Below are 230,686 nucleotides of genomic sequence, written 5' to 3'. Positions count from 1 at the left end.
CAGTTATACGAAGGAAGATGTAGTTGAGATTGATTGTCATGGCGGGGTCACTGTGGTATATAAAGTGCTGAACCTTGTACTGAAGAATGGTGCGAGAGCGGCAGAACCGGGAGAATTTACAAAAAGAGCATTTCTCAATGGACGAATTGATCTATCCCAGGCAGAAGCGGTTATGGATCTGATTGATTCCAAGAATGAGATGGCAAGAAAGAATTCCATGACACAGTTAAAGGGAGGATTATCCGACCGGATAAAGCAGTTAAGAGAAGAGATTATCTATCAGGTTGCGTTTATAGAATCTGCATTAGATGATCCGGAGCATTACAGTTTAGATGGTTTCTCTGAAAAACTTTTAGAATTAGATAAACAGTGGATTAAGACTGCAAGGGGTATGTTGGATTCTTATGATAACGGAAGAATCATAGCAGAAGGAATACGAACCTGTATCATAGGGAAACCGAATGCCGGAAAGTCCTCTTTTTTGAATGCATTATTAGGAGAGGAACGAGCCATTGTTACTGATATTGCAGGAACAACAAGGGATACGTTAGAAGAGTCTGTTACGATTGATGGAATCACTCTTAATATCGTAGATACTGCTGGAATACGTGATACAGAAGATAAAGTAGAGAGTATTGGTGTTGAGAGAGCCAGAAAAGAAATGGAAAGTGCGGATTTAATTTTATTTTTGATGGATACTTCCGTACAGATCAGTGAAGAAGATATAGAAATACTTCAGCAGATACGTGATAAAAAGAAGATTATTTTACTGAATAAGTCAGATAAAGTTCAGGAAGAAGGCAGCTTTGATTCTTCTGTATTACAGGAGTATATTTCTGAAGAGACACCGGTAATCTCTATCTCTGCAAAATATGGAGATGGAATAGATAATTTCATAATAGAATTAAAAAATATGATGTTTCATGGTAGAATAGATGTGAATCAGGAAGTCTATATTACAAATGCAAGACATAAAGATGCGCTTGCAAAGACATATGAGAGTCTTGAATGTGTACAAAGAAGTATTGAGGCAGGAATGCCGGAAGATTTCTTCACGATTGATCTTATGAATGCATATGAAAAACTGGGATTGATCATTGGGGAGTCTGTAGAAGAAGATTTAGTAAATGAGATATTTTCCAAGTTCTGTACAGGAAAGTAACAGGTCATGCGCTGCATGACGTGCATCTCACTTCAAGAATGCGGAAGAAAAATGTAGAAGTATTCTTGAAGTGAAGCAGGTATTTTAGTGTAGAGAACTTATTTATGGAGGACTTAATGAAGACAGTAGAAGAATGCTATGATGTGATCGTAGTAGGAGCGGGTCATGCCGGATGCGAAGCGGCCCTTGCAGCGGCAAGACTTGGATGCGAGACGATCATTTTTACAGTTAGTATGAACAGTGTGGCGTTGATGCCCTGTAATCCGAATATCGGAGGAAGCTCCAAGGGACATCTTGTAAAAGAAATCGATGCGCTCGGCGGAGAGATGGGTAAAAATATTGATAAGACATATATCCAGTCGAAGATGTTGAATAAGTCTAAGGGACCGGCTGTTCATTCTTTAAGAGCACAGGCAGATAAAGATGCTTATTCCATGACAATGCGTTATACACTTCAGAATACAGATCACTTAACGCTACGCCAGGCAGAGGTTACGGAGCTGATCGTGGAAGATGGAAGTATTCGAGGAGTAAAAACATTTTCCGGAGCCGTTTACCATGCAAAGGCAGTTGTTCTGGCAACAGGAACCTATTTAAAAGCAAGATGTCTGTACGGCGAAGTTGTCAATTATACGGGGCCGAATGGTTTGCAGGCAGCGAACTATTTAAGCCAGTCCCTAAAAGATAATGGTGTTGAATTATACCGTTTTAAGACAGGAACTCCGGCAAGAATCGATAAGCGTTCGGTTAACTTTGATGTGATGGAAGAACAGTTTGGCGATGAAAAAATCGTGCCATTCAGTTTTACAAATAAGGAAGAAGATATTAAGAGAGAGCAGATTTCCTGTTGGTTAACGTATACGAACGAAGAAACTCATAAAATCATTCGAGATAATTTAGATCGTTCACCAATCTATGCGGGTGTTATTGAGGGAACCGGTCCGAGATATTGTCCGTCTATCGAGGATAAAGTTGTCCGTTTTGCTGATAGAAAGCGTCATCAGCTTTTCATTGAACCAGAAGGTGAATTTACAAATGAAATGTATGTTGGTGGTATGAGCAGTTCACTTCCGGAAGATGTTCAGTATGAGATGTATCGTACGGTAAAAGGTCTCGAAAACGTCAAGATCATCCGTAATGCGTATGCGATAGAGTATGACTGCATCAATCCGAATCAGTTAAAGTTATCACTGGAATTCAGAAATATTCAGGGACTTTTTAGCGGTGGACAGTTTAATGGAAGCTCAGGATATGAAGAAGCTGCCTGTCAGGGACTAATCGCCGGCATTAATGCAGCAAGAAAATGCACTGGAAAGGAACCGGTGATACTGGACCGTTCGCAGGCGTATATTGGTGTATTAATTGATGACCTTGTTACAAAGGAAAACCATGAACCATATCGTATGATGACTTCAAGAGCAGAGTATCGTCTTTTATTAAGACAGGATAATGCAGATATGCGTCTTACACCAATTGGACATGAGATTGGTCTGATCGATGATGAAAGATATGAGAAGTTCCTTTTAAAGAAAGATCAGATTGAAAAAGAAATTGAACGTTTAAAGCATGTAAATATCGGTGCGAACAAGACGGTACAGGAATTACTGGTAAGTTTGGGAAGTTCCCAGTTAAATAGTGGTTCTACATTAGAAGAACTGATAAAGCGTCCGGAACTTAATTATGAATCTTTAGCATCCATCGATCCGGAAAGAGAACCGTTAGATGATGATGTGATAGAGCAGATTAACATTAATATTAAATATGAAGGATATATTAAGAGACAGCTTCAGCAGGTAGAACAGTTTAAGAAAATGGAAAACAAACTAATTCCTGACACTATAAATTATGATGAAGTTCACAACTTGCGTAATGAAGCTGTTCAGAAGTTAAAGGCAGTACATCCACATTCTGTTGGACAGGCATCTCGAATTTCAGGAGTTTCTCCATCAGATATTTCTGTACTGATGATTTATATGGAGCAGATGAGACATAAGAAGTAGCAGCGTCTTACAGGCGGTGAGAAATAAGAGGAATATATGGAGTTTAAAGAAAAATTAAAAGCCCGGGCATTAAAGGAAGAAATCAGCCTTAGTCCAAAGCAGTTAGACCAGTTTGAACTGTTTTATAATATGTTGATCGAAACAAATAAGTCAATGAATTTAACTGCGATCACAGACGAAGATGAAGTGATTGAAAAGCATTTTATTGATAGTTTAAGCTGTAGAAGAGTCATGGATATGACCAAAGTAAAGACTTGTATTGATGTCGGAACCGGTGCAGGTTTTCCGGGAATTCCATTAAAAATTGTTTATCCGGAGATTCAGTTTGTATTAGTAGATTCTTTAAATAAGAGAGTCGGTTTTTTAAATGAAGTCAAAAAAGCACTTGGACTAGAAGGTTTAGAAGCACTTCATGGAAGAGCAGAAGATTTAGCAAGAGATAAAAGTCTGCGAGCTTCCTTTGATCTGTGTGTTTCAAGAGCAGTCGCTAATTTGAGTGTGTTAAGCGAATACTGTATTCCATTTGTCAGAACAAATGGATATTTTGTATCCTACAAAGGAAAAAAAGGATTAGATGAAATAACTAATGCACAAAACTGCATGAATGTGTTAGGATGTAAAATAGAAAATGTAGATGAATTTCATTTAGAAGAGGATGAAGCAGAACGTCTTTTAATTAAGATAAAGAAATGTAAGGGAACACCAAAGCTTTATCCAAGAAAGGCGGGAACGCCGACAAAGAATCCTCTGTAGATAATCGAGGTATTCTTGAACATGTCAGAAAGATAAGGCAGATTAGTATGGATATGAAAGAAAAGAATGATATTTTTATAGATAATACAAATTTGCAGGGAAGGATGTCCGTTTTTCACGATAAACTAAGAAAGCATCTTTCTAATGAGTATTTGTTTTTATCTGAGAAAAAAGATAATCTGGAAAATGAGATTCTTCAATTAAAAATGGAGAAAGAGCAAAAGGATAAGACATTGTTCCCTAATATTGGGAAGAAAGATGTCAGAAAGTATTTTTCTCCTTTAAATATAAGTGAAATTGATGAAGATCAGAAGGATGAAAAAGAAAAACAACTTCTTGCCAATATCAGCAGAATCAGCGAAGAAGCAGAGATGCTAGATGGAAGAATGTTAGAGATTAAAGACTTTTTACAGGATATAGAGACCATGCTAGATGACGATTCAAAAGATAGTCTTTCCGGTTTTTTATTAAAGAAAGAAAAGAATCGGATTACTGTAGAAGATTTTTATAAAAAGCATGAAACCCATCCGGAACTACTGAAAAATTTAAAAGAGTTAGTAACATTTTTTCAGGACAGATATGATGAATTAGAAATTCTTCTTGAATTCGAAGATGAAGGAATACAGCTAGAAACAAGAGTTGTAGCGAATATATTAAGACAACTGACGATCAATATTGTATCAGCCGTAGAAGACTATGATATTTCCATGATACTTATAGAAGGTAAAGTCACTGAGGAGAAAATCATCCTTACCCTGAATTGTATGTGTGAAGATGGTCCGGTAGATACATTTAAGATATCCTATGATATAGACAGGGGATAAAGTTACCTGTTGCGATCAAACATAAAAGAGCAGCCGGGAAAAATCCAATAAGAATTCTGATAGGAAAGTTTTAATACGAAAGTTCTGATACGAAAGTATTGATAAGAGAGTATTGATACGAAAGTTTCTGACAGAATCAAGTACAGTAAGATTCCTAGAATATATAAAAGAAAGGGAGTAAATAATGAAAAACAAAATTATTGATATTCTATCTGAAAATATCGAACAGATGAGCAAAGAAGATATTGCGGCAGCTTTAGAGATTCCTAAAAAGACAGATATGGGTGACTTTGCATTCCCATGTTTCCGCTTAGCTAAAGCATTTCGTAAAGCGCCAAATATGATTGCTGAGGAGCTGACCGCTCAGATTAATGAAAAAGGTTATGATATTTTTGATAAAGTTGTAAATGTAGGTGCATATATCAATTTCTTCTTAGCAAAAGAAGCATTTGCAAAAGAAATTATGAAAACTGTGGACACTGCAGATTTTGGAGCTGGAACAGAAGGTGAAGGCAAGACTGTTTGTATCGATTATTCTTCTCCAAACGTAGCAAAGAACTTCCACGTAGGACATTTAAGAACAACAATCATCGGAAACTCTCTTTATAAGATTTATTCTAAATTAGGCTATCATGTAGAAAGAATCAACCATTTAGGAGACTGGGGAACACAGTTTGGTAAGCTGATCGTTGCTTATAAAAAGTGGGGAAGCAAAGAAGCTGTAGAGAAAAACGGAATTGATGAACTGATGAAGATTTATGTAAAGTTCCATCAGGAAGCAGAAAAAGATGATTCTTTAAATGACCAGGCAAGAGAATGGTTTGTTAAGATGGAGCAGGGAGATGAAGAGGCACTTGCTATCTGGCAGTGGTTTAAAGATATCAGTTTAGTAGAATACAAACGAATTTATAAATTACTTGGAATGGACTTTGACCATTTTACAGGAGAAAGTTTCTATCGTGATAAGACTCATGAAGTAGTAGAAAAACTTCAGGAGAAAGATTTACTTGTAGAAAGTGAAGGCGCACATATTGTATCATTAGATGAGTATGACATGGCTCCATGTCTGATCATGAAGAAGGACGGAAGCAGCATCTATGCTACCCGCGATTTAGCAGCATTATTATATCGTAAGAGAACATATAACTTTGATAAGTGTATTTATGTTACTGGATTAGAGCAGAAACTTCATTTTGCACAGGTATTTAAAGTAATCGAGTTATTAGGATACGATTGGTATCAGAATCTTGTACATGTTCCATACGGATTAGTTAGTATGGAAGGTGGAAAGCTCTCCACAAGAAATGGAAATGTTATTTATGCAGAGCAGATCTTGCATGAAGCCATCGAAAAGATTCATGAAATCATTAATGAAAAGAATCCTGACTTACCAAACAAAGAAGAAGTATCCAGACAGGTTGGAATCGGTGCAATTCTTTTCAATGATTTATATAACCAGAGAATCAAAGATGTAATCTTTAACTGGGATAAGATTCTTAACTTTGACGGAGAAACTGGTCCATATGTACAGTATACGTATGCAAGATGTGCCAGCGTATTCCGTAAAGTAGGAGCGGTTGAATTACCTGCAGAAGTTGATTATTCTGTATTAACAGACGATGCAACAATGAACCTGTTAAAAGACCTTACAAGATTCCCTCAGGTTATTAAAGAAGCAGCAGAAAAGTACGAACCATTTATGATTGCAAGATTTGCTGTATCTGTGGCACAGCACTTTAATAAGTTCTATCATGACTGCCAGATTAATGTAGAAGATGAAAATGTAAAGATGGCAAGATTAAAAGTAGTAGATGTAACGATGAGAGTCATCAAATCAGCATTAGACTTATTAGGAATAGAATGTCCAGAACAAATGTAATTAACTAGTTGATTCATTAGAGAAAACAGACGAAAATAAAAATAATAGACCATAACAAATGTAAAGATATCACTGCGTAGAAAATGCCTGTTCGGCATTTTTACTTGCTCTCACATTACATTTGTTATGGTCTATTATTTTTATTTTCTGCTTGTTGGCTCCAGAAGGAATGAATGCAATAGTCTTTGGGGAGGGATAAGGGGAAGAGGTCAGAAGTCTACTACTTACTCGGAAAATATTTCTGTCATAAAATTTTATTTATCTACTCTCACATTACATTTGTTATGGTCTATTATTTTTATTTTCTGTGTTTTGGCTCCAGAAGGAATGAATGCAATACGTCTTTTGGGGAGAGAAGGGGGAGAGGTCAGGAGTCTACTACTTACTCTCTCCGTTATGCTGAACCTTTTTTCAAGTTTCACTGATGATAAGATGATACTGCAAGCTATCACTATACAAGATAAATTTATCATTATATTGTCGCGATATATCGTTTGTCTCGATGTATGTCATGCGTTACATGATGCACATCTCGTAGCAAGAATACCGAGGTATTCTTGAATTAGAGTATACAAATGAATCTAAAGGGGACTCCTCTAATTTTTTGGAAAATAACAATGCCCTCTCTCTTTACTGTTCGTTAAAGAAAGCATCTAAGCTTCTGACGATACATCTTCCGAGCAAGAAGGAACCTTTCTGACCTCTTCCCCTTATCCCTCCCAGATACTATTGCATTCATTCCTTCTGGAGCCAACACACAGAAAAAAGAAATACTACCATATCCCAGATGCGGCTTCGGAGTGTGTTTAAGATGCAGACAAGCATCTTAAACACAGCGACTACAGAGCAGATGGGATATGGTAGTATTTCTTTTTTCGTCTGTTCCCTAATGAATCAAATAGTAAAAATGTTTCACGTGAAACATAATATCTAGCGTGATATCTTATTTCATGTTATAATAATTCCGATAAGTTGCAAGATTTGAAGTTTGAAGTTTAAAATTTGAATATGGAAGAATTTGATTTTAAATTTTGCAAGTTTATAGGTTTTATATGATGAAAATATGGAGGTTTGTTTATGAGCAGAGTGATTGCTATTGCAAATCAGAAAGGTGGAGTTGGAAAAACAACAACATCCATTAATCTTTCTGCATGTCTTGCGGAGAAGGGAAAGAAAGTCCTTTTAATTGATATGGACTCTCAGGGGAATACTACAAGCGGTTTTGGTTTTGAGAAAAATGAGTTGGATAAAACAGTTTACGAAGTTTTAAGAGAAGAAGTTAGTATTGAAGAAGCGATTATTCCTGTAGAGGAATGTTTTGAAAATTTATTTTTGATTCCGGCAAATAGAAATTTGGCAGGAGCGGAGATTGAATTAGTTACCAGAGAAAATATGCAATATATTTTAAAGAAACAATTAGAACCGATTAAAGATAATTATGATTTTATAATTATAGATTGTCCGCCGGCACTTGGCATGCTTACCGTAAATGCAATGACAGCTTCAGATTCTGTTTTGGTTCCGATTCAATGTGAATTTTACGCATTAGATGGTCTTTCTCAGTTAATCTATACGATTGAATTAATTCAGGATAGCTTGAATCCAGATTTGTATATTGAGGGTGTAGTATTTACTATGTATGATGCTCGAACAAATCTGTCTTTACAGGTTGTGGAAAATGTAAAGGATAATTTAAAACAGACAATTTATAAGACGATTATTCCAAGAAATGTTAGATTAGCAGAAGCTCCTAGTTATGGTTTACCAATTAATCTTTATGATAAGCGTTCTTCTGGTACGGAAGCTTACAGAATGTTAGCTGATGAAGTAATCGAAAACGCACAGTAAAATAGAGACGAGTAATTAAAATGTGTAACGTTTCACGAATTTTATAATATTGTTTCACAAGATAGAATACACAATGTTTCACGTGAAACATTTTCAAGTTTAGATGGGAGGAGCATATATTTTATGGCGGTTAGAAAAGGTTTGGGAAGAGGATTAGACCTTCTGATTCCAAAAGATGAAAGTATGCCTAAAAAATCGACAGGAAAAAATAAAGATACACAAGAAGCAGCGGAAAATCAGATTCTTACACTCAGTATTCATGATGTGGAGCCGAATAGAAATCAGCCAAGAAAACAATTTGATGAAGATGCCATTGAAGAGTTAGCTGATTCTATAAAACAATATGGGGTTATTCAGCCGCTTATTGTACAGAAAAAAGATAAGTATTATGAAATCATTGCTGGTGAAAGAAGATGGAGAGCATGTAAGAAAGCCGGATTAAAAGAGGTTCCTGTAATCATAAAAAATTATGATGAAAAGGAAACATTAAAGATTTCATTGATTGAAAATCTTCAAAGAGAAGATTTGAATCCAATTGAGGAAGCAAAGGCATATGAACAGCTTTATAATACATATGGATTAAAACAGGATGAAATTGCTGCTAGTGTATCAAAGAGCAGAACAGCTATTACCAATATTATGAGACTGCTCAAACTGGATGAACGTGTTCAAAATATGGTAATTGAAAATCTTATCAGCAGTGGACATGGAAGAACTCTTTTATCTATTGATGATGGAGATGTGCAGTATCAATTAGCAGAAAAAATTCTTGATGAAAACTTAAGTGTTCGAGAAGCAGAAAAACTGGTTAAAACTGTAATGAATCAAAAAGAAAATAAAAAAGTAGATGAAGAGGAGTCATTGCAGGAAAAGAGTATGATTACTTTTTTTGAGAATAAAATGAAGGATATTCTTGGAAGTAAGGTTAGCATCAAAAACAAGAAAAATAATAAGGGAAAAATAGAAATTGAGTATTATTCTAAAGATGAATTGGAGCGAATTATAGATTTAATCCAAAGTATTAAAGAATGACACTGTTAACAGAAGATAATGGAGAAAAAGTATGAATAGTAGAATATTAAATTTCTTTAATGTGAAACTGGATGCATTTATTGTTTTTGTATCAGTTGTAGTTGTGATCATGTTTATAGCACTATTCTTTCTTCTTTTAGATTACTTAAAGATGAGAAAGCGATATGTGGAATTTATGACTGGAGAAAGCGGAAAGTCTTTGGAATATACAATTTATAAAAGATTCAGGGAGATTGATAAGCTAAAAGCTGGCCAGAAAGATAATGATGCTCAGATTGCTATTATTTATGATATGCTCAGAAGAAATTACAGCAAGGTCGGTATTTATAAATATGATGCATTTAATGTAGAAAATTCTCTTAGCGGAGGAAGTATCAGTTTTGCTCTTACACTGTTAAATAGTAGAGATAATGGATTTATCTTAAATGTAATACATAATAGAGCAGGATGTCATGTTTATTTAAAAGAAATTAAAGAAGCTGTATGTGAACAGGTATTAGCAGAAGAAGAAAAGATTTCTCTTGATATGGCATTAAAATATGACGAAAAAAAAGAAACAGATAAATAATATGATACCAGAATCAAGATACCTCTTGATTTCAACATCATAATATATAAACACAAAAGAAAAAGAGTTAAGATATGTTCAATTCACATATCTTAACTCTTTTAACTTGCTTTCTGAATTATATAAATATATAATGATGTCAGGGTCAAAAGGTCAAAACGCCGTTCGTGCTTGTACGATAAGGTGTTTGACTTTGGGACCCGCGGAACATGAGAAAGTAGCGATTTACGTAGTAAATCAGCGGATTTCGAATGTTTCAGAATTACGGGAGCTGCATTAGCTGCGGAGTAATTCGTGACATCAAGTTAGGGTCAAAATACCTTTTGACCCTAACATCATATAATGATGATACGGAATTATAAATATAAAAGGAGTGAGAGGGAGCGGCATATATGCGAGAATATTTAAAAGCAATTGGTTTTAGTGATTTGAACAGCAGAAAAAAGATAGACGAACTAATTAATGAAATAAAGAAGAATCCCAGTAGAAAAAACTGGTTTCAAATAGACGAAGAAGAAGCAATATTTATTTACGAAAAAGATTTTGCTGAAGCAGTAGGGATTGCAGTAATAGAAGTTATGGATAGAGATGGATATCGGGTAACAGATCATTTTTACCCATATGTCCGCGGTGCGAATTACCTGTATCATGAAGATTTAGAATTTGAACATTATACAGATAAAGAAGGGTATGCGGGCATTTGTGATGAGAATAATATTGGTATCCCACTAATATTTCATGTAAATAATCCAGTAGACTATTTAAAAATAGTTTATGGGAAGTTTCATGATAAGATAAATAGTATAACTTTATCCGGAATGTCAAAAAAGGGAATGATTATTTTACCAGTCGAAAAAGATGAATTTCAGGAACGGGAAGAACGAAAGGGAAATGAACTCCGTAATGAAATGATCGATGCTGCAAAAGCAGGAGATATTGAGGCAATGGAACAGCTGACACTAGAAGATATGGATACATATACCGCAGTCAGCAGCAGATCAAAAAAGGAAGATCTATTTACCATTGTAACATCGTATTTTATGCCTCATAGTGTAGAATGTGATAAATATTCTGTTCTTGGAAAAATCATCAATGTGATGGAAATGCAGAACAGCAGAACGAAAGAGATATTTTATTACTTATCAGTAGAGTGCAATTCCATTCAGATTGAATTCACTATAGCAAAAGAAGATTTGATGGGTGAACCTAAAGTAGGACGCAGATTTAAAGGGATTCTTTGGCTGCAGGGAGAAGTAGACTGCCTGTAGGCTTGACAAAAGAAAAAAAATAATTTAATATACTTTATGTATGTTAATGTGTCTTCGTAGCTCAGCTGGATAGAGCACTCGCCTCCTAAGGGGGGACCTGTACTGAGAACTTTTGAAAAGTACTCAGGTGTCGATGGCAATTCGGTACTGAGAATTTTGATTAGAAAAGCCAAGTGCTGCAGAGGACGCAAATAGCATTTTCGCCGAAAAAAATATCGGCTGAAAATAGAAAAAATCGGTCACCGATCCGGGTGATCAAAAAGGCTGGAAAACCTTGATTTTAAGCCAAAATCGTATGTCGGCATAGCTCAGCTGGATAGAGCATTCGCCTCCTAAGAGAAAGCCGAGGCATTCCCCAAAGGGAAAAAATGAAAAACAACTTTCAGTTCGAATCTATTCTGAAAAATGCTAATGGTGACAACAAAGCATTCCCCAAATTGGGGAACGTTCTAATGTTACCAAATCAAAAAAATCTGTAGATTGACAACTCGAAAAAGAGTTGATAATCTTATATATGGCCGAAGGGAAAATCCCAGAAACCCAGTAAAATCAAGGGTTTGCGGCATGTGTCGTCATAGCTCAGCTGGATAGAGCACTCGCCTCCTAAGCGAGGGGTCGGAGGTTCAAATCCTCTTGGCGACGGGCTTCAAAGCGTTCGAAAATGTTAGCTGGATTAGCTGACAGCGAACGCTTTTGTTATTTTCTAATCACGTTCGTGACATGATTTTCCATTCAAAATGATCAATTACCAGCTAACGCAATCCGATTTTTGTTAGCTGACAGCTAATCAAAATCACCTGTTTGCAAACATGGGTTTTAGGAAGTTCAGCTAACATTTGGGTTCCGCTCTGTTGTCACCCCCTATTCGGGGATGTAAATCAGAGAAAAGGCGGGAAAAGAAACAATCTCTCCCAAACCTGCAAACATGAATTAGCTGAAACAGTATTCAATTCTATTAGCTACAGCTAATGGTCAAACAGCAATGTCTGTTTGGAACTTTACTATCTATAAAAGTTCCAGGCAGGCATTTTTTATTTCCTGAATCCTGGAGGAAAGGAGTCAAGATGACTGAACCAAACAGGCAATCAGGAGAAAACGAAGAAAGAATCATAGAAATTGAGATTGAGCGTCTTCGACCGTTCAAAGAGCATCCGTTTCAGGTGAAAGATGATAAGGAAATGTTTCTTCTGCAGGAAAGCATTGAGAAGTATGGAATATTAAATCCGCTGATCGTCAGACCGGTACCGGATGGATACTATGAGATCATATCCGGTCACAGAAGAAAACATGCTGCGGAGAAACTGGGATACCGTAAAGTACCGGTGATCATCCGGGTATTAAGTGAAGATGATTCCATCTTGAGCATGGTAGATTCCAATCTTCACAGAGAACGGATCAGCTACAGTGAAAAAGCTTTTGCTTACAAACTGAAGAATGACGTATTAAAAAGAAAAAGTGGTCGAAAAAAGAGCCAAGTTGACCACAAAACACCAAGAAAGCGGGCAATAGAAATCATCAGTGAAGATTGTGGTGATAGTCCAAAACAAGTGCAGCGTTATATCTCACTGACAAAACTGATACCGGAAATGTTGCAGAAACTGGATGATGAGATCATTTCTTTTTGTCCGGCTGTAGAGATAGCTGCATTAAGTGAAAAAGAACAAAGAGAACTGCTTGTAGCAATGGAGTATGCACAGGCAATCCCATCACTCTCACAGGCCCAGAGGATCCGGCAACTGAGTAAAGAAAAGCAGTTGTCACTGGAAAAGATGGAAGAAATCATGTGTGAGGTTAAAAAGGGTGAAATCACAAGAGTGGCTTTCACAAACGAACAGCTACATAAGTATTTTCCGAATTCCTATACACCGGCAATGATGAAGCGGGAAATACTGGCACTGTTGAAATTATGGAAAAAAGAATCATGGGAAAGTTAAAGGAGGAAGAAATCATGTGTAAAGTTATATCCGTAGTAAACCAGAAAGGTGGCGTTGGAAAGACCACCACAACCGTAAATGTAGGCATTGGACTGGCAAGAGAAGGTAAGAAAGTGTTGCTGATCGACGCGGATCCACAGGGAAGTTTAACCGCAAGTCTTGGATATGAGGAACCGGATGATCTTCGCATTACACTGGCAACGATCATGATGGATGTCATTAACGAAGAAGAAATCTCTCTGGAAGATGGTATCTTACATCACCAGGAAAATGTAGATCTACTTCCGGCAAATATTGAGCTTTCTGCCCTGGAAGTAACGATGGGAAATGTTATGAGCAGAGAAATGATCATGAAGGAATATATCGATGCGATAAGATCACGATACGATTATATACTGATCGACTGTATGCCGAGCCTTGGTATGATGACGATCAATGCACTGGTCTCTTCTGATTCTGTTCTGATACCTGTGCAGGCCGCATATCTGCCTGTGAAAGGACTTCAGCAGCTGATTAAGACCATTCTTACAGTAAAGAAAAGACTGAACCGGAAACTGGCGATAGAGGGCATTCTCCTGACTATGGTAGATTTCAGAACCAATTACGCAAGGGATATTGCATCGAGAGTACATACAACCTACGGAAGTCAGATCGAGGTATTTGAAAATGTGATCCCGATGTCTGTAAAAGCTGCTGAGACCAGTGCAGAGGGAAAAAGCATCTACATGCACTGCCCGAAAGGAAAAGTTGCCGAAGCATATAAGAACTTAACACAGGAGGTTTTGAAAAATGAAAAATAGAAGTGGCGAAAAGATTAAACTGGCAAGCATTGATGAACTGCTGGGTGTGGTAAATGAAGAATCTGCAATGGAGATAGAAATCAGTAAGATCCATCCGTTTAAAAATCATCCGTTCAAGGTGCTGGATGATGAAAAGATGCAGGATCTGGTTGAAAGTGTAAGGATCAATGGAGTACTGACACCGGTACTGCTTCGAATGGATGATAATGAAGAATATGAAATGGTATCCGGTCATAGAAGAATGCATGCAGCACAGCTTGCAGGACTTACGACTATTCCGGCAATCGTAAGAGAATTATCGGATGATGATGCCGTGATTGCGATGGTGGACGCTAACATTCAGCGAGAGGAACTGTTACCGAGTGAGAAAGCATTTGCATATAAGATGAAAATGGATGCTATGAGAAGAACAGCAGGTCGTCCGACAAAAGAAGGTTCCGTCGGCAGTTACGGTCGTTAGACCGTTACTGCGACGGAACCTTCTTTCATCTTCATCAGAAATTCATCAAAGGAAACGGACGACCAGATGGCACGATCCACGTTGTATTTGAGTTTTGATTTCCAACTGTTTCCTCGTTTGTACTCCATATTTTCTTTATATGATTTTGCTTTCTGTCCGGTGGGCATGGACTCTTCCAGACCATATTCCCGGCAAATGCGATTGCTGAGTTTACAGATTTTGTGATAATTACGTTTGTTGGAAACATATTTGTGGTAGTCCACAAAATTCGTTGCGTTAAAAATCAGATGGCAATGGACGTGATCCTTATCAACGTGAGTGGAAAGAACATACGCATGTTTCCCTTTCAGCGTTGCATCAGCAATTTTTGTCGCAACCTCATGAGCGACATTCGAATCTGTGATTTCACCTGGTCTGAAGGAAATGATCATATGCCAGGCAAGGTTGTCTCCCTTCTCCATCACATTGTCTTTTCCCATCTTTGCAGTCATAGCAAATTCCAGATCGGCAGTTTCCGGTGAACAACCATAGGAAGAAACCAGATTATGGTCATCGGTCTTATCCGGATTTGTGATGTAATCGACGGCTTTCTTTACTGTAGATTTGATACCGAAGATCTTAATATATGCCATATCTCTTTTATCATTCCCTTCAATTCTTTGATTTCTTCCGGTGTGACAGCACCAGTGGAATTGGCAAGCCTTGCCAACTGGTTCACATTTACACCGATCTTGTGCATCTCATAAAACTGTTTCTCAAGGTAAGTCGTATCTGTGTTTACGATGATTCCATCAATTGCCATCTTACGAAGATAGGCTCCCATATTTGCTGTTTTGGACAGGATCATTTTCTTACGAATCATCTTTTTCTCTTCAGCGGTTACAAAAAACTGAATTGGGATATCTCTGGTTCTGTTAGCCATGTAAATCTCCTTTGCTGTTATTAAGGAATCGAGCGCAGCGAGAGTTTCAAGATCGGGTAGGGTCCCGGTCTTGTGGCGAATGCTCGGAAGTGGAATGTCATGACACTTCCTGTCCTTGCTATTCTCTATCCCTCAACTATTAAATACAAAAATGTCCGGGGAAGTTTAGACACATTTTTGAAACTGCTCTGAAAAATTGCCCGGATAGTGCAAATTCAGGCACAAAACCCGCTCAGAGACCGGTTGGTTGTCAGGATTTTTGCACAGCTATTTGTTGTAAACTGGTAACATCAAAAAAGGAATCAAGGAGGACTGGCAAGATGAAAGGTTACCACACAAGCAACGGATACATGGGATACGTAGATGGCAAGTACATTTTATTTGCCAGCGATAAAGAATATTTTGAATTCATGGAAGACTAAGGAGGAAGTGCAATGAGTAAGATTTATTTCACGCTGACAGGAACCAAGTACTATCACGGCAATGAATTCCTGAAGCCGGGAATGAAACTGAAACTTAAGAAGGAACCGGATAACAAGTTCGATAAAGAGGCCATCGTTGTAAAGAAGGAAGGACTTGGCGAAATCGGACATGTGGCAAATAGCGCACACACCGTCATCGGTGAGAGCATGAGTGCCGGACGCATCTATGACAAGATCGGCGATACTGCAAAGGCCAAGGTTGTCCTGGTAACACCACATGGAACGATCTGCAGCCTCAGTAAGAAGAGTCTGATTGATAACAAACATAAGAAGACGGAGGAAGCAGTCGATGAATAAAGTCATCCTGATGGGACGATTGACCAGAGATCCGGAAGTAAGGTATGGAACCGGAGAGAATTCTACTGCAGTTGCAAGATATACTATCGCAGTTGATCGCAGATTCAAAAGAGACGGTGAGCAGAGTGCAGATTTTATCAGCTGTGTTACATTTGGGCGCAGTGCAGAATTTGCAGAGAAGTATTTGCGTCAGGGAACAAAGATTGTATTGACGGGAAGAATTCAGACAGGCAGTTACACGAATCGTGATGGCCAGAAAGTTTATACAACGGATATCGTTGTAGAGGAGCAGGAGTTTGCAGAAAACAAAGCAGCTGCAAGTAATGGTGGTCAGGGGAATTACAGCAGACTATCAGCGGCGGCAGATGCTGAGGGATTTATGAATATTCCAGATGGAATTGATGATGAGTTGCCGTTTTCATAAATAGAAAATGGCGGGAAGAAGGTGATGTATGAGCAGGAAGAGTATTTCATATACAAAAGGATATGAGCATTCAGACTTTGCAGATTTGCTCAGCGAATTAAGAGGAGAAAGTGAAAATACTGCAATGGTTGATGGGGCATTGGCACTTGCAATCCCATCACCGGTTGTGACTGTTTCTGCGAATGAGGAATCTGAAGATCGCCATCGTATCATGAGCAATCAGAAAATCAAATATCTTTATTCAAGGAAGGAAAATATTATTCATGATAAACATTGTTCCTGTGCTAAATATATTCCGGATGAGGATTTACTTTGGTCTGAGGAGTATGTAACTGATTTAAAGCCATGTTCTGATTGTATGGTCCAGGCTTATGTTTCGGCAGGAGCAAAAGATCCAAAAGAGATTGAGAAGTACCGTGCCTTTTTCGACAAAACTCAATTGTCGATTGATCAGATCAGGAACATCTACGTAGAGAATGGCATGAAGACCAGGATCTCCATGGATGCGATGACCGTATGGTACAAGGAAGATACCTGGAGAATTAAATATCTTCCAAAGAAGGGGCATGTTCAACTCTATCACAACAATTATGCTGTAAGGAAAAAAGGAGTAAGGGAATTCACACAGGGCTTCCATGTTCAAAGTCCTGCATGTTCAGATACGAATATCGGCTATGCATTAAGTATCATCAAAAATTATGAGTACAAGCCGGAAGAATATGCACTGCACAACGGAAAAGTAAATCCGATTGAGAGGAAAAAAGCAAAACAGCATCAGGCAGAGAAAATGGAAATGACCGCAGTCTCATTGGAGGAAATGCTTGGTGACAAAACTGCAGAACAAACATTGTGGCAGAAGGTGAAGTCTTTCGTTTCTGGATTATTTAAGAAGAGATCCTTCTTCGAGTTAAATGACTTCCAGTTAGTATCAGACCAGGGATATCCCAAGAATCAGACAATCTGCATTTATGTATGGAAAGATAAGAATGAGCAGTTTTCCTGGCAGACCGGAATCTATAATCAAAAGCTGAAACAATTTTCAGTTTGCTACGGCGCAACGGTGTATTCCATTAAGCAGGACAAAGTAATTGCCTGGAAGAAGATGAATGCAGATGCTGTGGCATTGGAGATAGAAGACAACAGAAATTAAAACAAAAATATAGAGCTAAGAAAAACACAGGGGAGACTGTCCGAAAACTCGGATAATCTAATCTGATGAGAAAAAGATTGATATGCTCTTGTGAGCGTTCAATATAAATTAAAATTGCACATTGAAAACTGAATAAAGTACACAGAAATCGTGCATCTATGTTTCAGATATAGTATAATGAAACCAGAGAAAAATTGTTCTGAGGTGAATTGAGATGCCATATGTTTCAGGTTTTGACCGTGACCAGCTGATGTGCTGTTCATGGGACGCATTTGTAGATAAAGAAAGTATTGCAAGGATAATTGATGCGTTTGTGAACCATCTTGATATAGGGAAATACGGTGTAAAACCTGTGGCAGCAGAAGGCCGTCCATCTTACGATCCTAAGAGCCTTTATAAGATATATATTTACGGAAGCAGGAAAGGTATCCGTTCTTCACGGAAACTGGCTGAAAGCTGTAAAGTAAATCTTGAAGTGAAATGGATGATCGGAGGTGTAGAACCGGATTTTCGCACCATTGCAGATTTCAGGAAAAACAACATAGACAGCCTGAAAGAGATTTTTTATGAATTCAACCGCCGGATCTCCGGTGCAGTGGAATGGGGATTTTCTTCCGTGGATGGAACAAAGATCCAGGCGGATAACGCAAAAGATAACAACTTCACCAAAAACAAACTGGATGACAGGATCAAATGGCTGAATGGCCATACAGATGAGTATCTAAGGATCCTGAATGAAATGGACAAGCAGGAAGAAACAGACGTGATTTCAGGAGAACTGACAAGAGAAAGTCTTGAAGCCAAGTTAAAAGAAGCACAGGAGAGACTTGCCAGATACGAAGGTTATCAGAAGCTGATGGAAGAAACCGGGGTATCCCAGCTTTCGATCACAGATGCGGATGCAAAACTCATGAAAAATAAAAATGGGTTTACAGTAGCATATAACCCACAGACGGCGGTAGATTCTGAAACACATCTGATCCGAGATTTTCAGATGACCAATCAGGTAACCGACCATGGATTGCTGGAAAGTACGATGCAGGGGATAAAGAGCTCTGAACCGGAAAAGATCATAGAAGTAGTAGCAGATAAAGGTTATGAAGCTGTGGAAGATATGGTGGAGTGTCTGGAGAACGGTATTATCCCACATGTCATAACAGATGATGGAAAAGACGGTTATGACATAGAAATCCCTTATGAAGAGGCAGAAACGGATACTGCCAGCACAGAGCCAGAAGAACTGAAGAAAGCACTGCATGCAGGTAAGATACCGGAAGTTTATGCAGAAGTGATACAGGATATGAAGGTAGAAACAGTCCGTCGTAAAGTGGTGGATGAAAAACGGGAAAACAGCAGTGTTTATGGAAGTCCTGAGGAAATGCAGGAAAAAGCAAAAGAAGGTTATTTTGTCAGAGATCCTGAGAGAAACCTGGTATACTGTCCGGCTGGGGAAATCCTGAGACAGAAGAGCATAAAGAAAAACGGGAATATCCGCTATGCCAATAAAAATGCGTGTAAACATTGCCCGAACCGCAATAAGTGTTACAAGGGAAAAGGCGAATGGAAAGAGATCGACTTTACCAAAGATCAGCTGGTAAAACCATGTAAGGGCTGGCTGGAAGCCGAAGGAAAGAAGCCGGAGGAAACGAAAACGGGTGAAAAATGGCATTATGAAAAAAGAAAGGTTGTGAAGTTTTTCCTGAAACCGGATAAAGAAAAGATGAGCCGGAGGATGTGCCTGTCGGAGCATCCGTTTGGAACAATAAAACGAGCAATGGGAGCCACTTATTTTCTTTTAAGGGGAATACGGAAAGTGGCTGGAGAGTTTGCGCTCTTTTGTCTGGGTTATAACCTGGAACGGGCGAAGAATCTCCTTGGATTTCAAAAAATGATGGAATTGATGGAACAGGCATAAGCCTCTTTCTTCATCCTGTGTATTTTATTCAGTTTTCAATGTCACAGATGAAGGAAAGGGGCTAAATTTATGCCTAAAAATAAGGTTTTCGGACAGGCTGGGGGGGGTAAGGATATTGAAGATTATGATGTCTGTGTCTGTGGTAATGATATCGTCAATATCGTTCTTGCGGCAGAAAAGTATTCTGGCTTTGATACTTCAGAGGTCAGGGCTGAAATTGAAAAGAAAAGAGTCTGGCTTCGGGACAATGAACCGGATTATTATAAAGAATGTAGACTTGAAGACAGAGACATATTCGAGCAGTGGATAGAAAAAGGTTATGTTTAATTCTGTATTCTATTTTCTGCAGTTCTTTGATAGGAGATGATTATGTGATTTTGACTTTATATGAACCTTTCCGCCATTGGTCGGAAACTGGTTCCGTATATATTTTATCAGATCCTCATTTTGGGGATTCCGATTGCAAATTGATGGATCCTGGCTGGATTGAGCCAGAGGAACAAGTGGCCAGAATCAATGCGTTGGTCATGAAGAATGATACCTTTGTCTGTCTTGGCGATGTCGGTGATGCTTCCTTTGTAAAGCAAATCAAGGCAAGAAAGAAGATTTTACTTCTTGGAAATCATGACAAGAAGAAGGATTACAAAGGATTGTTTGATGAGATTTACGATGGTCCATTATTGATTGCAGAAAAAATTCTTCTTTCTCATGAACCGGTATATGGATTGCCTTGGTGCCTGAACATTCATGGTCACGATCACAGCAACATTGAGTCCTATAAAGAAGGATGCAAGCATCTGAACCTGGCTGCCAATGTCTGTGGTTACACTCCGGTCAGTCTTGGCAAGCTGATTAAAGGGGGAATTCTTTCTGATATCACAAGCATTCATCGAATTACTATAGACCGAGCAACAGAGAAAAAGGAGAAATGGCATGGAGAAGCAGTTTCCGACAATTGATAAAGTGAAAACCGGAAAGCAGATCCGCCGTCTCATGAATTCTCTGGGGCTGACGGTTACGGATGTTCAGAAATATATGGGCCTTGCCACACAGCAGGCCGTTTATCACTGGTTGAACGGGAGGAGTCTTCCGAGTATAGATAATGTGTATGCCCTGAGTGAATTATTCAAAGTTCCCATGGATCAGATTATCTGCGGGAATCGGGAATATCAACCAGAGCAAGGATCCATGTATTATAGACTTAAGGCATATGCAAAACATCTGCAGATGTGTGTGACGGTCGCTTGTGAGAGAAAGGGTAGAGAGCAAAACTGTTTTATAATAGAGGCAATGTAATTTAAACAGACGTTCAATTTTATTTTTGAGGACAGCTTGTAATAGTGCGGCTGTTCTTTTTTTGTTCATTTTCGAGTCTCACTAACTTGATACTTTTTCTATCTTCGATGATACTTTTGTGCCTGCATATGAGATACCTCTGATACTTCTGACTGATACAATGATTATGCTGGAAGCAGAAGATCAGCAGGACAATTAAATATGAGAAACTACGAGCCAAATAGACACAGACGGTGTGTGCTTGTACAAGGAGCTCCATTAGGGATTAAACCTGATGGGGCTTTTTTTGATGCCTGAAAATCTTTGATTTCCAGCCAATGCCACGGGTCTGCTTATGACCGCGTGATTGGAAAGGGAATCAAGCATGATCAGACGCATCAGTAAACCACGTGCACCTCCGCTCCTGGATTTGAAACACGAGAACAAGATTTCAAATTCAGGAGGAAAAGAAGATGTACGTACAGCATCCATATAAATTCGAAGGAAAATATTATGCAAAGATTGATGGAGTATTCTATGAGATCTCCAAGGAAGTGGCGATGGCTATGTTCGCCGATTATAGAAATGAGATTTATCGCAGCCGTAAGTGGGCACCGGATGACAGGGAAGAGGATCTTCAGATGGAAGAGCTTCAGGATCTGAAGATTGATAATGAGAAAGAAAATGCTGCAAAAAAGAAGGATAAGAAGTGGAAGCGAAAGACCAAGAGATGTGAGATCCTCGATTGTGCCTTCAGTGCTAACAGCGATGGACTTTCTATTGCCGATATGGCAGATGACACACAGCTCAGCCTTGAAGAACTGATGATTTTGAAAGAGGAGAGCAGAATTCTCCATGAAAAGATCAGTAAGCTTACGCTTCAGGAACAGTTTATCATCAAGTCTATCTATTTTGATGGCATGAAACAGAAGGAAGTGGCAGAGATTCTTGGCGTCACAAAAGGAGCTCTCAGTCAGAGACTTGGTACTATCCTCAGAAAGATGCGTACCATGTATCTGGAAGGATAAATAACATTTCATAAATTTTTTGCTTCACTGTCTAAACTTTTTCTGCGTTTTTTGTATTTAGTAACTGAAAAGGTTAATCCTTAAGAAATACAGAAAGTGAGAATTCGGATATGGACAAGAGATGTTATTCCGTAGCGGAGTTGCAGGATATTTTAGGTGTAAGCAGACAGTGTATCTATGAACTGCTCAAGAAGAAAGAATTCAGTTGGGTGATGGTTGGTGGCAAGTACCGCATTTCCAAGAAAAGTTTCGATGAGTGGCTGGATCAGAATCAGTAGAAAGAGCGGTTAGGATTACATTATTGGCAAAAGATGTACATCCTAACGCTTTTTCTGCAGATGAGTTATGTTAGTACCAAGGGAGGTGGCGCGATTGTATTACAATCCATTGACAAAGGAAGAAGAGTTTCACGAACTGGTGAAAGAGATTGAGAGCCAGAGTACATACAAAAGGGTGCCTTCTCCGGAGAAAAAATACATGTCGGTAGCGGAGATGGGACGGCTCTTGGGTTTGAAGAAGACGGACCGATATTGGCTGGTTCACAAGAATTTTTTCAAGACAGAAGTGATCCTGGGGAAAATGCGTGTGGAGCTGGAAAGCTTCGAGAAATGGTATGCCAATCAGATCAAATATCACAAGGTTACCGGAGAGGAGCCTGGACAGGAACTGAAGCAGCGTTCTTATTCGCCAAAGGATATTGCAGAGATTCTGCAGATTTCTGAATGTCAGGTTTACGAGGAGATGAAGAAAGCTGATGTGGAATATATCCTGGTGGATTATTGGAAAAGGTATCCTAAAGAAGCATTTGATGCGTGGTACAGGAATCAGAATCGGTTCCGCAATGCCAGGGATCGGGAGAAGGTTCGTGACATTGTGGAAGGTTCTATGCGGATGCCGGAAATGGCCAGAATGTTGGGTGTTTCAAGAAGCGTAGTTTATAACATTATTGCTAGCTCAGATATTCTGAAAACCATTGAGTTTGATGGTCGAAGACGAGTGACCAAGAAAAGTTTTTATGAATGGTATGCCAGTCAGGATCGATACCATATCGTATCGGAGCAGGTGCCGGAAACGGTGAAGAAAGAAGATAATCGCAGTATTGAAACATATAGAAGAGCGGTTCAGGATCGTGATGGCCATACCAAAAATATCGGAAATGATGCATATCTGACGGTAAAGGAAGCTGCGCTTCTGGCAGGCATAAATCCGGCAACCGTACATAAGTGGATCAAAAAAGGAAAAATTGAAGCAGTTCAAAGCAGCAAGACGGTTCGCATTCCGAGACAGGCGTTTGAAAATTGGCTGCAGAGCAGAAAAAAGGAGGATCAGCATGGCATCAATTGTTGAGAGAAGAGGCAGATTTTGTGTCGTATATAGTTATAAGGATAAGAATGGTAAGCGCAGACAGAAATGGGAAACCTATAAGACCATGTCAGAAGCCAAGAAGCGCAAGAAGGAAATCGAGTATCGTGCGGATATCGGACAAATGATCGTGCCTCATTGTAAAACAGTGAAGGAGCTGCTGGAGGAGTATGTTAATTTGTATGGGAAAGAGGCCTGGGCTCTGTCCACATATTCTTCTAACGTGAGTATGATCAATAACTATATCATCCCGATTATTGGCGGAGATAAGCTGGAGAATATCAATACCAGATTTATTGAAAAATATTACCAGAGACTTCTCCGAACTCCGGCGGTGATCAATCCGGCAACCGGCAAGCGTCAGTCAGAGTATGTAACTCCGGCAACGATCCGGGATATTCACAAACTTCTTCGTAATTGTTTTCAACAGGCAGTAAAATGGGAGCTGATGGCAAAGAATCCGGTGATCTATGCAACAGTTCCAAAGTATAAGAGCGCAAAACGTGAAATCTGGACGGCAGAGACTTTGATGCATGCACTGGAAGTCTGTGAGGATGATCGCCTGAAGCTGGCCCTTAATCTGGCATTTTCCTGTTCTCTTCGTATGGGAGAAATGCTTGGGCTTACCTGGGACTGTGTGGATATATCGGAAGAAGCCATTGCGGAGAGCCGGGCTTTTATTTATGTCGATAAGGAAGTTCAGCGAGTAGACAAAGCAGCCATTCAGGAACTTCGAGGAAAAGATGTGATTCTGGTATTTCCGGAGGAGAGCAAGAAAAACAAGACCGTTCGTGTGTTGAAATTGCCAAAGACAGAGAGCAGTATCCGTAAAGTATTCCTTCCAAAATCTGTGGCAGAGATGCTGGTGGAATGGAAGAAGGGACAGGATAAGATCAAGGAAACTCTGGGAGATGAATACATGGATTATAATCTGGTGATGGCGACACCTTTTGGGCTCCCGATTGGAACTTCTTCTATTCGTAAGGCTTTAAATGACCTGATTAAGGAACACGATCTTCCACCGGTAGTATTCCATAGCCTTCGTCATACCAGTGTTACCTATAAACTTAAGTTGAATGGCGGTGACATCAAGGCGGTACAGGGAGATTCCGGTCATTCCCAGATCAATATGGTCACCGATGTGTATTCGCATATCATTGATGATGATCGCAGAAAAAATGCGGAACTCTTTGAGCAGGCCTTTTACGAGAAGAAGAATCTGGATCCGAGCATGCATGCCAATGTGGCCGGAAAGACAGTAGAACTTCCGACAAATGTGGATGCGGAGCTCCTGGCGAAGGTCCTTTCCAATCCGGAGATGGCAGCACTTTTATCTACTTTGGCCAAGTCACTGGAGAGTAAATAAAGGGAAAAGCACTCTCTTTTCATTTGCGTCGAAATGGTAGCCAAGATGGCGACCAATAAATATGAGTCTCTTCGGAGGCTCTTTTTGTTATACCCATTATACCTGCCTGTATTAAAAATAAGTGGGTATAATGGGTATAACGAATGCAAGGAACCGGACATTCACTCAGAAACGCAGAGGGAGAATAGCGGAAATTTAACGGAAATACATTGCTGAAGTTTCCGATATATGTTATGATATTTCCGAAAGGGGCGATGATATGACCGATATTAGATATATTTCAACAAAAGAAGCCGCCGGGATCATGGGCTTATCAACCAGAAGAGTAGTTGGATTATGCAATGCGGGAAAACTGGAAGGTGCTTTAAGAAAAGGTCGCAATTGGATGGTTCCGGAAGAGACGGTATATGCATACCTGGGTACCGCAAAGCCTAAAGAAGAAAATGGAGAGATCCTTTCTTGCGCAGTCGGTAATACATCTTACATGGATGTAGTAAAGAATAGCTATTATGTAGATAAAACGCTTCTGATTCGTGATTTGATTGACGATCAGGTTCCGGTCATTTTGTTTACCAGACCACGAAGATTCGGCAAAACACTTGCTCTTGATATGCTTAAAACGTTTTTTGAAAAAACGAAAGAGGATACATCTATTTATTTTAAAGATAAACAGATTTGGTCATGCGGTGAAAAATATCAGAAGATGCAAGGGGCATTTCCGGTGATTTCCATCACTTTCAAAGATGCAAAGTTTTCGGATTGGGCCAGTACTTATGCGGCAATTAAAAATGTGATCCGTGATGAATTTATGCGGCACAATGAGCTTTTTACAAGCGACAGACTTAATCCGGTGGAACAGGATTATTTGTCCAGAATGCAGACGGATGAGCTGAGTGATGTGGAATATACCAGATCACTCCTGAATCTGGGACGCATGCTGGAAAAACATCATCAGTCTAAGGTAGTCATTCTCATTGACGAGTATGACACTCCAATCCAACAGGGACATTCCAGAAGTTTCTATAATGAAGTGATTACATTTATGCGTAATTTTATGTCCGGTGGTCTTAAGGATAACCCTTCTCTTGCTTTTGGCGTTCTTACCGGTATCCTGCGTGTGTCAAAGGAGAACCTGTTTAGTGGACTTAATAATCCAATCGTAAATTCTGTACTTGATGAGAAATACAGCAAATACTTTGGATTTACCGTGGATGAAGTGAATACCATGGCAGCATACTACGGACAGGAGGCAAAATTGGAAGAACTTCGTGAGTGGTACGATGGATATCGTTTTGGAAGTACAGAAATCTATAATCCTTGGTCTGTTGCCAATTATTTCTATAATAACTGTCAGGCGAAACCATATTGGACCAATACCAGTGATAATGAGATCATTCGGGAGATCATGATATCTCTTACACCGGATATTGCAGAAAACCTTTTTGCACTGTTGCAGGGGCAGACCGTTCAGGCATCGTTAAATATGGATGTCATCTATCCGAGGATAACGGATGGAACAGATACCATCTTCAGTTTCTTATTACTTGCAGGATATTTAAAACCGGTAAGTGATGCGGTTGAAACAGAATTTGGGACATTTATGGAACTGGCGTTACCGAATAAGGAGATTCGCAGAGTTTACAATACAGAGATTTTATCCTGGCTCAGGGGGACAGTGGATGGCAATGTCATGGCAGGACTTGAAAAAGCACTGTATCTGAATGATGGGAAGAAACTTCAGGAATTCCTCCGGAAATATATGATTACCTGCATTAGTTGTTTTGATGGAGCAGCAGAAGGCTTTTACCATGGCATGATGCTTGGACTGGCAGCAGGCATGTCCTCAAGATATTACATCAGATCAAACAGGGAATCCGGAGAGGGAAGATTCGATCTTGTGTTGGAGCCTAAGGTGCATTCTTTGCCAGGTATTATCATGGAATTCAAAGCGACAAAGAATGATGCTGGTTTATCTGCATCCGCCGACGAGGCTCTGAAACAGATTGAGGATAAGCACTATGATACAGATATGAAGGACCGTGGAATCAAGGAAATCGTAAAATATGGCATCGCCTTTGCAGGTAAAAATGTAGAGATTGCAAATGGCTGAAAAGATAAGCCCACCCCTTCGCCAACTCGCCCAGACTTGCAGTTTTCTTTGCATAAAACCATGCTCTGGCTAATGGTAGCCAAGTTGGCGACCATTAAAAATCGAAACTCTTTTATGTACATTGTTGCATGATATGGTAAGGCATGATATATGTCATAGTGACGAGGAAAATGAATCAAGCTTGCTTGAATTCATTTGACGACCGCTGATCATCCGTAAAACGTGTTTTACGGATGTACCTTAGCAATACCAGGTGAAGCTGCCGGGACGGGGGATAGTTTTGACCACCGGAGCAGTCATTCTGAGAGCTGGCTGATGAAGCCCCACGAAATAGCAAAGCGGCGAAGCCGGTGACGAATAAGAACTCCATCGCCCAAATCAGGGGTACACAATGCGTGTATTTTGGGGTATAATATAAGTGTAGAGATCATAAAAACAGGTCAATAATTTAATAGAGTTATCAATTCCGAGAAAGTACGGAATCGGTAGCCGATAAATCTATTGACGTCGTTATAAGCACTCAATTTTTACTGTTTGGCAATTCGGTACTGAGAACTAAATTAGCTCATGCCAACATTTTGAAAACAAAACAGGCCAAAACGGGGCTGATCCGGGACCATATAAGAACTGACAATCAGGTACCCACGATAGCTAAAATACCACGTAAATCAAGGCTTTTCAAGAACTTCATAAGACAGCGATAAACCAGGAGCAAGGTACCGAGTGCCTTGCTCCTAAGCGAGGGGTCAGAGGTTCAAATCCTCCCGGGGACGCTGAATAAGCGTTTGGTTTTGTTAGCTGAATTAGCTGACAGTGAATGATCAAACAGCAATGCCTGTTTGGAACTTTATTAAAAATAAAGTTTCAGGCAGGCATTTTTTGTTTTCTGAATCCTAGAGCGTGTTTGAAAAATTATTCCGTTGATGTAGTCCGCTACGCCGCCCTCATTCAGGCGAAATCTCCCGCAAATTGCAACGCACATCTTGCAGAAAGCCTTTTTCAAACACGCTCTAGTGTATATGTGGATGACATTTTCCATGAGTTATAAGATTATGAAAACAGAATGATACGAATTGAATATTGGCAATAAAAAGATTATTTATCGTAAAACCGTAGATGGTCTTTTGGTGTATCTTTTTTTGTGGAGAAAAAGCAATGCGAAGTCAGTGACGTGCTTGTATTGAACTAGAATGGAGAAATCAGCTACTACTATGTAGATGAAAACTATCCAAAATACCTGGATCAGGAAATGGAAAGAAAGCGGGGATAGAATATGCGAAGGTTAAAGTGTGAAAAAGAAACGATTATTCTGACCAATGAAGATGACGAATTCTATGATGTATATACCTTCAATCAAAGCTTGCAGAAACGGTTACGAGAATTTGCAGGGAAGTATCCGGCTGATTGCTGGTTGAAAGGATCTTCTGAGGATGGAAGTGAAACGTATATGATCAAAAAGGGAAGATTATCTTTAAAACTGGTTCCACCATATAGCATTTCAAGAAAAATGCAGGCAAAGGATATCAGCAAGATGAAAGAACCATCATAGGACGCGATTTAAGAGAAAAATGTCATGTGTAGACATGGAAAAATGAAAGCAAAATACGTTAGATGGTAAAGTGTATAGGCTCAAAAGGGAAAGTGCCCTTTTGGGCCTTATTTTGTGTTATTTCTCAAAAAACGGGAATTATAAAGATTTAATTCTTTACTAAGGATGTGTATTGTAAAAAACTATTTTGCTATACTGATAATATCAACAGAAAAGGTGGATATTAGCGAGGTGATAAGATGAATGTAGCACAGAGAATACGATTAATTCGGATAATAGAAAAGATTGAAAAAAATCCGGAATTCAGTAACAAGCTTGGAGTGAAAAATACATCTGATTTTATATTAGATAAACAACAAAAATGAATCACTCACAACTGGATGAGTGTTAGAAGGAGAAAAAGATGTTATCAGTATTATTTACTATTTGTATGATTTGGTTTGTTGGAAAATTTTTTATATTTGGCTTAAAAGCATCCTGGGGAATCATGAAATTACTTTGCACAGTTATTTTGTTTCCAGTGATATTAATTGGAATGGTGGTAGGTGGATTAATGTATATAGCATTTCCACTATTGATCATTGGTGGAATTATCGGACTTGTAACGTCACATTCTTAAAGAGCCAGAGAGGTGTTTTTAATGGGATATGATATTGAAAAAGAAAAAAGGGAAGCAATTGAAGCTGGACATAGAGCCTTAAATAGTCTTAGTGCAGCAAAAGAGAATCTGAACAGCGCAAAAAACTGGGGGCTGGTAGATATGTTTGGCGGAGGTTTTTTCAGTACGATGCTGAAACATTCTAAAATGGATCACGCGAAGCAGAATATGGAGCAGGCAAAGTATGATCTCCGTAATTTCAGTAGGGAATTAGATGATGTAAATATGGCATGCAATTTACATATCGATACCGGAGATTTTCTTTCATTTGCAGATTATTTTTTCGATGGATTTGTTGTGGACTGGATGGTCCAGGATCGAATTAATAATGCAAAAAGACAGGTAGAAGAAGCTATTCGAAGAACAGAAAGTATCGTTAATCAATTACAGCGTATGTAAAGAGAAGGGCAATGAATCAGAAATGGTTCATTGCCCTCCGTGCGTTATGGATTATTTCAATTTTTCTTTTTCGGCATTTAGAAGTTCAAGATTGAGGCCCTGTTCACTGGCAGTCTTATCTACCCAAAGATTCAGAGAGTCTATGGCTAAAGAAATTTCATCCAGTTTTTTACTGATAAAAGCAAAATCCCTCATCTCATCATCGCTGATTTTGCCGTCACGGGCGATTTGGATCAGCCGACTGGTAAGAGGGTTGATATCATTTAGACCGGCAATGGTTTCCAGGATGATATTTGACAAGTCAGTTACTTCTACTTCTGGAACATAGCGGTGGCCTATTTCACATTTGTGTGAGCAGTAATAATTGCAGAGATCTGGTCTCTTATATGCGTCAGCCATTTGAATGATATCGTAAGGTGTTGGTTCCTGTGTTTCATATTCGAATTTTTCAATTTTAGAATCCGAGACAGCCTCCATTTTATTACTTGCTTCTGCCCTTGTAAGCCCTGCGGCTTCCCGGCAAAGCTGGTAAATTGTCTTGTTTTCCCTGGTAGATTGTTTACCCATGAGAATTTCCTCCTCGTATATCGCAAAACATGAGGATTATCAGGTGTTAAGTCCACATGCTGTGCGTGTATTTCCTCTATGAATTTTATTATACTTGAAGCATCAAGAAACAACAAGAGATAACAGGAAGGAGCAAATTATGAAGCATGTATTTAAAGCAACAAAATTAGGTTGGGAAAAAGAAAAAGAAGTGATATGGTTTGATTCAGATGATTATACAGCGCAGGAAGCAAGAGATGAATTCAAACCATATGAGGGAACTACACAAAGAGGCTATTCATATACTGGATACGAATATGATGGTCAGAAATATCATGATGTGACCTACTTGGGTGAATTTGAAGATGATGAAGTTCCTCACAATGACTTAGAACTATTAGATTACAGATTGAGGCATTTTAAGAAATAGTACATCTCATAGGCTCAGATTAGAAGACCATTCCATCTGGGCCTTTTGCTATAGATTTCATAAAGATAGCAATTAAAGGGATTTCATAAAAATAAGCAGGGGTTTTTATACCCCATCTATTGATATACACTGTAACCATCAAAGAAGATTAAATCATAAAATTCAAAGAAATGGAGGAGTTGGTAATGAAAGGTTTTAACACTGGTGATGGTTACATGGGATTGGTAGATGGTAAATATATCTTGTTTGCCAGTGAATCCGATTACTATGAATACATGAACGATTAAAGGAGGAACTGCTATGAAAGGAATATTCGGAAGTATGTTTGATCTGAACCATGATGGAAATATTAGTCTACTGGAAAGCGCAATGGAATTTTCTTTCCTAAACGAACTACTGAAAGACGACTCTGACGTACAGACGGAGTTAGAATTATCAGGACTGGATACAGACGAGTTGGAGTTTATGGATGCAGATGAACGAAGAGAAATACTGGAAGAAGCAGGACTTGATCCGGATGAATATGATTTCTAAGGAAGGAGCATTTACAATGGCAAAAGTATTTATCACACTGACAGGAACAAAACATTATTTTGGAAATGATTTTCTTGAAAAAGGGACGAAGATCCGACTGGAGAAAGAACCAGATAATGAGTATGACAAAGAAGCAATCAAAGTAACTTATGAAGGTCTCGGAAAAATTGGATATGTAGCAAACAGTTCATACACTGTTATTGGTGAGTCGATGAGTGCTGGACGTCTCTACGACAAGATTGGAGATCTGATCGTTGAGGATCCTTAGATCAGACCGATGCTGAGTAAACTGTGTCTGCATTTCTTTTAGTTCCTGCTTTGATGCAAGCAGTGTATTTTTCAAATCTGACTGCGTATAAAATCCATGTTCCTGCACATAGATAATGGTATTTGCCATTTGCTGCAGGTTAGAAAGTTTTACCCGATGAGCATAAGCCGAGCTCTGCATTGCTTTCACATTTGTCTGGAGATTTACAACCAGGCGCAGGTGAGATCTGACGTAGAGAATAGCCAATGGATCCTTGCGTAAGAAGGTCTATTCCAGGTATGCTTTTCCATATCGTGTTCCCAGTACACGTTCAGTAATCCGCTTCTGTCGATCAGGATGAAGATAACTGTATCTGCCCCGATGATCAATCACAGAGATCTGAAATTGTTCCAGAAGTTTAGATTGGAATTCATCAAAACTATTGGAAGTGGCAGCGCATTCATCAATTGCATTTCGCAAATATTCTTTCTGTGTAAGGAACACGGTGGATGTTGGTTTGAGACCATCTTCGATGATTTTCTGATTGATCTCATTAAGTTTTTGTTGGCCGTGTTTCTGTGCCATATACTCTTTCTGAGTGATTTTTCTCTCAGCCGGAGCAAGAAGATCTATCTGGTGAAGTCCTTCCTGTTGGCACCGATCCATGACAGTTTTCTTAAAAGTGCTCATGAATTTATCAGTGGAACGATGCTTGTAACCGGCGGCTTCCTCATGTGGTTTATCCATATATGGCTGCCTTTCCACTGCAGTCTTTCGCACACTGTTGATAACGATGTGAGTATGGATATTTCCGGATTCATTGTGGCCATCGGTGTGAGTAACTACCAGTGCCTGATATCCGGGAAACATCTGCTTTGCAAGTTCCAAACTGATTGCCTGTGCTCTCTTTCCGGTAAGACCGTTTTTTGTAACATCGGCTGGATCGTAGCTGATAATGTAGTGATGACTTTTGATATCTTCACGTTTCTTATTCTTATGAAAATGAGCATTTGTCAGTTCGCATTCTTTGTCAAAAGACATCGGATCACAGTTCAGTCCATCCATATAAAACTCTTTTCGCAAGATGCTTCGACCGGATTCATCTACAATCTTTTTCCCGGTTTTTTCATCATGTTCAAACAGAAGGTAATTGATAGCAGCCGAGTAATTAGCATTTCTGCTTTTAATGTGCTTTACGATTGCCATTCATACCACCTGCCAGTTTCAGTACTTCTTTTCTCAATAGGAATAAGTCCGTGATGCACTGATGGATTTCATTTTCTATAGCACGAGACTGACTGCCACCGCTGTTAAAATGCTTGGCGATCTGATTGAGATTCGATCCGATCTTTCCATATTCACTGACCAGTTTTCTGAGATCATTCATGTCTGCAACAACTTCAATCTGATGATGGATTTGCTTTTCCAATAGAAGTTTCCTCAGATATTCTGATCGGCTAACAGATAAACAAGCAGCGCCTTGGTCTAATAAATCCAGTTCGACATCTGTAAGACGTAATCCTATAAAATGTCTGTGATTCAGTTCTTTATCTTTGTTTTTTGTTCTCATACTCCTCCTTTCGCTACGACTATTCCTCCCACCGGGAGTCCACGTATTTCAATATCGGCTGTCCCTTCCGATATTAGAAATAGTGCTGTGAACACCTTTAGGTGGAACCAACAGACAAGTGAAACGTCTGTTATTGAGAGGGTATGGGGAGATCCCCATCAAGATAAATCCCATAGGAGAACAGGATGCCAAACGGCATTACTGTTAAACATGGGTGGATCTTGCTCTTATTTGTATCCCTCTATATAACGAAACGCTCAGAGGCTGTTTTACAGTGGGGGAAATGAAAAAATATCAAAAAATTAATAATTAATGGTGAGCTTGTGATAGAATGGAAAAAAGAGAAAAGCATAAAGGATGTAGTTGTGGAGAATATTTGTTATGATTAGAAAGTTGCTGAACGGAGATATCGATAGAGTTGCTGACATATGGTTAAAGACAAATCTGAAAGCACATTATTTTATTTCCAATCAATACTGGAAAAGTAATTATGAATTAGTGAAAGAAATGATGTCACAATCCGAAGTCTATGTGTTTGAAGCAGATAAAATGATACAAGGATTTGTAGGACTAAATGATAAATATATCGAAGGTATTTTTGTCTCCGATGAAATGCAGTCATGTGGCATAGGTAAGCTTTTATTAGATTATGTTAAGGATAAAAAAGTTAGCTTACGATTAAATGTATACCAGAAGAATGCCAGAGCAATTTCTTTTTACCAAAGAGAAGGGTTCATTATTCAATGTGAAGATTTGGATGAAGATACTGGTGAAAAAGAGTACACTATGCTATGGAAACAAAAATAGAAATCGGCATTTGTGGAGGAGAGTAATTTGCTGGTATTAAATAAATTAGAGCGGTTGCTAACGGTATGTAAAGTCAAAAACATTGATGATATAGATTTAAGTAAGGAATTCTACTTCATTGGTAAAACAGATGAAGAAATTTCTCTTGTGTGTGAAACAAATGACGTTCCTGAAAACACAATAGAACGTGAAGATGGGTGGCGTGGTTTCCGTATTCAAGGAATTTTGGATTTTTCACTCATTGGTATTCTTTCAAAGTTGTCTGGAATACTTGCAGATAATAAAATTGGAATTTTTGCGGTATCTACATTCAACACTGATTATATTTTAGTGAAAGATGCGGATTTTGAAAAATCATTAGCTGTATTATTAAATGCCGGATATACAGTGATATAGATTTCAGATGCTTTAAACCCAAAGAAAATTATACGAGGAGTGAATTATTAGCATGAAAGTTCAGCATATTGCAATCGAAGGAAAAAGTTTCTTTATCAACACTGATATGATTATCAGACGCAGTTCATACCCTTCTGATCTGCAGGAGTATAATATCGTATCTAAACTTCCAGGATTTGTGTGCAGAAGAGGAAGCTGTATTATTGATTCATATGGGCATTATTTGACAAAACTTGTCTGGGATAAAGAAACTATCATTTACGTAGAACTTGATATGAATTTGCCTGCCGCCTGCAAAATGGAGCATGATGCAATCGGACATTATGCCCGTCCGGATGTACTTGAATTAAAAGTCAATGAAAAATAACAATAAAAAAACACTAAAGAAATTGGAAATCCTTGTAATAGGTTCTATAATTGCGGCTTATGGAATTACACTTGCACTGTATGCTGGATTTGGCGGAGCTACGCTTGCGGTGCTGTGGCAGGGGATTGCAAGAACATTTCACATAAGCATTGGCACAGCATCTTTTGTTGTAGCATTGGGAATGATTTTGTTTGCGCTCATTTACGATAAAAGTCAGATTCATATAGGAACTGTGTTGTACCAGATTGTATACAGTACCTGTGTAGATTTGTTTGCTAACTGCCATATTTACAGTACCTATAAGTGGATCAATTTTTTAATTATGTTGTTAGGAGTGGTTTTGTTTGCTGTCGGAACGGGACTATATGCGTCGGCATCCCTTGGTAGAGGCTCCTATGAGGCAGTCACTTTTGCTTTAGCAGAAAAAAATCACTGGCAGATTAAATTTGTCCGAATGGCATTGGATATTTTGGTTGTTGTTACAGGTGTTTTGTTTGGCGGAAAGTTTGGTGTATGCACGCTTATTACAGTTATCATTTCAGGCCCAATTATCCAATTTGTTAATGCGAAAGCAAAACAAGTTTTAAAGATATGATAGTAAAGAAATTTACAACTTAGAAGTTGGAGGGATAGATTTCTATGATTATCAGATATGCAGAAGAGAAAAATTTTATAGAATTGCGACAGTTTTATGACGGTATGTGTAAAGTTTTGAGCGGAAAAGATTTTCTGCCGGAGGGAGATAAAGGTGGTTTCCCTCCAGATGAAATGATCAAAGATGCAATCAAAGAGAGAAATCAGTTTATCGGTATTGAAGATGGTCGAATTGTTGCGGCGTATATTATGAATCATGATCATGATGAGGCGTATCACGCAGTTAAATGGCTTATTGATGCAAATGATAACGAGACAGTAGTTCTTCATGCCTTGCGTGTCCTTCCGGAATATGGAGGTCGTGGATACTCGAAGCAGTTAGTTCAACACGCAATAGACACAGCAAGGGAAAGAAACCTTAAATCAATTCGTCTTGATTGCATAGAGGGAAATGATATTCCACAGAAAATGTATATGTCGTTTGGATTTAAGTATGTGGATAAGGTTGGAATCACATATGTTGATATTGGAGTACCGAGGAAGTTCCTCTTATATGAGTTTGTACTCTAATCAAGACATAATAACAGTTATATCTTGAACATTGTACAAACAAATTCCAGTTTGTTGAATTAAAAATGAAATAAAGTTCCAGTAATCACGTAATATTGAACAAAAAAGAAATGCACAGTTCTTAGCTTATCGTGAACTGTGCATTTTTGTAAATAAATACTTTTAATTAGCCGATTACGGCATCCTCTGCTGTAAAATGTTCCAGAGAATTTTCTTTTACCTGAATGCAGATATAAGTAATTCCAGAAATATCGGATGCAAAAAACTGACGCTTTGCAGCAGGTGCGATTTTTAGCCAGTCTCCAGTTGAAAGGCTAATTTCTTCTCCATCAATTATGGCTTTGCCGTTACCTGAAAGAATTCCATAGATTTCTTCATTTTCTTTATGAGAATGAACAAATGGGACATTTGCTCCTGCAGGTAGTTCGTTTAAACTGATTTCTGCACCTGTTAAAGACAACTTTTCATGTAGCTCAATTCGGTTTTCCTTTCCAATAGTTGTTTTTGTGTAATTTGCCATAATAACCTCCATAGTTAATTTGTAGTTTCTGGTTGCTTGGTATTAGTATAGTGCGAGACACATACAAAAACAAGTACGCACCTTTTTGTAACTGTACACTCAAAAATGAATGTGTTACAATAGACTCGGAGGTGAGAATCATGCGAGCAAAAGAAGAATTACCGGAATGCCCAGTTGCAACAGCAGTATCTCTTATCGGAGGAAAATGGAAACTGCTGATTTTGCGTAACTTGAAAGAGCGTCCATGGAGATTCAATGAGCTACAACGAAGTATAGATGGTATTTCACAAAAGGTTTTGACAGATAGTTTAAGACAAATGATGAGTGATGGGCTGGCATATCGCCACGATTACCATGAGCAGCCACCGAGAGTTGAATACGGCTTAACAGAACTCGGAACAAAAATGCTTCCAATTGTTAATTCACTTGCTGACTTTGGTAACTACTATAAATCAATTATTGAACAGAATTAAGGACGTTAGTATTTGAAAAGCTTGAACAATTCCAGTTCGCAGAGCTGACAATCTATCATTTTATTAAAGTAAGCTAATTACAATGAATAACGCCGATGCGGGATTTTGATATCCAGTACCGGCGTTATTCATTCTACAGGGGCTTGGGGTGTAGCCACCAAATATACTATTCGTTTTCTGTTTCGGCAAGTTTGTTAAGGATCCACTCCCGATTGATAACAATGTCCTCATCATCGCGGAGATCCTTGAAATCATCGCAGTGTGAAGAAGCAAATTCATACATATTGTCAATGTCAACTGCACCAGTAGCATTGCTGATATTCTTGAATTGTGCGAATTAAAGAAACTGTTAAAAAAGGCATTGGACAAAAATAAATGGGTTATTCATTACGGAATTTGATTGAGTAACAACTTCAAGTTTGCAAGACTGTCAATCAGATATTTTATCCTTTTGGGGAAAAATGTCATGGACATATGTCTTGAAAAATGATTGTGGAATAATATGTTGCTGTGATATGATAAAGTAAATAATTTGATGTGTATATTCGGATTTTGGGAAGAGAATGAAAAGTGGATAAACTTTAAAAATAAAACAGAAAACTTAAAGTCACTTAGTAAATACAAAACCGAAAAAACGGAACATAGTGTTTTAACAGACGAAATATGTTTGAGTGAAAGAAAGCGTTAAATTGGAATTTGGAGGATGTGAATGAGCAGCATGAAGAAAACAAAAGAAGGAATTAATTTGAAAAAACTCCTTAGGCTGAAGAATACAGGCAGTATCTTTGTGATTGCGGGACTTTTGATGACTTTGGTAATAGCGTCGTACACATATATTCTGCAAAGTTCTTACACTAAGACCGCCCTTGAAACAGAAATTGCGCGTGATACAGCGAGTGCAGATGCAGTACATAAGCTTGTGAATGGAAGAATCGGTAAAGAAGATTTTGATCGAATCAAAGATCAATCTGATGAAAAGAAGCAATTATATAAGGATATTTCTTCATATTTCAATGAAATCAGAACACTGAATTCTACTCGATATATTTACACCGCTAAAAAAATGAAGAAGGAAAACTCGTTTATGTGGTAGACGGTTTGAATCCGGATGCGGATGATGTAAGACACCCTGGAGATTATATTGAGGAAGAAATGGTTCCGTATATTGATAGGGCTATTTCTGGGGAGAATGTGTACTCTCATGATATCATTGATACAACATGGGGTCCGATTTTTACAGCTTGCTATCCTGTAAGCGCAAATCATGATGGGACAGGAGAAATCATTGGCGCATTTTGCATTGAAATGGATATGCAATCAGCTTATGGAATGGTTGAAAAGACGAATCATATTTCCATCATCTGCGGTTTAGTCGCAGGAGCTGTATTGCTTTTAATTTGTCTATATACCTATTATGTTTACCAGAAAAGCAAGGCAGAAGAGCAAAAACAAAAACAATTATTAATGACCGCCGCTGAGGAAGCAGATGCTGCCAACAAAGCAAAATCTGCGTTTTTGCTTAGTATTGGCCATGACATCAGAACGCCGATGAATGCCATTATTGGATTTACAAACATTGCGCTTCATCAGAACACGGTTTCAGATATTCATGATAGCTTGGAGAAAGTTCAAAAAAGTTCGAATCATCTTCTCTCTTTGTTGAATGACGTTCTGGATTTTACTCGCATTGAAAGTGGAAAAGTTACTATTTCGCCCGAGCCAGTGGACATTACTCAATTGACAGATAACGTCCTGGCGATTATGAATGGACTTCTTTATAACCGAGATCTTAAGTTTGAAGTACATCGAGAAATCCCAAAGAACCCATATGTCCTTGTGGATGTTACGCGTATTCGAGAAGTCCTGGTGAACCTTCTTGGCAATGCTGTGAAATTCACAAAGGACGGTGGAAAGATTACTTTGGATATCAGCAGTTACCCCGGAACGGATGAGAAACATATCATAATTCGTTATGTTGTTCAAGATAATGGTATTGGCATGAGTGAAGAGTTCCAGAAAGAATTATTCAAGCCGTTTTCACAAGAAGATGATGCTAATGCCAGAACCCAATATAAGGGAACCGGTCTTGGTATGGCCATCACAAAAAAATATGTGGATATGATGGGTGGTTCAATTGCTGTTGAGAGCAAAAAAGGTGTAGGTACTACATTCACTGTGGAGATCCCACTGGAGTTGCCAGAACAGGTTATTCAATCAAAACAAAAACAACCTCTACATAGAGATTTGACAGGTGTTCATGTTCTTATGGCAGAGGATAATGATCTAAATGCTGAACTTGCTACGATAATGCTAGAAGATGCCGGTATGACCGTAACACGCGCATCAGATGGAAAAGAAGTCGTGAATTTGTTTAAAAATCATCCACGAGACACATACGATCTTATTTTGATGGATATTATGATGCCAAACATGGATGGACACCAAGCAACGAAAGCCATTCGAGCCCTAGGTATAGAGCGATCCGATGCAGTTACGATTCCAATTATAGCTTTGTCTGCAAATGCTTTTATAGATGATATTCAGGAATCTCTGGATTCAGGCATGAATGACCATATTTCCAAGCCGATTAACATGGAAGAAGTAACTGATACAATCACTAAATACATTAAAGACGATACATGTTTGGAAAAGGAACTGAAGCAGAAACAAAATGACAGATAAGTGTCGGAGCATCAGGAAAATCGCATCGTTAGTGAGAAAAATATGACGGTATCTGAATCCCCTATAACAAAGTATTTAAGCATTGTCTGAAAGATCAGATGTTAATAAAAGAAAATACATTAAATAACAAAAAAGGAATGCGAAGAGGTGGAATTGTACCTGGCCAGGAAAGGCAGCGCCTTGGTCTAATAAATCCAGTTCGACATCTGTAAGACGTAATCCTATAAAATGTCTGTGATTCAGTTCTTTATCTTTGTTTTTTGTTCTGATACTCCTCCTTCCGCTGAGACTATTCCTCCCGCTGGGAGTCCACGTATTTCAATATCGGCTGTCCCTTCTGATATTAGAAATAGTGCTGTGAACACCTTTAGGTGGAACCAACAGACAAGTGAAACGTCTGTTATTGAGAGGGTATGGGGAGATCCCCATCAAGATAAATCCCATAGGAGAACAGGATGCCAAACGGCATTACTGTTAAACATGGGTGGATCTTGCTCTTATTTGTATCCCTCTATATAACGAAACGCTCAGAGGCTGTTTTACAGTGGGGGAAATGAAAAAATATCAAAAAATTAATAATTAATGGTGAGCTTGTGATAGAATGGAAAAAAGAGAAAAGCATAAGGGATGTAGTTGGGGAGAATATTTGTTATGATTAGAAAGTTGCTGAACGGAGATATCGATAGAGTTGCTGACATATGGTTAAAGACAAATCTGAAAGCACATTATTTTATTTCCAATCAATACTGGAAAAGTAATTATGAATTAGTAAAAGAAATGATGTCACAATCCGAAGTCTATGTGTTTGAAGTGGATAAAATGATACAAGGATTTGTAGGATTAAATGATGAATATATCGAAGGTATTTTTGTCTCTGATGAAATGCAGTCATGTGGCATAGGTAAACTTTTATTGGATTATATTAAGGATAAAAAAGTTAGCTTACGATTAAATGTATACCAGAAGAATGCCAGAGCAATTTCTTTTTACCAAAGAGAAGGGTTCATTATTCAATGTGAAGGCTTAGATGAAGCTACTGGTGAAAAAGAGTACACTATGCTATGGAAACGAAAATAGAAATCGGGATTTGAGGTGGAAATATGGCATCAAGCAAGGAATACTTAGAGTTTATTTTAGGGCAGCTATCTGAGTTAGAAGAAATTACTTATCGAACTATGATGGGAGAATTTATTATTTATTATCGTGGCAAGATTGTAGGTGGTATCTATGATGATAGATTACTTGTTAAACCAGTAAAATCAGCAATTAGTTATATGCCGATAGCTCCGTATGAATTACCCTATGAGGGAGCAAAAGAGATGTTGTTGGTAGATGAGGTTGATAATAAGGAATTTTTGACAGGCTTGTTTCATGCAATGTATGATGAATTGCCAGCCCTAAAACCGAAAAAAAAGAAATAAACAATTCCCAGTTTGGAGAATTGAAAAAAACGGAATTTACCTATCAGGACATATAAACTCTTGACAATAAAGGGTCCGTCGCAGTAACGGTCTAACGACCGTAACTGCCGACGGACTTTTTGTGTGCATTTTCAGCAGAATCTGCTTGCTTTGGCTACCGTTACAGCACTTGTACTGCTGAAAAAGCGCACTTATCTAAGCCTTCTGTCTTAGACAAAAGATCGGCCTGATATGTATTTTGAAATTTTAAAAATTATGCTGTCTTTTTCAGTTCAAACAGGTGCCTCCCTGTCTTGTCATTTTGGATCTTATTATGAAGCTTGTTTATATTATGGGCGATCGCCAGGACCACACTCTGGGCAGTCACATTGTCTATGCCCCGGTATGTGTACCGCCGGAATGCCATGTCTGCTTTTACATCCGCAAACGAGCCTTCTGCCTGGATACTCCGGTTCATCCTCAGCTGTGTCCCATACCCGCTGGTAATCCGTTCCAGATCTTCCCTTCTTTTTTCTTTCATCGTCTTGGAAACATAAAGCCTTTTTACTCTTTCTTCTATTGGGATCCTGCTGTTATTCCCTTTGATACACTTTGTTTTATAGGGACATCCCGCACATTCAATGCATTCGTAGACAGATGTGATCCTCTGATAACCCGTTGCTGTTTTTTCTTTTCGGTCATATTTCCAAATGATCTTCTTTCCATTAAAACAAACATAATGATCCTGCTCCGGATCGTATGTCATATTTTCCATTCTTCCGATATCCTGTTTATACCTGCGTTTCTTTGATTGTTCATAGTTATTCGGCTTGATATAGGCGGTCTGGCCGTTTTCTTCGAGAAACAGATAGTTTTCTTCACTTTCGTAACCGGCATCCGCAACGATATCCCGATAATGGAACGACAGGTGTTCCTCCATATCTTTTACAAACGGGATCAGGGTCCTGGTATCTGTCGGCCTCTGCGTTACATCAAGCCATGTAATGTATTCGGAATCCACACCATGCTGAAGATTATAGGCTGGTTTCAGCTGTCCGTTCTGCATATGGTCTTCTTTCATCCTCATAAAAGTAGCATCCGGATCTGTTTTAGAATAACTATTCCTGTCACCGCAGAGGTGGATCTTCTGTGTGTATTCCTTCAGTTTTTCCATGGATCCTTCCAGTGTTTCAATGAATTTTTGGATCTGGCTTTTTCTTTTTCCAATCCCATGGACGAACACGATCCCTTCTTCCTCTTTAATCTTGTAGAGTCTTTTCCGAATCTTTTTCAGAGTTCTCAAACCGAATTTCTTTCCATTAAAAATAAAACGGATCCCATACAGTATCTCGCATTCTTCCACAAAGACTGCAATCTTTTGGCAAAGCCTCTGCTGATGTTTTGTCACTGCTTTCTTCCATACAAATGTATACCGGTTTGCTGCAGATTCAATTTTTGTCCCGTCAATAAAGATATGGGTCCCGGATATCTCACCAAGGCTGTAGAGCATTTCCGTCACTTCTGCTAATGTCTTTTTAGAACACTGGGATAAATGAAGGGAGAGGAACCTGGCAATGGTTGCATGGTCTGGTGCAGGTTTTCCTTCTAACAGATACATGAAATTGATATCCCTCCGGCAGGCAGTTTCAATATCCCTGCTGGAATAGATATGGTTCATGGCAGCATAGATCACGATCTTGAACATCTGACGCGGTGTCACCTGGTCTTTTTTGATCTTTCCGTAAGACCGGTACAGATCCGTCAGTTCCAGCTCCTCCACAAACACACTTAACAGGCGGACCGGGTCATCGTCCGGGATCAAAACTTCCAGTTCAAAGGGAAGTTTTAATTGATAATTCATCGAAGATAGGCTATAATCTTTCTGTATAATTTTTGTAGTTTTCATAACATAATTATACACCCAGAGCCGTTCTTTGCAAAAAAGTTCGGCTTTTTTCTTTTGCTTTGCCACAGACAGTGGAAACAAAAACAGCTTTTGGCATCGGGCATGGCGAATGGCGGGGATTCATGTATTGCAATGGGATCGGATTCCGAAGATCTATGAAAAAGCGTGGATGCCTATGGTATAAAGAGCAGATGCTTTGCAGGTTTTGTGTCACGAAACTTGAGAACGAACCTGCCACCGAGCGCGTTGTCTGAGCGGTAGCGAGTTTAGCGCGAATGGCGTTTCCATAAACGTTCGAAAGTTGAGTATCAAAACGCAAGTCGTCTGCGATTATGCCATAGGTCCCACGCTTGTTCGTAAAAATATGGCAGCGATTCCATGCAATGCATGAATCCCTGCCATAGGGTAGGGCTGTTTTTGGTGCGACAGCCCCTTTTGTATGGAAATGAATGGAGGATTTCTTGTCACAAAAATAAAACAGCTTGGAGACCGGATTTTTGAGAAGATTCTCAGTGAAAAGAATATTGATGCGTTTAATGGAGCCCAGGGACGTATTCTTTATGTGCTGTGGCAGGAGGATGGTATCTCAATCAGGTCACTCTCGACTAAATGCGGATTAGCGATAACATCTCTTACTACGATGCTGGAAAGAATGGAAAATCAAGGGCTGATAAGCCGTGTTCAGTCTGAAACGGACAAAAGGAAAACACTCCTGTTTCTGACTGAGAAAGCACATGCCTTAAAGGGCGAGTACGATTCTGTATCTGATGAGATGGGCAGTATTTACTACAAAGGTTTTTCAGAGGAAGAAATTACCCGGTTTGAGAAATGTCTCGACCGCATCAGAAAGAATCTTGAGGAGTGGCAGAAGTCATGAGTATTTGTATCAAAGATCAGATTCAGAACATGAATATCGTCATTGGCTGCACAGTGGGGTGTACATATTGCTATGCCCGCAACAACGTGAAACGCTGGCATATGATTGATGACTTCGCTTACCCTGAATTCTTTCCGAGTAAGCTCAAGATGATGGAAAAGAAACGTCCGCAGAACTTTCTTCTTACCGGGATGAGCGATCTCTCCGGATGGAAGCCGGAATGGAGAGACGAGGTATTTGCAAAGATCCGTGAAAATCCACAGCATCAGTTCCTGTTCCTTACCAAGCGACCTGATTTGCTGGATTTTGATACCGATCTGGAAAACGCATGGTTTGGCGTTACGGTGACGAGGAAAGTAGAACTGTGGCGTATCGACGCCCTTCGGAAAAACGTCAGAGCAAAACATTACCATGTTACCTTTGAGCCGTTATTTGACGATCCCGGCACAGTTGACCTTTCCGGAATCAATTGGATCGTTGTGGGCACCATGACCGGAGCTCAGAGCAGGAAGATTCATACGGAGCCGGAATGGGCATGGTCTCTGGCGGACCAGGCACATAAGCTCGGCATTCCGGTGTTTATGAAGGAAGACCTTGTCCCTATCATAGGGGATGAAAATATGATTCAGGAAATGCCGGAAGAATTTAATAAAGTGTTAGAGGTACAGAAATCATGGAAGAAGTAATAAATGGAATCCTCATTCGTGAGGTGGAAACAAAGAACATCATGACTAAGTCTAGTCTGCCGGTAGGCGGTTACTCGGTTAATCCCTATGTGGGCTGTACACATGCCTGCAAGTATTGCTATGCTTCTTTTATGAAGCGCTTTACCGGGCACAAGGAGGAATGGGGCACTTTCCTTGATGTGAAGCATTGGACGGAAATTAAAAATCCGAAGAAATATGCCGGACAGCGGGTGGTCATCGGTTCTGTGACAGATGGCTACAATCCACAGGAGGAGCAATTCGGGAATACCAGAAAACTTCTGGAGCAGCTGATCGGCAGTGATGCAGATATTCTGATCTGCACAAAGTCGGATCTTGTGGTACGAGATATTGATTTACTGAAGAAGCTTGGACGTGTAACCGTTTCATGGTCGATCAACACACTAGATGAAAATTTCAAGAACGATATGGATTCTGCTTCGAGCATTGAGCACCGTATCGCTGCTATGAAGCAGGTATATGAGGCAGGTATCCGTACAGTCTGTTTCGTATCCCCGGTATTTCCCGGTATCACGGATTTTGAAGCAATCTTTGAGCGGGTAAAGGATCAGTGCGATCTGTTCTGGCTCGAAAATCTCAATCTTCGAGGCGGTTTCAAAAAGACAATTATGAATTATATCGCCGGAAAATATCCTGATCTTGTACCACTTTACGACGAGATCTATAACAAGCATAACCGCAGCTACTTTGAAGCACTTGAAGTAAAAGCTGAGAAAATGGCTAAGAAGTATGATTGTGCCTTTGTGGATAATGAAATGCCTTATGGCAGAGTCCCGCAGGGGCATCCGGTGATCGTAGATTATTTCTATCATGAGGAAATCCGTGGTACAGAGAATACCGGAAAAAGAAATCGCTAAATTCCAGTTTGTTGAACTGAATCCGAAAAGCATTAGGGCGCAGAGGAGATAGAATCCTTTGCGTAAAAGACTAACGAACATATTTAATGAAACATCGGAACCATCTTCTTTTTGTTGTCTACCTATAATAACGATTGGAGTAGTCGATTATAGACACTGCAATCAAAAAAATCTGAAAATATATTTATCAACATTACATAAAAGTGTGTATATGCACATAAAATGGGAATACATATTGAAATTCAGGTCGTTCTGTGATAGAATCTCATTACTAAAAAGTGTGCAGATGCACGGAAATGGGGAGTGTAACGATGGAGATTAAAAGAGACGCTTACCTACAGCAGCTGATCGAGCGAAAAGATAATGGAATGATAAAGGTGATTACCGGCATTCGTAGATGTGGCAAATCCTTTTTGCTGTTTACCATCTTTAAGAGATACTTACTGGAGAACGGCGTTGATGTTGATCATATTATTGAAATTGCATTGGATGGTATTGAGAACGAGGAATTAAGAGATCCCAAGGTATGCTTCAAGTACATCAAGGATGCCATGAAAGACGACGGGAAGTATTATCTCCTTTTGGATGAAGTGCAGTTCATGCCACGATTTGAGGAAGTGCTGAACAGCCTGCTTCGCATGAGCAATATTGATGTGTATGTCACCGGAAGTAATTCCAAGTTCCTGTCCAGCGACATTGTGACCGAATTCCGTGGCAGAGGTGATGAGATTAGAATCTACCCTCTCTCCTTTGCAGAGTTTTATTCTGTCTATGACGGCGATTATGATGATGCCTGGGATGACTACATGATCTACGGAGGATTGCCGCAGATCGTAAGTTTCCAGAGCGAACGACAGAAAGCGGACTATCTGAAGAACATCTTTGCAAATGTCTATCTGAAGGATGTTATTGAAAGAAATAAGATTCAGAACGTGGATGAGATTGGGATTCTGGTTGATGTGCTTGCATCTGCAATCGGCGCACCGACCAATCCTTCAAAGATTGCCAATACCTTTGCCAGTGAGCGCCAGATGACTTATGCTAATAAAACCATCTCCAAGCATATCGACCATTTGACAGATGCCTTTTTGATTTCCAAGGCAAGCCGATACGATATTAAGGGCAGAAAGTATATCGGTGCAAATCTGAAATACTACTTTACTGATCTGGGACTGAGAAATGCACGTCTGAATTTCAGACAGCAGGAGCCTACGCATATCATGGAGAACATTGTTTATAACGAGCTGCTAATCCGTGGCTACAATGTTGATGTGGGTGTTGTGGATATCTTCGATAAGGATAAAGAGGGCAAACGTGTTCGCAAGCAGTTGGAGGTTGACTTTGTGGTGAATCAAGGAAACCAGAGATACTATATCCAGGTTGCATATGACATGACTTCGGAAGAAAAACAGACGCAGGAGTTCAATTCTCTGCGTAATATCCCGGACTCTTTCAAGAAGATCGTCATTGTAAATGGCAGCAAAAAGCCTTGGAGAAATGATGAAGGTTTTGTCATCATGGGAATGAAGTATTTCTTGCTGAATGCGAATAGTCTGGAATTTTAAGTCGATTTGAGTTGTTGCTGTGGTGTTGTTCTATTTCAAAAAAGAGTGAAATGATATAAATAAGGCCACGGCTGATTTCGTGTTGGAACAGCCGTGGCTCAGTTTATTTTTTTATCCGTACAAACGAGACTGTTCCGCAGATTATGTAGAACAGACAGAGTACGATTCCGATAGTGAGAACATACAAGAATAAAGATGAACTTAAGAACGAAATAAACAAAAGTTTTTGAAACTGAGAAATCGGAATTTCAGGAGGTGTTTTTATGCCACAAATGAATAAGGGAGGAAAATTTATTTTCGGGAAATCACTCATTCGGACGGATGGAACATTGCGGATTCCACCGCAGGCAATGGAAGAATATCACATTGCAGATGAAGGAAAAGTATATCTTTTTACCGGAAGTAAGATTACCGGTGGCTTCTGCGTCACCCGGAAAGGCCTTTTGCATCCGTCAAAACTTGGTCACATTTTGGACGATACTCCACCGTTGCTTGACTACTCAGCAGGTTCTGGCGAATTTATCAAATACAAGGGGCGTTCCTACTGCTGGGTAGAGATTTCACAGGAGGGGCAAATTCTTCTTACGAAGAAAATGATGGATTTTTTGAAGGTGAGATCCGGAATGGAGCTGCTCTCTATCCGCAGTAGCGACATCGCGTTTACGATGGGAGCTAAAGGACCGCTATTGGAAAAAGCAGAAAACTATGATGGTGAAATTCCGCTTTTTTAAGTGTAACAATTTGAATTTTTAAAGGAGACTTGCTATGGATATGAATCTTTCATTTTCTGTACTTACAGCAAATATTATTAGTATACTGCTAATTGGAACGTTGTATCTCGCTAACAGACAAAAAGCGGAGTACGACAGAGATATGCGACTTCTACAGCAAATGATGGCAGCTATAGGGATTGCCAATATTTCTGACTGTTGCGTTTATTATCTTGCTGGCAGTTCTAATATAGTTATCAAAGTTTTGGTCTTTCTGAGCGGATCAGGGCTCTTTTTAGGGAATGTAATGATTGGATATTTGTGGGCTAAATTCATAATGGTACATATGAATATCCCATTTTCTGATATACGCAGAAATATTTACCGAACAATTGGACTTATTTCTATTGTACTGTTAGTAATCAATATTTTTTATCCATTGGTATTTTCGGTGAGTGATGGTAGGTATCAGAGAGGATTCGCATATATTATTTTTCTGATTTTTGCTGCTTTTTACATTTTGGACAGCTTGTATTTGTATGTTAAGCGTGTTAAAAAAAATGGCAGTTTAAAATTATTTCCAGTACATATATTTCTAATTCCTGTTATATTAGGGGTAGTTATTCAGGCATTTTTCGTTGAAATTGCAATCACCTGGACATCTATTGCAATATCGGTCGCGGGAATAATGACAGCACTAAAAAACGAGATTATTTTTACAGATTGCCTTACAGGATTATATAATCGCGTGTATCTGGAATTTTTACATAAGCGAGCCTGTAATAAAAAGGACTGCTGGGTATCCGGTATTATGATTGATCTGAACGGATTTAAACAGATTAACGATAACTACGGACACGCAGAAGGAGATCTGGCATTGTGTATTGTTGCTGATTTACTTCGGAAATCGTTCTCTGAATATGGTGTAGTAACAAGATATGCTGGTGATGAATTTGTTATAATGCTAAATACAACAGATGATCAGCTCATACAAAAAATAATCAAATCTGCTAAAAAGAATTTTGTAACAGAGAATGAAAAGAACGATAAACCGTATCAGTTATCTGCATCTATGGGATACGCAATAACTAATCTAAGTAACGAAACAATAGATGATTTTATGAATAGAATCGATGAACAGATGTATCAAGATAAAATGAAATACTAAGAGCATAATGATCGTAGAAATAGCAAATAAATAATTTCGGTCATTTTACTTGTAAAATTCAAGTTTATAAAATTAAGAAAATGGAATTTAAGGAGGAGTATGTAAATGAAATTAGCAGATTTAGCAACAGGCTCTGATTGGATAGTGTGGATTGTCTTTGCGATATTTGCTGTACTTTCTATTATTTTACTTTCTGGACATGGAAGCTGGTTCATTTCTGGATATAATACAGCTTCAAATGAAGAAAAGGAAAAATATGATGAAAAGAAGTTATGCAGAACAATGGGAATTGGAATGTCTATTATAGCAATTCTTGCATTAACTATGGGCTTGTTTGAAAATATTTTGCCTGCATTTTTTGTATATATTGCATTGGGGATTATTTTGGTTGATGTCGTGGTAAATATCATTTTAGGAAACACACTATGCAGAAAGTAATAACTTCAAGTTTGGAGAAATTTACGACATTGTTATTGAAGATATGGACAGGCAAGCGAAAGGTTTAAAAGGCTAAATTTCAGTTTGTAACGAAGGTATTTGCGATGAAAGGAATTAAGATTGAGTTATTGGGGATTGCAATAATACCTTTAGGAATTGCTGTGACAACAAATAATTTTGGGGGATATGTCCTAGGTGTTCTTGGATTTGGCGTTGCTGTAGTTGGCTGTTTTCTAAAAGATAATCACTGATAACTTCTTGTTTAAAAAATTGAGAAAACGTAATATTGAACAAAAAAGAAATGCACAGTTCTTAGCTTATCGTGAACTGTGCATTTTTGTAAATAAATACTTTTAATTAGCCGATTACGGCATCCTCTGCTGTAAAATGTTCCAGAGAATTTTCTTTTACCTGAATGCAGATATAAGTAATTCCAGAAATATCGGATGCAAAAAACTGACGCTTTGCAGCAGGTGCGATTTTTAGCCAGTCTCCAGTTGAAAGGCTAATTTCTTCTCCATCAATTATGGCTTTGCCGTTACCTGAAAGAATTCCATAGATTTCTTCATTTTCTTTATGAGAATGAACAAATGGGACATTTGCTCCTGCAGGTAGTTCGTTCAAACTGATTTCTGCACCTGTTAAAGACAACTTTTCATGCAGCTCAATTCGGTTTTCCTTTCCAATAGTTGTTTTTGTGTAATTTGCCATAATAACCTCCATAGTTAATTTGTAGTTTCTGGTTGCTTGGTATTAGTATAGTATGAGGCACATACAAAAACAAGTACGCACCTTTTTGTAACTGTACACTCAAAAATGAATGTGTTACAATAGACTCGGAGGTGAGAATTATGCGAGCAAAAGAAGAATTACCGGAATGCCCAGTTGCAACAGCAGTATCTCTTATCGGAGGAAAATGGAAACTGCTGATTTTGCGTAACTTGAAAGAGCGTCCATGGAGATTCAATGAGCTACAACGAAGTATAGATGGTATTTCACAAAAGGTTTTGACAGATAGTTTAAGACAAATGATGAGTGATGGGCTGGCATATCGCCACGATTACCATGAGCAGCCACCGAGAGTTGAATACGGCTTAACGGAACTCGGAACAAAAATGCTTCCAATTGTTAATTCACTTGCTGACTTTGGTAACTACTATAAATCAATTATTGAACAGAATTAAGGACGTTAGTATTTGAAAAGTTCGAACAATTCCAGTTTGTCAATTACAGGTGACATTGAAAGAGCCAGCCCATTCAAGGTGCTGGCTGTTTCAAAAATTCCATTCTAATAAATCGCACGACAACTTAGCGAAAAATAAGCTCTCCATTAGCAAAAAATGAATAGAAAATGTATAAAAGTGGCAAAAACGAATAATTATAAGGGCTTATGCATTAGACACACATTTGTAAAAAAGGAGTAATTATAAATAGTGGGCAACGATATCAAAATGAGATTTGTTGCCCACTTAATTTTTTATAAAATCGGCTCAATAACAGCACGAAAATAGTAATCTAATTCTTCTGGTGTATGTTTTTTTTTATCTTTCAACCACCATAAAACCATTTCTACAAAGCTTCCTGAAATATGATTAACAAGAAATTCTTGGGGTAAGTCTTGATTTCGCTTGCGGTTGTGATTTATAAATTGTGTTTGTACCAATTCATTTAAGCTATCCTTAAAGTAACGAAGGAAAATTTCGCTACTTTCACAAGATAGTAATCCTAAAATATTGTTATCATTTTCTTGCAAATGCTGTAAAAGATGGCAAAAAACAGATTGTGGCAGTTCTTCATTTGAGTAAAGCCCGTGTATATGAGTTTTATCCATAGCACTGTCGATGATATGTCCGAACAGTTCCTTACAGACTGCATTTAATAATTCGTCTTTCGTTTCAAAATGGGCATAAAAGGTACTTCTGCCGATGTTTGCGGTATCAAGTATTTCTTGTACTGTGATATGATTGTAGCTTTTCTTTTCAAGCAATGTGCTGAATGCATGAAAAATTGCTTCTCGTGTCTTTTGCTGTCGTCTATCCATTATCTTCCTCCGTACAAATTTGAAGAAATGTTCAATAACGTACATTTCTTTTGATTTAATTATTGTTCGCCTAAATATGCTAATGATATAATCGAACAAGATGTTAGATAACATACAAATTATATCGTAGTACTTTGGAGGTGTCAAGAAAATGGAAACTGAACAGAAAATCAAGAAAGGGATAGCATTTGCGATACTTGCAGCAGTACTGTATGCCATAAATGCTCCTTTTTCAAAGATATTGCTTGAATTTATGCCGCCTACTTTAATGGCTGGTTTTCTTTATGTTGGTGCAGGAATAGGAATGATATTTATTGCTCTTATGCGGAAAATAAAGAAATATGAAGCAAAAGAATTGAAATTAACAAAATCAGAATTACCATACACCATTGCAATGATAGTTTTAGATATTGCTGCTCCTATTTGTTTGCTGTTTGGTCTAAACTCTACAACTGCCGCAAATGCGTCGTTACTTAATAACTTTGAAATTGTAGCAACAGCGATAATTGCCCTTATGGTATTCAAAGAAAAAATTAGCACAAGATTGTGGTTTGGAATATTTTTTGTAACGTTATCCTGTGGAATACTGTCTTTTGAAGATGTATCAAGTCTGCGTTTCTCATATGGTTCGTTATTTGTTTTACTTTCCACCATTTGTTGGGGGTTTGAGAATAATTGCACTCGAAAAATATCGTCAAAAGATCCATTGCAGATTGTTCTGCTAAAAGGAATATTTTCGGGTATCGGTTCCCTCATTATCGGCTTGTTTATTGGAGAACGGATAGAGGCACTTTGGAGTATCGTTGCTGTTCTTTGTGTAGGATTTGTGGCATACGGATTGAGTATTTACTTTTATGTATATGCACAAAGATTACTTGGTGCAGCACGAACAAGTGCTTATTATGCCGTTGCTCCATTTATAGCGGCAATTCTTTCGTTGATTATCTTTAGAGAAATACCTGATGTTACTTACTTTGTCGCACTTGTGTTAATGATTGTAGGTGCTTGGCTTTCTTCGCAAGATAAGCCGCTAATCAGAAAAGTTAAAAATGAGTAAAGGAAATATAAAACTTCTCGTTGCTTCTCTGAGCAACAAAGTCGATTTCCTTTTGATAGAGCTTGCCGACATAAACATTATATGAAAATAGATCATACGCTCTGTTTTTTGCAATATTTTATTATTTTGCGAATTTATCATTGTAACGAATATGCATATCTTCCCAATCCATGAACAATACATAAAATACTTTCCCGTATTGCGGGCTCTCTACAATTCTTCCATGATCAAGCACAGAAAAATAAGTTCCGTCAGCTTTTCGAAGATGGAAGTGAATATAGTCATTTTCATTACCACTGTCAATCTGTTCCCAGATACTTGATTCTATCTGTTGCTGTTCATCTTCCCGGATCAAGTTGCGAAAACTTTTCTTAGTAAGTCTGAACAGTTCATCTATATCTTTATATCCTGACATATGAAGAAATTCATCATTTGCAAAAAATAGTTCATCATCTTCTTTGTCAGCTCTGTATATGATGAATGCACCTGGAAGATGTTCAGAGATATCCTTGAATGCGAATCCAAGTTGTTTGCGGGCACCTGACCGAAGTCCTTCTCTGTAGACCATACATCCATTTTTTCCATGAAGTTTTATTTCATAAAGAGCGGCATCTGCGCAGCGCATGAGTTGTGAACGATTGGATGCAAATGTTGGATATTCTGCATATCCTAGAGAAATATAAAATGCATGTTCCTTACCATGGTATGAGAATGATTTAGGAAGTTTGGTGAATTTCTGCAGCTGTATAGCTGCTTCTGCAAAGGTACAATTTGGTAAAAGAATGCAGAATTCGTCACCACCATTTCTTCCAAGTAATGCATCGGATGGGAAAAAAGCCTTCATGCTGTCTGCAAGATTTTTTAATGCCCTGTCTCCGTAATTATGTCCATAGATATCATTAATAAACTTGAAATCATCGATATCAAGGAGCGCAGCCACAAAATGTGCTTTTGGATTTTTTTGAATCATTTTTTCTGCAAATTCATCAAATCCATAGCGGTTATAAATATTTGTAAGAGAATCTGTGCGCGCCAGTATCTGAAACTTTTTCTTATGTTCTTTTTCTACTAACCATACTCTGCTAAGAACTGACAGGAGAAGGCTTATTGTAAGAAACATTCCGATGATGATTATCAGTAATGTGGCATTTCTCCATCCACTTTTAGGAGTTACTTCAAATTTCCAGTTTTCATCTCCTATTTTAAAAGTATAAGAAACAGGATGATTTATTTGCCCATCTGATTGATAAACCACTTTATAAGTATCACTCCATGGAGCGTCTGTTTTTGAAATTTTGTATTCGTATCCAAAATTTGAAAGTGCACTGATTGAATCTGAAAAAATATCCGGAACACGCAGGATAACAATAGTAAATCCCCAGAAATACTCATGTCCGTTTTTATCTTTCAGGTATATGGGATTGCGGACTGCAATTCCATATTCTCCCTGTTTTAATTTGAAGGGGCCCTGCGTAATGATTGTATGGTTGTCTCTTGCGTAACAGGAAATTTTTCCGCGGTCTTTATCATGGATCAAATCAATCTTACCTGCCTCATTTCCATTAGCCGGATAAATATCTGTAACAACACCATTAGGAGCGAGCTGTACACTTTCAATAGAATCAGACATAATATTTCCGGCAATTGTTTCAAACTGATGGATTTCGCCATTTTCACTTATTAAGATTTGCTTCAAGGTATCTGTGATCTCAATTCCATTTATAATTTCATTCTTTATTCGTTCGCCATAGTTGGTTACGTTTAATTGTGCTGTTATGTGTCTCTGCTCTTTTTCGTGGGTGTCTGTTTTGTATACAATCAAACTAATAAGGCATATGCCCAGTAAAAAAGTGATAAGAGGCACAAGTGTTTTCTTTTTCACTTGGTTCACCTCATTTTGTCTATGGGAATTATTATAATAAAGCATTATATCACAGAAGTTGAAAAACAGAATAAGTTTTATGAAAAAAACGAACTGTGCAAAATCCTTATACATCTATGACAGAAGAATGTATATCGATAGGGATTTGTGAAATCTATATATTTTAAGAAGGAGCCTTCGCTTATTCGAAAGCTCCTTTTCTGCATACCTTACTTTTACAGCCTTAAGCCATCTCGAAATACTTCGCCCACACGTTGTCGCTGATCTCCGGCAAGCACAAGATGGTCATTCTTTACTGCCTGATGGAGTTTGAAACCGTGCGATTCAATGAGTTGAAACGGTATCTGAAAACCATTTCCGACAAGACTCTCAGCACGAATCTCAAGGAGCTGGAAGCAGACAAACTGATCGTCCGCACCGAGTATCCGCAGATTCCGCCGAAGGTGGAGTACTCCTTGTCTGAGCGTGGAAAGTCGCTGATGAAGGTGCTGGATCAGCTCTGTGTCTGGGGCGAGGAGAATCGACTGACAGAGTAATAACTTCAAGTTTGAAAAATTGAGAAATCGTAAAATTGAAGAAAACAGATCTTAGAGAACAGGATGAAAAGGTTGTTGAAATTGAAATGGAGAGATTAGTGTCATTCAACAATCATCCGTTTAAGGTAATACTCGACAACCGGATGCAGGAGCTTCAGGACAGTATTAAGAAGTATGGAATACTGAATAGGCAAAAAAATATAGCATAAAAGCACATATCGCTACGAGATAAAAAACGGATACAAGCCTTGATTTTACTGGCTTTGCAACCGTTTTTTTACTCTTCAACTGTCAAAGATGGGATATTACTATAGTTGTTTTGAAAATAAAGGAAATCATGATACGATAGGAATATTTGGTTTATCTCGGAGAGAAAAAGAAACTTGGGCATCCATTGTAATCCAAGGAATTAAGCCAGGTATGGAGAAAATAGTATGAGAGTTTTTGTTGATGCAGATGCCTGCCCGGTAGTGGGTATTGTTGAAAAAGTTGCAAAAAAGCACAATGTTCCGGTGACATTGTTGTGTGATACAAACCATGTGTTATCCTCTGACTACAGTGAGGTGATTGTAGTTGGAGCCGGAGCAGATGCAGTGGATTATAAATTGATCAGCATTTGCCATAAAGGGGATATTGTTGTATCGCAAGATTATGGAGTGGCAGCAATGGCACTTGGAAAAGGTGCATATGCAATTCATCAATCTGGGAAATGGTATACCAATGAGAATATTGACCAGATGCTTATGGAACGGCATTTGAACAAGAAAGCACGAAGGGCATCTAGAAAGAATCACTTAAAAGGGCCAAGAAAGCGAACATCAGAGGACGATGAGCGTTTCAGAGAATCTTTTAAGAAAATGATACAGGTTCTTCAGAACGGTTAGTTACGTGTAGAATGATGCCGACCATTGTATCAAGTTTATAGTATCTGGCATAATAAAAAGTTATAATTTGAAAAGGAGAACACAATGAATTTAACTAAACAAGAGTCTATTTTTTGTCAAGCATTAGCTATGACTTCTTTACTTGAAGAATTATCCAACAGAGATTTTTTAAACAGTGACTACTACAATGAAAACATTACTTTTGTTGAAAATAATGACAATTTTAAAAAGATTCTGAAAGCGTCAGGCTTGGGAAATCCAGCTACAATGCAAATGTTTCTCTATATTCTTTTGGTGATGCCAAAAGAAATCCTTTCAGGTCTTGATGATGGAATTATTAATTTATGGGGGGATGATTTAAAAAAAAACCTTCAATTATATAGACTAAGTGTAACCACAACATATCCCGGAGAATCTAGCAGTGAGTTATCTACGATTGACTATTATAGACATATTCGAAATGCGGTTTCACATGCCAAGTGTGTATATGAAACAGAAGATGGGCGTACATATGTCACTTTTAAAGATAAAAATCGAAATCCCCAAAACCAATATCATTGTGAAATTAAAATGCTTACAAGTGATGTGGGAAGCATGCTTGAAGTATTACAAAATCAAATAATGGAATATTTAAACAGACACTGAAGTATCTGATAACTTCAAGTTTGCTTAACTGGATGTAAGATGGAATGGAGAATTACTTTGATGAAAATATTAGTCTGATTGGAACTGGGAAACATGAGTTTTTCACGAATCTACATAAGTTTTTAGAATCATTTAAATTTGATGTAAAACGAAGAGGTAAAATCAGAATCGAAGTACAAAATTTATATCAGGAAGAAGGATGTATTGTTGAGACTGCCAATGCTTTCGCAGAAGATGCACAAAAGGTTCTTTCTGTTGGAATGAATGCTCATGTTGCAAAGCCTGTTGATATGAACATTCTTGTGCCAGCAATGATGAAATATTTATAAAAGAAAAGATTCGTTGACCCAATGCATTACTATAGATGTGGGGCTGTCGCACTAATTTTTAATGCGACAGCCCCCTTTTGTCTACAGTCTTCCCATTTATATTATATAGGGGTGACTTCAAAAAATATTCTCAAATGTTTATTTAACGGTTGCTTTCACTGCTTTTTTCTTTTTACCGCTTGCGAGAGTTACGATAATTTTCCGTCAATACTTATCGTTACAACCTGCCAGGGAATGAATTTTCCACTATTCTGAAGTGCTTTTTTGGCTGCCATCTCAAGACCGCCGCAGCATGGAACTTCCATTCTTACAATCGTTACACTTTGGATATTGTTCTTTTGAATGATCGCAGTCAGTTTCTCACTATAATCTACCTGATCTAATTTAGGACAGCCAATTAATGTTATTTTGTTTCGGATAAAATCCTGATGGAAACTTGCGTAAGCGTAAGCAGTACAATCGGCTGCGATCAGAAGTTTTGCACCGTTAAAATATGGTGCACTGACAGGTGCCAGTTTAATCTGTACCGGCCAGTTCTGAAGTCTTGATACTTGATCTGCGGTTGAAGATAGTTTTTTTGTTTCAGATGTTTCCTTTCGCTGAATCTGCATACTTTTAGATCCAGGACAGCCGACATGTGCAGTCATTGTCTGATTTTTTGCTAATATTTTTTTCTGAGCTTCTTTTACAGCTTTTTCATCGTATTCCGGTGCTTCTCTTTCTTCAAAGGAAATGGCTCCTGTTGGACATTCCGGGAGACAATCGCCTAGTCCGTCACAAAAATGTTCTCTTACCAATTCTGCTTTTCCATTAATGATATCAATAGCACCTTCATGGCAGGCATCTGCACAGGCACCGCAGCCATTACATTTTTCTTTATCAATTCGAATAATCTTTCGTATCATTTTTACCTCCATCAATAATATTTAACTTTTGTTTTTATTAGGATTATAATATTATAAATATATCTTGTATGTTTGATTTCCAACAGAAAGGATGGTTTTTAAAAGATAAAAATGCGGCGTGTGTTTTGATATATAAAAGTCGGTATAGGCAGGCTGGATTCTATAGCCGTAAGCCTTTAATATCTTTAATACGTGATAAAATTATATCAGATGTGAGATGACTCCCACCTCTGTAGGTGGCGAGCAATAAATCAGTATCAGTGAGGGAGTCAATCTCCCATCTGATATAGCCTCCGGCAGGATTGCAGAGATGCGCAGAAGAAGTATGTCATGCATTGCATGACGCGCATCTCGCAGCAAGAATGCCGGGGCATTCTTGAAAAATAAATCAAAAAATATTGATGAAGTCTACCCATCAGAGTTTTTTCATTGTATAATATTTTATCATACGGAGTCACTTTTCTTTGTAATGTTTTGTGGCAAATTCATTATACATCAGAAAGTTCGGTATGATATTTTTTTACAAAAAAGTTGTAAAGTGGTGTTATATAATATACGTAAAGGATAATAAAATGCAGGGATATGGATTAGTTTTTGATCAGGTATTTGGAACATAAACTACATATACATAATAAAACCATGATTGATAAATTAAATTGTGGAAAGGAATAATATGCAGCAAAAAAATTTAAATCAAGTGAATCATATTTTAAAGAGAATCTGCTGTTTCTGTTTGAGCATATTTGTATTATGCCTAACTTTATCGGTTTGTGTTCCTGTAAATGTAGCAGCAACAACAGGTCAATCGGTAGTGGATGATACAACGCAACAGGAAACAAAAAAAGCAGACACGCAGAGGAAGAAGCAGAGGATCATACGTGTCGGTTCATTTGAAGATACTTTTAATTATGTCGATAAAAACGGTGTCAGACGAGGATTTGGTTACGAACTGATGCAGGCGCTCGCAGGCTATGCCGGATGGAAATTCGAGTATGTGAAATGTGACTGGTCCAACTGTTTTGATAAGCTTGAAAATGGTGAGATTGATGTCATGGGCGATATCTCTTACACCGATGAACGTGCACAAAAGATGCTTTTTTCAGAGGAGCCGATGGGCGAGGAAAACTATGTTCTTTATGCGGATCTGTCACATACGGATATTATGACATCTGATTTCAAGTCTCTAGATGGGAAACGTGTAGGTGTACTCATGGGTACAGAATCAGAAATTATGCTGACAGAGTGGGAGAATAAGAATGGCATACATACAGAGCATGTAAATGTGTATAATAATGACGATGTCGAAAAGAAATTAGCGAATCATGAGGTTGATTGTTTTGTGTCTCTAGAGGAATCCATCTGGTCTGAACAGGGAATATCATCTGTTACCAATGTTGGTAAATCAGGTATATATTTTGCAATAAACAAAGAAAGAAGCGATATCAAGACGGAGTTGGACTGGGCTATGAGTCAGTTGGATAAAGACAGTCCTTTTTTTAAGACAGATTTGTATAAGAAGTATTTTACTCTTGATTATATCCAGATTCTTACAGGCAAAGAAAAATCATGGCTGGAAGAACATGGGCCTATAAAGATAGGATTTTTGAATAATGATACGGCGGTATTTTCTATGGACGAAGAGACTGGAAAACTTACCGGTACACTGACGGAGTATATCTCTTACGCAAAAGACTGTTTGGGAAATCAGACGCTGGAATTTAATATACAGTCATATGACGATTATGACGAAATGCTTCGGGCATTACAGGAGCATGAAATTGACATGATTTTTTATGCGAGCAGAAATCCTGACCTTGCAGAAAAAAAAGGTTATGCACTTACAAATACAGCCTGGACCTACAGCCTGATGGCAGTAACTGACGAGAAATATTTTAATGAGAATGAGGTATATACAGTAGCTGTGCCAAAGGAAAAAGAAGCCTTAAAGCAGCATATGGCTTTCAGTTATCCCCAATGGAAGTTTGTAGATTGTGATTCACTTGCTGATGCGGCAGATATGGTCATGAATGAAAAAGCAGACTGTTTTCTCATGGGAACCAGCCAGGCGCTGAAATATGATAACGATCGAGATTTCAAGAGTGTTCCACTTACAAAAACAATGGAAGCATGCTTTGCAGTAAGTGGAGGAGAGGGACATCTTTTGTCGATACTGAATAAAACCTTGAAGGCCATGCCGTCAGATATGCTTACAAGTGCACTTGCTATTTATGACAGTACAGCAGATAAGGTAACATTTTTGGATTTTGTAAAAGACAATATGCTTGCTTTTTTTGTCGCCACAGGATTTTTTGCACTCAGCATAATTGGCATTATCCTCGTACTTTTAAAAAAGGCAAGGAAAGCAGAATCTGTTGCAAAGCTTGCGGCAAATGATACACAAAAGCTCAATAATAAACTGGAAATCGCTCTGAAAAAAGCAGAAGCTGCCAGTCTCGCAAAGACCTGTTTTCTTAATAATATGTCGCATGATATCCGTACTCCTATGAATGCAATTCTGGGCTATGCACAGCTTATGGAGGATGAACTAAAAGAAAAAGAACTGCCTGAAACTTCAGAACATTTGGAAAAACTGCAGCAGTCAGGAAAGCTTCTTTTGTCAATCATAAATAATGTACTTGATATGGCCCGGATTGAGAGTGGAAAAATGGAAATTGATGAGAACTATGGCCGGATTGAAGAAATCCGGCAGACTTTATTTGAAATATTTGATGATGAAGCAAAGAAAAAGAATATTGCACTTCATTATACGATAAATGTAGAGCATGAGCATGTGCTGACAGATACTATCAAAGTAAAAGAAATATTTGTCAATATCCTGAGCAATGCCTTAAAATATACTCCGGCTGGTGGTTCTGTTATGATGAACGTAGCTGAATTACCATGCGATGAGTCTGGGTACATGATCGTGAGGACCAGAGTGAGCGATACCGGAATCGGTATGAGTGCGGATTATCAGACAAGGATCTTCGAGGCATTCACACGTGAGCAGAACACTACAAAGAGTAAAATCGCAGGAAGTGGACTTGGAATGTCAATAGTTAAGAAATATGTTGAACTGCTTGGTGGAACAATAACTGTAGAGAGTGAGCTTGGAAAGGGTAGCACCTTTACAGTTACATTAAAGCATAGGATAGCGGATGCAAACTATTATGTAAAAAAACACGTTGAAAGTTCTGGAACAGGCAGTGAAGTCCTTGAAGGCAGGAATATCCTTTTGGCAGAGGACAATGATCTGAATGCGGAGATTGCAGAAGCAATACTTGAACGTGCTGGTCTTAAGATAGAACGTGTGGAAGATGGTATTCAGTGTGTAAATAGGATAACAAAGATGCCGGCAGGAACATATGATATAATCCTCATGGATATCCAGATGCCCAAAATGGACGGTTATAAAGCAACACAGGCAATCAGGAATTTACCAGATAAGGATAAGGCGAGGATACCTATCATTGCAATGACAGCAAATGCATTTGAAGAAGATAAGAGAGAGGCTATTGCAGCTGGAATGGATGGTCATATAGCAAAGCCGATCCAAGTCGATAAGTTGCTGTCGATGTTAGCGGAAATGATCAGGAAACAAGAAAAGTAGTACATATAGAATAGGTATCTAAAATTAAGGAATAGGATATGAGAAAGAATCGAAGGAATCGAAAGAATAGCTCCCGTACCCGAGGAAACAGAATTTGTATTGCTGCATTTCTTCTGACTTGCAGTCTTATGCTGGGAGGATGTGGAGTAAAGAAAGAGAAAGCGGCTGATAGTGAACTGCCGGAGATTATTATTGGAATGGATTATTTTGAACCTTACAGTTATCAGACAAGTGATGGCAAATATAAAGGTATTGATGTGGAACTTGCTAAGGAAGCATTTCAGAGGCTGGGATATCAGCCAAAGTTTGAGAATATAGTCTGGGAAGATAAGGATGAACTTTTGGCAGATGGAACAGTAGACTGTCTGTGGAGCAGCTATTCCATGAATGGAAGAGAAGACAAATATCAGTGGGCAGGTCCATACCTGTACAGCCGCCAGATGGTAGTTGTAAAAAATGAGAGCGAAATCCAAACACTTTCGGATCTGAAAGGAAAGAGGATTGCAGTGCAGGCAACTACAAAGGCAGAGGATCTTTTTCTTCATAATATTAAGTCAGATCTTCCACAGATGCAGCAGGTGAACTGTTTTTCTACAACGAATGAAATTTATGCGGCACTTAGAAAGAATTATGTAGATGCGATTGCCGGGCATGAGGCAATGCTTGGCAGTCTGGTGAAAGAAGGTAAGGATGCTTACCGAATGTTGGATGAAAGTATTTATAAATCAGAACTTGGAGTGGCTTTTAAAAAAGGAACGCACGAGGAAGTTGCAGCAGATCTTACAGAAACACTTAAAAAATTGCAGAGGGAAGGAATTACAGAAAAAATAGTTACAAAATATGGATTGGATGCGGACGAAATTCTGCTGGAAGGAGAACAAAATGAGTAGACAGATGAGGTCGCAGATGCCTCAGGTACAGAAAAAAAGTTTGATAGAAATGCATGTTTACTGGTGTTTACGCTGATTTTTGTTGGAATCCTAATCTTTTCTCTGCTGACAGCAAGTGATAATAAGAAGCTAAATCGTACACTGAATGAGACATTTGACTTTGTAAAAACGCGGATTGAAAGTTATGAGATTTATGATACGAATGATCAGGTGAAGAGTCTGGTACGTCTTATGGATAAAACAACAGAATTGAGCCGTGTCATAGCGCAGGAAGGGAATTTTAGAGCAGAAATGCTGGATAAGTACGCAAAAGAACAGCGTCTGACAGGAATACTTGTGCTAGATAAGAAGCTGAAGGTGATAGAACAGACTACGAGGGATGGAGATGCGACGCCGTTGTGGCAGAAGCTGATTGAAAGTGATTATGTACGTGATATTGTCGAACATCCGGAAAAAACGTATACGACCCGTCTGAGAAATGAAGGAAAACTCTATGATTTTGCAGCGGTGGCAAGGCAGGATGCGTCAGGTATCTTAATTGCATATGCGCAGAAAGAGGAAGTAAATGAGATAAACGGAGACCTGACGATGGCATCGTTGTTTTCAAATTTTCCTTTTGAAATGAATGGATGTGTTGCAATCTGTGATGAGGATAAGATTGTCAGTACAAATAAACAGAACCTTGTTTCTAGTTCTGTAGAGGGCGCAAAGTCTTTGTATGAAAATGAATTTAAGTCAGGTGGAAATGTAATCGTCCATCTTCGTTCAAAGAATGGAAATTGGTACGGGCGCCAGGAGAAGATAAAAGACTATAATGCATACGTTTTTTTCCCGAAACATCAGGTATACATTACACGCAATACAATATGCGTGATCTATGCTCTGCTTGCACTGCTTATTTTCTTATTTTATCGAGTGCTAAGGAACAGAACAGAAAAGAGAAGTATCCTTCAGGATCAAAAGAGACTTCGCGTGATCAATGCACTTGGTCATGCCTATTCCTCTATTTCTCTTGTAAATTTAAAAACAGAGGAAATAGAAATCGTAAAATCTTCAAAAGATATGAAGCCGGATCAGCAAGGGGACATACTCTCTAAAGCACATCTGGAAGAACTGATACAGCAGGTTATTGCAGAACCATTTCAGGAAGCCTATTGGGAATTTGTTGATATGAGTACGGTGGCAAAGCGTCTGGAAGAACACGAAACGTTGAGTTTTACAGCGCAGACAGTAGATGAAAGATGGCTGACGATAATCATTGTACCGCAGGGATATGATAAAGATGGAAAATTGAATACTGTTCTGGTTGCGAACCGTGATATGACAGAAGAAAAAGAACATGAGATAGAACAGGATAAGAATCTGAGAAATGCACTTGCAGCCGCTGAACATGCGAACCGGGCGAAGACAGCGTTTTTAAATAATATGTCTCATGATATCCGCACGCCGATGAATGCGATTATTGGATTTACTGCACTTGCAACAACACATATTGGCAGTACAGAGCTTGTTTTGGATTATCTGAAAAAAATTCAGACATCCAGTCAACATCTGCTTAGTCTGATCAATGATGTGCTGGATATGAGCAGAATTGAGAGTGGCTCTGTCAGGATTGAATATACAACGGTACATTTGCCAGATATTCTGCATGATTTAAGAACAATCATTCAGGGATCTGTTTATTCTAAGCAGCAGGATCTTTATATTGATACACAGGATGTATTTCATGAAGATATTATTATCGACAAGCTGCGTTTGACGCAGGTACTTCTGAATATTATCAGTAATGCTGTGAAGTTCACACCAGTCGGCGGGATGATTAACATTCGCGTTTTGGAGAAACCGTGCAGAAGAGAGGGATATACAACAGTAATCTTTAGTGTGAAAGATAACGGAATCGGAATGTCACCGGAGTTTTGTAAGCAAGTGTTTGACCCATTTTCAAGAGAACATACTGTTACGGAGAATGGAATCAGAGGAACCGGTCTTGGGATGGCGATTACCAAAAATATCGTGGATATGATGGGAGGTACGATTCGGGTTGAAAGTGAAGTTGGAAAAGGAACAGAGTTTACAGTTATACTTGAATGTGAAACATCAGCAGTAACGGTAAAAAGGGAACCTATTCCGGAACTGAAAGGTGCCAGAGCACTTGTGGTGGACGATGATGCGGAAACATGCATGAGTGTAAGCAAGATGCTGCGTGAGATCGAGATGACAGCAGATTGGACTACTTCCGGAAAAGAGGCAGTACTTCGTGCGAGAGAAGCTTATGAACAGAATCAGGAATTTAAAGTTTATATCATTGACTGGCTGATGCCGGATATGAATGGAATCGAAACTGTCCGAAGAATCCGCATGGTAGTCGGACCGGAGAGTCCGATTATTATTCTGACTGCTTATGACTGGTCAGATGTTGAACAGGAGGCAAGGGAAGCGGGAGTTACTGCGTTCGTATCAAAACCACTGTTTCTTTCCGAATTGCGGGAAGTGCTGATGAGTCCGGAACAAAGAAAACTCATTCAGAATGAGAATCAGAAGATTCAGGCAGCGAGTCAGAGAAGCTATGCAGGGAAGAAAGTTCTTCTTGTAGAGGATAATGAGCTGAATCGTGAGATCGCAACAGCAATCATGGAGGAAATTGGCCTGAATGTGGATGTTGCTGAGGATGGCACGGATGCTGTGAATATCATGTCATCTGAAAGAGGCAGCAACTATGATCTGATCTTCATGGATATTCAGATGCCAAAGATGGATGGATATACAGCGACAAGGGAGATACGTACATTGAATAGTACAAAATGTGCGAATATACCGATTATCGCGATGACGGCAAATGCTTTTGAGGAGGACCGTAAAAAAGCGATCAAAGCAGGTATGAATGGTCATATTGCAAAACCAATCAGTTCAGAGGTAATTCTGGAGAATCTGGATCAGATTTTTGGAAGATAAAATGAGAGGAGAAAAGTATGAAGATCAAAAAGATACGAAGGGTATGTCTCGTTTTGCTCTGTATAGCAGTAACTGGGATTGTGGGATGTGGGAAAAAAGATGTGAATTCAAAGAAACATGAACCTATTACCTTCATGGCCCCTTATATGGATGTTGATAGCTTTATAAAAGAAGTGCATAAAACATATCCAGAGGTTAATATTAAAGTAGTTCCATACAGTGGGGCAAATACAACGGTATACCTAAATACGATCATGGAGGAAAATGATCTGCCGGATATCTGTACACTTACGCTCTATGACCCGGAACAGCAGGACCTCAGTGACAAGATGCTTGATCTTTCAGGATATGCTTTTACGGATAATTATGTAGAGTCTCGTCTCAAAGAGGTATCAGATGACGGGGCAATCTATATGCTTCCGTCTGCATATAACTGTTTCGGTATTACTTATAACAAAACATTGTTAAAGAAATATGGATGGACACTTCCGCAGTCTTTTGGGGAACTTAAACAGCTTGCAAAAGAGGCAGAGAAAGCAGGGGTTCAGTTATGCCTGCCCCAGATTCAGTATCCGGGATATGGTTTTCAGTATTTATGTAATATTGCCGACACAGGATTTTTAAGTTCTCTAGATGGAAGACAGTGGCAGAAGGATTATTTGTCAGGAAAAGCAAATGTCAGTACGACAAAGGGCATGATGGACAGCATGGAATATATCGAGAAATGGAAAGATCTTGGTATGCTCGATGGCAGTAACAGTGATCCAATTGATGATGCAGTAACAAGAGAGGATTTTATCAAGGGAAATACTCTGTTCATGCTTGGCTCACAGAATGGTATTACAGACTCAGATGCTACAACAGATGAATTCGGGCTGATGCCGTATCTTTCAGAAGATGGAAGTAAAAATGTCTACATATTATCGGTGGGTCGTTATTATGGACTGAATAAACAGCTTGAGAACGATTCACAGAAGCTTGAAGATGCGTTAAAGGTGATGGAAGTGTTGTCTACGGTGGAAGGAACATCTTCCCTTTATCCAGAGGAATCACTAAAAGCAAGTCTTCTGCCATTTAAGGATGCAAAAGCAGACGATACCTATTATGGTGATATTGCAGAGGCGATCAATGCAGGAAATACAGCACCGCTTATTTACACAGGATGGGAAAATACACTGGTTACTACAGGAACAAAGATGCTGGAATATATGCAGAACAAAGCAACGATAAAAGATGTAGTAAAGCAGCTTGAAGATGACCAGAAAAGCGTGGTAAATAATAAACCGGAAGTTATTACTACGACAACGGAAGATATTTCACAGAAAAACTGTGCGAAATTGGTAGGCAGATGCTTTGCACAGGCAACGAACAGTGATCTGGCGCTTGTTTCTCTCGGAACATGGATCAGTGGAAATGGATTGGAGCAGAATAATGACGGTGTGAGTGGGAAATTGTATACAAAAGATATTACTGTTGATGATCTCAGTACTATTATTCCTACAGGCTGGTCTCGGACAATCCAGACCGTCAGATTAACAGGAAAACAGATTCAGGATTTATATAAAGAGGGATACGATGCAGTTGGTACAGGAAATAATTACTCTTATATATTAGTAAGTCCGATGAAACTGGAAGAAGATAAGACCTATCAGGTTGCTATTTCCGGAATCAGTGATAAACTAAAATCAGAAACGGAAGTAACAGACAGTGGCATTGTAGGTATAGATGCCGCAAAAGAGTTTTTTGGAAAGTTTAAGACTTTAAGTGAAGCAGACGCTGAATGGAAATGATTGGAGGAGAAGAATGCAGAAGGCAAACGATTACCGAAACTTAATATTGGGCTGTTGTATGACTGGTATAGCGATGCTTTTGGCATTCTTTTTCCTGTATCAAACTTATATTCAGAATATTATCTATGAGGAACGATTGAATCAGATGGAAGAGGTTACTCATCAGATGTTTCAAAATCTGGAGGATGTGATCGATTCCCACTGGAACCGGGTAACGGAAGAATGTAATTATCTGCGAGAAGCAAATGTACAGACGATAGATGAACTCTGTAAATATATGAAAAAGAAGTATGAATTATCAGCATATGAAGAGCAGAAGATTACATTGATGGCAGTGGATTCAGAAGGCGGATATTATACAGAACGTGGAAACAGAGGACTTTTTCGTGATCTCGATTATTTTGAAGATAATCCTAAGCAGATTAGTTTCGTTTTTGATTCTATGACAGATAATCAGTCAGAGATGGTGTTTCTAAAACGTCTGTCAAAACCGATACAGCTTCAAAATAGAAAAAAGAAAACGACGATTCGTTATTTTGGAATTGCTCAGAACATGGAACAGTTAAATCCTTATTTTAACTGCGATGCATATGACAGGAATAATAGTGTATATGTTTTAGATGATAATGGATTTAAACTGTTCAATAGTAATAAAGTGGAACTGATTAAGGGGCATAATGTATTTTCTGTTTTGCAAAAGATGAAATATCTCCATAATTCTTCTTTTGCAAAAACAAAGACGGAACTGGAAGAAAAAGGCTGTAGTTATTCTAATGCAGTACTGGATGGAACAGAATATTTTTATGCACTAAAAAGAATGGAAAATGCCGAATGGACACTGATTTTTCTTGTTCCGGCAGAGTATGTTGCTACGAATACATTAGAACTTGTCAATTTTATCATGCTATTTATCGTTATATTTACGGTTATCGTAGCTGTCTGTGTTATACTGGGAATTTCTTTTGTTATGCGTAGAAATCAGCAGGAAGCAATTCTTGTGGAACGAGAAAATAATATCAAACTGGAAAATGTAAATACAGAACTGCGGAAGGCGAATCTGGCGGCAGAAGAGGCTTTTCAGGTGGCACAGGAAGCGAACAGATCAAAGAGCAGTTTCCTTGCAAATATGTCACATGATATTCGTACACCGATGAATGCGATTATTGGTATTATATCATTGCTAAGACATGATGCGGGTGATAAGGCAAAGGTAATAGAGTATGCAGATAAAATAGATACATCATCACAGCATCTGCTGGGAATCATTAATGATGTTTTGGATATGAGCAAGATTGAGGCAGGAAAAACTATTTTTAAGTACACTGATTTTTCTATTTTGGATTTTATGGAGGAACTTAATACAATATTTCATTCACAGATAGATGAAAAAAATCAGACACTTACGTTTATGAAAGGAAACATCCGGCACGAGTGGGTGAATAGTGATCAGGTTCATCTAATGCAGATTTTCAGTAACCTGCTTTCCAATGCAGTAAAGTATACACAGGAGGGTGGAGCAATCCAGTTTTTAGTAGAAGAATGTGAGACCAATTCTTTTGTCTATGCAAAGTACCGTTTTTTAGTCAGTGATAATGGTATGGGAATGTCGGCTGATTTCAAAGACAAGATTTTTGATGCATTTACCCGCGCGGAAAACTCTCTTACAAATAAGATACAGGGAACCGGTCTTGGCATGGCTATCACCAGAAATCTGGTTGAAGCGATGGGAGGTACCATTGATGTGGAGAGTGAGCCGGGACAGGGAAGCTGTTTTGAAGTGCTTATGGATTTGAAAATCGCAGAAGAAAGGTCTGTTTCACTAGCATCTCAGGTAGAAAAAGAGGAGCCGGATGTCAATATCCTAAAAGGAATGAGGTTCCTTTGTGCTGAGGATAATGAGTTAAATGCAGAAATCCTTATGGAACTGTTAAAGATTGAGGATGCCGAGTGTACGATTTGTGAAAACGGCGAAAAGGTTTTAGAGACATTTGAACAGTCTGCTCCGGGGGATTATGACATGATTTTGATGGATGTGCAGATGCCTGTTATGAACGGCTATGAAGCAACAAAAGCAATCCGCAGAAGTTCACATGAACTGGCAAAGACAATTCCGATCATTGCCATGACCGCCAATGCGTTCTCAGAAGATATACAACATTCTCTGGCAGCCGGTATGACTGCACATATTTCAAAACCAGTGGAGATGAGGGTACTCAAAAAGACGGTAAGAAATATAAAATCTGGGGAGACTGTCCGAAAACTCGGATAATCTAATCTTATGAGAAAAAGATAGGTATGCTCTTGTGAACATTCAAGATAAATTAAAATTGCACATTGAAAACTGAATAAAGTACACAGAAATCGTGCATCTATGTTTCAGATATAGTATAATGAAACCAGAGAAAAATTGTTCTGAGGTGAATTGAGATGCCATATGTTTCAGGTTTCGACCGTGACCAGCTGATGTGCTGTTCATGGGATACGTTTGTAGATAAAGAAAGTATTGCAAGGATAATTGATGCGTTTGTGAACCATCTTGATATAGGGAAATACGGTGTAAAACCTGTGGCAGCAGAAGGCCGTCCATCTTACGATCCTAAGAGCCTTTATAAGATATATATTTACGGAAGCAGGAAAGGTATCCGTTCTTCACGGAAACTGGCTGAAAGCTGTAAAGTAAATCTTGAAGTGAAATGGATGATCGGAGGTGTAGAACCGGATTTTCGCACCATTGCAGATTTCAGGAAAAACAACATAGACAGCCTGAAAGAGATTTTTTATGAATTCAACCGCCGGATCTCCGGTGCAGTGGAATGGGGATTTTCTTCCGTGGATGGAACAAAGATCCAGGCGGATAACGCAAAAGATAACAACTTCACCAAAAACAAACTGGATGACAGGATCAAATGGCTGAATGGCCATACAGATGAGTATCTAAGGATCCTGAATGAAATGGACAAGCAGGAAGAAACAGACGTGATTTCAGGAGAACTGACAAGAGAAAGTCTTGAAGCCAAGTTAAAAGAAGCACAGGAGAGACTTGCCAGATACGAAGGTTATCAGAAGCTGATGGAAGAAACCGGGGTATCCCAGCTTTCGATCACAGATGCGGATGCAAAACTCATGAAAAATAAAAATGGGTTTACAGTAGCATATAACCCACAGACGGCGGTAGATTCTGAAACACATCTGATCCGAGATTTTCAGATGACCAATCAGGTAACCGACCATGGATTGCTGGAAAGTACGATGCAGGGGATAAAGAGCTCTGAACCGGAAAAGATCATAGAAGTAGTAGCAGATAAAGGTTATGAAGCTGTGGAAGATATGGTGGAGTGTCTGGAGAACGGTATTATCCCACATGTCATGACAGATGATGGAAAAGACGGTTATCACATAGAAATTCCTTATGAAGAGACAGAAACGGATACTGCCAGCACAGAGCCGGAAGAACTAAAGAAAGCACTGCATGCAGGTAAGCTACCGGAAGTTTATGCAGAAGTGATACAGGATATGAAGGTAGAAACAGTCCGTCGTAAAGTGGTGGATGAAAAACGGGAAAACAGCAGTGTTTATGGAAGTCCTGAGGAAATGCAGGAAAAAGCAAAAGAAGGTTATTTTGTCAGAGATCCTGAGAGAAACCTGGTATACTGTCCGGCTGGGGAAATCCTGAGACAGAAGAGCATAAAGAAAAACGGGAATATCCGCTATGCCAATAAAAATGCGTGTAAACATTGCCCGAACCGCAATAAGTGTTACAAGGGAAAAGGCGAATGGAAAGAGATCGACTTTACCAAAGATCAGCTGGTAAAACCATGTAAGGGCTGGCTGGAAGCCGAAGGAAAGAAGCCGGAGGAAACGAAAACGGGTGAAAAATGGCATTATGAAAAAAGAAAGGTTGTGGGGGGCGAAACGCAAGCCATTGAATAGTAACAAGTAAACAGATGAATACAACAGTTTGTTAAGGAGGCAATGGCATAATGGGAAATTATCTGAATCCGGGGAACAGTGGTTTCTCAAATATGAGAAATGATGTTTATGTTGATAAAACAGAAATGATAAGACTGATCAATCAAACAATCAACACGCCACGAAATCTGACATGTATTAGCAGACCAAGACGTTTTGGAAAGTCATTTGCAGCTAAAATGTTATGTGCATATTATGATAAGACTTGTGATTCTAAAGAGTTGTTTGATGATCTTAGAATTGCAAAAGCGGATGAATACTTAAAATACCTGAACAAGTATGATGTGATTTACCTGGATATGGCTAGTGTTCTTGGTGTGACATCACCAGAAGATGCAGTCTCCTATGTAAAGCGAAATATAACGGAAGAAGTTCTGGAGATTTATCCGGAAGTAAAAGAAGCCGAGGCATTGTTTGATACGTTGGCAAATCTGGTGACTTATACAGGAAATAAAATTATCATGATTATTGATGAGTGGGATTCACCGATTCGTGAAAATGGTAAAAAGATAGAAATACAAAGAGAGTATCTGTTATTTTTACGCTCTTTATTTAAAAATAGTGGAACGACGGATAAGATTTTTGCAGCAGTATATATGACAGGAATTCTGCCGATTAAAAAAGATGGATCACAGTCTGCGATTTCTGATTTTGAAGAATTGACGATGGTAAAACCGAGAAAGTTTGCGCCATATGTAGGATTTACAGAGCAGGAAGTAAAGGATTTATGTAGAGAGTATCAAATAGATTTTTCAAAGATGAAGTTATGGTATGATGGATATTCATTTCCGAATGCAAACTCTATTTATAATCCGAATTCGGTCATGAAAGCACTTAGAAATGATGATTTCGATTCTTACTGGTCACAGACATCGGCAGCCGAGAGCCTGATGGAATATATCAGTCTTGATTATGGTGGGCTTTCTAAGACGATTGCAGAATTGATCGGCGGTATTGAAGTAGAAGTTGATACAAGGGGATTTTCAAATGATCTGGTGACATTTAGAGAGAAAGATGATGTGTTGACTTTGTTGATTCATTTAGGATATCTGGCTTATGATAAAGATTCAGAAAAAGTGCATATTCCGAACGAGGAAATCAAGCAGGAATTTTCAAGGACGATTCGAGGAGTCAGACGGAACGAGACAATTCAGCGCGTGCGTGAAAGCGATCAGATTATTTCGGATACGGTACATCTGAATGCAGATGCAGTAGCAGCTCAGATTGAGAAGATTCATACAGAGGAAACGACAGCTCTTTTTTATAATAATGAGCAGACATTAAGAAGTGTGATTGAAAAATATGGCAAGTAAGATTCCAACAGGGAGGAGTAATCTTGAAAAAATATTTACCTATTTTAAAAAACAGCCCTTTCTTTAAAGGTCTTTCTGATAGCGAGATCTTATCTATACTTCAATGTGTAAATGCCACAACAATTTCTAGAAAACGAGATTCTTATATTTTCAGAGCAGGAGATTCTACCGAGGTAATGGGACTTGTGGTGTCTGGCTGCGTTCTTATCATTCAGGAAGATCTCTGGGGACATCGGAATATTCTGTCGAAATGTCATGCCGGTGATTTCTTTGGTGAGCCATATGCGGCCAGTCCGGGGGCTGTTCTAAATATTAGCGTGGTAGCGGATGAGGATTGTGAGATTATTCTTTTACATGTCCAAAGACTTCTGATATCCTGTCCAACTGCGTGTGAACATCATCAGAAGCTGATTCGTAATCTGGTCAGTGTCCTCGCAAACAAGATACTGATTCTTAACGACAAGATTACGCATGTAGGTAAGCGAACTACCAGGGATAAACTGTTATCTTATCTGTCAGCAGAATCAATCAGACATTCGTCCCTATCCTTTGATATTCCTTTTGACCGGCAGCAGTTAGCAGATTACCTTTGCATTGATCGTGCAGCAATGTCTACAGAGATATCAAAATTACAAAAAGAAGGATTTATAAAAACAAATAGAAAACACTTTGAATTGACAGTATATAGGAATGATAATTAGACAGAATATATGGATCAGATTGTAGAATGGGAAAAAGAACCTCAGAGTCTTGCATAAGCCGGATAGTTGTATTAAAATAATGTTAGATCACACTAACTTTCTTACTACAGGATGTCAGAAAACAGACTTACATTGTGCAATAATCAAGGCATTAGAAAAAAGTAAGATTTTTAAAATGGAAGGAAGAAATATTATGATTAAGACAACAATAAAGGTTACTGGTATGGCTTGTACCATGTGCGAAGCACATATTAACGAAGCAGTTCGGAATGCATTTTCAGTGAAAAAAGTGAAATCGAGCCATTCCAAAGGAGAAACAGTCATTCTATCGGAAGAACCCTTAGATGAAGCAGCACTCCGAAAAACTATTGAAGTCACCGGTTATACTACCGGAGAAATGACTTCCGCCTCATACAAGAAAAATGGGCTTTTTTCTTTTTGGAAAAAATAAAAAAATTTTGAGTAGAAAAAATTATTGTAGCTAGGATGGACGTCATGCCAGTGGCTTAGTATAACGACAATATAGAAAAATACATTTGGGTATGAAAGGTGACATTATGATATATACAGTAAAAAGAATAGATGAAGACGTAGATTACGGTTGTGAAGAACGCTCAGAAGATGTACCAGTCATGGCAGTAGTTACGCTTACGAACTCTTTGGGAGAAGAATTGGTAGTAAAAGCAGAGGATGCTAAGCTTTATGAATGTAATATCAATGAAGGAGACAAGGTAAGCATTGATGCGAATAATAAGTTAGAAAAAAGCTACTAGGAGGGACAGAATGAGAAACCTTATGATTTTATTCCCGGGAATAGGGTATCATTGTGATAAACCTATATTGTATTATGGAAAAAAGATTGCCGTAATGAATGGGTATACAGATTGTATCAGCCTGTCATATTCTTATGATGGAAAGAATCTTCGAGATAATGCTGCTGAGATGGAAAAAGCTTTTAACAGTTTGTATGAACAGGCAGAAAAACAGCTCAATGGAGTGGAATTTAATCAGTACGATGAAATTCTGTTTGTCTCTAAAAGTATAGGGACCGTCATTGCAGCAGCATATGCCAGGAAGCACAGTATAAAATGCAGAATGATTTTTTACACACCACTGGCACAGACATACTCTTATGATGTGGAAGAAGGGATTGCCTTTATCGGAATGAAAGATCCATGGAGTGATGTGGATGAGGTAATTCACGCAAGCCGGAAGCAGAGGATACCGATTTATGTATATGAGGATGCCAACCATTCCCTGGAGACAGGACAGGTAATACAAGATCTGGATATATTGAAAGACGTAATGATAAAAACAAATAACTATCTTTCAGTGGAAAAACATTGATAAATGAAACATTCTTTAACCTGTGTTTGATAAGCGATCTTTTTTACTCAAATATTTACTCAAACACTTCTTCGATTCTACCTGTTTTTTCGTTGTAAACATAAACATTGTTGTGTTCTGTTACAAAAGGAGTAAGTGAGCCAAGCTTAATGTTTCGGATGTAAACTACATTTGTTGGTAAAACTCGCACTAAGCTTTCATTTTCATTAATATCAGCGATCCAGCGGAACAATTTGTTCTCTTTTTGTTCAACATCAATTCTTTCTCGAATAATGGTTAAGGTATGGATGGCCCAATTGAGCGTTCCAATACTGTTGTACTTGATGCATTCTTCAATATTTGAGAAGAACGTCTCATCAAAATTCACTTCCTGTGTTGCCATCTTTGTCAGTTCGTTTAATGATAAATTCATAGTAATCCCCCTTCGTTAAGCAGGATATTGTATACGATTTAAAAACCATATGTGTATCATAGATACTTTTAGGTTTTGTGATGATTGATGCTACAGGAAGGAAGAGGAAGTATTGTCTTTTTTATTGACAAAAAACAACTACAATATTATTATACAAAGTAATTATATAAAGTAATTATGTAAAATAATAGAAAGGAGAAACTCATGACAAAAGATAAGATAAAGGAAGTTATGGATGCCTGTTATCAGGCAAAGAGGATAAGAGATATGCTTCCGGCATTGCCTGGCGGAGTGACACCATCCCATATTCACTATCTGGATACTCTTAGAAAGTTAGAAAAAATGGAAGGTAAGGTAAAAGTCAGTGATATGAGTGAGAACCTTGGACTTCCGAGACCAAGCGTAACGAAAACCGTAAAAGATATGGAGAAGCTTGGATTTGTCGAGAAAGAAACAACAGAAACGGACGGAAGGTTTGTTTATATTAAGACGACCAGGACAGGAAGAGACCTGGTTGATAAATATGTTGATGAGTATTTTGGTAATCTTTCGGAAGATCTTGGAGGGATTACGGATGAAGATGCAGATAAGATGATTGAAGTAGTAGAAAAGCTCTATATAGTCATGAGTAACAGGAAGTAATATATGAATGCAAAAGAAAGATCAGATTTTACACAGGGAAGTATATTAAAGAAGATGATTCCATTCATGATGCCGATACTTGGAGCGCTTGTACTTCAGGCAGCCTATGGTGCGGTGGACCTTCTGGTCGTGGGCAGATTTGGAACAACAGCCGGGTTATCAGCAGTTTCAACGGGCAGTCAGATTCTTAATCTTGTAACATTTGTGATAACGCAGTTAGCAATGGGAATTACTGTTCTTATTGCAAGGTATATCGGTGAGAAGCATACAAGTCAAATAGGGGAACTGCTTGGTGGAGCAACGACAGTGTTTACTATGATAGCTGTTGTACTTTTTGTGGTGATGGTGTTTTTTGCAAAGCCGTTGGCTGTTCTTATGCAGGCTCCTAAAGAAGCGCTTATGCTTACGTCAGTGTATGTAAGGATTTGCGGGGGAGGTATTTTCTTTATTGTTGCTTATAACGTTCTTTCTGCTATATTCAGAGGGCTGGGAGACAGCAGGTCTCCGCTTATATTTGTTGCGGTTGCCTGCGTGGTAAATGTCGTAGGTGATCTTGTACTTGTTGCAGGATTCCATCTTGATGCCGCAGGAGCCGCAATTGCTACAGTGCTTGCCCAGGCGGTCAGTGTGGTGCTGGCTCTTTTGATGCTTAAAAGAAGACAGCTGCCATTTAAAATAACAAAAAAAGATTTCAGGTTTAATAGTCAATGTAAAAGATTCCTGACAGTTGGGATTCCTCTTGCGCTTCAGGAATTTCTTACCCAGATGTCATTTCTTGCACTGTGTGCATTTATAAATAAGTTAGGGCTGGAAGCTTCTTCAGGATATGGGGTTGCCTGTAAGATAGTAAACTTTGCCATGCTGATACCAAGTGCACTTATGCAGTCGATGGCTTCTTTTGTATCACAGAATGTTGGTGCCGGTAAGGAGGATAGAGCAAAGAAAGCGATGTTTACCGGAATAGGAATCGGATTAATTGTTGGAATCGTTGTTTTCATAAGTGTATGGTTCTTTGGTGATGTGCTTACATCGATATTCACAACGGATGAAGCGGTTGTGCAAAAGGGGTTTGAATATCTTAAGGGGTTTGCTCCGGAAACCATTCTTACGGCAATTCTTTTTTCTATGATAGGTTACTTTAACGGACATGAAAAGACGTTGTGGGTTATGATTCAGGGACTTATCCAGACGCTTCTTGTAAGACTGCCACTTGCATATTTTATGAGTATACAGCCGGATGCCAGCCTTACTAATATAGGGCTTGCAGCTCCTGTTGCAACATGCTTTGGAATTATATTAAATGTAATCTTTTTCCTTCACATGACAAGGAAAATGAAAAAGGTATAAGTGAATCAAAGATTTATCCCTTGAAATTTTGTCTACAAGTAGATATAATGCTTTTTACATTTTATAATTTAGGAGAAGGTATTTATGAATAGTAAGTCTAATACACAGGCGATGGAAACGGAAAAAGTACCACGTCTTTTAGCACAGCTCGCAATTCCGGCTGTTGTTGCACAGGTTATCAATCTTTTATATAACATTGTAGACCGTATTTACATTGGACATATTTCCGGTGTTGGTGCGGCAGCATTAACCGGTGTCGGATTATTTACCCCTATTCTTATGCTGATTAATGCATTTGCTATGCTCGCTGGCTCTGGAGGAGCTCCGCGTGCGGCTATTTTTATGGGGAAGAAAGATAATAAGACAGCGGAGAAGATTCTTGGAAACTGCTTTGCTCTTCTCATTGTTATGGCTGTGGCACTTACAGCGATTTTCTTTATTTTTGCCCCACAGCTGCTAACGTTGTTTGGTGCCAGTGATAAGACACTTCCTTATGGAGTGGCATACGCAAGAATTTATATTCTCGGAAGCATTTTTGTTTTGATCGTGATGGGAATGAATCCATTTATTACGACACAGGGATTTGCAAAGATCAGTATGATGACGACTGTAATTGGTGCTGTAATTAACATCATTCTTGATCCGATTTTTATCTTTGGATTTAATCTGGGAGTAAGAGGTGCTGCGATTGCTACGGTTTTAAGTCAGGCGGTCGGTGCGATATGGATTCTTCGTTTCTTATCCGGAAAGAAGACCATTCTTCATCTTAGAAAAGAAAACTTTAAATTGCAGAAAGACATTATCTTACCTTGTCTTGCACTTGGTATTTCTACCTTTGTCATGTTATCTACAGAAAGTATCCTGTCTGTCAGCTTCACGTTCAGCCTTTCAAGGTATGGCGGGGATCTTGCTGTTGGAGCTATGACAATTATTACAAGTGTCAGCCAGCTTGCCACATTACCATTACAGGGAATCTGTCAGGGTGGACAGCCAATTATGAGTTATAACTTCGGCGCAAGGAATAAAGAGCGTGTAAAAAAAGCATTTTTTACACAATTTACAGTCTGTATAGTCTTTACTAGCTGCTTCTGGCTGATTATGCTTTTGTTTCCGAAACTGTTTGCAGGAATCTTTTCTAATAATACAGATTTGATTACGTACACTACATGGGCATTGAGAATTTACATGGCTGGTATTTTCTCCCTTGGATTTCAGGTTGCCTGCCAGCAGAGCTTTATGGCATTGGGACAGGCGAAGGTTAGTCTGCTGCTTGCCTGCCTTAGAAAGCTGATCCTGTTGATTCCGTTAATCTTTATTCTACCATGTTTTATTCAGAATAAAGTATTTGCCGTTTTTCTGGCTGAACCAATCAGTGATATACTGGCTGCGATAATTACAACATTAACTTTCTTTAGCCGGTTTAATAAAATTTTGGATAGACAGTAGGATGCTCCATGGATGTGAGACAGGGAATGCTAAAATTACAAATGGATATCGTCTTCCTTGTAAATATGTCATTCACACAGTTGGACCAATCTGGCTAGATGGAAAACATCAAGAACAAAAACTTTTAGAATCCTGCTATAATACATCACTGAATCTGGCGAAGGAATATAGCTGTGAATCGGTTGCTTTTCCTTTGATTTCTTCTGGAATTTATGGTTATCCAAAAGATCAGGCATTAAAAGTTGCTATAGATATCATTGGGAAGTTTCTACTGGAAAATGAGATGACAGTCTTCATTGTAATTTTTGATCGGAAGGCATATCTAGATTAGCGGAAAGTTGTTTGCGGATATTACAGCTTATATAGATGACCGATATGTGAAGGAACATTCGGACAGTCGGGAAGAACTAAGCCGTCTAAAACGACAGTGCTGGCATTTGCGCTGGCATTGGAACTGCCAATTGCAGAAATGCAGGATATGCTTGGTAAGGCGGGATTTACTTTGTCTCATTCAAGCAAGTTTGATATTATTGTAGAATATTTTGTTGAACAGGGAAATTATAATATATATGAAATCAATGAAGCACTGTTTGCTTTTGATCAGAGCCTGATTGGATCATAAAACAATGAATGTTGTTTAATGTCGCTTTCTATGAGACCACTTTCTAAAAGAAAATCATTATACTATGGCTGTAAGGTACGAAACCAAGCAGCCATTTTTTTGACCAGGTAAATACCGGGATAGTAAACCTAATAGTGAGATTTTCAGAAGCCAATATTGATGCTGTGGAGACCGCCAGTTTGTTTGGCATTGACGAAGACAGAGCAGTTAACTATCTTGTACCCATAGATAGAAAACAAAACTATGTATTGATAATATATTTTGTGGTAGAATGAAGAAAACCAATATAATTTGTAAACTAGATGTACTCAGAGAATCTTTTATTTGATTCTGTGAGTACATCTTGAAGTCGTGGAGGTAGAAATAAATATGAAGCTTGTATTTTTAGATACAAAAACCATTGGAGAAGATATTGATTTATCGGCATATGATGCTCTGGGAGAAGTGGTAAAATATGGATTTTCTACTTTGGAAGAGATTCCGGAGCGTGTAAAAGATGCGGATGTTTTAATTGTGAATAAAATTGCGATTAATGAGCAGACAATTGGGACTGCAAAAAATTTGAAATTAGTATGTGTAACAGCTACAGGAACAAATAATCTGGACAAAGAATATCTGAAAAAGCGTGGAATCGCATGGAGAAATGTAGCCGGATATTCTACAGAATCCGTTACACAGCATACATTTGCTTTATTATTCTATCTTTTAGAGAAGATACGTTATTATGATGACTATGTAAAAGACGAAAAATATATAAATGATACGGTGTTTACTCATTTTGCAGAGCATTTTAATGAAGTTAACGGAAAAACATGGGGAATTATCGGACTTGGAACAATTGGAAGACGAGTTGCTGATATTGCAAAGGCGTTTGGGGCACGTGTGATTTATTACTCTGCTTCGGGAAGTCCGGCACAGGAAGGATATGAACAGGTTGATTTTGAAACGTTACTTACTACATCAGATATTGTGTCCGTACATGCTCCGTTAAATGAATATACAAAAGATTTGATGGATAGGGAAGCATTTGCAAAAATGAAAAAGACAGCTATTTTCTTAAATCTTGGAAGAGGACCGATTGTAGTAGAACAGGATTTATATGAAGCATTGGAAACAGGTGAAATTGCAGCAGCAGGTCTTGATGTATTATGTGAGGAGCCAATGAGTGAAACAAACCCATTGGCAAAAATAAAAGACAGTAAAAAGCTTATTATTACTCCGCACATTGCATGGGCGAGTGTAGAAGCAAGAAACCGATTGATGCAGATTATCGCAGGACAGATTAGGGAATTTTTATAAATCTTTTGCAGACTTTCTGAGTGCCACATAGGAAATCAGAAAGTTTGCAAACCAGCCGGCTGGTACAGCTAACCAGACAAATGCGATACCAAAACGTGGTGCAAAAATCAGTGCAACTGATAGACGAATAGCAAGATTTACCATGTTTGCAATGAGAAATGGACGCATGATTCCGAGTCCACGAAGGACGCCATCTGTTGCCATCTTGATTCCCATGAAGATGAAGAAATAACCGAGCCATCTCATGTAATCACCGGATACCTGGTAGGCTAAGGCTGTTCCATCTTTTCCCAGAAATAGTGAGGAAATTTGCGTGTGCAATGTTTCAATAACCAGGAAGGCGAGGAATGCAAAACATACATCTAACAATAATGCAGCGCGGTAGCCCTTTTTAATACGCCATGGTTTCTTTGCACCAAGATTCTGAGAAACATATGGTGAAACGGCATTGCCGATGGATACAAATATCAGTGAAAAAACATTTTCCACTCTCATTGTTGCGGCATAACCGGCAAGTGCTTGTGTACCGAATGGATTTACAACAGCCTGTACTATCATCATACCAATGGACACAGTGGATTGCTGGAGAACTGACGGTACGGCAATTTGAAGCATTGCAAGGAGTTCCTGTCTGTCAAACCAGTTAAAGTAGCTCTTATATTTCCGAATTCGATGAAGGAAGATTAAAAGCGAAAATACTGCAGAGATACCCTGTGAGATTAGTGTGGCAAGGGCTGCACCGAATACACCCAGACCAAGACCGGCCACCATCCAAAGATCCATAAAGATATTTAAAATAGAAGAAAATATCAGAAGACCTAAAGGAATCTTTGATTCACCGATGGAAGTGAACATAGTGGAGAGAATATTGTACATAAACAGAAACGGGAATCCTATAAAATAGACACGCAGATACAGCACTGCTTCATTCAGTATATCCTCAGGTGTTTGCAAAAGACTCATCATCAAATGAGAAAAACAAAAGCCTAAGCCACCAAGGATTATGCTTAGAATCAAAAAGCTGATCAGTGATGTGGATATGATTGTTTTCATTTTACTATAATTTCTGGCACCGAAATAGCGGCTTACGAGTACACCAGCACCTACACCTGCTCCGAGTGCTATGCAAATGAAAACATTCGTAAGTGCTGCACAGGCGCCAACAGCCGCAAGTGCAGAGGAGCCGACAAATTGACCGACGATTATGGAATCGGCCATATTATAAATTTGTTGAAAAAAACTGCCGAGAATCATCGGCATTGCAAAAATAGTCAGCGCCTTAAGGGGCGCATCTGTAATTAAATATTCATCTTTTGACATTATCATACTACCTCTGAGATTTAATTAAGTAGTTTTATTCTTTTTATTTTATAGTTCTTAATTTTTATTTTTTGCATTGAAACAGTAAAATGTAATGATATCACCAGATTCTAATGTTGCGGTATATCCGGCTACAGCATCCTCAAACAAATCATCTTCATCAACTTTGTCGTAGGAAATGATAGATGGAATCGTAACAACACCCTCCTGCCCTGCAAGATTAAACTGAATCTCGTCGTCATCTGCATAATAATTAAAGAAGCAGGAATCAAAAGAAATCCAGAAGTTATTAATACGTATATTGCCCATAATTCCGCGGTAATTGCGGAGTAAAGTATGGAATTCAGCGGTTTTAGCCATGAAATGTTCCTCCTGTTTATCGTGCCTGTGGCATAGTATTTATATTCTATCACGTTTCGACAATAATTGCTATTTTTAATATATGATGATAAGATAGATAGTAAGGTACAAAACAAATGTACTGGTTATCTATTTGAGAGGAGGTATACATGTGGATGAACAGAGAGGGTTGAGTAAATGTCTGCAAAGAGCAGGTCATATTTTGATTTTATTATGTGTTATTTTAGCAGGGAGCGTTTTTTTTACAAAGGATGTGAATGCGGCGTCATTTTCGAATACACAAAGAGAATATATTAACGTACTGTCAAAACTGATGATGGAAGGAACGGTGACACAGAATATGGATGTTTACGGTTCTGTCAGCCAGGGATCTTCAGGAAGGGCATGCCTTCGGGCGGCGGCAATTAATAACAGGGCGGCGATTATGGCGGAACGAATCGATTTCCTTGATTCAAACTGGTCTCAGTATTATGCGGTAGAAAAAGAAGGGAATGCAACGGTATTTAACAGCACGAAGCTTATTAGCAGGACAAAGTTTCAAAGACGATATAAAAAAATCATCAAAGGACTGGATGAAGCGTTAGAGACTGTAGAGTCTTCTATGACGCAGGCGGATAAGGCGATGGCGGTATATACGTATTTTGCAAAGAATACCATATACAGAGAATCTGCAGATGCACATACGGGATATGATGTTCTGGTGAAGCACGTCGGGGTTTGTGATGGTCTTGCGAATGCGTATGCTCTTGCAATGAACACGCTTGGAATTCCTTGTGCAGTCGTAAGTAATTATTCGAAGAACCATTCCTGGAACGTTATAAAGTTGAGTGGAAAGTGGTACTATGTAGATTTGACGAATGGAGTTGGAACGGGAAAGCATGAAGGTGCTGTAGTTAGTTATGAAAGTTTTCTTGTTGGAAAGAAAGGTTTTTTAAAGACACATCCGGGATATAAGGCAAAAGATTTATATGGTCAGGGTAATTCGAATGATTTAAATATGAGGGGGATTCCGATTTCTAATTCGGATTATATAAAAGATAATAAAGAAATAAAGAGTGCACTGAAGGCAAGGACATGTACATTTTACAGAAAAGGTTTCTGGTACTGGATTTCTCAGGATAATTCTTTGAAGTGTTCGACTCTTCAAGGAAAGAAAACAAAAACGGTATACAGTCCTTCCGGCGGCAGATATATTGGATGGATCGAACCGTATAATGATTACATTATATTCTCAATGAATTCGGGGATTTACAAAATGGGCTTTGTTAAGAAAAATCCTGTTTTGCTGAGAAAAGTAGATGAGAGGGAAGACAGTTCAGAAGTTTCAGATCCGTTATGGAAGCTTATATATATTGGACGTTTTACGGTAAATAAACGAGGATATCTTTCTTATTATATATCAGATTTTCATGGAGTGAGAAAGGGACATTTAAAAGTTTATCTTGGAAAGCAAATAAGAACAGGAAAGCTTACGAAACGAGGAAGGAAGAGCCTTTTTATGCAGGCTGGACAGGTAAAGCAGATGACACCAAGCCATATGCATGACCGGGCATCAAGAACTTCCGGATGGAAAAGCGGGAATTCTTCGGTTGTAAGTATCAATAATACCGGATATATGATAGCGAAAAAGGCTGGAGAAACGTACATTTCTGTAAGAATTAATGGAAAGAGGCAGAGATTTAAAGTAAAGGTTTCGGGATATACTATTACGTATCGGAATGCGGGAGTGAACTCTTCAAAAAATAAGGTGCGGGCTTCTGGTAAAAGTGATATTTTATTAAAAGAACCGACAAGAAGAGGATATTATTTCCGAGGATGGTATGATAAAGAAGGGAATCAGATTAAAGTAATTCCAAAGGGGAATGAAAAGAATATTACAGTATATGCCCGATGGGATAAGATAACTTCAGCAAAATAAGCGGCAAAAAGATTCTTAGAGGCATAAAAATGTACTCTCGGAGTCTTTCTTGCACTTGCTTTTGTGGCTGATTTTCCGCCAGTCGCACCCGAATTTCATCAACGTACGCACCGCGTACGCCTCAAAAATTTGGGCACAACTGACAAAAAATCTTCTCACAAAATCAAGCACAAAAAGATTCCGAGAGTACATAAAAGAGACAGGAGGCACAGATAAGATGGCAGAAAGAGAAACAGAAAGAACGGTTAAAAAAAGAGCGGAAAGTGATCCGGCATACCAGTGGCATATTCAGGATTTATATGCAGCAGATGAGGTATGGGAAAAAGATTATGAAGCGCTTGCAGAGCAGGCAAAGGAACTTGCGGCATATGAAGGAAGACTGAAAGAAGGTTCTGAAGTTTTTGTAGAGTATATGCGTAAAAAAGAAGAAGTCATGAAGAAGTTTGAAGCCATATATGTTTATGCCAATCAGCGATATCATGAAGATACGGGGAATAGTTTTTATCAGGGGCTTGCAGGAAAGGCACAGGCATTATCTTTACAGCTTGACAGCGCAGTTGTATTTGAAGAGCCGGAACTTTTAGCAATAGGCGAGGACACGATAGAACTGTGGTTTTCACAGAATCCGGATATGGAATTATACAGAAGATATTTTTATGAATTATTCCGCCAGCAGGAGCATGTTCTTTCCAAAGAGGAAGAGGCGATTCTTGCGGATGTATCTGATATGTCTGCCGATGTGTCGAATATTTTTTCTATGTTTAATAATGCAGATATTCGATTCCCGTCAATCGAGGGAAAAGAAGGTGAGAAGATATCGGTAAGTCATGGAAGATATACTCTTCTTTTAGAGAACAGAGATGTGAATATTCGAAAAAATGCATTTGAGTCGGTTTACTCACAGTATGGACAATACAGGAATACGTTAGCGGCACTTTATGCGGCTAATCTCAAGAATACAGCGTTTTTTGCAAAGAGAAGACATTATAATTCCTCTTTAGAGATGGCATTAGACGGAGGAGAGATTCCGGTATCTGTGTATACAAACCTGATCGATACAGTACATGAGCATATGGATCTCATGCATCGTTATGTTGCACTTCGCAAAAAGGCATTAAAAGTGCCAGAGCTTCACATGTATGATCTGTATGCGCCGATGGTTGAAGAGTTTGAGATGAAAGTCCCGTTTGCACAAGCAAAAGAAATCGTAAAAAAGGGGCTTGCACCGTTAGGCAAAGCATACGGGAAGGTTCTCTCCGATGGAATGGAGAATGGCTGGATTGATGTATATGAGAATGAAGGAAAGCGCAGCGGTGCTTATTCCTGGGGAGCGTATGGATGCCATCCGTTTGTGCTGATGAATTATCAGGACAATTTAAATAATGTATTTACGTTAGCGCACGAGATGGGACATTCGATGCACTCTTATTATTCAGATAAGAATCAGCCATATATTTATGCAGGATATCGTATTTTTGTTGCAGAAGTCGCTTCGACATGTAATGAGGCGCTGCTAATGGAATATTTATTAAAGAATACGGAAGATACAAAAGAAAAAATGTATCTGATCAACTATTTCTTAGAACAGTTTAAAGGAACACTGTACCGTCAGACTATGTTTGCGGAGTTTGAGAAGATTACACATGAGATGGCGGCGAAAAAGGAACCACTTACGGCAGAAGTATTATGTGATATTTATTATAAGCTGAATCAGCAGTATTTTGGAGAAGGTATTGTTATTGATAAAGAAATCGCATTAGAATGGGCGAGAATCCCACATTTCTATACACCATTTTATGTATATCAGTATGCGACAGGTTATTCTGCAGCGATTGCTATTAGTAGAAAGATTTTAAGTGGGGATGAAAAGGCGAAAGAAGGATATTTTAAGTTCCTGAGTGGTGGAAGTTCCATGAATCCGATCGACCTGCTGCGTCTTTGTGATGTTGATATGGCAACGAAAGAGCCAGTAGAATCTGCATTAAAGCTGTTTGGTGAACTGCTTGATGAGATGGAAGAGATTTTAAAAACACAATAAAGTATTGGGAGAATGAATTTATGTATGAATTTACGTTATTAAAAAGTATGTTTTTTGAATTAGATAAATATAAAATCGAGGGTGTTACACAGACACAGGAAGGACAGAGAACATTTCACCGGCTGGAAGTCTCTTATGACAGTGTGCCGGAAGTAACCTCTATTACTGCAGAAGAACGTATTTTGCCGTATGTAGACAGATATTATCTGTTTATTAATGATGAGAGGGTAGAGACAGATATTCGTGACCCGAAAATAAAGCAGGTTATTTATGAATTTTATAAGCAGTACCATCCGGAGTATTTAAAAGAAGATTTGCCGGATGATATGACAGATGTGGATATTTTAGAATGTTTTGATGTATTTAAGATGCCGGATTACCGGCCGGAACATGCATTTCCTGGTCTGGTAACCTTAGAAGACCTTAAGAATGGTAATGTTCATGATGAAGATAAACCAAAGTTTGCATTTCCTGGTCTGGAGTTGTATTCTAAGGGGGATGCATCGGATGAGGATAAACCAATGGTAGCATCTTTTAAAGGATACACGTCATTTGATGGAGATCGTGAACAGGCGAAAGATAAGATAGAACAGTTAAAGAGTCAGTTCGCTTCTCAGATTGATGCATTAAATGTAGATGAGATCTTGAAAAACTGTTCTGAGAATCAGGAGGAATAGAAAATGTACAGAGAAGTATCAAAGTTGATTTTATATCGTGATTTAGGAGAAGACAGTATTCTTTTAAAGCTCGCGGATATTTTTAAGAGATTTGACAGCTGCCATTACAGAGCAGATGAGCTGATCACCGATATTTATAAAGAGATGAAGGCACTGCTTGATCTGGCAACGACATACGGTTTTGATAAAAACTTATGGCATAATTATCTTACATTTGTACTTGTGACGAATGAGAATTCTTTTAGTATGACGAGTGAAAAAGTGGGGGCGAATAACGGAACAGTAAATCATTTTGCAAAGAATGATTTTCAGGTATTTATGAACCTGTTTCACTATGATTTCAGAGCAATCGAGGAGACACTGGGAATCGATTGTTTCCGTACGATCTTAGACTATAAGGCAATCGGCAAGACAGAGCGTATGTATAATAAGAACGTAAGTGAAAAGGTGCGTGCATTGTCAGATGAACTTGCAGCAGCAGAAGATGTGGATACTTTTTTTGATGCAGTTGTGAAGTTTTATAAAGATTATGGAGTAGGAATGTTTGGTCTTAACAAAGCGTTCCGTATTGTAGAGAATAACGGAAAGCCGGACTTTGTTCCAATTAACAATTTAGATAAGGTTGTATTAGATGATCTGACAGGATATGAGATTCAGAAGAAGAAGCTGGTAGATAATACAGAAGCTTTTGTTCAGGGAAAAGTAGCAAATAACTGTTTACTTTACGGTGATGCCGGAACCGGTAAGTCTACAAGTATCAAGGCAATCTTAAACCAGTATTATGGCGATGGCCTTCGTATGATCGAAATTTATAAACATCAGTTTAAATATCTTTCTGCGATCATCAGCCATATCAAGAATCGAAATTATCGATTTATTATTTACATGGATGATCTTTCCTTCGAGGAATTTGAGATTGAATACAAATATCTGAAGGCTGTTATTGAAGGTGGAATGGAAACGAAACCGGATAATGTTTTAATCTATGCAACATCGAACCGCCGCCATCTGATTCGTGAGACATGGTCAGATCGTTCTGATAAGGATGAAGAACTGCATCGCTCCGATACAGTACAGGAAAAGCTGTCTTTAGCAGCACGTTTTGGTGTAAGTATCAATTACTCCAAGCCAACACAGCAGGAGTATTTCCAGATTGTAACCAATTTGGCAAAGAAATATCCGGAAATTACAATGAGCGACAAGGAATTATGTGCGGAAGCAAACAAGTGGGAACTTTCTCATGGAGGAATTTCCGGACGTACTGCACAGCAGTTCATTAACTACATAGCCGGAAAGTCTGATAAATAAATACAAATGGACACAAAAAGAACCCTCGGGGAAAGGGTTCTTTTTGTGCCTCTTAGAGGCATTCATTAAAAGGAGGAAGCCCATATAATTCTTCTATACGGGCTTCAAAATATGAAAAAAATCTTTAGCCACAAGAAATAGAGGGATTTCTTTGTTGCTGTCTATACTATAAAGAAAAAATATGTCCGTTTTTTGACGAAAATTTGAACAAAAGGTGAAACACATCGAAAAATATAGATACTAAAGAATGAGAATAATGAGAAAATAGGAAAAAATTATTTTGTAAAGTGTTCAAAATAGCTCGAAAACTCGAAAACAGGAGGAGATATCATGGGTGTTGTAATTGGAAAAATGGATGGGCAGGTAGAAAAAATTTTTTTGGGGAATAATTTAACAAGAAGTACAAAAAACTATGCTAAAATCTTGAAAGACAAAGTCTTGTCAGAAGAAGAAAAAAAGCGTATTCTGGCAGCAGAGAAGAAAAAGCAGGAAGACGATATTATTTTGTAGGAGATTTTTATGAAGATTTCAGTGGCAATGGCATATTATAATGGTGGGATGTATATAGAAGAACAGATGGATACGATTTTGACACAGCTTAGTGAACAGGATGAAGTTATCGTATCTGTTGATGGAGCAAGTGATGGTTCAAAGCCTTTGCTCCTTAAGATGGCAGAAGAGGACAAGCGGATTCATGTTATAAAGGGACCGGGCAAGGGCGTTGTAAAGAACTTTGAGAATGCGATTCGTCATTGTAGTGGAGAGATTATTTATTTATCTGATCAGGACGATATATGGAAGCCAGATAAGGTAAAGAAGGTAAATGAAGCTTTTTTGAATCCAAAGGTGAAGGCAGTTCTTCATGATGCGCAGATTGTGGATGAGTGCGGAAATCCAACCGGTGCAGAAGGCCTTTTTGCGAACAGAGGAAGCAGGAAGGGAATACTTAAAAATCTTATAAAGAACAGTTATGTCGGATGCTGCATGGCATTTCGCAGGGAGCTGATCCCTGTAATCTGTCCGATACCAAAAGAAATGTACATGCATGATTATTGGATCGGAACTGCTGCGGAGTATATGGGTGAGGTCTGTTTTATAAAGGAACCGTTGATCGATTATCGAAGACATTCTTCGAATGTAACACAGATGACCCATGGAAGTATGAGTTTTATGATAAAGAAGAGAATAGATATCGTGCGATGTCTGGGGCTTTTGAAAAGGCGTGTGAAAGAGGCTGGTGAAGAGATAGAGAAGGTGAATGGATAGAAGATGGTGAAGAAGAAAGAAGAACAAACGACAGGTAAGAATATAGGTAAAAATATGTGCAAGATAGAACAGAAGCTGCAGAGAAAGCATCTGATAGCCCTTTCTTTTTTCCTTCCGCTTCTTGTTATGACAGGCTGCTGCATTGTATTTGGTGTACAGCCATTTGGAGATAATTCGCTGTTGATCATTGACGGGCTTCACCAGTATATGCCGTTTTATTCTGTGTTGTATGATAAATTAAAAGGTGGGGAAACCCTTTTTTACAGTTTCCGTTCCGGACTGGGAATTAATTTTTTGTCGTTATTTTCCTACTATTTGTCCAGTCCATTTAACTTATTGATTTTATTTTTTAAGAAAAGTCAATTAAATATGGCAGTGAGTATGATCATTGTTTTGAAGATCGCATGCAGTGGAATGACTGCGGGTATTTATTTTTCTTCAAAGAGTAAAAAGCAGGGATTTTCCATAGTGATGATTTCGATGGCATATGCTCTTTCAAGTTATATGGTTGGCTATTGCTGGAATGTAATGTGGCTGGATGCCATAATGATATTCCCGATCATTATGATGGGATTGGAGCGGCTCATAGAAAAAAAGGATGGCAGACTGTATTGCATCGCACTGTTTTATGCGCTGTACTGTAATTATTATATCGCCTTTATGATCTGTATTTTTGCAGTGATATGGTATCTTCTCTATTCTTTTAAAAGTATAAAACAGTTTTTCTTCCGAGGGATAGCTTTTGCATTTTATTCTTTTCTGGCGGCAGGCATGGCAGCTATTTTACTCATACCTGCTTATATGGGAATCAAACAGACTGCATCAGGAGAGACAATGCAGCTTCCGGAACATAGCTTTCTGACTAGTGTAGCGGACTTGCTTAATCGGCAGTTTGCTTTGTGGAGTCCGATCAGCCATGACAACTTTGATGGGAATGCCAATCTGTATATTGGAATTTTTTCCGTTCTTGCGGTTGGGCTGTATGTATTAAACGGAGAGATCAAAGTCAGTGAAAAGATTAAAAAAGTACTATTAATCGGTCTTTTTTATCTGAGCTTCAGCGAAATGATTCTCAATTTTATCTGGCATGGTTTTCATGATCAGTATGGAATACCGAATCGTTTTTCTTTCTTATTCGGTTTTGTTCTTCTGTATATGCTATGGGAAGTATTTGAGCATTTAGAAGGAGTAAAAGGCTGGCATGCCGCATTTGCCTGTATGGCGGGAGTTGCACTGATGGCTTATGCGAAGTTAAAAGGAACGCAGGTATTAGAAGATAATGTCTATGGTGTGGCAGGAATGCTCTTACTCCTTTATGGGATGTTGTTATTCTTTTATACGCTGTCATGTAAAAGAAAGTATATATACAAGTTTATTTTCTGTGTAGTGGCAGTGATTGAAATTATAGTAACTGCTTTTATGGGATTTAATGAGAACGGACAGATTTCTGTTTCAAAGTTTTTCTATGGAACAGAAGATATGGAAAAAGCAACGGAATCATTAAAGGATGGAACCTTTTACAGAAGTGAGCTTGCCAGTGCGCTTATGGTAGATGAGAATGCCTGGTATCCGATAAACAGTGTGGGGCTGTTCGGTTCTACAGCAACAGACCGCATGGTAACTATAATGGATAATCTGGGATTTTACACCGGATGTAATGAGTATCTTTATAAAGGAGCGACACCGGTAACGAACTTCCTTCTGAATGTAAAATACCTGTATTACCATCAGGAAGACAGCCTGCAGACAGATTTTCAATATGTAAAGTCAGAAGGTTCTTTTGATATTTATGAGAATCCGGCAAAGGGAATGTCCATTGGATATCTCATGAATCGTTCTGTAAAAGACTGGTATTATGACAGTGCCTATCCTTTCCGGGTACAAAATGATCTCGGTGAGCAGGCATTTGGGGTATCAGAGTTGTTCCATAATATCAGGATTTCAGACCCGGAAACGAACGGCTGTACAGCATCAAGGACAAATGATGGAGAGTACTATTTTGAATATAAGGATTCCCGTCCGGATAACATGACATTTACGATTCCAATAACAAAAAATGTAGAGAATCTATATCTTTTCTATGATGGTACGCAGGTAGAGAATGCACAGATTAGCGTAGACGGGGTGAATGTAAAGTCCGGAGATATTGATGGCTATATGCTTCCGATTGGTAAAGCAGCCGCAGGTTCCGAGGTGAAAGTAACCTTTGAATTAAAAGGGGAGACAGAAGATGGCTATGTAAGACTTTCGGCGGCTGATTTTGATCAACAGGCATATGGTGACCTGAAAAAGATTGTTGCAACAAGAGCATTTTCTGTAGATCGTTATTCAGACCGATTGATAGAGGGAAGTGTCAATGCCGCGCAGGATCAGACTTTATTTTTCTCTATTCCATATGACAAAGGATGGAAAGTTACCATAGATGGAAAGGAAGCAAAAACACATAAGATTGGAGATGCTTTTCTTGGAGTAAATATTTCTTCCGGAAAACATAAAGTATCTTTAAAATATACTCCGCCGGGATTTACCGTCGGATGGAAGATAACTGTTTTATCAGCAGCTATTTTCCTGATTCTTTGTAAGATAATACATTCTCGGAAGCTTCGTCAGCTTCATGGCAAGTGATTTTGTAAGAAGATTTTGAATGTACAGGATATGCACTCTCGGAACTTTTGATACTTCATCTTGTGAGAAGACTTCGAGAGTACATTGATATAAAAAGGAGGCTTAATTATGTTTAAAAAGAAAATAGTTGCTTTATCAGCGATTATGATAGCAGGACTTATGACATTTCAGGCAAATGTATCCGCAGATGCGGTAGAAGAGAAACCATATTTGTCACTGGGCGCAGATCTTAGTGCCAGTCAGAAGAGTAAAGTACTCGAACTTCTTGGAGTAAAAGAAAATGAGCTGGACCAGTATAAAGTCGTGAAGGTTACGAATAAAGATGAGCATAAGTATCTGGATGATTATCTCGATTCTTCTGTAATCGGTACGCATGCCTTATCTTCTGTTCTTATAGAGAAAAGAGATAAGGGCGAGGGAATTGATGTTACAACAAAGAACATTACGTACTGTACTGCAGGAATGTATGAGAATGCATTAACGACTGCCGGAGTGACCGATGCGAATGTAACCGTAGCCGGACCATTTAATATTACAGGTACGGCAGCATTGGTTGGTGCGATGAATGCATATGAAGATATGACAGGAGAGAATATTTCAAGTGAGAGTAAAGATGCAGCAACGAATGAGCTGGTCGTTACAAGTAAGCTGGCAGATCAGTTGAATGATTCTGAGAAAGCAGAGCAGTTTTTAGCATTAATTAAAGAAAAAGTTCTTTCTGATGATGCAAAAACAAAAGAGGATATTAATACAATTATTGATGAATGTAGTAAAGATCTTGATGTAAATATTACAGATGATCAGCGTGAACAGATTGCTGAATTGATGCAGAAGATTAATAAGCTTGATTTAAATGTAAATGACTTAAAAGAACAGGCAAGCAAGATTTACGATAAACTCAGTGAAATGGATATTGATGCGCAGGGTATCTTTGCCAAGATAAAGACGGTATTATCTTCTATTTTTGCAGCGTTAAGTGGCTTACTGCAATAGGCTTACAGGAAGCTATAGAGCCGTACAGCATATAGAAGAATTGCGCCGGGGATTCCAAACAAGGTACAGACGGTACCGGTTATGAGATTAATTCCTACGCCGGTAACGATGTCTCTTGCGGCACAAAAAAAGTTAAAAAAGTAAATGAATCCAAGGCCGGCAGTGCTTCTACCGATAATGAAGAGAAGCGCTGACGGTCTTTTTTTTATGTATGCGATAAAATATCCGGCAAAGCAGGCGACACAAAAGATGAGAAGAATTTGATTCTGGGACATAGTATACCTCCAAAAAGGTTGTTTTTAGATTGTATGAAGAAAAAGCGGAAAATATGAGAGAGGATAAATAAAGTTGATGGAAAATAAAATAAAAAAAGTAAAAATAGTAAAAAACAGGTAGACAAAATACTTGCGATGTGATATATTGATTTTGGAATAACTGTTATATATTTACATAATATAAATGAAAGCGGAGAGCTTCCGGAAGAACACATAGGAATGTGGGAGGTGTTATAGTATGCGTTTTTCAGATATTCATATGATTATGATTGGAGAGGAAGGAGAATATGGGAGAAGATTGGTAAGATATCTGGAGACACATCTTTCTACTGCGATACGGGTATATCATTTTACAACAACAGAAAGTTTTTTAGCTTTTAAGGAGAGGGCAGACATTTATCTTTTAGATGAAGCTTTTTTTCAGAGGCTTTCCGAGGAGAAGCAGAATGTTTTGCTAAGAGAGAAGCGGCTGATCTTGCTGACTGCACAGGAAGAGGAAGGCACCTTTTGCAAGTATCATAATCCGAGGGAACTGTTAGACAGACTGAGACGGTTTTCAGATGAGATGGAAGATCTAGCTAGTAGAGAAGGCAGAAGAGAAGAAGAAAGAGTGGAAGGGAGAGAGGAGGGAAGAGAGACTGCAAGAACAAGATTAACCATGATATATTCTCCGGTTTATGAAGAGAAACTTAAGGAGATTGCGCGGTCTTTTATGAAGGAAGGAGATGTATATATCGGTGCGGAAGACCTGGGATATAAGGAGAATATTTCAGCATATGGGCAGGGAAGTGATATGGGAGATCTGTGTTACTATATTCATCTGCGTGAAGAACATGTCATGGATATGATGCGGGACATGCTGGTAAGAGAAGAGGATATCGAAGTGTTACATCCTCCGGATATGTATTTTTATTTACGGGAACTGACGAAGGAAGATTATATATGGTTTTTTGACAAGGTAAGGAAGGAGGGGACATACAGGGAAGTGTTTTGGGGAGCCGGAATGGGCTTTGTATCAGACCTGGATATACTGCGCTGTTTTGACAGGATTATTTTGTTGGATTCGAGAGAGAATATACGTCTGAATCTCTTCTGTGACCGCTTAGAAAAAGTGCTGAATCTCAGAAGTTTTCATCAGGGGGCAGCAGAGCAGAAGGAGCAGTGTCAGGAGTCTTTTCACCAGAATACTTTGTGGCAGGAACCTGTGGATTCTCGTAGGGAAGCTTCTGGTCAGGAATCATGGAAACGTGTATACAGGGAGGATATTTTGAATGGAACTGCCTGGTAGGAGAGAACTTAGGGAACAGATTTTACATCAGATGGATGGAAGAACGTCTTATGTCAGTGATGCAGATGTGTATAGAGAGATTGATAAGGCTATTTTGCGTTCAGGACATAGTGGATATGGAACACTTTCAGAGAAGGAAGAACTAAGAAGGCAGATGTTTTCTTCCATCCGGGGTTTTGATGTTCTTGAGAAGTATTTAGAAGATAGCAGTATCAGTGAGATTATGGTTATAGGAACTGCTCACATTTTTGTGGAGCAGAATGGCAGGGTAAGAAGAACAAGAGACCATTTTTTTGAAGAAGCCGATGTATATCGGCTGATCGAACAGATTGTAGCGCCGACAAACAGGATGGTGAATGAAGCTTCTCCTATTGTGGACAGCCGCCTTCCGGACGGTTCAAGAGTACATATCGTATTACCGCCCATATCTTTGGAGGGTCCGGTTATCACTATTCGAAAGTTTTTAAAAGGAGGAATGACCATTGCAAGATTACTCGCTTTTGGAGAATTTCCCGAAGCGCTTACAGGGATACTTTCTGCTTTGGTGAAGGGAAAGTACAATATTTTGATCAGTGGGGCGACAAACTCAGGGAAGTCTTCGCTCTTGAACGCACTTGCAGAATATATAGGACAGGAGGAACGAGTGATCACAATAGAAGATTCAGCGGAACTCCAATTGTTTCATGTTGATAATCTTGTGCGGTTAGAGACAAGGAATGCAAATGTGGAGGGAGCGAATGAGATTACGATGCAGGATCTGATCAAGGCTTCTTTGCGAATGCGTCCGGATCGAATTATTGTCGGTGAAGTTCGCGGTGCGGAAGCGATGTCGATGCTTCAGGCACTATCTACAGGGCACAGCGGATCGTTTTCTTCGATTCATGCGAATTCCTGCCGGGATGCGCTCCGGCGTCTTGAAACGATGGTCCTTATGGGAATGGATATGCCACTTGGAGCAATTCAGGGTTTGATTGCTTCTTCTGTAGATATTCTTATACATTTGGGAAGATGCCTGAACGGAGAGAGAAAGATATTAGAGATAAGTGAGATTAAAGATTACAGCCGGACAGAGTATGAAACGCATACATTGTTTCAGTATGATAAAGATCATGGATTAGAGATTCGGGAAGATCTGTTCCATGTAGAGAAGCTTAAAGATTATGGACAGTATGAGAAGTATTGTGAGGCGGTGAAGTTGTTTCGTGAAGGAAGGGCAGAACAGAAGAAGGAGAAGGCGTAATCTCAGCAGTATAAATTCAGACAGAATCAATTTGGATAAGTGCAAGGAGAATGTAATCTTTTTTCTGGCAGGAGAGATGGGATTATTGCTGCTGAATATATTGTGCTATGGAGATATGTACTGGATGATTCCGGAACAGGTATTAATGGTTCCCTGTTTTAAGATATTGAAAGAAAGGAAGAAAAAGAAGGAACAGCAGCTATATCAGAAAGGGTTTCAGGATCTGCTGCAGTCACTGCTGACTTCTCTTCAGGCCGGATATTCTCTTAATAATTCCTGCAGGATCGCGCTAAGAGAATTGGAAAGTCTATATGAAGGGGAGCAGAATCCAATGCTTGGGCAGATGAGAAGAATCGTGCAGGGAATTGATCTGCATATTGCGTTAGAACAGCTTTTTATGGATTTTGCGGAGCGTACGAATCTGGAGGAAGCGAGACAGTTTGCGGTTGTGATAGAGATTGTGCAAAGTACAGGTGGGAACGTAGTGGAGATTTTGAAAAGGACAATGCAGCACTTGAAGTATAAGATGGATACGGAAGAAGAGATTCGGGTTCTTCTTAGCGGAAAGCTTTTTGAGAAGAATATTATGTTGTCTATGCCGTTTTTCATTTTGGTATATCTTCGCTTGGCAAACCCGGAATATGTTGCCTGTTTTTATAAATCCGCTGCAGGACATCTGATTATGTCAGCGATGATTGGTATTACAGTAGCATGCTTTTTCTGGTCAGATAAAATTATGGATATTCAATTTTAAGATAGCATGCAGAAAAGTTTCAGAATTCGTTGTTTTGGTATTCACAGATAAGGAAGAATCACCAAAATATAATCAGCATCAGTGGAGGCGGAAATTTTTATGTCAGAACGATTTTTATATACTATTTGGAACAGGCTTCCTTTTCGTTTTAGACAGCGCCTCAAGCAGAATGTAAAAAGGAATATGCAGGAACAATATGCAGAGTCAGAACAGGAATTATATAGAAGGACAGAGCAGTTTCTTTTAAAGCAGGGAAAGATTATCCTTATAGAAGTTATGATCGGAGGTCTGTTGTTAGCGGTTGTTCTTGCCTGGCATATTTTCAAACCGGATTATATTTTGCTAAAGCGCAATCCCTTTGGACAGGGGACAAAGGAAGTTCAGATTTCTTTACAAAAAGGTAATAAGAAAAAACAGATACAATATAAGTTAGAGGAACAGAAGATTTCATTAAAAGAACGACAAAAAGTATATAAAGCTTTTTTTAAACAACTAAAAAAGGAGATGAGGGGAAAGAATCCTTCTTTGTATAAAGTAAGTGAAGCTTTGAGTCTCCCGGAAAGTATTGCAGGATATCCGTTTGAAATTACGTATGAATTGCCGGAAGACGGCTCCATTCATTTAGACGGAACGTTAAGTGAGGAAGTACAGACACCGTTACATAAAGGAGAATGTCATAGCAGATATATTATAGTGACAGCACATTACCGAGAGTATAAGGAGAAGAGAAAGTATAAGATTTCTATTGTTCCAAAAGAAGCTTCTTCTAGGAAGAGTGCGTTTTACCAGGTGCAGAAGTATTTGAAAAGAACAGAGAGAGCAAGCCGTCATGAGTCAGATGTTAAAATACCATCTTCTTATGGAGATGCCAAGATCAGGGCGGGGCAGCAGGAAGCAGGAGGAAGAGGAGCTGCGGTTTTATTTCTTGTGATGTGTTTATGTATACCTGTACATAATTATTTGAAACTAAAGGAAGAGGGCGAGAGACATCGTAAAGAAGCAGAGAAAGATTTTCCTGTGATTGTTCATCTTCTTACATTGTACATGGGAGCGGGTTTATCTTTTCTTTCCGCAGTGAGAAGAATTGGCTGTAATTATCAAAAACAGAAGGAAGGAGATGCGAAACAGAAAAAGTATGCGTTTGAGAGGGTTCTACTCATGGAACAGCAGATGAATAACGGAATGAGTCAAAAAGAAGCCTGTCAGAACTGGGGAATGCAGTTTCATTCAGAAGCTTACCAAAAGCTGGCTCTGATTCTGGTGCAAAGTTTTACAAAGGGTTCTAAAGAAGCATCAGCGATGATGGAGGCAGAAGAAAGGGAAGCATTTCAAAGACGGGTGGAGAGAGCAAAGCAGGAAGGAGAGGAGGCCGCAACTCGATTACTTTTTCCGATGATCGTATTACTGTGTCAGGTAATGTTACTTGTAATGTATCCGGCGTTGATTCGGTTTCAGGGATTTTAGATTTTCAAAAAGATAGGAGGAATAGCTATGTGTTTTTCAGTAGTAAAAAGAAGATTTACAAAGCGGTGCGAGAAAAAGGATGTGCCGGCAGGCAGAAATCGACTGAGGATGATTCTGGCTTCCCAGGATGGAATGGGAGTGGTGGAAGTTATATTAATTATCGTTGTCCTTATCGGTCTCGTCATTATTTTTCAGACGAATATTAAAGGAGTGGTAGCATCCATTTTCTCCACAATACAGAAAAATGCAGGCTCTGTTCGGTAGACATTTGTCTGGGCAATTAAGATATAGCAGCAAGAAGATTACAGTGATATTTGAGGAAAAGGGACAGATAACAGTTTTTTTATCTCTCCTGCTGATTGTTCTTATAGGATTTAGTTTTGTTGTTGTAGAAGGGGTATCCAGTTATAGTGCAAGTGCACTGGGGGAAGACGCGGTAAAGAATGCCGGAGAGAATATTCTTGCGAATTATGACAGAGAACTCTTTAATAAATATCATATATTTTTTCTTGATCCACGAGAGAAAAATTATATTCTATCTGATGGGAAGGCAGATATGGACCAGTATTTTTCAGGGAATTCATTTTTTAATGTCTTCTGTAATTCTCTTAAGATGACAGAAGAAGTGACAGCAGTAGAAGAAGATGGACTTTATCTTAAACATGAGATTCGGGAATGGATGAAGTACCGTCAGGAAGAGAAGGTGAAGGATACATTAAAGCAGCTCATAAATAATGTAAAAAAGAACAATGTAGATAGAAAAGAATATCAAAATGAAGCGGAGGAAGAGACAGGTAACATTGAGCAAAGTGAGGAAAATAAAGTAGAAGATACAGCAGAGGAAGAAACAGTGAGCCAGGAAGTACAGAAAGAACGTACAACGTGGAAGGAGATTAAGGAAGCGTTACAGCTTCTGACAAAGACAGGAATTTTATTTTATGTTTCCGATCATCCAGAACAGCTTTCCCGAAAAAGTATTCCAGAGGAGAATCTGCCATCAAGAGCGAAAAAAAGAGAACAAGAAGAACACAAAGTTGAGGAATTTTTGTTTTCCGGATCAGGATTAAAGGGGATAAAAAGTATGCTTTCTGTGGATTTCTCCATCAATACGAACAGTACATTGTGGACAAAAGAGAACTATATTGTTCCATATATAGAAGAATGTTTTTTAGATTACAGTGAGGAAGGAAGAGAAGGAAAAGAAGAAAAAGAAGAAAAGAACGATGTGCAGGAACAGGTTCTGGCATATGAAAAAGAATATCTAATCAAAGGACAGCCCTCCGATCTGGATAATCTTAAAAGAGTGGCGAATGATATTCTTTTGTTACGATTTATAAATAATTACATTTTTACAGGCAGGGATGCGGAAATACAGTCCCAGGTGAATCTAATGGCTTCGGCACTAACCGGTGTTGTGGGAATACCACAGACCGCAAAGGCAGTGCAGATGATGTTGAGAGCGGTTTTAAGCTATGGGGAATCTCTTCTGGAGCTGCACACATTATTTGAAGGAGGGGAGATTTCATTAACAAAGGACAGAGGAAACTGGAATCTGGAACTGAAAACAATGGTAAAGCAGTTAAAGGAAAAGAAGACCGTAAAAAAAGGAAAACACAATATATCATATAAGGATTATCTGAAAGTCTTACTTTTTATGAAAGGGAATTCTACGATACTATGTTATCGCATGATGGATATTATGCAGGAAAACACAGCGTGTAAAGAAGCAGGTTTTTTAATGGAAAATTGTCTGTTTTCCTATAAATGGAAGGGAAGCCTTTCTTTTGGATCAGTAAAAATGAAGTTTGAAAAGCAGGTTAGTTATTAGTGAAAATCGGGCAGATATTTTTTTAAGAGTATCTGCTCGAAGAGGGGGTGAAGCAGGGTGCTCTTTTTAAGACACATAATAAAAAACTCCTTTTTGGGTATGTGTAATGTTCTATGTTCGAAAAATAAATTAATAGGAAAAGAAAAGCCTCTCCAGGCACGAGTCGAAAGATGGATTTTACTTAAGAGAAACAGAGCATCCTGCTTTGGCTCCTCCAGAGCATCGATAACCGTAGAAACTTCATTAGTTTTTCCTGTTTTTATATGCGTATTATGTTGTTTTATGGCATTAGCGCAGATGGTTTTAATAGAAACAGAAGTACATTATGCAGCATCTCAGACGGCAAAGGTATGCGCCCAGAAAGCAGTCGTACAGCAACCGCAGAATGCAAGAGGAGTGTTTTTTTCGATATATGAAGGTGGTTCCTTATGTGAGAATCTTATTGATGGCGGGAAGAGAGGAATTTCAATACATTCTACTTTATTAGAGGGAGAACAACTGCAGATAAAAGCGGCATATACATTAAAGGTTCCGGTACCCTTTTTTTCAGGATTGCGATTTCGAAAAAAAACAACGGTAAAAAGAAGGATATTTTCAGGATATGTAAAGCACTGGGGAGAATATGAGGAAGCCGGGGATAATCAGATTGTTTATGTTGCAGAAAATGGAGTAGTATACCATAAAGATTCTTCCTGCTCACATATCTGTTTAAAAATTACCGGCAGTGCAGCAATACAGGAAGTTCTTCATTCATCAAAATATGCTGCCTGTGAGAAGTGTATAAAGAAAGGGAAAAATCCATCGGCATTATTTGTAACAGCCTATGGGGACTGCTATCATTCTACACTGGGATGTAGTGGATTAAAAAGAACGATAAAAGCGGTAAAGTTAAAGGATGTCGGAAACTTGCGGCCATGTTCACGCTGTGCTTCTAGGAGGTAATTATGATAGGAATAAGAAAAATGGATAATCGGGGGATGATGACAGTAGAAGCAGCCTGCATTGTACCGATTATTTTGATGATAATCGTTATAGAAATATTCTTTGGTATTTTTCTAATTGATATGTCGTCAGTAAAGAGCGAGACGATTCGACTAGCCGATGAGACGGCAGATGTATGGAAGACAGATGGAAATCTGATAGATGGAACGTATAAGCCACAGCAATTATTAAGTCGTAATAAAAATTTTCTTCGGCATAATAATAGAGGTCAGCTTATCGGAAAGGCAAAAGCAAGGCTGGCAAAAAGAATTTCAACACGTTTAAGTGGTACAACCCTGTGCAAAAACGGAGTGAGTTTTTCAGAAGATAAAGTATCAGCAAGTGCATCGATCCGGTTTTTGATTCCTGTGTGGGGGAGCAGGGAGTATACGGGAACAGCTGGATGGACATTTACATGCAAAGAAAAAGCAGTTATAAGCAATGAAGAGGAACTTCTTAGAAAACAGACAGCGAAGAAGTAAGAAGAAATAAAGAATCAAAGAAAGATTGCAATAAAGAAAGATTACAATACAGAAATAAAAATCAAAAACAATGCACAAACAGATAAAAAGACAAACAAAAATAGAAGAGGAGAGAGTGTGAGGGATTGTGGATATTGTAAAAGAAGGGACACATACCTATCTGTTAAGTGTAATTGAACATAAAGAAATATTAAATAAAGAAATACTAGATAACGAAATATCAGATAAAGAAGATGTCGGTTTTGAAATAAAACAGAACATGACTGATTGTGGGTTAGATTATTATTTATCTGTAGAATATGAAGTGTTGAATCGTAATTCTCTAAGAATGCTGGTGCCGGTACAGCTTCGGGAAAAAGATGGAGAAAAAAGCCTGCTATTTGACATAACAGGAAGAAGATCATTAAAAATGCAGGAAAAAAATGAACCGTTATCACAGGATAAATGCAAAAGGATCCTGCAGAGTATAAGTGATTTAATACAGGAAATAGATGATTATATGTTGAACCTGAATTATGTGGAATTATCACCGGAATATATTTATGAAAGTGCAGACGGAACGATGCAGTGGATTTACAGTCCTAAAACATATAGGGAAAACCTCCAGGCCAGAATAGAAGCTTTCTTTGAATGGATGCTCATCCAGATAGATTATGAGGATGATAAAGCAGTGCGGTATATATATAAGGTGTATAATAAAGTTCGTAAATTGGGATTTTCAAAAGAATTATTGGAAAATTATCTGTGTACAGAAGAAAAAGAGGAAGAATATATAAAAAGAAATTCATACGAAGAATTTTTCAGGGAAGACTTAGCAGAGGAAAGAGTGAAAGAACCGGAAAGGGAATACTTTAAAGAAGCAGATCAACCTTCTGTTCAGAAAATAAATGCTAAAAAGCCATCGTATCAGAAGTTCATATATATAAGCTTGCTTAGCATTCTCGGAATTGCCAGTATCGCAGCAATTGTGTTTGAGAGTATTTGTATAGTTTCCGGAATCACAAAAGGGTTTACAGAAATTCTTCTCAGATATTGTATCGGGGGAATATTATTTATAGCAGCCTTTGTACTTGCAATATTAAAATGTTTTAGAGAACTTAGACGAATCAGAAAAGCGCCAGAGACATGTTTGGCTGATTATAATAAGAAAAATAGAGAAAATGATAATGCAGAGCAATACAATAGAAGAGGAAACAAAGATATGTCAGTAGTAAAAACAGAAGCGGAATGGGATATGAAAACAGATTGGAATACCGAGGGAGAAGGAACAACTATTTTGAGTTTAGAAAAAGAATCTTTTTATCCGATGCTTCGAGATATGGAAACCGGCATTGTTTCTATCATAAAAAGCTGTCCGTTTTACATTGGCAGTGCAGAAGGGGTAAATCAGTTAAAAATATCAGACAAAACAGTAAGCAGAGAACATGCAGTGATATTAGAAGCTTTTTACGAAAACGGGGGAGAAGGATATATTCTGCGAGATTTAGATTCAACAAATGGAACGTGGATAGACGGAAGGAAAATAAAAAAAGGCAGCCAGGAAAGATTACAAGAAGGAGCAACGGTGCGTTTTGCACAAAAAGAATATAGATTTCTGTTGGAACACACAACAATCCAGTAATATAGTATGCGGTCTCTTGCACTAAAATGCCATCCCTTATATAATGGGGATAATACGATAAAGAAAGGTAAGCAGGAGATTTTATGGAATTTACAGAAGCATTGCAGGAATTCTTATTTCACCAGGGATTTCAGAGAATAAAATATGATTCAAAGATTTTATGGGGAAAGGATACCAATGGAAAGTTATCGCTGCTTGAGATTGTTCCTCCGGTATTACCGGGACAGAAAAAGATGTCGTTAGAACAACGGGAAAGAGAAATGGCGGATATCGAACGTCAGATTATGATAAAGTACCAGAAAAAAGTAGAACATCTGCTATTGATACTGAGACAGGGAGCGCCGGATACAGAGGAAAGAAAAGAAGCAGAAAGTTATCCGGATGTATGGTTTTTTGACATAAAGGCAGGACAGCTCTATATTTATGAGTATCAAAAATCAGAATATTATAATCTGGAAAATGATCTAGAGCCATTTACGCAGAAATTTTTGCAAAAACAAGCCGCAGAAGAGAAAAAAGAACTTCATCAGATGTTAACACCAGTGAATACGATGCTTGTTCTTATCAACGTGTTTGTCTTTGTGGTATTGAGCTTTTTTGGAGATACAACAAATGCAGAATTTATGGCGACACATGGCGCGATGGATTGGGTAGATATTGTAGAAAAAGGACAATATTATCGCCTGTTCACATCAATGTTTCTCCACTTTGGAGCAGACCATCTTCTCCAGAATATGCTCATTTTATTATTAATTGGATGCAGATTAGAAAGAATCACCGGAAAGCTGGCATATTTTATTATATATATCGGAGCAGGATTAGCAGGAGCGGTAACCTCAGTAATTTTTACCTTGGGAGCCAGTCCAAACACAGTAGGAGCTGGAGCATCCGGAGCGATCTTTGGAGTTATGGGTGGACTGCTATTCTGTATCCTGGCAGATCTTATTCAGAAAAAGAGACACAGAGTAGAAGAAATCGGATTAACAGGAATGATCTTTATGGTATGTTCCGCATTATCCTATGGTTTCTTCTCTAATGGAGTTGATAATGCAGCTCATATAGGAGGACTTATAGGAGGATTTCTACTCACTATGTTAAGTAGACTATTATGTAAGAATAAATAGAGTTGGAATCGTACGAGACCGATTTAATCATATTGGAAATAATTAAAATTTGCAGAGCTGTGTTGATTTTTTTGATTGATTGAGTATAATAAAAGTAAGAACAGAAATGTTCTCGATGTAAGAGCATCGTTAAAAGTTGGGCTGCAGATGGAGCAGGATAAAATTCCATCTCATTAGATGTCTTAACTGGGCATCGAGCTTGGCAACTTGGATAAAGTTGTAGTCCACGTGGGGGACTTAATGATTTCCACGTCGTTATGGGTATCTTAACTGGGTACCGAGGCTGACAACCAGCAGAAAACTCTTTTACAAAAGTAATTCTCAGAAGAGTGTGGTTAAATGCCACACTCTTCTTTGCGTGTGAGGTATAAATGGCAACAAAGGTAGATAAGAAAAACGCAATACGACAAGGTATTATAAAGGCGGCAATTGTATATAGCCAGAGTTTAGCGGGTAAAACGTTTCTGTATGTATATGGAGATGAATATTTTGAAGTTTCTTTTCCGGTGGATCATTTTCTGCATTTAACAGGAGTGGAGACAAGACTTTCTGCAAAGGATTTTTATAGGAATGCAAAAAAGGCTATTCTTACAAATAATCAGTTCTATTTTGATGCAAGACATGTATATGCAAATGCCAAAAAGAAACTTCCATGTTTGAAGCGGTTGCCAGAATTAACAAATGAGATGGTTTGTGTTCTTAAGGATATGCAGACTATGACAATTACATATAAGCTCAGCGTTACAAATTTGGAATTTACATTAGGGCTGACAGAAAACATAGATAGAGGTGGAAACAAGATTAATGATTTTTTCTTGCCAATGTCTTTACGAGTTAAGGATTCATCTGTTGAAAAAAGTAACGATGGAGAAATCATAGATTTCATTTTTTCAAAGGACGCCAGTGTAGCGAAGTATGATGTTTTATTGGTTGAAGATAAGGATAAGAAAATTCCAGATTGCATAAAGCATTTGATTAGTAACAGCTTTTATAATGAAGCAAATGAATAATTACATATAGAACAATCAGAGCATCGGGGAACAGAATCCTTACAGCGATTGTAAGTGTTATTTATTGTGTTTCTGTGCTATCATTTACCCAGAAATGGATAGGAGGTATTCACATGAAACCAATTTTGAATATTGAAAATCTTACCAATGTTCTGGATAAGTTTCCGTCCAAGATGTCCGGCGGCCAGCGTCAGCATGTTGCGGCAGCAAGGACTCTGATCTTGCATACAAAATGTTGGCTGATACATCTTTAGCAGGTAGAAAAGAAAAGCTATAGTTCCATTCATTCAATCCGAGGAGTTCTTCACCCGGCATTTCAGTTGGCGGTGGATGATGACCTGATCAGGAAAAATCCATTTCAGTTTCAGCTAATGGAAGTGGTTGTGAATGACAGTGTGACAAGAGAGGTAATCAGCAGAGCAGAGGAACGTAAGTTTCTACGATTTGTGAAGGAAGATTCTCATTTTTGCAGGTATTATGAGGGAATCTACATATTATTTAAAACCGGTCTACGCATCTCGGAATTTTGTGGTTTGACGATTTCTATGTTATATATGCACCACTCTGTCATAGGGTTAGAGGCTGTTTTGCGACAGCCTCTGTTTTTCTTAATCCCCAAAAGAGATTCCAAGATGTTTTGCCTGAAGCACAATCTGATCATCTGGGGAGACATACTTTAACTTTCCAGCTGTTTTTTCCAGAGGAAGTGTAGTTACATCATACCCTTTCATGATAAGCAGTTTGCCGTAATCTTCTTTGGCAATCAGTTCTGCAGCTGCCACTCCGAGGCGGCTGGAGATAACGCGGTCAAATGGAACAGGGCTTCCGCCACGCTGTGTATGACCAGGAATCGTGACACGCACTTCCTGACCGGTTGCTTTTTCAATCTGTGAAGCAAGCTCATAACCAACGGTAGAATATTTACGCTTAGCAAGCTTTGCTTTGTACTGTTTCTTTGAAAGCTGGGCATCTTCTTTTGAGATCGCACCTTCTGCAACTGCCAGGATAGTGAACTGTTTTCCATGTTCATTACGGCGTTTAATAGCTTCAATGACGTGTCTAAGATCATAAGGAATTTCAGGGATGAGAATGATATCCGCTCCTCCGGCGATTCCAGCATGGAGGGTAACCCATCCTACTTTATGTCCCATCAGTTCTACAATAAATACACGATTGTGGGAAGCTGCAGTTGTATGAATACGGTCAATTGTCTGTGTAGCGATATCTACGGCACTCTGGAAACCGAAAGTCATATCTGTTCCCCAGAGGTCGTTATCAATTGTTTTTGGAAGGGAGACAATATTAAGGCCTTCTTCTCTTAAAAGGTTTGCTGTTTTCTGGCTGCCATTACCGCCGAGAATGACGAGGCAGTCTAAATCAAGGTAACGGTAAGTTGCCTTCATTGCTTCTACTTTATCAAGACCGTTTTCATCAGGAGTTCTCATTAACTTAAAAGGCTGTCTGGATGTACCGAGGATTGTACCACCGGTTGTCAGAATACCTGAAAAATCCTGAGAAGTCAGTCGTTTGTAGTTGCCGTAAATTAATCCTTTATACCCATCAATGAAGCCGTAAATCTCAACATTTCCCTCAAGGACATTAAGACCCTTTACAACACCACGCATGGTAGCATTTAAACTCTGACAATCTCCACCGCTGGTCAGCATACCAATTCTTTTCATCGTAGTCATCTCCCATTCTTATCTGATGGTCTCTTAAAAATCCGCAAGTACTGTTACAAAGAATTTTTAAGAGAGTAATCTAAGTTATGCAATTAAAGTCCTGTATTTAAAACTTTATATTTAAAGTGCTATATTAAAATCTGTATCTAAAGTTCTACTCGTCCATCCAGCGCTCTTGAGAGGGTTACCTCATCAATATATTCTAATTCACCGCCAATAGGAACACCGCTTGCGATGCGGGTCACCTTTATCCCAAGAGGTTTGACCTTCTTGGTGATATACATTGCAGTAGCTTCTCCGTCAAGACTGGAGTTTGTAGCAAGAATCAACTCTTTTACTTCTGGATTTTTAAGGCGTTCTTCAAGTTCTTTGAAGCGAATATCATCGGGACCTTTTCCAAGACTTGGAGCGAGGGTTCCCTGAAGAACATGATAAACACCATGATACTGACCGGTTTTCTCGTAAGCAGCCAGGTCCTGTGTATGTTCTACGACCATGATCGTACTGTGATCTCTTTTCGTGCTCGCACAGATTGGACATACTTCAGAATCCGTCAGTGTACAGCAGTATTTGCAGTAGCGGATCTTTTCTCTTGCGGTGACAAGTGTCTGTGCAAGGTGATGTACATGCTCTTCCGGCATGTTTATGATGTGAAAAGCAAGACGCTGTGCAGACTTACTGCCGATACCGGGAAGTCGTCTGAGTTCATCAATAAGATTAGTAATCTGGGTACTATAATAATTCATTAAAATCCGAATCCTCCGCCAAGGCCGCCAGTTAATTTAGAAAGCTGAGCCTGGGAATCTGATTCCATCGCACGAAATGCTTCATTTGTAGCAGCCATGATAAGATCTTCTAACATTTCGATGTCATCAGGATCTACCACTTCTTCAGCAATCTTAATAGCAGTCACTTCTTTTTTACCGGAAACAGTAACAGAAACAACACCGCCGCCTGCAGTTGCTTCGTAAGTCTTCTCTTCTAAAGCCTTTGTAGTCTCAGCCATCTGCTTCTGCATCTTCTGAGCCTGTTTCATTAAATTGTTCATGTTACCAGGCATGCCACCTGGGAATCCACCTCTTTTTGCCATAATAAAAACCTCCATAAAAAATAAATAATTAATAAATTCATATATCACACGCAGATGTACATAAAGATGCGTAAATTCACTGCAAAATCTGCGATGGAATAACGGAATATTTTAGAGTATTTATTCAAAAATAACCGTCTGATGAATCTTGCTTAGATCAATATAGTTCGATTGTTCTGCCGGCTGATGGGAGTCAGACGTACATTTAAATGTTACGACCTTTCCAGTCTGTTCTGCAACAAGTTCGGATAAAAGGTCCAGATTTTTGTGATGTTCCCGCTCAAAGTATTCTTTAGCAAGGCTGTTGTTTGAGAAAACAAGCTGTAAAATAGTACTGTTGTCTGCAACAGCGACTCTTGCCGCACGAAGAAACTGCTGCATAGGCATGGATGATTGATTGACAATGTCATTCCAGCGGTTCGCTATTTTCTTTAAATCCTCCGCTTCCGCAGGAGAAAAACGCTTCTCCAACGCTTCTTCTGGTGAAATCTGCGCTGCCTGACTTTGTGACGCACTGTTACCGGCAGATACACCGCCGTTTGCAGCACCTCCAATGGCTGTGTCAGAAGACGGGTTAATACCACTGTTATTCCATGTACCACCAGCAGGAATCACAGGAAGTCCCTGTGCAAGCATGGTCTCTAACTGCCGGACACGTTCGGAAAGACTTTCGGCATCCGATTCTGTTTCTGGACGGCAAAGCTTAATAAAGCCGACTTCTAAAAGAACTCGCTTCTGTGTGGCAGTTCGAATCTGGTTAGATAGCTCGGAAAGCAGTCGGATATAACGCAGGAGAGCAGTAGTGTCTACCATGGCACATTCCTCTTTTAAGGTAGCGATCGTTTCTTTTGACATATCAAGGCTTTCTTCTGCACCTTCTTGATCCTTTAATATAAGAAGGTTGCGAAGGTACCAGAGAAAATCAGAAAGAAACTGTGAAAGCTCCCGTCCTTCAGTGATCATGGTATCAATAATATCAAGAGCGGACATGGAATCCTTCTTTAAAATACTCCGAAGCAATGTGCTGAAAACAGAAGTATCCGCAGTGCCAAGCACCTCTAAAACATTCTCATACGTAAGCGTCTGTCCAAGATAAAATGCGATACACTGGTCAAGAAGACTCAATGCATCTCGCATAGAACCATCCGCAGCGCGAGCAATGTAACGCAATGCTTTCTCTTCCGCATCAATCTGTTCCTTCTCCATCAACGATACAAGGTGACCTGTAATCGTATCAACAGAAATTCGTTTAAAATCATATTTTTGGCAGCGGGAAAGAATCGTAACAGGAATCTTATGCTTTTCTGTTGTAGCCAGAATAAAAATAACATAAGAAGGAGGTTCTTCGAGTGTTTTCAGCAGAGCATTGAATGCTCCGGAAGAAAGCATATGAACCTCATCGATAATATATACTTTATAACGTCCCTCAACAGGGGAATACTGTACCTGTTCCCGGATATCCCGGATATTCTCCACACCGTTATTAGAAGCCGCATCGATTTCGAGTACATCAAGAGAACTTTGTGCGTTAATTGCCTGACAGGAAGGACAGGCATTACAGGGATTTCCATTGACCGGATGCTCACAGTTTACCGCCTTTGCAAAAAGCTTTGCAATAGAAGTCTTACCAGTACCTCGTGTACCACAAAAAAGATAGGCATGCCCTATTCGGTTATAAATAATCTGATTTCTCAATGTCTGGACAATGGCATCCTGTCCTCTTACTTCATCAAAATCATTCGGACGCCACTTCCGGTATAAAGCCATATAGCCCATCGAATCACTCACTCTCCCAGAAAAATATGCAAAAATATGCTTAAAACATTTTAGCATATTTATAGGGATACAGGCAACTATAGCTTTTCACGAATAAATGAACTTTTATTATAAAAAATTTTTATCCAAAGTATTTAAAAACGAAGCAAATTGCTTTAGAAAAGTATGCCGTTCCTCATTCTGTGCAAGAACCTTCTGCAATTTCTCCAGCGTTTTTGGCGGAATCCAGCTTTTTCTGTGATTGTAGTACTGATTGGATATTTTCCAGAACTTTTCCGGATATAAAAAAAGTAAATATAAGAAAAGAAAATCTTTTTCGGCAAGGCGGCGGTAAATAGAATAGCCGGAAATACCCGCCTCAAAAAAAGAATAGTCATAATGATTTTTCTCTAAAGTTTTCCGGAGAAAAAGATATAAGTCAAGTAAATAGGGCTGATAGCACATAGATTCAAAATTTACAGTTGCGACAGAATAATCCGGTAAGATCAGCACATTATGATAATGATATGCGCCATGACATACGCCACAGCCGGTATCGGCAAGTTCTGGTTCGACTTTAAGAAGGCGGGAAAGCGCATAAGAAGCTTCCTCATAGAAAGAATCAAAGCACTTCATATAAAGAAGTTCAAAATCATTTTTACCATGGACATGACCAATAAACTTTCGAATCGAACGAAGCTCCCGGTTCTTTCGTTCAAAGAGATGGCTGGTAGACTCTGTTTTCAGATTTTCAAAAGGAATCTCTTCAATAGAGGAAGAAACCTTATGTAAAAATGCAAGATTCCGGCAGGAGGCAGCAACATCTGAAAGATTCCGGCAGTCACACTCCCGTCCTTTAAAATAATGTTTTAAAATAAAAGCGGTTCGGTAGCGGTCATAGGTGACCAGGCTTTCTTCTTTTGTGAGAAAATACCGGTCAGTAGCGGCGTAGCCTGCTTCGGCAAGCTTTTCCTTCCATTCGTATTCCAGAGCAAGCTTTTGGAGGGAACCATGATATTCTTTTAATAAGGCAAGTCCCTGCTCTGTCTCGCACTGGAAAGTTCCGCGGCTTCGAAAAGTGGACAGAACTTTTATATCGTACTGTTCTAATAATTCCTTGTATTTTTCACTCAAAAAAATCCCTCCATTAACATAGGATGTAATCTCAGAGTCTTTCTTGCACTTGCTTCTCACAAAAGCAAGCACAAAAAGCTTCCGAAAGTACATGATAAGACAGACAATGGGTTACACAGTGGTAAATATGGTCTATCCTATGTATAAAGAAGGGATGTTATGTGTAAAATTATTGAACTTCCTGATAAATTTTCAAGGCAAGTTCTTTAAGCTTTTCATAATCATTCAGCTCGGGATTATTCAGCACCTGTGAAAGCAAAGCATTCAGAATCGCACCGATGATCTTTCCCTCAGAAATGCCAAGCGCCTTTAACTGATTTCCATTAATCTTCAGATCCTTTAAAGTAAGACAGTCATTTGCCGCAAGAATCTCATGATAAGCCTGACGGGTTTCCTTTAATGCAGTAAGCTTTTTAAGACGCATAAAATCACTCTGTGCAGAAATATCCGCTTCCATTACGTCAAGAAGATATGGGAAAAGATTCTCACCTACAGAATGAATCACCCGGCGTACATGCTTCCGTCCTGTGCCTAAAGCATCATTAAAACGGATGTCATGATGCGCGATAAGTGTTGTGACCATCTGGGTGGTCTGGTTATCAAACTTAAGACGGCGAAGAATCGTCTTGCTAAGTACGGCACCGGCTTCATTGTGATCATAAAAATGATCGATTCCATTCTCATCCGTAGAGCGGGTCTCCGGTTTTGCGATATCATGAAGCAGCATCGTAAGGCGGAGAATCGGATTTGGAGCAATCGTTTCTACCGCATGAATCGTATGGTCACCGACAGAATAAATATGATGCGGATTATTCTGCGGAGTTTCCATCATTCGGTCAAATTCCGGCAGAAAAACACTTGTAAGCCCGGTTTCATAAGCTACACGAATCATTTCCGGATGTCCGGAAATCAATAACTTTAACAGTTCAATCTGAATACGTTCCGCACTGACATCTTTAAGAAATGCGTGCTGTGCTTCGATGGCAGCCAAGGTTTCTTTTTCAATATTAAAATTCAACTGTCCCGCAAAACGAACCGCACGAAACATTCGCAGCGCATCCTCATCAAATCGCTCTGTTGGATTGCCGACACAGCGGATGATACGGTCATTCAGATCCTGAATGCCACCAAATAAATCCACAAGACCCTTCTCTTCATTATATGCCATTGCATTAATCGTAAAGTCACGACGCATCAGATCTTCTCTTAAGCTGGAAGTAAAAGTCACATCATTCGGACGGCGGTGATCCTCATATGTTCCGTCAATCCGGTAAGTCGTCACTTCATATCCAATCTTATCCATCATAATCGTAACTGTACCATGTTTTAAACCTGTATCGATTGTTCTTGGAAACAAAGCCTTCACCTGTTCCGGCAGAGCGGAAGTTGTAATATCCCAGTCTGCCGGCTCTTTGCCAAGAATAGAATCCCTTACACAGCCACCAACAACAAAGGCTTCATAACCATGGGAAGAAAGCGTCTTTATAATATCAGAGGCATGTTTTGGAATAGAAATATGCATGGGGCAATCCCCCTCCTCTCAAAAAAGTTTTATCCTCGCTATTGTTATGATTATAACATATAATTGGGCGGACGAAAATAAGGAAGTAAATTTCTATCAGCAGGCGCATATAAATAAAATAACATTGATGTTTGGAAGTATTGATATGGTTTACAATGCAAGAAATCAGACATATCGTATCGTACTTTTTTTCATATGGATAATGATATCAGGCATCTATATCACTGCCTGTACGCCCATCTTTCCTCAAAACAATTTTCACATCAGTAAGCTGGGAAATAAAAACCAGGGGCAGGAAGTAAGTTACGAGATCTGTGAGGAAAAAAACATGCCGCACCGTCTGCAGAAAATAATAGAAGACCGGAAAAATCGTCCGGGAACATTTGCATATAAAAATTCAAAATATACCTATCTGGTAGTCTGTTATGGTGAAAAGCCATACAGTGGTTACAGCATTCGCATTGAAGAATGTTGGAAAGATAAAGAACAGCTCTATCTTAAGACACAGCTGATCGGACCATCGGCGGGAGAAGAAATCATAGAAACACGAACCTGTCCTTTTTTAGTTGTCCGGTGTGAACGGACAGAACAGTTATGCCGTATAGAATCCTGAAAAATGAATTGGCAGAGACGGAATCATAAATCAGCCGAAGAAAACATATATTAATAGCAAAGACAATAAGCAGGGCAAAGTATGTCCGTGCACAAAAATCGTTATGCAGGGTGGAGGATGTATTATGAAGGTAGAGAAAAAAGCAGTTCGTTCCGGTATTTTAAAATTAGAAAAAAATGTGCAGATTACACTGGACGAAGATATGAACGTGCCGGATACCCGGCCAGATGTGGAGAAAATTATCGAGAGCAGGGGAGAAGTACATATTGATGAAATTGAGGTGTTAACAGATCGTCTGCGCCTGCGGGGAAACTTCCTCGTGCAGATACTGTATCTAAGCACAGATCCGGAGCAGCAGATTTCCTGCATGGAACATGACTTTGCCATTGAAGAATTTATGAATGTAGAAGGCGCAGAGAGCAGCGATATCGCCAAAGTAACAGCAGATCTTGAAGACCTGACAATCTCCATTATCAATTCCAGAAAATGCGGTGTCCGTTCCGTTATATATTTTCACATTGCCATCTCCGAAATGAAATTTGTCGAATGTACAACGGGAATCGAAAAAAAGGAAAATGTCCAGTGCCTGTATGAATCTCCTTCCATGACAGAAATTATCATGAATAAAAAAGACATTCAGCGGATTAAAGCAACGGTCAGCCTCCCGGCAGGCAAGCCAAATATCCGGGAAATTCTGTGGAATTCGACTCAGCTTCGAGATGTGGATATCCGAATGTTAGAAAACAAACTCGCGATTCGGGGAAGCGTTTTTCTCTTTGTTCTGTATCAGGCAGAAGAAGGAAAAGAACCAGTACAGTATTATGACTGGGAAATCCCATTTACTAACGAATTAGAATGTGCAGACAGCCAGGAAAATCTTATAGGAAATATTGCCGTTCTTCTTGGAAACCATCAGGTGACGATCAAGCCGGATATTGACGGAGAACCACGCGATATAGAAATGGAAGTCGTTTTAGATCTTGATTTGAAAGCATATCACGAATTTAAAATGCCGCTTCTCAAAGATATGTATGCAAATAATCGGAAATTAAAATTAAAAACCAGCCCAATTCAGTTTGAAAACCTCATTTTCCAGAACAATGCAAAAACAAAAGTAAGCCAGCGGGTAGAAGCGGCAACAGGAGAAATTCATAAATTATTACAAGTCCTTAATGTAGAAGGAAATGTACGGATCGAAGACTTTCATTTTGCGAAACAGGGCATTGCCACCGAAGGACTCATATTCTGCAACGTGCTTTACATAGCAGGAGACGATACCGCTCCGATACAGTCAAAAGAAGTTGTGATACCATTTGAATATCTAGTAGAAATCCCCGAAGTAATGGAATCCGACCGCTGCGAAATCCGGGGAGTATTAGAACAGATCGGCGGTTACGTCGTAGACAGCAACGAATTAGAAATCCGCGCAGTTGCCGGAATTTATGTCACCGGATTCTCACCACAGACAATGTACATGATCGATGAGGTAGAGGAAATTCCATACACAGAAGAAGAAATCTCTAAAATCCCATCCATTACCGGCTATATCGTAAAAGAAGGCGATACCCTCTGGAATATTGCAAAACATTACGGAACAACAATCGAAAAAATGAAACAATATAATGAAAATCTGACAGAACCACTCGAAAGCGGGCAGAAAATATTTTTGCTGAAAGAAATGGAGAATTTGGTGATTTAATTCGGGGAAGGTAGACGAAAATAAAAAAAGAGCAGATGGCAGATGTAAAGGTAGTCGCTGTGGGGAGAATGCTCATTCGCATTCTCTCCTCACTCCGACATTACATCTGCCATCTGCTCTTTTTTTATTTTCTGTTCATTCAGCGAATGAAATCACATGAAGGATTTGGAGTGCAGGCTCAAAGGCGCATTTTTACATAATAACTTTTTTTAGCTATGCTTCCTGAATATTGTTAATTACTTCCTGCTGTTGTTTGAGGATATGCGCCCTCATCAGCTGCTTTGCTTTTACGGTGTCTCTGGTAGAGATAGCATCGAGTAATTCGCGGTGCTCTTCTACGAGATTGGAGCGCTGGCGGATATCCTTTACATACTCCATACGATAGCGATAGAACTGTTCACGCAGGTTATTGATGATAGAAATCAGTCGGTCATTGTTGGTCGCCTGGAAAATAGTATCGTGGAATGTTTCATCTTTGTTGGCGATATCGAGAATATCTCCTTTTTCTACGGCATGAATGAAGTCTTCGTGTGCCTGACGTAGTTTTAGAACCCCATCCTGTGTGATTCGTTCGCAGGCGAGTACGGTAGCAAACTCTTCAAGTACTGTACGGATCTCGATGACATCGCGGAGATTCTTTTCTGTGATTTTAGCTACCTGAGCGCCCTTTCTTGGAATCATGATAACGAGACCTTCGAGTTCTAACTTACGGATGGCCTCTCTTACCGGAGTACGGCTTACGCCAAGACGATTGGCAAGAGAGATTTCCATGAGGCGCTCGCCCGGTGCGAATTCACCAGTAATAATAGCCTGGCGTAGTGTGTTAAATACAACGTCGCGAAGTGGCAGATATTCATTTACATTTACGTTAAGATTTGTGTCCTTCATGAGTATTTCTCCTTCCCCTTTTTCCTGAATATTTTTCTCTCTGTGTTGACGAATGATATTTCTTTGTAGAATTTGTAAAATGCTTATGGTTTTTATGAGGCTTGGACTGTGGAAGGTCCTTGCTGAATGGACGGACAACGGCAGTCTGTTTAATTCCCGGATCTTTGCGGAAGAATTCAGCGGCCTTTCCGGCGGCTTCTCTTGAAGTAAAGATACCGAATACAGTGGAACCGCTTCCACTCATAAGTGCACCAAGTGCGCCAAGCCGTCTCATATTTTCTTTAATCTGTATAATTGCCGGATAATGTTTTTGTGTAACCTGCTCCAATACATTACCCATGCGGTAAGTGATACCGGTAAGATCGTTGTGATTAATCGCCTGGATCATGCCATCAATGTCTGGATGTTTCATCTGTTCATCGAGATGAAGATTCTCATAAACAAACTTTGTAGACATGGAAAAGGTTGGCTTCACGATTAAAAACCAGCATGCCGGAATAGAAGGGAGTGGTGTTAAAATCTCTCCGATTCCTTCAGAAAGTGCGGTTCCTCTCATAATGCAAAATGGGATGTCAGCACCGAGGGTCAGTCCATGCTTTATAAGTTCCTCCTGTGTGATTCCCAAAGAAAAAAGCTGATTCATGCCTACCAGCGCTGCGGCTGCGTCTGTACTTCCGCCGGCCATTCCTGCTGCAACAGGGATATGTTTCTCGATTGTGGCATCGACACCGTCTGGAATATTATACGCAGTCCGAATCGTGTTAATCGCCCGGTAGACAAGATTCTTTTCATTGAGAGGGAGGTAAGGCAGATTCGAGGAAAGCCGAATCTGTCCGCATGTATTCTTTTGTAAAGTAATGAGGTCAAAAAGTTTCACTGTCTGCATGATCATTCTAACCTCGTGGTAACCGTCTTCCCGCCTTCTTAATACGTCCAGTCCCAGATTCACCTTTGCATATGCTTTCAACTGTAAGGGCTGAGTCATAAAAATTGTACCTCCTCTGTATCTTGTATACAATTATTATAACGCATTTTAACGAAAAATCAAGAAAGAAACGCTGGTATAAAAAAGAAAAAATTTCTCAATACTAACAAGGTATTTTTGTAAAAGATGCTTAAGGAGTTGTATACAAAATAAGCAGGAAAAGAGGGAGAAATGTGAAGATAGTATATGGCCGGGATCAGAAAATAAAAGGGGGTCTCACAGGGGATTTTGATAAAGATTATGCTTTTCTAGAAGCGGTGTTTGAACGAAGTGGTGATATCGTGAAGAATCCGTTTTGTATTGCGGATTTTTGCCGGGCGGCGGCAATTTATGTAGATGGCATGACGGATGCGGATATGGTAGAAGATTTTGTGATTCGTCCGCTTCTTAAACAGAAATGGGAAGAGAAAATAAGCGGGAGGGAGCTGCTTTCTTATATAGAAAATCATGTGATGGAAACGGTGGATTGGAAAGAAGACGAAACTTTTGAAAATATTTTGACAGATATTTTATCCGGTAATACCCTCCTTTTATTAGAAGGCTGCAAAAAAGCAATTATATTATCAACGAAAAAATATCCATCAAGAGGTGTCGGGGAAACGCAGCAGGAGATGGTAATTCGGGGACCGAAAGATAGTTTTACGGAGAATATGCGGATAAATACAGCGCTGATAAGAAGGAGGATTCGTGATCCACGCCTGAAGATGGAACATACGATGACAGGAGAACGTTCGAAAACAGACCTTGCGATTATATATATGGAAGATCTTGTCCGGCCGGAGCTTCTTGAAAAGATACGGGAAAAAGTGAAAAATATAAGCTTTGACGGTATTTTTGACGGGGGAATGGTGGAGCAGCTTCTTGAAGAAAATGCATGGAGTCCGTTTCCACAGTTCCAGCATACGGAGCGCCCGGATAAAGCAGCAAGTGGATTATTAGAAGGGCGGATCGTTCTTGCAGTGGACAATTCTCCGGGTGTTTTGATTCTGCCAGCAACATATCAGATGTTTTTTCAGGCGGGAGACGATTATTACACACGATTTGAAGTAGCATCTTTTGCCAGAGTACTGCGCTTTGCTGCATCACTGTTTGCCATAGGATTTCCAGGTCTTTATGTGGCGATTGCTGCTTTTCATACAGAAATGCTTCCGGCCTCTTTTTTATTATCGGTTGCTGTGGCACGCACAGGAATCGTGATTCCTGTTGCCTTAGAAGTCCTGCTGATGGAATTTCAATTTGAGCTGCTAAAAGAAGCCGGGATTCATCTGCCGGGGCAGCTTGGAGGAACGATTGGCATTGTCGGAGGACTCATTGTCGGGCAGGCGGCAGTCGAAGCGGGAATCGTAAGTACGATTGTCGTCATCGTTGTTTCCTTTACAGCAATTGCCTCCTTTATCGTGCCAAATGAATCGTTCGGGTCCGTTTTTCGTCTGCTGAAATTTCTTTTTATTTTCACAGGGGCAATCTGGGGAATCTATGGATTTTTGCTCACCTTTGCTGCATTACTCTTTCATTTATCACAGTTAGAATCCTTTGGTGTTCCGTATATGTTGCCATCTGTCTGTGGGGAGAATTTAAATTATGACGAGAAAAAAGACGATTATGTTCGCTATCCATTTGCCTATATGTTAAAACGCCCGGTATTTACCAGGGAAGGACGGCGGATTCGGAAAAAGGAGGGCAGATGATGACAGCAGAAAACAAGGTTTCGCCAAGACAGCTGCGGCGGATGCTTTTTATAGAAATGTTTGGGGCGGGGGCGCTGTCCGTTCCTGCCCTTGCCTGTTATAATGGACAGTCCGGCGGTGTGGCGGTGCTTTTTTACGGGATTTTTTTAATCATTGCAACAGTTGTATTTTATATTCTCTCTGAAAAGATACAGGAGCAGTTTTCTGAAAATGCAAAAAGTTATACAGAAATCCTTCCAAAATCAATACAGAGTATCTATTTTATTCGATTCGCTATAAATGTGGTAGCCCTCTTTTACTTTTTTGGAGAAACGATACAGACAGTATATATGCCGAAAAACAGTTTCCTTTTTATACTGTTTCCGGCGGCGCTTCTTCTCTGGTATACGCTGAATACGAATCTGCAAAAAAGAGCCCGCTTTTTAGAACTCATATTTCCATGGATTTTTGTGTCGTATGGTATTGCAGTTTTCTTATCCTTTGTGGGCATTGAAACATCAATACAGCCGGGAACCATAAAAGAAGTCTGGCGGGATATTTTTTCAGATACCGCGATACAAAGCCTGCGAAACGGATATATTCTTTTCGTATGTGGCAGTCCGATAGAATTCCTTTTATTTTTAAAACCGGCACCCAAAACAAAACAAAAAACAAAAAGAAGCATTATTACAGCAGCTTTTGGTGTTTTCTTTTGTAATGTATTGCTTATTTTTCTTGCAGTACGGACGTTAGGAAAAACACTTACTACACAGTCAGCGTGGCCGGTAATAAAAATGATGCAGCTGATTCGGATGTCAGGCGGATTCCTTGAACGCTTTGATATTCTTCCCGCCATAGTCTGGGTTCTGTGTATGATGGCAGTGATCAGCGGATATCTTTATTATGGAAAAAAGATGTTAGAACAGCTTTTATTAAAAAAATCAAAAGAAGCTATCCTGAAAAAAGCAACCTTGAAGAAAACAAACGCAAAAGAACCAATCCTAAAAGAAACGATCGTGACAGGAATAAGCATACTTTGTCTTCTTTTTTTAGCCTGTCTTGTGGAAAAACAACCATATTTGTGGAATTCCTATCTGAAATATAAAATATTTGTGGATGTTCCGCTTGCATTGCTGTTACCAGTTTTTGTATATATTGCCGGCAGAAAAAATACAAAAAACAAGAAGCTGGGAAAGAGTACGGAAACAGAGGATAAAATAAAGAAAAAAGAACCGATTTTATATCTCTTTACAATTCTTTTTGTCCTTGGGAGTTCTTTTTCCTTAACTGGCTGCCGGCACCTGACGGATATAGAAGAAAAAAGCTATGTTTTATCCCTGTATGTGGACAGATTATCGGGCGAAGAAAACGGATATGCGTTTCAGGTGGCAAGAGCAGACTTAAATAAGATGGAAGAACGAGACGAGGAAATTCCCTGTCAGATTACAAAAATAAAAGCAAAAACCTTGAAAGAATTAGAAGAAAAATATCTTCGGATTATTCCGGGAGAAATGGAGTGGAACCATATTTATACTATTTTTTTCAGCCCGGAAATGGCAGAAAATAAAGAAGCCTGTATACGTCTGTTAGAAGAATGGGACGGCGGCTGGCAGAAATCACCGAATGTTTTTCTTGTCGTAAGTTCACCATCTCCCGACAAGCTTTACAAAGTAAAAAATATTCCAAAAGGAGCAGCAGGTCAGGAAGTAAGTCTTCTTATAAAACAAAGCAAAAAACAACAAAAAATAAAATCTGATCTAAAAAATGATACAGAAAAAATTTGCGAAACTCCAATTGATTACCTGCGGCACACAGAACAATCCCCGGAAAAAAGCGTACTGCATCAGATTGTAATAGAAGATGGAAAAATTGTATTGATAGATAAAAAATAAAAAAATAAAAAAGGCGGCCTGCCGCATTTGCAGGTCGCCTAATGAATTAAATCATAAAATACATGGAAAAGATTCACTTTTTTTTCTGGGATATAACATAGTTTTGGATAGAAAGCGCACCACCAGTTATGTCCCTGCGCTTTGCCGATATCTATACGTAACGCTTGGTATTCCCCGGCGGGGAAGATGGCAGCTCCATAATGTCGTATTGGAAATCTTTCTTGTGTAAAATAGACCTGGATCGGTTTACCATCAGCAGCTTTTGCAGCAATCCGGGCAATCTGTTTTGTTTTTTTAGCAAGAGTTTGTTTTAATTCCCCGGCAGAGTGTGCCTGTTCCACATCTGTTTTTACATATTGCAGGATGGCATCCCGCACGATCAGTTTTCTTTCCTGAGCCTCCTTTTCATCAGAATCTGCACGTACATGGAACCGCAGGGAATTATCATAGAGTAAACAGTTTTTTTCTATATAAGTCTGACACAGTATGCCGCAGCTGAATAATAAAAATATAATGATGCTGATAGAAAATGTTATTTTATTTAATTTGTTCGTATTATTTAACTTGTTCATAGGTAAAGTATAGACATAAATTTGAGATTTGAGGCAACGGATTAACTTTATTATTCTGGGTAATAGTTCTTGGAACTTTTTGCAAAGTAGAGTATAATTGTAAGGAAGTTTGTTACAAGACGGTAAGATAGAGGACGGTAAAATAGAAATGAAGCATAGAGAACAATACTTTTTCCGTTTTTTAAAGAGGGGAAGTATTTTTTTATTGGTATTTTGCCTTGTGGGCTGCGGAGCATCCGGCTCTGACCGGTCAGCAGAGCGAAAGGCAGAAGAACAAAAGACAGAAGTACAGCTTGAAGTGCAGGGGACTGTCGATATACCGAATTATTATCATAAAGGGAATCTTTTTCTTCCGCAGGCGAATGGGAAGGTGACAGAGAAACAAGAGGGAGTATCGCTTGATCTGTCTCATACGGACCAGGGATACTTTATGGTAGCATACAAAGGCAGTGCAGATAAATTAATGGTGCAGGTAGAAGGAAGCGATAATATCCCGTACCGATATTATTTTGAGCCGGATGCTCACTACAATGCACTTCCGCTTACAGCAGGTAACGGGAATTATGCAGTATCTGCTTATGAAAATGTGGGAGATAACCGGTATGCCCTTGTTTTTACGAAGACAGTGGATGTAGTGCTTGCAAATGAAGTTTTACCATTTTTGTATTCGAATCAATATGTGAATTTTAATGAGGATACGAAGGCTGTTATGCTTGCAAAGAAGCTGACAAAGGGAAAGACAGAGTTAGAGGCAGTGCAGGAAGTGTATGAGTATGTTATAAAGAATATAGTGTATGATGAAGAGAAGGCAGAGACGGTAAAGAGTGGATATTTGCCGAATGTCGATGAGACATTGAAGACGAAGAAAGGAATTTGTTTTGATTATGCTGCCCTGATGACGGCAATGCTTCGTTCATCCGGAATTCCGACTCGTCTTGATATCGGATATGCAACGAATATTTATCATGCCTGGATCAGTACCTATCTTGAAGAACAGGGATGGGTAGATAATGTGATTCAGTTTGACGGAAAGAGCTGGACGATGATGGATCCTACCTTTGCGGCTGATGGTGGAGATGGAATAAAGGATTTCATTACGGATTCTTCAAATTACAACGTACAGTATATTCATTAGGAATTTTTGCTTTTGCAAATGATTTCGGAATCATAATTAACAGGGGAGAGATATAAGGGGACAGAAAATGTTATCAAATAATGAGATTGCTGTGTTTTGCGAGCAGAGTGGGATGATTCTTGAATCCGGCTTATCCATGTTAGAAGGTATTTCGATTATGGAAGCGGATGTTGAACCGCAGAATACAGAATATAAGAAAATATATGCAGATATAAGAACCTGTCTTGAAGAAACAGGCATTTTTTATGAAGCACTACAAAAGGCAGGAGTTTTCACGGATTACGTGATTCAGATGGCAAAGCTTGGAGAAGAAACAGGGAATCTTGACGTGACGATGAAAGGTCTGGCAGCTTATTATGAGCGTGAAGAAAATACAATGCAGGATATCCGGAGTGCGATTTCCTATCCGCTAATGATTTTATGTATGCTGCTTACAATTATGCTTGTGATGATCGTAAAAGTTATGCCGGTATTTAATCAGGTGTATGAGCAGTTAGGAAGTCAGATTACAGGACCGGCGGCAGTGCTTTTAAAAGCCGGGGAAGTATTAAAGCAGTATTGGGTCATTCCGGCGGTGTTCATCTGCATTTTTGCGGCAGGTGTGTGGTGGCTTTTAAAGACGATAAAGGGAAATGTTGTTTTGCACAGACTAACAGGACGGTTCTTTTCAAGTAAATCTATCGTAAAAAGATTAAACAGTGCCAGAATATCTTCTGCACTTTCTATGGCATTACAGAGTGGAATGGATTATGGAAGAGCATTTGATATGGCGGCAGCGCTTGTGGACGGGGATGAGGAGACGAAGAAGAAACTTTTAGACAGCAAAGAAAAGATGTTTGAAGGAGAATCTTTTTCAAAAGTAATAAAAGAAACACAGATTTATTCGCCCCTCCATGCAAGGATGATCATGATTGCAGAAAGAACTGGGGAGGCAGATCAGGCACTTTCTAAGATCGCGGTACAGGTAGATGAGGAAGTAACAGCAGAAATTCAAAATTTTGTCTCAGTAATTGAGCCTACAATGGTAATTATTTTATCCATTCTTGTGGGTGCCTTACTTTTATCGGTAATGATGCCGCTTATGGGAATTCTTTCTGTGATTGGATAATGAAATGTCAAAATATACGATGGAGAATGTGAAATGAAGAATGGAACAGGAGAGAATATAAAAAAGAAAAATAATACAGGTTTTATTCGAACAGAGCTTATTGTTCCAATCTGTGTATTTATTCTGATGATTGGGATGCTGCTTTTTGGGGTATCGTCAGTGACAAAAGAAACCGCACAAAAGGAACAGGAAAGTCTTCAAAATGCGGTAATCCAGTCTGCTGTCCACTGTTATTCAGTGGAAGGTGCCTATCCGGAGTCTCTTACATATTTAAAGAAGCATTACGGAATCACATGGAATGAGAAAAAGTATAAAGTAAGCTATGAAGTTGTTGCAAAAAATATCCGACCGGAAGTACAGGTGATTTTATTAGATGAATAACAGACAAAAGCAAATACATACGATTGATATGATCTTTCCGCTGATTTTTATTGTTTTTTTTGGATTTTGTGCAGTCTCCCTGGTTCTTTCGGGCGCACATATTTATCAGAAAACAGCGGATGGATTGAAGCAGAATTATACAGTAAGAACAGCGGTTGCTTATGTGCAGGAAAAGATCAGAGAATACAGCAGCAGTTCACAGGTAGAAGTTTTAACAGAGCATAACCAGACAGTGCTGGCGCTGTATGAGCCGGAGAATACAGGATATGTGACGTACATTTATTTATATAAAGGAAAGCTGCGAGAACTTTTTACAAAAAAAGAGCGGGGAATCGAATGGGAAAGTGGACAGGAATTAGTGAGTGCAGATACATTTTCTGTTATAAAACAAAAGGAGGATCTGCTCCGAATTCATCTTAGTGGAAGCGGTCAGGAAGAATTAGTTTATGCAAGGATTTATGGGGAAGATGAGCGATGAGAAGAGTAAGACATTCAAAGTCCGGATTGTTTTTAATTGAATTAATGATATGCATTTTATTCTTTTCATGTACCGCAGGAATCTGTATCCGTTTTTTTGCAAAGTCTCATGAGCTCAGCCAGAAAGCAAGGAATCTGTATCAGGCACAGCAGGAAGCCTCTTCTATGGCAGAAATTTTAGAAGGGGACATAAATTCTCTTTATCATCGATATGTTTATTATGATAAAGACTGGAAACAGTGTGAGAAAAAGGATATGGCATATTGGCTGGAAGTATCGGAAACTGATGTAAAGAAGAAAGAGGCAGAGCCTAAGACTGGCCATAACTCCGATAGTAAAAAAACAGATTTAAAAAAGATAAAGATTGCTGTATATTCCGGAAAGAAAGTAAAAAAAGCACAGAAAGACGAAATTTATCATTTGAATCTGAGCATTTATGTACCAAAGGATAATACAAAGCATGCTGCATCGACACAGAAGGAGGGGATGAAATAATGAAAAAGCGGGAAATCCCTGTAATGAATCTTGGTATTTCATTAATCATCTTAATCTTTATGAATGTATGTCTGGCGGCATTTGCTGTGTTATCCTTACAAAATGCATTATCGGATTATGCACTTACGAAGAAGACGGCGGCGCATACAACGCAGTACTATAAAGCGGTGAATAAAGTGCAGGAACAGCTTGCACAGAAGAATACAGAACTTGAGAAACAGTGGACACAGAAAAAAACAGCAAAACAAAAAGAAATAGGACAAAAAGAAATAGGAAAAAATAGAACGGCACAAAAGACGGTGAAACAAAAACTTGTGATATTGCCGGAAATAAATATTATAGAAAGTGTTTCAAAAAGACAGCAGCTTGTTGTTACGCTGCATCTGGATAAGACAGGCATAGTGCCGCAGTATTATATAAAAAAATGGCAGCTTTGTTCACCAGAAGACTGGCAGGCAGATGAATCGCTTGACGTAATGAAAAGTATAGAATAATGCCGAGGCATTTTTGAATGCAGCAAGAATACCGGGACATTCTTGAATACATTATATTGGGAGGAAAAGGTAGAATGGGAATCCAGGAATATTTGCAGGAAGCAACAGAAAAGGGCGCATCAGATTTATTTATTGTAGCAGGTCTGCCCCTTACTTATAAGATTAACCGAAAGATGGTCAGAATCGGAGAACGGCTGATGCCGGAGGATACAAAGAAACTGATTGAAGATATTTATTCGATTGCGGAGGAAAGAAAGATAGAAACATTAGAGACGGCAGGAGATGACGATTTCTCTTTCTCCATATCGAATCTGGGAAGATTCCGCGTATCTACATATCGTCAGAGAGGTTCTCTGGCAGCCGTAATCCGTCTTATAGCATTTCAGTTACCGAATCCGGAAGAACTTAGTATTCCATCCCAGATCATGCAGCTGGCAGAATACAGAAAAGGACTTGTACTTGTGACTGGTTCTGCAGGAAGCGGAAAGTCCACAACGCTTGCCTGCCTGATCGATCAGATTAACAGTACGAGGGAAGAACATATTATTACATTAGAAGATCCGCTGGAATTCCTCCACCGTCACAAAAAGAGCATTGTAAGTCAGCGCGAGGTGAGTTCTGATACAGAAAGTTATAAAGTGGCGCTCCGTGCCTCACTGCGCCAGAGTCCGGATGTGATTCTTCTTGGAGAAATGCGTGATTATGAAACAATTAATATCGCAATGACAGCAGCAGAAACCGGGCACCTTGTTTTTTCCACTTTGCATACGCTTGGTGCGGCAAATGCAGTAGACCGAATTATTGATGTGTTCCCTGCGAACCAGCAAAGACAGGTGATTGTACAGCTTGCCTCTGTATTAAATGCCGTTGTCTCCCAACAGTTATTACCGGATAAAGAGGGAAAGCTTATCCCGGCATTTGAACTTATGACTATAAATCGTGCGATTAAAAACATGATCAGAGAGAATAAAGTACATCAGATTGATGGACTGATCGCATCTTCAAGCCAGGAGAAAATGTTCTCAATGGACTCTTACATTACAAAACTATATAAAGAAGGAAAAATAACTCAGGAAGTGGCATTAGATTATGCGGCAGCTCCGGAGTTAATGGTGAAGACACTTTTAAAATAAAAAGAAATAATATTAGTATTGTTGTAACAAAATAAATAAAATAATTTTTTGGTAATTTTTGTCGAAAATTCATTGACGTTATACAGACGTTATGCTATTATAAAGATGCAAACTAATATATTCTAGTGGGCAAACCTTGCGAAAGCAGGGGACGCAAAGCCAAGGGTCTAAGGGCATAGCCTATGACAGCCGGTTGCCGTATTTAATGCGTATGGATCATATTATCGAATATTATGGGTGGCCGCGTATATCTTGCTAGAGATATAGGCGGCTTTTTGAATACGAGGACATATAGTCCTCATCCCCGCAATTCTCATAGAAAACTCGTAACATTTGATAAAGCCATAAATAAGGCATTTATACCTGCTCTCAGAATCTTTAATACAGCTGTCCTTGTAGTAGATTTTGAGATGTAGCTTACGGCATATTGCCGAGCTACACAAAAAAGTAACGTTGTTACTGTGTAGCTCGCATATATGTACTTGAGAGTACATGTTATCAGAAAGGGAGGATTTTTATGAGAAAAATGGATAATAAATCATTTGTGATTTCAGCAGCTTATCTTGTTATGGCGCTGATCTTATGTACAGGTATTATTTTTTATACCGGTAACGGCGGGACAGGTAAGACATTTGCAGATATAACAGATACAATGCCGGATACAGGATCTGATGAGATTGTAGCAGGTGAAGAAGAGGTTCCACTTGGACAGGCCCCTAAGGTTACAGTTAAGACTTCTAAGAAGACAACAACAAAGAAGAAGAAGTTAAAAAAAGCAGCGAAGAAGACAAAAACAACAACAAAAAAGAAAACTTCTAGAAAAAAATCTACGAGGAGAGGAGTTTCTGTTCAGACCGTAACAGAGACAACAGTTCGGACAACGCAAAAGACAAGTACAAAGAAGAAATCCAAAGTACAGACAGTTAAGACAACCGTAGTAACAACAGTTAAGACAACAAAGACAGACGTTGGAGCTACTTCTAATTTTAATAACGTAGCAGCCGCAACAACAGGATATGCGATTTCTAAGTTTAGTGATATTAAGGGACATGTGGATTCCCGAGTGTATGATGCATTTAATACTTTAGGGTTTGAGTTTAATGTTGACCCGGAATTAGCAACAACTGGTGTATTTAGTGTACAGAATCATAATATTCAGTTAAAGAGAGGTCAGTCGTCTTATTTACTTCACGAGTTGGGTCATTTCGTAGCAACCTTAAAGGGAAGAGCAGATAAGAAATCTGAATTTGCTAGTATTTATAATGCAGAAAAGGGAGCATATGTTGGTAATAATAAATCCTATGTAACACAGACTGCAAGCGAGTACTTTGCAGAATCTTTCTGTGATTATACAGAGAATGCTTCTGCATTAAAGAGCCAGCGTCCACAGACTTACAACTATATCAATGATTTAGTTAACTCTATTTCCGATAAAGATATAAAGAATTTCTATAATGCATATGGATGGTATTGGAATTAGACTATACAGAAGGTTAGAAAAAGGTGCCTGCAGGATAACTGCAGACACCTTTTGTGATGCTAGATAAAGATGTGATATGTACTTGGATAAGTGCATATATTTTTAAAATTAAGTATTCAAAAGCTTTTTGATGTGCTAGAATAAGGCGTGAAGTGAATTTAAAAAGAGCTTTTTGAAAGGGTGAATAATTTTGGCTAATAAAAATATAGTAGTTCTTATGGGAGGAAAGTCATCAGAACATGATGTTTCTCTTATTTCAGCAAAAACAGTAATTGAAAGTATTGATAAAGACAGATATAGTGTGATCATGGTAGGAATCACAAAGGATGGACAGTGGAAGCTGATCGACACAATGGCTCATCTTGAAGATGGTTCCTGGGTGAACAGCAAGACGAGTGCTTACATTTGTCCGGATACCGGAAGTAAGGAACTCCTTTTAGAAAGAGGAGGTAAGACAGAACGTATTTCTATTGATGTTGTGTTCCCGGTTCTTCATGGTATGAACGGAGAAGACGGAACAGTGCAGGGACTTTTAGAGTTAGCAGCGATTCCATATGTAGGCTGTGGTGTTTTAGCTTCTGCCTGCTCTATGGATAAGTTTTATACTAAGGTAATCGTAGATGCAATTGGAGTACGCCAGGCAAAGTTTGTCGGTGTAAGAAGACATGAGCTTTCCAACATGGATGAAGTTGTAGCAAGAGTGGAATCAGGAGTTCCATATCCTGTTTTCGTAAAGCCTTCTAAAGCCGGTTCTTCGCAGGGAGTCAGCAAGGCAGAGAACAGAGAAGAACTCGTTACTGCATTACATCTTGCAGCAAAGCATGATTCTAAGATCTTAGTAGAGGAGACAATCGTAGGACGGGAGATTGAGTGTGGTGTTCTTGGAATGAATGAACCAAAGGCTTCCGGTGTTGGCGAAGTATTATCTGCAGAAGAATTCTACAGCTATGATGCGAAGTATAATAACGAGGAATCAAGAACAGTTGTAGATCCTGAGCTTCCAGAAGGAAAGGCAGAAGAGATTCGTAAAGATGCGGTAGCTATCTTTAAAGCATTAGATTGCTCTGGATTATCCAGAGTAGATTTCTTCCTTACAAAGGATACGAATGAAGTAGTATTTAATGAGATTAATACTCTTCCGGGATTTACAGCAATCAGTATGTATCCAATGCTTTGGGAAGCAAGAGGACTGAATAAGAAGGCTCTTGTTCAGAAGCTGATCGATCTTGCTATGAACAGATACGACGTATAAAGGGATACGATTATGGCAAGAAAGGTCTGGCTGACGATAACCGGAATTCAGAAAGGTTTTGATCAGGAAGAACCTGTGACTCTGGTTACTGAAGGAAGTTATATTTATAAAAACGATGTTCATTACATTTTTTATTCAGAACGGACAGAAGAAGGGGCGGTTATTAAAAACCGCCTCACTATTTCGCCTGGCAGCGTGGAACTTCGTAAAACAGGTGCAGGCAATTTTAATTCCGTTCTTGTATTTGATACGCAGCATAATAAAAACTGTATTTATCAGTCACCGGCAGGACCGATGGAACTGGTATCTGACACAAAGAAGATCCGGGTGCTGCATGGAGATGCACATTTTAAATTACAGTTGAAGTATTCTCTTATCATGAACGGAATGTTAGTATCGGATTATAATCTGACAGTGCTGGCGAAGTTTATGGAATAGAATGAAAGAAAATAAAAGAGGGTAACAATGGCGATAATATTGGAAGAAATCTATGAGGTGGCGTTACACCGTTACAATATGAAGCTGGTTGCCGGAGGAAGAGGCTTAAGAAATCTTGTTGACTGGGTACATACAGTCGAAGAGATGGATTACGTCTCTTTTTTAAAAGGCAGAGAGCTGATTGTTACAACTGGAATCAAAGAAAAAGATGAAGAAATGCTTGAATGTTTTGTAAAAAGTCTGTACGAAGCCGGAGCAAGCGGTTTGGTCATCAATGTAGGAAAGTACATAAAAAGAGTGCCGCACAGTGTTATTACGTATAGCGAAGAAGTGGGATTTCCCATTTTTGTACTGCCATGGGAAGTCCATTTAGTAGACTTCAACAGAGATTTATGCAATCTCATTTATAAGACGATGCAAGAACAAGACAGTTTAGAAACTGCACTTCAAAAAGCAATTTTTTCACATAAAGAAGAACAACAGTATATGTCGGTTCTGCATGAAAATCATATTCATAAAGACACAGAAATCTTTATGGTACAGTGTTATTTTCCGGCAGGTGGCAATACGCAGGCGGAGAGAAATTTTGATAATACGCAGTTTTTCTATCGATTCATTCGACAATGCCAGCAGATATTTGCACACAAAAAGGTGCAGGCAGTCGTTTTTCAGAAAGATTTGTATATCACACTCATAGCCCGGATATCTCCGGGAAAAGAAAGGGAAAAAATAACAGAAGAGATAGCACAGCTTTCACAGCAGTTTTCCGGACAAAAGAAGGTATATATAGCAATAGGAGATGAAGAGACGATTGTGGCAAATCTCTGGGAGAAATACAGAGATTTATCCTACTTGTGTCGCTGGGGTAGAAAAAAAGATAAGCAGATCTGTCAGGAAGAGGAACTGGGAATAAGCAAACTATGGCTGTCGATTGACAATATCAAAAAACTGGAAAAATATCGTGAAAAAACGCTGGGAGAATTAGAACGACTCGACAGGGAAAATGGCAGCGAATATATTCGTATTTTAAAATGTTATCTTGAAACAAATGGAAATATCGGCGAAGTCGCAACAGAATGTTTTCTGCATAGGAATACAGTTTCCTACCACTTGAAAAAAATTTCAGAAATTACAGGAAAAGCACTTAACTCTACCAAAGATAGAAGTGACTGGTATCTGGCATATCAGATTGATGAATTTTTGGAATTAATTCAGTAGTCTTCTGATTTCTCCCCCCTTCTTTCTAACAAAGACTATTGAATTCATTTCTTCTGGAGCCAAAACACAGAAACGGAAAAAGGCTAATGATTGCAGATGTAATGTCGGAGCCAGAGAAGGATGCGAATAAGCATTCTTCTCGCCGCGACTATCTTTACAGATGCAATCATTAGCCTTTTCCCGTTTCGTCTGTTTTCCTCTAAATGAATGAAATAGCAATTATGAATGTTGCACAATAATTTTGTGTATCGTGACGATGGTAATATAATTTAATCGTGTTATAGTAATGCCATGAAAGAAATAAGCAATAAAAATAAATAAGAAACAAGCAAAGGTGCGATAACAGTGAAGGCTGGGATTGCACCTTTTTCTTTGTATTTAGAAAATTCTTTTAGAAGGTTCTAAGAGTACGTTTTATAGTTAGGAGGAAGTGGCATGTTAAGAGATTCATTACCGGAAATAGTTACAGGGAGTGTACCAGGGGCGAAGGCAAAGGCTCTTTTAGATAGAAGGGATGAGGCTGTTCCAAAAGGTTTATGTGGAAGTAATTACCCAATCTGTATGGCAAGAGGGGAAGGTGCCATGCTTGAGGATGTAGATGGGAATAGGTTCCTTGACTGGATTGGTGGTGTTGGCGTTTTAAATATTGGTTACAGCAGACCAGAAGTTGTTGAGGCAGTAAAAGTACAGGCTGAGAAATATTTCCATGGGATTTTTAATGTATATGTTCATGAAGGATATGTAAAACTTGCAGAAATGTTTAATGAGACTGTTCCTTGTAAGGGCAAGAAGATGAAAACATATTTTGCAAACTCCGGTGCAGAGGCGGATGAGAATGCGATTAAGATTGCAAAAGCGTATACGGGAAGAGATAATATTATTTGCTTTTCCGGTGCATTTCATGGAAGAACGAATCTTACGATGGCGTTGACAGCAAAGAAAGCATATGCACTTGGCATGGGACCGTTCCCTTCCGGAATTTATCGTGCAGAATACCCATATCTGTATCGTGCACCAAAAGGATACAGCGAGGAAGAAGCTATTCAGTACTATATTGATAAACTGTTAAAGCTTTTTGATGAGGCGGCTCCGGCAAGTGATGTTGCGGCAATTATTATTGAGCCGTTACAGGGTGAGGGTGGATTTATTCCTGCTCCCATTGAATTTGTGAAGAAACTTCGCAAGATTTGTGATGATAACGGTATTATGCTTATTGCGGATGAGGTTCAGTGTGGTAACTGCCGTACAGGAAAGTATTTTACATCAGAATACTGGAAGGAGGCGGGAGCAGCCCCGGATATTATTGCTACAGCGAAGTCTATGGGAGCTGGTGTGCCGATCAGTGCCATTAGTGCAAGAGAAGAGGTCATGGATGCAGCCCCGGCAGGCACGATTGGCGGTACTTACTGCGGTAATCCGTTAGCTTGTGCAGCAGCGATAAAAACGATGGAAATCATGAAAGAAGAAGATTACTGTGCAAAATCCCTCCATATAGGCTCCGTCGTAAGGAAGGCGTTTGAAAAAATGAAAGAAAAATATGATATAATCGGGGATGTCAGAGGAATTGGCGGTATGCTTGGTGTAGAATTTGTCAAAGACAAAGAAAGCAAGGAGCCAAACCCGGAATTTGTATCAAAACTGGTTCAGACAGCACTTCAGAAGGGACTGTTACTGGAAAATGCAGGTTCTTGCGGCAATGTGATAAGATTCCTTGCACCATTATGCATGACGGAAGAACAGATGGAAACTGGATTAAAGATTTTTGAAGAGTCAATTTTATCCAATCTGTAAAGTGATGCCAGATTGTCTGACTGATTCAAAACACGCTTTGGATAAAAGAAATGAGTAAAAAAATACTGGCAAAAAATAAAAGCTGGTGTTAAATATATTTTAGAAACATAATATTTGCAAAGTAAAGAAAGAAGGAAGTATCATGGAATTTAATTATTTTCTGCCGGTAAACATTGTATTTGGTTCTGGAAAGGTTTTAGAGACAGGAGAATTGACCAAACCGTATGGTAAAAAGGCTTTGATCGTAACAGGAAGAAGCAGTGCGAAGAAATCAGGCCTTTATGACAAGGTCAATGACAGCTTAAAGGCGGCAGGACTTGAAACAGCTCTTTTTGATAAAGTAAGCCAGAATCCACTGACAACAACTGCTCAGGAAGGTGCAGATTTTGCTAAGGCAAATGGCTGTGATGTTGTTGTTGCCATCGGTGGTGGAAGTATTATGGACTGTGCGAAAGCTATTGCGTTTTTAAGTAAAAATGAAGGCGATATTAATGATTATATTTATAATCGTCTGACCAGTGATGATGCGCTGCCATTAATATTGATTCCGACGACCTGTGGTACCGGTTCAGAAGGGAATGGATTCGCTGTTTTGACGAATCCGGATAATGGAGACAAAAAGTCACTTCGCTGCAATGCAATCGTAGCAAAGGTATCTATCGTGGATCCGGAATGTATGATGACAATGCCAAAGAAAGTACTTGCTTCCGTTACATTTGATGCATTATGCCACAATATAGAAGCTTATACGTCCAAAATCGCACAGCCACTTACGGATGCAATGAGTATCTATGCGATTGAACTCATTGCGAACAATCTGGTTTCTGTATACAATGGAACAGGAAGTAAAAAAGAGTGGGAAAATATCACAATGGCAAGTACGATCGGTGGTATGGTCATTAATACGGCAGGAGTGACGATCGCTCATGGAATGGAGCATCCGGCAAGTGGTCTTAAAGATATCGTGCATGGGCAGGGATTAGCGGCCCTCACTCCAATAGTAATTGAAGCTTCTTATAAAGGAAATGAAGAAAAATTTGCAAAGATTGCAAAAATCTTTGGTGGAGAATCCGCCGCTGACTGCGCAGATAAAATACGTGAATTATTAAAATCTATTGATTTAGAATGTAAATTATCTGATCTTGGCATCGCTGCAGAGGATATATCATGGATGGCAGAAAACTGCATGAAGGTATCTGCTGCGAGCATAGCGAATAACCCGGTTGTATTTACACAGGAAGAGATTGCAGAGTTATATAGAAAGGCTTTGTAGTAATTTGAACTGACATACAGATAAAAACTGAGTCTGCATGATAAAATGTATGAACAATATAATAAACAAAATGCAATAAAAAAATTGAATTACTTCGTGTGATTGAGCGAAAACCTTTGAAAAAAGCGAAAAAACTTTCTTAAATTATCTATTGACAGATTATTATAGACGTGATATTGTATAGTCGTACAAAATAATAGACAGTTAAAGCAAGGGTGCTTACAAGTATTTGTAGGTATTCTTGCTTTTTTGTTTTCATAGGAGAAACAGCTACTCTCCTATATGATAAAAACCGGTTTGCAAAATGAAAATTATGAGAGTTTTAGATAATAAGGAGGATTATATCATGAAATTAAAAGACACAGGACTTAGCGTACAGGATATTAAAGACAAAGTAAATAAATATATGATCGAGACATATGAGCGTTTTGATTTTCTTGCAGAAACAGCAGAAGGAATGTACATTTACGATGAGAATGGTACTCCATATCTTGATTTTTATGCAGGTATCGCCGTAAATAACGCAGGTAATAGAAATCCAAAGGTTGTTGCGGCAGTAAAAGATCAGGTTGACGATATCATGCATACTTTTAATTATCCATACACAATTCCACAGGCATTACTTGCTGAAAAAGTTTGTAAGACTCTTGGAATGGATAAGATCTTTTATCAGAACTCCGGTACAGAAGCGAATGAAGCAATGATCAAGATGGCTCGTAAATATGGTATTGAAAAGTATGGTCCAAATAAATATCATATCGTAACTGCTAAGATGGGATTCCATGGAAGAACATTTGGAGCAATGTCCGCAACAGGTCAGCCGGGTAATGGATGCCAGATTGGTTTTGGTCCGATGACATACGGTTTCTCTTATGCTCCATATAATGATTTAGAAGCATTTAAGAATGCTTGTACGGAGAATACAATCGCGATCATGGTCGAGCCGGTACAGGGTGAAGGTGGTGTTCATCCTGCAACACCAGAGTTCTTAAAGGGACTTCGAGAATTCTGTGATGAAAAGGGAATGCTTTTATTATTAGATGAAGTACAGACCGGATGGTGCAGAACCGGAGCAGTAATGTCTTACATGAATTACGGAGTAAAACCAGATATCGTTTCCATGGCAAAAGGTCTTGGCGGCGGAATGCCAATTGGAGCAATCTGTGCGACAGAAGAGGTTTCTAAAGCATTTACACCGGGTTCCCATGGAACAACATTCGGTGGACACCCTGTAAGCTGTGCTGCAGCTTTAGCAGAAGTAGAAGAACTTCTTGATAAAGACTTAGCAGGAAATGCAAAGAAAGTCGGAGATTATTTCGCAGAGAAATTAGCAAAGATTCCACACGTAAAAGAAGTAAGACATCAGGGCTTACTGGTTGGTGTAGAGTTTGATGATACAATATCCGGTGTGGAAGTAAAACATGGCTGCCTTGACAGAAAGCTTCTTATTACAGCAATTGGCGCACATATCATTCGTATGATTCCTCCGCTGATCGTTACAGAAGAACAGTGCGATGAGGCATGCGCAATTATTGAAGAAACAGTAAAAGCATTAATATAGTTTCATTGGCAAGGGTGTCACAAAAAGTTTGTGGTTCCCTTGCCTTTTTTATTGAGATATTTTTATAAAAGTTATTTATGAAAGTTAGAGAAATCAGAGAGGAATAGAATATGGCACATCTTGTTATTACAATAGGATGCGAATACGGCGCAAAAGGCAACATGATTGGGAAAAAGGTTGCCAAGGATTTAGGAATTAAGTTCTACGATCGTGATACAGTAGATGAGATTATAAAAGAAGTCGGAATTCCAAAAGAAATCATGGAAAAAGTAGAAGAAGGCGGAACAATTGCCGGAAAAGGAGCAGAAGGTGATGTTCGTGGTTCTTTCTCTAAATATGCAGACTTAACACAGCGTGCGATTCACGTCCAGAAAACAATTATCCGTAAACTTGCAGATCGAGAGTCCTGTGTGATCATCGGGCGTTCTGCTGACTATATTTTAAAGGAACAAAAACCAATTTTGCGAATTTTCATTTATTCTCCGGAAGATGTTCGAATCCAAAATGTTATGAAAAGCCATAACTTTTCTGCAGAGGATGCGAAGATGTTTATTACAGAAAAAGATAAACGTTATCATAAGCGGCATCTTGCATTAACCGGGAGTAATCGTGGTGACCGCCATAACAGGGATATGCTGATAGACAGCAGTCTTCTTGGTGTGGATGGGACAGCAGAACTGATAGAAGAAGTAGCAAAAAAAGTATTTCATGAATAGGAGGGACAGGATATGAACAAGAAAGAATCGGAATTTAACAAAGTATTTAGTGCCTGGGATATCCTTGTCATTGCTTTTGGAGCTATGATCGGATGGGGCTGGGTTGTATCAACCGGAAGCTGGATTGAAAAAGGCGGCGTTCTCGGAGCAGCGCTTGGTTTTGCTCTTGGCGGTGTTATGATTTTCTTTGTAGGTTTAACGTATGCAGAGTTAACCGCAGCCATGCCACAGTGTGGTGGAGAGCATGTATTTAGTCATCGTGCGATGGGAGCGACAGGTTCCTTTATCTGTACATGGGCAATCGTTTTAGGATATGTCAGTGTAGCTTGTTTTGAAGCTTGTGCATTTCCAACAATCATCACTTACCTGTGGCCTGGATTTTTAAAAGGATATCTGTATACAGTTGCAGGATTTGATATATATGCTTCCTGGCTTGCAGTAGCCATTATCGTAGCATTTATTATTATGATGATAAATATTATGGGAGCCAAAACAGCCGCTATTTTACAGACAGTACTCACCTGTATCATCGGTGGTGCAGGTATTTTATTAATTGTAGCTTCTGTAATCAATGGTACTGTGGATAATCTGAATGGACAGATGTTTGTCGGAAACACCGCAGGACTTAATATCAAAGCAATTCTCGGTGTTGCAGCAATGTCACCATTTTATTTTATTGGTTTTGACGTTATTCCACAGGCAGCAGAAGAAATTAATGTTCCTCCAAAGAAAATCGGTAAAATGCTTATTTTATCTGTAATTTTAGCCGTTGTTTTCTATGCACTTGTAATTATTGCCGTAGGACTTGTTCTTGACTCAGGTGCGATCATAAAATCACAGGAAGCAACCGGACTTGTTACAGCCGATGCAATGGGAACAGCATTTGGAATGAAGATTATGGCAAAAGTAGTCATTGTCGGTGGTATGTGTGGTATTATCACATCCTGGAACTCCTTCTTAATTGGTGGTTCTCGTGCAATGTATTCCATGGCAGAATCCTATATGATTCCAAAAACTTTTGCAAAACTTCATTCAAAACATAAAACACCAATCAATGCACTTATTCTTATTGGTGTCCTTACAATGCTTGCTCCATTTGCCGGAAGACAGCTTCTTGTATGGATTTCTGATGCAGGTAACTTTGCATGTTGTCTTGCTTACTGTATGGTAGCGGTTTCCTTTATGATATTAAGAAAAAAAGAACCTGATATGCCAAGACCATATAAAGTTCCAGCTTATAAATTCTTCGGAACGATGGCAGTCATCATGTCCGGATTTATGGTATGTATGTACTGTATCCCAGGCAGCGGCGGAAGCCTGATCCTTCCTGAATGGGGAATGGTAGGAGCCTGGAGTTTACTCGGTGTAGTATTCTATGTCGTATGTAAGAGAAAATACAAAGAATCCTTCGGTGATCTTGTTGAACTTATTTCTGATGAAGATGCAGCAACACTTATGCCAGAAGCAGACGATGAAGAACTTGATAAAGTAATTGATGCAGCAATTGACAGGGTGCTGGCTTCTATTTAATGAATAGACGAAGGTCCTGCATTTATATTTTAGCATCTGCTCTGTTTCGCTGTGCGAAAATGCCTGGTTAGCATTTTTGCTCGCTCTAAAGACGCATCTGCTAAAATATAAATGCAGGACCTTCTGTCTTTGATAAATAGAAGTTTTGTGAGGATTTGAGTTGTAGGCTTCTGGTTATTTTGATATTATGGTGACATTAATTAGCGATTTATTAAAGGGCGACTTTGCGTTTTTTACAACGGAGTCAAAATCAATAACTTTTCATGAGAGGCTTTTCATAGAAGTCTTTTTCTCGCAGCGACTAAAGTCACAGATAAAGAATATTTCATTCTCATGGTTCGTCTGTTGCTCTACTCACCCGATAAATTAAATCACACAAGGAGGATTTTTATGGATTATTTGTCATATAATGTAGCGGTTAATTTAAAACAGATTCGCCTGTCAAAGGGGATGAGCCTTGGTGAGGTTGCGGAACAGACCGGAGTCAGCAAAAGTATGCTTGCTCAGATTGAAAAAGGTACAGCCAATCCCTCTCTTGGTGTGCTTGGGAAAATTACAAGCGGACTCCGCATAGAATTTCAGACACTCATTGATGCGCCGAGAGAAGATTTTTGCCTTGTAAGTCCAAAAGAAATTTTTCCTACAAAAGAACTGGAAGGGCAATATAAAGTCTGGACATGTTTTCCTTATGAAGATTCTCATTCCGTAGAAGTATATCGAATTGATATAGAACCCGGCGGGGTCTATATGAGTGGGAGTCATGGCGAAAAAACAAGAGAGTACATTACAGTAACAGAAGGTGTACTTACGATAGAATGTCATGGGCATATACAGATAATCAATAAAGAACAGGTTTATAAATTTGAAACAGATCAGATGCATGTTTATCGGAACGAAGGAAGAGAAACAGTCAGTTTTACTTGTTTTTTTCTTGATTATACGGGGTTAAGATGATGAACAGACGAGCCTCCGAATTCTATCATATGCAAAAATGTTTTGTATCACTGCGTCCAAGCTGCTCGACCGCAGCTTGAACTTGCTCTAAGGCACATTTTTACATATGATAGAATTCGGAGGCTCTGTGTATTCCAATCCCGTAAATCAGGTGAAAAATTAGAGGATGGATTGAGTAGCGTTGTATCAAAACTTATTTAAGTAATGCGTTATAAATAAGTTTATATTGAACTTATTTAAGTAATATGTTATAAATAAGTTTGAGGTGGTTAATAATGGAATATAATTTTTCAAAAGACTTGAAATCTATTCGAGAAATATTAGGTATCTCTCAGAGTGAATTTGCAGACCGGATTGGAGTAGAACAGATAACGATTTCAAGAAATGAATTAGGAAGAACGAATCCATCTGCAAAAATTTTGGAGAATGTATATACATTTGCTTTTGCTAAAAATATAAAGATTAATAAATTAAAGGAAATGTTTTGGAGAGATGATTTAAAAAAACATGAGAAATTACTTTTTCATGGAGCTAAAAGCAAAATTGATGGAGAGATAGATATTCACAGAGGCAGGCATAATAATGATTTTGGTCAGGGTTTTTATGCAGGAGAAAGTTACGAACAGGCAATATCGTTTGTTTCAGGATTTGAGAATTCATCGGTATATTATATTTGTTTTAATGCTGATAATCTTATGTGTAAAAGATACGCAGTAAATCAGGAATGGATGATGACAATTGCATACTATAGAGGTGCGTTAGATGAGTATAAGAATCATCCAGTTGTAAAAAAAATTATAGAACAGTCGAGAGCCTGTGATTACATAATTGCACCAATAGCAGATAATCGTATGTTTCAAATAATTAATTCATTCATTGAAGGAGAGCTTACAGATGAACAATGTAAACATTGCCTTGCGGCAACAAATCTTGGAATGCAGTATATCTTTGTAAGTGAAAAAGCAGTAGCACAGGCAAAAATTATAGAGCGTTGTTATATTTCTCATAATGAAAGAGAATACTATAAAAATATACGACTTGAAGAGTCGAAGTTAGGAGCTAATAAAGTAAAATTAGCCAGAAAGCAATATAGGGGCAAAGGTCGGTACATTGACGAAATTTTGGTGTAAGGAAGTGGATAATGCATGAAAAAGATAGACAGAGATGGTTTGCTTTTATGTGAACTTCAGGCAACAGCCTTTGAAAATTCTATAGATAAAATGGATTCAAGTTCTGAGATTTTTATTAGAAGATTTATGAAAAGCAATATAGCCAAAAGAATGGATGACGAATCAATCCTTGAAAGTAATCTTCAGGCAAATGATATTTTACAGTTAGTGGATGAGGAATATGGAGTTTCACATTATGGAACGGTAAAATATACTCATAATGAGATGTACTGGATTGGATACATTTATAGATATTTTGCAATTACTTACGAATTCACATCAGCACGAGTTTATAAAATTGTAAAACCGAAAGAATTACGGGAATTATTTTTGCCATATCATACATTAGACCCATCTCAGGCTATAGAGAGAATATTAGAAGCAAAAGGATTATTGCTTGATGAAGAAGCAGAACTGCAGCGACAGTATGAGATCTTTAGAAGAATAAGGATGGGTTCAAAATGATTTCAGGGACTTTATTCGCAGCTTGACTTTTGAAGAACCGTCAAACTTATCTCCCCTTCTAACCACAAGATGATTTCCTCCACTCCATTCACAATTTGATTTTTGTCTCAACAAACAGAAACCCCGAAAAAATAATATTACAATTTGCGGCTTCGGAGCAAGGAAAAATGCGACTAAGCATTTTCTCCGCAGCGAAATAGAGCAAATTGTAATATTATTTTTTCGGGGTTTCGTCTGTCTGTTCACACAAAAACAAACAGCTTATTTAGTGGATAAATCATCCGCCTTCTTACGAAGCTTAGCCATCATTCCTTTTTTCTCTGGTTTTGGAACCGGAGCTTTACGGAAGTTGTTGATGCTTGTGATGTAAATACCGCTGATCATTGCTTTAATCTCGGCTTTTACCGGGATTAAGTCATATACGTTTTCATCGGCGATAAGACTTGTAACTTTTGGTCCGATCTTAGCTTTTACTACAGGCACTTTAGCGCGGCGAGCTCTCTTTGGAGTCTGGTCAATTACAATCTGTGGAAGACCGGAATCTTTTAAAGGGAGTCTCTTTTTATCTATTACGAGCATAGTGACCGGAGTAGCGGCGCTGAATAACTGTTCTTTTTGTTCTTGTTGTTCTTTCTGAAGCTTGGAACCTTTGTAATAAAGGAATCCGAGAATGGCGAGTGCAATTAAAAGGATAATTGCAAAAACAATCCATGGGTTCATAATATTCCTCCTGTACATTGTTAGGTACTTCCGAAATCTTCTGCAAAAGTAAGTGCAGTAAAGAAAAATCGGAAGCTCCTTCTTTTTGATAACACAAATTTCATTCTAACATTATTTACGTTAATTGAAAAGAAAAAATTACAGTTTTATGCTATTTTTTCACTATTTATTGTTGAGCAAGCATATCTGCGATTGCCTGTTTTGCATGTTCGCCCGCAAATTTCTTTTCTGTGGCTGGAAGTTCAGAGATTTTAAACGGTGTGCCGAATGAAATCGTTACGTGAGATGGACGAACGCGAAGCCCTGGATTATTTTCAAAGATGTCTCTAGTGCCGCGGATAGCAACAGGAACAATAGGGGCTTTGGCTTTTTGAGCCATTTTCAGGCTGCCGCCTTTGAATTCTCCAAGTTCTCCGTTTGTACTTCTTGTACCTTCCGGATAAATACACATGGAATAACCTTCTTTTAGATATTCTGCTCCTTCAAGGATGGTCTGTAATCCTTTGCGGATGTCTTTGCGGTCTAAAAACAGACAGTGAATACGCTTCATCCAGGAAGAAAGTCCTGGAATATTTCCGAGGCTGTCCTTTGCTACAAAGCCTACACCGCCGGGGATGGCAGCACCGGTAACGATGATGTCAAAGTAACTGCTGTGGTTTCCAACGAAAAGAGCAGCTTCATCAGGGATATTTTCGAGTCCATTTACCTCGATCGTGACACCGGATATTTTTAAAAGATGTCGAAATACTTTTTGAACATGCGCCTGAGCGATACGAGAAGCCTTCTGTGGGTCGGTCTGTTCAAGCTTTTTTAAACGAATCCTTTCCGGAGTCGTAAAGATCAAATAAAAAAACACATAAACTGCAATACAGATAGAACGAAAAGTCATGATTTCCCCCTTCCTTACGTTTTAACGTCCGTAAAGTTTTGTTACGTCATAAAGACGTTTTGCGACATCGCTGGTAAGAAGTTCTTTCTTCACGCGATAAGCCCAGTTGCCTTCTGCTTTTCCCGGAGTGTTCATACGATATTCACTTCCCTGACAGAACAGATCCTGAATAGGAATTAAAGCAAAGCGGGCAGGAGTGCCGAAGCAGGTACGGATAAAATCCCAGCTAATCTGGGAGCCATCGGTGTTCATGTAGCGGCGTACTTTATCGCGGGCTTTTTCGGAAGCAGAAGCGTACCAGCCTGTTGTAGTGTCATTGTCGTGCGTTCCTGTATAGCATACGCAGTTGTATGGCTGATTATAAGGAAGATAACTGCTGTCATCATCTTCAAAAGCGAATTGAAGAATCTTCATACCCGGTAATCCGAACTTGTCACGTAATGCACGAACTTCGTCTGTAATGATACCGAGATCTTCTGCGATGATAGGTGGTTCTTCTCCAAAAGATTGAATTAATGTTTCAAAGAAATCATCCTTCGGTCCGTCAACCCATTTGCCATTTAAAGCAGTTTCAGAATCAGCAGGAATCTCCCAGTAGCTTTCTAAACCGCGGAAATGGTCAATACGAACGATATCACTTAATAAGAACTGTGTCTTAAAACGATCCATCCACCATGCATAATTGGTCTTTTTGTGGTATTTCCAGTCATAAAGAGGATTACCCCATAACTGTCCGGTGGCGCTGAAATAGTCTGGTGGTACTCCGGCTACAACAGTTGGGAATCCATCAGAATCTACCTGGAATAATCTTGGTTCAGCCCACACATCAGAACTGTCACCGGAAACGAAGATCGGTATATCACCGATTAAAAGGATATCGCGCTCATTTGCGTAAGCTTTGAGCTGGCTCCACTGGCGGAAGAATGTCCACTGAAGGAACTTCTCATAAAGAATCTCATCTTCAAGGTCACGTTCGATGACAGCTTTCTGAGATTTCGTTGGTTTGCGGTATTTCTTCTCCCATTCTAACCAGTGGGCCCCGTCTTTGGACTTCTTGATTGCCATAAACATAGCATAATCATCTAACCAGTGAGAGCTTTTACAGAAAAGAGCCAGTTCGGATTTAAGCTCGCTTTCTTCCGGAAGTTCTTTAAAACGGGTAAATGCCTTTTTGAAAAGTTCTTCTTTGTATGCCTGTACAGCCTTAAAATCAACTTCTTCTTCCGGGAAAGCAGGAACATTACTTAAGTCTGACTCTGCAAGGAGACCTTCCTGCATAAGAAGCTCCGGACTGATTAGTAATGGCTGTCCTGCAAAAGAGGAGAAGCACTGATAGGGACTATTATGTCCTCCGGTAGGGCCAAGAGGAAGAGTCTGCCATAGATGCTGTCCGGCTTCCTGTAAGAAATCTACAAAACGATAGGCTTCCGGACCTAAATCTCCAACGCCAAACTTACCTGGTAAGGATGTTGGGTGAACTAAAATACCGGAAAGACGACGCATTTTTTTTAATAGTGAAAATTTATCGTTCATACGAACCTCCCTTAAATGAAATATTACTGATGTTTATTATACTGAATTTTGACAAAAATCGCAATGATTCATTAGGATTCATTAAGGACCGAAATCTGAAAAAATTGATGATATAAAACAACCTTACAGCATTTTTTGTTGGAACGTTTTGGGGGCGAATCACAGCAGAGATGTTTTTTTGCTTTTAAATTAGGAAAAACAGTGCTATAATAACTCATACTATATCTGTAACAATTTAGAATCAGAGAGGTTGCTGCTCAGCCGCAGACCACACAGAGGGCTTGCGTGTGAGCCGGAAACAATGTATATTTCCTAATTGGGAGAAAGAAATGAAACGAGAAAAGAATATATCAAGAAAGGTCGCACTGAATTTATGGCTGCCTATTATTGTGGTGGTCTTTATATTGGTAGCGGCCTTAGGTGTGATTGAAGTGAATCCTGGTCTCGGATATACGATCTTAGTAGGAGATGTCATATATCTTATTGCATCTGTTTTGTGTTACGAATATACAGAAAAGATGATTAATAATGAATTGCTTACGGCAGGGTTTGAACAGAGTCAGATCCAGAAGCAGATTCTTAAAGACCTGCCGGTGCCGTATGTAATGACAGACCAGTCAGGAACGATTATCTGGTATAATAAACAGTTTTCAGAAATCGCGGGACAAAAGATCATAAAGAAGAGTATCACACAGATCTTTCCGGGCCTTTACAAAAAGGTTTTTCCACAGAATGGACAGACGAAAGAATACTGTATCACACAGGAAGAACATAAATATCATGTAGAATGTAAGAGTATGGTATTTAAGAATCTGGAACGTGGAAAAGAGGAAGAGATTCAGGATGATGGGGCTGAAGGAGACGTTCTTCAGGTATTTTACTTTTTTGATGAGACACAGCTTCGTGGATATGAGGAAGAGTCGAAGAAGAAGAGTCTGGTTGCCGGACTGATCTATATTGATAATTACGAAGAAGTTCTTGAAAATATGGAAGAAGTAAGGCAGTCGCTTTTGCTTGCATTAGTAGAACGAAAGATTATAAAGTACATGCAGGGACTTGATGCGATCATCAAAGGTTTCGAGAAGGATAAGTTTCTCTTTGTATTTGAGGAAGAGAAGCTCGAAGAGCTGATGGAATCTAAGTTTTCTATTCTTGATGAGGTTCGTCTGATCAATATTGGTAATGAGCTGTCCATGACATTAAGTATTGGTGTTGGTGTGAATGGAGGAAGCTATACCGAAACATATGAAAGTGCAAGAATGGCAATGGATCTTGCCCTTGGCCGAGGTGGAGACCAGGCAGTAGTGAGAGATGGGGACACGATTTCCTATTACGGAGGCAAGACACAGAAAGTAGAGAAGAGTACAAGAGTAAAGGCAAGAGTGAAAGCGCATGCACTGCGTGAGATCATGCTTACGCATGATAAGATTTTTGTCATGGGACATAAGAATCCGGATGCAGACTGTGTCGGTGCGGCTCTTGGTATTTATCGTCTGTCAAAGACTTTAGGTAAGAGCACATATATTGTTATGGATAAGGATTGTCCGGCGATAGAACCGATCGTAGAGGGAATCTACAAAGAGCGGGCAGAGGAAGAGGAAGATATTTTTGTAACGAATGAGGAAGCGCTGCTTCTTAAAGATAAGTCAGCGATGCTCATTGTTGTAGATGTCAATCTTCCGGCAATGACAGAGTGTCCGGAGCTTTTAAAGTCTGTCTCAACGATTGTTGTTCTTGATCACCACAGACAGAATAATGAAACGATAAAGAACGCAGTGGTTTCTTATGTAGAACCGTACGCATCGTCAACCTGTGAGATGGTAGCGGAGATTTTACAGTATATCGTAGATAAGCCGAAGCTTAAGAATATCGAGGCAGATGCTATGTATTCCGGTATTCTCGTAGACACCGATAATTTTGTTATAAAAGCAGGTGTCCGTACTTTTGAGGCGGCGGCTTTTTTAAGAAGAGCAGGTGCAGATGTGACCCGCGTAAGAAAGATGTTTCGTGAAGATATGGAACATTGCCGGATACGGACAGCCATTATTAACAAGGCTGAGATTTACATGAATGAATTTGCCATTTCCACATTTGATGGAGCAAATGTATCCGGAGCTACTGTTGTCGGGGCCAAGGCGGCCAATGCATTGTTAAATATACAGGGAATCCGGGGAAGTTTTGTTTTGACATCGTTACAGGACTGTATATATATCAGTGCGCGTTCCATTGATGAGCTTAATGTACAGGTCATCATGGAGAAGTTCAATGGCGGCGGTCATCTTACGATGGCGGCGGCCCAGTTAAAAGATGTTACCCTTGAAGAAGCAAAGCAGCAGTTAGAAGATGTTTTGCAGCAGATGCGTGAAGATGGCGATATATAAGATTTCTAAATACGTACTCTCAGAGTCTTTATTACACTTGATTTTGTGAGTACATTAACAATACAGGAGGATTAAAATGAAAGTTATTTTATTAGAAGACGTAAAGTCTCTTGGAAAAAAAGGTCAGTTAGTGGAAGTGAATGCAGGATATGCAAGAAACTTTATTCTTCCAAAGAAGCTTGGTGTAGAAGCTACCAACAAAAATATCAATGATTTAAAGCTTCAGAAGGCACATGAAGATAAGGTGGCAGCAGAACAGTTAGCAGCAGCGAAAGTTCTTGCAGAAGAACTCAAAGATAAGAGCGTAGAGCTTAAGATGAAAGTAGGAGAAGGCGGACGTACATTTGGCGCAATCTCCACAAAAGAAATCGCCGCAGCAGCGAAAGAACAGCTTGGTTACGATATCGATAAAAAGAAGATTTCCGTAAATGAAGCAATCAAGAGCCTTGGTGTTCATAATGTAAAGATTAAGTTACATCCTAAAGTAACTGCAGAACTTAAAGTAAAAGTAATTGAAAAGTAATATTAAAAATTCATATTTCTTATAATGAACTTTTAAAATATTTCTATATTTTAGTGGTGTTGTTATACTAAAGCTATATAGGAAACTATAAAATAGCAACCCCAGTAACGCATCAGAAGACAGGCGAGAGGTATAGTAGAAGACAGGCGGGAATTGAGATTATAATATCTGTGACGAGTATTTGAAATGTTGCCAAAACATAGTGGAGTCATGATCTACGGATTTCAACGATGAGGAACAGATATTATAATCTCAATTCTCGCTGTCTTAGAAAGGATCATCAATGCCAACAGTAGACGAGAATTTTATAAAAAGAATACAGCCTCACAGTGAGGAGGCGGAGCGTTCCGTTTTAGGTTCCATGCTGATGGACAGGGATGCTATCGTTGAGGCAGAAGATATCCTCACGAAGGAAGACTTTTATCAGCGCCAGTACGGAATCGTATTTGAGGCAATGGTAGAACTTTACCGGGAAGGAAAGGCAGTCGATCTGATTACTCTCCAGAATAAGCTAAAAGAAAAGGAAGTTCCGGAAGAACTGATGAGCCTTGACTTTTTTCGTGATCTGGTAGAAGTAGTTCCTACAGCAGCTAATATTGGACAGTATGCAAAGATCGTTCACGATAAAGCAACGTTACGTGCACTGATTAAGGTGACGGAGAATATCGGGAATGAATGTTATCTTGGGAAAGAAGATACGGAAGCGATTCTTGAAAAAACAGAGAAAGATATTTTCGGTCTTCTACAGAATCGAAACCGTATGTCAGACTTTGTTCCAATTCAGCAGATCGTTTTGAATTCTTTAAGTGCGATAGAAGAAGCCTCAAAGACAAAAGGGCGGGTTACCGGTGTAGCTACTGGTTTTACAGAGCTTGATTATAAACTGACCGGCCTTCATCCGGCAGAGCTTATTCTTGTGGCTGCACGTCCGGCAATGGGAAAGACAGCATTCGTCCTTAATATTGCACAGTATGCAGCGTTTAAAGATAATCATGCCGTTGCCATGTTCAGTCTTGAGATGTCAAAAGAACAGCTTGTAACAAGACTCATGGCATCAGAATCCATGGTAGATTCTCAGCAGATGCGAACCGGTGATCTAAGAGATTCCGACTGGGAAAAGCTTTTAGAGGGCGCTGCCCTTATCGGTAATTCAAAGCTTATCATTGATGATACAGCGACAACGCTGGCAGAGATTCGTTCTAAATGTCGAAAATACAAGCAGACATACGGAATAGAGCTGGTCGTGATCGATTACCTTCAGCTTATGACCGGAAGCGAATCCCGAAGGAATGAATCGAGACAGCAGGAAATCTCCGAGATTTCCAGAGCACTTAAAGTTTTAGCAAGGGAACTGGATGTTCCGATCATTGCCCTCTCGCAGCTTTCGCGAGCAGTAGAGGCAAGACAGGATCATAAACCGATGCTTTCAGACCTTCGAGAGTCAGGAGCGATCGAGCAGGATGCCGATGTAGTTATGTTCCTGTACAGAGATGAATATTATAATCCGGATACCGAGAAAAAGAATCTGGCAGAAGTAATTGTTGCCAAGCAGAGAAACGGTTCTACCGGAAGTGTCGAGCTGGTATGGCTTGGTCAGTATACGAAGTTTGCGAATAAAGAGCGGGTTATGTAGATAACCTGCTTTTTTTGCCCGTATTTGTCAGTAATTATCTTTATTTAGAGGACGAATGGCATTGAGAGTGCTTTCTTAAAGTTGCTATAATAAAACCATGCTTGAGTATGTTTCAGGTAAAATATATTGTGTGGAACAGGAGCGGATCATATTATGAAAGAAAACAAATATACCATCTCAGAAGCCGCCCGGCTTTTGTCGGTGGAAAATCATGTCCTTCGTTACTGGGAAGAGGAACTTGAACTTAAAATACCAAGAAATGAACTGGGGCACCGCTATTATCGTGAAGAAGAAATACAGCTGTTACACTGTATCAAAGAATTAAAGAATAAAGGCTTTCAATTAAAAGCAGTCAAAGAAGTACTGCCGGATTTAGAGCAAAAAAAGCTGATTGATATACATAAACTACTGACAACACAGGAAGAACTTGAGAATCAGGAATTAGAACAGCTAGAACAGGCAAGGCAAAAAGAAATAACACAAAGAGAAGAGGTACAAAGACAAGATACACCAAAAGAAAACAGAAGAAAAGAAATCGAAGAAAAAAATAAAAACATAGCAGGAAGAAACAGAGAAGAGACAGAAGCTGATTCTGGAAAAAACTGCAAAGTGATTGCGATTCATAATAAAACAGAAGATGCCGCTGTTGCAGAACGAGAAGCGAAAATGCAGCAATTTGAAGATATTATGGGCCGGATTGTTGGAAAAGCACTTCGTGAACAGGCAGAAAATCTTGGAGATGCCATGGGGAATCATCTCTGCAATAAAATGCTTCGGGAAGTAGACGAGCTGATGGTAGAGCAGGAACAGCGCGAAGAGGAACGATATAAACGGCTGGATGAAACAATCCGAAGTGTTCAAAAAGCAAGACAGGAAGTAGCAGTATCCAAAGATGGCACAAGAAAAAAGAGCCTGTTTTTCCGTAAAAATAAGCGGAAATTATAATATATACTTTCGCGACATCTTTTTGATAAACGAGAATGTAAAAGGTTCCGTCGCAGTAACGGTCTAACGACCGTAACTGCCGACGGACTTTTTGTGTGCATTTTCAGCAGAATCTGCTTGCTTTGGCTACCGTTACAGCACTTGTACTGCTGAAAAAGCGCACTTATCTAAGCCTTCTGTCTTAGACAAAAGATCGGCCTGATATGTATTTTGAAATTTTAAAAATTATGCTGTCTTTTTCAGTTCAAACAGGTGCCTCCCTGTCTTGTCATTTTGGATCTTATTATGAAGCTTGTTTATATTATGGGCGATCGCCAGGACTACACTCTGGGCAGTCACATTGTCTATGCCCCGGTATGTGTACCGCCGGAATGCCATGTCTGCTTTTACATCCGCAAACGAGCCTTCTGCCTGGATACTCCGGTTCATCCTCAGCTGTGTCCCATACCCGCTGGTAATCCGTTCCAGATCTTCCCTTCTTTTTTCTTTCATCGTCTTGGAAACATAAAGCCTTTTTACTCTTTCTTCTATTGGGATCCTGCTGTTATTCCCTTTGATACACTTTGTTTTATAGGGACATCCCGCACATTCAATGCATTCGTAGACAGATGTGATCCTCTGATAACCCGTTGCTGTTTTTTCTTTTCGGTCATATTTCCAAATGATCTTCTTTCCATTAAAACAAACATAATGATCCTGCTCCGGATCGTATGTCATATTTTCCATTCTTCCGATATCCTGTTTATACCTGCGTTTCTTTGATTGTTCATAGTTATTCGGCTTGATATAGGCGGTCTGGCCGTTTTCTTCGAGAAACAGATAGTTTTCTTCACTTTCGTAACCGGCATCCGCAACGATATCCCGATAATGGAACGACAGGTGTTCCTCCATATCTTTTACAAACGGGATCAGGGTCCTGGTATCTGTCGGCCTCTGCGTTACATCAAGCCATGTAATGTATTCGGAATCCACACCATGCTGAAGATTATAGGCTGGTTTCAGCTGTCCGTTCTGCATATGGTCTTCTTTCATCCTCATAAAAGTAGCATCCGGATCTGTTTTAGAATAACTATTCCTGTCACCGCAGAGGTGGATCTTCTGTGTGTATTCCTTCAGTTTTTCCATGGATCCTTCCAGTGTTTCAATGGATTTTTGGATCTGGCTTTTTCTTTTTCCAATCCCATGGACGAACACGATCCCTTCTTCCTCTTTAATCTTGTAGAGTCTTTTCCGAATCTTTTTCAGAGTTCTCAAACCGAATTTCTTTCCATTAAAAATAAAACGGATCCCATACAGTATCTCGCATTCTTCCACAAAGACTGCAATCTTTTGGCAAAGCCTCTGCTGATGTTTTGTCACTGCTTTCTTCCATACAAATGTATACCGGTTTGCTGCAGATTCAATTTTTGTCCCGTCAATAAAGATATGGGTCCCGGATATCTCACCAAGGCTGTAGAGCATTTCCGTCACTTCTGCTAATGTCTTTTTAGAACACTGGGATAAATGAAGGGAGAGGAACCTGGCAATGGTTGCATGGTCTGGTGCAGGTTTTCCTTCTAACAGATACATGAAATTGATATCCCTCCGGCAGGCAGTTTCAATATCCCTGCTGGAATAGATATGGTTCATGGCAGCATAGATCACGATCTTGAACATCTGACGCGGTGTCACCTGGTCTTTTTTGATCTTTCCGTAAGACCGGTACAGATCCGTCAGTTCCAGCTCCTCCACAAACACACTTAACAGGCGGACCGGGTCATCGTCCGGGATCAAAACTTCCAGTTCAAAGGGAAGTTTTAATTGATAATTCATCGAAGATAGGCTATAATCTTTCTGTATAATTTTTGTAGTTTTCATAACATAATTATACACCCAGAGCCGTTCTTTGCAAAAAAGTTCGGCTTTTTTCTTTTGCTTTGCCACAGACAGTGGAAACAAAAACAGCTTTTGGCATCGGGCATGGCGAATGGCGGGGATTCATGTATTGCAATGGGATCGGATTCCGAAGATCTATGAAAAAGCGTGGATGCCTATGGTATAAAGAGCAGATGCTTTGCAGGTTTTGTGTCACGAAACTTGAGAACGAACCTGCCACCGAGCGCGTTGTCTGAGCGGTAGCGAGTTTAGCGCGAATGGCGTTTCCATAAACGTTCGAAAGTTGAGTATCAAAACGCAAGTCGTCTGCGATTATGCCATAGGTCCCACGCTTGTTCGTAAAAATATGGCAGCGATTCCATGCAATGCATGAATCCCTGCCATAGGGTAGGGCTGTTTTTGGTGCGACAGCCCCTTTCTTGAATTAAAATAAATAAAAAAGACACCGCATTCACGATGTCTTCTTTACACTTCGTTAATCGTAACGAATTATTCCTGGCTGATAGCACCTGCTGGGCAAACGCCTGCACAAGAACCGCAATCCATGCATGTATCTGCATCGATAACGTACTTTCCATCACCTTCGCTGATAGCGCCTGCTGGGCATTCACCTTCACAAGTTCCACAACTAATACAATCATCAGAAATTACATATGCCATTATAGTATCCTCCTTTAGATTAGATAAATTGAACTTTATGTTCTGTATTCCTTATTCTATACTAGATTTCTTTTAATATCAAGCATAAACTGAGAGAAAAATTGTATTAAATTTTGTAAGATATTAAATTACTTTTAACTATTGACGTTTGGGGTTGTATACAAATGGAAATTCATTTATAATGTTGGTAAAGCAATCCAGATAGGACATGGGTAGTGCCCCAAAAGGAGGCTAGATGAATGAGAAGTGATGAACAGAGATATAAAACGATAGGATTGATGATTTTTACGGCAATCATCACTTTTTCTGTTGTAGGAATTGTAATTATTGGGTTTAAGATGGTTAAGAAGAATGAAGAGGCAAAGCTGGTTGCTGCTGCTGATACAGAATATATGAAGAAACAGAAGCAGGATATAGAACAACAGGAAGATTCGCAGGAAGAGAAGAGTACAGAAGAGAGTTTAAACATAGAAGAGTTTCTTGATTCTGCCACTGACTCAGATAAGAATACGAATGCGGCTGCAGATTCAGATACAGAAGTCAGTGAGGCAGATGCAAAGGTATATCTTATTCAGGGGAATGAGAAGAGTTCAAACCGCTACGAGAAGGCAGATCATTTATCCTATACAACGGTAACGAAGTACACATTACAGGATTTATCGATTCTTGATTCATATGGATTGAAGATTACAAGGAATGAAATCTTTGCCCGTCATGGAAGAATGTTTAACGATCAGGAGTTACAGGAGTATTTTAAACGGCAGCAGTGGTATGTTCCACAGATTGCGGCGAATGATTTTGATACTTCCTGTCTGAATGAAGTAGAAAAATATAACGTAAATCTTATCAGTGTTTATGAAGAACAGATTGGTGGAAAGTGATTTATCTCAGTCGAGAAGACCCCCACCTCTTTTAGGTGGTGAGTGACGGCGGCTTGACTTGAATTCCTGATACAGATTATGCAAAAGAGTTTTAGGTAAAATGTTTTGTGAAAAATGTATAAAAAATAGTTGAATAATATAGCATAATGCGCTATAATACCCATGGAAATAAATATTCTTCAGGGCAGGGTGTAATTCCCGACCGGCGGTAAGCGTTTTTGATTTGTGTTTTGATATTAGAAAGAAGCGTAAGCCCGCGAGCGACAGCATGATCCGGTGTGATTCCGGAGCCGACGGTACAGTCCGGATGTGAGAAGAAGAAAGAGACTATGTAAGTATTATGAATGATTAAGATAATTATAGCCCTGAAATTTATCGATGTAGATTTCAGGGTATTTTTATTTTACAGGCTTCTTTCTTTATCTGATTTTTTATCTGATTTTACTTGCAGGAGGTTTGAGACATGCCGGAAGAGAAGTATATGAGAAGAGCCATAGAACTGGCGAAGAAGGGAAGTGGCCATGTGAACCCGAATCCACTGGTTGGAGCTGTTATTGTAAGAGACGGTGAGATTATCGGTGAGGGCTATCACGAATGTTATGGACAGCTTCATGCAGAGCGTAATGCGATAGCGAATGCGAAGAAGAGAGGAAACAGTCTAGAAGGCAGTACAATCTATGTAACATTAGAGCCATGTTGCCATTACGGGAAGACCCCTCCTTGTACGGAAGCGATTATTGAGGAGAAGATTGCGAGAGTAGTTGTTGGTTCAGACGATCCGAATCCTTTAGTATCCGGTAAGGGATTCCAGATGCTTCGCGAGAAAGGAATCGAGGTGATTCCACATTTTCTTAAAGAAGAATGTGATGCGATGAATCATGTGTTTTTCCACTATATCCGTACTGGAATACCATATGTTGCGATGAAGTATGCGATGACGATGGATGGCAAGATTGCCTGTTATACCGGGGATTCTAAGTGGGTAACCGGCGAGGAATCAAGGGCACATGTTCAGACGCTTCGTAATCATTATAAAGGTATTATGGCAGGAATCGGAACAGTTCTTGCGGATGACCCGATGCTCAACTGCCGTATAGAAGGCGGAAGAGACCCGATTCGTATTATTGCTGACAGTCATTTGCGGATTCCGATGGACTCCCAGCTTGTACGGACTGCCGGACAGCAGCCACTTATTGTAGCGTGTCTGCCGGATGCCGATGAAGAGAAGGCAGCACAGCTTCAGGAAAAGGGTGTAGAAGTGTTACGGATTCCGGGAGTAACGACAGCGGATATAACAGAAGAACAAAAAGAAGTGATTTCCTTGCCGGTTCTGATGAAGGAGCTTGGGGCACGTAAGATTGACGGTATCCTTTTAGAAGGCGGCGGTCAGCTTAACGAGAGTGCATTGCAGGCAGGAATCGTGGACAGAATATATTGTTATATTGCTCCTAAGATTTTTGGAGGGGCACAGGCAAAGACTCCGGTAGAAGGACAGGGACTTACCCGGGCAGCCGATGCATGGAAGTTTAATAGAATAGGAATGCAGGAATTCGGGCAGGATATTTTACTGGAATACGAAAAAGCACAGGAATTGCAGTAATCGGCAGTTTTCAAAGAAAAATGAGCGGATTATGAATGCTTTTGAAGATTGCGAAAGTGCAAAGCATGTAGTGATCTGGTATCAAAGAAGTCAAATTATATAGAAGCGTAGAAAGGCAGATTGTATGTTTACAGGAATTATTGAGGAAGTAGGAGAAATCCAGAGCATTAAAAAAGGTGCGAATTCCGCGGTCATTACAATTAAAGCAAGTACTGTTTTAGGAGATCTGCATCTGGGTGACAGTGTAGCGCTTAACGGTGTCTGTCTTACAGCAGTATCTATTGGAAAGAATAATTATTCTGTAGATGTGATGCATGAGACATTAAGACGAACGAATCTTGGTGAGTTAAAGAGCGGAAGCAAGGTCAACCTTGAGAGAGCGATGGCGGCAAACGGAAGATTTGGCGGACATATCGTAGCAGGACATGTTGATGGAACAGGAACGATTTCTTCCATGAAGAAGGATGATAATGCTGTATGGATCACGATAGATACTTCTGCAGCAATATTAAAATATATTATAAGTAAAGGCTCTATCACGATCGATGGAGTAAGTCTTACCGTAGCAAAGGTTGATAATAAGAGCTTTGCAGTTTCTGTTATTCCACATACGGGACAGAATACGACCCTTCTTGACAAGAAGCCGGGAGACACCGTAAATCTTGAGAATGACATGGTAGGTAAATATGTTGAGAAGCTTCTTCAGTATGGAAGTATACCGGATGAGGAAGAAGAGAGCACGACAGAGAAAACGGGCATTACAATGGATTTTCTCAGACAAAATGGATTCTAATTAAGGGAGGACCTAGGATAAATGAGCGACATTAAGTTTAACACAATCGAAGAAGCAATTGCTGATTTTAAAGCAGGAAAGATGGTTATCGCAGTAGACGATGACGATATGGAGAATGAAGGTTCCCTTCTGGTAGCCGGCGAATTTGCCACACCGGAAGTTATCAATTTTATGGCAACGAATGCCAAAGGTTTAATTACAATGCCGATGTCTGAAGATGTAGCAAGACAGCTTGGATTAGAAGCATTGATCTGGCAGGGAACAGACGGAGAGCCATCTGTATCCACAGTATCCTTTGATAAAGCAGATGCACCAACCGGAATTTCCGCACAGGATCGTTCCGCAACAGTTATCGCTGCAACAAAGGAAGATGCCAGACCAGAAGATTTCCGTATGCCGGGTCATATGTTCCCGAAGGTAGCAAGAAAGGGCGGCGTATTAAAGAGAACAGGATTTACAGAAGCAGCAGTAGATTTAGCAGTTATGTCAGGACTTCGTCCGGTAGGACTTTGCTGTGACATTCTTGACGAAGATGGCTTTGTAGGAAAGCTTCCTGATCTCGTAGAATTTGCAAAGAAATACGACATAAAGCTTATCACAATTGCTGATATGATTCAGTATAGAAGAAAGACAGAATGTTTCGTAAGTCGTGAAGCAGAAGCAGATTTCCCAACACACTATGGACATTTCCGTATCTTTGGATATGTTAATAAGTTAAATGGAGAGCATCACGTTGCCATCGTAAAAGGTGATGTGTCAGACGGCAAACCGGTATTATGCCGAGTACATTCAGAATGTCTTACTGGCGATGCATTAGGTTCCCGTCGTTGTGACTGTGGACAGCAGTACCGTGCAGCAATCCAGATGATCGAAAAAGAAGGCCGCGGCGTTCTCTTATACATGCGTCAGGAAGGTCGTGGAATCGGTCTTATCAATAAGTTAAAAGCATACCAGCTTCAGGATACAGGAATGGATACTGTAGAAGCGAACCTTGCATTAGGATTCCCGGAAGATTTAAGAGATTACGGAATCGGTGCACAGATTCTTGCAGACCTTGGAATCAAAGAACTTCGTCTTATGACAAATAACCCGGCAAAGGTAGTTGGATTATCCGGATACGGTATCGAGATCGTAGAGCGTGTTCCGATTATCATCGAGGCAAACTCTGATGACTTATTCTACCTGAAAACAAAGCAGGAAAAGATGGGACATTACACAAAATACTAAATAAAGCAGCTTTGTCCGATCAGACTTTATAAAGAACAACTTGTTAAATATTTAAAATAAATGGAGGATAAAAAGATGGCATATCATGTAATCGAAGGAAATGTAGTAGGAAAAAAAGAGAAAATCGGAATCGTGTGCGCACGTTTCAATGAGTTTATTGTATCTAAGTTATTAGGCGGCGCAATTGATGGTCTTGTACGTCATGGAATTTCCGAAGAAAACATCGATGTAGCATGGGTACCAGGAGCATTCGAAATTCCATTAATCTGTGAAAAAATGGTTAAGACAGGTAAATATGATGCAGTAATCGCTCTTGGAACAGTAATCAGAGGATCAACAAGCCACTATGACTATGTATGTAATGAAGTATCCAAAGGTGTTGCACAGGTTGGTCTGCAGGCAGGCATTCCAGTAATGTTTGGAATTCTTACAACAGAAAATATCGAGCAGGCAATCGAACGTGCAGGAACAAAAGCAGGAAACAAAGGTTATGATTGTGCTGTAAGTGCGATTGAAATGATCAATCTTATTAAAGCGATTGAAAAATAAGCTGTATTTGATCTTGTGCCTGAACAGTTATAAACTTTCTAAAAAAGACAGTTTTTGAGAAATAATCAAGAATAACTGACAATCTAACAGTTGAACTTTTTTCTTTCATGTATTATACTGAAATTCAGGCTTGCAAAAGTCAAAATAAACAGATAAAACCGCTTGATAGCTCGCAGGAGCATAAGCAATATACGAATTGGAGGTATATATTTATGGCACAGCAGATTACAAAACAGACATTAATTGGCGAAATGCTTCAGATGGATATGGGAATCGCAGCAATCTTAATGGCAGCAGGAATGCACTGTGTAGGATGCCCATCTTCCGCTATGGAAAGCTTAGAAGAAGCTTGCATGGTACATGGAATGGATGCGGATCAGGTATTAAAACGCATCAACGATTACCTTGCAAACAAAGACAAATAATCTCTAAGTTGTAGATTTAAATTGTAAATTTAGTACAGATGAAAAATGACCTATACCGGATGCAGCTTCTAAGCATCTGGGGTAGGTCATTTTTTAGCATATGTGATAAAATCTTAAACCAGCTCACAGAGCATTTCAATGGCATTCTCTGCGAGTATCGTCTGAAAATGCTCTCTGAAATATGCTGGTGTTGCATAAGATGCGGAGATTCTCACACCAAAGTCTGCGGCAATATTGCAGGCGCGGCGGAAGGCATCTTCCTGACCTTCTGCCTTGCGCAGAATCATATAGTAATTATTAGAAACAGAATCTTTATACAGGGAACTTTCTCCTTCATAGAATGGAGCCAGGAAAGAACCAAGCTGGGATGCCTGGGAGAAGTTACGGAAAGAGTAATATTGGCAGTCGTGAGCGGCTGTCTTCTTTTCGTTCTTTTTCTTAAGGGCATCTTTTTTAGCCTGGGCGATCGCCTGTGTGAAAGGTGCGATCAAATCCAGTGCTTCATCAATGGCAGAGCGTTCCTTGGAAGAGTCTGCTTTAGAAGAGCTGGACTGATAGGAATCCGAATCGTCTAAATCTTCTGAAGAAGAGAAAGGAAGAGGTTCATCCTCTATTTCATCGTCATCCTCTTCGTCATCGAGAAAATCTATTGTATCAAAATCGTCATCATCTATGTCTAAAAAGTCTTCGTCAAATGAGTCATCCATATTTATTTTAGAGAATCTTGAAAATCGAGTATCAAGTTCGTCAGGGTCTTCTACTTTAGTAACGACCAGAACGAGGCAGTCATTAGATATTGGGATTGCTTCAATCATAAGTGGGATATTCTCTGCTTCAAATCCAAGCTCAGCGGATGCCTGCTGCATCATGTCGCGGAATAATTCTTTCGCTTTTTCGGAACCATAGGCAAGCTCGGAAAGATGAAGCTGTCTCTGGGTTAAATCTTCTTTACTTAAAGTGCAGCGTATCTGGGTGTCACTTAATTTCTCTAATTTCATAAAATCACTTCCTTTTTCAAAAAATAATCTGTCAGCAGGTAAAGATAAGCAATGCTGTGATATGCTACAGATGCCGGCTTTTTCTAAAATATGTGCAGATATATGCTGACAGGTATCTGTGTGTGTATAGTATAAACATTATTCCCCAAACTGTAAAGTGTTAAAATGTGCCGCAGATGGCGGAATATTGCACTTTAAGAAAAAGGAAAGAAAACACATAAGGAAAATATTGTAAAATAAAAACAAAAATGGTATACTGTGCTTGCGCTGGTGTTTCCGGCGCGAAGAGGGGATACAGAGCACACAGGCAGCAGGCAGCAGGTAGTAACATAGTTAGTAATATAGCTAGTAACAGATGAATACAGGATGATCAGTCAGCTGGTAACAGGTAAGTGAGATATCAGTTTTGGAATAGGAACGTATTTTGCAGCAAGAATGTGAGGTATTCTTGCATATATCCATAGTCATAATAGTCATATCAGAAGATACTTTATTCAGACGGTACTTTTGACAAAAGAGAAGGCTTTAGAGAAGACGATGCATTCTCGAATAGTTAGGTTTCGGATAATATCGACGGTGAATTCGTCGGATGAACGTGCAGAAACTGCATAATTCCCATAGCAATTTGAAAGGCTGCCTTTTCCTGTATCGTCTCTTCTGTGATCATAGCAGCTTCAGATGGATTTGAGAGGAAGCAGACTTCAGCAATCACAGTCGGAGTATCATTATCCCGAAGAAGATAATAGTCGGTATTTGCTTTGATTTTCCGATGGTTTTCTATTCCTGTAAGGCTGTGCATCTGTGCTTGTATCAGACTGGCGAGGCGTTTGCTTTCAGAGTAATTTGGGTGATAGAATACCTGGGCTCCGCAGGAAGAAGAATCAGGGAAGCTGTTTTGATGTATACTTACTGCACAGTTTATTTTACTTTCTTTGATAAGGGCTTTTCTCTTTTTCAGATCACTGGATTTTTTATTGGGGGAACTGCTATCTTCAAGGCTTCGGTCTTCACTCCGGGTCAGGATAACCTTAATACCATTTTGTTCCAGGACAGATTTACATTTTAGAGTAATAGCAAGATTAATATCTTTTTCTTTAATACCGGAAGCACTTACTTTCCCCGGGTCAGCTCCGCCATGTCCGGCATCAAGAAGAACACAGAAGTTTTCTGTTGCCTGGAACGTAGCATAAGAAAGCGCCATATGGCCGACAAAGAAAGCGCCGGCAGCGAAACAAAGCAGCAATATAGATAGAATAACGGGATGCGTGTGTATCTTCATAATGCAGATCCTTAATTATTATATATATCATTATATATATGAGAAAAAAAGAGAGTACATAACCGGTAGAGAGTGTAAAAGTGCTGAAAAATACAGACGTAAAGGGGGCTTTTTTTGACTTTATAGCTAAAACATGATATGATGCAGAAGTCAGTTAATATATTTTTAGATAATTGCTTTTATACTGTGCTAAGTGCAGGAACGCGGTCGATTAGGCAGCGTTTGATCAATATATCAGAGGTGAACATTTGTGGAGACAGAATTATTGAATATAGAGAGTGTGTCGTCAGAACAGAAGGCGGCAGCACTGAGAAAGGCCGGAGAGATTATCCGGGAAGGTGGTCTGGTGGCTTTTCCAACAGAAACAGTATATGGTCTTGGAGCAGATGCCCTGAATGCAGAGGCGGCAGCTAAGATCTATGCGGCGAAGGGAAGACCTTCGGACAATCCTCTTATCGTGCATATCCACGATATCAGCCAAGTGTATGAGATTGCAGAAGAAGTTCCAGATGAGGCGAAGGCGGTCATGGAGAAGTTCTGGCCGGGACCTTTGACAATTATTTTAAATAAAAAGAGTTGTGTACCGGACGGGACAACCGGAGGACTTCATACAGTCGCGATTCGTATGCCTTCTCATCCGATCGCAAGGGATTTTATCCGGGAGAGTGGAAGAATGATCGCAGCTCCAAGTGCGAATACATCAGGAAGACCGAGTCCGACACTTGCATCTCATGTATATGAGGATATGCAAGGCAGAATTCCTCTTATTCTTGATGGAGGAGCTGTCGGAATAGGGATTGAATCCACGATTATTGATATGAGTACAGGCATTCCGACCATTTTAAGACCGGGATATATTACGAAGGATATGTTAGAAGAAGTATTGCCAGAGGTGAAGATTGATCCGGCAGTTTCCGGACGTACTATGAAGAAGGATGTTGTAGCTAAGGCACCGGGAATGAAGTATCGTCATTATGCGCCTAAAGGCCAGCTTACTCTGGTAGAAGGTGATAAGGATAAAGTAATCGCTAAGATTAATGAACTTGTCAGAGAGAAGAAGGAAGAGGGATATAAAGTAGGTGTGATAGGAACTGACGAAACGTTGGATGCTTATCATGCAGATATTTTAAGAAGTATTGGAAGCAGACAGAAGCCGGAATCTGTTGCGGCGAATCTGTACCGCATTCTCAGGGAATTTGATGATCTGGAATGTGATTATATGTATTCAGAGAGTTTTTTTGAGCAAGGTTTGGGGAATGCTATTATGAACCGTATGCTAAAGGCAGCCGGCTATCATCTGATTACACTATAGGAGGGATTAGTTTGGATTATCGCAAGATTATTATAGTGGGAGAGACTAATATAGGCCGAAGCTTTATGGCAGAATGTATTTTACGAGGTATATTGCAGAAGAGAAACTGCCAGAATATAGAGGTAGTGTCAAGAGGACTGGTTGTACTTTTCTCAGAGCCGGTTGCTCCGGGAGCGGCAAAGATCTTAAGAGAAAAAGGTTATAGCATAGAGAATTTCCGGTCTTCTCAGCTTACGGAAGAAGATCTTGCATCAGCAGATCTGGTGCTGACTATTACAAAAGGACTGGCAGAACAGATCAAAGAATCTTTTGATGTACAGACAGCCAGCTATATGTCAATAGGAACATTTATAGATATAGACAGTACAGAAGCAGAGGAGAAGATTCCGAAGGTGACAGAAGAAGACCCAGAGACATATCAGCAGTGTTTTGACATACTAGAGCCGTTGATGGAAGCGGTTGCAGATCGAATTATCGGAGAACTTCTTGTATGATACGAAGAAAGAAGGACTATACTTTTTTAAGGATGCTTGCGTTGATCACTCAGTTAGGAATCAGTATGCTGACCTGTATATTCCTTTGTATGGTCATTGGAAAGTTTTTATCTGAGAGACTGCAGATAAGCTGGATTTTTCCGCTGTTTCTTTTGTTGGGAATATTAGCGGGATTCCGTTCCTGCTATATGATGATCATGCGTTTTATAAAGTAAAGATTTGTGTGCAGCTGGCAAAGATTTTTCACCTGCATCAGTGGGAGAAGGAAAGGAGAATCAGATAAAGGTGAACTGGGGAAGATGGATAAATAAAGACAATGAGACTTTATTTGATTTGATTTTCGGATGTATTGTATACAGTATTGTTTTTGAAGTAATAGGACTTCTTGTCGTGGAGAATAGAGGCAGCTACAGTATGGGACTTTTGCTTGGAACAGCTGTAGCGGTCGGACTTAGTGTGAGCATGTACAAAAGCCTGAACCGTTGTCTTGTGATGACAGAACAGAAGGCGGGAAGAAGTATGGCACTTGGCTCACTTTTCAGATCAGCGGTTATATTATTGTCTGCATGGATCGGAATGCGCTCAGGATATTTTAGTTTTCCGGGAATTATCATTGGAATTCTTGGGTTGAAGATATCTGCACATTTCCATGCATATACTAATGTATATATAACAAAAAAATTATATAAGAAAGGAAGGTAAAGGTATGGGAAGCAGCGATGTGGATTTTTTTATCCATAGTTATTATGAATTTAAGCTGTTTGGGACTACCCTCTCTATTAATACTACTATGGTTACAACAGTGATCGTCTGTCTGATATTACTGGCATTGATAGTGTTCGCCAGACATGAGATCATGAAAGATTATGACGAACCGAATGTTGTACAGAATGTAGTAGAGATGATCGTAGAGAAGATGGATGCCATGGTTGAGAACAACATGGGTATTCATGCGAAGAAGTACCTGAATTACGTGGAGGCGCTGATGGCGTTTATCTTTTTATCCAATATTTCAGGACTTTTCGGACTGCGGCCGCCAACAGCAGATTTTGGAACCACATTCGGTCTGGCGCTGATCACATTTGTGATGATTGAATATGCGTGGATAAAGACAAAGGGATTTGGAATCATAAAAGATTTATTAGATCCGTTTCCAATCTTTCTCCCAATTAATATCATCAGTGAGTTTGCCACGCCGGTCTCCATGTCACTGCGTTTGTTCGGTAATGTAACAGCAGGAACCATTATGCTGGGTCTGTGGTACGCATTGATGCCGTGGTTTGCAAAGATTGGAATACCGGCATTTCTACATGCATATTTTGATTTCTTTTCTGGAGCAATCCAGACGTATGTATTTGGAATGTTGACAATGGTATTCGTAGCGAACCGTTATGAGTAAGAATTAGAAGAAATGGTTTGCTGACAAAAGAGTGAAGTGTATTTAAGGAGGAGTTTATTATGACAGGAATTACAAACGAAGGTTTAGTTTTAGCTTGTTCCGCGATTGGTGCAGGTCTTGCGGTTATCGCAGGTATCGGACCTGGTGTTGGTCAGGGTATTGCAGCTGGTTATGGTGCTTCAGCAGTAGGACGTAATCCGGGAGCAAAAGGTGATATCATGTCTACCATGCTTTTAGGACAGGCCGTAGCAGAGACAACAGGTCTTTACGGATTGGTTATCGCGCTGATTCTTCTGTACGCTAACCCATTGATCGGAAAGCTGTAAGATGAGTCCTCGAGAATTCGAAAGGAGGCCATGAAGTGTTATTAGAGGCCCTAAAGTATGATAACAGAATATTTGGTCTGGACCCACAGCTTTTATTTCAGGTAGCATTTCAGATGCTCGCTATCTTTATTTTGTTCTTACTTGCAAGTTATCTGCTTCTTGATCCGGTAAGAAAGATTTTGAATGACCGTAAAGAGCGGGTAATGAAGGAACAAAAAGAGGCTAAGGAGAGTCGGGAACAGGCAGTTCGTTTTAAAGATGAGTACGATACAAAGTTAAAACGAATCGATAAAGAGGCAGAACAGATTTTAAGTGATGCCAGAAAGAAGGCCATGCAGCGGGAGAATGAGATTATTGCAGATGCGCGAGCGGAGGCGGCCCGTATCATGGATAATGCAAAGAAAGAAGCAGAGCTTGAAAAGAAACGTGTCAAAGATGAAGTGAAGCAGGAGATCATTACGGTTGCTGCGCTTATGTCTGAGAAGATTATTGCGGCATCTGTTGATGAGGAGACACAGAATGCTCTGTTTGAGCAGACCTTAAAAGAGATGGGGGATAAGACATGGCTAAACGAGTAAGCAGTATTTACGGCAATGCTTTGTTTGAGCTGGCAGCTGAGGAGAACAAGATGGATGCCCTTTTATCCGAAGTGCAGACATTGCAGCAGATTCTTCTTGAGAATGCGGACTTACTCTCTCTTTTAAATCATCCGGAAGTAAGCAAGATAGAGAAGTTAGACTTGCTGAAGAATATATTTTCCGGGCGGGCATCGGATGAGATACTGGGATTCTTAAATATTATTGTGGAAAAGGACAGACAGAAAGACATTCCAAAGATTTTTGAATATTTCGTAGATAAAGCGAAGGAATATAAGGGAATTGGTAAGGTAAAGGTCGTTTCCGCAACAGAACTTTCTGCCCGTCAGAAGGAGAAACTTACAAAGCGTCTTTTAGAGACGACAAAATACACTTCCTTTGAAGTTGATTATCAGGTAGACCCGTCTGTACTTGGCGGGCTGATTATCCGAATAGAAGACAGAGTGTTAGACAGCAGTCTTAAAACGCAGATTGAGAAGCTCAGCAAGGGATTATCAAAGTTGAGTGTGGAGAAAGAAGGTGTAGTTGGGCTTGGTTAATTTAAGACCGGAAGAAATCAGTTCCGTAATCAAGGAGCAGATTAAGAATTATACGGCGAAGCTGGAAACCACAGATGTCGGTACCGTCATCCAGGTGGCAGATGGTATTGCACGTATTCATGGTCTGGAGAATGCAATGCAGGGAGAACTTCTGGAATTCCCGGGTGAAGTGTACGGTATGGTCATGAACCTGGAGGAAGACAACGTAGGTGTTGTACTTTTAGGAGATTCCCGCGCAGTCAACGAAGGAGACGTAGTAAAAACTACCGGAAGAGTAGTAGAAGTTCCTGTTGGTGATGCACTTACCGGACGTGTTGTTAACGCATTAGGACAGCCGATTGATGAAAAGGGACCGATTGATACAGAAAAGTATCGTCCTGTAGAAAGAGTTGCTTACGGTGTAATCGACCGTCAGGCAGTAGATACTCCGGTACAGACCGGAATCAAGGCGATTGACTCTATGGTGCCGATCGGACGTGGACAGCGAGAGCTTATTATCGGTGACCGTCAGACAGGTAAGACTGCCATTGCGGTTGATACGATCATCAACCAGAAGGGGCAGAATATGCACTGTATTTATGTAGCCATCGGTCAGAAGGCTTCTACAGTAGCAAGTATCGTAAAGACATTAAAAGAACATGATGCAATGGAATACACCACTGTTGTTGCTGCTACAGCCAGTGAGTTAGCACCGCTGCAGTATATCGCACCATATGCAGGATGTGCGATCGGTGAAGAGTGGATGGAACGCGGAGAAGATGTACTTATCATTTATGATGATTTAAGTAAGCACGCTACGGCATACCGTACCCTGTCCCTGCTCCTGAGAAGACCGCCGGGACGTGAAGCATATCCTGGAGATGTATTCTATCTTCATTCAAGATTATTAGAGAGAGCATCAAGACTCTCTGAAGAACTTGGCGGAGGTTCCCTTACTGCGCTCCCGATTATCGAGACACAGGCAGGTGACGTTTCTGCTTATATTCCGACAAACGTTATCTCTATTACAGACGGACAGATCTATCTGGAGACAGAGATGTTCCACGCAGGTTTCCGACCAGCGATCAATGCGGGTCTTTCCGTATCACGAGTAGGTGGAGCCGCACAGATTAAAGCGATGAAGAAGATTGCAGGTCCAATTCGTACAGAACTTGCACAGTATCGTGAACTTGCAGCATTCGCCCAGTTTGGTTCCGAACTTGATGATGATACAAGAGAGCGTCTTGCACAGGGTGAGCGTATTAAAGAAGTATTAAAGCAGCCACAGTATCAGCCACTTGCTGTAGAGAAGCAGATTGTTATCATTTATGCGGTAACAAGAAAGTATCTTCTTGATGTGCCAGTAGAACGTATTGCAGAGTTCGAAAAGGGACTCTATGAATTTGTGGAGACAAAGTATCCGGAAATCTATAAAGCAATCCGCGAAACAGGCGAGATCAACAGCGAGACAGATGCATTAATTCAGAAGGCCATTACAGAATTTAAGAATCAATTTTAAGGATGGTGATTGAATATGGCATCAATGCGAGATATTAAGAGGCGGAAAGAAAGTATTCAAAGTACGCAGCAGATTACCAAAGCAATGAAGCTGGTATCCACTGTAAAGCTCCAGAAAGCTAAGACCAGAGCAGAGAGTGCAAAGCCGTATTTTCAGAAAATGTACGATACGGTACAGTCGATTCTCTCCAGATCAGGAAATATAGAACATCCATATCTGACATCGAATGGTTCTAAGAAGAAGGCAGTGATTGTTGTAACCTCAAATCGTGGACTCGCCGGCGGCTATAACAATAATATTGTAAAGCTCGTTGCAGAAAGCGGGCTTCCAAAGGAAAGCGTTGAGGTTTACGGAATTGGTAAGAAGGGTATTGAAGCATTTGAGCGAAAAGGATATTATATCGCTTCTGATGATTCAGAGATTATCAATGCACCCCTCTTTTCTGATGCAGTAGAGATTGGACGTAAAGTGCTTGATGCCTATGAGGCAGGAGAAGTAGGTGAGATTTATCTGGCATATACCAGCTTTAAGAATACGGTTGTACACACTCCGGAGTTTATCAAGCTCCTTCCTGTAGAAGTGAAGGGAGAAGAGAGTGCAGATAAAAAGAGTGAGGCACCGATGAATTATGAGCCGGAAGCAGAAGAATCTTTAGATTTACTGATTCCAAAGTATATAAACAGTATTGTATATGGAGCATTTATTGAGGCGGTAGCAAGTGAAAACGGAGCCAGAATGCAGGCAATGGATGCTGCTACCAGCAATGCAGAGGATATGATCTCCACGCTGTCTCTTGCATATAATCGTGCAAGACAGGGTGCGATCACACAGGAACTGACCGAGATTATTTCAGGTGCGGAAGCTCTGAATTAACAATAGGTAATCAGGAAAAAGGAATGAAGAGGGCATTTGTGTCCAGACATTCATATCTATAATCCTGTTTACACGAATATTAAAGGAGTAAATAAATGGCAGCACAGAATACAGGTAAAATCACGCAGGTCATCGGTGCGGTACTCGATATCCGATTTGACAAGGGTGTTCTTCCAGAAATTAACGATGCCGTTGAAATCCGTAGAAAAGATGGCTCCACGCTGGTTGCAGAGACAGCACAGCATCTCGGTGACGATATTATCAGATGTATCGCAATGGGTCCGACAGACGGACTTATAAGAGGAATGGAGGCCATTGCCACAGGAGGACCGATTAGTGTACCTGTGGGGGAGGTTACTTTAGGACGTATTTTTAACGTTCTTGGAGAGCCAATTGACAAAAAGCCAATGCCGGAAGGAGTGAAGAGAAATCCAATTCACCGTAAGGCACCAGCTTTTGCGGAACAGGCAACAGAAACAGAAATCTTAGAGACAGGTATCAAAGTAGTAGACCTTCTCTGCCCTTACCAAAAGGGTGGAAAGATCGGTCTTTTCGGAGGTGCCGGTGTAGGTAAGACCGTACTTATTCAGGAATTGATCCGTAATGTAGCAACAGAGCATGGTGGATATTCCGTATTTACTGGTGTAGGCGAGCGTACACGTGAAGGTAACGACCTCTACACAGAAATGAGTGAGTCCGGTGTTATTGATAAAACAGCGATGGTATTTGGTCAGATGAACGAGCCGCCGGGAGCTCGTATGCGAGTTGGTCTTACCGGACTGACAATCGCAGAGAACTTCCGTGATGAAGGTGGAAAAGATGTTCTTTTATTCATCGATAATATTTTCCGATTCACACAGGCAGGTTCCGAGGTATCCGCCTTACTTGGACGTGTACCAAGTGCGGTAGGTTATCAGCCAACCTTACAGACAGAGATGGGAGCACTGCAGGAGCGTATCACTTCTACAAAGAACGGGTCGATCACATCCGTACAGGCAGTATATGTACCGGCCGATGACTTAACTGACCCGGCTCCGGCGACAACCTTTGCCCATCTTGACGCAACAACCGTACTTTCACGTGCCATTGTAGAACAGGGTATTTATCCGGCAGTAGATCCACTGGAATCCACTTCCAGAATCCTTGATCCTCGAATTGTAGGAGATGAGCATTATCAGGTAGCACGTGGTGTACAGGAAATATTACAGCGTTATAAAGAATTACAGGATATCATTGCCATCCTTGGTATGGATGAACTTTCTGAAGAAGAAAAGATTCTTGTAGCAAGAGCAAGAAAGGTACAGAGATTCCTTTCTCAGCCATTCTTCGTTGCAGAACAGTTCACAGGAACAACAGGACGTTACGTTCCGCTTGGAGAAACAATCCAGGGATTCAAAGAGATTCTTGAAGGTAAATACGATGAGATTCCGGAAGGAATGTTCTTGAATGCCGGAAATATCGATGACGTATTAGCCAGATATAATAAGTAGGTGATTCTATGGCAGACAAAACATTCCGACTCGAGATTATTGCGCCGGACAGGATTTTTTATTCCAATGACATCTACATGGTAGAATATAATACCGTAGAAGGACAGGTAGGCGTATATGCAGACCACATCCCGATGACTCAGATTATTGCACCTGGCAGACTTATCATCACCGAAAGGAATGAAGAGAAGCAGGCAGCACTTCTTTCTGGTTTTGTAGAGATCACTCCGGAAAAGATGACTATTCTCGCAGAAGCAGTAGAGTGGCCACAGGATATTGATATCAAACGTGCCGAAGAAGCCAAAATACGTGCACAAAGAAGAATTTCCTCCGAGCAGGGAGGCGTTGATATCGGACGAGCAGAACTGGCACTCAAACGAGCACTGATTCGATTAGAAGTCGCAGGAAAGTAATAGATAAGACAGACGAAAACCTGGGAAATATATAATATAATGTATTATATGTTTCCCGGGTTTTTTGTTTTTTCTCCTTGTTCATCACATAATGTTAGGGTTAAAAGGTATTTTGGGATTCCAAAGTCAAACACCTTATCGTACAGGTACGAACGGAGTTTTGACCTTTTCATCCTGACATCATCACATTATTATAGCAATGAAATATCTGTTTTCGCAAAAAATGAACATTGAAATTTTGTAAAAGTAATTTATAATATGCTATAAACAAATAAAATGAGTACCAAATGTGTATTATATACCAAACATGTTGTGGTATGGTAAATAAATAACGATAATTAATAAGGAGAGACTTTTACAATGGAACATATGCAGATTCGAATGGCGATGATAGATGATTTAGATGCGATTACATCAGTAGAGGCAGACTGTTTTCCTCCTGCTGAGGCAGCGACAAAAGAGGAATTTGCAAGAAGGATTAAGGCATATGGCACACATTTCTGGCTATTGTGCGAAAAGGGTTACGAGGGAGAGAAATTAATCGCATTTGTGGACGGGATGGTAACAGATAAAAAGGACCTGACAGATGAAATGTATGAAAATGCAGAGCTTCACGATGAAGGTGGAGCATGGCAGATGATTTTTGGGGTAAGTACGCTTCCTGCTTACCGGAGAAATGGTTATGCAGAAAAGCTCATTCGTTATGTGATCAATGATGCAAGGGCGCAGGATAGAACGGGCATCGTCTTAACCTGTAAAGAATCCCTTATTCACTATTATGAGAAGTTTGGTTTTCAGAAAGAAGGAATTTCGGAATCCGTTCATGGTGGAGTGACATGGTATCAGATGCGTCTGACATTCTAAAAGGTACCATTTTCACTGGACAAATAGTATAGAATGTTTATAATAAATAGTAAGAAAAGATTTTAGAGAAGACTGGATTTAATCGTATATACATACTGCACGATACGAACCAGAGAAAGAGGGGAACCGCCATGAATATGCAGGAATTATTAACCTATGTAGAAGAACTGACATTTAAAACATCAATGTTTGGTTACGATAAAGATGAAGTCGATATTCAGCTGGATAAGATCTGTGATGAGGCAGAAGCGATCATCTTAGCAAAAGAAAAAGAAATCGAAGAATTAAAGAAAGAGAGCAAGACAGCTCTCGGAATAGCAGCAGCGGCAACCGGTAAGACGATGGAAGAGTTAGAAAAAGATACAAAGGAAGACATCGTTGACGCAGAAGAAGACAAAGAAGAGCAGGAAACAGGAGCAGAAGCTACAGAAGAATCTGCACCAGAAGCAGCTTATGAAACAGCAGATACACCAGAGACAGTAACAAGTGCAGATGAAGCGCAGGATGAGATTGAAGCGGCAAAGGCACAGTTAGCAGCAGCTCAGAAGAAGATTGAAGCATTAGAAGCAGAAATCAAGGCAGAGAAGGCAAAGACAGCAGCAGCGCTTGCAAGAGCAGAAGAAGCCCAGACCGCTGCTGAAGAGGCAAAAGTACCGGAAACAACAGATCAGGCATACGAAAGATACATGAAGAATGCAGACTTACTTTGCAAGCAGCTTTCTGATTTAGAAGGCAGACAGAATGCTATTCTTGATGAAGCAAGAGAACAGGCAGAAAGAGAGAGAGAGCAGGCAAGACAGGATGCAGCAGATATTATCGGAGAAGCACGTAAGACTGCAGAAAGACTCTTAAAAGATGCCCAGGAGAATAAAGATAATGCGATTGAAGAGGCGAAGAAGATTCATGAAGATAGCCTGCGTAAAGTAGAAGAAGAGAAGAAACAGTGTGATGAGCTGGCAGCTCAGAAGACAGCAATGGTTAATTCCCTGAAGAAGCTTACAGAAGACACAGCACGCCTTATGGAGAAGATGCAGGGATAACTATTTGATTCATTGAGAGGAAAACAGACGAAAAAAGAAATAATATCATATCCCATCTGCTCTGTAGTCGCTGTATTTAAGATGCTCATCCGCATCTTAAATACGCTCCGAAGCCGCATCTGGGATATGATATTATTTCTTTTTTCTGCGTTTTGGCTCCAGAAGGAATGAATGCAAAATAGTCTTTGGAAAGAGATAAGGGGGAGAAATTAGAATACTACTGCTTGCTCGGAAGATATGGCATATAGAAGATTATTTCAGAAGATTATTTTCTTTCTCTACGTATCTCTATCAATAAAGACATGAAGATACAGTAATATAAACACAGTAGCACAGATGAAGGGAGATTTACTATGAAACGTGCGGGAAAATTGTTTTTAGTAGTTGTTCTTGTACTGTCTATGTTTTGGACCTCTACAGGAACATCGAATGTTCTTGGAGTATTTGCGGAAAATTCTGCGGCAATTCAATCTGTAGAGGAAGACAAAGAACCAAAAGCTGGCGCAGAAGGGAAGGATTCGGATATAGAGAATACCGGAGAAAGTACGGCAGCTTTGAAAACAACGCAGGAAACGACCTCAAAAAAAGAAGAGACAACAACGCAGGAAGCTTCTACAGAAGCTAAAAAGAAGAAAGAAAAAGTAACGACACAGGAAAAAAAGGAAGAGTCTACAACGGCTGTGAAGAAAAAGACGGCAAAGAGTAAGATTGCTACGCAGGATGCCGCTGAGCCAGCAACGGAAGGGACGGACAGTAACAGTTCGAATCAGAATATTGCCAGGGCAGCCAAAATTGATATAGCAAAATGTATAACAGCCGTAGATCTGAGTGTTACCATTAACGGTAAGAAGACAGCGTTAGATGATTTGCCTGCAGGTACACTGATTCCGAGAGGAGCGCCGGTCAGCATAACCGTAAAGTATGACAATGTAGATCATGCGCTTGAGAATCTTAGTGAGGGAACCGTTTTATATTATCAGCTTCCAGAACAGATTGAAATTGTTGCTGATCAGCAGGGAGATTTAACCGAAGAAGGTAAAGTAGTCGGTAAGTTCGCGATCAGTAAAAAAGGTTTGGTTGAGATTACATTTACAGAAGGCTATCTTACAGACTGTGGTGGAAAAATAGAACAAGGAAGTTTCTGGCTTAACGGAAACTTTAATAAGGAATTTGGTGGTAAAGGGCAAGAAACCATTATTTTTGGACCAGTAAAGAAGACCATTCATTTTGATCCAAAACTGGAAGAAGATAAAACAAATTTGAATGTTACAAAGAAAATTACTGGATTTGATGCGAAGACACAAAAGCTCACTTATGCAATTGCAGTAACAGCGCCTGCTGATAATACACAGACAGTAAAAGACGTAAAGGTAACGGATGTGTTTGCAGACAATTCTTTGAAGATGCTGGAGAATTTATATAAGGATATAAAGGCGAGCAAAGGAACATTTGATGCAAAGACAGGTATCTGGACAATTGGGGATATGGAAAAGGGAGAGGTACAGACTCTTACCTATTCTGTTAAGATAAAGAATAGCTGGGATGATACTATTACAGATAAGACCATATCTAATACAGCTACAGTAACTGCCGGAACAGAGAAGAAGGCAGAAGTTACTTCGAATAAAGTCTTTAACAATAATCTGAATATTACAAAGTCAACAGTTGATGGACAATATGGTACTTCAAAAGGGATTCATATTGACGAGACGGGGACATGGGTAAAATACACGATCACTGTGAACGCATCAAATATAAATCAGGATGATGCGAGTGGAGTTAAGGTAACAGATGTTTTCAGCGATAATAAAGAGGATATAGAACAATATTATGCAATAGAAGGTGCAACACAGACAACTAGCACAGAACCGGGTGCTGGAGAAATCTATATTGATAATAACAAGAAAGATTTCATCTGGAATATTGGAACGATGGAGCCGGGCGAGACAAAGACGCTTACATATTGTGTGAAATTAAAAGACTCCGTATGGGAAAACAGTGGAAATACTGGTGATACAGTTGAGAAGAAGTTTACAAATATAGCAACTCTCACTGCAACAGATATGGAAAAAAAGTCTGCCAAAACAACAGTGAATCTTAAAAAGGTGTGGATTTCCAAAAAGGGAGAATGGGATGCTTCTACAGGCAGGATGAAGTTTACGGTTGAGGCAAATAAGAGAACAGATCATAAAGGAAATGATATTAATGCACCAGTACTTGACAGAAACTTTACTTTCACAGACAAAATGACCGGTGATTATGCGTACACAGGGAATTTAGTAATTGAAGCAAAAAATGCAAGTGATGAGACACAGTGGACAGACACCATTTCATTGGATAATGCAGATGAGCAGACACCAAATCATGGAATTTTTACATGGAATACAGATGGTGGATGGACATACAAAGCATCACAGGCTGGAGAATACATATATTATCTTACTTACTATGCCAAACCGACAAAAAGTGGTCATAACTATGTAAATAATACAGCTTCTGTTGGTATTAATGGCAGCCCCTATGCGTACAAGACAAACTGGAGCGGAACCGGATCTGATGAAATTGATTTAACAAAGGAATATGTATCTGGTATTACCACAGGAAAAATGAAGTGGAAAACAACCATTCCGGTACGTGTTGTGAAAAATTCTACTTACGTGGATACAATTTCATCTCCAAGGAATCATAAATTTGTATCTAAAGATAAATTAAAAGAAGGATTAGATATTTATTTTGGACAGGAAAGCAATAAGTTAAAAGAGGGTAAAGATTATACACTTACTTATAATAATGATGATGCTTATACATTTACTATTACTTTCCTGCGCGAATTTAATGCAAACACTACAAATAGAATTGTTATTACTTACTATACAGAGAATACAGTAGCAAGAGATGATGCCAAGTATAAAGAGGGAGATAAATTTACCCATACCAATACTGGAAAGCTGACAATTCGGGATGGACAGAGTTTAGAAGCCAGTGACAGTGCAGTATGGTACAAGCATTCATCCATAAGCAAAGAAGCCGGCGACTATGACAAGAAGAATCACACTATCCGCTGGTTCATCACGCTGAATAAAGACGGCACACTTGGTACACTTGATGGTACTGGTGAAAATAATGTTGCAACAGTTACAGATACCTTACCAGAAGGTCTTAAGTATGTAACAAACGGAAATACACAAAATATACAGATTACTGAAAGGGGAAGGCAGTCAGCAAAGGTTGCGATAGATAGTAACAGTATTAAATATGATGAAGCTTCCCGTAAGTTGACATTTAATGTTACCGGTTTAAAATCTGATAGCAAAAACAGTAACGAAGGCTATGTAAAAATAGCGATTGATACTCTTGTTGATGATGAATATATTGGTCTTTATACAGAAAAGACTTATGAGAATAAGGCACAGGTAAAATATAATAATTACACCAGTCCAGAAGCTACTGCAACAAAGACCATAAAGAATACTACTCTTAAGAAAGATTCAGAATATATAAATGGTTCTACCGCAACTTATACATTAACAGTGAATACAAATGGAGAGAATCTTTTAAAAGAGAAAGACACGATTACTGTTGTGGACCAGATGCCGAAGATCATGACACTGCTTTCAGACAGTATCACGGTAAATGGAGAATCCCTTGCACAGTCAGACTGTACATTTACAACGGGAACTGGAGATGCGGATCATAACGAATACAGATTTACAGTTCCAGATAATAAAAAGATTGTAATTCAGTATAAAGTTACTATTAATGCGGCTGAAGATACAAATGTTACTTTATCTAACTCTGCGTGGTATGAAGGAATTCAGAATACGACAGTTGATAATACAAAGGAAATAATTGTTTTAAGTGCCGGAGCAGAAATTGCTGGTTCAAGAAGTTTTTCTATTTTAAAAGTGGACAGTCAGACCCAGGGACCAATTAAAGGCGCAGAGTTTAAACTGGAAAAGGCGAAAGTCGAGAATGGAGAAATTACTGGTTTTGAGACGGTAATGAATGAGGGAAAAGAGACACAAACGACCGATAAGAATGGAAAAATTAAATTTATTGGTTTAAAAAAAGATGGTTTATATCGTTTTACAGAAGTAAACGCAGCACCTGGATATAAGAATTCCGGTAAAACAATTTATGTTGCATTTACAAAAGCAATGCAGGATTTTGGTGCTAAAGCAGGATATACGGTAACAGGAATTGCAGGTGGTGCGACCATACAGGTAGAAAACATGCCAGTCGGCAGCCTCACCATCGAGAAAAAGGTTATTGGTAACAATATTCCTGGCGAAACCTACCAGATGGTAGTAACTGCCAATACAGGTAATGTAGACACAGACCTTACCAAAGCCACAGTAATAGACACAACCGACAGCAATGCAATAATTGAAGCCAATACTCCTACAGCAGGACAGCTTACCTTTAGTTTAAAAGCCGATCATAAAGCAAAAGTAAGCGGACTTCCAGTTGGAACTTACAATGTGACAGAGAACGCTGCAAGCCGGTCAGAAACAGATAAAAAAGCTTATACGGCAAGTTATTCTGTAGATGGCAATTCTGTCCCAAACGTGAAAGTTAAAGTGGCACAGGATGCAGATTCTAATGCAGTTCCAAATGTAACAGTAACCAACACATATAAGACAGAACTGAAAGTTCTTAAGAAAGATATCGGAGCAGATGCGGCACTTTCAGGAGCACAGCTTGCAATCTACAATAACTCTGATGTAACTTTTGACAGCGAAGGCAAAGCCACAGTAAAAGCTGGCGCAACAGCCGTAGCATCCTGGACCAGTGGAACAGATGCAAAAGACCTTACCGGAAAGGTAGTGGCAGGTGGAAACTATGTTTTAGTTGAGACAGCCGTGCCAACGAGCGATTATGTTCAGGCAGCAGCCATTCCATTTAAAGTGGATGCAGCAGGCCGGATTCAGGTTGCAGATGCTTACGCAAATAACTATAATGACAGCACCCATACCATCACATTAAGCAACCAGAAAAAGACAGGAAGCTTACTGTCAAGAAGATTATTGAAGACGGTGAAGCAGACACAGCATTTGACTTTACGGTTACATTTACAAACTTTAATAATGGCAAAGGTGGTGATGTCACTGTCACAAGAAAAGGTAAAGAGGGAAAAGACCAGCCTGAAACAAAAACAGTTAAGCCAGATGCAGATGGAAGCCTTAAATTAGAGCTGAAAGCGTTAACAAATAATGAGACAGTTAAGATTTCAGGAATTCCATACGCTACATCTTACACAGTTACAGAGACACAGAAGGAAGGTTACCTTGAGACAGCGAACAGCAATCTTACTGGTGTAATCGGAGATAACGGAACTACAACGAACAGTGCAGGTGTAGAACCAGTAGTGAATGCAGAAGCTTCTATTACGAATACAAGACTAACTGGATTCACTGTTAAAAAGTCAGTAGAGTACGGACAGTATACACCGGATGCAGAAACAAAGGCTAATAAGGAGTTTAAATTTAAAGTAACTTTAACAAGAAAAGACCAGCCATATACAGGCAAGTTTACGCTGAAATACAGTGATAAAGAACAGGGCGAAGAAGTGACAGCACAGAAGGGTATCGTTAATATTACATTAAAAGATACGCAGAGTGCGACATTCAGTAATCTTCCTTCTGGTACAAAGTACACAGTAGAGGAAGTAGCAGATGCCAATTATGATGCTTCTGTAAAGGTAAATAATACAGCTCAGAATGTGGACAGTAACAACAATGCGGATAACAATAAAAATGTTGCTGCCACAGCAGAAGGAACCATTAATAAAACAGGGGATACCGTAGAATTTACCAACACAAGAAAGCTCGGTGCTTTCTCTTTTACAAAGACAGTAAAAGGGAATACGGCGGACAAAGAGCAGGCCTATGGCTTCTATGTTGAAGTAGATGGCAAACCATTCAACGGCAATGCAGTAATCACACAAAAGGACACAGAAAAGCCAGACGATGCAGACACTCAGGATAAGACCGAAGAAGACAAGAGTGAGAATACTGCAGGAACAACTGCGAAGATTACTAACGGCAAGCTCAGCTTAAAAGACGGGCAGACCGCAACAATCGAAAAGATCCCATCCGGCGTATCCTACAGAATTAAAGAAACAACCGGTGACCGTTACGTAACCCTTATCAATAATAAGGTTACCGCAGAAACAACTGGCACAGTAGAAAAAGGAAAAACAAGCGAAACACAGTTTGTCAATCAGGTAATCCATCTTAACGTTACAAAGACAGACTTAACCGGACAGAAAGAAGTTGCCGGTGCAACAATGACGCTTTATAAAGCAGAAGATGTCAACGGAGACGGCACAGTAAAAGACGGTGCCAAAACGCTTGACAGCTGGATATCCGGCGAAGACAGTTTCTATGATTTTGGTCCGGTTATAAGAGCCGGAGAGTCCTACGTACTTATCGAAACTGCAGCACCAAATGGATATGCTTACGCAGAAAATATTACATTTACTGTGAATGAAGATGGAACGATTAAGACAGATGCAGAGAAGATAACGGATAAAGAAACAGGCGAAGACATTTACCTTGTAAAAGATGATGTGACAAGAGTATCTGTCAAAAAAATGGATATTACAGGACAGAAAGAAGTTGCCGGTGCCAGACTTCTTTTAAAAGATAAAGAAGGTAATGTAATCGAAAGCTGGATGTCCACAACAGAAGCTCGCGTATTTGAACAGAAACTGATTGCTGGTGAAACGTATACTCTTACAGAAGTTACTGCACCAAGTGGTTATGAAGTTGCAGCAGATATTACATTTACAGTAAATAAAGATGGAACGGTTTCTGTTGACGGCAAAGCAGTGGATGGTAACGAAATTGTCATGAAAGATGAGACAACACCGGTTGGTGAAGAAGGGAAACTGGTCGTAAGTAAGCTTGTTACATTCCAGGGCAGGAATCAGGCAGTAAACAGAACGTTCTACGTTGCGTTATTCAGTGATGCTGATTGTACAAAGAAAGTTTCTAATGTAAAAGAACTGAAATGTGAAGGCGCATGGTCGGCATATACCGTATTTGAACATCTGAAAGATGGAACTTACTATGTTGCCGAAACAGATGAGGAAGGTAATAAGTTAGAATCTTCTGAGGCTTGTAAGATTGCAGGTAATGGAACAAAATGTGCGATTACTCCAACGCAGAAAACAGCATATGCGGTTATTGAAAATCAGCTTCTCATACCGGGAGATGACTTCTTAAATACCTTACATGACCTTACTGTAACGAAAAATGTTACATTAGACGGCAATCCAATTTCTGATAAATACAATGGAACATTCTATGTAAGTCTTTTTACAGACCCTTACTACACAAATCGTATCGATGATGTGAAGGCATTACAGATTCAAAATGGTAAGAGTACATCTGTAAGCTTTATAGACTTGGCAGATGGAACCTACTATGTGGCAGAAACAGATAAAGACGGTAATCCAGTAGAAAATACAGACTTTGGATTTGATGTAACCTATGATGGGGACATTGCTGTTTCCTTTACAGAGGAGAATACGGACAGTACATTAGGAATCACAAATGATATGAATGAGAGAAATCCGGAATATGATAAATATTTAAAGGAAAAAGATGATAATAATGGAGATAATGATAAAAATAAAAATAATACCAGCAATCATTCTTCTAATAAAACAACTAAAAAAGGTAAGAACTCAAAGACCGGAGATTACTCACATATCCTGTTCTATGCAGCATTAGCAGCCGCAGCCCTTGTAGTGGGAAGCGCAGAAATGTACCGCAGAATGCACAGGGCAGCAAGAAGAAAGAATAAACACAACAGATAGAATAGTTTGAAATAATTTGAAATGATTTGACGGACAAAACTGTAAATTAGCAGAAGAAACCGAAAAGGATATCGTATTGCAGATGTAAAAATCCAATAGGATATCCTTTTTGATTTCTCCTATTAACTTTCTGTTTACTCTATGTATGATACTGGACTTTTTATATCGCAAATGATATAGTTTTATCGCAAATATAGCATGAAAAGAACTCAGAAAGCAGAAAATTAAAAATTGGAGAAACACATATGTTAAAATTAATAATCTTTGATATGGATGGTTTAATGTTCGCAACAGAACAGGTAAATTGCAGAGCATTTATGGAAGTTGTAAAAGAAGAAGGATATCACCCGACATTTGAACAGTTTACAAGTTTTCTTGGAATGAATGCGAGAGATATTCAGAAGAAATATTATGATTATTACGGTGAAGATACAGATGCGGAAGGCATTTATAAAAAGGTCGGCAGCCGGGCAAAACAGATTATCAAAGAAGAAGGAGTTCCAGAAAAAAACGGATTGAGAGAGCTGCTGAACGCTGTTAAAGAAAAGAAGTTACATACAGCGGTAGCGAGTGGTTCGGATACGTCTGTAATTAAAGAATATTTAGAAAAGACTGGTTTGACAGAATACTTTGATATGGTTCTTTCTTCAAAAGATGTAAAAAGAGGGAAGCCATATCCGGATATTTTTTTAGAAATATGCCAAAAGTTTGATGTAAAACCAGAGGAAACATTAGTATTAGAAGATTCCTCTAATGGTGTACAGGCAGCCTTAGCGGGGAATCTTCCTGTTATAAACGTTCCGGATCTGCTTCCGATTCCGGAAGAACAACAGGAAAAATGCGTGGCAGTAGTGAGCGATTTAGTTCAGGTGATTCCGTTGCTTGATTTAAAAAAATAGAAATCGAACCTCATCTATTTTTTTGCATATGATAAATAAAACCGGGTGAAAGCAGGAAGCGTTTTCATGGATGACATGAATAAAGATGACATGAGTAAAAAAGAAGATTTTAATTTTGAGTGGCTGCCGGGATTTCGTGAAATGATGGTATGCCAGAATGACAGTCAGACACAATCATTACTCCCGCCAGAACAGTTGCAGCAGGAAGAACAGAAATATTGGAAAGATTATGAATATCTTATTCAAATGTTGCCGATGGTTGTTCGGGAAGTATGGATTGTTGCGGATGCCTTACTTGACCGGTATGAATATGCGGGAAGCTCTATTTATTCCGAATATCCGGATAAGGTAACTATTTTAAAAATTGCAGATATGGTGTATGATAAGTTAAAGTATCGTGAAGAACAGGAGATGATACAGACGAATGATGAGGCAATGATAAAAAATCCGTATTTTATCGAAGTCTCTCTTCGGGATGGAAACTCTCCGTTTCGTACATTAATACAGGTAGTATTGCACTGGAATATCAATCATCGCAGGCAGCGGTATTATCGCAGACAAAAAGTATTTTCAAATAGATAATTAATATGGAAAAGCGCTATGCGCTTTTCCGCAACAGGAGATGAATTATGGAGTTTTTACTCACGAAGATCAAAGAGAATTTAAATGAACAGATGCTTCTTCTTACCATAAGTAATCCAAGAAAAGCAGAAGAGATAAAGAAGTATAATATCCGTCCGGTTTTAGTAAAGGACAAGCTTATGTTTCAGAGTGCGGCATACACAAAAACACAGGTTTTTCATAAGAATCTAAAGAAGAATGAATTAGTGGAAGAATTAGAACGTCTTCTTCCGTCATATAAACAGGTACAGCTTCAGGCGGTGTCTTCCGAACTTACTGCACTCATCAATAAAAAAGGGAAGGCAGCGATCAAAGTAAAGAAGCAGAATAATGTAGTGAAAGCGCAGATGCAAATGGATAAGAGTCATTTGCTGCATAACCGGACAAAGAAGTACATTTTACCGGAAGGGACGGTCGTACCATTTTTAAAAGATCTTGGTGTTATGACAGCAGAAGGAAAGATTGTCCGTACAAAGTATGATAAATATCGACAGATTAACCGCTTCCTTGAATTTATTGAAGATATTCTGCCGCATCTGTCGCAGAATCGTGAGATTACGATATTAGATTTTGGCTGTGGTAAGTCATACCTTACATTTGCCATGTACTATTATTTAAAAAAATTAAAAGGATATGATATCCGCATTATCGGGCTTGACCTTAAAAAAGATGTCATAAAGAACTGCAGCCGTCTGGCAGTGAAATATGGCTATGATAAATTGAATTTTTATGAAGGTTCCATAGAAGAATTTGAAGGAGTAACACAGGTAGATATGGTCGTAACTCTCCATGCCTGTGATACGGCAACAGACTATGCGATGTATAAAGCATTGCGATGGGGAGCATCTGTTATCTTATCTGTTCCATGCTGCCAGCATGAGTTAAATAAGCAGATTGCCGCCTCAGAATTTGAACCAAGAACAGACTATGGTATTTTAAAAGAGCGTTTCTGTGCACTGGCAACAGACGGTATTCGAGCTAAAATCTTAGAAGAACAGGGGTATGATACGCAGATTCTTGAATTTATTGATATGGAACACACGCCAAAGAATCTTTTGATTCGTGCGATACATCGCAAAAAACAATCGGATAAAAAGAAAGAAAAAGCAGCACAGCAGGTAGATGCCTTCTGTAAGCAGTTTGGATTTACCCCAACATTGTGGAAGCTTCTTCAGGAAGAAGGAGGTGCGGACGATGAGTAAAAATGTACGGATGGCCATTTTACACATTGCAGTAGCAGCAGTGTGTTTTATTGGCGCATTGATTTTTTTTAACGGCCGTATCAGCATGGAAAAGGGAAGTGCTGTGGCAGAACTTGCCAATCCGTCTTATCCGGTCCTTGAAATAGGGAACGACACAAGCAGTTATAATTTGATGGCGGGATATAAAGAAGATATTGATTTATCTTTAGTGAGAAATCAGATTACATTGACCAATAATAAAAATGCGGTAATTTTAAAGTTGCACGATTATGATTACGACATTACAGCCATTCAGTATACATTATTTGAAAAAACACCGGATAAGCCAACAGAAACCGGTACGTTAAATCAGTTAACTTCAAATAAAAAGAAAAATATCAAGCTGGGAACGTTGACCTTTAAAAATACCTTATCGGAAAATAAAGTATATTATCTAAAGTTCGGTGTGCGTCTGGATAACAATACCCGAATTAATTTTTATACGAAGATACAAAGTGGTTCAGGGTATCATTTAGATGATTATCTTGCCTTTGTCCTGAAGTTCCATAATAATCTTTTCAGTAAAGAAACAATGACAGAGAATGCCAGCTATCTGGAAACTTCCGCAGATACGATAGAGGATAACCTTGAATCGGTGAATATCCATTCCGGAAGTGAAGCAATATCCTTTGGCAACATGGAAGTAAAGCAGGAGACAAAGCCAAGAATCACACTGCAGGAAATCAATAACACATACACAGTAATACAGGTAAGTACAATTCTGTCTACAGAAGTTAGTGAAGGTGTCGTTCAGTACTATGATCTAAAGGAGACATATAAACTGCGTTATACAGCAGAAAGGATGTATCTGCTTGATTATGAGCGAACAATGGATGCCTATTATAATTCCTCTATTATAGATTCCGCAAACAATCTTCTCAGTCTGGGAATACAGAACAAGAAGAATATAAATTATGTTTATGCAGACAAAGGTTATAAAGTATGTTTTGCCGTACAAGGACAGCTCTGGTACTATGATTATCAGTCTTCAGATATGTACAAGATATACAGCCTTTCATCAGAAAATCTGCCGGATATAAGGAATGCGGCAAGTAATCATGGAATAAAGTTATTAAGTATGGACAAGAAAGGAAACATTTTTTATCTTGTTTACGGCTATATCAATCGCGGCAGACATGAGGGAATGAATGGAATTCAGATCATGAAATATAATGCCGGAACAAACTGTAACGAGGAGATATCCTTCTTATCAACTTCGCTGCCATACGACAGTATGAAAGAAGATCTTGAAAAATTCTCTTACCTGAATTCAAAATCCGTATTTTACTGTATCCTTGAAGGAGATTTACATGAAATTGATCTGGAAAAGAAGTCAGATAAAATCGTAGAAGCCGGACTTGTAAACGAAAGCCTTACGGCATCCAAAGATCAGAGCATCATTGCCATAGAAAAAGAGCAGGACATTTACAAGAATAAAAAGATAGAGATGATAGACTTAGAATCCGGTAAAAAGCAGAACTTTACATGTAATTTTGATAAAAGAATTCGTGCAGTCGGATTTTTATCAAATGATTTCATTTACGGTGAAGCAGATGCCGCTGATGTGTCAAAAAGCAGAAATGGAATGATTAACTTCCCAATCACAAAGATCCATATCGTTGGTATTGATGGAAAAACGATCAAAGAATATCAGAAAAGCGGACGATATATCATGGATACCGAAATAAAAGGCAGCATCCTTGAAATGACACTTGGTAAAAGATCAGGAAACAAGATTCAAAAAACAAACACAAAAGATTACATCCGTTATAAAGAAGAGGAAGCGGAAGATGCGGTAACACTCACTTCCAAATATACAGATACCTATTGGACACAGTTGTATTTCAAATTCCCGAATTACATATATATTCAGGTAGTTCCGGACTTGCTGTTAACAAAGATAATGGTAAATGAAGACGATGTAACCTTGAAACTTTCCAACAGCGGCGAACAGGTAGAACAGTACTATGTATATGCATCCGGTGTACAAAAAGCAGTCTATACGAATCTCACAGAAGCAATTGCACGAGCTTATGAAGAGCGGGGAAATGTAATCGACAGCAAAGAAAATATCCTCTGGAAATGCATTTACGCAGACTATGCACAGGTAGCCGGAATGGATAATGTCATAAAAACCGGCACAGACAGTACGTCACTCGCAGGATGCCTCTCCATGATCGCCGCAGTCAATGGAAAAGAAGTAACACCAGGCAGTATAAATATCAAAAAAGATAACATAGAGGAACTCATGAAAAAATACAGCGGTCACACCACACGCAACCTCACCGGCTGCACAGTAGACGAAATACTCTATTACGTCAGCCAGGGAAGCCCGGTACTCGCCAAAATAAGCGGCAGCCGCTACGTTATCGTCATGAGCTATAACGCAACCAAAATAAGATACTTAGACCCTGTAACTGGACAATCCACAGCAGTCTCCAGAACAGAAGTCACAAATCGATTAGAAAAAACAGGAAAAGTATTTTATTCCTATTTGATTCATTAGGGGAATAGACGAAAAAAGAAACAATATCATATCCCATCTGCTCTGTAGTCGCTGTGTTTAAGATGCTCATCCGCATCTTAAACACGCTCCGAAGCCGCATCTGGGATATGATATTGTTTCTTTTTTCTGTGTTTTGGCTCCACGTGGAATGAACAAAATAGGCTTTGGGGAGAGAAGGGGGAGAGGACAGGAGTCTACTGCTTGCTCGGAAGGTATATCGTCCAGAAAAGAAAATGATATATTGCGACAATATAATGATAAACTTGCAATCCTGCCGGAGGCTATATCGAAATAAGCCACAACCTTCCGTCCCCTTCCCCATCTCTTTCTCAAATACTACTGGCATTCATTCCTTTTGAAGCCCAAACACAGAAAATAAGAATCCCCAGGTCCTCTCATTTTGTATTTATCAAAGTCAGAAAAACGGAAAAAAATAATATAACAGATGTGGCTTGGGAGAGGATTTTAAGATGTGGATGAGCATCTTAAAATTCACGACGATAGAACAGCTGTTATATTATTTTTTTCCGTTTTTCGTCTACTTGACTAAATACAAAACCACCAAATGTAGGGGGTAGAAGAGGTAAAAGAAGTATTTATGATTTTTCCCTTTTTCTCCGCTATATAAGCGTAAAAGCAAGCTGTCTGCGAGGGCAGATATCTGTACCGGAAAGGGTGGGATATAAGTTAGAAGCACAGTGGGTGCGATGTCTATAAGACTTTCTTTTATTGTAAGTCCGGTATTATTTTCTCTTTCCTTATAAGATGAGTAAAAAAGAAAAATGCACAGAATCCCGGCGGCTCCGCAGTCTGTCTGGAAAATTTCACTAAGGCAGCAGAAAAGGATCAGGGTGTCGATATTTTTATAGATACTATATTGGCCGTACGGCTGTTTTCTTTCCATTAAGAGCATGGCAGTAAAACCTAAAAATAAAGTAAATAGTACATTTTGCTGTTGGAAGGCTGCTGAAAAAACAGAAAGCGGATGCTGCAGCTGTGCGAGAAAATCTGGTCTGTCAACGGGTAGATATCGGAATGCCAGATCATAAGGCAGTTCAGATAAAACAGCAAAAATAAACAATCGCTGCTGATATCTTTTTTTATTCCTTGTGTGAAAGAAGCCTTCAACAAGCAGAAAACAAAAGAGTGGAAAGGAAAGTCTGCCGGCTGCCCGTAAAATAAAGTAGATACTTTCAGACAGGGAAGCTTGAAAAACAACAGCGATATGGTCAATAAGCATGGAAATAACAGCAATAAATTTCAGATGATATCCAGATAATTTTTTCAAGTTCACAATCTCTCCATTTCTTTGTGGTATACTTTAATGATATCTAAGTTTCATAACAGTCTGATTATAACGGAAAATACAGCAAAAGAAAAGGAAGAATCCATGGTATTTTATTCAGAATACCGTATTAAGATATCTTGCAATTTTTTTTGCAGAATGGGAAAGATAAAGAAAAGGTGTTATAATAGATTGCATAACAACGGTAAGATACAAAACCGCGGAGGTGACTATGAGTAAGAAACATAACGGATTATTATGGCGGGTGCTTAAAATATGGGGTACCTGTCTGGTAATTGCTTTTTGTGTACTTGGTGCAATCGCAATAAAAAGAGTAGGTGTGCCAGTCGTCACGATGTATAAAGAGGCGAGCAGGGATGTATCAAAAAGCAGTAAGGACACATTTAAGGCAGAACAGACATCAATCGTATATGATGCAGATGGGAATGAGATAAAGAAGTTAAAACAGGAAAAGGATGTCTCTTATCTTGATTATGAAGATATTCCTGATGCAGCAAAGCTTGCGATTATTTCGATCGAAGACAAGAATTTTACGACACACCATGGAATTGATATCGAAGGTGTGGCTCGTGCCGGACTTTCTCTTGTCCTAAATCGGGGAAATATTACGATGGGTGGAAGTACGATCACACAGCAGCTTGCAAGAAATATCTTTCTTGGATATGAAAAGACGTACAGCCGTAAAATAAAAGAAATGTTTATTGCCGTAGCGTTAGAGCAGAAGTATACTAAGCAGGAGATTCTTGAATTTTACCTGAATAATGTATACTTTGCAAACGGTTATTACGGAATAGAATCCGCTTCTGAAGCATATTTTAACAAGAAAGCAAAGGATTTATCTATTTCACAGATTGCATTTTTATGCTCCATCCCGAACAGCCCGGGGCGCTACGATCCGTATAAACATAAAGATTCCACAATAAAGCGTCGTGACCGTATTTTAAAAAATATGTATGAGGATGGTTATATCAGCCAGAGCCAGTATGAGAAGTCTGTTGATGAAAATATAACAATCATGCCAAAGAAAGAAACAACGACGAATGACTATGCGGAGACGTATATTTTAAAATGTGCAACAGAAGCACTGATGAAAGAACAGGGCTTTGAATTTAAAACAACATTTTCCAGTACTTCAGAAAAAGAAAGCTATAACGATGAATATGATGAACTGTATAATACATGCAAAAAAAGTTTATATTCCGCAGGTTATCGTATTTATACATCCATTGATATGGAGAAACAGAAACAGCTTCAGGATTCTGTATCCTCTCAGCTTTCCATGTTTACAGAAAAAACAGATGATGGTGTTTACAAAGTACAGGGTGCAGCCGTCTCTATTGATAACTCCACCGGAAAGGTAGCAGCAATCGTAGGAGGTCGTGAAGAAGATCAGGAAGGATATGGATTAAACAGAGCATATCAGAGTTTCCGTCAGCCGGGAAGTGCGATAAAGCCGCTTCTTGTATACACACCGGCACTGGAAAAAGGCTACACACCAAACAGTACATTAGATGACAGCCGAATGACTGGAAGCGATGCAGTATCCAATGCAGGATATTCCTATTCCGGCTCTATTTCCTTAAGAAGAGCGGTGGAGAAGTCCAGTAATGTAGCGACCTATCGTCTGTATGAGGAACTTGGATCACGTACTTGTATGAAGTACTTAGAAGCATTGAACTTTAAAGGTCTTGACAAGAAAGATTACAAATATAATACAACCTGCCTTGGCGGATTTACAAATGGAACAACCGTTGTAGAAATGGCAGCAGGTTACGCTACGATTGCGAATGATGGAGAGTACCGTACACCAGACTGCATCATAAAAATAACCGATGCAAAAGGAAATGATATTGTACCGGAAGATACATCCACCAAATCCGTATATTCCAGCAGCGCCTCCAGAATGATGACAAGCGTTCTGCAAAGTTGTGTAACAGAATACGAAGGAACAGCCCATGTCTGTCAGTTAGATGTAGATATGCCGGCAGCCTGCAAGACAGGAACAACCAATAATTATGTAGATGGATGGCTCTGTGGCTATACGCCATACTATACAACAGCAGTGTGGGTAGGAATGGATGTCTATAAATCTGTAGACAATTTAAAAGGAAATACTTACCCGGCAAGCATTTGGACGAACTACATGAATAAGATTCACCAGGGATTACCTCGCAAAGAATTTGAATCCTATTTAGGAGATACCGAAAGCACAACAGAAGCGACTACGGAATCTACCGAAGACGACACCGAAAGCACAACAGAAACAACTACGGAAGCTATCGAAGGTGATGATACAACATCTAACACAACAGAATCCGATGATTCCGGCAGCAACTCCAACGATTATTATGATCAAGATGATTATAATAACGATGATAGCTATAATGATAATAACCATAATAATAGCTATAATAATGGAAATAACGACAGCAATGATAACGGCTATAGCGGAGACGGTGGTGTTGATAGCGGAAACGATAGCGATAGCGGAGGAAATAACGATGGAGAAGATGGCGAATAAACAGAAGATATAAGATATTGAGCTGAATTGTAGTTGGTCTTCTAGAGAAAAAAGAATGGTTATAAGTTTGATTTTGTTTGGTTGCGCTAAACATTCCATTCTGCCTCAAAAAACGAAAACTTCGGAAAAACGAGTCCGAAGTTTTCAGAGTCAAAATTCCACAGCGCAAAGGCACAAAATGCAATACTTATAACCATTCTTTTTTCTTTACCATAGTTTTCTTACAATTCAGCATGAAATTTTGTTTGGTTGCGCTAAACATTCCATTCTGCCCAGAAAAACAGGAACTTGGGAAAAACGAGTCCCAAGTTCCTATGGTCAAAATTCCATAGCGCAAAGGCGCAAAATGTTAAAGTGCCTGTTAAAACCTGTTTGACAATAGGAAAGGAATAGAATATACTATACTTAACAGGAAAGCCGGAAGGTAAACGCAACTTACCCGTCCCGGCGAATTAAAACTATTTGTTAAATAGCCGTTCTATTCTTTCCAGGGAGCAGGACGGCTATTTTTTATGTGTATAATCAAGTATTGCAACAATAAGCACCGCAACGGATACAATGAGCTGTAATTCTTCATATGTACTCATATAGCACCACCTCCGAACAGGCTCGGAACGGGTGCGGCACGTCCCCCGGCTTCCCGATTAAGTATATTATATATCAAAACCATCCAGCCGCTGAAACAAAATTATATGCGGAATTGTAAGAAAACTATGGTAAAGAAAAAAAGAATTTTTATAGGTATTGCATTTTGTGACTTTGTGCTATGGAATTCTGACCGTAGGAACTTGGGACTCGTTTTTCCCAAGTTCCTGTTTTTCTGGGCAGAATGGAATGTTTAGCGCAACGGAACAAAATCAAACTTATAAAAATTCTTTTTTTCTTTAGAAGACCAACTACAATTCAGCTCAATATCTTCCTTTTCAGCGGTGTCTGTTTCCAGGAAAATTCTATTTTTCTTCTTTAATTGTATGGAACTGTTTGTACTCCTCTAATCTCTTTGTAATTCTGTCATGAGGATTTAAGATTGCACTGATAGAAGCCTCATGGTTGATAGAATCAATTAAGAGAGCAATGTACTTGGCAACATCACAACTTACATACCATGGACGCTCAAAGAGGTCTGGGCGCTGGTAAGTACAGTTTGTAGTGATTACCTTATAAATAAGCCCTTCTTCGTAAGCTTTATCGAAAGATTCCAGTCCGTTAGTGAACATACCAAAAGTAGAGATGCAGAATACACGACGTGCCTTTCTTCTCTTTAACTCTCTTGCAACGTCTAACATACTTTCACCGGAAGAAATCATATCATCGATGATCATTACGTCCTTACCTTCAACAGAAGAACCTAAGAACTCGTGAGCAACGATCGGGTTACGTCCGTCAACGACAACAGAATAATCTCTTCTCTTATAGAACATTCCGATATCTACACCAAGAACGCTGGAGAAGTACATTGTACGGTTCATAGCACCTTCATCCGGGCTGATTACCATTAAATGTTCGTTATCAATCTCAAGATCGCTTGTAGAGCGAAGTAAAGCCTTGATGAACTGATAAGTAGGCATGATATTGTCAAAACCTTTCAGTGGGATTGCGTTCTGTACACGAGGATCATGTGCATCAAATGTAAGAACGTTATCAACACCGATTGCTGTAAGTTCCTGCAATGCGTAAGCACAGTCTAAAGACTCTCTGGAGCTTCTCTTATGCTGACGGCTCTCATAAAGGAACGGCATGATAACAGTAATGCTCTTTGGCTTACCGGAAGCAGCGCCGATGATACGCTTAACATCTGCGTAAATATCATCAGGAGACATATGGTTTTCATGACCACATACTTTATATTTTAAACTATAATTAAGAACATCTGCAAGGATATAAAGATCTACGCCACGAACAGAATCGGAGATGAGTGCCTTTGCTTCACCGGTTCCGAAACGGGAACAGGTTGCATCGATAATATAAGTATCCTGCTCGTAATCTTTAAATACAACATTCTCTTTGTGTTCATGTTCACGCTCTTTACGCCAGTTTACAATATACTGGTCGATTCTCTTTCCAAGCTCTGCACAGCTAGGGTGAACAATAATTCCAAGCTTACCTACAGGAACGGTTGCAAATTTGCTATCATCTGGTCTCATGTGTTTTACTCCTTTAATCATATAATTATTATTATGTGAGATAAATCATATTACAATTCCTTTATAACATCCCTTCTCTTATTCGTCAAGGGAGGAGAAAGCCTTTTTAATGCGAATGTCTTCTCCGTAAATATGTAAAAGGGTGTAGGACTGTATGATTCTTGAAAAAACTCTTTCTGTGTAAGAACGGTTAATCTGTTCTAAAGAAAGATTTGTACTTATAATAGTAGATTTTTTATTGAGAATTCTCTCATTAATACATAAAAAAAGCTGAGAATTAATAAAAGAATTATTCAGCTCTGTACCGAGATCATCAATTATAAGAAGATCACAGTGTAAAAAGGCGGGAAGGGTCTGCGCATTATTTGTCCCGCGGCGAAATGTATAGTCGGCAAGCTGGTCAAAAAACTGATAGGCAGTCAGATAAATAACTCCTTTTCCACGACTCAGCAGCTCTCCGGCAATACAGTTCGAAAGAAATGTCTTTCCGACACCGGCATTCCCATAAATAAAAAGATTCTGTCCGGGACGGGAATCAAAACATTCGATAAAAGAACGGCTTACCGATAAAACATTTTCAATATTCTCGCGAGGAGAAAGTCGTTCTCTTCCGCTTCGCTGCGAAGAATAGTAATCTGTGCGGAAAGCGGAAAAACATTCGTTACCGGCAGAATCTTCAATATTAGATTGTCTGTAAAGAATCTCGCGAATCTTCTGCTGGAAACAATGACACTTTTTATCTCCGATATAGCCGGTATCCTTACATTCTGGGCAGTCATAGATCGGATCAAGATAATCTGCCGGATAATCATGAATCGCCAGCAGGTTGACCTTTTCCATGGAAAGATCGTAAATGGTACTCTGCAGCGACTTCTTAGCATCCGCATTCGATATCTTTTTCAGAAGCATCTCCTTTGCTTTTGCGACAGAAACATGAGCAATCTCCTCATCAATACGGCGAATCTCCGGAATAAGAGCATAGATTCGTTCTTTACGTTCCTGTTCCGCCATATAATTACGGCGGCGTACTGCATCATATTCATTCATAATATCCTGATATTGTCTGGTGGAAATACCCATAGTTACCTCCTGGTCTTATCAAGAAGACGAGATTCTAAATCGCTGTAATCATAAGTTCTTTGCTCAAAATTATGGAACTGATTTGCCGATGTATTGGATGTATTCTTCCTGGCAGCAGTGCCGGTCATTCCTTTACGTGGCTGTCCCTGCGCATATCCAGCAGAAGAAGCCGAGGTAGGAGAGGCCGCATTCGAAGAACGGTGTTTATCATCTAGATGCTTAATATCTGAAGTGCTTCTAACACCAAGACGCTTCCAGTCTTCTAAGATCTTATTAGCATATGGAAAACTTGCCTGGTGTGTGGCAAGCAGGGTCCGGCTGCAAGCCTCAATAATAATATCGGTGCCAAGACCAAGAGAATTCCACTTCTTTATGTAGTCAAGCTCCGCTGAGCCCGGATCACGATTCGAAATGCCGAATGCCTTCATAATAGGAAAAACATTCTGTGAATATAATGTACTTTGCTCCTTTGCTTCCTGAACACTTGTGATGCCCTGCTGATACCAGTTGATCGCTACACTTTCGATATAACGGACACTCTTCTTTCCGCGGGAGACACAGTATTCGATCAGATACTCCATCAGATCAGAAGAAAAGTGAAGCTGGTCGTTAATGTAGCAGAAGCTATTCAGCTCTGATGTGGAAAATGGACGACCAATATAAGTTTCTGCCATATAAATCGTACGTTCAAGATCGGTATCCTTCATAGAATTCTCCACATCCGTAGGACTTAATGTAGTCTTCTCCGGTACAGAAGTAATCGTTGGTGAAAGAGTTCCTTGTTGTGAAGAAGCCCCTTTTTGTGTCCCTGTAGAAGCCGCAGAAGCTGTCTTCTCCGGCACAGAAGGCTCGGAAGCCTGTAAAAGACCAGCTTTTTCCCAGTAGGAAAGTGCACGCAAAACATCTTTTCGTGTCAGTTCCAGATGATCCGCAAGATGATCCACATCTACGGGAAGCCCCATACCCTGCAGACGAAGAATCAGAAGATAAATCTTAACATATTCTCCATCCGCTTTTATCATATATTCATCAATAAATTTGTTTGGCAGAACAGTAACTTCATTCTGTACATTGTAAAGTAAAGTAATCTTATCGCTCATTATACCCCTTATTTCTATCATCTGTAGTCTATATATGTAGTCTGGTGATTATCTTGTGCTTCTGAGTATAGAATAGCACACCCACAACAAAAAATACAGTTTCAAATCTGGGGATAATGTGGATAGAATTGGGGATAACCCCTGTATAAAACCTTGATAGATTGTGTGGATAGTTTTGTGGATAATGTGGATAACTTTGTGGATAGGTGGGTAAAACTCGATATTTTGGGGAGAAAACTGGTCAAAAAGGGTGATGAGTTCCAAGATATAGGTGTGAACTTACAAAAATACAATGTGGACAAAATGTAAACAACTTGGGGAAAACCTCAAAACTCCCTCAGAAAAAAATTTAAAATTGTGGATAATGTGGATAACTTATTCTGGATACCTATCGAGCCAGAGAAAGCTTCCAAAAAGAAAAGATACCCTATCTCTGTGGCATTAGAACGAGGATTGAATGCGAGCGTTTAAATGAACATTCAACCCACAGTGACAGAGCCATAGATATAGGGTATCTTTTTTAGGAAACATCTACTTTATCTGTTAATAGTTTAGAACTTATTTTTCAGCCAGAAGTTCCTCTCCGATTTCTACGACATTTCCTGCGCCCATCGTAATCAGGAGGTCATGTCCTTTTACGTGAGCCTTTACGAAATCTTTGATTTCTTCGAAGCTTGGGAAATAATGTACGTCCTGTCCATCTTCCTGTAAAAGCTTCATAACATCTCTAGAAGAAACTTCTCCGGTATCTACTTCTCTTGCGGCATAAATATCAGCTAAAATCACATGATCTGCCTGCTCTAAAGCCTTTGCAAACTCAGGGAGAAACGCCTTTGTACGGGTGTATGTATGAGGCTGGAAGATAACCCAGAGTTCATCATGCGGATAATCCTTTGCAGCAGATAAAGTAGCGCGGATTTCTGTTGGATGATGTGCATAATCGTCAATTACAGTTACATCGCCAAGAGAACCTTTGTATTCAAAACGACGGTGTGTGCCGCCAAAGGATAAAAGACCTTTGCGGATCGTATCGAAAGGAAGACCGATTGCTTCTGTACATGCGATGGCAGCTAAAGAGTTCATAACATTGTGGCGGCCTTTTACTTTTAAAGCGATACGGCCCTTTTCCTGTCCATGTGCGATAAGGTTATAAGAAGCATTTCCCTCTTTATCAAATGTAATATCTGCTGCAGTGTAATCATTGTCAGGGTTTAAACCAAAAGTAACGTGCTTCTGGCTAAGACCGTTTAAGATGAAGTCTGTGTGGTCCATATCTCCGTTAATAATGATAAGTCCGTCTTTTGCAGTCTGAGAAGCGAACTTATGGAAAGAATTCTTAATATCTTCAATATCCTTAAAGAAATCCATATGGTCTTCTTCTACATTTAAGATAATAGAATATAATGGATAAAATTCAAGGAAACTGTTCGTATATTCACATGCTTCCGTAAGGAAGAGGTCAGAATGGCCGACACGAATATTTCCACCGATACGGTCTAACATACCTCCGACACTGACCGTAGGATCGGTATCTGCCTGAAGAAGAATGTGAGTAAGCATAGAAGTTGTTGTTGTCTTTCCATGTGTTCCGGCAACGGCGATAGACTTCGCAAAGTTTGCCATGATCTGTCCAAGGAGAGCTGCGCGGGTCATCATAGGGATTCCTTTATTCTTTGCAGCAGCAAATTCTTCGTTAGATTCGTGAATGGCAGCAGTATAAACAACAAGATCGATATCATCGGTAATATTCTTTGCTTTCTGTCCAATCACAACCTTTGCACCTGTCTCTTCAAGATGCTTTGTCATATCAGATGCCTGCATATCAGAACCAGTAACTGTAAAATGTCTGTTTAATAAAATTTCAGCAAGACCACTCATGCTGATACCGCCGATACCGATAAAATGAACATGAATCGGCTTTTGAAAATCAATTGTATACATATTTCCCTCCATTGCCACAAGATGTGTCTCAGAAAATCCGTCATATAGGACTTGATGAGTACATATAAATAAATATGGCGAAAAAAATCAGTTTAATTATTAAAAAGTCGTTTATAGTATAGCGCACAGATAAACGAGATTCAAGAAAGAATTGCGATACTTAAGGTCTCTTCTGTACACATCTTATAGTAAGGTGTCAGAGTATATTGAAAAATCCCCAAAACAGCCAGTATTAGGGTACTTTTCATTATAATGTCCTATTGTTTTCGTGGGATTTCTACATTTGAATGTAAAAGATAACCATATGGACGATACAAAATATATAAAAAAATAAAAAAAATATTTTGTTTTTTGTGCTAAAATGCTTTCCATTTGGGAATTTCAGTGCTATAATAAGTATTATGTGACAAAGGGGTGATTATTATGATAAAAAAAGAAATGATAGCAATGCTCTTAGCTGGTGGACAAGGAAGCCGTCTTGGCGTACTAACCTCAAAATTAGCGAAACCGGCAGTAGCATTCGGCGGAAAGTACAAAATCATTGATTTTCCGTTAAGTAACTGTATTAACTCTGGAATCGACACAGTAGGTGTTCTTACTCAGTATCAGCCACTGAGACTGAATCAGCACATTGGTATCGGTATTCCTTGGGATTTGGATCGTAATATAGGTGGTGTTTCCATTCTGCCTCCATACGAGAAGAGCCAGAATACTGACTGGTACACAGGAACAGCGAACGCGATTTATCAGAACATGGAATTCATGGAGTATTATCATCCAGATTATGTAATTATTCTTGGTGGTGACCATATTTATAAGATGGACTATGAACTGATGCTTGAGTTCCATAAGAAGAACAACGCCCAGATCACACTGGCTACATATGAAGTACCATGGGAAGATGCCAGCCGTTTTGGTCTGGTAATTACAGATGAGAATAATCAGATTCTCGAATTCGAAGAGAAACCAGCGAACCCAAGAAGTAATAAAGCATCCATGGGTATTTACATCTTTAACTGGGAAGTATTAAAGGAAGCTCTGGAAACTTTATCCGAACAGCCTGGCTGTGACTTCGGTATGCATGTAATTCCTTACTGCCACCAGCGCGGTGATAAGATTATGGCTTACAACTACCAGGGTTACTGGAAGGACGTAGGAACACTTTCCGCATATTGGGAAGCGAACATGGAATTAATCGATATTATCCCAGAATTTAACCTTTACGAAGAGTTCTGGAGAATATATACAAAGACAGACGTTATTCCACCACAGTATTTCTCAGCAGACTCTAAGGTAAATGCCTGCATCGTCGGAGACGGAACAGAAGTTTACGGTGAGATTTCCAACTCTGTAATCGGAGCTGGTGTTGTCATTGAGGAAGGTGCTGTAGTTACGAACTCTATTATTATGAATAATACCGTGATTAAGAAGGGTGCTAAGATTGAGAAGTCTATCATTGCAGAGAGCGTAGAAGTCGGAGAGAACGCAGAGCTTGGTGTATTTGAAGAAGCAGAGAACAAGTATAAACCTAAGGTTTATAGTGGCGGCTTAGTTACTATAGGTGAAGGTTCTGTTATCCCGGCCAACGTTAAGATCGGTAAGAATGTCGCAATCGTAGGAAAGACAACAGCAGAAGATTATCCAGACGGAATTCTGGCAAGCGGCGAATCCATTATCAGATAGTAGAGGGCAGGTGACATAAATGAAGTCTATAGGTATTATTTTAGCAGGTGGTAATAATAACAGAATTGGAAGATTATCCGATAAACGTGCGATTGCAGCCCTGCCAGTAGCAGGAAGCTATCGTGCAATCGATTTTACATTAAGTAATATGAGTAATTCCCGCGTATCTAAAGTAGCGGTATTACCTCAGTTTAATGCTCGTTCCTTAAACGAACATTTAAGTTCAAGTAAATGGTGGGATTTCGGAAGAAAGCAGGGAGGACTTTATGTTTTTACTCCTACTGTTACAAAGAACAATAACTCATGGTATCAGGGAACAGCAGATGCTCTTTATCAGAACATTGATTTCCTTAAGAAGAGCCATGAACCTTATGTAATCATCGCAACAGGTGATGGTGTATATAAGATGGATTACGGCAAGGTTATTGAAGCTCATATCGCTAAGAATGCAGATATCACGGTAGTTTACACAACATTAAAAGATACAGATGATGATTTAACACGTTTTGGTGTTCTTAAGTTAGATGAGAACGAAAGAATCGTAGAATTTGAAGAGAAGCCACTCGTTGCTTCCTCTAATAACGTATCTATCGGTGTTTATGTAATCAGAAGACGCCATTTAATTGAGATTCTTGAGCGTTGTGCAAGAGAAGACAGACACGACTTTGTACAGGATGTACTCGTTCGTTACAGAAATGTTCGTAAGATTTACGGTTACAAACTCGATACATACTGGAGAAATATTGCAACAGTAGATTCCTATTTTAAGACAAACATGGACTTCCTGAAGAAAGACGTAAGAGATTACTTCTTCAAACAGTATCCAGACGTATACTCTAAAGTAGATGACCTTCCGCCAGCAAAATACAATACAGGAGCAGAAGTAAAGAACAGTATTATTTCCTCTGGATGTATTGTTAACGGTAAGGTTGAAAACTCTATTATCTTTAAAGATGTATATATTGGAAACAACTGTACTATCAAGAACTCCATCATTTTGAATGATGTATATATTGGAGATGACTCCTATATTGAGAACTGTATCGTAGAGAGCAGAGATACTCTTCGTCCAGGAACGAACTACGTCGGAACCGATGATGAAGTTAAGATAGTAATTGAGAAGAATGTACGGTACATTCTGTAATTAGTGACAACATTATTGGGAGGACAGGTCATGCAGATTACCGATATAAGAATCAGAAAAATAGCAAAAGAAGGAAAGATGAAAGCGGTCGTATCCGTAACTTTTGATAATGCATTTGTTGTGCACGATATCAAAGTAATTGACGGAGAAAAAGGTTTATTTATCGCAATGCCAAGCCGCAAAGCATCCGATGGCGAGTATCGTGATATCGCACATCCGATTAACTCTGATACTCGTGACATCATCCAGAAAAGTATTCTTCAGGAATACGAAGCAATCATGGCCTCGGGGGAAGAGGAAACAGTCGGAGAAGCAGAGGTAGCGTTATAAATATAACTGTAGCAAAACTTAGAAGATAAAGGGGCTGACGTAAAACAACTCTTAACCTTATAGCAGGAATTTCTGTATAATATATGGAATTCCTGCTATATTTTTATGAAGATTTTTGAAGATTGCAAGAGTCATTTTGCTATTCGAAAATTTTTCTTTTTAGAAAATGCATAATCTATGATATACTAAAAAACATATGTTATTTATGTTGTTATGGAAAAATATTAGGTAGAACTTTTGAGAATTGATTTTTAACTATATATTACAGAACGGCACAAAAAGATTCCGAGAGTACATTAGATGTACAGTGGAGGTTAGATACATTGAATACAAATAAAATATTTGCAGGCTTTTTTAATTTCTTTCGCAAATGGAAGGTAAAGAAGAATCAGATCACCCTCGTGGAGAAGTTAAACACCGGTGGAACAGGAAGCCTGTTTGAGATAAAAAATGAATGTGAAAAAAGAGGGTTACCTTTTCATTTTAATATTATCACGCATGCAGATTATGAAGTGAGTCCACGTAATCTGGGAGGCTTGCTAAAGCTTTTTACTATAAAGGCTTTTCGAATGGCGACTTCATCCCATATTTTTTTGAATGACAATTTTTTGCCGCTTGGATATATGAAGCTGTCGGATGAGACAAAGGTAGTTCAGCTTTGGCATGGGATGGGATCTTTTAAGAAGTTTGGCGGTTCTTCTGAAACGGATCCGGCAGTGTTAAAAGAGTTAGAAGCAGCAACCCAAAATACAGATCATATACTGGCAAGTTCTAAAAATATCAGAGATAATTATGCAGAGGCTTTTATAGCACCGAAAGAAAAGGTAATCTGTATCGGATGCCCACAGGTGGACTATTTTTTCAGAAAGCATGATATTGCTGCGTGGAAGGAAGAACTTAGTGAACAATATCCGGAAATGAAAGGAAAGAAGCTTGTTCTTTATGCACCGACTTTTCGTGGGGAGGAAGAACATGATAAAAAGCTTTTAGAAGCGTTTGATTTTGATGCATTTCAGAAAGAACTTGGGGAAGACTATTTCTTAATGGTACGTCTTCATCCACAGATTCAGTCTGCCAAAGTACCTGAAACGGTAGCAAATATGACCGATTATCCGAATGTCCGTAAGCTGCTTTGCATGACGGACATTTTAATTGCGGACTATTCTTCGATTGCAGTAGAATATTCTCTTTTAAACCGTCCGATCATCCTTTATGCATTTGACAAAGACTGGTATTTAAGTAAAGATCGAGGTTTTTATTTTGATTATGAAAAGACAGCACCCGGTCCGATCGTAGAAAATATGCAGGATTTGATTGACTGCATGAAAAATGAGCAGTGGGATTTGAAAAAAGTAGAAAGCTTTGCGCATTTGCATAATGATTATTTTGATGACAAATCTGCGGAGAGAGTGGTAGACTATTATTTTGGCAATGGCAAAAAGCTGCCGAATTCTGTGTCAGAACCGGAACCATTTTATGAGGAGTGGAACCAGTATCGTCCGAAACATCGCAGGAAGAAGAATCCTGACAGCATCAGTCAGAATATATTTGATAACGCTTCTGGTAAAGGTCAAAACGGAAAGCTTCCGGAAAAGTGGTCAACACAGGATGCCGAGGCAGCCGTAAGTTCCTGGGAATCGGAGCGTAAAAAGCAAAGAAAAAAGCAGCAGCAAAAAGTAAAAATACAGGAACAGTTAGAGAGACAAAGACAGAAGCAAGAAGAAAAGCAAGAAGAAAAACAAAAGGAACAGACACTACAAAATCGAGAAAAAACAAACACAGAAGAAATAAAATCAGGAAAGGAACATAGAATGAAAGTAATTGTAGGATTAGGGAATCCAACAGATCAGTATAAAGGAACAAGACATAATGTAGGATACATGGCAATCGACCGTATCGCAGAGGCAAACAGAATCAATATGAATCAGCATAAGTTCAAAGCAATGGTAGGGAGTGGCTTCATTGGCGGCAGTAAAGTACTTCTTGTAAAACCGTTAACGTATATGAATTTAAGCGGAGAAAGTCTTCGTCCGATCATGGATTTTTATAAGCTGGATTTAAGCGATATCCTTGTAATTTATGACGATATCAGTTTAGAACCCGGCATGCTCCGCCTGCGCACGAAGGGAAGTGCCGGTGGGCATAATGGAATGAAGAGTATTATCAAACATTTAGGTGGAGACACTTTTCCACGAATTCGTGTCGGTATTGGCGGGGAAAAACATCCGGGACAGGATCTTGCAGACTATGTACTGGGACATTTTAAAGACGATGAAAAAGAATTACTCGCAGAGTCTTTAGACAAGGCAGAAAAAGCAGCAGAACTGTTTGCTCAGGACGAATTTGCAGAAGCAATGAATAAATACAGTGTAGGAAAGAAGAAGAGAAAAACTTTGGAATAGAGAGAAAATATTTTTCTATACTTGATTTTTAGAAGACCACGCTCCAGCATGCAACAGAAAAGTGCAACAACCAAAATGAAAGGAGGTATCATGAAAACTTTATCTAACCCTCTTTTAAAATTTGATACTTATATTGATATGAAAACGGCAATGGAAAAGAAGGCTTATCCCATCGTCCTGAATGGTTGTGTAGATTCTCAAAAAGCACACTTTATTCCAAACCTTGGAGAAGACTTCCCATGCCGGATTGTATTGACTTATAAAGAAGATAAGGCGAAAGAACTGTATCAGGATTTACGTTTTTTTGATTCTAATACCGTTCTATATCCTTCAAGAGATGTACTGTTTTATAGCGCGGATGTACACAGTAATCATATCGAGAGGCAGCGAATGGATATCTTAAAGAAGCTTATGGCGGGAGAGCCGCTGACGATCGTTGCCTGTCTAGATGTTCTTATGGAGAAAATGATTCCCCTTGAGGACTTTAAGGAACACTGTCTTACGATTGATTTTGAATCGATCATTGATACAGATGCACTTAAATTAAAACTTTCAGAGCTTGGCTATGAGAACAGTGGTCTGGTGGAATCACCCGGACAGTTCGGTATTCGGGGTGGGATTATTGACATTTTCCCACTTACAGAAGATCTGCCGGTACGAATAGAACTGTGGGGAGATGAAGTGGATTCGCTCCGTTCTTTTGATACAGAAACGCAGAGAAGTGTAGAAAAGCTAGAAAAAGTTCAAATATATCCAGCAACAGAAATGATTCTTTCAAGGCATAAGATTGGCGATGCAGTCCGTCGTATGAAGGAAGAATATAAGAAACAGGAAGAAATATTTAAAAAGCAGAAGCGCCTTACAGAAAAAGAGCGTCTCCGCAAGATGACGATACGAATAGAAGAAGAACTTCTTTCTTTTGGAACAGCAGAAGGAAGCGAAGCCCTGTTATCTTATTTTTATGAGAAAACAGTATCCCTGCTTGAATATTTACCGGAAAATACATTATTTTTTCTGGACGAACCGCATCGTATTCTAGAAAAAGGAAAGACATATGAAGAAGAATTTTTCCTCTGTATGCAAAGCCGTTTAGAAGGTGGATATGTTCTGCCGGGACAGGCAGATCTGCTGTTTGGCTATGAAGAGATTTTATCAAAAGTGATGGCGAAGCCACTTATTTTACTAAGTTCCGTCATTCAGGATTATGCCTTTTATAAACCAAAAACAATCTGCGATATCGAAGTAAAATCTATTTTTTCATATAACAATAGCTTTGACCAGTTAATAAAAGATTTAGAACACTGGAAAAAGGAAAATTATCGTATCCTTCTCCTTTCCTCCTCAACAACAAGAGCAAAACGTCTTGCAGAAAACATCAAAGATTACGGACTCCTTGCGTATTTTGCTGCAGATTTTAACCGGATGATCGAGCCGGGTGAGATTATGGTCGCAAGCGGCCGCCTTGAAAACGGATTTGAATATCCGGCAATCCGGTTTGTTGTTTTATCAGAGAAAGACATTTTTAAAGAAAGAAAAGTAAAAAAGAAAAAGAAAAAAAGCCAGTACAGCGGGCAGAAAATCAATTCTCTTTCTGAAATTTCCGTAGGAGATTACGTTGTTCATGAAAGATATGGACTTGGTATTTACCGCGGAATGGAAAAAATAGAAGCCGACGGAATTACGAAGGATTACATTAATATTGAATACAAAGATGCCAGCAACCTTTTTATCCCCGCTTCCCAGCTTGAACTGATCCAGAAGTACTCCAGTCTGAGTGCGAGAAAGCCAAAACTCAATAAGTTAGGCGGTACCGAATGGGAAAAAACAAAGAGCAGAGTACGCTCACAGGTACAGATTGCTGCCCAGGATTTAGTGAAGCTCTATGCAGAAAGGCAGGCAAAAGAAGGGTATTCTTACGGGAAAGATACCGTCTGGCAAAAAGAATTTGAAGAATTATTTCCATATGAGGAAACAGAAGATCAGTTAAATGCAATCGAAGATACAAAGCGGGACATGGAGAGCCACCGCATAATGGACCGCCTGATCTGCGGAGATGTTGGTTACGGCAAGACCGAAGTTGCCATACGTGCGGCATTCAAAGCAGTCATGGACAGCAAACAAGTCGTTTATCTTGTCCCGACAACTATTTTAGCACAGCAGCATTATAATTCATTTAAGGAAAGAATGGAACATTACCCAATCGAGATCGCCATGCTTTCCCGCTTCTGTACGCCAAAAGAACAGAAACGTATTTTAGACGGCCTGAAAAATGGAAGCATTGATATTGTGATCGGTACACATAAAGTTCTCTCAAAAAGCATCAAATATAAAAATCTTGGTCTTCTCATCATCGATGAAGAACAACGTTTTGGTGTAAAACAAAAAGAAAAAATCAAACAATTAAAAAAAGACGTAGATGTACTGGCATTATCTGCAACCCCGATTCCAAGAACCCTGCATATGAGCCTTGCCGGAATCCGCGACATGAGCGTCCTTGAAGTCCCCCCGATAGACCGCCGGGCCATTCAGACCTATGTCATGGAATATAATGAAGAACTTGTTCGAGAGGCAATCGAGAGAGAGCTTGGCAGAGGCGGACAGGTATACTATGTATACAATCGAGTCAACAACATAGATGAAGTCGCAGCGCAGCTACAAAAGCTGCTTCCCGATGCAACCGTAGAATACGCACATGGACAGATGGGAGAACGTCAGTTAGAAAGTATTATGACCGGCTTTATCAACAAAGAAATCGATGTACTAGTATCGACAACAATTATTGAAACTGGACTAGATATCCCAAACGTCAACACAATGATCATTCAGGATGCCCAGTTATTCGGCCTCTCGCAGCTTTACCAGTTAAGAGGTCGTGTCGGTCGTTCCAACCGAACCGCCTACGCCTTCCTAATGTATCGAAGGAACTCCGTTTTAAAAGAAGAAGCAGAAAAACGCTTAAAAGCCATTCGTGAATTCACCGACTTAGGAAGCGGCTTCAAAATTGCCATGCGCGACCTTGAAATCCGCGGCGCCGGAAACCTTCTTGGCGCAGAACAATCCGGTCATATGGAATCTGTAGGATACGACCTCTACTGCAAAATGTTAAACGAAGCCGTCTTAACAATGAAAGGCGAACAACAAGAAGTCGATACCTTTACCACATCCATTGATCTGTCCATCAACGCCTATATACCGGAAACTTACATCAAAAGCGAAGCAGAAAAACTTTCCTGGTATAAACGAATCGCAGCCATTGAAACAGAAGAAGAATATGAGGATATGATCGAAGAACTGACCGATCGCTACGGAGACCCGCCAAAACCACTCCTCAGCCTTATGGACGTAGCACTCCTTCGAGAAGAAGCACATCAGGCATGGCTCCTTTCCATCGAACAAAAAGGAAGCAAGATTCTCTTCACCATGAACCCACGCGCCAAAGTCCGCGTAGAAGAAATCGATGACTTCCTCAAGCAGTATCGCAATAAAATGAAAATAAAACCAGAAGCTAACCCGGTATTCGTATTTGAATCCGAAGGAACACTCAAAAAAGAATTACTTGCAAAAGTACGGGAAATTATAAAAAATATTCATAAGCTAGAAAAATAGACGAAAACAGACGAAAACAGACGAAAAGCAGAAATTTACTATAAAAGAAAATGTGAAGATAGTCGCTTCGTAGAAAATGCCTGACCGGCATTTTTACTTGCTCCGACATCACATTTTCTTTTATAGTAAATTTCTGCTTTTCTGTTTTTGGGCGAATTAAAACTCATATTCGAGTGATTTATAACGTATAGATTGCATTCTCACATTTTTTGGAGACAACACAAGTCCTTTCAGGGATTGGATTACACAGAAAAAAGAATAAAGCCGATATCCCAGATGCGGCTTCGGAGCGTGTTTAAGATGCGGATGAGCATCTTAAATACAGCGACTACAGAGCAGATGGGATATCGGCTTTATTCTTTTTTCGTCTATTCAACCCATCAAATCACAAGTTACATTTTTATGAAGATTTTATGAAGCTTTTGCAAAAGGCTATCTAAATCTCTTTTGGTATGTTATGATGTATATATATTGGAGGAGATTCATGTAAATTGAAACGAAAGCGAGAAGGAGCGATTTATATATGAATATATCATTTTATCTGATTCCTAAAAGTGAAGTAACATACATACATCAGGAAGATACCGTAGCACAGGCATTACGCCTCATTCATAAGCATGGGTATCAGGCGGTTCCGGTTATTGATAAAGAAGGACATTATGTCGGAACGATTTCGGAAGGAGATTTTCTCTGGAATCTGATCGAAGAGTATCACATGGATATGGAAGTGATGAGAAAGTCTCATGTGGAGTCTATGCGTCTTCGCTGGGATTATAAAGCAGTAAGTATTGATGCAGATATCGCACAGTTAGATAAGCACATTCTTAATCAGAACTTTGTTCCGGTTGTGGACGGGCGTAACGTATTTATCGGGATCATTACGAGAAAAGAGATTATTAAGGAATTATTGAAGCAGAAGAACAGTAATGTGATTCAGAAGAGTCCACTGGTAGAACAGCGTGCGGACAGTGCGCAGCAGGCAGGACAGGCTTTTCATTAATACACAGAATTATTTCGAGAATGTTTTGGTGTTCTCAAAATAATTGCATATAATCATATAATTAAGTAATAAGGAGATTTTTACATGGCAGATTTACCACAGTCTTTTCTTGATTCTATGAAGGAGATTTTAGAAGAAGATTATGAAGCGTTTCTTGCCGGATTTGACGGACAGAGACAGTATGGTCTGCGGGTGAATACTTTAAAGATGAACTTGGAGGAATTCGAAAGAATTGCTCCTTTTCATTTGAAAAAGGTTCCGTGGATTTCAAATGGATATTTTTATGAGGCAGAAGATGTACCGGCAAAGCACCCATTTTACAGTGCCGGACTTTATTATTTACAGGAACCGAGTGCGATGACTCCGGCATCAAGACTTAAGGTGCAGCCGGGCGAGCGGGTTCTTGATCTGTGTGCGGCACCGGGAGGGAAGGCAACGGAACTTGGAGCAGCCTTACAGGGAGAAGGCCTTCTGGTGGCAAATGATATTAATACAGCAAGAGCGAGAGCACTACTTCGTAATCTTGAGCTATTTGGTATTTCTAATAGCTTTGTGACGAATGAGCCACCGCATGTGCTTGCGGAGAGATTCCCGGAATTTTTTCACAAGATTATGGTGGATGCGCCTTGTTCTGGTGAAGGAATGTTTCGAAAGAATCCGGCGGTTGTGGATTCCTGGCAGGAAAAAGGACCGGAATATTTTTCAAAACTGCAGCGGGAAATCATTGTACAGGCGGCAGATATGCTGCTTCCAGGCGGCATGATGTTTTATTCTACCTGTACATTTTCACCATTGGAAAATGAAAAGACGATCACACATCTTTTAAAGGAACGCCCGGATATGGAAGTTATTCCGATGGAAGATTATGAAGGCTTTGCAGAAGGACTGACCTCCTACAGAGGAGAAGTTTTCGATGAAAGCTGTAAGCTTTGCCGCAGAATCTGGCCACATAAGATGTCCGGAGAGGGGCATTTTATGGCACTTCTTCATAAAAAGAACGGTACACAGCAGCAAGTACAACAGACAGTCTCGCAAAGTTCTATCTGGTGGGAAAAGTGCAAAGGCTTAAATAAAGAACAAAAAGCAGCCGCAGAAGACTTTTTCTCCCATGTAAATATCGCATATGATGAGAAGCGAATCGATGTGCGAGGAGATAATCTGTACTATCTTCCAGCACCAAAATACGATGGACGAGGATTACATTTCCTTAGAAATGGACTCTTCATGGGCGAATTTAAAAAGAAAAGATTTGAACCATCTCAGCCATTTGCCCTGGCACTCCACGCACAGGACTTTGATCAGGTACTTGACTTCCCGGCAGACGATGAACGCCTGTCACGTTATCTTCGCGGAGAAACCCTCGATGTAAGCGACTTGATCGCCGGCGAAAAGAAACGAAAAGGCTGGCAGCTAGTCATGGTGGCAGGACATCCATTAGGATTTGGAAAACTCGTAAACAATAATCTGAAAAATAAATATCCTGCGGGATGGAGAAAGAATAATTAACTATTTCATTTGTTTGGAAAAAACAGACGAAAAAAGAAACCATACCATATCCCATCTGCTCTGTAGTCGCTGTGCTTAAGATGCTCATCCGCATCTTAAACCCGCTCCGAAGCCGCATCTGGGATATGGTATGGTTTCTTTTTTCTGTGTTTTGGCTCCAGAAGGAAGGAATGTAATAGTCTTTGGAGAGAGAAGGGGAGAAATCAGAAGCCTCCTGCTTGCTCGAAAGGTATACCGTCCAGAAGATTAGGAGCTTTCTTTAACTTATTATCATTGACAGCATCGCGAAGACAGTATCAGAATAAGCTACGACCTTCTGTCCCCTTCCCCATCTCCCTCCCAAAGACTATTGAACATATTTCTTCTGGAGCCAACAAGCAGAAAATAAATTCTACTAAGAAAATTAAGTAAAAAAGATAGAGAATTTAAGATAATTAAGCATTATTTTTTTCCGTACAATCTGACTGTCACAATATAATAAAATTTCACCCGGACAGCTAAAAAAGTTAAGTTAAAACTGACATTGACTTACTGGTTAAAAAGTGCAAAAATAAATGCATGAAAAGCAAGGGCGCTGAAACATAATCGTTTTGGCGTCCATTTTTTATTTTATAGAAATTTATAAAATAAAAACACTTCGCGAGTGAAAAAGCATTTTCTTGAAAAAGCAGGAAAGACCTGCAAAAAAAAGTTAGGAGTGAAAAGTATGGATATGAGTGTTTGGTACCTTTTAGGTGCAGTATTAGTATTTTTTATGCAGTGTGGTTTTGCGATGGTGGAAACAGGATTCACCAGAGCGAAAAATGCCGGAAATATCATTATGAAGAATCTGATGGACTTCTGTATTGGAACGGTCGTATTCTTCGTTCTTGGTTACGGGATTATGAACAGTGAAAATTATTTCTTTGGACTGATCGGAAGACCGGAATATCAGATGTTCACAGACTTCGCAAACTTTGACTGGTCCAATTTCTTCTTCCAGTTAGTATTTTGTGCAACAGCCGCAACAATCGTTTCCGGAGCAATGGCAGAAAGAACAAAGTTCTCTACATATTGTATTTATTCCGCAGTTATCAGTGCAATCGTATACCCAATTGAAGCTGGATGGGTATGGAACAGTGCAGGATGGCTCGCAAAATTAGGCTATGTTGATTTTGCAGGTTCTTCTGTAATTCATATGGTTGGTGGTATTGCTTCTGTTATCGGTGCCGCAATGCTTGGACCTCGTATTGGTAAATATACAAAAGGAAAAGATGGAAAAGTTGTTGTAAATGCATTTCCGGGACATTCCCTTACACTTGGTGCACTTGGATGCTTTATCTTATGGTTTGCATGGTATGGATTCAACGGTGCAGCAGCATCGGATCCTACACAGTTAGCACAGATTCTTGGAACAACAACTATCGCACCGGCAGTAGCAACTTTTGCCTGTATGCTGTTTACATGGATCAGAAATGGAGCACCTGATGTTTCCATGTGTCTGAATGCTTCTTTAGCAGGTCTTGTAGGTATCACAGCCGGCTGTGCGAATGTAGATGCCGTTGGTGCAACAATTATCGGACTTGTTGATGGTATCCTTGTAGTAATAGCTGTAGAATTTATTGACCAGAAATTAAAAATTGATGACCCGGTAGGTGCCGTAGCCGTTCATGGATGTAATGGTCTTTGGGGTACAGTAGCAGTCGGACTTTTCGATTATAACAATGGTGTATTCTATGGTGGCGGATTCCACCAGCTTGGAGTACAGGTACTTGGTGTTGTATGTATCGCAGCATACACAGCAGTCGCAATGACAATCGTATTTACAATTCTTAAACATACAATAGGACTTCGTGTCAGTGCAGAAGAAGAAATCATGGGACTTGATATCGCAGAACATGATCTTGCATCAGCATACGCCGACTTCCTTCCAATTTCCGCAACAACAATGGGCGGTGTAACAACAGAAACAATCGATGTAACCGACTTAAGAGACAAAAAACTCGCTCCAATCATCGGCGGTGCAAAAGAAGCTGGCGGACGTTATACAAAACTTACAATTATGTGTAAAGAAGACCGTTTTGCCATTTTAAAAGATGCCATGAGCCAGATTGGTGTAACCGGTATGACAGTATCCCATGTAATGGGTTGTGGAACACAGAAAGGAAAAACTGGACAGTATCGTGGTGTTAAGATTGATATGAACCTTCTGCCACAGCTTCAGGTAGACATTGTCGTATCTACAGTACCACCGGAATTAGTTGTAGAAGCCGCAAAGAAAGCACTTTACACTGGCGAGTACGGCGATGGTAAGATCTTCCTTTATGATGTAGAAAATGTAGTAAGAATCCGAACAAATGAAACAGGAATCGCAGCCCTTGATAATGATGTAGCTCATTAGATTCGTTGAGAGAAAAACAGACGAAACAGACGAAAAAAGAAATAATGCCATATCCCATCTGCTCTGTAGTCGCTGGATTTAAGATGCTTATCCGCATCTTAAATCCGCTCCGAAGCCGCATCTGGGATATGGCATTATTTCTTTTTTCTGTGTTTTGGCTCCGGAAGGAATGAATATAAAAGCAGTAGACATCTGTCGCCTCATCCTTAATCGCTCCCAAAGACTATTGAATTCATTCACGTGGAGCCAATAAACAGAAAATAAAAAGAACAGACCATTGTAAATGTAATGTGAGAGCAAGTAAAAATGGCGGGCAGGAATATTTTCTGAGTAGCAGTAGCCTTCTGCCGCCTCCCCCTTAATCGCGCCCAAAGACTATTGAATTCATTCCTTCTGGAGCCAACAAACAGAAAATAAAAAAAATAGACCATTGCAAATGTAATGTGAGAGCAAGTAAAAATGGCGGGCAGGAATACTTTCTGAGTAGCAGTAGCCTTCTGCCGCCTCCCCCTTAATCGCGCCCAAAGACTATTACATTCATTCCTTCTGGGGTCAAAACGCAGAAAATAAAAAGAATAGACTATAACAAATGTAATGTAAGAGCAAGTAAAAATGCCGAACAGGCATTTTCTACGCAGTGATATCTTTACATTTGTTATAGTCTATTCTTTTTATTTTCGTTTGTTTTCTCTAATGAATAAAATAGTAAAATAGTGTATACTTTGAGATATCATTTTAAAGGCATTAGAAAGGCAAAAGATAAGATGCGATATTTCGATATTAAAAAGTGGCTATGGTTAGCGGGTGTTCTATATACGTTTCTGCAAGGATATACATTTTATACAAGGAGAGAGGGAGAGGCGGCAGTCGGCTGTGCTTTACTCTGTGCTATTTGTATTTATCAGTTTATTAGACGTTTATGTACCTTGTATTATCTTCATATGACAATGAAAAGAATAGATAAGCTGAGTGGACGGGCATTTGAGCGGTATTTAACTATTCAGTTCCGGCATCTTGGATATCGTGTGAAACTCACAAGTTACAGTCATGATTACGGGGCAGATCTTGTTCTTCGTAAATGGGGAAAAAAGACGGTTGTTCAGGCAAAGCGTTATGAAAGGAATGTTGGGATTGCTGCCGTACAGGAAGTTGTCGGTTCTATTGCGTACTATAAGGCAGATAATGCCATGGTGGTTACAAATAGTAATTTTACGAAAAGTGCCAGAAATCTTGCCCACCGGAATGAAGTGGAATTGTGGGGAAGAAAGGAGATACAAAAAAAGTTCCATATAAAAGAATGATTGAGAAACATATGACAGAAACATACGACAAAAGAATTTCCTATTATACTCATTGTAAAGATATCACAGCGAGAAGAATGCCAGAAAGCATCCTTCTCTTGCTCTCACATTACAATGAGTATAATAGGAAATTCTTTTGTCTGTTTGTTTATTAATTGATGTGATACTAGGGTTAAAAGTTCAGAATACCGTTTGCCTTCAATATCTTGATTGATTCGTAAAATAAAAAAGCCAGCCAATGAAGGCTGGTTTTTTAAAAGAGAGGAAAGTATGAAAAAAATCTATCAAAAATAAGTTGTTGTTTTTGATGGTTTTATGATACCGGAAATTTGTGAACAGTCTGTGAGAAAAAAATGGAGAAAACCTGACGAAAAAGGAACAGTTATCTGTGATGTGGGGAATAAGCTGGTTTTGAAAGGTGTTTGATCTTGTACTTTGGGTTTGTGAAAAGAGTAAATATTCTGAAAATTATAAATAAAACATAATAAAAACTAAAAAGAATCGGATTCAAAGAATAAAATTAGAAAATCAATAAAAAATACAAAAATAGTGTTGACAAAATAAGAACTCTGCATTATAATACAGACATAAACAAAGAACGGACGGCACAGTCCATCATATAGATTTTGAAATTAGAGGTTTTGCTTTTATCATGAAAAAGAGGTGAGAGTGCAAACAGATTAAAATTAATTTCAGAATTTAAATAAGTCAGAAGGAGGTACAGACCACCAAAAACATAATTTTTATTTAGGAAACGATATTATAACAGGAGGTACAGACCACCAGAAAGTTAAGTTAAGATTCAAGAAACGATACTAACCAGGAGGTACGGACCAACAAAAACTTAAGCTAAGACTCGAAACGATACTATAGCAGGAGGTACAGACCACCAAACAGTTAAGTTAAGATTTAAGAAACGATACTAAACCAGGAGGTACGGACCAACAAAAACATAAGTTTTAGAATTTAAGTGAGATTGCAGATTTAAAGATTCGAAGATTGTGAGTGATAATATCAGATAGATAGCACTTTAGGTAGTAGTAGGAAGAAGAATTGAAGAATCTAGGAATCAGCTTAGAATTCAAAGGAATAATCGCCCAAAGTTGAGATGAATCATATGACCGGAGATTTTAAGGAATCAGAAGTAAGTGTATTAAGAATCATAATCCTTTTGTAGAAGATAGAAGGAATGACTGATTACAATACAAACTGTGGATGGTTAGCTTAAAGTTAAAAGGGAAACAGGAGGTATAGTCCGTTGGACATAATTGAAAATTCAAATTACTAGAGAGAGCATCTAGAATAGTAGTCGAGGTGCTCTCTTTTTTGCTGTGCAGAAAAATATAAATATAGTACAATGAATCTTAAGAGATGGACGATACGATTCAGTAAAGGAAGTGACATGAGCGCTGTGATGCAAAAAGTACGACAGAAACAACAAAAACAACGGAAACAAACACAACGAAAACAACAACCACAGGAACAAATACAACAGAAAAAACAAAGGAATTGGAATCAAGTTATTTTTGCGGGGCTGGTTATCGCTGCGCTGCTATGCCGTATTGTAGGGAAGGTAAGCCCTAGATATCTTTTTTGGGGGATTTTACGAACCTTGATATATATTGGATTATATATTGGGTGGGGAATCAGTATTCATAAGCGGGTCGTTCAAAAAGCGGCGAAAAATACACTGATTTTTATATCGGGGTTAATGATTTTCTGGTTTGTTGTACGCAGTATAAAGTATTTTTTTGCGATGGATGTAAATGTAGAGCGTTATTTATGGTACAGCTATTACCTGCCGATGCTGTTTATTCCGCAGGCGGCGGTACAGACAGCAGTTCTGCTTGGGCAGCCGGAAGAGTACATTTTGCCGAAGTGGTTAAAGTTTTTATATGTTCCTACAACGCTCTGTTTTTTATTGGTATTGTCAAATGATTTTCATCAGTGTGTGTTTTCTTTTGCGGCAGGAGAGGTATGGACGGATAAAGGCTACAGCTATGCGTGGGGATATTATACTGTGCTGTTGTGGGAAGTTGTCTGCGCGGTGGCTGCGTTTGCTTTAATGGTTTATAAGTGCCGGCTGTCTCAGAGAAAGAAGTATTTGCCGGTGATTGGAATCGGTATTTCTATTCTTTATGCGATTATTTATGCAAGCGGTGCAGAGTGGATGCAGGTTATTGGTGGAGATATTACAGCGGCGTTATGCCTGCTGTTTGTATGTATATTTGAGAGCTGTATTTACTGTGGGCTGATTCAGACGAATACGGGGTATGAAGAACTATTTGAAGTATGTACGATGGGAGCGCAGATTACGGATCGAAATTATCGTGTCCGGTATACTTCTGCTAATGCAATGGAGCTTTCGAAAGCGGTGATGAGGGAAGCGGAGAAGGGAGAAGTTGTTGTTGATAAGAAGACGCTGATCCAAAACAGACCGATTCAGGGTGGACATATTTTATGGCAGGAAGATATTGAATATATTATTATGCTGCTTGAAAGAATGGAAGAGAACAGGAAAACAATAGAGGAGAGTAATTGTCTGGAACAGGAGAATTATCAGACAAAGGCAAAGATTAATATGCTACGGGAAAAGAATCGTTTATATGATAAGTTACAGACGCAGACTGCCGGACAGATCGGGCTGTTAAATGAGCTGCTTAGCCGATACGAAGTGGAGGAAGATCTGGTAAAGAGCCGCAGGCTGCTTGCGAAGATCAGTGTGATCGGAACATACATAAAAAGATATGGAAATTTGATTTTTATTGGAGAAAGAGCAGAGATATCCGATGTTGCGGAACTTGGAGCCTGTCTGGAAGAGTCTTTTAGCAGTTTGAAGTTAATGGGGATAGAATGTGCCCTGACTGCTCCTGCGGGCGAGCGCATTTATGTGCGGGATGCGGTTCGTATTTATAGCTTTTTTGAATCAATAGTAGAAGCCAGCGTGGATTCTATTCAGTTTATGTGGGTGAAGATTCGTCCTTGTGGAGAAGAACTGATTGTTTGTATGGAAGTAGAAAGTGAAGCGAATCTGAGCTCATTTTTTGACAAGACAGAGAAAGGCGAGTGTGAAGAAGGTGTATGGAAATTTACATTTACTGTGAAAAAGGCAGGTGAAAAGTAATGCAGACATTCTATCTTTCATATAAGGTAATGCAGACGCTGTTAATGACAGCGGTGCTGCTCAGTTTGATCGTTACCTTATTTTTGCTTCTTATGTTTCATGATATGCGGATAGATAAAAAGAAGTGGCATTGGAATATTCTTGCATTTTTATTCTTGTTTTTCCTGTTGAATCATCTGGCGTATTCATTTGGGCAGATAGATAAGGGAGGAAACTATTATGAAGTGTTGCCTGTTCCAATCTGGGTAATCTGGTGCATTGTCGGCATTATTGATTTTTTACTTATCTGGGAAGGTATCCGGCTGAGAAGGATAACAAAGGAGCAAGTGGGACGGAATTCGATCCAAGAAGCGATGAATCTCCTTCCGATAGGCATTTGCTATTTTAATTCCAATGGTGCAGTGAAGCTTGCCAATACACAGATGTATCGGCTTTTCCGGGTTCTTGCGCATAAAGATTTGCAGAAACTCAGCGAATTGCGGGATGCTCTTTATACGAGTACGCAAAATGGTGTGACCAGACTCACGGATAAAAAAGAGATGTACCTTTTTCCTGATGGAAAGGCGTGGGATTACCAGGAAAATGAAGTAAAAGATAGCGATGGAAATGTGTATACAGAAGCTGTTTTTATGGATATTACAAAGCAATATCATGAAAAAATAAATTTGACAAAGCAGACGGAAAAGTTAAAAAAAATCTCAAAAGAACTCCGCTATCTTTCGGACAATGTACTGATCTTGACAAGGGAAAGAGAAGTGCTTGCCGCGAAGACAAAGCTGCATGATCAGATGGGAGCGGGACTGACGGCTATCCGGCAGAGCTTAATGCAGGAGAGTGCAGATTACAGCGATGCGGTCAGATTACTCCGTCAGGCGGTAAATGCAATCTGGAACGATAATCAGTACCCATTGGATGAAGGAGAATTTGAAAGATTTCTGCAGGATGCGAAAACGCTTGGCGTAAAGATAGAGTGCCTTGGTTCTTTGCCAAAGAACGAAGAGTACGCCAATATATATATACTTGCTATGAGAGAGTGCCTGACGAATGGCGTCTGTCACGCCGGTGCGACCGAACTTTCTATCGCAATGCAGGAAAATAAAGACTTTTATCGTATTCGTATTACAAATAATGGGGTGGCGCCGGAAAAAGAAGTTGTTCCCAAAGGAGGACTATATAACCTTTCCCGGCATATATTTGATTATAGTGGGGAAATGCATATACAATCCATGCCGTATTTTGCATTGACAATAACATTTCAAAAGGAGAGGGAGAGTAAGGAGGAAGAATGAAAAAGGTATTGATCGTAGAGGATCAGAGGATGCCTCGAGAAAATATGGAAAGAATACTTTTAGATAGTGGGAAATACGCACTTTCCGCCAGTGTAAATGGAGCAGATGTTGCGCTTGCTGTATGCAGACGGGAGAAAATCGACCTAATTTTGATGGACGTATGTACAGCCGGGAATAAAGATGGTATAGAAGCAGCGGCAGAAATTAAAGCAGAATTTCCGGATATAAAAATAATTATCGTCACTTCCATGGTTGAAGTCGGCTATTTAAAAAGAGCAAAGGAAGCGAAAGTTGACAGCTTCTGGTATAAAGATATCAGCCCGGAGAACCTCATTGATGTCATAGAACAAACAATGGCAGGAGAACACATTTTCCCGGATAAAACACCGAGTGTAAAGCTGGGGCTTGCGGACAGTTCAGAACTTACCGCCAAAGAAATCGAGGTGCTGCGCTTCGTCTGCGAAGGACTGGAATATAGTGAAATCGCCGAACGAATGCATATATCCCAGAGAACAGTAAAGTTTCATGTATCCAATATTTTAGCCAAAACCGGCTATGCCAATAAAACACGACTTGCAATCGCAGTCACCAATAAAAACTTTATCATTCCAAGCAGTCCAGAAAAAAATCCCCCTTCTTTGTGAAGAAAACCTGTACTTAGGGACAGGGTGAAAAATGAGCATATTTGTTATAATTTTCTTAGAAAAACTTAATGGTTTAAAAACGACACTCCCGCAACTTCGTTGGAGAATAAACAGGAGGGATCATTATGAAAAAAGAGAGAACGAAACGAATATGTAACTATTTCATGAAGGGATTATTGTTATGTGCTTTGGTGTTTGGGTTCTGGTTTATGGCAGATGCCGGGGTGAATGCTAGTGAAAATAATATTAACATTGACAGAACCGGTAATGTAGAAATAGTCTCTTTATCACGAAAGGATGATGATGAGAAAAATTATTTGAATGTAACGAATTCTATAGGAAAAGCAATCAAAGTAACTTTTGAGGATACCACTCCTTCTACTGCCTCCAAAAAAGGAGAAATATGGGTAGGTAATCATCGTTATCAATGGGGTAAGAGCGTACGGAATTTTATTTATATGTATCCTGGACAGACTATAAAGAGAGCTTGTAAAGTCGAGTTTGGTGTGTATGATCGTAGAGCTGAAACGAGCATTACTGTTAAAGCAGAAGTTTTACCGAAAGCACAATATATAAAAACGAAAGGGCAGTCTTTTGCTCCTGCAAAATCCAAAGCATTAAAAATTCTATTATCCGGTATGCAGTACAGTCTTTATGATGGTATTACCTATGGTATAGAAAGTATGGATAAAAATGGTATCAGTGCAGATGTTAAACCAGGGGAAGATGAACGTTGGTATAAGTTTGATGTTAAGGATAGAGCAGTAATTAATCCGATATTTGAGCTAGCTGAGAAAGAAAGAAAGATGCAGCCTTTTTCATCAAAGTCAAACATTTATCAAAATATATAATTCTCGTGATGAACTGGTATACAAAGAAGCCGCTACACAATATAAAGGCGAGAACATATGGAATATAGGTTCAAAAACTTTAACAAGTGGCACTTATTATGTAAAGATAGTTAATAACAGACAGGCTTATCATCCAGCAACATTTATGTTTAATTTAAACGGTCATGATTGGATCCCTGCGAATGGAATTACCTGTTCATCAAGTGAGATTCAGCTTTCCGACATAGGGAAGAAAAAGGTGATCGCACAGACCGTACCAGCGAATTCCGATGATAAGATTGTTTCAGTATATGACCATCTTACCGGAAAGACATGGGACTGGTATAATTCAAATACAGTTGATTATGATGGAATTCCATCTACTGCTACTGCACCAGGCAGACATGCATGGATCACCTTTAAGACAACAAACGGAAAGACATTTACAACTTACGTGATCAGTCCGGCAGAGAAATTGAAAAAGCCACGTGTGGCTACCGGTTATAATTCAGCAAAGTTCTGGGTGGATTATCCAAATAAGCTGCAGACTTCTGTAAGGATTCAGGTTTTAAAGAAGGGTAAATGGACGACAGCAAAGACGTTAGGATACTTCTCTTGTGGTAACAGTAATCCGGTGACGATCAAAGGATTAAAACCTCTGACGAATTACAAGTTCCGCGTACAGGCTTATGCAAATGGTATGATAGGAACGCCATCCGATATCGTAACGATGAAGACTGGTTCTAAGAAGAAACCGGCTATCAAGTCCATCAAAATCGTACAGAGGAAAAAGGTAACGGTTAAGGGCTGGTGGCGCAAGCACTGGATTGGTGGACGCATTTCACGTTATGAATGGGTACCACCGTATACCTATACGAAGTATAAAGTAAAAGTAACCTTAAAGAAAAAAGTACCGAAAATTGGCGGTATGTGGGTTGCTGGTAACTGGGTAAAAGGAAGTAAAAAGAGTTATACCGTATGGGTTCCTAACGGAGCACAGAAAGGGAAAAAGCTGACGATCAGAATCAGTACAGCATTAGGTAAAGGATATGGTAATGGTCCGGAAGTGAAAAAAGTAATAAGAGCAAAGTAACTTTTTTTGGAACTGCCTTTTCCATTCCCCTACCAAAAGGAAAAGGCGGATAAAGTAACTTTCCCTATAAAAGGGGCGAGGGGCTGTTGCAAAAACAGCCCCTAACCCTATGTCAGGAATCTATATTTAGAGATAGAAAATCGCATGTGAAAATTTATGAAGATGCGTGGCCCTATGTATAAAAGCGCAGATGTCTTGCGTTTTGCTATGCCACTTTCGAACGTTTTATAAAAACGCCATTCGCGCCTAAACTCGCTAAAGCTCAAACAAGGCGCTCGGTGGCGGATTCGTTCTCAAGTGTCATAACGCAAAACCTGCAAAGCATCTGCTTCTTTTATATCATAGGTACCGCGCATCTTCATAAATTTTTGCATGCGATTATCTGTATCTTATGAGAATTCCTGCCAATGATGCCACACCCAATGCCGGGGGCTGTTTTTGCATTTGTAGGTTGAGTATACCATTAGAAAATCGCATATAAATTTATGAATAAATGTGGATCTATGTATGAAAGCGCAGATATCTTGTGTTTTGCTATGCCACACCCAATGCCGGGGGCTGTTTTTTTGCATTTTTTGCTATGTATGGCATATTTTTTTCTTGGAAAATATGATATAATTTAAAAATGTGACACATAACGCTTATGATACCAGATTGTTACATGCTTTGCGCTCTTGCAAGCAAGCTTGCATCGGCTTTCTGACTTTTTGACTCTGGTATCCTATAACTGGACTATGAATAAAGGGGTGAATAGAGGATGACACTTGCAGATTTTCTTATAATGGCAGCAGTCATTGTTGCAGCGTGTCTTGTATACAATTTTGTTAAGGCATATACTAAGAAAAAGTAGGAATAAACAAGGCAAATAAGAGGGAAAGAGAGAAAAATATCATGAAAAAGAACATGAAAAGAATGATGGGCTGGATTTTTACAGCGGTATTGATCTGCTGTATCGGATTTACAACAAAGGGCGTGACTGCAGACGCAGCGATTGTTTCCGGTGGTAAGAAGAATTACAGCTATAGCGAATTGCAGAAAGATTTACAGCAGCTTAAGAAAAAGTATAAGAATCATTGCCAGGTGAATGTGATCGGAAAGAGTGAAGATAAGAGAAATCTTTATGAAGTTGTAATCGGTAATCCTGATGCAAAGAAGCATCTTCTTGTTATGGGGAACCTTCATGCAAGAGAGCATATGACAGTACAGCTTTGTATGAAGCAGATTGAATATTATTTAAGTAATTACAATAAAAAGATAAGCGGCAAGAAGGTTTCTGCTACATTGAATAAAGTGGCAATTCACTATGTACCATCCTGTAATCCGGACGGAACAGCGATTAGCCAGCGTGGATTTAATGCAATCCGTAGTAAAAAGCTTCGTTCAGCTCTTAGAAAGATGGGAGGCAGCTCCAGCAGATGGAAAGCGAATGCAAGAGGTGTAGACTTAAACCGTAACTGGAACGTAGCATTTAAAACATCCGGAAGAAAAGGAAGTTCAGGATACTGTGGACCAAAGGCAGAAAGCGAGAGCGAGACAAGAGCATTAGTAAACTGGTCAAATAGAATTCAGAAACAGGGCAAGATTGTCGGTATTGTAAGCTACCACTCCACAGGCTCCATTATTTACGGTAAGTCAACCAGCCGCGCACCAAAAGCAGTAAGAAATGCAACGACAAGAATGTACCAGACTGCAAAAAGCCTTACAGGTTACCAGCTTGTACAGCATGAAAGCTACGCACTTCCACATGGATACTCCAGAACATATTATCTTTATAAGAAAAAGATTCCATTCATTACAGTAGAAGTAGGAAGAGGAGCAGCACCATTAGGCGGAGGCGAATTCGGCTCCATCTGGGCAAAAAATAAAAACGTCGTAATCAGAGAAGCACAGCTGTTTCAGTAAAGATAACAGCTAAAAAACAGGAGAAAGCGTATAAGAGAGTTCTTATTAAAAGGCAAAAGCCAACAGCCAAAAAACAGGAAAGAGAGCAAATCTTAATATAGAAAAAGCGCATTAGAGCAAAAAAAGATGGCATCCAAGCCATCTTTTTTTGTGAAACTAAGCTTTTTCTATATTAAGATTTGCTCTCTTTCCGTCTCTTTGTCCCTTAATAACTCTTATACGGTTTCTCCATCAACTTCACTGTTTCATAAAGCAGCATTGTTGCGGCTCCGGTTCCGCCCTTAGAGTAAATCTCTTTGTCTTCGTCTGATTCAGATGTTCCGGCGATATCAAGATGTACCCAAGGTTTCTTTTCTACGAATTCGCCTAAGAATCTTGCGGCAGCGGTTGCACCACACTTCTTACCGCAGTTTGCGATATCAGCTACGGTGGATGCGTTTAAGTTATCATATTCTTCATCACCCATAGGGAGTCTCCAGATATTCTCTCCTGCAAGGATGGATGCCTGAACGATCTTAGCCATGAGTTCATCGCTGTTACTGAATGCGCCGGTGTAGCGGTCACCGAGGGCAACAACGCATGCGCCGGTTAAGGTTGCTACATCAATTAATGTTGTAGCGCCACATTCGCGGATCGCGTAAGTGATGGCATCGATAAGAGCCATACGGCCTTCTGCATCTGTATTAACAACTTCGATGTACTTACCGTTCATAGACTTAACGATATCACCCGGCTTCATAGACTTGCCGGAAATCATATTCTCGCAGGCGGGGATGACAGCCGTTACGTTAATGCCGAGCTTCGCTTCTGCGATTGCGCCCATTGCAGCGATTACTGCGGCTGCGCCGCCCATGTCACCATGCATGCCTTTCATGGCAGTGCCAGGCTTTAAGTTATATCCGCCGGAGTCAAAGCAGAGTCCTTTACCGATTAAAGCAATCTTTTCATCATCGGTAACACGTCCGTTATATTCCATAACGATGAACTTCGCAGACTGTTTTGAACCGCGGGCAACAGCAAGGTAAGAATTCATACCGAGTGCTTCGCAGTCCTGCTTCTCAAGGATGGTGCACTTGATATTGTTCTTTTCGCAGATTTCTTTTGCTTTAGCGGCAAGAGCAGCCGGTGTCATAACGTTCGCTGGTTCATTCACCAGATCACGAGCGGTTGTAACAGCCTTCGCCATCATTCTTGTGTACTGCTCTTCTTTCTTAAAGGATGCAGAATCAATTCCTGTCAGGATTCCAAGATGAAGTTCAGAGGCTTCTGGCTTGTCAGAAATATACTTATCGAAGGAATAGTCTGCAAGGAGAAGTCCCTTCATAGCGGAACTTAACCAGTAGGAAACATCCTCACCGATCGCAGTCATAAGAAGGTTCTTACCATGGAAACGCTTCGCTTCCTTCATAGCCTGACCAAACTGTAACTGAAATCTTCTTGGAGTTGCCTTCTCAGGGATACCGATAAAGATTAGATTATAGTAAGGCTGGCCCTGATAGGAGAAGTCCTTTCCTCGAAGTCCGTATACCTTGCTTCCGCCAACAAGACCGTCAGCCTGAAGACTTTCAAAAATTTCGCTGACCTTTCCAAGTTCGATACTCAGGCGGTTTTTATGATTATACGTAACGAGCAATGTATCAAATTCGTAGTCCTCCAGATCTACGAGACGTTGTATTTGCATAAATGATACGCTCCTTTCTAAAAAATTTTTAAATGATAAATTATAATAGCAGTAAATATTTATCCTGTAGAAAAATCCGGCAAAATCGAAATGAGGTATTCCAAATGCCGCAATGAAAACTACATTCTAAATAAGTACCAGTCGCACTAAAACAGGGGAAAAGTGCATACTAACCCCTTATATAAATAAAGTTATTTATAGTATAGCACAGTCAAATATTTTAAAACAGAAAAAACTTGTACATATTACATAAAATTTTGGTGCTAAGGTACAGTGTTTTTGCGTAAACTACTTATAAGCAGGGTAAAATATTGTCAGAATAGATTTCGGACAGTGCAATACATCACGTTAATTTGACAAAGTATCTCTTTTTCAGTATAATAATTAACATAGATAACTAACATTGTTAATTAAGAAAGAGATGGTGATAGAATGAATGAATATTCAATGATGACACAGGAACTGCAGGATCTGGCCGCGCTTTCTATGGAACATGGGCAGATTCCTTCAGGTCTGTATGACCAGTACCATGTGTTACGTGGCCTTCGTGATGTGAATGGTAAGGGTGTGCTGGCAGGACTTACGGATATCTCCACCATCACCTCTTCCAAAGAAGTTGATGGAAAGATGGTTCCCTGCGATGGAGAGCTGCGATACCGCGGTTACGATATCCACGATCTTGTAGACGGTTTTGTAGCAGAGCAGAGATTTGGTTATGAAGAAGTCGCGTATCTCCTTATTTTTGGACGTTTGCCAGAAGAGGAAGAACTGAAAGAATTTCAGAAGCTTCTTGGAAGTTATCGTACATTACCAACGAACTTTGTACGTGACGTTATTATGAAGGCACCGGGTAAGGACATGATGAACACTTTACAAAGAGGCGTACTCACTTTATACGGATACGATGACATGGCAGATAATATTTCCATACCGAACGTACTCCGTCAGTGCCTCCAGCTTACAAGTACCGTACCGCTGCTCGCAGTTTATGGCTATCAGGCATATAACCACTATGTAGAAGGTAAGAGCTTTTATATTCATTCACCGAAACCGGAACTATCTACCGCAGAGAATATCTTGCGTATGCTGCGTCCGAATAAGAAGTATACACCATTAGAGGCGAGAGTTTTAGATGTCGCACTCGTACTTCATATGGACCATGGCGGTGGTAATAACTCCACATTTACAAACCACGTAGTAACATCATCAGGAACCGACACGTACTCAGCGATGGCAGCATCCCTAGGCTCTCTTAAGGGACCGAAACATGGAGGAGCTAACATCAAGGTTGTACATATGTTTGACGAGATGAAGCAGACAGTAAAAGACTGGGAAGACGAAGACGAGATCAAGAACTATCTTCTGAAGCTCCTTAATAAAGAAGCATTTGACCATAGTGGTTTAATCTATGGAATGGGACATGCCGTATATTCTATCTCTGATCCAAGAGCAAGAATCTTTAAGGGATTCCTTGATAAACTTGCAAGAGAGAAAGGATACGATGAAGAATTTGAATTCTACAACAGAGTAGAAAGACTTGCCGTAGAGACCATTCAGGAAAAGCGCCGCATTTACAAAGGCGTAAGCGCCAACATTGACTTTTACAGCGGCTTAATGTATCGTATCTTAGGACTGCCGGATCAGCTGTTTACCCCGATGTTCGCCGTTGCCCGTATGGTCGGCTGGAGCGCACACCGCTTAGAAGAGCTGATGAACTGCGACAAGATCATCCGTCCGGCATACCAGAGCATAGCCATGGATAAAGAATACGTTCCGATGAAGGACAGGATCGTTATAGCAAAGTAAATGGTTGTATTTCAGTATATGAAAAAAATATAAGTGTTTTTTGGAGGAAATATGGAAACGAAAGACACAGGCAGTTCTGACTGGCCAGAAGACGAACCTCAGACAGAACAGAAGGTGACTTTAGAAGATTATCAACAGTTAATCATTCAGATGAGAAGGGCGAATGTTCAGTTTCAACAGCTGTGTAACATCCCGTCAGGCGAGCTGACGATGTTACTTACTCTGCGGCGGCTTCTGCTAGTCAAAACATTTGTCATTCCATCCGATATCGGAGATGCGCTGAAGCTGTCAAGACCAGCCGTATCCCGAATGCTTCATAACCTGGAACGGAAAGGGTATCTGGAAATGAAAAGCAGTGAAGAAGATCACCGCTACGTAAAAGTACAGTTTACCCAGGCAGGGAAGAAGCTTATTACCGAAGAGCTGGAGAAGTGTGGAACGCTCTTAGAGAGGGTCAAAGAGCGTATGGGGGAAAAGGATATGAATCACTTCCTTTACTACTATAGCGAATTCTGCAGCATTCTGATAGATGAGATATTTTAAGAAACAAACGAAACAAACAAAACAGACGAAAACAGGAAATCCATTGTTAGTCTCTGCTCTGTATCACTGCAGTCAATATGCTCAATCGCATCTTGACTTTGCTCTAAAGCCGCAGAGACTAGCAATGGATTTCCTGTTTTCTGGTTAGTTTCGGCCATTGGTGATATTCGTTTGCCTAATGGAGCAGCAATTACTCGTTAGTCCTCCTGAAAGCGAAAAAACGTCGTGACAGATTAAAATATCTGCTTTCTGTTGAAAATTAAAGAGGAGCCGGATTTGCTCCGACTCATCCCAATATGTGTCCGCAAATAAAAGGCTGGATTTCGGATTGCTCGAAAGAAAAATAAAGAAGGAATGGTTTCTCCTTTGAATTTTGTGACTTTGCGCTATGGAATTTTGACTCTAAAAACTTCGGACTCGTTTTTCCGAAGTTTTTGCTTTTTGAGGCAAAATGAAATGTTTAGCGCAACGGAACAAAATCAAATGAGAAACCATTCCTTCTTTTTCTATTATCTTCGAGGCAATCCGAACAGAAGAATTCTTGTTTTGTCTTTGCGATGATTCTTTCTAAAATTCTTCGAGTTTCTTTAAAAGTGCCATCTCGCCTGAGACTTTATATTTTGCGCAGAAGCGGCACAGTGCGAACAGGGTGTCTCCTAACTTTTCGGAAAGTTCTTCATCGCTGCTGAACTTCTTTTCAGGGTCTTCGCCGGCGGTGCCGAGCTGCAGATTGATGACGGAAGTGAGAAGATCTTTGAATACATCTTCATCGTTGGTGGAAAGTACACCGGCAGAGGCAGCCTTTTTCGCTACCTTTTCACCGCGGATAAGGGCAGGGAAGCTTTCAGGGATAAGGGCGATGTCCTCTTTTAAAGAGGTCTGTCTATGACCTTCTTCCTGTGCCTTTAACTTCTCCCAGTCAGCCTGCTGTTGTTCTACGCTATCGTAATGACGGCCGGCAAATACATGTGGATGACGGTGAATCATCTTGCGTGCGATGCCGTCAATCACATCTTCGATGGCAAATTCACCGTTATCTTCGGCAACCTGTGACTGTAAAAGCACCTGGAAAAGAAGGTCGCCAAGTTCTTCTTTTAAGTTGGTGCAGTCTCCGGTCTTAGTCAGGTTAGATACAGCCTGATTCACTTCGTAGGCTTCTTCTAACGTGTATAATTTAAGCGATTCGTGTGTCTGTGACTTATCCCATGGGCAGCCATTCTCTCCACGAAGTGTTGCCACGATTGCCTGTAATTCCTGAAAATTAAACTTTTTATCCATAGTATGCCCCTCCTCCGGGCAAAATAGGCAATTCTTAAATATGCAAAAGAATAGAAAAGTCTATTGTAAAAATATGTTATTTGCTATATTATATCAATAAGTCACGAAAAAATCTACATTAACTATGTAAAAAGAAAGAAGGAAGGATTGATGAACAACTTTGGACGGACGGTACTGGCATTGGGGCTGGGTACAGTCATGACATTTACGAATCCGGAGTGCTTTTTTCAGGCAGAGTCAGAGCCGACGATGGTTTATGCGGCAGAGAAAGCCGCCGTACAGGGCAGGAAGCTGACGGTGCAGAGTAGATCTAGTATATCTGTAAGAGTATCTGCCGATTGTTTAGGAAAAAGTGAGAGTACGATAGAAGTGACGACAAAGAAGGAAGAAGGTACGAAGGCTTCTTCCGAGAAGAATACCGAAGGCAGCAGCACCAGAAAGGATGAATCGCAGACGAATCATACGACAGAAAGTACGCATACTACGTCGGGAAGCGGTACATCAAGTGGTACGGAAGGAAGTTCAGGATCAGGCAGTCAGACATCCGGGGGAAATTCTACATCAGGTAGTTCTACATCAGAAAGTTCAGGATCAGGAAGCAGTACGTCAGGCAGTTCGGCATCTGAGAATGGTACATCGGGCAGCAGCTCTTCAAACGGTGTTTCGCATCAGACAGAGCAGACCAGCAGTTCGGCATCTGGATCAGATGGACAGGCAGATAGTAATAAGAATACGACACAGGATAAGAATTCTGATCATTTAGAGGATGACCGTACGAATGGGAATACAGATAACACCGCACAGAATAACAAGATTTCTACAAGAAAAGATATGGAGATCAGGACAAAGAGTGCGGTTAAGAACATCAAGGAGGAGATCGCAGAGGAAGATGCACCGGATGGAAGCGATACGGTCAATACATTTATTCCGAAAGTATATAACGATACCCGTCTTTCGATGAAGAATCATAAAGAGTATATAGCCGGTTATATTTATTTTAATCAGGGAGATAGCGCATGGAATCAGAATGGGTACTGTATTGCAAAGGCAGGCTGCGGACCGACTTCCATGGCAGTTGTCATTACATCGCTTACCGGTAAGTGGGTTACTCCGCTTGATACAGCCATCTGGGGATACCAGCATGGATTTTATTCAAGAGAAGGCTCTGCTCATGAGATGATACCGGCGATGGCGGCGGCATATGGGCTTCGCTGTCAGGGAGTAGGAACAGACTATCAGGCGATTAAGAAGGCGCTTAAGGCAGGTAAGCCGGTCGTATGTCTTATGGGACCGGGATATTTTACAAGAGGCGGTCACTTTATGGTTCTCGTTGCGATTGATAACAATGACTGTGTTACGGTTGCCGATGTAGGAAGCAGAACACGTTCCGCTTACAAGTATCGGCTGGCAGATGTTATTGCACAGTCAAAGGGAGCAAGTGCCGGTGGTCCTTTCTGGGTAATGTCTTACGATAAGGGAAGCAGTGCAGCCCGGAGAGAGAAGGCGATTAAGAATTATACGCAGGAAGACATGGAAGAAGACTTTGCAGATGCTTCGTATATGAAGGTGACAGGAGAACTTCCTGAATTATTAAAGAAAGAGAAGAAGGAAGTATCTGTTAAGAAGGTTGTGTCCATTCTTAAGATGTCCACAGGAGGAAGTCTTCTTAATACACTTAGGGTGAATGATACCGGTTCTTCTTTTTCACCGATAAGCCGGAGCAGCCAGCTCGTTTCGATCACAGTGAAGGCAAAAGATACAAAAGGTGCAAAAGGTGTAAAAGAAGCAGGTAATGCGGAAGAATTAAAGAAGTCACAGGATCAGGCACTTACGTTAAAGCAGGATATTGCCCGAAGACAGTGGGAGAAGAAGATTCCTTTATCGAAGCTGGAATGTTATTTAAAAGGAACAATAGAAAAGAATGCATTTACTAAATAAAGTTAGTACAGGAGCTTGAAAATCATAAGAGAAAGAAACCGATAAGAGTTATGAGAAAGATTAATTACAGAATTACAGTGAATATTACGCAGAAGACGATGAAGCTCGGATTCCGCGCCAAGATGCCGGAGGAGATGGAGGGAAAGCGAATACGTGTGCAGGCGGTATTTACGCAAAGACAGGTAGAACGCCGTTTTCCGATGGAAGTAGTGATTGAAGAGGGCGAAGTGGGCGAACAGATCCGCGCCGATGCAGAGATTCTTCTGCCATATGTATTTTACAGTCCGCCACGCCATAAGGTGAATGTTGTGTTTGCGCTCTGGTGCGGAGCAGAAGAGATCAGCCTTGATGACCAGCCATTTCCGGTACAGAAGGAGCTTTTTGCAAGGGCAGAGATCGTGCGTAAGAGGAATCTGCTTAAGTTTGCAGGATGTTCTCTCGGCCTGCCATTTTTGCTCGTAAGAGATTATTTTAAAGAGGGAAAGAACTTTATCAAGGCGGCGAAGCGGGCGAATGAGACCGTGTACCGTATCAGTGGATATAATTACAGTGCGCGTCAGCAGAATACCGACTATTTTGCTGCCAGATACCGTAAATACATGGCAAAGAATAAGGTGAAGCCGAACCAGATTCTTTTTCTGTCGGAAAGAGAGCCGGAAGAGGGCGGGAATCTTATGCTTGTAAAGAAGTGGTTTGAGGAGAATGAACCGGGAGTAGAGATTACTACATTTATTAATACAAAGACGGTAGACCATTTAAAGAAGAGAGAACTGCGGGAGTGTGCCTTAAAGTGTGCGACATCGGCAGTCATTATTCTAGAAGATTTTTATCCGCAGCTTCACAGCATTCATAAGCGGAACGAGACAAAGATTATCCAGTTATGGCATGCCTGCGGTGCCTTTAAGACGTTCGGGCTTACCCGCATGGGGAAAAAGGGCGGTGCGCCGCAGACTTCCATGAATCACAGGAATTATGATCTCGTACCAGTAAGCAGCGATACCGTAAGAGACATTTATGCGGAAGCATTTGGTATCTCACCAAGTAAGGTACAGGCGCTCGGCGTGCCTCGTACAGACCGGCTTTTTGACTGGGAATACGAAGAAGAAAAGCGCAGGGAACTTTATGAGAAGTACCCGGCATTTAAGGACAATCGTGTCATTTTGTTTGCGCCGACATTCCGAGGAGATGGGAATAAGGATGCACACTATCCACCAGAGGCATTTGACGTTAATCGCTTCATGGAACGACAGCCGGAAGATACGGTGCTTATCCTCAAGAATCATCCGTTTGTCAAGCAGAGCTTTTTTGTAGAAGAGCAGTGGAAGGACAGAGTATTTGACCTTAGTACAAAGGAGCATATTAACGACCTTATGCTCATAAGCAACCTTCTCATCACAGACTACAGCTCAAGTGTATTTGAAGCGGCAATCTTAGAACTTCCGATGCTGTTTTATGCATTTGATGAGAAGGAATATATGGATAGCAGAGACTTTTACTTTGATTATGACCAGTTCACTCCAGGGCCGGTTGTCGCAGACTTCGAATCCTTATGTGAAAAGGCAGCCTCCATGCTTGGGAATATTGTGTCAGAAGTAGAACAATCAGACCTTGATAATTTCCGCAAAGTTTTCCTAAATATGGTTGATGGATGCAGTACAGAACGCATTTGCAGAAAAATAAAAACCAACTATATAAATATTTAGTTAAATTTGCAAAGAAAGTTTGACAAATGGAAGGAAATAATATAAAATATTGGAAGCAAGATGATTTCGTAATGGGAATTTACTATCATTTGCATAAGAGTGACAACATTGGGAATGACGTTATAGAGTCCGTAACATGACAATATAATAAGATATTTAACGAATGACAAGGGGATTTTAATATGAAGGGAATCGTATTAGCTGCCGGCAAAGGTACCAGACTGTACCCTATGACGAAGCCGGTTTGTAAACCATTATTACCAGTATATGACAAGCCATTAATTTATTATCCGATCGCTACTTTACTTCAGGCAGGGATCAAGGACATTCTCGTAATCATTCCACCGGGAGAAGAGAAGGAATTTGCGAATCTTCTTGGGGACGGAAGTGAGTTTGGAATTCATATCGAGTTTGCCGTACAGAAGGTTGCACGCGGAATCGCAGATGCTCTGATCATCGGGGAAGATTTTATTGGAGATGACTCCGTATGTCTCGTATTAGGAGATAACATTTTCCACTGCCATAATCTTGATGAGATTATGAAGGAAGCCATCAAGGATGACCATGGTGCGAAGGTATTCGGTTATTATGTAGATGACCCAAGACCATTCGGTGTAGTAGAGTTTGATGAGAACGGTCATGCCGTATCCATCGAAGAGAAGCCGAAGAATCCGAAGTCGAACTACATCGTACCGGGATTATATTTCTATGATAACCAGGTAATCGACATCGCTAAGAATCTTGAGCCATCTGCAAGAGGTGAGTACGAGATTACAGATGTTAACTTAGAATACTTAAGAAGAGGCCAGTTAAAGGTTATCCCATTCGACAGAGGACTCACATGGATGGATGCCGGAACCGCAGACAGCATGTTAGAAGCGGCTGAGATCGTTAAGGCACTCCAGAAGTCCGGATGCTATGTAGGCTGCTTAGAAGAACTTGCATGGAAAGAAGGATTTATATCTTTAGACAAGATTCACGAGATTGGAGAAAGTTTAAAGATGACCAATTATGGGCAGTATTTACTTAAGTTAAAGTAAAGTTAAAGTAAGAACTCGTTAAAGAACGATTTTCAATTGCTGTAAGTGGGGGTATTTTGTTAACTGTAAAGTAAAAAGTTGCCATCGCATTTGCGAGATAGTCTCATTTTTAGAGACAGATAACAACTTTTTACAAGGGAAAGTACAAGAATTTCCATTATTATACTAGAATGAGAATATAACGGCGAAATGTAATAAGAACTTCAAAATAACAGTTTGCACGCTGTCTAACATTTTAAAAAAAACTTTCCATTTTTTAGTTGACAAATGATTCGCCCTATGATATACTACAGTCATCACAAAAACATTGCACAGGCAGCAGGTCATAAAAAAATAAATTAAGAAGTAGACGCTGCGCCAGAGAGGAGAGTACGTTATGCAGAGTACTGGAATAGTAAGAAAGCTTGATTCATTAGGAAGAATTACATTACCAATGGAACTTCGTAAAAGTTTCGACATCGGTGAGAGAGAACCTTTAGAAATCTTCACAGAAGAAGATAAGATCATCATTAAGAAGTATAACCCTAGTGATATCTTTACAGGACAGTGTGAAGACCTCATTGAATATAGGGGTAAGAAGGTATCAAGAGATTCTATCCGCGAGCTTGCCAGAATCGCCGGATATAAGCTGACAGAAGAGTAATCTTCACGAGGACAGCTTACATCTACTGTAAGTTTTTTGTGTATACGAAAGATAAAGTGCCGTAAGCTAATCTACAGAACCAGTATAGTAGGGCATGGAATCAAAAGAAGCCCCCTTCTTTGTGAAAGCAGAGAAGGGGGCTTCTTTTGTAATTTTGACCAATTAAAATCCATGTTAACACTTTTGTTATACATTCTTATCCCGCCTGTAACCAAAGATAATACTTCTGTTATGGCAGTTTTCCTGTAAAAATATTAAAATAAAAGCATAGGAAATGTAAAGACATTCCTTACTATATCAGGAAGACGAGGAGGGATTCCCTATGAAGAAGAGATTAAGTACAATTTTAGCAGTAATGTTTATGGCAGTAATACTCATTCCATTTACACCGGTACAGGCAGCATCTACAGATGTAACCGGTAAGATGGGAGGGAATCGTGAGATTAAGAACATTAGCAAGATGATGACCGCATATACGACAGCGATGAACTTAAGCGAACAGTCCACCACCAGACCGGTAAAGATGAAGCTTAACGATAACGCCAAGTTATCCATCGCCGTATTTGTAAGATATAATTACAAAGGAGACTACAGCTACACAGCAAAGGAACTTCGTTCTGAGACAAAGAAGCTTTTTGGTAAGAGCGCTTCCGTTAATACCATCAGGAACAAGAAGAATAAGAATCATGCGATGTTAGTATGCAGCTCCAACAGCAAGTTCTACAAGGATCCGTATATGTACTGTGGTGGAGACTTCGGAGATACGATTCCAGATTATAAGATCACAAAGGTAACCCGTACCGGTAAGAATATTTACACCGTAACAACACAGAACCGTTTAGGATGCTACGGAGAGAAGAGCAAAACAAACATCGGCACAACAACACTGAAGTTGAAAAAGACAGCGGCAGGATACGTTGTAAAAGGAGTTCGCTATCAGTATAACGGGAAGTAATAAACCCTATTAAGTAAGTAAAATAAGAAAGAAAACCTTATAAAATAAAGGAGACATATCAAAGCAGTTTAGCAGCTGTCAGATATGTCTTCTTTTTCGTTTTTTTTAAGAAAAATTCGGTCTCTCTATATACTAAAGAATGAGTTTTAAGTGAAAAATTGGTGGAAAATTAAGGATGTAGTTCGACTTTACTAAAAATAGGCAAATTAAAATAATAAAATTGTTACATTTTATTATACTCTTAAAAAGAAATCTATGCTACAATTTACTCGTTGTAAGTGTACTTTTCTCTTTTAATACATAATTACCGAGAAAAGACATAAAAATGTATGAAAAAACGGACTATCAATAGAGAAAGATTAGGATTTCGCGGGGATTAAAACACTATATCTTCCTCTAATGATTAATAGCTAATAAATAAACACAAGAAACTAGATTGGGGAACAGTATGTACAAGAAGAGCGCACAGGGTTGGCTAAAGCACCTGGATTTTATAATCTTAGACGTGATATGTCTGTGGATTTCTTTTACGATGGCGTTTGGAATACGCCATAGAAACCTGGAGATACTCACGAATTCTTTATACCGTGATATGATATGGAGCATCGCACTCCTGGACATCGTGGTTATCTTTTTTTTCGATTCATATAAGAATGTTTTAAAACGAGGCTTTTATCAAGAATTTACCATGACATTAAAACATGATATTTTGTTAACACTGAGTTCAGTGTTTTATTTATTCTTATTTAAAGAAGCAGATGATTATTCCAGACTTGTTATAGTATATACAGGGCTTATTTATCTGATCATCAGTTATGTGGTTCGTAATCTGTGGAAAGCCATTCTACATAAATGCCTTGTGGAGATCGGAAATCGTTCCCTTTTAATCGTTATATCCGCCCAGAATGTAAATGATGTGATTGATAACATTAAGAATAAGAATTATGCAGATTATTTTGTAAAAGGAGTATGTATCCTTGATAAAAAAGCAAAAGGCAGCATAATAGACGGTGTGCCTGTTGTGGCAAATGAGGATGATCTTATAGAATATGTTTGCCGTGAATGGGTAGATGAAGTATTTGTCAATATCTCAGAAAGCGAACCATATCCTTCAGAACTTCTTAACAAGTTCACAGAAATGGGAGTGGTCGTTCATATGAAGCTTGCCAAATCGCAAAACCTTCTCGGAAAGAAGCAGTTCGTTGAGAAGCTTGGAACCTACACCGTTCTTACTACCAGTATGAACAATATTACTCACAGACAGCTTATAGTGAAACGAGGCTTAGACATCGCAGGAGGACTCCTGGGGTGTCTATTTACGGCTATTCTGTTCATCTTTATCGGACCAGCCATCTATCTGCAGTCTCCCGGACCTATCTTTTTCAAACAGACGAGAGTAGGAAAGAACGGGAAAAAGTTTCAGATGTATAAGTTCCGGAGCATGTATATGGATGCAGAAGAACGGAAAGCCGAACTGATGGCAGAGAATCGTGTCCAGGACGGTATGATGTTCAAACTTGACTTTGACCCTCGTATTATTGGGAGCAAAAAGCTTCCGGACGGAACGGTCAAGAAAGGAATCGGGAACTTTATAAGAGACTGGAGTATCGATGAATTCCCACAGTTTTTTAACATCTTAAAGGGAGTCGGCGGTATAATAGAGCCAACCAAGAAAAGGCTTGATTTTACAGGGTTTTCGCTGGCTTAGCTAGGTTCCTTAGTATGATTCTTATGACTTCTCATTAAAGGAAACCAATCGCATTTCTAGCGGAAATATATAATAAAGTGGTTTCCTGGATGCTTATTTTGACCCAATCATAAATAAGTAAATGAGAATCATAAATAATAGGAGGTAATGGCTGAGCCTGCGAATGTCCCTCAAAAGACGTTCACAGGTTATCTGTCGTTGGAGAAAAATATAAGAAATAAATGAGAAAAAAGAGATAAGAAAGTAGCCCTCGATTTTGTCGGGGGAGACTGTCCGAAAACTCGGATAATCTAATCTGATGAGAAAAAGATTGATATGCTCTTGTGAGCGTTCAATATAAATTAAAATTGCACATTGAAAACTGAATAAAGTACACAGAAATCGTGCATCTATGTTTCAGATATAGTATAATGAAACCAGAGAAAAATTGTTCTGAGGTGAATTGAGATGCCATATGTTTCAGGTTTTGACCGTGACCAGCTGATGTGCTGTTCATGGGACGCATTTGTAGATAAAGAAAGTATTGCAAGGATAATTGATGCGTTTGTGAACCATCTTGATATAGGGAAATACGGTGTAAAACCTGTGGCAGCAGAAGGCCGTCCATCTTACGATCCTAAGAGCCTTTATAAGATATATATTTACGGAAGCAGGAAAGGTATCCGTTCTTCACGGAAACTGGCTGAAAGCTGTAAAGTAAATCTTGAAGTGAAATGGATGATCGGAGGTGTAGAACCGGATTTTCGCACCATTGCAGATTTCAGGAAAAACAACATAGACAGCCTGAAAGAGATTTTTTATGAATTCAACCGCCGGATCTCCGGTGCAGTGGAATGGGGATTTTCTTCCGTGGATGGAACAAAGATCCAGGCGGATAACGCAAAAGATAACAACTTCACCAAAAACAAACTGGATGACAGGATCAAATGGCTGAATGGCCATACAGATGAGTATCTAAGGATCCTGAATGAAATGGACAAGCAGGAAGAAACAGACGTGATTTCAGGAGAACTGACAAGAGAAAGTCTTGAAGCCAAGTTAAAAGAAGCACAGGAGAGACTTGCCAGATACGAAGGTTATCAGAAGCTGATGGAAGAAACCGGGGTATCCCAGCTTTCGATCACAGATGCGGATGCAAAACTCATGAAAAATAAAAATGGGTTTACAGTAGCATATAACCCACAGACGGCGGTAGATTCTGAAACACATCTGATCCGAGATTTTCAGATGACCAATCAGGTAACCGACCATGGATTGCTGGAAAGTACGATGCAGGGGATAAAGAGCTCTGAACCGGAAAAGATCATAGAAGTAGTAGCAGATAAAGGTTATGAAGCTGTGGAAGATATGGTGGAGTGTCTGGAGAACGGTATTATCCCACATGTCATAACAGATGATGGAAAAGACGGTTATGACATAGAAATCCCTTATGAAGAGGCAGAAACGGATACTGCCAGCACAGAGCCAGAAGAACTGAAGAAAGCACTGCATGCAGGTAAGATACCGGAAGTTTATGCAGAAGTGATACAGGATATGAAGGTAGAAACAGTCCGTCGTAAAGTGGTGGATGAAAAACGGGAAAACAGCAGTGTTTATGGAAGTCCTGAGGAA

General features: G+C 39.4%; 205 protein-coding genes, 1 tRNA gene, 8 pseudogenes and 2 riboswitches (2 of these 216 only partly in view). Of the genes and pseudogenes, 174 read left to right on the top strand and 40 right to left on the bottom strand.

All coding sequences use genetic code 11. From position 1 onward, the window contains the following. The 13 genes and pseudogenes from mnmE to EHLA_RS15895 all read left to right on the top strand — a co-directional run. Positions 1 to 1,162, top strand: the 3' portion of a protein-coding gene (gene mnmE, locus EHLA_RS15965) for a tRNA uridine-5-carboxymethylaminomethyl(34) synthesis GTPase MnmE (protein WP_242970753.1). Its footprint begins 242 nt before the window's first position; 1,162 of the gene's 1,404 nt are visible here — the last part of the coding sequence; its start codon lies off the left edge, out of view; it ends in the stop codon at positions 1,160 to 1,162. Positions 1,163 to 1,278: 116 nt separating this feature from the next. Further along, positions 1,279 to 3,162 carry a tRNA uridine-5-carboxymethylaminomethyl(34) synthesis enzyme MnmG gene (mnmG, locus tag EHLA_RS15960; protein ID WP_096241506.1) on the top strand — a complete coding sequence of 628 codons (1,884 nt, stop codon included), beginning with the start codon at positions 1,279 to 1,281 and terminating at the stop codon, positions 3,160 to 3,162. A 36-nt stretch (positions 3,163 to 3,198) separates the two neighbouring features. Continuing rightward, the gene (gene rsmG / locus EHLA_RS15955; protein WP_096241505.1) at positions 3,199 to 3,915 is read left to right on the top strand and encodes a 16S rRNA (guanine(527)-N(7))-methyltransferase RsmG; all 717 of its coding nucleotides are present in this window, start codon (positions 3,199 to 3,201) and stop codon (positions 3,913 to 3,915) included. A 47-nt stretch (positions 3,916 to 3,962) separates the two neighbouring features. Further along, on the top strand, positions 3,963 to 4,739 hold the full coding sequence (locus tag EHLA_RS15950; RefSeq protein ID WP_021906140.1) for a hypothetical protein: 777 nt from the start codon (positions 3,963 to 3,965) through the stop codon (positions 4,737 to 4,739). 184 nt (positions 4,740 to 4,923) lie between these two features. After that, the gene (gene argS, locus EHLA_RS15945; RefSeq protein ID WP_021906139.1) at positions 4,924 to 6,618 is read left to right on the top strand and encodes an arginine--tRNA ligase; all 1,695 of its coding nucleotides are present in this window, start codon (positions 4,924 to 4,926) and stop codon (positions 6,616 to 6,618) included. A gap of 1,077 nt (positions 6,619 to 7,695) precedes the next feature. Further along, positions 7,696 to 8,466: a ParA family protein gene (locus EHLA_RS15935; protein ID WP_096241503.1), complete on the top strand. Its 771-nt coding sequence runs from the start codon at positions 7,696 to 7,698 to the stop codon at positions 8,464 to 8,466. 123 nt (positions 8,467 to 8,589) lie between these two features. Beyond that, positions 8,590 to 9,498 carry a ParB/RepB/Spo0J family partition protein gene (locus EHLA_RS15930; protein WP_096241502.1) on the top strand — a complete coding sequence of 303 codons (909 nt, stop codon included), beginning with the start codon at positions 8,590 to 8,592 and terminating at the stop codon, positions 9,496 to 9,498. A 31-nt stretch (positions 9,499 to 9,529) separates the two neighbouring features. After that, positions 9,530 to 10,066, top strand: coding sequence for a DUF4446 family protein (locus tag EHLA_RS15925; protein ID WP_022169744.1), 537 nt, complete (start codon positions 9,530 to 9,532; stop codon positions 10,064 to 10,066). A 392-nt stretch (positions 10,067 to 10,458) separates the two neighbouring features. Then, positions 10,459 to 11,334: a DUF3881 family protein gene (locus tag EHLA_RS15920; protein WP_005349868.1), complete on the top strand. Its 876-nt coding sequence runs from the start codon at positions 10,459 to 10,461 to the stop codon at positions 11,332 to 11,334. A 568-nt stretch (positions 11,335 to 11,902) separates the two neighbouring features. Continuing rightward, positions 11,903 to 11,976: transfer RNA gene (locus EHLA_RS15915), tRNA-Arg, on the top strand. Positions 11,977 to 12,302: 326 nt separating this feature from the next. Next, positions 12,303 to 13,268 carry a ParB/RepB/Spo0J family partition protein gene (locus EHLA_RS15905; RefSeq protein WP_055160129.1) on the top strand — a complete coding sequence of 322 codons (966 nt, stop codon included), beginning with the start codon at positions 12,303 to 12,305 and terminating at the stop codon, positions 13,266 to 13,268. 14 nt (positions 13,269 to 13,282) lie between these two features. Further along, positions 13,283 to 14,068, top strand: a complete 786-nt coding sequence (locus EHLA_RS15900) for a ParA family protein (protein ID WP_055225992.1) — start codon at positions 13,283 to 13,285, stop codon at positions 14,066 to 14,068. Then, a pseudogene (locus EHLA_RS15895) lies at positions 14,058 to 14,489 on the top strand (ParB/RepB/Spo0J family partition protein); the annotation flags it as partial. The gene EHLA_RS15900 and the pseudogene EHLA_RS15895, both read left to right, overlap by 11 nt. A 35-nt stretch (positions 14,490 to 14,524) precedes the next feature. On the opposite strand, the gene EHLA_RS15890 reads toward EHLA_RS15895, so the two are convergent. Next, complete coding sequence (locus tag EHLA_RS15890; protein WP_096241501.1) at positions 14,525 to 15,160, bottom strand: relaxase/mobilization nuclease domain-containing protein; 636 nt, start codon at positions 15,158 to 15,160, stop codon at positions 14,525 to 14,527. Further along, positions 15,121 to 15,450, bottom strand: a complete 330-nt coding sequence (locus tag EHLA_RS15885) for a MobC family plasmid mobilization relaxosome protein (RefSeq protein WP_096241500.1) — start codon at positions 15,448 to 15,450, stop codon at positions 15,121 to 15,123. Before EHLA_RS15885 ends, EHLA_RS15890 begins: the two co-directional genes overlap by 40 nt. Positions 15,451 to 15,884: 434 nt before the next feature. Between EHLA_RS15885 and EHLA_RS15880 the strand changes: the two genes are divergently transcribed. The 12 genes from EHLA_RS15880 (at position 15,885) to EHLA_RS15825 (ending at position 26,859) form a co-directional block, all read left to right on the top strand. Next, on the top strand, positions 15,885 to 16,229 hold the full coding sequence (locus EHLA_RS15880; RefSeq protein ID WP_096241499.1) for an HIRAN domain-containing protein: 345 nt from the start codon (positions 15,885 to 15,887) through the stop codon (positions 16,227 to 16,229). Next, positions 16,222 to 16,653 (top strand): single-stranded DNA-binding protein, encoded by a 432-nt coding sequence (locus tag EHLA_RS15875; protein ID WP_096241498.1) that lies wholly within the window; start codon positions 16,222 to 16,224, stop codon positions 16,651 to 16,653. Before EHLA_RS15880 ends, EHLA_RS15875 begins: the two co-directional genes overlap by 8 nt. 28 nt (positions 16,654 to 16,681) lie before the next feature. Beyond that, a complete protein-coding gene (locus EHLA_RS15870) occupies positions 16,682 to 17,803 on the top strand; it encodes a hypothetical protein (protein ID WP_096241497.1) in 1,122 nt (373 codons plus the stop codon). 214 nt (positions 17,804 to 18,017) lie between these two features. Next, positions 18,018 to 19,718 carry a transposase gene (locus tag EHLA_RS15865; protein ID WP_096239773.1) on the top strand — a complete coding sequence of 567 codons (1,701 nt, stop codon included), beginning with the start codon at positions 18,018 to 18,020 and terminating at the stop codon, positions 19,716 to 19,718. A 69-nt stretch (positions 19,719 to 19,787) separates the two neighbouring features. After that, entirely contained in the window at positions 19,788 to 20,045 is a 258-nt protein-coding gene (locus EHLA_RS15860; protein ID WP_096241496.1) for a hypothetical protein, read from the top strand. A gap of 44 nt (positions 20,046 to 20,089) precedes the next feature. Beyond that, a complete protein-coding gene (locus EHLA_RS15855) occupies positions 20,090 to 20,677 on the top strand; it encodes a metallophosphoesterase (RefSeq protein WP_096241495.1) in 588 nt (195 codons plus the stop codon). Continuing rightward, positions 20,652 to 21,014 carry a helix-turn-helix domain-containing protein gene (locus tag EHLA_RS15850; protein ID WP_096241494.1) on the top strand — a complete coding sequence of 121 codons (363 nt, stop codon included), beginning with the start codon at positions 20,652 to 20,654 and terminating at the stop codon, positions 21,012 to 21,014. Before EHLA_RS15855 ends, EHLA_RS15850 begins: the two co-directional genes overlap by 26 nt. A 452-nt stretch (positions 21,015 to 21,466) precedes the next feature. Beyond that, complete coding sequence (locus EHLA_RS15845) at positions 21,467 to 22,021, top strand: sigma-70 family RNA polymerase sigma factor (RefSeq protein WP_096241493.1); 555 nt, start codon at positions 21,467 to 21,469, stop codon at positions 22,019 to 22,021. Positions 22,022 to 22,131: 110 nt separating this feature from the next. After that, positions 22,132 to 22,299, top strand: coding sequence for a helix-turn-helix domain-containing protein (locus EHLA_RS15840; RefSeq protein WP_096241492.1), 168 nt, complete (start codon positions 22,132 to 22,134; stop codon positions 22,297 to 22,299). A gap of 94 nt (positions 22,300 to 22,393) precedes the next feature. Then, complete coding sequence (locus tag EHLA_RS15835) at positions 22,394 to 23,368, top strand: helix-turn-helix domain-containing protein (protein ID WP_157908613.1); 975 nt, start codon at positions 22,394 to 22,396, stop codon at positions 23,366 to 23,368. Then, positions 23,352 to 24,749: a tyrosine-type recombinase/integrase gene (locus tag EHLA_RS15830; RefSeq protein ID WP_096241490.1), complete on the top strand. Its 1,398-nt coding sequence runs from the start codon at positions 23,352 to 23,354 to the stop codon at positions 24,747 to 24,749. The genes EHLA_RS15835 and EHLA_RS15830 overlap by 17 nt, the downstream gene beginning before the upstream one ends. 259 nt (positions 24,750 to 25,008) lie before the next feature. Beyond that, positions 25,009 to 26,859, top strand: a complete 1,851-nt coding sequence (locus EHLA_RS15825; protein WP_173854322.1) for an AAA family ATPase — start codon at positions 25,009 to 25,011, stop codon at positions 26,857 to 26,859. Between the two features lie 850 nt (positions 26,860 to 27,709). On the opposite strand, the gene EHLA_RS17100 is transcribed toward EHLA_RS15825, so the two are convergent. Beyond that, the gene (locus EHLA_RS17100) at positions 27,710 to 27,841 is read right to left on the bottom strand and encodes a DUF6783 domain-containing protein (RefSeq protein WP_334293554.1); all 132 of its coding nucleotides are present in this window, start codon (positions 27,839 to 27,841) and stop codon (positions 27,710 to 27,712) included. Here EHLA_RS17100 and EHLA_RS17200 point away from each other — a divergent pair. The 5 genes from EHLA_RS17200 (at position 27,806) to EHLA_RS15805 (ending at position 29,465) form a co-directional block, all read left to right on the top strand. Continuing rightward, positions 27,806 to 27,907, top strand: coding sequence for a DUF6783 domain-containing protein (locus tag EHLA_RS17200; RefSeq protein ID WP_408608961.1), 102 nt, complete (start codon positions 27,806 to 27,808; stop codon positions 27,905 to 27,907). The two genes, EHLA_RS17100 and EHLA_RS17200, sit on opposite strands and share 36 nt — an antisense overlap. 225 nt (positions 27,908 to 28,132) lie before the next feature. Then, positions 28,133 to 28,408, top strand: coding sequence for a molecular chaperone (locus tag EHLA_RS15815; RefSeq protein ID WP_096241488.1), 276 nt, complete (start codon positions 28,133 to 28,135; stop codon positions 28,406 to 28,408). 239 nt (positions 28,409 to 28,647) lie between these two features. After that, the gene (locus EHLA_RS16815; protein WP_264470685.1) at positions 28,648 to 28,773 is read left to right on the top strand and encodes a hypothetical protein; all 126 of its coding nucleotides are present in this window, start codon (positions 28,648 to 28,650) and stop codon (positions 28,771 to 28,773) included. 38 nt (positions 28,774 to 28,811) lie between these two features. After that, complete coding sequence (locus EHLA_RS15810) at positions 28,812 to 29,027, top strand: hypothetical protein (protein WP_096241487.1); 216 nt, start codon at positions 28,812 to 28,814, stop codon at positions 29,025 to 29,027. Between the two features lie 21 nt (positions 29,028 to 29,048). Beyond that, positions 29,049 to 29,465: a hypothetical protein gene (locus tag EHLA_RS15805; protein WP_096241486.1), complete on the top strand. Its 417-nt coding sequence runs from the start codon at positions 29,049 to 29,051 to the stop codon at positions 29,463 to 29,465. A gap of 51 nt (positions 29,466 to 29,516) precedes the next feature. Here EHLA_RS15805 and EHLA_RS15800 read toward each other — a convergent pair whose 3' ends face one another. Further along, complete coding sequence (locus EHLA_RS15800) at positions 29,517 to 30,032, bottom strand: helix-turn-helix domain-containing protein (RefSeq protein ID WP_096241485.1); 516 nt, start codon at positions 30,030 to 30,032, stop codon at positions 29,517 to 29,519. A gap of 139 nt (positions 30,033 to 30,171) precedes the next feature. Between EHLA_RS15800 and EHLA_RS15795 the strand changes: the two genes are divergently transcribed. From EHLA_RS15795 to EHLA_RS15785, 3 genes are all read left to right on the top strand, one after another. Then, the gene (locus EHLA_RS15795; protein ID WP_096241484.1) at positions 30,172 to 30,441 is read left to right on the top strand and encodes a hypothetical protein; all 270 of its coding nucleotides are present in this window, start codon (positions 30,172 to 30,174) and stop codon (positions 30,439 to 30,441) included. A 300-nt stretch (positions 30,442 to 30,741) separates the two neighbouring features. After that, a complete protein-coding gene (locus tag EHLA_RS15790; protein ID WP_096241483.1) occupies positions 30,742 to 30,975 on the top strand; it encodes a hypothetical protein in 234 nt (77 codons plus the stop codon). Between the two features lie 16 nt (positions 30,976 to 30,991). Further along, on the top strand, positions 30,992 to 31,243 hold the full coding sequence (locus tag EHLA_RS15785; protein ID WP_096241727.1) for an HIRAN domain-containing protein: 252 nt from the start codon (positions 30,992 to 30,994) through the stop codon (positions 31,241 to 31,243). Here the strand turns inward: EHLA_RS15785 and EHLA_RS15780 are convergent. Then, positions 31,220 to 32,428, bottom strand: a pseudogene (locus EHLA_RS15780) (relaxase/mobilization nuclease domain-containing protein); the annotation flags it as partial. The gene EHLA_RS15785 and the pseudogene EHLA_RS15780 overlap by 24 nt on opposite strands. Then, positions 32,406 to 32,792, bottom strand: a complete 387-nt coding sequence (locus EHLA_RS15775; protein ID WP_096241482.1) for a plasmid mobilization protein — start codon at positions 32,790 to 32,792, stop codon at positions 32,406 to 32,408. The gene EHLA_RS15775 and the pseudogene EHLA_RS15780, both read right to left, overlap by 23 nt. A 381-nt stretch (positions 32,793 to 33,173) precedes the next feature. Here EHLA_RS15775 and EHLA_RS15765 point away from each other — a divergent pair, with 381 nt between their 5' ends. From EHLA_RS15765 to EHLA_RS15745, 5 genes are read left to right on the top strand one after another with little or no spacing between them, the layout of a single operon-like run. Then, positions 33,174 to 33,599 carry a GNAT family N-acetyltransferase gene (locus EHLA_RS15765; protein ID WP_096241481.1) on the top strand — a complete coding sequence of 142 codons (426 nt, stop codon included), beginning with the start codon at positions 33,174 to 33,176 and terminating at the stop codon, positions 33,597 to 33,599. 30 nt (positions 33,600 to 33,629) lie between these two features. Continuing rightward, positions 33,630 to 33,995: an ACT domain-containing protein gene (locus EHLA_RS15760; protein ID WP_055298413.1), complete on the top strand. Its 366-nt coding sequence runs from the start codon at positions 33,630 to 33,632 to the stop codon at positions 33,993 to 33,995. Between the two features lie 52 nt (positions 33,996 to 34,047). Next, positions 34,048 to 34,362, top strand: a complete 315-nt coding sequence (locus EHLA_RS15755) for a hypothetical protein (protein ID WP_242970751.1) — start codon at positions 34,048 to 34,050, stop codon at positions 34,360 to 34,362. Continuing rightward, complete coding sequence (locus EHLA_RS15750) at positions 34,352 to 34,957, top strand: YczE/YyaS/YitT family protein (protein WP_096241480.1); 606 nt, start codon at positions 34,352 to 34,354, stop codon at positions 34,955 to 34,957. Before EHLA_RS15755 ends, EHLA_RS15750 begins: the two co-directional genes overlap by 11 nt. A gap of 44 nt (positions 34,958 to 35,001) precedes the next feature. Further along, positions 35,002 to 35,526 (top strand): GNAT family N-acetyltransferase, encoded by a 525-nt coding sequence (locus EHLA_RS15745; protein WP_096241479.1) that lies wholly within the window; start codon positions 35,002 to 35,004, stop codon positions 35,524 to 35,526. Between the two features lie 166 nt (positions 35,527 to 35,692). Here EHLA_RS15745 and EHLA_RS15740 read toward each other — a convergent pair whose 3' ends face one another. Next, positions 35,693 to 36,046: a cupin domain-containing protein gene (locus tag EHLA_RS15740; RefSeq protein ID WP_004614173.1), complete on the bottom strand. Its 354-nt coding sequence runs from the start codon at positions 36,044 to 36,046 to the stop codon at positions 35,693 to 35,695. Between the two features lie 140 nt (positions 36,047 to 36,186). On the opposite strand from EHLA_RS15740, the gene EHLA_RS15735 reads away from it, so the two are divergent. From EHLA_RS15735 to EHLA_RS15715, 5 genes are all read left to right on the top strand, one after another. Continuing rightward, on the top strand, positions 36,187 to 36,519 hold the full coding sequence (locus EHLA_RS15735; protein WP_008373705.1) for a winged helix-turn-helix transcriptional regulator: 333 nt from the start codon (positions 36,187 to 36,189) through the stop codon (positions 36,517 to 36,519). A gap of 718 nt (positions 36,520 to 37,237) precedes the next feature. Further along, on the top strand, positions 37,238 to 37,612 hold the full coding sequence (locus EHLA_RS16520; RefSeq protein WP_197702356.1) for a hypothetical protein: 375 nt from the start codon (positions 37,238 to 37,240) through the stop codon (positions 37,610 to 37,612). Next, complete coding sequence (locus tag EHLA_RS15730) at positions 37,606 to 39,201, top strand: ATP-binding protein (protein ID WP_197702355.1); 1,596 nt, start codon at positions 37,606 to 37,608, stop codon at positions 39,199 to 39,201. The genes EHLA_RS16520 and EHLA_RS15730 overlap by 7 nt, the downstream gene beginning before the upstream one ends. Positions 39,202 to 39,852: 651 nt before the next feature. Further along, on the top strand, positions 39,853 to 40,278 hold the full coding sequence (locus tag EHLA_RS15720) for a GNAT family N-acetyltransferase (protein WP_096241478.1): 426 nt from the start codon (positions 39,853 to 39,855) through the stop codon (positions 40,276 to 40,278). Positions 40,279 to 40,301: 23 nt separating this feature from the next. Next, on the top strand, positions 40,302 to 40,622 hold the full coding sequence (locus EHLA_RS15715) for a TfoX/Sxy family protein (RefSeq protein WP_096241477.1): 321 nt from the start codon (positions 40,302 to 40,304) through the stop codon (positions 40,620 to 40,622). Positions 40,623 to 40,875: 253 nt separating this feature from the next. Here EHLA_RS15715 and EHLA_RS15710 read toward each other — a convergent pair whose 3' ends face one another. Beyond that, positions 40,876 to 42,507, bottom strand: a complete 1,632-nt coding sequence (locus EHLA_RS15710) for an IS1182 family transposase (protein WP_096241726.1) — start codon at positions 42,505 to 42,507, stop codon at positions 40,876 to 40,878. A 439-nt stretch (positions 42,508 to 42,946) separates the two neighbouring features. Between EHLA_RS15710 and EHLA_RS15705 the strand changes: the two genes are divergently transcribed. The 8 genes from EHLA_RS15705 (at position 42,947) to EHLA_RS16485 (ending at position 49,098) form a co-directional block, all read left to right on the top strand. Beyond that, a complete protein-coding gene (locus tag EHLA_RS15705) occupies positions 42,947 to 43,384 on the top strand; it encodes a radical SAM mobile pair system MarR family transcriptional regulator (protein ID WP_005608550.1) in 438 nt (145 codons plus the stop codon). After that, a complete protein-coding gene (locus EHLA_RS15700; RefSeq protein WP_096241476.1) occupies positions 43,381 to 44,070 on the top strand; it encodes a radical SAM mobile pair protein A in 690 nt (229 codons plus the stop codon). Before EHLA_RS15705 ends, EHLA_RS15700 begins: the two co-directional genes overlap by 4 nt. Continuing rightward, entirely contained in the window at positions 44,058 to 44,966 is a 909-nt protein-coding gene (locus EHLA_RS15695) for a radical SAM mobile pair protein B (protein WP_059086551.1), read from the top strand. Before EHLA_RS15700 ends, EHLA_RS15695 begins: the two co-directional genes overlap by 13 nt. A 311-nt stretch (positions 44,967 to 45,277) precedes the next feature. Next, on the top strand, positions 45,278 to 46,531 hold the full coding sequence (locus tag EHLA_RS15690) for an ATP-binding protein (RefSeq protein ID WP_055182611.1): 1,254 nt from the start codon (positions 45,278 to 45,280) through the stop codon (positions 46,529 to 46,531). Between the two features lie 263 nt (positions 46,532 to 46,794). Then, a complete protein-coding gene (locus tag EHLA_RS15685) occupies positions 46,795 to 47,262 on the top strand; it encodes a hypothetical protein (protein ID WP_096241475.1) in 468 nt (155 codons plus the stop codon). A gap of 34 nt (positions 47,263 to 47,296) precedes the next feature. Then, positions 47,297 to 48,409 carry a GGDEF domain-containing protein gene (locus tag EHLA_RS15680; RefSeq protein WP_096241474.1) on the top strand — a complete coding sequence of 371 codons (1,113 nt, stop codon included), beginning with the start codon at positions 47,297 to 47,299 and terminating at the stop codon, positions 48,407 to 48,409. 105 nt (positions 48,410 to 48,514) lie between these two features. After that, positions 48,515 to 48,847 (top strand): DUF3784 domain-containing protein, encoded by a 333-nt coding sequence (locus EHLA_RS15675; RefSeq protein ID WP_096241473.1) that lies wholly within the window; start codon positions 48,515 to 48,517, stop codon positions 48,845 to 48,847. A gap of 104 nt (positions 48,848 to 48,951) precedes the next feature. Further along, entirely contained in the window at positions 48,952 to 49,098 is a 147-nt protein-coding gene (locus EHLA_RS16485) for a hypothetical protein (protein WP_167513785.1), read from the top strand. A gap of 106 nt (positions 49,099 to 49,204) precedes the next feature. Here EHLA_RS16485 and EHLA_RS15670 read toward each other — a convergent pair whose 3' ends face one another. Next, positions 49,205 to 49,558, bottom strand: a complete 354-nt coding sequence (locus EHLA_RS15670) for a cupin domain-containing protein (protein WP_004614173.1) — start codon at positions 49,556 to 49,558, stop codon at positions 49,205 to 49,207. Between the two features lie 140 nt (positions 49,559 to 49,698). Between EHLA_RS15670 and EHLA_RS15665 the strand changes: the two genes are divergently transcribed. Continuing rightward, entirely contained in the window at positions 49,699 to 50,031 is a 333-nt protein-coding gene (locus tag EHLA_RS15665) for a winged helix-turn-helix transcriptional regulator (RefSeq protein WP_008373705.1), read from the top strand. Between the two features lie 293 nt (positions 50,032 to 50,324). Here the strand turns inward: EHLA_RS15665 and EHLA_RS15660 are convergent, their stop codons facing one another. Then, entirely contained in the window at positions 50,325 to 50,888 is a 564-nt protein-coding gene (locus EHLA_RS15660) for a TetR/AcrR family transcriptional regulator (RefSeq protein ID WP_096241472.1), read from the bottom strand. 151 nt (positions 50,889 to 51,039) lie between these two features. Here EHLA_RS15660 and EHLA_RS15655 point away from each other — a divergent pair, with 151 nt between their 5' ends. After that, positions 51,040 to 51,945, top strand: coding sequence for a DMT family transporter (locus EHLA_RS15655; protein WP_096241471.1), 906 nt, complete (start codon positions 51,040 to 51,042; stop codon positions 51,943 to 51,945). Positions 51,946 to 51,949: 4 nt separating this feature from the next. Here the strand turns inward: EHLA_RS15655 and EHLA_RS17095 are convergent. Continuing rightward, positions 51,950 to 52,027 (bottom strand): annotated as a pseudogene (locus tag EHLA_RS17095) (ATP-binding protein); the annotation flags it as partial. A 39-nt stretch (positions 52,028 to 52,066) separates the two neighbouring features. Beyond that, positions 52,067 to 53,827, bottom strand: coding sequence for a diguanylate cyclase domain-containing protein (locus EHLA_RS15650; RefSeq protein ID WP_096241470.1), 1,761 nt, complete (start codon positions 53,825 to 53,827; stop codon positions 52,067 to 52,069). A 230-nt stretch (positions 53,828 to 54,057) separates the two neighbouring features. Between EHLA_RS15650 and EHLA_RS15645 the strand changes: the two genes are divergently transcribed. The 5 genes from EHLA_RS15645 (at position 54,058) to EHLA_RS16750 (ending at position 56,221) form a co-directional block, all read left to right on the top strand. Next, entirely contained in the window at positions 54,058 to 54,363 is a 306-nt protein-coding gene (locus tag EHLA_RS15645) for a winged helix-turn-helix transcriptional regulator (protein ID WP_096241469.1), read from the top strand. A 35-nt stretch (positions 54,364 to 54,398) separates the two neighbouring features. Next, positions 54,399 to 54,572 (top strand): hypothetical protein, encoded by a 174-nt coding sequence (locus EHLA_RS16480; protein ID WP_205677385.1) that lies wholly within the window; start codon positions 54,399 to 54,401, stop codon positions 54,570 to 54,572. A 225-nt stretch (positions 54,573 to 54,797) separates the two neighbouring features. After that, complete coding sequence (locus tag EHLA_RS15635; protein WP_096241468.1) at positions 54,798 to 55,247, top strand: YaiI/YqxD family protein; 450 nt, start codon at positions 54,798 to 54,800, stop codon at positions 55,245 to 55,247. A gap of 84 nt (positions 55,248 to 55,331) precedes the next feature. Next, a complete protein-coding gene (locus tag EHLA_RS15630) occupies positions 55,332 to 55,892 on the top strand; it encodes a hypothetical protein (RefSeq protein WP_096241467.1) in 561 nt (186 codons plus the stop codon). 44 nt (positions 55,893 to 55,936) lie between these two features. Further along, positions 55,937 to 56,221, top strand: a complete 285-nt coding sequence (locus EHLA_RS16750) for a hypothetical protein (protein ID WP_242970750.1) — start codon at positions 55,937 to 55,939, stop codon at positions 56,219 to 56,221. Positions 56,222 to 56,409: 188 nt separating this feature from the next. Here EHLA_RS16750 and EHLA_RS15620 read toward each other — a convergent pair whose 3' ends face one another. Then, positions 56,410 to 57,126, bottom strand: coding sequence for a 4Fe-4S binding protein (locus tag EHLA_RS15620; RefSeq protein WP_096241466.1), 717 nt, complete (start codon positions 57,124 to 57,126; stop codon positions 56,410 to 56,412). 673 nt (positions 57,127 to 57,799) lie between these two features. Between EHLA_RS15620 and EHLA_RS15615 the strand changes: the two genes are divergently transcribed. The 11 genes from EHLA_RS15615 to EHLA_RS15565 all read left to right on the top strand — a co-directional run bounded on the left by EHLA_RS15615 (position 57,800) and on the right by EHLA_RS15565 (position 73,698). Beyond that, entirely contained in the window at positions 57,800 to 60,736 is a 2,937-nt protein-coding gene (locus tag EHLA_RS15615; protein ID WP_096241465.1) for a transporter substrate-binding domain-containing protein, read from the top strand. Positions 60,737 to 60,774: 38 nt separating this feature from the next. Beyond that, positions 60,775 to 61,626: a substrate-binding periplasmic protein gene (locus EHLA_RS15610; protein WP_096241464.1), complete on the top strand. Its 852-nt coding sequence runs from the start codon at positions 60,775 to 60,777 to the stop codon at positions 61,624 to 61,626. 63 nt (positions 61,627 to 61,689) lie between these two features. Next, the gene (locus tag EHLA_RS15605) at positions 61,690 to 64,578 is read left to right on the top strand and encodes a response regulator (protein ID WP_242970749.1); all 2,889 of its coding nucleotides are present in this window, start codon (positions 61,690 to 61,692) and stop codon (positions 64,576 to 64,578) included. A 17-nt stretch (positions 64,579 to 64,595) separates the two neighbouring features. After that, on the top strand, positions 64,596 to 66,368 hold the full coding sequence (locus EHLA_RS15600; RefSeq protein ID WP_096241463.1) for an ABC transporter substrate-binding protein: 1,773 nt from the start codon (positions 64,596 to 64,598) through the stop codon (positions 66,366 to 66,368). A gap of 13 nt (positions 66,369 to 66,381) precedes the next feature. Beyond that, positions 66,382 to 68,637, top strand: coding sequence for an ATP-binding protein (locus EHLA_RS15595; RefSeq protein WP_096241462.1), 2,256 nt, complete (start codon positions 66,382 to 66,384; stop codon positions 68,635 to 68,637). Positions 68,638 to 68,795: 158 nt separating this feature from the next. Continuing rightward, positions 68,796 to 70,298: a transposase gene (locus EHLA_RS15590; RefSeq protein WP_242970748.1), complete on the top strand. Its 1,503-nt coding sequence runs from the start codon at positions 68,796 to 68,798 to the stop codon at positions 70,296 to 70,298. Positions 70,299 to 70,348: 50 nt separating this feature from the next. Next, the gene (locus EHLA_RS15585) at positions 70,349 to 71,650 is read left to right on the top strand and encodes an AAA family ATPase (RefSeq protein ID WP_242970747.1); all 1,302 of its coding nucleotides are present in this window, start codon (positions 70,349 to 70,351) and stop codon (positions 71,648 to 71,650) included. A gap of 23 nt (positions 71,651 to 71,673) precedes the next feature. Next, entirely contained in the window at positions 71,674 to 72,351 is a 678-nt protein-coding gene (locus tag EHLA_RS15580) for a Crp/Fnr family transcriptional regulator (protein WP_096241461.1), read from the top strand. Between the two features lie 193 nt (positions 72,352 to 72,544). Further along, positions 72,545 to 72,802: a heavy-metal-associated domain-containing protein gene (locus EHLA_RS15575; protein WP_096241725.1), complete on the top strand. Its 258-nt coding sequence runs from the start codon at positions 72,545 to 72,547 to the stop codon at positions 72,800 to 72,802. A 106-nt stretch (positions 72,803 to 72,908) separates the two neighbouring features. Further along, a complete protein-coding gene (locus EHLA_RS15570) occupies positions 72,909 to 73,124 on the top strand; it encodes a hypothetical protein (RefSeq protein ID WP_096241724.1) in 216 nt (71 codons plus the stop codon). A 10-nt stretch (positions 73,125 to 73,134) separates the two neighbouring features. Further along, positions 73,135 to 73,698, top strand: a complete 564-nt coding sequence (locus EHLA_RS15565) for an alpha/beta hydrolase (protein ID WP_096241460.1) — start codon at positions 73,135 to 73,137, stop codon at positions 73,696 to 73,698. Positions 73,699 to 73,753: 55 nt separating this feature from the next. Here the strand turns inward: EHLA_RS15565 and EHLA_RS15560 are convergent, their stop codons facing one another. After that, positions 73,754 to 74,110, bottom strand: coding sequence for a hypothetical protein (locus EHLA_RS15560; protein WP_096241459.1), 357 nt, complete (start codon positions 74,108 to 74,110; stop codon positions 73,754 to 73,756). Positions 74,111 to 74,314: 204 nt separating this feature from the next. Here EHLA_RS15560 and EHLA_RS15555 point away from each other — a divergent pair, with 204 nt between their 5' ends. The 5 genes and pseudogenes from EHLA_RS15555 to EHLA_RS15535 all read left to right on the top strand — a co-directional run bounded on the left by EHLA_RS15555 (position 74,315) and on the right by EHLA_RS15535 (position 79,466). After that, entirely contained in the window at positions 74,315 to 74,752 is a 438-nt protein-coding gene (locus tag EHLA_RS15555) for a MarR family winged helix-turn-helix transcriptional regulator (RefSeq protein ID WP_096241458.1), read from the top strand. A gap of 3 nt (positions 74,753 to 74,755) precedes the next feature. Then, positions 74,756 to 76,099, top strand: coding sequence for an MATE family efflux transporter (locus EHLA_RS15550; protein ID WP_096241457.1), 1,344 nt, complete (start codon positions 74,756 to 74,758; stop codon positions 76,097 to 76,099). Positions 76,100 to 76,183: 84 nt separating this feature from the next. Further along, on the top strand, positions 76,184 to 77,545 hold the full coding sequence (locus tag EHLA_RS15545) for an MATE family efflux transporter (RefSeq protein WP_096241456.1): 1,362 nt from the start codon (positions 76,184 to 76,186) through the stop codon (positions 77,543 to 77,545). Between the two features lie 4 nt (positions 77,546 to 77,549). Further along, positions 77,550 to 78,167, top strand: a pseudogene (locus tag EHLA_RS17090) (macro domain-containing protein); the annotation flags it as partial. 369 nt (positions 78,168 to 78,536) lie between these two features. Next, positions 78,537 to 79,466 carry a D-2-hydroxyacid dehydrogenase gene (locus EHLA_RS15535; RefSeq protein WP_096241455.1) on the top strand — a complete coding sequence of 310 codons (930 nt, stop codon included), beginning with the start codon at positions 78,537 to 78,539 and terminating at the stop codon, positions 79,464 to 79,466. Here EHLA_RS15535 and EHLA_RS15530 read toward each other — a convergent pair. Both EHLA_RS15530 and EHLA_RS15525 read right to left on the bottom strand, forming a co-directional pair. Next, the gene (locus tag EHLA_RS15530; protein WP_173854311.1) at positions 79,461 to 80,786 is read right to left on the bottom strand and encodes an MATE family efflux transporter; all 1,326 of its coding nucleotides are present in this window, start codon (positions 80,784 to 80,786) and stop codon (positions 79,461 to 79,463) included. The two genes, EHLA_RS15535 and EHLA_RS15530, sit on opposite strands and share 6 nt — an antisense overlap. 57 nt (positions 80,787 to 80,843) lie before the next feature. Beyond that, positions 80,844 to 81,146, bottom strand: coding sequence for a hypothetical protein (locus EHLA_RS15525; RefSeq protein ID WP_096241453.1), 303 nt, complete (start codon positions 81,144 to 81,146; stop codon positions 80,844 to 80,846). A gap of 151 nt (positions 81,147 to 81,297) precedes the next feature. Between EHLA_RS15525 and EHLA_RS15520 the strand changes: the two genes are divergently transcribed. From EHLA_RS15520 to EHLA_RS15485, 8 genes are all read left to right on the top strand, one after another. Next, positions 81,298 to 83,064, top strand: a complete 1,767-nt coding sequence (locus EHLA_RS15520; protein ID WP_096241452.1) for an InlB B-repeat-containing protein — start codon at positions 81,298 to 81,300, stop codon at positions 83,062 to 83,064. Positions 83,065 to 83,281: 217 nt separating this feature from the next. Further along, on the top strand, positions 83,282 to 85,102 hold the full coding sequence (pepF, locus tag EHLA_RS15515; RefSeq protein ID WP_096241451.1) for an oligoendopeptidase F: 1,821 nt from the start codon (positions 83,282 to 83,284) through the stop codon (positions 85,100 to 85,102). 20 nt (positions 85,103 to 85,122) lie between these two features. Further along, the gene (locus tag EHLA_RS15510) at positions 85,123 to 85,779 is read left to right on the top strand and encodes a hypothetical protein (protein WP_096241450.1); all 657 of its coding nucleotides are present in this window, start codon (positions 85,123 to 85,125) and stop codon (positions 85,777 to 85,779) included. 3 nt (positions 85,780 to 85,782) lie between these two features. Next, on the top strand, positions 85,783 to 87,087 hold the full coding sequence (locus EHLA_RS15505) for an ATP-binding protein (protein ID WP_096241449.1): 1,305 nt from the start codon (positions 85,783 to 85,785) through the stop codon (positions 87,085 to 87,087). A 330-nt stretch (positions 87,088 to 87,417) separates the two neighbouring features. Beyond that, entirely contained in the window at positions 87,418 to 87,597 is a 180-nt protein-coding gene (locus tag EHLA_RS15500) for a hypothetical protein (RefSeq protein WP_096241448.1), read from the top strand. 9 nt (positions 87,598 to 87,606) lie between these two features. Beyond that, positions 87,607 to 88,353, top strand: a complete 747-nt coding sequence (locus EHLA_RS15495; RefSeq protein WP_096241447.1) for a glycosyltransferase family 2 protein — start codon at positions 87,607 to 87,609, stop codon at positions 88,351 to 88,353. Positions 88,354 to 88,356: 3 nt separating this feature from the next. Then, positions 88,357 to 90,978: a YfhO family protein gene (locus tag EHLA_RS15490; protein ID WP_096241446.1), complete on the top strand. Its 2,622-nt coding sequence runs from the start codon at positions 88,357 to 88,359 to the stop codon at positions 90,976 to 90,978. A 108-nt stretch (positions 90,979 to 91,086) separates the two neighbouring features. Next, on the top strand, positions 91,087 to 91,971 hold the full coding sequence (locus EHLA_RS15485) for a DUF1002 domain-containing protein (protein ID WP_096241445.1): 885 nt from the start codon (positions 91,087 to 91,089) through the stop codon (positions 91,969 to 91,971). A gap of 2 nt (positions 91,972 to 91,973) precedes the next feature. On the opposite strand, the gene EHLA_RS15480 is transcribed toward EHLA_RS15485, so the two are convergent. Then, complete coding sequence (locus tag EHLA_RS15480) at positions 91,974 to 92,246, bottom strand: pro-sigmaK processing inhibitor BofA family protein (protein WP_096241444.1); 273 nt, start codon at positions 92,244 to 92,246, stop codon at positions 91,974 to 91,976. 238 nt (positions 92,247 to 92,484) lie between these two features. On the opposite strand from EHLA_RS15480, the gene EHLA_RS15475 reads away from it, so the two are divergent. The 12 genes and pseudogenes from EHLA_RS15475 to EHLA_RS17080 all read left to right on the top strand — a co-directional run. Continuing rightward, positions 92,485 to 93,534 (top strand): hypothetical protein, encoded by a 1,050-nt coding sequence (locus tag EHLA_RS15475; RefSeq protein ID WP_096241443.1) that lies wholly within the window; start codon positions 92,485 to 92,487, stop codon positions 93,532 to 93,534. Continuing rightward, positions 93,518 to 94,774, top strand: coding sequence for a CpaF family protein (locus EHLA_RS15470; RefSeq protein ID WP_242970746.1), 1,257 nt, complete (start codon positions 93,518 to 93,520; stop codon positions 94,772 to 94,774). Before EHLA_RS15475 ends, EHLA_RS15470 begins: the two co-directional genes overlap by 17 nt. 31 nt (positions 94,775 to 94,805) lie before the next feature. Beyond that, on the top strand, positions 94,806 to 95,528 hold the full coding sequence (locus tag EHLA_RS15465) for a type II secretion system F family protein (protein WP_123864879.1): 723 nt from the start codon (positions 94,806 to 94,808) through the stop codon (positions 95,526 to 95,528). 99 nt (positions 95,529 to 95,627) lie between these two features. Next, positions 95,628 to 96,992 (top strand): hypothetical protein, encoded by a 1,365-nt coding sequence (locus tag EHLA_RS15460; protein WP_096241441.1) that lies wholly within the window; start codon positions 95,628 to 95,630, stop codon positions 96,990 to 96,992. A gap of 27 nt (positions 96,993 to 97,019) precedes the next feature. Further along, positions 97,020 to 97,256, top strand: coding sequence for a Flp1 family type IVb pilin (locus EHLA_RS15455; protein ID WP_021906839.1), 237 nt, complete (start codon positions 97,020 to 97,022; stop codon positions 97,254 to 97,256). 43 nt (positions 97,257 to 97,299) lie between these two features. Further along, the gene (locus EHLA_RS15450) at positions 97,300 to 98,820 is read left to right on the top strand and encodes a DUF5702 domain-containing protein (RefSeq protein WP_096241440.1); all 1,521 of its coding nucleotides are present in this window, start codon (positions 97,300 to 97,302) and stop codon (positions 98,818 to 98,820) included. 282 nt (positions 98,821 to 99,102) lie between these two features. Next, the gene (locus tag EHLA_RS15445) at positions 99,103 to 99,762 is read left to right on the top strand and encodes a hypothetical protein (RefSeq protein ID WP_123864878.1); all 660 of its coding nucleotides are present in this window, start codon (positions 99,103 to 99,105) and stop codon (positions 99,760 to 99,762) included. Between the two features lie 2 nt (positions 99,763 to 99,764). After that, the gene (locus EHLA_RS15440) at positions 99,765 to 100,283 is read left to right on the top strand and encodes a hypothetical protein (RefSeq protein ID WP_096241438.1); all 519 of its coding nucleotides are present in this window, start codon (positions 99,765 to 99,767) and stop codon (positions 100,281 to 100,283) included. A gap of 127 nt (positions 100,284 to 100,410) precedes the next feature. Beyond that, a complete protein-coding gene (locus EHLA_RS15435) occupies positions 100,411 to 101,904 on the top strand; it encodes a DUF6382 domain-containing protein (RefSeq protein ID WP_096241437.1) in 1,494 nt (497 codons plus the stop codon). Between the two features lie 83 nt (positions 101,905 to 101,987). Continuing rightward, complete coding sequence (locus EHLA_RS15430) at positions 101,988 to 103,028, top strand: rhomboid family intramembrane serine protease (protein WP_096241436.1); 1,041 nt, start codon at positions 101,988 to 101,990, stop codon at positions 103,026 to 103,028. 371 nt (positions 103,029 to 103,399) lie between these two features. Continuing rightward, a complete protein-coding gene (locus tag EHLA_RS16745) occupies positions 103,400 to 104,038 on the top strand; it encodes a PBECR4 domain-containing protein (protein WP_242970745.1) in 639 nt (212 codons plus the stop codon). Between the two features lie 224 nt (positions 104,039 to 104,262). Next, positions 104,263 to 104,634, top strand: a pseudogene (locus EHLA_RS17080) (site-specific integrase); the annotation flags it as partial. Between the two features lie 12 nt (positions 104,635 to 104,646). Here EHLA_RS17080 and EHLA_RS15410 read toward each other — a convergent pair. The 6 genes from EHLA_RS15410 to EHLA_RS15385 form a co-directional block, all read right to left on the bottom strand. Beyond that, positions 104,647 to 105,720 carry a 6-phosphofructokinase gene (locus EHLA_RS15410; RefSeq protein ID WP_096241435.1) on the bottom strand — a complete coding sequence of 358 codons (1,074 nt, stop codon included), beginning with the start codon at positions 105,718 to 105,720 and terminating at the stop codon, positions 104,647 to 104,649. Positions 105,721 to 105,866: 146 nt separating this feature from the next. Continuing rightward, positions 105,867 to 106,466, bottom strand: coding sequence for a recombination mediator RecR (gene recR / locus EHLA_RS15405; protein WP_096241434.1), 600 nt, complete (start codon positions 106,464 to 106,466; stop codon positions 105,867 to 105,869). Continuing rightward, positions 106,466 to 106,810: a YbaB/EbfC family nucleoid-associated protein gene (locus tag EHLA_RS15400; RefSeq protein WP_021906831.1), complete on the bottom strand. Its 345-nt coding sequence runs from the start codon at positions 106,808 to 106,810 to the stop codon at positions 106,466 to 106,468. The genes recR and EHLA_RS15400 overlap by 1 nt, the downstream gene beginning before the upstream one ends. Before the next feature lie 120 nt (positions 106,811 to 106,930). Further along, entirely contained in the window at positions 106,931 to 108,586 is a 1,656-nt protein-coding gene (gene dnaX, locus EHLA_RS15395; protein ID WP_096241433.1) for a DNA polymerase III subunit gamma/tau, read from the bottom strand. A 108-nt stretch (positions 108,587 to 108,694) separates the two neighbouring features. Continuing rightward, positions 108,695 to 109,699: a spore coat protein CotS gene (locus EHLA_RS15390; RefSeq protein WP_123864877.1), complete on the bottom strand. Its 1,005-nt coding sequence runs from the start codon at positions 109,697 to 109,699 to the stop codon at positions 108,695 to 108,697. A 169-nt stretch (positions 109,700 to 109,868) separates the two neighbouring features. After that, positions 109,869 to 111,221, bottom strand: a complete 1,353-nt coding sequence (locus tag EHLA_RS15385; RefSeq protein ID WP_096241431.1) for a CCA tRNA nucleotidyltransferase — start codon at positions 111,219 to 111,221, stop codon at positions 109,869 to 109,871. 328 nt (positions 111,222 to 111,549) lie between these two features. Between EHLA_RS15385 and EHLA_RS16325 the strand changes: the two genes are divergently transcribed. Beyond that, on the top strand, positions 111,550 to 111,834 hold the full coding sequence (locus EHLA_RS16325; RefSeq protein WP_157908612.1) for a protease complex subunit PrcB family protein: 285 nt from the start codon (positions 111,550 to 111,552) through the stop codon (positions 111,832 to 111,834). Positions 111,835 to 111,958: 124 nt separating this feature from the next. Then, positions 111,959 to 113,533: a DUF3794 and LysM peptidoglycan-binding domain-containing protein gene (locus EHLA_RS15375; RefSeq protein ID WP_162290872.1), complete on the top strand. Its 1,575-nt coding sequence runs from the start codon at positions 111,959 to 111,961 to the stop codon at positions 113,531 to 113,533. Between the two features lie 213 nt (positions 113,534 to 113,746). On the opposite strand, the gene EHLA_RS15370 is transcribed toward EHLA_RS15375, so the two are convergent. Both EHLA_RS15370 and ispE read right to left on the bottom strand, forming a co-directional pair. Continuing rightward, entirely contained in the window at positions 113,747 to 114,421 is a 675-nt protein-coding gene (locus tag EHLA_RS15370) for a GntR family transcriptional regulator (protein WP_096241428.1), read from the bottom strand. Beyond that, positions 114,402 to 115,406 (bottom strand): 4-(cytidine 5'-diphospho)-2-C-methyl-D-erythritol kinase, encoded by a 1,005-nt coding sequence (gene ispE / locus EHLA_RS15365; RefSeq protein WP_096241427.1) that lies wholly within the window; start codon positions 115,404 to 115,406, stop codon positions 114,402 to 114,404. Before ispE ends, EHLA_RS15370 begins: the two co-directional genes overlap by 20 nt. A 173-nt stretch (positions 115,407 to 115,579) precedes the next feature. Here ispE and EHLA_RS15360 point away from each other — a divergent pair, with 173 nt between their 5' ends. Further along, a complete protein-coding gene (locus EHLA_RS15360; RefSeq protein ID WP_096241426.1) occupies positions 115,580 to 117,094 on the top strand; it encodes a spore germination protein in 1,515 nt (504 codons plus the stop codon). Next, positions 117,091 to 118,965, top strand: coding sequence for a GerAB/ArcD/ProY family transporter (locus tag EHLA_RS15355; protein ID WP_096241425.1), 1,875 nt, complete (start codon positions 117,091 to 117,093; stop codon positions 118,963 to 118,965). The genes EHLA_RS15360 and EHLA_RS15355 overlap by 4 nt, the downstream gene beginning before the upstream one ends. A 38-nt stretch (positions 118,966 to 119,003) precedes the next feature. On the opposite strand, the gene EHLA_RS15350 is transcribed toward EHLA_RS15355, so the two are convergent. After that, positions 119,004 to 119,537 (bottom strand): stage II sporulation protein R, encoded by a 534-nt coding sequence (locus EHLA_RS15350; RefSeq protein WP_096241424.1) that lies wholly within the window; start codon positions 119,535 to 119,537, stop codon positions 119,004 to 119,006. A 148-nt stretch (positions 119,538 to 119,685) separates the two neighbouring features. Between EHLA_RS15350 and EHLA_RS15345 the strand changes: the two genes are divergently transcribed. The 19 genes from EHLA_RS15345 to EHLA_RS15255 all read left to right on the top strand — a co-directional run bounded on the left by EHLA_RS15345 (position 119,686) and on the right by EHLA_RS15255 (position 138,607). Further along, positions 119,686 to 120,672, top strand: a complete 987-nt coding sequence (locus EHLA_RS15345; protein WP_096241721.1) for a transglutaminase-like domain-containing protein — start codon at positions 119,686 to 119,688, stop codon at positions 120,670 to 120,672. Positions 120,673 to 120,739: 67 nt separating this feature from the next. Further along, positions 120,740 to 121,780, top strand: a complete 1,041-nt coding sequence (locus EHLA_RS15340; protein WP_096241423.1) for a type II secretion system F family protein — start codon at positions 120,740 to 120,742, stop codon at positions 121,778 to 121,780. 33 nt (positions 121,781 to 121,813) lie between these two features. After that, the gene (locus tag EHLA_RS15335) at positions 121,814 to 122,161 is read left to right on the top strand and encodes a hypothetical protein (RefSeq protein WP_205677387.1); all 348 of its coding nucleotides are present in this window, start codon (positions 121,814 to 121,816) and stop codon (positions 122,159 to 122,161) included. Then, positions 122,154 to 122,639 carry a DUF4860 domain-containing protein gene (locus tag EHLA_RS15330; protein WP_096241422.1) on the top strand — a complete coding sequence of 162 codons (486 nt, stop codon included), beginning with the start codon at positions 122,154 to 122,156 and terminating at the stop codon, positions 122,637 to 122,639. Before EHLA_RS15335 ends, EHLA_RS15330 begins: the two co-directional genes overlap by 8 nt. Continuing rightward, positions 122,636 to 123,133: a PulJ/GspJ family protein gene (locus EHLA_RS15325; protein ID WP_096241421.1), complete on the top strand. Its 498-nt coding sequence runs from the start codon at positions 122,636 to 122,638 to the stop codon at positions 123,131 to 123,133. Before EHLA_RS15330 ends, EHLA_RS15325 begins: the two co-directional genes overlap by 4 nt. Then, positions 123,133 to 123,627 carry a hypothetical protein gene (locus tag EHLA_RS15320; protein WP_096241420.1) on the top strand — a complete coding sequence of 165 codons (495 nt, stop codon included), beginning with the start codon at positions 123,133 to 123,135 and terminating at the stop codon, positions 123,625 to 123,627. Before EHLA_RS15325 ends, EHLA_RS15320 begins: the two co-directional genes overlap by 1 nt. 74 nt (positions 123,628 to 123,701) lie before the next feature. Continuing rightward, complete coding sequence (locus EHLA_RS15315) at positions 123,702 to 124,760, top strand: type IV pilus twitching motility protein PilT (protein WP_096241419.1); 1,059 nt, start codon at positions 123,702 to 123,704, stop codon at positions 124,758 to 124,760. 118 nt (positions 124,761 to 124,878) lie between these two features. Further along, positions 124,879 to 124,961: riboswitch (cyclic di-GMP riboswitch) on the top strand. Positions 124,962 to 125,277: 316 nt separating this feature from the next. After that, positions 125,278 to 126,240: an anthrax toxin lethal factor-related metalloendopeptidase gene (locus EHLA_RS15310; protein ID WP_096241418.1), complete on the top strand. Its 963-nt coding sequence runs from the start codon at positions 125,278 to 125,280 to the stop codon at positions 126,238 to 126,240. A 190-nt stretch (positions 126,241 to 126,430) separates the two neighbouring features. Continuing rightward, on the top strand, positions 126,431 to 127,492 hold the full coding sequence (locus tag EHLA_RS15305; RefSeq protein ID WP_096241417.1) for a D-alanine--D-alanine ligase family protein: 1,062 nt from the start codon (positions 126,431 to 126,433) through the stop codon (positions 127,490 to 127,492). 12 nt (positions 127,493 to 127,504) lie between these two features. After that, the gene (locus EHLA_RS15300; RefSeq protein WP_096241416.1) at positions 127,505 to 127,930 is read left to right on the top strand and encodes a DUF1934 domain-containing protein; all 426 of its coding nucleotides are present in this window, start codon (positions 127,505 to 127,507) and stop codon (positions 127,928 to 127,930) included. A gap of 27 nt (positions 127,931 to 127,957) precedes the next feature. Next, positions 127,958 to 129,148: a PucR family transcriptional regulator gene (locus EHLA_RS15295; RefSeq protein WP_096241415.1), complete on the top strand. Its 1,191-nt coding sequence runs from the start codon at positions 127,958 to 127,960 to the stop codon at positions 129,146 to 129,148. 435 nt (positions 129,149 to 129,583) lie between these two features. Then, entirely contained in the window at positions 129,584 to 130,939 is a 1,356-nt protein-coding gene (locus tag EHLA_RS15290) for an aspartate aminotransferase family protein (protein ID WP_096241414.1), read from the top strand. 142 nt (positions 130,940 to 131,081) lie between these two features. Further along, positions 131,082 to 132,212, top strand: coding sequence for an iron-containing alcohol dehydrogenase (locus tag EHLA_RS15285; protein WP_096241413.1), 1,131 nt, complete (start codon positions 131,082 to 131,084; stop codon positions 132,210 to 132,212). Positions 132,213 to 132,558: 346 nt separating this feature from the next. After that, complete coding sequence (locus tag EHLA_RS15280) at positions 132,559 to 133,773, top strand: aspartate aminotransferase family protein (protein ID WP_096241412.1); 1,215 nt, start codon at positions 132,559 to 132,561, stop codon at positions 133,771 to 133,773. A gap of 110 nt (positions 133,774 to 133,883) precedes the next feature. Beyond that, on the top strand, positions 133,884 to 134,489 hold the full coding sequence (locus EHLA_RS15275) for a cytidylate kinase-like family protein (RefSeq protein ID WP_021907969.1): 606 nt from the start codon (positions 133,884 to 133,886) through the stop codon (positions 134,487 to 134,489). 12 nt (positions 134,490 to 134,501) lie between these two features. Beyond that, entirely contained in the window at positions 134,502 to 136,019 is a 1,518-nt protein-coding gene (locus EHLA_RS15270) for an APC family permease (RefSeq protein WP_096241411.1), read from the top strand. Positions 136,020 to 136,409: 390 nt separating this feature from the next. Continuing rightward, on the top strand, positions 136,410 to 136,973 hold the full coding sequence (locus EHLA_RS15265) for a helix-turn-helix domain-containing protein (protein ID WP_096241410.1): 564 nt from the start codon (positions 136,410 to 136,412) through the stop codon (positions 136,971 to 136,973). A gap of 275 nt (positions 136,974 to 137,248) precedes the next feature. Next, positions 137,249 to 138,103: a DUF3990 domain-containing protein gene (locus EHLA_RS15260; protein WP_096241409.1), complete on the top strand. Its 855-nt coding sequence runs from the start codon at positions 137,249 to 137,251 to the stop codon at positions 138,101 to 138,103. Positions 138,104 to 138,118: 15 nt separating this feature from the next. Beyond that, positions 138,119 to 138,607, top strand: a complete 489-nt coding sequence (locus tag EHLA_RS15255) for an antitoxin (protein WP_173854309.1) — start codon at positions 138,119 to 138,121, stop codon at positions 138,605 to 138,607. A gap of 261 nt (positions 138,608 to 138,868) precedes the next feature. Here EHLA_RS15255 and EHLA_RS15250 read toward each other — a convergent pair whose 3' ends face one another. The 3 genes from EHLA_RS15250 to malQ form a co-directional block, all read right to left on the bottom strand. Then, a complete protein-coding gene (locus EHLA_RS15250) occupies positions 138,869 to 139,327 on the bottom strand; it encodes a hypothetical protein (RefSeq protein WP_096241408.1) in 459 nt (152 codons plus the stop codon). Positions 139,328 to 139,493: 166 nt separating this feature from the next. Beyond that, a complete protein-coding gene (locus EHLA_RS15245; RefSeq protein ID WP_096241407.1) occupies positions 139,494 to 140,216 on the bottom strand; it encodes a lysophospholipid acyltransferase family protein in 723 nt (240 codons plus the stop codon). 21 nt (positions 140,217 to 140,237) lie between these two features. Beyond that, the gene (gene malQ / locus EHLA_RS15240; protein ID WP_096241406.1) at positions 140,238 to 141,749 is read right to left on the bottom strand and encodes a 4-alpha-glucanotransferase; all 1,512 of its coding nucleotides are present in this window, start codon (positions 141,747 to 141,749) and stop codon (positions 140,238 to 140,240) included. Positions 141,750 to 142,078: 329 nt separating this feature from the next. On the opposite strand from malQ, the gene EHLA_RS15235 reads away from it, so the two are divergent. The 4 genes from EHLA_RS15235 (at position 142,079) to EHLA_RS15220 (ending at position 147,231) form a co-directional block, all read left to right on the top strand. After that, complete coding sequence (locus EHLA_RS15235) at positions 142,079 to 144,130, top strand: DHH family phosphoesterase (protein ID WP_096241405.1); 2,052 nt, start codon at positions 142,079 to 142,081, stop codon at positions 144,128 to 144,130. A 76-nt stretch (positions 144,131 to 144,206) separates the two neighbouring features. Continuing rightward, positions 144,207 to 144,653, top strand: a complete 447-nt coding sequence (gene rplI / locus EHLA_RS15230; RefSeq protein WP_096241404.1) for a 50S ribosomal protein L9 — start codon at positions 144,207 to 144,209, stop codon at positions 144,651 to 144,653. 283 nt (positions 144,654 to 144,936) lie between these two features. After that, positions 144,937 to 146,286, top strand: a complete 1,350-nt coding sequence (gene dnaB, locus EHLA_RS15225; RefSeq protein WP_021908352.1) for a replicative DNA helicase — start codon at positions 144,937 to 144,939, stop codon at positions 146,284 to 146,286. Positions 146,287 to 146,439: 153 nt separating this feature from the next. Further along, positions 146,440 to 147,231, top strand: a complete 792-nt coding sequence (locus EHLA_RS15220) for a helix-turn-helix domain-containing protein (protein WP_096241403.1) — start codon at positions 146,440 to 146,442, stop codon at positions 147,229 to 147,231. Between the two features lie 225 nt (positions 147,232 to 147,456). Here the strand turns inward: EHLA_RS15220 and EHLA_RS15215 are convergent, their stop codons facing one another. Together EHLA_RS15215 and EHLA_RS15210 are read right to left on the bottom strand one after the other, a co-directional pair. Beyond that, positions 147,457 to 149,088 (bottom strand): IS1182 family transposase, encoded by a 1,632-nt coding sequence (locus EHLA_RS15215; protein ID WP_096241718.1) that lies wholly within the window; start codon positions 149,086 to 149,088, stop codon positions 147,457 to 147,459. Positions 149,089 to 149,595: 507 nt separating this feature from the next. Further along, a complete protein-coding gene (locus EHLA_RS15210) occupies positions 149,596 to 149,766 on the bottom strand; it encodes a DUF362 domain-containing protein (protein ID WP_021908350.1) in 171 nt (56 codons plus the stop codon). Between the two features lie 239 nt (positions 149,767 to 150,005). On the opposite strand from EHLA_RS15210, the gene EHLA_RS15205 reads away from it, so the two are divergent. From EHLA_RS15205 to EHLA_RS15180, 6 genes are all read left to right on the top strand, one after another. Beyond that, positions 150,006 to 150,647 carry a YARHG domain-containing protein gene (locus EHLA_RS15205; protein ID WP_096241402.1) on the top strand — a complete coding sequence of 214 codons (642 nt, stop codon included), beginning with the start codon at positions 150,006 to 150,008 and terminating at the stop codon, positions 150,645 to 150,647. Positions 150,648 to 150,818: 171 nt separating this feature from the next. Next, positions 150,819 to 150,970, top strand: a riboswitch (FMN riboswitch). 140 nt (positions 150,971 to 151,110) lie between these two features. After that, positions 151,111 to 152,247 carry a bifunctional diaminohydroxyphosphoribosylaminopyrimidine deaminase/5-amino-6-(5-phosphoribosylamino)uracil reductase RibD gene (gene ribD, locus EHLA_RS15200; protein ID WP_096241401.1) on the top strand — a complete coding sequence of 379 codons (1,137 nt, stop codon included), beginning with the start codon at positions 151,111 to 151,113 and terminating at the stop codon, positions 152,245 to 152,247. A 124-nt stretch (positions 152,248 to 152,371) separates the two neighbouring features. Beyond that, positions 152,372 to 153,040, top strand: coding sequence for a riboflavin synthase (ribE, locus tag EHLA_RS15195; RefSeq protein WP_021908347.1), 669 nt, complete (start codon positions 152,372 to 152,374; stop codon positions 153,038 to 153,040). A gap of 21 nt (positions 153,041 to 153,061) precedes the next feature. Further along, complete coding sequence (gene ribA, locus EHLA_RS15190) at positions 153,062 to 154,267, top strand: GTP cyclohydrolase II (RefSeq protein ID WP_096241400.1); 1,206 nt, start codon at positions 153,062 to 153,064, stop codon at positions 154,265 to 154,267. Between the two features lie 75 nt (positions 154,268 to 154,342). After that, a complete protein-coding gene (gene ribE / locus EHLA_RS15185; protein ID WP_096241399.1) occupies positions 154,343 to 154,816 on the top strand; it encodes a 6,7-dimethyl-8-ribityllumazine synthase in 474 nt (157 codons plus the stop codon). Between the two features lie 212 nt (positions 154,817 to 155,028). After that, positions 155,029 to 155,241, top strand: a complete 213-nt coding sequence (locus EHLA_RS15180) for a DUF1858 domain-containing protein (protein ID WP_021908344.1) — start codon at positions 155,029 to 155,031, stop codon at positions 155,239 to 155,241. 113 nt (positions 155,242 to 155,354) lie between these two features. Here EHLA_RS15180 and EHLA_RS15175 read toward each other — a convergent pair whose 3' ends face one another. Next, positions 155,355 to 156,239 carry an adaptor protein MecA gene (locus EHLA_RS15175; protein WP_096241398.1) on the bottom strand — a complete coding sequence of 295 codons (885 nt, stop codon included), beginning with the start codon at positions 156,237 to 156,239 and terminating at the stop codon, positions 155,355 to 155,357. A gap of 553 nt (positions 156,240 to 156,792) precedes the next feature. Continuing rightward, positions 156,793 to 157,518: an N-acetylmuramoyl-L-alanine amidase gene (locus EHLA_RS15170; protein ID WP_096241397.1), complete on the bottom strand. Its 726-nt coding sequence runs from the start codon at positions 157,516 to 157,518 to the stop codon at positions 156,793 to 156,795. A 250-nt stretch (positions 157,519 to 157,768) separates the two neighbouring features. Here EHLA_RS15170 and EHLA_RS15165 point away from each other — a divergent pair, with 250 nt between their 5' ends. From EHLA_RS15165 to EHLA_RS15070, 21 genes and pseudogenes are all read left to right on the top strand, one after another. Then, positions 157,769 to 158,830, top strand: a complete 1,062-nt coding sequence (locus EHLA_RS15165; RefSeq protein WP_021908341.1) for an L-threonylcarbamoyladenylate synthase — start codon at positions 157,769 to 157,771, stop codon at positions 158,828 to 158,830. An 11-nt stretch (positions 158,831 to 158,841) separates the two neighbouring features. Beyond that, positions 158,842 to 159,324, top strand: coding sequence for a hypothetical protein (locus EHLA_RS15160; RefSeq protein ID WP_096241396.1), 483 nt, complete (start codon positions 158,842 to 158,844; stop codon positions 159,322 to 159,324). After that, positions 159,321 to 159,539 (top strand): AtpZ/AtpI family protein, encoded by a 219-nt coding sequence (locus EHLA_RS15155; protein ID WP_173854307.1) that lies wholly within the window; start codon positions 159,321 to 159,323, stop codon positions 159,537 to 159,539. The genes EHLA_RS15160 and EHLA_RS15155 overlap by 4 nt, the downstream gene beginning before the upstream one ends. A 70-nt stretch (positions 159,540 to 159,609) precedes the next feature. After that, complete coding sequence (locus tag EHLA_RS15150; protein ID WP_123864876.1) at positions 159,610 to 160,026, top strand: ATP synthase subunit I; 417 nt, start codon at positions 159,610 to 159,612, stop codon at positions 160,024 to 160,026. Positions 160,027 to 160,030: 4 nt separating this feature from the next. After that, on the top strand, positions 160,031 to 160,723 hold the full coding sequence (gene atpB / locus EHLA_RS15145; RefSeq protein WP_096241394.1) for a F0F1 ATP synthase subunit A: 693 nt from the start codon (positions 160,031 to 160,033) through the stop codon (positions 160,721 to 160,723). A gap of 59 nt (positions 160,724 to 160,782) precedes the next feature. Next, entirely contained in the window at positions 160,783 to 161,049 is a 267-nt protein-coding gene (gene atpE / locus EHLA_RS15140; RefSeq protein WP_021908336.1) for an ATP synthase F0 subunit C, read from the top strand. A 35-nt stretch (positions 161,050 to 161,084) separates the two neighbouring features. Beyond that, positions 161,085 to 161,627 (top strand): F0F1 ATP synthase subunit B, encoded by a 543-nt coding sequence (atpF, locus tag EHLA_RS15135; RefSeq protein ID WP_021908335.1) that lies wholly within the window; start codon positions 161,085 to 161,087, stop codon positions 161,625 to 161,627. Then, the gene (gene atpH / locus EHLA_RS15130; protein WP_021908334.1) at positions 161,612 to 162,184 is read left to right on the top strand and encodes an ATP synthase F1 subunit delta; all 573 of its coding nucleotides are present in this window, start codon (positions 161,612 to 161,614) and stop codon (positions 162,182 to 162,184) included. Before atpF ends, atpH begins: the two co-directional genes overlap by 16 nt. Further along, positions 162,177 to 163,682, top strand: a complete 1,506-nt coding sequence (atpA, locus tag EHLA_RS15125; RefSeq protein WP_096241393.1) for a F0F1 ATP synthase subunit alpha — start codon at positions 162,177 to 162,179, stop codon at positions 163,680 to 163,682. Before atpH ends, atpA begins: the two co-directional genes overlap by 8 nt. Before the next feature lie 15 nt (positions 163,683 to 163,697). After that, positions 163,698 to 164,555, top strand: coding sequence for an ATP synthase F1 subunit gamma (gene atpG, locus EHLA_RS15120; RefSeq protein ID WP_096241392.1), 858 nt, complete (start codon positions 163,698 to 163,700; stop codon positions 164,553 to 164,555). Positions 164,556 to 164,650: 95 nt separating this feature from the next. Further along, positions 164,651 to 166,045: a F0F1 ATP synthase subunit beta gene (atpD, locus tag EHLA_RS15115; RefSeq protein ID WP_021908331.1), complete on the top strand. Its 1,395-nt coding sequence runs from the start codon at positions 164,651 to 164,653 to the stop codon at positions 166,043 to 166,045. 8 nt (positions 166,046 to 166,053) lie between these two features. Next, entirely contained in the window at positions 166,054 to 166,458 is a 405-nt protein-coding gene (atpC, locus tag EHLA_RS15110) for an ATP synthase F1 subunit epsilon (protein ID WP_096241391.1), read from the top strand. Positions 166,459 to 166,827: 369 nt separating this feature from the next. Beyond that, positions 166,828 to 167,322 carry a GNAT family N-acetyltransferase gene (locus EHLA_RS15105; RefSeq protein WP_096241715.1) on the top strand — a complete coding sequence of 165 codons (495 nt, stop codon included), beginning with the start codon at positions 166,828 to 166,830 and terminating at the stop codon, positions 167,320 to 167,322. Positions 167,323 to 167,453: 131 nt separating this feature from the next. After that, positions 167,454 to 168,362: a hypothetical protein gene (locus EHLA_RS15100; RefSeq protein WP_096241390.1), complete on the top strand. Its 909-nt coding sequence runs from the start codon at positions 167,454 to 167,456 to the stop codon at positions 168,360 to 168,362. Positions 168,363 to 168,715: 353 nt separating this feature from the next. Continuing rightward, a pseudogene (locus EHLA_RS15095) lies at positions 168,716 to 173,281 on the top strand (SpaA isopeptide-forming pilin-related protein); the annotation flags it as partial. Positions 173,282 to 173,343: 62 nt separating this feature from the next. Then, positions 173,344 to 173,646 (top strand): annotated as a pseudogene (locus EHLA_RS17195) (DUF7601 domain-containing protein); the annotation flags it as partial. 84 nt (positions 173,647 to 173,730) lie between these two features. Continuing rightward, positions 173,731 to 176,187, top strand: a complete 2,457-nt coding sequence (locus EHLA_RS15090; RefSeq protein ID WP_096241388.1) for an MSCRAMM family protein — start codon at positions 173,731 to 173,733, stop codon at positions 176,185 to 176,187. Between the two features lie 245 nt (positions 176,188 to 176,432). Continuing rightward, complete coding sequence (locus EHLA_RS15085; RefSeq protein WP_096241387.1) at positions 176,433 to 177,086, top strand: HAD family hydrolase; 654 nt, start codon at positions 176,433 to 176,435, stop codon at positions 177,084 to 177,086. A gap of 66 nt (positions 177,087 to 177,152) precedes the next feature. Further along, positions 177,153 to 177,668, top strand: coding sequence for a hypothetical protein (locus EHLA_RS15080; RefSeq protein WP_096241386.1), 516 nt, complete (start codon positions 177,153 to 177,155; stop codon positions 177,666 to 177,668). A gap of 47 nt (positions 177,669 to 177,715) precedes the next feature. Continuing rightward, positions 177,716 to 178,909: a class I SAM-dependent methyltransferase gene (locus tag EHLA_RS15075; protein ID WP_096241385.1), complete on the top strand. Its 1,194-nt coding sequence runs from the start codon at positions 177,716 to 177,718 to the stop codon at positions 178,907 to 178,909. Further along, complete coding sequence (locus EHLA_RS15070; RefSeq protein WP_096241384.1) at positions 178,902 to 181,454, top strand: hypothetical protein; 2,553 nt, start codon at positions 178,902 to 178,904, stop codon at positions 181,452 to 181,454. Before EHLA_RS15075 ends, EHLA_RS15070 begins: the two co-directional genes overlap by 8 nt. A gap of 538 nt (positions 181,455 to 181,992) precedes the next feature. Here EHLA_RS15070 and EHLA_RS15065 read toward each other — a convergent pair. Continuing rightward, complete coding sequence (locus EHLA_RS15065) at positions 181,993 to 182,694, bottom strand: TraX family protein (protein WP_242970783.1); 702 nt, start codon at positions 182,692 to 182,694, stop codon at positions 181,993 to 181,995. A 277-nt stretch (positions 182,695 to 182,971) separates the two neighbouring features. Between EHLA_RS15065 and EHLA_RS15055 the strand changes: the two genes are divergently transcribed. Further along, positions 182,972 to 185,281, top strand: coding sequence for a transglycosylase domain-containing protein (locus EHLA_RS15055; RefSeq protein ID WP_096241381.1), 2,310 nt, complete (start codon positions 182,972 to 182,974; stop codon positions 185,279 to 185,281). A gap of 950 nt (positions 185,282 to 186,231) precedes the next feature. Here EHLA_RS15055 and EHLA_RS15050 read toward each other — a convergent pair. The 4 genes from EHLA_RS15050 to murC all read right to left on the bottom strand — a co-directional run bounded on the left by EHLA_RS15050 (position 186,232) and on the right by murC (position 191,546). Further along, positions 186,232 to 187,425, bottom strand: coding sequence for a ribose-phosphate pyrophosphokinase (locus EHLA_RS15050; RefSeq protein WP_022170698.1), 1,194 nt, complete (start codon positions 187,423 to 187,425; stop codon positions 186,232 to 186,234). Between the two features lie 78 nt (positions 187,426 to 187,503). Then, complete coding sequence (locus EHLA_RS15045) at positions 187,504 to 188,505, bottom strand: ATP-binding protein (RefSeq protein ID WP_096241380.1); 1,002 nt, start codon at positions 188,503 to 188,505, stop codon at positions 187,504 to 187,506. Between the two features lie 2 nt (positions 188,506 to 188,507). Further along, positions 188,508 to 189,605, bottom strand: coding sequence for a DnaD domain protein (locus tag EHLA_RS15040; RefSeq protein ID WP_162290871.1), 1,098 nt, complete (start codon positions 189,603 to 189,605; stop codon positions 188,508 to 188,510). A gap of 558 nt (positions 189,606 to 190,163) precedes the next feature. Further along, a complete protein-coding gene (gene murC, locus EHLA_RS15035; RefSeq protein ID WP_096241378.1) occupies positions 190,164 to 191,546 on the bottom strand; it encodes a UDP-N-acetylmuramate--L-alanine ligase in 1,383 nt (460 codons plus the stop codon). Between the two features lie 423 nt (positions 191,547 to 191,969). Here murC and EHLA_RS15030 point away from each other — a divergent pair, with 423 nt between their 5' ends. From EHLA_RS15030 to EHLA_RS14960, 16 genes and pseudogenes are all read left to right on the top strand, one after another. Next, entirely contained in the window at positions 191,970 to 193,229 is a 1,260-nt protein-coding gene (locus EHLA_RS15030) for a glucose-1-phosphate adenylyltransferase (protein WP_005349454.1), read from the top strand. 19 nt (positions 193,230 to 193,248) lie between these two features. Further along, positions 193,249 to 194,373, top strand: a complete 1,125-nt coding sequence (gene glgD / locus EHLA_RS15025; protein WP_096241377.1) for a glucose-1-phosphate adenylyltransferase subunit GlgD — start codon at positions 193,249 to 193,251, stop codon at positions 194,371 to 194,373. A gap of 30 nt (positions 194,374 to 194,403) precedes the next feature. After that, positions 194,404 to 194,703 carry a septation regulator SpoVG gene (gene spoVG, locus EHLA_RS15020; RefSeq protein WP_005349461.1) on the top strand — a complete coding sequence of 100 codons (300 nt, stop codon included), beginning with the start codon at positions 194,404 to 194,406 and terminating at the stop codon, positions 194,701 to 194,703. A gap of 401 nt (positions 194,704 to 195,104) precedes the next feature. Beyond that, positions 195,105 to 196,112: pseudogene (locus EHLA_RS17190) on the top strand (CDP-glycerol glycerophosphotransferase family protein); the annotation flags it as partial. A 402-nt stretch (positions 196,113 to 196,514) separates the two neighbouring features. Continuing rightward, positions 196,515 to 197,105 (top strand): aminoacyl-tRNA hydrolase, encoded by a 591-nt coding sequence (gene pth, locus EHLA_RS17185; protein WP_154581054.1) that lies wholly within the window; start codon positions 196,515 to 196,517, stop codon positions 197,103 to 197,105. 90 nt (positions 197,106 to 197,195) lie between these two features. Continuing rightward, positions 197,196 to 200,711, top strand: a complete 3,516-nt coding sequence (gene mfd / locus EHLA_RS15010) for a transcription-repair coupling factor (protein ID WP_242970744.1) — start codon at positions 197,196 to 197,198, stop codon at positions 200,709 to 200,711. Between the two features lie 523 nt (positions 200,712 to 201,234). After that, entirely contained in the window at positions 201,235 to 201,711 is a 477-nt protein-coding gene (locus tag EHLA_RS15005) for a CBS domain-containing protein (protein WP_096241374.1), read from the top strand. Positions 201,712 to 201,795: 84 nt separating this feature from the next. Continuing rightward, complete coding sequence (locus EHLA_RS15000; RefSeq protein WP_096241373.1) at positions 201,796 to 203,217, top strand: RsmF rRNA methyltransferase first C-terminal domain-containing protein; 1,422 nt, start codon at positions 201,796 to 201,798, stop codon at positions 203,215 to 203,217. Between the two features lie 706 nt (positions 203,218 to 203,923). Then, a complete protein-coding gene (locus tag EHLA_RS14995) occupies positions 203,924 to 205,597 on the top strand; it encodes an ammonium transporter (RefSeq protein ID WP_096241372.1) in 1,674 nt (557 codons plus the stop codon). Positions 205,598 to 206,361: 764 nt separating this feature from the next. Beyond that, positions 206,362 to 206,898, top strand: a complete 537-nt coding sequence (locus tag EHLA_RS14990; RefSeq protein ID WP_096241371.1) for a restriction endonuclease — start codon at positions 206,362 to 206,364, stop codon at positions 206,896 to 206,898. 1,612 nt (positions 206,899 to 208,510) lie between these two features. After that, on the top strand, positions 208,511 to 210,022 hold the full coding sequence (locus EHLA_RS14985) for a histidine kinase N-terminal 7TM domain-containing protein (RefSeq protein ID WP_242970743.1): 1,512 nt from the start codon (positions 208,511 to 208,513) through the stop codon (positions 210,020 to 210,022). Beyond that, positions 210,022 to 211,311: an ATP-binding protein gene (locus tag EHLA_RS14980; protein WP_096241370.1), complete on the top strand. Its 1,290-nt coding sequence runs from the start codon at positions 210,022 to 210,024 to the stop codon at positions 211,309 to 211,311. Before EHLA_RS14985 ends, EHLA_RS14980 begins: the two co-directional genes overlap by 1 nt. Beyond that, positions 211,308 to 211,955 (top strand): response regulator transcription factor, encoded by a 648-nt coding sequence (locus EHLA_RS14975; protein ID WP_096241369.1) that lies wholly within the window; start codon positions 211,308 to 211,310, stop codon positions 211,953 to 211,955. Before EHLA_RS14980 ends, EHLA_RS14975 begins: the two co-directional genes overlap by 4 nt. Before the next feature lie 125 nt (positions 211,956 to 212,080). Beyond that, complete coding sequence (locus EHLA_RS14970; RefSeq protein ID WP_096241368.1) at positions 212,081 to 212,806, top strand: hypothetical protein; 726 nt, start codon at positions 212,081 to 212,083, stop codon at positions 212,804 to 212,806. A gap of 145 nt (positions 212,807 to 212,951) precedes the next feature. Continuing rightward, a complete protein-coding gene (locus EHLA_RS14965) occupies positions 212,952 to 213,878 on the top strand; it encodes a fibronectin type III domain-containing protein (protein ID WP_096241367.1) in 927 nt (308 codons plus the stop codon). An 891-nt stretch (positions 213,879 to 214,769) separates the two neighbouring features. Further along, entirely contained in the window at positions 214,770 to 215,780 is a 1,011-nt protein-coding gene (locus tag EHLA_RS14960) for a M14 family zinc carboxypeptidase (protein ID WP_096241366.1), read from the top strand. A gap of 205 nt (positions 215,781 to 215,985) precedes the next feature. Here EHLA_RS14960 and EHLA_RS14955 read toward each other — a convergent pair whose 3' ends face one another. Then, positions 215,986 to 217,461 carry a leucyl aminopeptidase gene (locus tag EHLA_RS14955; protein WP_096241365.1) on the bottom strand — a complete coding sequence of 492 codons (1,476 nt, stop codon included), beginning with the start codon at positions 217,459 to 217,461 and terminating at the stop codon, positions 215,986 to 215,988. A gap of 432 nt (positions 217,462 to 217,893) precedes the next feature. Here EHLA_RS14955 and EHLA_RS14950 point away from each other — a divergent pair, with 432 nt between their 5' ends. Both EHLA_RS14950 and EHLA_RS14945 read left to right on the top strand, forming a co-directional pair. Further along, complete coding sequence (locus tag EHLA_RS14950) at positions 217,894 to 219,267, top strand: citrate/2-methylcitrate synthase (RefSeq protein ID WP_021906775.1); 1,374 nt, start codon at positions 217,894 to 217,896, stop codon at positions 219,265 to 219,267. A 51-nt stretch (positions 219,268 to 219,318) separates the two neighbouring features. Next, positions 219,319 to 219,810: a MarR family winged helix-turn-helix transcriptional regulator gene (locus tag EHLA_RS14945; RefSeq protein ID WP_096241364.1), complete on the top strand. Its 492-nt coding sequence runs from the start codon at positions 219,319 to 219,321 to the stop codon at positions 219,808 to 219,810. A 567-nt stretch (positions 219,811 to 220,377) separates the two neighbouring features. Here EHLA_RS14945 and EHLA_RS14940 read toward each other — a convergent pair. Then, entirely contained in the window at positions 220,378 to 221,088 is a 711-nt protein-coding gene (locus EHLA_RS14940; RefSeq protein ID WP_096241363.1) for a MazG family protein, read from the bottom strand. A gap of 150 nt (positions 221,089 to 221,238) precedes the next feature. Between EHLA_RS14940 and EHLA_RS14935 the strand changes: the two genes are divergently transcribed. The 7 genes from EHLA_RS14935 to EHLA_RS14905 form a co-directional block, all read left to right on the top strand. After that, positions 221,239 to 223,026 carry a C39 family peptidase gene (locus EHLA_RS14935; RefSeq protein WP_096241362.1) on the top strand — a complete coding sequence of 596 codons (1,788 nt, stop codon included), beginning with the start codon at positions 221,239 to 221,241 and terminating at the stop codon, positions 223,024 to 223,026. A 50-nt stretch (positions 223,027 to 223,076) separates the two neighbouring features. Beyond that, a complete protein-coding gene (locus EHLA_RS14930; protein ID WP_096241361.1) occupies positions 223,077 to 224,729 on the top strand; it encodes a CDP-glycerol glycerophosphotransferase family protein in 1,653 nt (550 codons plus the stop codon). Positions 224,730 to 224,911: 182 nt separating this feature from the next. Then, on the top strand, positions 224,912 to 225,769 hold the full coding sequence (gene rfbA, locus EHLA_RS14925) for a glucose-1-phosphate thymidylyltransferase RfbA (RefSeq protein ID WP_096241360.1): 858 nt from the start codon (positions 224,912 to 224,914) through the stop codon (positions 225,767 to 225,769). A 376-nt stretch (positions 225,770 to 226,145) separates the two neighbouring features. Next, complete coding sequence (locus tag EHLA_RS14920) at positions 226,146 to 226,412, top strand: AbrB/MazE/SpoVT family DNA-binding domain-containing protein (RefSeq protein WP_021906781.1); 267 nt, start codon at positions 226,146 to 226,148, stop codon at positions 226,410 to 226,412. A 322-nt stretch (positions 226,413 to 226,734) separates the two neighbouring features. Next, positions 226,735 to 227,367 carry a hypothetical protein gene (locus EHLA_RS14915; protein WP_096241359.1) on the top strand — a complete coding sequence of 211 codons (633 nt, stop codon included), beginning with the start codon at positions 226,735 to 226,737 and terminating at the stop codon, positions 227,365 to 227,367. A 448-nt stretch (positions 227,368 to 227,815) separates the two neighbouring features. Continuing rightward, positions 227,816 to 229,075, top strand: a complete 1,260-nt coding sequence (locus tag EHLA_RS16810; protein WP_096241358.1) for a sugar transferase — start codon at positions 227,816 to 227,818, stop codon at positions 229,073 to 229,075. Between the two features lie 447 nt (positions 229,076 to 229,522). Next, a protein-coding gene (locus EHLA_RS14905) for a transposase (RefSeq protein WP_096239773.1) crosses the window boundary here: on the top strand, positions 229,523 to 230,686 show its 5' portion. It continues 537 nt past the right edge of the window; only the first 1,164 of its 1,701 coding nucleotides appear in the window; the start codon lies at positions 229,523 to 229,525; its stop codon lies off the right edge, out of view.

Source organism: Anaerobutyricum hallii (genome assembly GCF_900209925.1).
Taxonomy (GTDB): Bacteria; Bacillota; Clostridia; order Lachnospirales; family Lachnospiraceae; genus Anaerobutyricum; species Anaerobutyricum soehngenii.
Note: the sequence above shows the minus strand (reverse complement) of the source record. Positions and strands in the feature narration are given on the sequence as shown.

What these genes read in the sequence shown, in the direction of transcription:
- EHLA_RS15790 (WP_096241483.1), top strand. Translation starts at nt 30,742, where the DNA reads ATGAAAGGAATATTCGGAAGTATGTTTGATCTGAACCATGATGGAAAT.
- EHLA_RS15750 (WP_096241480.1), top strand. Translation starts at nt 34,352, where the DNA reads ATGAAAAATAACAATAAAAAAACACTAAAGAAATTGGAAATCCTTGTA.
- EHLA_RS15710 (WP_096241726.1), bottom strand. Translation starts at nt 42,507, where the DNA reads ATGAAAACTACAAAAATTATACAGAAAGATTATAGCCTATCTTCGATG.
- EHLA_RS15630 (WP_096241467.1), top strand. Translation starts at nt 55,332, where the DNA reads ATGAATTTAACTAAACAAGAGTCTATTTTTTGTCAAGCATTAGCTATG.
- EHLA_RS15805 (WP_096241486.1), top strand. Translation starts at nt 29,049, where the DNA reads ATGGGATATGATATTGAAAAAGAAAAAAGGGAAGCAATTGAAGCTGGA.
- EHLA_RS15885 (WP_096241500.1), bottom strand. Translation starts at nt 15,450, where the DNA reads ATGGCTAACAGAACCAGAGATATCCCAATTCAGTTTTTTGTAACCGCT.
- EHLA_RS14995 (WP_096241372.1), top strand. Translation starts at nt 203,924, where the DNA reads ATGGATATGAGTGTTTGGTACCTTTTAGGTGCAGTATTAGTATTTTTT.
- EHLA_RS15345 (WP_096241721.1), top strand. Translation starts at nt 119,686, where the DNA reads ATGAAGCATAGAGAACAATACTTTTTCCGTTTTTTAAAGAGGGGAAGT.
- ribA (WP_096241400.1), top strand. Translation starts at nt 153,062, where the DNA reads ATGAGCGACATTAAGTTTAACACAATCGAAGAAGCAATTGCTGATTTT.
- EHLA_RS15050 (WP_022170698.1), bottom strand. Translation starts at nt 187,425, where the DNA reads ATGAGACCAGATGATAGCAAATTTGCAACCGTTCCTGTAGGTAAGCTT.
- EHLA_RS15660 (WP_096241472.1), bottom strand. Translation starts at nt 50,888, where the DNA reads ATGGATAGACGACAGCAAAAGACACGAGAAGCAATTTTTCATGCATTC.
- atpG (WP_096241392.1), top strand. Translation starts at nt 163,698, where the DNA reads ATGGCATCAATGCGAGATATTAAGAGGCGGAAAGAAAGTATTCAAAGT.
- EHLA_RS15265 (WP_096241410.1), top strand. Translation starts at nt 136,410, where the DNA reads ATGGATTATTTGTCATATAATGTAGCGGTTAATTTAAAACAGATTCGC.
- EHLA_RS16325 (WP_157908612.1), top strand. Translation starts at nt 111,550, where the DNA reads ATGCCGCACCGTCTGCAGAAAATAATAGAAGACCGGAAAAATCGTCCG.
- EHLA_RS16810 (WP_096241358.1), top strand. Translation starts at nt 227,816, where the DNA reads ATGTACAAGAAGAGCGCACAGGGTTGGCTAAAGCACCTGGATTTTATA.
- EHLA_RS15795 (WP_096241484.1), top strand. Translation starts at nt 30,172, where the DNA reads ATGAAGCATGTATTTAAAGCAACAAAATTAGGTTGGGAAAAAGAAAAA.
- EHLA_RS15315 (WP_096241419.1), top strand. Translation starts at nt 123,702, where the DNA reads ATGGGAATCCAGGAATATTTGCAGGAAGCAACAGAAAAGGGCGCATCA.
- EHLA_RS15585 (WP_242970747.1), top strand. Translation starts at nt 70,349, where the DNA reads ATGGGAAATTATCTGAATCCGGGGAACAGTGGTTTCTCAAATATGAGA.
- EHLA_RS15685 (WP_096241475.1), top strand. Translation starts at nt 46,795, where the DNA reads ATGCCACAAATGAATAAGGGAGGAAAATTTATTTTCGGGAAATCACTC.
- EHLA_RS15840 (WP_096241492.1), top strand. Translation starts at nt 22,132, where the DNA reads ATGGACAAGAGATGTTATTCCGTAGCGGAGTTGCAGGATATTTTAGGT.
- EHLA_RS14955 (WP_096241365.1), bottom strand. Translation starts at nt 217,461, where the DNA reads ATGCAAATACAACGTCTCGTAGATCTGGAGGACTACGAATTTGATACA.
- EHLA_RS15445 (WP_123864878.1), top strand. Translation starts at nt 99,103, where the DNA reads ATGGCATTAGCGCAGATGGTTTTAATAGAAACAGAAGTACATTATGCA.
- pepF (WP_096241451.1), top strand. Translation starts at nt 83,282, where the DNA reads ATGGCAGAAAGAGAAACAGAAAGAACGGTTAAAAAAAGAGCGGAAAGT.
- EHLA_RS15310 (WP_096241418.1), top strand. Translation starts at nt 125,278, where the DNA reads ATGAGAAAAATGGATAATAAATCATTTGTGATTTCAGCAGCTTATCTT.
- EHLA_RS15490 (WP_096241446.1), top strand. Translation starts at nt 88,357, where the DNA reads ATGGTGAAGAAGAAAGAAGAACAAACGACAGGTAAGAATATAGGTAAA.
- EHLA_RS15870 (WP_096241497.1), top strand. Translation starts at nt 16,682, where the DNA reads ATGAGCAGGAAGAGTATTTCATATACAAAAGGATATGAGCATTCAGAC.
- recR (WP_096241434.1), bottom strand. Translation starts at nt 106,466, where the DNA reads ATGAATTATTATAGTACCCAGATTACTAATCTTATTGATGAACTCAGA.
- EHLA_RS15250 (WP_096241408.1), bottom strand. Translation starts at nt 139,327, where the DNA reads ATGAACCCATGGATTGTTTTTGCAATTATCCTTTTAATTGCACTCGCC.
- rfbA (WP_096241360.1), top strand. Translation starts at nt 224,912, where the DNA reads ATGAAGGGAATCGTATTAGCTGCCGGCAAAGGTACCAGACTGTACCCT.
- EHLA_RS15300 (WP_096241416.1), top strand. Translation starts at nt 127,505, where the DNA reads ATGGCAAGAAAGGTCTGGCTGACGATAACCGGAATTCAGAAAGGTTTT.
- EHLA_RS15105 (WP_096241715.1), top strand. Translation starts at nt 166,828, where the DNA reads ATGCAGATTCGAATGGCGATGATAGATGATTTAGATGCGATTACATCA.
- dnaB (WP_021908352.1), top strand. Translation starts at nt 144,937, where the DNA reads ATGCCAACAGTAGACGAGAATTTTATAAAAAGAATACAGCCTCACAGT.
- EHLA_RS15815 (WP_096241488.1), top strand. Translation starts at nt 28,133, where the DNA reads ATGCGAAGGTTAAAGTGTGAAAAAGAAACGATTATTCTGACCAATGAA.
- EHLA_RS15470 (WP_242970746.1), top strand. Translation starts at nt 93,518, where the DNA reads ATGGAACTGCCTGGTAGGAGAGAACTTAGGGAACAGATTTTACATCAG.
- EHLA_RS15670 (WP_004614173.1), bottom strand. Translation starts at nt 49,558, where the DNA reads ATGGCAAATTACACAAAAACAACTATTGGAAAGGAAAACCGAATTGAG.
- EHLA_RS14970 (WP_096241368.1), top strand. Translation starts at nt 212,081, where the DNA reads ATGAAAAAAGAGAGAACGAAACGAATATGTAACTATTTCATGAAGGGA.
- EHLA_RS15570 (WP_096241724.1), top strand. Translation starts at nt 72,909, where the DNA reads ATGATATATACAGTAAAAAGAATAGATGAAGACGTAGATTACGGTTGT.
- EHLA_RS15245 (WP_096241407.1), bottom strand. Translation starts at nt 140,216, where the DNA reads ATGACTTTTCGTTCTATCTGTATTGCAGTTTATGTGTTTTTTTATTTG.
- EHLA_RS15550 (WP_096241457.1), top strand. Translation starts at nt 74,756, where the DNA reads ATGAATGCAAAAGAAAGATCAGATTTTACACAGGGAAGTATATTAAAG.
- atpC (WP_096241391.1), top strand. Translation starts at nt 166,054, where the DNA reads ATGGCAGACAAAACATTCCGACTCGAGATTATTGCGCCGGACAGGATT.
- ribE (WP_021908347.1), top strand. Translation starts at nt 152,372, where the DNA reads ATGTTTACAGGAATTATTGAGGAAGTAGGAGAAATCCAGAGCATTAAA.
- EHLA_RS15475 (WP_096241443.1), top strand. Translation starts at nt 92,485, where the DNA reads ATGCGTTTTTCAGATATTCATATGATTATGATTGGAGAGGAAGGAGAA.
- EHLA_RS15055 (WP_096241381.1), top strand. Translation starts at nt 182,972, where the DNA reads ATGAGTAAGAAACATAACGGATTATTATGGCGGGTGCTTAAAATATGG.
- EHLA_RS15535 (WP_096241455.1), top strand. Translation starts at nt 78,537, where the DNA reads ATGAAGCTTGTATTTTTAGATACAAAAACCATTGGAGAAGATATTGAT.
- EHLA_RS16815 (WP_264470685.1), top strand. Translation starts at nt 28,648, where the DNA reads ATGAATGTAGCACAGAGAATACGATTAATTCGGATAATAGAAAAGATT.
- EHLA_RS15505 (WP_096241449.1), top strand. Translation starts at nt 85,783, where the DNA reads ATGTACAGAGAAGTATCAAAGTTGATTTTATATCGTGATTTAGGAGAA.
- pth (WP_154581054.1), top strand. Translation starts at nt 196,515, where the DNA reads ATGAAAGTAATTGTAGGATTAGGGAATCCAACAGATCAGTATAAAGGA.
- rsmG (WP_096241505.1), top strand. Translation starts at nt 3,199, where the DNA reads ATGGAGTTTAAAGAAAAATTAAAAGCCCGGGCATTAAAGGAAGAAATC.
- EHLA_RS14920 (WP_021906781.1), top strand. Translation starts at nt 226,146, where the DNA reads ATGCAGAGTACTGGAATAGTAAGAAAGCTTGATTCATTAGGAAGAATT.
- EHLA_RS15290 (WP_096241414.1), top strand. Translation starts at nt 129,584, where the DNA reads ATGTTAAGAGATTCATTACCGGAAATAGTTACAGGGAGTGTACCAGGG.
- malQ (WP_096241406.1), bottom strand. Translation starts at nt 141,749, where the DNA reads ATGAACGATAAATTTTCACTATTAAAAAAAATGCGTCGTCTTTCCGGT.
- EHLA_RS15700 (WP_096241476.1), top strand. Translation starts at nt 43,381, where the DNA reads ATGAGTATTTGTATCAAAGATCAGATTCAGAACATGAATATCGTCATT.
- EHLA_RS15675 (WP_096241473.1), top strand. Translation starts at nt 48,515, where the DNA reads ATGAAATTAGCAGATTTAGCAACAGGCTCTGATTGGATAGTGTGGATT.
- EHLA_RS15720 (WP_096241478.1), top strand. Translation starts at nt 39,853, where the DNA reads ATGATTAGAAAGTTGCTGAACGGAGATATCGATAGAGTTGCTGACATA.
- glgD (WP_096241377.1), top strand. Translation starts at nt 193,249, where the DNA reads ATGAAGTCTATAGGTATTATTTTAGCAGGTGGTAATAATAACAGAATT.
- EHLA_RS15655 (WP_096241471.1), top strand. Translation starts at nt 51,040, where the DNA reads ATGGAAACTGAACAGAAAATCAAGAAAGGGATAGCATTTGCGATACTT.
- EHLA_RS15000 (WP_096241373.1), top strand. Translation starts at nt 201,796, where the DNA reads ATGGCAGATTTACCACAGTCTTTTCTTGATTCTATGAAGGAGATTTTA.
- EHLA_RS15905 (WP_055160129.1), top strand. Translation starts at nt 12,303, where the DNA reads ATGGTCAAACAGCAATGTCTGTTTGGAACTTTACTATCTATAAAAGTT.
- rplI (WP_096241404.1), top strand. Translation starts at nt 144,207, where the DNA reads ATGAAAGTTATTTTATTAGAAGACGTAAAGTCTCTTGGAAAAAAAGGT.
- EHLA_RS15320 (WP_096241420.1), top strand. Translation starts at nt 123,133, where the DNA reads ATGAAAAAGCGGGAAATCCCTGTAATGAATCTTGGTATTTCATTAATC.
- EHLA_RS15495 (WP_096241447.1), top strand. Translation starts at nt 87,607, where the DNA reads ATGAAGATTTCAGTGGCAATGGCATATTATAATGGTGGGATGTATATA.
- EHLA_RS15735 (WP_008373705.1), top strand. Translation starts at nt 36,187, where the DNA reads ATGCGAGCAAAAGAAGAATTACCGGAATGCCCAGTTGCAACAGCAGTA.
- EHLA_RS15440 (WP_096241438.1), top strand. Translation starts at nt 99,765, where the DNA reads ATGATAGGAATAAGAAAAATGGATAATCGGGGGATGATGACAGTAGAA.
- EHLA_RS15865 (WP_096239773.1), top strand. Translation starts at nt 18,018, where the DNA reads ATGCCATATGTTTCAGGTTTTGACCGTGACCAGCTGATGTGCTGTTCA.
- EHLA_RS15920 (WP_005349868.1), top strand. Translation starts at nt 10,459, where the DNA reads ATGCGAGAATATTTAAAAGCAATTGGTTTTAGTGATTTGAACAGCAGA.
- ribD (WP_096241401.1), top strand. Translation starts at nt 151,111, where the DNA reads ATGCCGGAAGAGAAGTATATGAGAAGAGCCATAGAACTGGCGAAGAAG.
- EHLA_RS15255 (WP_173854309.1), top strand. Translation starts at nt 138,119, where the DNA reads ATGAAAAAGATAGACAGAGATGGTTTGCTTTTATGTGAACTTCAGGCA.
- EHLA_RS15695 (WP_059086551.1), top strand. Translation starts at nt 44,058, where the DNA reads ATGGAAGAAGTAATAAATGGAATCCTCATTCGTGAGGTGGAAACAAAG.
- EHLA_RS15810 (WP_096241487.1), top strand. Translation starts at nt 28,812, where the DNA reads ATGTTATCAGTATTATTTACTATTTGTATGATTTGGTTTGTTGGAAAA.
- EHLA_RS15220 (WP_096241403.1), top strand. Translation starts at nt 146,440, where the DNA reads ATGAAAGAAAACAAATATACCATCTCAGAAGCCGCCCGGCTTTTGTCG.
- EHLA_RS15610 (WP_096241464.1), top strand. Translation starts at nt 60,775, where the DNA reads ATGAGAAAGAATCGAAGGAATCGAAAGAATAGCTCCCGTACCCGAGGA.
- EHLA_RS15925 (WP_022169744.1), top strand. Translation starts at nt 9,530, where the DNA reads ATGAATAGTAGAATATTAAATTTCTTTAATGTGAAACTGGATGCATTT.
- EHLA_RS15280 (WP_096241412.1), top strand. Translation starts at nt 132,559, where the DNA reads ATGAAATTAAAAGACACAGGACTTAGCGTACAGGATATTAAAGACAAA.
- EHLA_RS15215 (WP_096241718.1), bottom strand. Translation starts at nt 149,088, where the DNA reads ATGAAAACTACAAAAATTATACAGAAAGATTATAGCCTATCTTCGATG.
- EHLA_RS15485 (WP_096241445.1), top strand. Translation starts at nt 91,087, where the DNA reads ATGTTTAAAAAGAAAATAGTTGCTTTATCAGCGATTATGATAGCAGGA.
- EHLA_RS15205 (WP_096241402.1), top strand. Translation starts at nt 150,006, where the DNA reads ATGAGAAGTGATGAACAGAGATATAAAACGATAGGATTGATGATTTTT.
- EHLA_RS14980 (WP_096241370.1), top strand. Translation starts at nt 210,022, where the DNA reads ATGCAGACATTCTATCTTTCATATAAGGTAATGCAGACGCTGTTAATG.
- mnmG (WP_096241506.1), top strand. Translation starts at nt 1,279, where the DNA reads ATGAAGACAGTAGAAGAATGCTATGATGTGATCGTAGTAGGAGCGGGT.
- EHLA_RS15900 (WP_055225992.1), top strand. Translation starts at nt 13,283, where the DNA reads ATGTGTAAAGTTATATCCGTAGTAAACCAGAAAGGTGGCGTTGGAAAG.
- EHLA_RS15385 (WP_096241431.1), bottom strand. Translation starts at nt 111,221, where the DNA reads ATGCATATTTCTATTCCAAAACATGCCTCTGATATTATAAAGACGCTT.
- EHLA_RS15235 (WP_096241405.1), top strand. Translation starts at nt 142,079, where the DNA reads ATGAAACGAGAAAAGAATATATCAAGAAAGGTCGCACTGAATTTATGG.
- EHLA_RS14940 (WP_096241363.1), bottom strand. Translation starts at nt 221,088, where the DNA reads ATGGATAAAAAGTTTAATTTTCAGGAATTACAGGCAATCGTGGCAACA.
- EHLA_RS15275 (WP_021907969.1), top strand. Translation starts at nt 133,884, where the DNA reads ATGGCACATCTTGTTATTACAATAGGATGCGAATACGGCGCAAAAGGC.
- EHLA_RS15850 (WP_096241494.1), top strand. Translation starts at nt 20,652, where the DNA reads ATGGAGAAGCAGTTTCCGACAATTGATAAAGTGAAAACCGGAAAGCAG.
- EHLA_RS15480 (WP_096241444.1), bottom strand. Translation starts at nt 92,246, where the DNA reads ATGTCCCAGAATCAAATTCTTCTCATCTTTTGTGTCGCCTGCTTTGCC.
- EHLA_RS15565 (WP_096241460.1), top strand. Translation starts at nt 73,135, where the DNA reads ATGAGAAACCTTATGATTTTATTCCCGGGAATAGGGTATCATTGTGAT.
- EHLA_RS15935 (WP_096241503.1), top strand. Translation starts at nt 7,696, where the DNA reads ATGAGCAGAGTGATTGCTATTGCAAATCAGAAAGGTGGAGTTGGAAAA.
- EHLA_RS15285 (WP_096241413.1), top strand. Translation starts at nt 131,082, where the DNA reads ATGGAATTTAATTATTTTCTGCCGGTAAACATTGTATTTGGTTCTGGA.
- EHLA_RS14950 (WP_021906775.1), top strand. Translation starts at nt 217,894, where the DNA reads ATGAATGAATATTCAATGATGACACAGGAACTGCAGGATCTGGCCGCG.
- EHLA_RS15500 (WP_096241448.1), top strand. Translation starts at nt 87,418, where the DNA reads ATGGGTGTTGTAATTGGAAAAATGGATGGGCAGGTAGAAAAAATTTTT.
- EHLA_RS15260 (WP_096241409.1), top strand. Translation starts at nt 137,249, where the DNA reads ATGGAATATAATTTTTCAAAAGACTTGAAATCTATTCGAGAAATATTA.
- EHLA_RS15715 (WP_096241477.1), top strand. Translation starts at nt 40,302, where the DNA reads ATGGCATCAAGCAAGGAATACTTAGAGTTTATTTTAGGGCAGCTATCT.
- EHLA_RS14915 (WP_096241359.1), top strand. Translation starts at nt 226,735, where the DNA reads ATGAAGAAGAGATTAAGTACAATTTTAGCAGTAATGTTTATGGCAGTA.
- atpB (WP_096241394.1), top strand. Translation starts at nt 160,031, where the DNA reads ATGGGAAGCAGCGATGTGGATTTTTTTATCCATAGTTATTATGAATTT.
- EHLA_RS15175 (WP_096241398.1), bottom strand. Translation starts at nt 156,239, where the DNA reads ATGAAATTAGAGAAATTAAGTGACACCCAGATACGCTGCACTTTAAGT.
- atpH (WP_021908334.1), top strand. Translation starts at nt 161,612, where the DNA reads ATGGCTAAACGAGTAAGCAGTATTTACGGCAATGCTTTGTTTGAGCTG.
- EHLA_RS14965 (WP_096241367.1), top strand. Translation starts at nt 212,952, where the DNA reads ATGTTTAATTTAAACGGTCATGATTGGATCCCTGCGAATGGAATTACC.
- EHLA_RS15460 (WP_096241441.1), top strand. Translation starts at nt 95,628, where the DNA reads ATGTCAGAACGATTTTTATATACTATTTGGAACAGGCTTCCTTTTCGT.
- EHLA_RS15665 (WP_008373705.1), top strand. Translation starts at nt 49,699, where the DNA reads ATGCGAGCAAAAGAAGAATTACCGGAATGCCCAGTTGCAACAGCAGTA.
- EHLA_RS15335 (WP_205677387.1), top strand. Translation starts at nt 121,814, where the DNA reads ATGAAGAATGGAACAGGAGAGAATATAAAAAAGAAAAATAATACAGGT.
- EHLA_RS15615 (WP_096241465.1), top strand. Translation starts at nt 57,800, where the DNA reads ATGCAGCAAAAAAATTTAAATCAAGTGAATCATATTTTAAAGAGAATC.
- EHLA_RS15595 (WP_096241462.1), top strand. Translation starts at nt 66,382, where the DNA reads ATGCAGAAGGCAAACGATTACCGAAACTTAATATTGGGCTGTTGTATG.
- EHLA_RS15620 (WP_096241466.1), bottom strand. Translation starts at nt 57,126, where the DNA reads ATGATACGAAAGATTATTCGAATTGATAAAGAAAAATGTAATGGCTGC.
- EHLA_RS15560 (WP_096241459.1), bottom strand. Translation starts at nt 74,110, where the DNA reads ATGAATTTATCATTAAACGAACTGACAAAGATGGCAACACAGGAAGTG.
- EHLA_RS15705 (WP_005608550.1), top strand. Translation starts at nt 42,947, where the DNA reads ATGGAAATGAATGGAGGATTTCTTGTCACAAAAATAAAACAGCTTGGA.
- EHLA_RS14975 (WP_096241369.1), top strand. Translation starts at nt 211,308, where the DNA reads ATGAAAAAGGTATTGATCGTAGAGGATCAGAGGATGCCTCGAGAAAAT.
- EHLA_RS15350 (WP_096241424.1), bottom strand. Translation starts at nt 119,537, where the DNA reads ATGAACAAGTTAAATAATACGAACAAATTAAATAAAATAACATTTTCT.
- EHLA_RS15340 (WP_096241423.1), top strand. Translation starts at nt 120,740, where the DNA reads ATGTTATCAAATAATGAGATTGCTGTGTTTTGCGAGCAGAGTGGGATG.
- EHLA_RS15295 (WP_096241415.1), top strand. Translation starts at nt 127,958, where the DNA reads ATGGCGATAATATTGGAAGAAATCTATGAGGTGGCGTTACACCGTTAC.
- EHLA_RS15065 (WP_242970783.1), bottom strand. Translation starts at nt 182,694, where the DNA reads ATGCTTATTGACCATATCGCTGTTGTTTTTCAAGCTTCCCTGTCTGAA.
- EHLA_RS15755 (WP_242970751.1), top strand. Translation starts at nt 34,048, where the DNA reads ATGAAAGTTCAGCATATTGCAATCGAAGGAAAAAGTTTCTTTATCAAC.
- EHLA_RS15525 (WP_096241453.1), bottom strand. Translation starts at nt 81,146, where the DNA reads ATGGCTAAAACCGCTGAATTCCATACTTTACTCCGCAATTACCGCGGA.
- EHLA_RS15530 (WP_173854311.1), bottom strand. Translation starts at nt 80,786, where the DNA reads ATGTCAAAAGATGAATATTTAATTACAGATGCGCCCCTTAAGGCGCTG.
- EHLA_RS15590 (WP_242970748.1), top strand. Translation starts at nt 68,796, where the DNA reads ATGCCATATGTTTCAGGTTTCGACCGTGACCAGCTGATGTGCTGTTCA.
- EHLA_RS15170 (WP_096241397.1), bottom strand. Translation starts at nt 157,518, where the DNA reads ATGAAGATACACACGCATCCCGTTATTCTATCTATATTGCTGCTTTGT.
- EHLA_RS15765 (WP_096241481.1), top strand. Translation starts at nt 33,174, where the DNA reads ATGATTAGAAAGTTGCTGAACGGAGATATCGATAGAGTTGCTGACATA.
- EHLA_RS15950 (WP_021906140.1), top strand. Translation starts at nt 3,963, where the DNA reads ATGGATATGAAAGAAAAGAATGATATTTTTATAGATAATACAAATTTG.
- EHLA_RS15085 (WP_096241387.1), top strand. Translation starts at nt 176,433, where the DNA reads ATGTTAAAATTAATAATCTTTGATATGGATGGTTTAATGTTCGCAACA.
- EHLA_RS15800 (WP_096241485.1), bottom strand. Translation starts at nt 30,032, where the DNA reads ATGGGTAAACAATCTACCAGGGAAAACAAGACAATTTACCAGCTTTGC.
- mfd (WP_242970744.1), top strand. Translation starts at nt 197,196, where the DNA reads ATGAAAACTTTATCTAACCCTCTTTTAAAATTTGATACTTATATTGAT.
- EHLA_RS17100 (WP_334293554.1), bottom strand. Translation starts at nt 27,841, where the DNA reads ATGTGCGTTGCAATTTGCGGGAGATTTCGCCTGAATGAGGGCGGCGTA.
- EHLA_RS15860 (WP_096241496.1), top strand. Translation starts at nt 19,788, where the DNA reads ATGCCTAAAAATAAGGTTTTCGGACAGGCTGGGGGGGGTAAGGATATT.
- EHLA_RS14935 (WP_096241362.1), top strand. Translation starts at nt 221,239, where the DNA reads ATGAACAACTTTGGACGGACGGTACTGGCATTGGGGCTGGGTACAGTC.
- EHLA_RS15600 (WP_096241463.1), top strand. Translation starts at nt 64,596, where the DNA reads ATGAAGATCAAAAAGATACGAAGGGTATGTCTCGTTTTGCTCTGTATA.
- EHLA_RS15210 (WP_021908350.1), bottom strand. Translation starts at nt 149,766, where the DNA reads ATGGCATATGTAATTTCTGATGATTGTATTAGTTGTGGAACTTGTGAA.
- EHLA_RS15100 (WP_096241390.1), top strand. Translation starts at nt 167,454, where the DNA reads ATGAATATGCAGGAATTATTAACCTATGTAGAAGAACTGACATTTAAA.
- EHLA_RS14990 (WP_096241371.1), top strand. Translation starts at nt 206,362, where the DNA reads ATGCGATATTTCGATATTAAAAAGTGGCTATGGTTAGCGGGTGTTCTA.
- EHLA_RS15355 (WP_096241425.1), top strand. Translation starts at nt 117,091, where the DNA reads ATGATGACAGCAGAAAACAAGGTTTCGCCAAGACAGCTGCGGCGGATG.
- EHLA_RS15545 (WP_096241456.1), top strand. Translation starts at nt 76,184, where the DNA reads ATGAATAGTAAGTCTAATACACAGGCGATGGAAACGGAAAAAGTACCA.
- EHLA_RS15880 (WP_096241499.1), top strand. Translation starts at nt 15,885, where the DNA reads ATGAGTAAGATTTATTTCACGCTGACAGGAACCAAGTACTATCACGGC.
- EHLA_RS15430 (WP_096241436.1), top strand. Translation starts at nt 101,988, where the DNA reads ATGGAATTTACAGAAGCATTGCAGGAATTCTTATTTCACCAGGGATTT.
- EHLA_RS15410 (WP_096241435.1), bottom strand. Translation starts at nt 105,720, where the DNA reads ATGAAAAGAATTGGTATGCTGACCAGCGGTGGAGATTGTCAGAGTTTA.
- EHLA_RS15575 (WP_096241725.1), top strand. Translation starts at nt 72,545, where the DNA reads ATGATTAAGACAACAATAAAGGTTACTGGTATGGCTTGTACCATGTGC.
- EHLA_RS15330 (WP_096241422.1), top strand. Translation starts at nt 122,154, where the DNA reads ATGAATAACAGACAAAAGCAAATACATACGATTGATATGATCTTTCCG.
- EHLA_RS15400 (WP_021906831.1), bottom strand. Translation starts at nt 106,810, where the DNA reads ATGGCAAAAAGAGGTGGATTCCCAGGTGGCATGCCTGGTAACATGAAC.
- EHLA_RS15680 (WP_096241474.1), top strand. Translation starts at nt 47,297, where the DNA reads ATGGATATGAATCTTTCATTTTCTGTACTTACAGCAAATATTATTAGT.
- EHLA_RS15690 (WP_055182611.1), top strand. Translation starts at nt 45,278, where the DNA reads ATGGAGATTAAAAGAGACGCTTACCTACAGCAGCTGATCGAGCGAAAA.
- EHLA_RS16745 (WP_242970745.1), top strand. Translation starts at nt 103,400, where the DNA reads ATGGCAACAAAGGTAGATAAGAAAAACGCAATACGACAAGGTATTATA.
- EHLA_RS15270 (WP_096241411.1), top strand. Translation starts at nt 134,502, where the DNA reads ATGAACAAGAAAGAATCGGAATTTAACAAAGTATTTAGTGCCTGGGAT.
- EHLA_RS15785 (WP_096241727.1), top strand. Translation starts at nt 30,992, where the DNA reads ATGGCAAAAGTATTTATCACACTGACAGGAACAAAACATTATTTTGGA.
- atpE (WP_021908336.1), top strand. Translation starts at nt 160,783, where the DNA reads ATGACAGGAATTACAAACGAAGGTTTAGTTTTAGCTTGTTCCGCGATT.
- ribE (WP_096241399.1), top strand. Translation starts at nt 154,343, where the DNA reads ATGGCATATCATGTAATCGAAGGAAATGTAGTAGGAAAAAAAGAGAAA.
- EHLA_RS14960 (WP_096241366.1), top strand. Translation starts at nt 214,770, where the DNA reads ATGAAAAAGAACATGAAAAGAATGATGGGCTGGATTTTTACAGCGGTA.
- EHLA_RS16750 (WP_242970750.1), top strand. Translation starts at nt 55,937, where the DNA reads ATGGAGAATTACTTTGATGAAAATATTAGTCTGATTGGAACTGGGAAA.
- EHLA_RS16520 (WP_197702356.1), top strand. Translation starts at nt 37,238, where the DNA reads ATGAAGAAAACAAAAGAAGGAATTAATTTGAAAAAACTCCTTAGGCTG.
- EHLA_RS15555 (WP_096241458.1), top strand. Translation starts at nt 74,315, where the DNA reads ATGACAAAAGATAAGATAAAGGAAGTTATGGATGCCTGTTATCAGGCA.
- argS (WP_021906139.1), top strand. Translation starts at nt 4,924, where the DNA reads ATGAAAAACAAAATTATTGATATTCTATCTGAAAATATCGAACAGATG.
- EHLA_RS15180 (WP_021908344.1), top strand. Translation starts at nt 155,029, where the DNA reads ATGGCACAGCAGATTACAAAACAGACATTAATTGGCGAAATGCTTCAG.
- EHLA_RS15455 (WP_021906839.1), top strand. Translation starts at nt 97,020, where the DNA reads ATGTGTTTTTCAGTAGTAAAAAGAAGATTTACAAAGCGGTGCGAGAAA.
- EHLA_RS15040 (WP_162290871.1), bottom strand. Translation starts at nt 189,605, where the DNA reads ATGAGCGATAAGATTACTTTACTTTACAATGTACAGAATGAAGTTACT.
- EHLA_RS15070 (WP_096241384.1), top strand. Translation starts at nt 178,902, where the DNA reads ATGAGTAAAAATGTACGGATGGCCATTTTACACATTGCAGTAGCAGCA.
- EHLA_RS15375 (WP_162290872.1), top strand. Translation starts at nt 111,959, where the DNA reads ATGAAGGTAGAGAAAAAAGCAGTTCGTTCCGGTATTTTAAAATTAGAA.
- EHLA_RS14945 (WP_096241364.1), top strand. Translation starts at nt 219,319, where the DNA reads ATGGAAACGAAAGACACAGGCAGTTCTGACTGGCCAGAAGACGAACCT.
- EHLA_RS15775 (WP_096241482.1), bottom strand. Translation starts at nt 32,792, where the DNA reads ATGAGAACAAAAAACAAAGATAAAGAACTGAATCACAGACATTTTATA.
- dnaX (WP_096241433.1), bottom strand. Translation starts at nt 108,586, where the DNA reads ATGGGCTATATGGCTTTATACCGGAAGTGGCGTCCGAATGATTTTGAT.
- EHLA_RS15370 (WP_096241428.1), bottom strand. Translation starts at nt 114,421, where the DNA reads ATGAAGGACACAAATCTTAACGTAAATGTAAATGAATATCTGCCACTT.
- EHLA_RS15080 (WP_096241386.1), top strand. Translation starts at nt 177,153, where the DNA reads ATGGATGACATGAATAAAGATGACATGAGTAAAAAAGAAGATTTTAAT.
- spoVG (WP_005349461.1), top strand. Translation starts at nt 194,404, where the DNA reads ATGCAGATTACCGATATAAGAATCAGAAAAATAGCAAAAGAAGGAAAG.
- EHLA_RS15635 (WP_096241468.1), top strand. Translation starts at nt 54,798, where the DNA reads ATGAGAGTTTTTGTTGATGCAGATGCCTGCCCGGTAGTGGGTATTGTT.
- EHLA_RS15825 (WP_173854322.1), top strand. Translation starts at nt 25,009, where the DNA reads ATGACCGATATTAGATATATTTCAACAAAAGAAGCCGCCGGGATCATG.
- EHLA_RS15745 (WP_096241479.1), top strand. Translation starts at nt 35,002, where the DNA reads ATGATTATCAGATATGCAGAAGAGAAAAATTTTATAGAATTGCGACAG.
- murC (WP_096241378.1), bottom strand. Translation starts at nt 191,546, where the DNA reads ATGTATACAATTGATTTTCAAAAGCCGATTCATGTTCATTTTATCGGT.
- EHLA_RS15005 (WP_096241374.1), top strand. Translation starts at nt 201,235, where the DNA reads ATGAATATATCATTTTATCTGATTCCTAAAAGTGAAGTAACATACATA.
- EHLA_RS15830 (WP_096241490.1), top strand. Translation starts at nt 23,352, where the DNA reads ATGGCATCAATTGTTGAGAGAAGAGGCAGATTTTGTGTCGTATATAGT.
- EHLA_RS15890 (WP_096241501.1), bottom strand. Translation starts at nt 15,160, where the DNA reads ATGGCATATATTAAGATCTTCGGTATCAAATCTACAGTAAAGAAAGCC.
- EHLA_RS14930 (WP_096241361.1), top strand. Translation starts at nt 223,077, where the DNA reads ATGAGAAAGATTAATTACAGAATTACAGTGAATATTACGCAGAAGACG.
- EHLA_RS15325 (WP_096241421.1), top strand. Translation starts at nt 122,636, where the DNA reads ATGAGAAGAGTAAGACATTCAAAGTCCGGATTGTTTTTAATTGAATTA.
- ispE (WP_096241427.1), bottom strand. Translation starts at nt 115,406, where the DNA reads ATGACTCAGCCCTTACAGTTGAAAGCATATGCAAAGGTGAATCTGGGA.
- EHLA_RS15155 (WP_173854307.1), top strand. Translation starts at nt 159,321, where the DNA reads ATGATACGAAGAAAGAAGGACTATACTTTTTTAAGGATGCTTGCGTTG.
- EHLA_RS15030 (WP_005349454.1), top strand. Translation starts at nt 191,970, where the DNA reads ATGATAAAAAAAGAAATGATAGCAATGCTCTTAGCTGGTGGACAAGGA.
- EHLA_RS15875 (WP_096241498.1), top strand. Translation starts at nt 16,222, where the DNA reads ATGAATAAAGTCATCCTGATGGGACGATTGACCAGAGATCCGGAAGTA.
- EHLA_RS15930 (WP_096241502.1), top strand. Translation starts at nt 8,590, where the DNA reads ATGGCGGTTAGAAAAGGTTTGGGAAGAGGATTAGACCTTCTGATTCCA.
- EHLA_RS16485 (WP_167513785.1), top strand. Translation starts at nt 48,952, where the DNA reads ATGAAAGGAATTAAGATTGAGTTATTGGGGATTGCAATAATACCTTTA.
- EHLA_RS15510 (WP_096241450.1), top strand. Translation starts at nt 85,123, where the DNA reads ATGTATGAATTTACGTTATTAAAAAGTATGTTTTTTGAATTAGATAAA.
- EHLA_RS15045 (WP_096241380.1), bottom strand. Translation starts at nt 188,505, where the DNA reads ATGGGTATTTCCACCAGACAATATCAGGATATTATGAATGAATATGAT.
- EHLA_RS15075 (WP_096241385.1), top strand. Translation starts at nt 177,716, where the DNA reads ATGGAGTTTTTACTCACGAAGATCAAAGAGAATTTAAATGAACAGATG.
- EHLA_RS15845 (WP_096241493.1), top strand. Translation starts at nt 21,467, where the DNA reads ATGTACGTACAGCATCCATATAAATTCGAAGGAAAATATTATGCAAAG.
- EHLA_RS15740 (WP_004614173.1), bottom strand. Translation starts at nt 36,046, where the DNA reads ATGGCAAATTACACAAAAACAACTATTGGAAAGGAAAACCGAATTGAG.
- atpD (WP_021908331.1), top strand. Translation starts at nt 164,651, where the DNA reads ATGGCAGCACAGAATACAGGTAAAATCACGCAGGTCATCGGTGCGGTA.